The organism is Mesorhizobium sp. IMUNJ 23033, assembly GCF_044778005.1.
Classification (GTDB): Bacteria; Pseudomonadota; Alphaproteobacteria; order Rhizobiales; family Rhizobiaceae; genus Mesorhizobium; species Mesorhizobium amorphae_A.
On record NZ_JBJACT010000001.1, the window covers coordinates 446,206 to 674,147 of the forward strand.

Here is a 227,942-nt window from a genome sequence, read left to right on the forward strand (position 1 = left end):
TCGGCAACGATGGCCTGCAACCGCGGATCGCCCTCGACCTCCTTCGGCACGTCGAAGCTAGTCTTGCCGACCAGATCGGCATCGATGCGGGCGCGTTTGACCACCAGCCGAACCCGCTGGTCGTCGTAAATGTCAAAATTGCCCTTGGCTGTGACCAGGTCCTTGCCGAGCTGGGCACCGAGATCGGAAGTGCGCCTTATGCCGCCGGCAACGCTGATCGCCTTGAGCACCGTCAGTTCGGGCACGTAGGGAAACTGACCAGGCGACTGCACTTCGCCCGAAATGTAGAACGGCCGGAACTGCACCATTTCCACGGATGCTTCCGGCTTGTCCGCAAGCGCCAACTTACGCTGCAGGGCTTGGCTGATCGTCGCTGCGATCTCGGCGGTGGTCTTGCCGGCGGCGGGCAATTCGCCTGCGAAAGGCACAGAGAGCGTTCCGCCGGGGCCGACCGAATAGTCTCCGTTGACCGCCGACCAGTCACGGAACGTGCCTTCGACGGTCTGCCATTCCGCGATGCGGATGTTGAGCTTGTCCTGCGGTCCGAGCTGGTAGTCGCCGGCCATGGCCGGGACCGAAAGCGAGAGCGCCAGGCAGGCTGCGATGAGCCGTACCGGCGCCGTGGATATGGACAGATTGCTGCGAAGAAGGCCGACGATGTCTGTTTTCAACTGAACGTTTCCGATCCGCTTTGCCCCCACCGCCCGATGGGTTCGCTGCTGGCCGAAGGCGGCCGCCTCAATGCAAGACCGGCCGTGCGAGACTAGCTCTAGTAGGAGCCGCGCGACATCCACACCGCAGGCACGGTCTTGACGATGATACGAACGTCCTCGAACAACGACCAGTTCTCGACATAGTGGCGATCGAACGCCACGCGGGTGTCATAAGATACGTCGTTGCGGCCGCTGACCTGCCACAGCCCGGTCAGGCCTGGGCGCGACTTCAGATAGTAGACGGCGGCGCTGCCGTAGATCTCCAGTTCGTCGCGCACGACGGGCCGCGGTCCGACGAGGCTCATGTCACCCTGCAGGATGTTGATGATCTGCGGCAATTCATCGAGGCTGAGCTTCCTCAGCACTGCGCCGACGCGGGTGACGCGCGGGTCGTTCTTCAGCTTACGCGTCGCGATCCATTCGGCATTCGCCTCCGGATTGGCGGCAAGGTAAGCAGCCAGCACGCGCTCGCCGTCCGGAACCATGGTGCGGAACTTGAGGCAGGGGAACACCCGGCCGCCGCGACCGATGCGCTTGTGGCCATAGAAGATCGTGCCGCCGTCCGACAGCTTGACCAGAAGGGCCACCATCACGAACAGCGGGCTGAGAAGAACCAGGCCGACCAGTGAGCCGACAATATCGAAACTGCGTTTGAGCAGGCCGCCGATGGGTGGCGGAAAATCAATGCCGACCTGCGAAAACCCCGCATTGGCCGACTTGGCGACGTCCCTCATGCTTAAAGCTCCATACGTTGAACGAATGGTTTACGGCACGATATCAAAAAAATGCTGCAGCGCAACACACAATTTCCCATCACGGTGAAATAGTCACGTCATGAATTGACTAAATAATAAACGCGCTCTGCCCAAAAATTCGCCTTTGTGGCACGTTTGTGACAATTTGTGAGCAAGTGCTGAAAATGTAGTGCTTTTTTGGGGCCGATTTTGGGCGAATCGTTCTTCGTCGCAGAGCGTGGGGCGTTAAATTGCTTAAGATTCGCTGGATGACCTGAGTTGTTCGCATAAAATACTAATTAACATTGTAGCTTTTACTGAAGTAGAATTCACTTCCTCCTAATCGCTATGGTGCCTGCGTGTGCGTCGCAGCATGGCAGAGTCGATCCCGTCGACCCGCTCAAAATTATTTGCGGTTGGCCTTGCCGACAGTTTCCCACCTTAATAGAGTCGCAAATTGTTCCTGTTAGAGTTTGGATAGGTTGGAAAGGCTGGAAGCAACCGGTCGAAAGTGGGCATAAGAATAAGCTCGCGTGGCGCATGGGGAGATACTCGGGTGGGTAAGTCGTCGCTTTTGCATGCTCGCGTCGGTTGACGGGACGACGGGCATGTCACTACAAAAATTCATCATAGGAATGGTTTTCGCCATCGCGATCGTGGTCGCGTGGTCGTATTTCGATGGCGCTTCGCTGGGCATGACGCTGCTGCGTGCCATCGCTTGCGCCGTCATCATTCAGCTTGGCTACTTTCTGCTGGTCTTCGTCATGGTCGCCAGGAGCGCCCCGACGCCAGCCGAAAAGGCACGCGAAGCCGAAAGAAACCTGGGCCTGGACCAGACGGCCAAGAACGAGAAATTCAGCGCCAGGCGAAGCATTCACTGATTCTTGCTTCGCTGCGCCGTGGCCAAATAGTCCTCAGCGAACGTCGGCGGTCTGTCTCTCGGCCTGTTCGCCTGACAGCATCCGTGACAACCGGCTGCCGGATTTCTGCTTCAACCGCTGATATTGGCCGACCTCGACGATGCGGCCATTCTCGATTGCCACGACCCAGTCGGCGAAGGCGATCATCGACGGCCGGTGCGCAATGGTCAGGATGGTCATCCGGCCGCGCAGCCCATCGATCGACTTGGCGATCAGCGACTGGTTCTGCCAGTCGAGCGCGCTGGTCGCCTCATCGAGGATGAGAAGCGACGGCTTGCGCAACAGCGCGCGCGCCAGTGCAATGCGTTGGCGTTCGCCGCCCGAGAGCCGGACGCCGCGATCGCCGACCACCGTATCCAGCCGATGCTCGAGCCGTTCGACGAAGTCGGCGGCGTGCGCCGCCCGCAGCGCCGCCCACAGTTCGTCGTCGCCGGCCTGCGGCGCGGCAAGACGCAAATTCGCGGCGATCGTATCGTGCAGCAGGAACACGTCCTGCGGCACATAGGCCACCTGGTCGCGCCAGCGTCGGCGGTTTTGCGCTCCGATCTCGACGCCGTCGGCGAGGATCTTGCCTTGCGTCGGTTCGAGCAGGCCAAGCAGCATGTCGGCAATCGTGCTCTTGCCCGATCCCGAAGGACCGATGAGGGCGGTGACCTTGCCGGCGGGAAGGCCGAAGGTGATGCCGCTCACCACCGGTCTGCCGCCCCCTTCGCCATCCCTGAGTGCTGGGGAAACGTCACCATAGGCGAACGAAACATCACGTATGTTGAGCCCTGTATCGAGCGCCAGCCTGGCGCCTTCAACGGATTCACTGCTTGCCGGTTCGCGCTCCGCGTCGAATTCGCGCTCCGCGTCGAAGCGCGTCTGCAGGTCGCGCATCGAGGCATAGGCAGGCAGATTGATCAAAACCTGCTGCGCCTGGGTCTGCATGTCCATGAAGCGCGGCGCGATGCGCATGAAAACCAGCAACAGCACCACGATTTCGGCCAGCGACAGGTTGAAGCGAACTAGCGCGATATAGATGAACAGGCTGAGCCCGACGACGCTCGCCACCTGGAACAAGGCGGTGCCGATCGTTGAGTTGCGCACATAGCTGATGTTGTCGGCCTTCATCTTTTCGAGGGTCGTCTGCAGCTGCGCGAAATAGCTCGCCTCGACATTCAGGCTCTTGGCCACCTTGATGCCGCCCAGGAACTCCGAGACCGTGCGGTATTGATCCTGGCGATTGGTCGTCACCACCCGGCCGAACGCCGTGGCGCGGGTGCGAAAAGGCTGCAGCGCGACGAACATCAGCACGCCGATCACGATGGCGAGGCCTGTCATCACCGGCGAGATGAAAAGCGATATGACGAGATAGCCCGCCAGCAGCACACCGATCTGCGCCAGCATAAGTAGCGCGAAAGCCGCTGCCTGCACGCGGTCTATGTCGCCGGTCAGCGCGTGGTCGAGATCGGAACTGCGCATGCGTGAGAAAATGCCCCAGCGCGCCTTGCCGATGCTCTCGAACAGATTCATGCGCAGACGGTTGATGAAATCGAACAGAAGCCTGGCCATGTAGACGGACTTGAAGCGGTTGAAGGCCGCCTGCAGCGCGACAAGCCCGACCAGCGCGCAAAGCACCGTCGTCAGCTGCAGCGTCCCGTCAGGCACCAGCCAGCGCACGAGGTCGTTACCCGGCAGTCTGACCGCGAAATTCTGCTCGGAACGCCCCACCAGTTGCAGCAAGGGGATGAGAAGCAGGATCGAGATGCCTTCGGTCAGGCTTCCCAGGATCAGGAAGAGCAAGGCCGTCCAGGTCCGCCGCCCGCCGATCCTGGCGATGACGCCGGCAAATCCGGCGATTTCCCGAAACAGCGACAAGCGAAGGACGGATGATGCCGGCATGGATCTGCTCACCGCGCACGATCGTCGGACGCCAGGTCCTTCTCGATGAGGGCCACGGCCTCGCCGATCCGGCCAAGGCCTGTCGGCACTTCGAGGCGGCACACGCCGATACGGCCCGCCAACCCGGCGCAATGGCGAAGGTGCCGGATGGCGAAATCGCCGACCAGGGCCGGCCGGCCGAAGCGTGTCACGTAGGAGAATTTGATGACGGCCGACAGCGCCGCTATCTCGGGCAGCGGCGATATCGCCGCCTTTTCACCGCGCTCGAGAATGTAGAGCCTCGTCACCGGAACCTTGTCCGGCGAAAATCCGCCATGCAGGCGATGCTGTGCCTTGTCGATCGCCGGATGCACCTGTGGGCGCACCTTCGCTTGCCGGATCGGGATGGCGGCCGCGGCGTCGGCCGCCAGCTTCAGCTGCGGAAAGCCCGGAACGATCATTGGCTCGTCCGGGCTGGACAGGTCGAGCGCCACGACGTCGTCGGTCAGCAATCCGTGCCCGGCGCTGATCATCGCTCCGGCCGTCGTCGATTTGCCGGCGCCCTTGTCGCCCATGAAGATCGCGCTCCTGCCGCCGACCGCAATCGCGCTGGCATGCAGGATGAGCAGGCCGCGCTGGTGCAAAAGCAGCGCCATGACCGGCCCGAGCAGCGGAAAGGCGATCAGCTGGTCGTCTATCCCGGGCGCCGGATCGACAATGATCCGGCAGGCGTCGCTGATCAGGAAGGCGCCGACCGCCTGCCATGCCAGATATTGTTGCCTTGGCTTGAAACGGAAAGCGGTTCCGGCCTCGAGCGAGGGTTTTGGATAGTCGATCGGACCGACGGCGATCACGATGTCGGCCGCGGCGGGCGCCGTCGGCTCGAGCTCGGGCAAGGCCAGTTCCGAGCTGATCGTCAGGCCATAGGCCTTGTAGAAGCGGCGCTCTCTGGCAGGAGTGCCTTCGACACGCAACCGAGCATGCCCGGGGTCGGCCGCGAGCGACGTGTTCGATCTCGTCATGCTTGGCTCCCACGCAGTTGAACTTGCCGTAACCAGAGAGAAAGCGCGATCGAGCGCCAGACACATTGGACATCGGGCAGGGTCGCCTCATCCGGCTGCCGCAGGATCCGCGCATAGGCCGCGCTCACCTCGGGCAGGTTGACATAGGGCGCGATGCGGTCCGCATCCGATACCAGAACCTTGTCGACAAGATCGCGGTGGTTGCCGAGCATGCCGTGGACGAGGTTGGACTTGAAATCGATCTTGTCGCGCCGCCATTGGACTGACGGCGGCAGGATCCCTTCCATGGCCCGGCGCAGCACATGGCGGCCAAAGCCGTTGTGCAATTTCTCTTCGCCCGGCAGCGCCAGGCAGAACTGGACCAGCGGCTTGTCCCAAAACGGATAGCGCGGCTCCACGCCGAAATTGGCGGCGGCCTTGTCGAGGACCTCGAAGGCGTGCGGCACAATCCCGTTCGACAGGATCCAGCGATGGCTAAGCGCTTCACTGGCGCTCACCGTGGACGGCATGTGTCCGGCCCGGTGGAAGCGGTCGACGAGGTCGGTCCGCCTGGCAAGCTCCGGATTGACCAGATGGCGCCAGCTCGGGCCGCGCGGTGCGGCCGGCCTGCTGCGAACCCTGCCCAGGATGCGGCGTGCCGTGTGCCCGAGTTTTGCGATGCGCCATGCCGGCCCGTAGAGGGTCAGGAACTGGTAGTACAGGCCCAGCATGCTGTCGCCATAGGTGTTCGAGGCGCTGCGGATTTCCCGCCACAGCTCCATCCATTTGCCGGCATTGGCAAGCTCGTGCAGATGGCCATGGCCTTGCGAGACGACTTCGTCGCCGCCATGGCCGTCCAGCAGCACCTTCATGCCTTTCGCGCCAGCCTCCCTGTAGATACCGCGCGTCAGCGACAGGCCGGGCGCCAGGAACGTCCCCTCCTGTTCTTCGAGGATGCGTTCGAACTCGGCGAACGGCGCATAATTGCCGACGGCAATCAGCGTGCCGTCAACCTTCTGCTGGCCGATTACCGCGTCGATGAAAGGCCTCTCGTCCATCGAGGAACCCCGTTCGAAGATCAGCGAAAAGGTCGGTAATCTGGGCTTTCGCGCCATGGCGTTCTGCAGGCCCGCCACGCAGGTGATCGCGGAAGAATCGAGGCCTCCGCTGAGCATCGCGCCGACCGCCGGCGTCCCTCGCATGCGGTTGCGGACCGATTGCGAGAACAGGTGACGAAACTCCTCCGCCGCATCGGACCGCATCGGTCTCGGCGACGGCTCGATCTGCCAATAGCGGCGCAGCACCACTTGGCGGTCGCTCACCGTCAGGCTGTGGCGGGCCGGCAGGCGGAACATGTCGGTATAGGGCGTCGACTGCGGATCGTCGGGCAGCCCGGCTAGAAACCCTGAAATCTGATGCTCGCTGAGGCGCGCGCCGGCGCCGCTCACGCCGAGGATGGGACCGATCTCCGAGGCGAAGATAAAACGCTGGTCATCCGCATGATAGTAGAAGGGTTTCACCCCGAAATGGTCGCGCGCGCAAAACAGGACTTGGCGCTCGCTGTCCCAGATGGCGAAGGCGAAGTCGCCTTGCAGATGGGTCGGGCATGCCTCGCCCCAGCGCAGATAGGCGCGCATCAGCAGCGAGCCGTCGGCAAGCGAAGAGTCCCTGATGCCGAGCCTGGCCAGCAATTCCTCGCGATTGTCCAGCCGGCAGTCCGCGGTGACGGCAAGCTTGCCGCCGGCCATGGTCAGGGGGCCGGGGCCGGCTTCATCCGTTGTGTTCAGCCAAGCATGGCCAAGGGTTGCACCAAGGGTTGTGGTCGTGTCCATCCACCACGAACAGCCATCACGGGCGCGATGATGCATGCGCGCCAGCATTTGCTGGATGTCGGCTGCGGCGGACGGCCTGCCTTGCTGCCTGGGCAGAATTCCGGCGATGCCGCTCATTGGCTACTGGCCGTGATCGACAAGATGGGCGAATCCGTTGATGGAACCGCCAAGGACAATATGGTTGCCGCTAATCAGCCAGGCATGCGCCTTCAATTGCGTGCCCGTATCCCGCTCGATGCCAATGCGGATTTTCGAGGCGTTGCCCTGGCGGGCGAGAATATATTGGCCGGAGATCGCCTGGGTGAGGCAGCTTGCATAGGGAACGAGACGGGCCGCGGCGGCAACGCCCCAGGCGACGCGCCTCAGGTCGCCGATGCCGGCCTCGTGAGGCGCATCGAGCTGCGTCACCATGCGGCGAAGGCGGTTGTACGAAAACAGCGTCAATCCCAGCCGCACCGCCGCGACCACCAGCAGGCAGTGCGCCAGAAACAGCATCTCCGAGCCACTCAAGGAGAGAACCCTAGACAAGTTCCTCATGGTGGAGCCTCGCAAGCCCTGCCTCGGCCAGGCCTTTCAACAACCCGTCGACGTCGGCCTTGCAACGCTCGGGATCGACGTCGTAGCGCGTGAGCACCGCGCTGCGGATATCCGCGATCGGCCGCGGCTCCTGGATCAGATCCCAGATATAGGCGCCGACGCTGTTCAGGCTGTAATAGATGTTGGATTTCAAATTGAGCAGCGCCAGCCCGTTGCCGAATTCGCAGGCCACGGCATCATTGGTCGCACTCACGCAGTCGCGGTCCGATGGGTTCCAGTTCATCCTAAAACCTCTGTTTACAATACGCTACGCTTCGTCATGTTCGGGACCGGTTGGAAAGCCGGGAGACTAACGCCCCCCGGCCTCCCTTATCGTTTACGCCCGGAGCCCCAACGTCGCACTCCGGGACGAAATCAAGCTCAGGAGAACGTGAGTTCGCCGATCGGCGTATGCGCGGGGAACGACGCGTCGAGCGCCGTCGAGCCGCCGCCGCCTTGCGTGATGGTCTCGATCGAACCGTGGACCGTCAGGCTAGGCGTTTCGTACTCATGCTTTTCAACATTCTGTTCCATTTTACTCTCCAATATGGACTGGAAACGGCCTGTCGAGTGCCGTCAGCACTTACAATGCTGCAATGCAATAGCTGCATGGCGTCATATGTGAGTCAAGCCTGATTTACCAACTGTTAATCAATTGCCGGTTGCGCTTGGCTCTGCCTGTGATCAAACCTTCGGCAATCGCATCCTAGTCACGCCTGATAGCGGAATTCAACGACGCGCCAGTGACGCCGAATTAAGCATCTGATTTGATTAGGATAAATTTTTTGACTCAAATGCCCGCTTTATAAGCACGAAGAAATTTGTTCGCAAATCGCCCGATTTGGCGTTCATAGCGGCCTTGGTTCGGCTCTCGATCGGAGTTCCGCTCGACCATGCTCGCATGTCGCAGTTAAACGTTGCGGTTGCATCAAAACGGGACGCCTAAGGAAAAACTAGACGGCGGAAGCGATTTTGGCGATGCTTTGCTTCGCAGTTGCAATATAAGGCGCCGACCGGAATTTTTGCGGAGACATTGTCAGGAATGGCCGTGCAGGAAGGTTCTTACGAAAGGCTGCGCGCCGCGGACTGCGCCGATGAAGTTGCCTACGTGCAAGCCTGCCTGAGGCTGTTCTTCGCTTCCGGACCGGCTGCTGCCGCGGGCGAGGCGCCTGGGGCGGCCATCTCGCTCGCCAGCGTCGCCGACATCGTCAGGCTGAACAAGGTTGCGACCTTCGTGCTCAAGGCCTTGTCGCGCGCGCCGGCAACACAAGCGCCGCCCGAACTGCGTGCCTGGCTCGACACCTATCGCAGGCGGACGGTTTCGATGAACTCGTCCTGCATGATGGACTCGATGGCCATTCACCAGGTGCTGCGCGACAGGCAGATCGACTTCGTCTTCCTGAAGGGGCCGTTCCAGCAGCAGCTGCTCTATGGCGACCATTTCATGAAGCCTTCGGGAGATGTCGACCTGCTGGTCTCGCCGGGCGGCTTTTTCAAAGCACGCGAGGCGCTGCGCTCGATCGGCTATGAGGTCGCCGGCAAGTCCCGCTCGGTCTGGTGGCTGCGTTTCCTTGGGGAGCAGCACATGCTCCGCGGCGGCGGATTGAAACAGTCCACGGTCGATCTTCACTACCGCCTGCAGCAGCCGGGATCACCGAGCCCGCGCGATACGGACGGGTTCCTGCGCCGCAAACGCGAGGTCGAGATCGCCGGCGCCAGGGTGCCGTTCACCTCGGCCTCCGACACGCTGCTCTTGTCCTGCATCAGCGTCGCCAAGGCCTTCTTCAATCGCGAGCCCTGCGCCGGCTATGTCTGCGACATCAGAGCCAGCACCAGCCTGCTGAGCGAAGCGGAACAGCAGAGCGTGCTCGCCTATGCGGCCGGGCAGGGCCTGGCGGGCACGCTGCTGCTTGGCCTCAGGGCCGCCGACGTGCTTCTTGGCGGCTCGGACATGCTCCTGTCGGAGCGCGCCACCCGCATCCTGTCGCGCATAGAAAATGCCGACCTGTTCCACATGGTGATCGCGCCCTGGCTGTCGTCCTTGCGCTGGCCGCAGCGGCGCACCGTGTTATGGGAATTGTGCGGCCGCGAGCCGGTCCGCTATCTGGCCGAGGCCGGCTGGGCGGCATCCGCCGATCTCAGCCGGCGTATTTTCGAAAGGCCGACAGTTAGCGAGGCGGACGGCCGGTGAACATCGTTTCGGGCGTCAAGGGGGCAGAAAATTCGGAGTCACTCGTGCAGTGCAATCGAAAGGTGAATTGATGTCCAACACGGAATCCCGGGTCTGCGTGATCATCGCAGCCCGCAACGCAGCCCGCACCATTCCGGCCGCCATCGCCTCCGCGCTGCGCGAGCCCGAAGTGGCCGAAGTCGTCGTCGTCGACGATGCCTCCACCGATGACACTGCGCAAGTAGCGCGCGCCGCCGACGATGGCAGCGGCAGGCTCTCGGTCATGCGCCTCGACATCAACAAAGGGCCCTCCTTTGCCCGCAACGCCGCGATTGCTGGCTCCACTTCACCGTTCATCAGCATTCTCGACGCCGACGATTTCTTTCTCGAAGGCCGGTTTCGCAGGCTGTTCGCCAGCGCCGACTGGGACTTCGCCGCCGACAACATCATGCTGATCAGGGACGATGCGGCGACCGATGTCTCGAAGGTCGTCGCTCCGCCATTCTCGGCCGACCCTGAGTTCCTTGATCTCGAAAGGTTCGTCGAAGGCAACATTTCCAGGCGCCGCGTGCAGCGCGGCGAGCTTGGCTTCCTCAAGCCGGTCATCAGCCGGGCCTTTCTCGAGCGCCACGGCCTGCGCTACGACGAAAGCCTACGCCTTGGCGAAGATTACGAGCTCTATGCGCGCGCCGTCGCCCGTGGGGCGCGCTTCAAGGTCATACGCTCCTGCGGCTACGGCGCGATCGTTCGTGCCGATTCGCTGAGCGGCCGCCACCGGACGCTGGATCTGAAGCGTCTGGCCGACGCCGACCTGGCGCTGCTCAAGATCGACAGCCTGCCGGAAACCTCCAAAGCGGTGCTGCGCAAGCACGAACGCCATGTGCGCGACAAATACCGGCTGCGCAACTTCCTCGACGTAAAGGCCGAGCGCGGCCTGGCATCGGCCGCCGCCTACGCCCTGGCCAGCCAGTCGAACCTCATTCCCATCGTTCGCGGCGTCGCCGCCGACAAGCTGGAGGCGCTGTTTCGCCATGCCGGCCTTGCCTCGAAACGGCAGCAGGTGCCGCCGATGCGCTTCCTCATGGCGGCCAACGCCGCAACCGCCGAGAACTAGGTTTCGGCGCGCTGCGGCAGCGGCCGGAAATTCGAAAAACACGCCTTTGCCAAACTCCGAGGTTGCTTAGTCGCCCTGGGAATGGCAGTGTATGTTGCGGTGCAGCAATTGTGGAAGGCCAACCGGATGGCTTCGATATTCGGCTTCAGATCCAGGGATCCAGCCCGGGACCGGCAGTCCGATCTCCAGCGTTTCGATCGTCTCGCGAGGTTGCTGGATCAGATCGCGACGGAGATCGAGGCGGAGAAGACCGGGCTTGAGAATCGCTATCGGTCAAAGGCGACGAACGCTGCCTTCCTGGTCGAGGCGATGGAGAACGGCTCGGCATCGACGAGCAAGGTGTCCGAAGTCAGCGAACTGACGACATCGATCCTGAATTACGAGCGGCGCATCGCAGCGCTTGCCCGCCAGAACAGCCTGATGAAGGAACTGCGTCATTCACTCGACGCGATCGTCGAAGAGAATGGTGAGTCTCCTCAAGCCGCCGGTCTGGCGGCACGAGGCAGGTAACGAGGAAGATACAAGGGCGGAGGATCAGCAGCGGCTCGTCATGCGGCGGGCCAATTGGTGACTTTGGGTTGGGCGGACAGCACAAAGGTAAGTTAGTATGAACGCAGATCCCAAGACTATCTCCATCGTCGTGGCCGATGCCACGCCGTCGATGCGGTCGAATCGGCAAGGCAGCTTTTGGCACCTGTGCATGGCGGGAGCGCTTCTCCTGGCCGCTGCCGCAACGGTGCACCAGGCCCACGCGCAGGACCAGGCCCACGCGCAGGACTTGCCGAGCGCACCCTCATTCGTCGATGATTTCACCAAGTTCGATCATTCGCGCTGGTACGTATCCGACGGCTGGTCGAACGGCCCGCACCAGAACTGCACCTGGTCGAAGCGCCTGGTCAGCCTGTCCGACGGCGCACTGACGTTGGGCTTCGAGAAGCGCCAGACCAAGGATCGCGCTTTCGCCTGCGGCGAGATCCAGACCAAAAAGCGCTACGGCTACGGAATCTACGAGGCGCGCATGAAAACGGACACCGGGTCCGGTCTGAATGCCGCGTTCTTCTCCTACATCGGTCCCCAGGACAAGCAGCCATGGGACGAGATCGACTTCGAGGTTCTGACCAAGGACACCTCCAAGGTGCAGGTCAACACTTACATTTCCGGCAAGCCGAAGAACGAAAAGCTCACCGATGTCGAAGGCGGCACCGACAAGGGTTTCAACGACTACGGCTTCGTCTGGGAGAAGGAGCGGCTGCGCTTCTACGTCAACGGCAAGCTCGTCCAGGAAGTGACGAACCCGGCGGAGTTGCCGACCCACTCGCAAAAGATATTCTTCAGCCTCTGGGGCAGCGAGAAGCTGACCAGCTGGATGGGCCCCTTCTCGGATCCGGGCCGCAAGGTCACGATGCAGGTGGAGCGCGTCGCATTCACTGCGCTTGGCCAGCCCTGCCAGTTCCCGGAATCGCTGGCATGCAGCATAAGCAACAGCAACTAGGCATGATCCCGAACCGAATGCAGCAGAAAGTGGGAACCGGCTTCGGATCGTGCTCCAATAGGAAACAGGCCCTGGACGGCCTGCCATCTGAACCGGCCGCACCGAAGACGGCCCTGAACAGGAAGCACACCGAATGAACTTGACGGTCTTTGGAATAGGCTATGTTGGTCTCGTACAGGCCGCCGTGCTCGCGGAAGTCGGGCATCAGGTGGTGTGCGTCGACATCGACGAGAAGAAGGTCGAACGGCTCAACCAGGGCCTTATCCCAATCTTCGAACCTGGGCTCGAAAGCCTCGTCAAGGAGAACCACGCCGCCGGCCGCATCAAATTCACCACCGATGCCAAGGCCGCCGTCAAGCATGGCGAGATCCAGATGATCGCCGTCGGCACGCCGCCCGGCGAGGACGGTTCGGCCGACCTCAAATACGTGCTGGCCGTCGCCGAGGCGATCGGCCGCGAGATGGAGGCGCCCAAGATCGTCGTCGGCAAGTCGACGGTGCCGGTCGGCACCTGCGAAAAGATCAAGGCCAGAATCGCCGAGACGCTGAAGAAAAGGGGCCGCGAGGACCTGGCCTTCGACGTCGCCTCCAACCCGGAATTCCTCAAGGAGGGTTCCGCGGTGGCCGACTGCATGAAGCCGGACCGCATCATCGTCGGCACCTCGAGCGAGGGTACCGAGGCGGTGATGCGCGAGCTCTACGCTCCGTTCAACCGCAACCACGAGAAGATGATCGTGATGGACGTGCGCAGCGCCGAGTTCACCAAATACGCGGCCAATTGCATGCTGGCCACCAAGATCAGCTTCATGAACGAGATGGCCAATCTGGCCGAGCAGCTTGGCGCGGATATCGAGGAGGTGCGCAAGGGCATCGGCAGCGATCCGCGCATCGGCTACCACTTCATCTATCCGGGTCTCGGCTATGGCGGCTCGTGCTTCCCCAAGGATGTGCGCGCCCTGATCAAGACCGCCGAGGGCGTCAAGTTCGACGCCAAGCTGCTGCGTGCTGTCGAGGAGCGCAACAACGAGCAGAAGTCCGTCCTGTTCGACAAGGTGAACCGCTACTTCAAGGGCAACCTCAAGGGTAAGACCTTCGCCTTGTGGGGCCTGGCCTTCAAGCCGAATACCGACGACATGCGCGAGGCGCCGGCCCGCAACTTGATGGAAGCGCTGTGGAAGGCGGGCGCGAAGGTGCAGGCCTACGATCCCGAGGCGATGCAGGAATGCCAGGCCATCTATGGGCTGCGCGACGATCTGCTGCTCTGCGGCACCAAGGAAGCGGCTCTGCGCGGCGCCGAGGCGCTGATGATCGCCACCGAGTGGAAGAGCTTCCGCGCGCCGTCCTTCGACGCACTGAAGGATGCGCTGACCACGCCGGTCATCTTCGACGGCCGCAACCTCTATGACCCGAAGGTCATCGCCCGCCACGGCATCGAATATCACTCGATCGGCAGGGTGGCTGCGTGAAGGCCGGCTCAGAAGGCGGCCTCGACGAACGACAACGAGGCCGCCGGTGAACGCGCTGCTTTCGGGAAAGGATAGGATCTGATGGTGCTGGATATCAGGCCCGAGCAAATCGCCAACGAGCATTTCGATATCATCGCCATCGGCTCCGGTTTTGGTTCGGCCTTCTTCCTGCACGCATTCGCCAAGCGCCGCAAAGCGCGTGTCCTGGTTTTGGAATGGGGCCGGCACAACACGCATGAGTGGCAGCTCGGCCAGAATGCCAACACCGACATCGACGACGAATCGACCTACAAGACCAACTCCGAAAAGCCGTGGAACTACACCATCGGACTGGGCGGCGGCACGAACTGCTGGTTCGCGCAGACGCCGCGCTTCCATCCGAACGACTTCCGGCTGAAGAGCACCTATGGCGTCGGCAATGATTGGCCGATCAGCTATGACGAGCTCGAGCCGTTCTATTGCGACGCCGAGGAGGTCATGTCGATCTCGGGCGATCCCGACATGGCTCAGATGCTACCGCGCTCGAAACCGTTTCCGCAGCCGCCGCATCGCATGTCGACGCCGGACCGCATGATGAAGGCGGCGCAGCCCGACCAGCACTTCGTCATGCCGACCGCGCGTGCGCGTGTGGCGACCGCACAGCGAAGCTCGTGCTGTGCCAATTTGCGCTGCTGGCTGTGCCCGGCCGATGCCAAGTTCACCGTCAACAACGGCCTGATGCACGTCTTCGAGCATCCGGATGTTTCAGTCTGCCTCAGCTCGGAAGTGCGGCGGCTCGACCATGCCGGCGGCTCCGTCCGCTCGGTGGTGTTCACCCATGGCGGCGAGGAATATTCAGCCAGTGGCGACCTTTTCGTGCTCGGCGCCAATGCGATCCAGAGCCCGGCGATCATGCTACGGTCCGGGCTCGGCGGCGAATTCGTCGGCCTCGGCCTGCACGAATCCTATGGCTGGAACTTCGAGGTCTATCTAGACGGCGTCGACAATTTCGACGGCAGCACCATCACCACCGGTCTGAATTTCGGGCTCTATGACGGTCCCCACCGCGCCGAGCACGCGGCGGCGCTGCTCTATTTCGAGAACCGCTGGCAGCATGGCATGCGGGCCGAGAAGGGTCGGCTGCGGCAGACGCTGCCGCTGGTCATCGTCACCGAAAACCTGCTCGATCCGGAAAACCGCGTCATCCTCGACAAGGATGAGAACGCCTTCGTCAGTTTCAAGGGAGCGTCGGACTATGCCGTCAACGGCATGGCCAAGGCGCTGGAAAGGCTGCCGGCGCTGCTTAAGCCGCTGCCGGTCGAAAAGCTGTTCGATCGCGGCATCCGACCGACCGAATCGCATGTGCAAGGCACGTTGCGGATGGGCACTGGCCCTGCGGATTCAGTCGTCGACCGCGACATGATCCACCACCAGCTGAGGAACCTCGTCGTTGTCGGCACGAGCACCTATCCCAGTTGCTCCTGCGTCAATCCAAGCCTGACGGCGGCGGCTCTGTCGCTGAGGGCGGCGAGCCGGATCGCATGAAGGGAGCTCTGCAATGATGAAGATCACGCGACGCTCTGCTCTGGCCCTGGTCGCCGGCGGGCTCGCTTCCACCGGCATTGCTTACGCCGCCGTGTCCTCGTTCTCGGACGAGGACCTGGTGCGCGTCACGCTGGAACGGTATCTCGGTCCGCTGAACATGCGCATCGAGCACCTGCAGCAGTTCGTGCTGGAATTCCGCAACCGGAATCCCTGGATATTTCCGAACGAAAAGCTGAGCGATGCGGTCACTCTGGTCGAGGAGCTCAAACTGGGCGCCGTACGCCGGCTGCTGCCGCATGAAAAGCGGGAAGATTTGGTGCATTTCGACCGCTGGGTCATCGCCGAATTCCATGTGCTGACCGACTACGCATGGCGCAGCTCGCCGAACGACCCGATCCGGTTTACCGGCTGGCAGTCCTGTACCAATCCGTTCGCAAATCTGGAGCCGCCGAAAGTCGCTTGAGGCGAAGGCAAGACGCTGGTCCTGGCCAGCGTCCGAACGAAACACGAGAATGCGACAAGGAGCCCGATCCCATGAAAGTCCTTTTTGCAGGTGGCAACGGTTACACGCCGCAATTCAGTGGCGGCGTCCAGTCCAGCACCCATCATCTGGCCGAGCAATTGATCGAGCATGGCCATGAGGCGTCGGTGCTTGCCGCGCTCTTCGGCCAGGGCGTCTTCGGCTACAAGGCGCGCGCCAAGATGAAGCTTTTGCGGCAACGTGCCGTCATCGACTCCTATCCGGGCTATCCGGTGGTGCGGGCATGGTTTCCCTGGGAGGCTGCCGGCTTTGCCGTGAAGAAGCTGAGGCCGGACGTCGCCGTGGTCCAATGCCACAAGTCGGTTCCGATCGGCAAGGCGCTGGAGGCGGAAGGCGTTCCGCTGGTCGTCTATCTCAGGAATGTCGAATTCCATGAATTGGGTGGCGACCTGCGTGAATTGCGTTCGGCTCTCTACATCGCCAACTCCGAATTCACGGCGCGCACCTACAAGCAGAAATTCGACATCGATTCGACGGTCATTCCGCCGACCATCAATCCCGGCTTCTACAGCACGCCGACGACAGGCGAGTACGTCACGCTGATCAATCCTTACGAGGAAAAGGGCTTCGACCTGGCGGTGCGCATCGCCGCCGCCTGCCCCGAAATCCCGTTCCTGTTCGTCGAAAGCTGGAAGCTCGACGACGATCATCGGGCCCGCATCGAACAGACGATCGCGCCATACCCCAATGTCAAGCTGGAGAGCCGCACCAGCGACATGAAGACGGTGTATGGCCGCACCAAGATCCTGCTCGCTCCCAGCAAGTGGGAGGAGGCCTGGGGCCGGGTGGCGTCGGAAGCCCATTGCAGCGGCATTCCCGTCGTCGGCTCGCGGCGCGGCGGCCTGCCCGAAGCGATCGGCTCGGGCGGCGTGGTGCTGGACTATGACGGTCCGCTCGACGATTGGGTGGCGGCGATCAGGCTGCTGTGGAACGATGCCCAGGAGTATGCGCGGCTTTCCGCGGCGGCGCGTACATTCTCGGAGCGCCCGGCTTTGGACCCGCAGCGTCAGTTCGCCACGTTCTTCTCGTTGCTCGACAAGGCGGCGGCACAACGAACTACACGCCAGGCTGCGTGAGCTTCGCGAAGCAGCGCCCGTCGTGGCGCTGCATCCCTGTTCCCGGCGTTATTGGCGGGATCAGGCCGGTCGCTTGACCCGGCTCTTCAGCGTCTCGTAGCCGCGTTCGCCAAGCAGCGTGCGCGCCACTTTCTTGACCACAGTCTTGCGCCCTTCGGGCGAATTGACCTGACGCAGCCTGGCCGGCAGGTTGCGCGCCGCCTGGTTGAGCGCCGCCAGCGACAGCGCGTCGGGATAGGTCACCAAATGGGTTTCCACGCACAGCACCGGCTTGCCGGAAAGCTTGGCGATCTTGAGCGCCTGCTGGTGCTCGCTTTCGATGAACAGGATCGCATCGGTTTTGGCGTAGAAATCGGCCTTGAAACTGCCATGCACGCCAAGCCGCTGCCGTTCCGCCTTGCTCGGCAGGTCAAGCATGATCAGCTCATCGTATTTGATGTCGTGCTTGTCGAGCCAGGCCTCGGTGAGCTTGCGGTATTTCTCCAGCCGGCTGGTAACCAGCCAGCCGATCTTGCGGGTCGGGGCAAAGAGTGGCCGCGCTTCGGCGAGGAATTTCTCATAGGCCGGGCCGTCGTCATTTTCCGCCTCGGTCGGATCGAGGCAAAGCACGCCGTCGATGTCGACGCAGCATTGCGCGAGGAATTTGTGGTGCATGAAGTTCCACTGGAACATCCTGGGGTGCGGCACCACTTCGAAGACGACGTCGGTCTCCTGATGCTGTGACATCAGCCCGAACACCGCGGCAAAGGTGTAGTCCGCCTTGATGCCGGCGGCCTCGATCCGGTTGCGCGCGTCGCGCATGGCGTTGCCACCGCTGACGCTGTCGTCGATCACCAGGATCTTGCGCATGTCGGTGGCCTGCCGGTCGAGCGCGGCGCGCCGCTTGGTGATGCCCGAGGAATAGATTTTGCCGGCGATGAAGCTGTCGAGGTCGGTCATCGGGATGTTCGACGCAAGGCTGACCAGCGTGGCGGCGAGAATGCCGCTTCTCGGCACGCCGACCACCAGGTCGATGTCGCGCGGCAGCCGGTGAAGGTTGCTGACGATGGCGTCGTTCATGTCGGAAATCGATCGGTAGTGCATGGTCTGGGTCGGATCCTCGAGTGTGCGCATGTTATTTTGCTCCGCTGGGCACAGCCGCCGGCGCCCGCATCGGCACCAGCTTCAAGGCCTCGCGCAAGGCTTCGCGGCCGGCGGCGAAGCAAAGCGAGACCAGGACGGTGGTGACATAGGACAGCACCACCGCGCCGGCCATGGCGACGATATGCTGTTGTGGCAGGAACGGCTTGGCGAACCAGACGGCGGCCAGTGCCAGGTGCGCGCCAAGCACGAAGGGGGTTGCCGCGCGCAGCACATGGTGTGCCTTCAGCGGCCCGGTCTTGCCGATATAGAGCCACAGGAAAGGCGTTCTCATGTATTCGCTGACCGCATAGGCGATCGCTACGCCGAGCGCGCCATAGGGCAGTCCGATGAGGAAGGCCAGCACCGACGTCACCGCCGTCACGATGCCCCAGCGCATGAAATCGCCCGAGCGGCCCTGGCTGACGAACAGCCAGCCCGCGGGATTGTTGAGCGGCTGCAGCAGCCCGGCAAAGCCGAGCGCCAGGAAGATCGGCGCGCTCTGCCGCCACTGCTCGCCGAGCACGAAGGGGATCAGCACGTCGGACATGGCGGTGGCGAAGGCGACGCCCGGCAGCGCAACCAGCAGGATCAGCGGCATGACGCGCAGATAGGCGCTGCGGTAGCGGTCGGGCTCGTCCTTCAGCCTGGAAAGGGCCGGCACCATGACCTTGGAGAGCGGGTTGGTGATCTGGCTGAGCGGAAACAGCAGCAGCTTGTAGGCGCGGTCATAGAGGCCGAGCTGGGCTTCGCCCCAATATTTGCCGATCAGCACATTGTCGAGGTTGCGGGCAAAGAAGTTGGCGAAGTTGAAGCCGGTGATTCCGGCACCGAAATTGAGCAGTTGGCCAATGCCCTCGACCTTGCGCGGCATGCCCGGCCGCCATCTGGAGCTGACCCAATAGCAAAGCGTCGGCAGCACCGCTCCGGTCAGCGTGCCGGCAAACAGCGCCCAGTAGGAACGGTCGATGAAGGTCCAGGCGATCGAAACGGCAAGACCCGTGACGGCGCTGGCGACGTCGATGATCGCCAGGCGGGTGAACTGCATGCGGCGCGTCAAAAGCGCCAGGTGCTGGGCGCCGAGGCCATAGGCCATGATCTGCAGCCCCAGTGCCGCCACCAGGCCCGAAACGCGCGGTTCGCCGTAGAAGGCGGCGACCAAAGGTGCGGCGCCGGCCAGCACGCAGGCAAGGACGGCACTGACCGCGACATTGATCCAGAAGAGGGAATTGACCTCGTCGTGACGGATGCCGGTTTTCTGGATCGTCGCCTGGGTCAGGCCGAAATCCTGGAACAGCGCGATAAAGGCAAGTACCGGCGCACACATCGCCACGACGCCGAAATCCTGCGGCGACAAGAGCCGCGACAGCACGATGACGGAGATGATCTGCGTCGCGACGCGCACGGATTGCGCCATGGCCGTGACGATGGCACCGCGCCCGACCGATCTGCGGAGAGAGCCCTCTGGCGGATCGAATGCATTGGCTTCCAAATTCAGGATCCCTGATTTTCGCACCGGCCGTGACATCACGACCGGCAAACCGCCGCCTCGGACAAACTACGGCAATATTTTTGCAGTGCAACAAAAAACATGGATTCTTGCTACGCTGCACCAAAAATGTTGCGATGCAGCAAGAGCTGTACTAGCATCCCTGTGGGTGGGCCAACAGCGGTCGAGTTTCATGCTGCATGTCCTGTACTTGGTACATGACGTTTCCGATCCGGCGGTGCGACGACGGATCATAATGCTCAGAGCAGGCGGCGCCAGGGTTACACTGGCGGGCTTCCGCCGCACCACAGGCCCGGTCACGGAGATCGAGGGACTGCGTCCGATCGACCTCGGCGCGACGCGCGACGGCCGATTCGGCCAGCGCCTAGCGGCGGTCGCCAAGGCGGCGGTCTCTATCGGCTCGAAGCTCGCCACAATGCCGCGGCCCGACCTCATCATAGCGCGTAACCTTGAAATGCTGGCGCTTGCCCGGCGCGCCAAGGCCGTTTTTCAAGGGGCGGTACCGATCGTCTACGAATGCCTCGACATCCATCGCCTGGTGCTTCGCGACGATTTGCTGGGCAAGGCGCTGCGCGGCGCGGAACGCTATCTGGCGCGCGACGTGAAGCTTCTGGTGACCAGTTCGCCGGCCTTCATCGCCAATTATTTCAAGCCGTTTGGACAAATCGCCGCGCCGGTCGAGCTGGTCGAAAACAAGTATTTCGATACGGCACCGGTGGTGGCCGATGACCGGTTGAAAGTGGAAAATCCTGCCGCGCCGCCGTGGCGAATCGGTTGGTTCGGTGCGCTCAGATGCCGCCGCTCGCTGCAGCTGCTGGCAGAATTCACCCGCCGCCTCGACGGACGCTTCGAGGTCATCCTTCGAGGTCGCCCGGCGCTTTCCGAATTTCCCGATTTCCACGCCTTCGTCGAGGCCGAGCCCTTTCTCTCCTTCCGCGGCCCCTATCGCAACCCGGAGGATATGTCGGCGATCTACAGCGAGGTGCATTTCGCCTGGGCGATCGATTTCTTCGAGGAAGGCCAGAATTCCGAATGGCTGCTTCCCAACCGCCTCTACGAGGGATGCCGCTTCGGCGCAGTGCCGATCTCGATGGGCAACACCGAAACCGGGCGCTTCCTCAACCAGCAGGACATCGGCGTTCTGCTGCCTGAGGCCGCGCCCGAGGTGCTCGAAACGGCGCTGGGCAGGATGGAAGAGGATCGCTTCCGCAAGCTGAAGGCGCGGGTGCTTGCCCGCAACCCGAGGACCTGGAGCTACGATCGCAGCGATTGCCTGGCCTTTGTCGACAAGCTGCGTGGTCTGGCTGCCGCGCCTGGCCCCTTCGTCACCGAGGCGCTGGCATAGGATGACCGGGAATGGAAACTAAGGATGGACGAGGCCTGATGACGCAAACCGAAATGCCCGCATCGAGCCTGATCGCATCGAGCCTGCCCCCATCGAACTTGATCGTCATTCCGTGCCTCAACGAAGCAGCCCATATCGGGGCGCTGCTCGGGCAGCTCCGGCCGGCGGCCGAACGGCTCGGCGCCCGCATCGTCGTTGCCGATGGCGGCAGCACTGACGGTACGCTGGCGATCGTCCAGGCGGTCGCTGCAAAGGATCCGCGCGTCGTTCTGCTCCACAACCCGAAGCGCATCCAGAGCGCCGCGCTCAATCTTGCCGTGGCCAGTTTCGGCGATGGTGCTGAATATCTGATCCGGATCGATGCGCATGGCGGCTATTCCGATGACTATTGCGACCGGCTGGTCGAGGAGGCACTGGCCATGGGTGCGGATTCGGTCGTCGTCTCGATGTTGACCAGCGGCACCGGCGCCGTGCAGAAGGCGGTTGCCGCGGCGCAGAACTCGAAGCTCGGCACCGGCGGCTCCAAGCACCGGCATTTGTCGGCTGGAGAATGGGTCGACCACGGTCACCACGCATTGATGCGCATATCGGCCTTCAGGGCCGTGGGCGGCTATGACGAGACGTTCAGCCACAATGAGGATGCCGAGTTCGACCACCGGCTTCGCCAGGCCGGCTACCGGATCTGGATGAGCGGCAGGACGCAGATGGTCTACTATCCGCGCTCCTCGCTGAAGAGCCTGTATTTCCAGTATCTCGGCTATGGCCGCGGCCGCGCCAAGAACGTTCTCAAGCACCGCGTGATGCCGAAAGTCCGGCAGATGATACCGCTGCTGGTGTTTCCCGTGGTTCTGTTGGCGCCCTTTTCTCTCGTGTACGTGCTGGCGGCGTTGCCGTTCCTTGTATGGTCGATGGTTTGCATCTTCTACGGCCTCGTGACCGCCATCAGGCGGCGCGATATGGCGCTTGTGCTTGTCGGGGTGTCGGCGATGGTCATGCATCTGGGCTGGTCGATGGGCTTCTGGCTGCAGCTTCTCGAGCCGCGACCGCAGACGCAGCACGGGGTGGCGTAATGGGCGCGGCCGCAACAAAACGCAGCGTCGACATCTGCGTCTGCACGTTCCGGCGGCCTGAGCTTGCCGACACGCTTCGCTCTATCGCCGCCATGGACCGGCCGGAGGGATTCGAAATCGGCGTCGTTGTCGCCGACAATGACGATGCGCCGAGCGCTCAGCCGCTGGTCAAGGCGCTGGCGCAGGAATTGAAGCTGCCGGTCCGCTACCGCCATGCTCCCGCGCGCAACATCTCGGTGGCGCGCAACGCCTGTCTCGACGCCAGCGTATCGGACTTTGTCGCCTTCATCGATGACGATGAAACGGCCTCGCCGCAATGGCTCGCCGAGCTGGTCGCGACCGCCGAGGCGAGCGGTGCAGCCGCCGTGCTCGGCCCGGTAAAGGCGCGTTACGGCTCGGATGCGCCAGCCTGGATGCGCAAAGGTGATTTCCACTCGACCCTGCCGGTCTGGGTGCATGGCGAAATCCGCACCGGCTACACCTGCAACGTCCTGCTGAGGACACGCGACGCCAGCCTTCGCGACCGCCGCTTCAGCCTGGCGCGCGGCCAGACCGGCGGCGAGGACACCGAATTCTTCGATTACATGGTCAAGGCCGGCGGCCGCATCGCCTTTTCGCCGCGCGCCTTCGTCGACGAGGTGGTGCCGCGCGCCAGGGCCGCATTCGACTGGCTGCGCCGCCGCCGCTTCCGTTTCGGCCAGACCCATGGTCACCTGCTCGGCAGCAACGCAACCGGCGTCCGGCGCGCCAGGGAAATCGGCCTCGCCTCGGCAAAGGCGGCCTATTGCTTTGCCATGGCGATCGCGACGGCGGTCAGCCCGGTTCGCCGGAACCGCAGCGTGCTGCGCGGCATCATGCATGTCGGCGTCGTCAGCGGTCTCGTAGGTGTTCGCGAAATCCGCCAATACGGACTGCCCTCGCCGCAGGAAGGGGGCAAGCGTGCAGCCTGACGTCAGCTTCGTCATCGCCGCCTACAACGCCGAAGCGACCCTCGACCGGGCGATCGCCAGCGCGATTGCCCAGCGCGACGTCAGCGTCGAGGTCGTCGTCGTCGACGACACCTCGCGCGACAGGACGCTCGAGGTGGCGCGGTCCTACCCGCAGGACATCGTGCGCGTCGTCGCTTTGCCCGAAAACCGCGGCCCCGGCGGCGCCAGGAATGCCGGCCTCGAGCTTGCCCGCGGCCGCTGGGTCGCCGTCCTCGATTCCGACGATGCCGTCTATCCCGGCCGGCTCAGCACCATGATCGCGCGGGCGGAAAAGGCCGGCGCCGAGATCGCAATCGACAACCTCCAGGTCGTGCGCGAGGACGGCGTTGCCGAGGACACGATGTTCCCGGCCGCCTATCTGGAGAGCCTGGGCGAAATCTCGCTGGCCGATTACATAGCCGGCAACATAGTCTTCGAATCGCGGTTCAACCTCGGTTATCTCAAGCCGATCTTCCAGCGCCGTTTCCTGAACGAGAACGGCCTTCGCTACGATGAAGGTCTGATCATCGGCGAAGACTACATCCTGTTGGCCAGCGCTTTGGCCAAGGGCGGCAGATGCGTGGTCGAGCCGACGACTGGCTACGTCTACCATATTCGCAGCGGCTCCATTTCCCGCGTGCTCGAGCTTCATCACGTCGAAGCGATGCGCAAGGCCGATGCGATCTTTGCCGAGACGCATGCGATGGACCCGGAGGCCGCGGCCGCATTCGCCAGGCGCAGCCGCAGCCTGCGCCGGGCGGCTTCGTTCCTGTCTCTGGTTCAACACATCAAGGCGCGGTCCCCGCTCAAGGCGATATGGACGGCGCTCAGCGATCCGGCAGCGGTCAGGCATATGAGCATGCCGATCGCTGTCCGGCTGCGACGGGTTGCGGCACAGTTTGCCGTGGGGGCGGGGAGGTGAAGATGCGGGCACATGAAGGAACTTTCGTGGCCGGCAGGTATTGAAAGTCGATCTCCTCAGAAGGAATTTGCAATGAAGAAAGTCAGGAAGGCAGTCATACCGGTGGCGGGGTTGGGAACGCGGTTCCTGCCGGCGACCAAGTCGATGCCCAAGGAAATGCTGCCGGTGGTCGACAGGCCTGTCGTGCAATATGCGGTAGACGAGGCCTTCGAGGCCGGCATCGAGCACATCGTCTTCGTCACCGGCCGCAACAAGGCGGTCATCGAAGACTATTTCGACCTGCATCCTGAGCTTATCGGAACCTTGGAGCAGACCGGCAAGAAGGCGCAGCTCCAGTCGCTTGAAAGCCTGCTTCCGGTGGCCGGCGCCACCAGCTTCATCCGCCAGCAGTCGCCGCAGGGTCTCGGCCATGCCGTGTGGTGCGCGCGCGAAGTCATCGGCGACGAGCCCTTCGCCCTGCTGCTCCCCGACATGGTGTCCTTCGGTGGGCGCGGATGCCTTGCCGAAACCGTCGATCTCTATGAGCGCACCGGCGGAAACGTCATCGCCGTCGAGCGTTGCGAACCCAGCGAAACCAGCAAATACGGCATCGTCGGCCGCGGCGCCGAGGTCGGCAGCGGCTTCGAGGTGACAGCCATGGTCGAGAAGCCGGCGCCTGCCAATGCGCCGTCGAACTTCTACATCAACGGCCGCTATATTTTGCAGCCGGAGATTTTCGCGCTGCTCGGCAACCAGCAACGCGGCGCCGGCAATGAAATCCAGCTGACCGACGCCATGGTCCGCCTGGCGCAGTCACAGGCCTTCTTTGCCCAGCCTTTCAACGGCCGCATGTTCGACTGCGGTTCGAAGGAGGGTTTCATCCAGGCCAATGTCGCGTTCGCCCTGGCGCGCGACGACATGAAGGGACCGATCTTCGAAATGCTTCAGGAGTTCGTCCGGTCGCATGAGCGCCGGGAAGAAGCCGCATAATGCCCATTTTTTGGGAGTATGTGCGTATCGATGATGGCGCGACATACGCCGCCGCGCTTGGCCGATTCGGCCAAGCGCCTTCTGGCATGAATGTTGCGTGGTCTTTTCTGGTGACGACGCCAATCTTCGAAGGCCGATAGCGCCTGCAACCTGGAATTGGACCGACGATGAACTATGCCAACTTTCCTCTCGACAAGAGGGTGCCTTTGCCCGGTACAGACGCGGAAAAGGGCGAAGACTTCATCGACATCGAACGCCTGCTCGGCATGGCTGCCCGGCAGGCCAAGGTGGTGGCTGCGTGCGCGATCATCGGTCTGTTCATGGGCGTGCTCTATCTGCAGACCACGCCCAAGCAGTATATGTCGGTTGCCAGCGTGCTGATCGACGAAGGCCTGAACAAGGTCGTCGACGACATCTCGGCGGCGTCGGCCACCATGCAGACCGATGCCTCCCTTCTCAGCCAGATCGAGATACTCACCTCCGCGCGGCTGGCCGCGGTGGTGGTCGACAAGCTGAAGCTCGACCAGAACGAAGAGTTCATGAACCCTCCGACGTCTGCCCTGGCGAAGGGCATCGGCTTCGTGCGCGGACTGGTTGGCTATTTCCGTGGCAGTTCGGGCCCGGACATCCCCGGCCTCGAAAATGTCGACGCCGCGACGCGCGAGGCCATGATGGTCACCGCCCGCCGCGACTACGCGATCCTCAAGCTGCAGAGCGAGATACTGGCGCAGCGCAACGGCCGCAGCTATGTGATCGACCTTGGCTATCAGTCGACGGACCCGGCGCTCGCGACCGCTATCACCAAGGCCTATTCCGAGGCCTATCTCGCCGACCAGCTCAATGCGAGCTTCGACGCCACCGAACGCGCGGCGGTCTGGCTGCAGGGCCGGTTGACCGAGCTTCGCGAAAGCTCGCAGAAGGCCGCCCTGGCGGTCGAGATGTTCAGGGCCGAGCACGGGCTGTCCGCGGGCAGCGACGGCCAGCTGATCAGCGACAAGCAACTGTCCGACCTGAACAGCCAGCTCATCGTCGCGCAGGCCGACACGGCGCGCGCCAGCGCCCGCTACCAGCAGTACAAGACCATCGTGGACAGCGGCTCGGACAATGCGTTCCAGGACTCCGCCATATCGAGCGACCAGCCGGCCAGCTCGGTCATTGCAACGCTCAAAACCCGCTATCTGACCGTCTCCAAGCGGCTGCAGGATGTCGAGGCGAATTTCGGCAAGGATCACCCCCAGGCGGTAGCACTTGCCAAGGAAAAAGCCGATGTCTCGGCGCAGATCTTCGGACAGCTGAAGCAACTGACCGAAAGCTATCGCAACGATTATCAGGTAGCGCAGGCGCGCGAGACCGCGCTCAAGGAGAAGATCGCCACCGCCGCCGGCAAGAGCTCCATCGACAACCAGTCGCAGGTCAAGCTGCGCGATCTCGACCAGCAGGCGACGGCGCTCACCACGCTCTATCAGACATTCCTCAGCCGCTATGAGGAAGCCTCGCAGCAGCAATCCTTCCCGGTCGGCAAGGTCCGCATCATCTCCGATGCGACAATGCCGCTGTCGGCGGCGGGCCCGCGCACATCCAAGGTGCTGGCGCTTACGCTCGTGCTTGGCGTGCTGCTGGGGGCCGGATTTGGCGGCCTGAACGAGTTCAACGAACGGTTCTTCAGAACTGGCGAGGACATTCGCGATCGCGTCGGCCTCAAATTCCTCGGCTATCTACCGACGATCGGCGGCGGCAAGCCCGGCAAGGATGCCAAGCCGGACGATGCAGAGGCCGATGCCAAGATCGCCAGCCTGTCGGCCGCCGAGAGACGGGCGCGCATGCGGGTCAGCATCGACGCTCCCGCCTCGATGTTCGCCGAAACGCTGCGCAACGCCAAAATCGCCTTCGACGTCGTCATGGAAGGGCAAGGCAGCAAGGTCATCGGCGTGATCTCGCTGTTGCCCGGCGAGGGCAAGTCGACGGTCGCGGCCAATCTGGCGGGATTGCTTGCCGCCAATGGCGCCAAAACGCTGCTCATCGACGGCGATTTGCGCAACCCCGGCCTCAGCCGCAGCCTCGGCATGGAAACCGAGCAGGGGCTGATGGAAGCCGTCGTCAACGGCCAGACCTGGCAGTCGGTCGGCAAGGTCGACCGGCAGACGAAGCTTGCCATCATTCCCGCCGTCCTGCGCGGCCAGTTCTCGCACACCAGCGAACTTCTCTCCTCGGCCGGCATGCGGCGCTTCATCGAGAACGCCAAGGAGACGTTCGAATACGTCGTCGTCGATCTGCCGCCGCTCGGCCCCGTGGTCGACGCCAAGGCCTTTGCCCCGCTGGCCGACGGTTTCGTGCTGGTCACCGAATGGGGCCGCACGCCGCGCGCGGTGGTGCGGTCGCTGCTGGAATCCGAGCCATACGTCGCCAACAAGATCGTCGGCGCGGTGCTCAACAAGGTCGATCTGAAGAAGCTGGCCAAATACGGATCGCTCGGCGGTTCCGAGAAGTTCTTCGACAAATATTCGACTTACTATCTGGACAAGTCGGAAACACGCACCAGGGCAGCGGCCTAGGTCCGTCCGGAATTGCGTCAAAACAAAGAGATAGAGCGGGTCGGCGATCAATCGAAAGCCGAACCGCTCTAACAGGCGCCGCCGTTTCGTCGGTCAGGAAAATATCAGCTTGCCGTATTTGCCGGCTATCCTGAGGGCGGTCAGCCGTCCGCTCTGAAAGGCGCCGGTGTCGATGCCGAGCCGGTGCCCGTCGAGCGTGGGCACGTCGACGATCGTATGTCCGTGCACCACCCATCGGTCGAGCAGATGGACGTTGTCGAAGAAATCGGCGCGGATGCTGAGCAGGTCGTCTTCGTCCTGCTCGGCGAGATCGATGCCGGGCCTGATGCCGGCGTGGACGAAAACGAATTTCCTCGAGCAGACCATGACCGGTAGCGCGCGCATGAAGCTGACATGGCTGGCGGGAATGACCTCGCGGATACGCCGGTCGACGGCTTCGCTCGAACTGTAGAGATTGCCGAGATGCTGCGCATCGATCCCGTAGGAAAACAACGTCTCCAGGCCGCCCGTCGCCAGCCAGGGTTCTCGCGGAAGATAGCCGTCGAGATAGTTCAGCATCGCCACCTCGTGGTTTCCCGCCAGGCAGACGCGCAGGAAGCCCTTCGGCGGCGGCGCGGTGAGATGGTCGAGCACGCGTTTGGACTGCGGCCCGCGATCGACATAGTCGCCAAGCATGATGATGATCTTGCGCCCGCGGAAGGGCAGCGCATCGAGAACGATCTTCTGCTCCAGCGAACGAAGTTCGCTGTAACACCCATGCACGTCGCCGATCGCATAGACGACCGTATCCTGCATATCCATCTGCAGCCGTTCGCGCGGCGCGGCGCGCGGCTTTCTCGATCGCTGGAACAGGCTCACGGATTGAGGCTCGGTGCTCGCACGGGTCTTTTGGCGTTAGGGAGCATGTCACACGGGCACGCATGAAGCCTCGATACCATGCTTGGCGCCGGAAATTCCATACCGGTGAGGAACAGTCCCTGTCTTGGTAAACAAGTGCTGGGAGCGGCGTTTATGCCGCCTTGAGCCGGTAGCGGAACACGGTGTGGTCGAGCAGCAGCCGTATGCGTGGTTCGGCCTCTATCGCCACCAGCCAACTCGCGGCGATCATGGTTGCGCCGACAGTAGCGATCGAAAGCAGGTACGGCACGCCGGCGCGGACCAGGGCGCCGAGCATGGCGGCACCGACGACGTCATGGATGAGATAGAGCGGGTAGGTCATCAGCCCGATCCGGCGCCAGCCTCGCCAGGACAGGTTAAGCTGCAGCGACCATGCCATCAGTCCTGTGGCGACAAGGAATATGAGGATCGGCGGCGCATAAGGCATTGCGGCTTCGACCTTGATGCTGTGCACGTCGACCGAGCTTGCGATCTGCAGCACACCGCCGGCCAGGAACAGCGCTGAGAAGCCGCGGCGGGCCCTCGTCACCGCCTTGAACCGCATCAGCCACAACATCACGCCGACTGCGAAAAAGCAGCCATGATGCACCAGCGCAAGCTGGAGCCAGCGCGTCTCGGCGAGATCGGACAAATCGAGGGGATAATAGAGGCACCAGAAGAACGTGCTGATCAGCCCGATCGCGATGCCTACGGTTTCCATCAGGTCGAAGCGACCGAGCCGCAACAAGGTCCAGACCACGGCATAGAAAGCGATTTCGATGCCGAGCGTCCAGTAGACGCTGTCGACCCAGGGATCGAACGGAACGAACAGGCCGGTGCGAACGAGCCGGATCACCGCATCCGTCGGCCAGCTGAGGTCGACCAGAAGCAGCACCGCAGCGGTAATGGGGGCGCATGCCCACACCGCCGGCGCCAGGCGCTTCACCCTTGCCTCGAAGAACCGCAACGGCGTCGAATTCTCGGCGCTGAAGGCGATGACGAAGCCGCTGATGACGAAGAACACCTGCACGCCGACCCAGCCGGAGCCTAGAAAGTCCATTTCAGGGTGCGGCGGGATGCCGCCAGCGGCGCGTGCCGAAATACCGCCGGGGAACGCCCAAACCCAGTAGCCGTAGTGGTAGAACATCACCAGGACGGCGGCGAGGAACCGAAGGATGTCGACGCCGCCAAATGTAGTCTTTTGCTGAGCCATGCCGTGTCATCGGGTGGCCCCCCACAGCAACACTAGGGTGGATTGCTGCATTGCACAACAGAAGATTGGGCACTGCGGCAATCGCTACGGGTTGGCGCTGCATGAGGGGCAGCACCGACTTCGACAATGGCCAGCACAATTGGCGAGCCATCATCCATCTCAAGGGACTGTTCCAGGCGGTTGCTAAGCCCCTATGCCGCGTCCCTTCAGCGCCACCATGATCTCATCGAGGATAGCCGGGTCGTCGATGGTCGCCGGCATCGTCCATTCTTCCTTGTCGGCAATCTTCTGCATCGTGCCGCGCAGGATCTTGCCGGAACGCGTCTTGGGCAGGCGCTTGATCGTCACCACCGTCTTGAAGGCAGCGACCGGGCCGATCCGTTCGCGCACCAGGGAGACGACCTCGCTCTCGATGGCGCCGGTATCGCGCGAAACACCGGCGTTGAGCACGACGAAACCAAGCGGAACCTGGCCCTTCATCTGATCGGCGATGCCGATGACGGCGCATTCGGCAACGTCCGGATGCGCTGAAAGCACCTCTTCCATGGCGCCGGTCGACAGCCGGTGGCCGGCGACGTTGATGATGTCGTCGGTGCGGGCCATGACGAACAGATAGCCGTCCTCGTCCATCATGCCGGCGTCGGCCGTCTTGTAGAAGCCGGGGAATTCTTCGAGATAAGCCTGCCGGAACCGGGCGTCGGCATTCCATAGCGTCGGCAGGCAACCGGCCGGCAGCGGCAGCTTGACCACGACATTGCCCAGCGTGCCGCGTGACACCTCATGCCCGGCATCGTCGAGCACGCGGATGTCGTAGCCCGGCATCGGCACGCCGGGCGAGCCGTATTTCACCGGCAGCAGCCCGAGCCCGGCCGGGTTGATGGTCATCGGCGAGCCGGTCTCGGTCTGCCACCAATGGTCGATCACCGGTACGTTCAGTTTCTGCTCCGCCCATTTGATGGTTTCCGGGTCGGCGCGTTCGCCGGCGAGGAACAGCGTGCGGAATTTCGACAGATCGTACTTCGGCACGAATTCGCCCTTGGGGTCTTGCCCCTTGATGGCGCGGAAGGCGGTCGGCGCGGTGAACAGGGCGACCACGCCATGCTCGGCGATGACCCGCCAATAGGTGCCGGCATCCGGCGTGCCGATCGGTTTGCCCTCGAACAGGACGCTGGTCGAGCCATGCAGAAGCGGGCCGTAGACGATGTAGGAATGGCCGACCACCCAGCCGACATCGGATGCCGCCCAGAACACCTCGCCCGGCTTCACGCCGAACTCGTTTTCCATCGTCCATTTCAGCGCGACCATGTGGCCGCCATTGTCGCGCACGATGCCCTTCGGCTGGCCGGTCGTGCCTGACGTGTAGATGATGTAGAGCGGGTCGGTGGCAAGCACCGGGACGCAATCGACATTGGCGCCCGCCGCGCGCTCGCGGGCAACGGCGTCGGCATAGTCGATGTCGTAATGGTCCTTCAGTTCGCAGCGCAGCTGCTCGCGCTGCAGGATCAGGCAGGCGTCCGGCTTGTGCCGGGAGAGCTCGATCGCGGTGTCGAGCAGCGGCTTGTAGGCGACGGTGCGCCCCGGCTCCAGGCCGCAGGAGGCCGAAATAATCAGCTTCGGCCGGGCGTCGTCGATGCGGGTGGCAAGTTCGTGCGAGGCAAAGCCACCGAAGACCACCGAATGCACGGCGCCGATGCGCGCGCAGGCAAGCATGGCGAAGGCCGCTTCCGGCACCATCGGCATGTAGATGATGACGCGGTCGCCCTTACCGATGCCGCGGTTCTTGAGCACCGACGTCAGCGCGACCACTTCGCGCTTCAGTTCGGCATAGGTGAACTTTTTGACCGTGCCGGTGATGGCGCTGTCGTGGATCAGTGCGATCTGGTCGGCGCGGCCACCCCCGACGTGACGGTCGACGGCATTGAAGCAGGTGTTGCAGGTGGCGCCATTGAACCAGCGGCCATAGACGCCGGCTTTCGCATCGAAGACGCTGTCAGGGGGCGAATACCAGTCGATCGCCTTGGCCGCCTCGGCCCAGAATTGTTCCGGGTCGCGTTTCCAGCTTTCGTAGACTTCATGGTAGCGTGACGCCATCCAACTTCCTCCCAGGAAAATTTGCCGTCTTGCATTAGCCTATGCCGTTTTTCGAAACCATGTCTTCCCGGAATTTCGTCGATGCCTGCTCTCGCCTTGGGGTGGGATATCCGGCACCATGGCTTCGGGGATCGCGGTGCCGCGACCAAGGACGTCGGCACCGCCGCTGCTGCTCGGTGATAGCCCACGGCAAGCCGGCCGTGCTTGCCGTGCTCGTACAACGTTTCAGCCAGGGGTTTGAAGGACGCGACCGCCGCTTGATCGCCGACACCGGAGCCGGACCGGTCTTGCGTTAGGCTGCCCACAGCGCTCATGCACCCCGGAGGGGGCATCCGCGCCGGTCGATGGATATCTGTTATTTTAGAGCGGCAATGCCGCCAGCATCAGGCCGACGCCGCCGGCTATTAATATCGCCGCCGCCAGCGCCTTCCGATGACGTTCGAACGTTGTCGGAGCCCGTTCCCAATTGTAACGCATACTAACTCCCTAATCCCCGGCGGCTTTTTAGCTTACCTTGGGGAACAAAATCAACTCTCTGCCCGTATCGCTTCGCCGGCTTGACAAGGCCCGCCACTGATCGGCACTTAAGATCATCGATGAATTCGGGGGTTCCAATGAAGAAAACTTACGAAAAGCCTGTGTTGAGCAAGCGCGAGAAACTGTCGAACGTGGCGGCTACGGTTGTCAGCAGGTAGCCGACGCAAAAAGCCGCTTCAGCGATAGAAGCGGCCCGACGATAGACAGCACCGCGCTGCCGCGCTAATTGCTCTCCAGCTAACGTACATGGTCTGGGGAGGGCCCATGGTCGAAATCGCTTCTGAAATGGTTCTGCGGCTGGCGGACGACGCCTCGGTGCAGCATGTCGGCGACGGCGCCGTCGTACTTCTGGCGCGCAGCGGCCAACTCTATACCTGCAACGGCACCACCGAAGCCTTTCTGGACAAGGTCGACGGCGCGCGCAGCCTAGACCAGATCGTCGATCTGCTGTCTGACGAGTTCGAGGTCGACAGGGATATGCTCGATCAGGACATGGCGGCCCTGGCCGCCGAACTGGTGACGGAAGGTATCCTCGCCGATCCGGGGGCGTGATGGCTGACGGCCCGTTCTTGCGCGCGCTGTTTCGCGCCCATCTATGGGCCAGCGCGCGGTTGATGCCGATGCTGATCGGCCAGCGCGATTTCGAGACCGTGCTGAAATGGGCGCCGCTCAGCGCGCCGACCCCCTATCTCGGGCTGCCCTCCGCCTACATCGTCGCCAGCGTCAACCGGACGGTCAGGCATCCCTGGCTGATGCGCGACCGCAGGTGTCTGCGGGAAGGCCTGCTTGCCCATCGCTTCCTGCGCCTTGCCGGCTTCGACCCGGATCTGCGCTTCGGCGTCGACCCGAAGTCGATGCATGCGCCGCGCATGTCGGCGCATTGCTGGGTCTGCCTCGACGACCGTCCGGTAGTCAGCGACAGCCTGCCCGGCATGGTGGAGATCTATCGTCACCACGCCGAGGGCAAAACCGCTTGAGCGGCCCGACCGCAGATGCCTGCTATGCCCTTGACGGACAGGTCATCGGCGTCTCGGCCGAACGCGCCGAGCTGTGGCGGGAGTTGGACCGCATGCTCGGCACCTTGCGCGCCACCGGCCCGGTCGAGCCGGGTTTTCGCGTCAACGTCCTCGAGACACTTTCACTGCCCGAGACGCTGGCCGGGACACTCGCCTTCGACGGCGAGGTGCCCGAGGACGGCCACTGCCGCATGGTCGACGGCGGCGACATCGTCCATCTGATCTTCCCCGGCCGCCAGACTGTCTCGATCCATGCCGGCGAGCGTCGGGCCGAAATCCGCGTCCGCCCGGATGCCAAGATTGCCTGGACGCTGTGGATGCTGGTGCTCGATGCCGCGCTTGATGCCGGCGGCCAGCATATGCTGCACACGGCCGGCCTGACGCTGCCTGACAGCGATGCCCTGGTTCTCATCCATGCGCCCAGCGGCACAGGCAAGACGACCACGTCGCTCGCCCTGGCGTCGCAAGGCTTCGGCCTCTGCTCCGACGATGCCATGATCCTGAATGTGGCGTCGGACAAGGCCGTCGCCTGGGGCCTGCCGCGCCATGTGAAGATCCACCGCAAGACGGCCGAGCTGGTCCCGCTCGTCTCACCCTGCCTCGGTCTCTCCTGGGACCGCAATGGCGAACAGGCCGTTTCGCTGGAGCACCTCGGCAAGATCATCCGCGTCGAGGGCCCCGGTGCCCGGCCGGTCGCCGCACTCCTCCATCTCGCGCGCTCGGCCGATGGCCAGAGCCGGCTCGAGGCCATGGCCAGGACCGACGCCATGGTGGCGCTGGCCGCCGACAATGTCAGGACCGGCATGACCGGCCTGCTGCCGCTGCAGAAGCGCCGGCTGGCGACGATCGCCAGGCTGGTCTCGACAGTTCCGACCTTTGCCCTGGAGGTGGGCGCACAGCCAGCCGACGCGGCGTCCTTGATCCGCTCGGCGTTAGCCGGCTGACGGCCGGATCGGCCTGCTCGGGTCAGGTGCGATATGGCCTTGGCTTGGCCAATCTCTGGACCCAGCGGAAAGCATCGCGCCGCAGGCGCGAACGCATCCTGTCCCTGGAGTTGACGCCGAGCAGCGTATCCCGGGTGATCAGCCATCTGGCGAGCCGGATGCCGAGATCGGGCCTGATCCGGCTGGCGAGTTCGAGCGCGCGGGGCGCGTCGAACAGCCGGCCGGTCACATCGAGGACGGTCGCCAGTTCAAGCTCGATCCCGGTCATGCGCGCCGCCTCCAGCAGGCGCGCTTCCTCATCTGGCGTTTGCAGCGCCCGCACGCCTTGCAGGACATCCACGCAAAGCTGCAGCCGGTGGAATTTGTGCCCGCCCGAAGCGTGGACGATGGCGATTGTGAGCAGGGCGGCCGGCGTGTCGGCCTCGTCGCCGTCAATCGCGCGCAATTCCTTGAATCCCAGCGACAGCCGCCGCCGCATGCCGGAATCATGCACCAGATTGCCATGCAGCTCGATCAGCAGGCTCGAATTCTCCTTCTCCAGCCATTTGAACTCCTGCAGATCTTGCGACTGGACTTCGCCGCTGCAGAGCCGGAAACCAGACGCCGCGATCACCCCGTTGGCGTCGTTGAGACGGGCCGGCTCGACCAGGATGTCGATATCGGTAAAGGGGCGGTCGGCGACGTGCCGGTACAGCTTTCGCGCAAAGACCGGACCCTTGACGATCCGCGCCGGGATCTTGTCCGCGGCAAGCGCCTTCATGATGCGGTCGCCATGGTACTGCAGCAGCATCGACTGTCCCGTGACCAACGTCGACTTCTGGCGCAGATCGGATAGCGTCTCCTGCAAGCCGGCATCCCGAGGCAGATGTGCGTCGCCGCCTTCCCTCAGCTTGCGCAGCATGATCGGCAGCACGCCGTGGAATTCGGCATTGGCGAACAGGGCCAAAAGGGTAGTGGCCGCGACGCCTCGGTCCCAGGCCGCAGGTGCCTCGGGATCGGCGAAAGTCAGCAGCAGTTTTTCATCGGCGGGCGAAAGGGATGGGAGCATCAACCGGGCAGCTTGGCGAATTCGCAGTCAGTTCGGCGCAATGGTCGCAGAAAAGCCCTAGCGAAGCCAGCGCCGCTACATTCCCCAGCGCAGCGCAGCCGTATGCACGGGCGCGTCCCACAACGCGGTCATCTCGTCGTCGAGCATGGTCAGCGTGATCGAGCAGCCGGCCATGTCGAGCGACGTCACATAGGACCCGACCAGCGAGCGGGTCACAGTCACCCCGTGCTTCTCGAAAATCGCCCGGGCGCTGTTGTACATCAGATAGAGCTCCATCAGCGGCGTACCGCCGAAGCCGTTGACGAACAGCAGTGCCGGGCCTTTAGCCTGGTCGCCGAGATCGCCCAAAATCGCGGTACAAATCTCCTCGGCAATGGCATCGGCGCTCTTCAAGGCATCGCGCCGCCTGCCGGGCTCGCCATGAATGCCGACCCCGAATTCCATCTCGCCGTCGCCGATATCGAAAGTCGGCTTACCGGCCGCCGGCACCGTGCAACTGGTCAGGGCCACGCCCATCGAACGCGTCGCGCCATTGACGCGCTCGCCCAGCGCCTTCAGCGCTTCCAGCCCAATGCCTTGCTCTGCCGCCGCACCGACGATCTTCTCGACCACCAGCGTGCCGGCGACCCCGCGCCGGCCTGTTGTGTAGGACGAGTTCTCGACCGCGACATCGTCATTGGTCACCACCTGCATGACGCCATCAGACATTTCGGCCGCCATGTCGAAATTCATCATGTCGCCTTCGTAGTTCTTGACGATGAACAGGCAGCCGGCGCCGGTGTCGACGGCCTGCGCCGCCGCCAGCATCTGGTCCGGCGTCGGCGAGGTGAACACCTGGCCGGGGCAGGCGGCGTCCAGCATGCCGTGCCCGACCAGCCCGCCATGCAGCGGCTCGTGGCCCGAGCCGCCGCCAGAGATCAGCCCCACCTTGCCGGGCTTCAGCACCTTGCGGCGGACGAACTTGTGCTCCTCGCCCAGCACCAGGATGTCGGCATGGGCGGCGACGAAGCCATCGAGGCTTTCGGTCAGCATCGTGTCCACCGAATTCAGGAATTTCTTCATGGTGTCCTCCCGACACGCTTTTGCTTAAGACGATCAGCCGCTGCCCTTGCCGGCGATGCTGGTGATCTTCTGGATGAAATCGTTGATTGCCCTGTCGAGCGCGGCGTTCTGCTTGTCGTCGCCGAAATCGGGAACGATCAGCGAGACATGCCGCGTCTTGCGCAGACCGGACGCCACCGACATCTTGCCCGGATGCGCCTGGTGATAGGCGGTGAGAAACTGGTCACGCTCGGCCTGGCTGAAGTGGCAGACGGAAAAGATAGAAGGCAAATGTTTTGACGGGATTGGGATCGAATAGGCCGGGCTGGAGATCTGGGTGACGAAGCTGCGATGCTTGCCGAGCGCGTCGGCAAGGCGCTGGCGCATGCCGGACGGGCGCTGGTCGATGACATGCGACAGGATCGTCTTGTAGGCGCGGATCGAGTCTTCCGACCCTGGTTCAGGAATCTTGACGGTCGTGGCCATGTCGGCGCCTAAACCGGAACGTCCGCGATGGCCGCCTTGGCCATGGCGAGTTGGGCAGGCGCCACCGAGAGGTCGCGCAGGCCGGCTTCGAGCAGCGCCGGGATCGAAGCCGGATCGCCGCCGGCATCGCCGCACAGGCTGACCGGTATTTTTTGCTCTTCGCCGAAGGCGGTGACGGAGGCGATCAGCCGGAGAACGGCTGGATGTCGGACCGAGTTAAGATGAGCGACGGCAGTGTTGTCTCGCGCGGCCGCCATCACATATTGCGTCAGATCGTTGGAGCCGATCGAGAAGAAGGCGACATCGGCGAATGCCTCCGGCGCGATCGCCACCGACGGCACCTCGACCATGATGCCGAGCGGCGGCATTTTCTGCGCGAAGCCGCGCGCGGCAAGCCCGGCCTGCTCCTCGGTGAACAGGGCTGCGGCGCGTGCATATTCGTCAGCGACGGCAATCATCGGAAACATCACCTTCAGATTGCCGTGGACGGCGGCGCGCAGCAATGCCCGGATCTGCACGCGGAGGACTTCGGGCCGCGCCAGCGACAGCCTGATGCCGCGCAGGCCGAGGAACGGATTGGCTTCCGCGACCGTGAAGCCCGGCACCGGCTTGTCGCCGCCGGCATCGACGGTGCGGATGGTCACCGGCTTCTTGCCGGCCCATTCCAGCACCTTGCGATAGGCGCGATACTGTGTCTCCTCGTCCGGCAATGTCTTGCCGAACAGGAACTCGGTGCGCATCAACCCGATGCCGTCGCAGGTCGCGATATCGATGCCGTCGACATCGGACGGATCGGCGATGTTGACCTGCACCTGTACCCTTGTGCCGGCCTTCGTCACCGCCGGCTTCGCCAGATAGGTTTCCGCCTTGTCGCGGCGTGCCGCGAAGGACGATGACGAACGCCGGAACGTCTCGATCTCGGCCGGCGACGGCGAAAGCACGATGCCGCCATGCTCGGCATCGAGCAGGGCAACGCCAATGGGATTAGCCGGCGCAACGCCCAGCCCAACCACCATCGGCACGCCACGCGAGCGCGCCAGCATGGCGACATGGCTGGCGGCACTCCCGGCCTTCAGCGCGATGCCGCCTCCAGAACTCCAGTCGGTTTCGAGAAACCGCGTCGGCGCGAGGTCCTCGCCGTAGAAGATGGCGCCGGCCGGTGCCGTGCTCTCATCGTCCTCGCTCAAGGCGCGCAGCACCTGGTCCCTGATATCGCGCAGGTCGGCGGCGCGCGCCCGGAAATAGTCCTGATCCGATGTTTCGTAACCGGCGATTTCGGCATCGAGCGCTCGTAGCCATGCCGCATCGGCGGGTTGACCGGAGGCAATCGCCGCAAAAGCCGGGCTGCTCAGCGCGTCGTCCTCCAGCATGGCGATCTGGAATTCGAGGATGCCGGCGGCCTCGCTGTCGGCGGTCTCGATCAGACCGCCAAGCCGCCCCGTCGCGATGCCGATTGCGGTCTCCAGCGCGGCCTTTTCATCAGCGACGGTCGCCTTGACCGTGTAATGCGTGGCGGCGCGGTCGAGACTGAACAGCGGCCCCTCGGCGTAGCCGGCCGAGGCCGAAATGCCTTGCAGCCTAAGCGGTTCGGGCATGGTCCGCGCCCTCGTCGAAATCACGCCGCACCAGCTCGACCAGCGCCCCGACCGCTTCGCCGGCGCCGTCCCCTTTGGCGCGGATATGCAACAGCGTGCCTTTCGGCGCCTTGGCCGCCATGACCTTGACGATGCTCTTGGCGTCGAACCAGGGCCCGTTGGCGGCGAGCGCCACCTCGACCTCGGCCGCAAACGTCTTGGCGAGCTTGGTGAACTTCACCGAAGGGCGCGCGTGCAGACCGACCGCGTGGGTGATCAGGACGGTGGCTTCGGCGGATGCGGACATGCTGTCAAAATTCCCGTTCGTTCACGCCGGCGACAATTCATGCGCCGTCGCCACAACTTCCTTGAGCGAGGCGCCGCCGGACGCCTCGGTCGCCGCCATCACGGCGCCTTCGACGATCGGTGCGTTGCAGACGATGATCTTCTGCGCGCGTGGCTCGCCGATCATCTCCACCGCCATCTCCGAGTTGGTCTCGGCGCCGCCGAGATCGACGAGGATCGCCACACCCGCCTCCGACCAGGCCTTTTCGATGGCGCCCATGATCGCCTCGACGCTGGTTCCCAGCCCGCCATGGCCGTTTCCGCCGCACCATGCAAGCGGCACTTCGTCGCCGACCATCTGGCGCACCATGTCCGCAGTGCCTTCGGCGACCAGCGGCGAATGCGATACGATGACGATGCCGACATTGCTCATGCGTGCCTCTCGATTGTTTCGGCCACCGCCCGTACCAGCAGTGCTGTCGAGCGGGCGCCGGCGTCCATATGGCCGATCGAGCGTTCGCCGAGGAACGACGCGCGCCCGCGCAAGGCCTTCATCGGCACCGTGGCCTGCGCAGCCCTGTCGGCGACGGCGACGATCTCGGTTGCCGTCTTTCCCTCGGCCAGCGCCTCATGCACGGGCTGCAGTACGTCGAGCATGGTTTTTTGTCCGGTTTGCGACTTGCCGCGCGCGGCCACGGCTTCGATGGCCTTGCCGAAGGCGATTGTCAGTCCGGCACGGTCCGCTTCCGCGGAAATCTCCTTGCCCAGCGCCATGAAGAGCGTGCCGAACAGCGGGCCGGAAGCCCCGCCGACGGTCATCACCAGCTTGGTGCCGATCGCCTTCAGCGCCTCCGGCAGCGGCTTTGCCGCGAAAGTGTCAGCCTCGGCACGCACCGCCTCGAAGCCGCGCTTCATGTTCAGCCCATGATCGCCGTCGCCGATCGCCTGGTCGAGCGCGGTCAGTTCGTCGGCATGTGCCGCGATCGTATCCGCCACTGCCGCGATCAACCTTGAAAGATCCGACGCCGCCATTGCCACCATGCTCCCGGCTCCTGCTCTGTCGGCAGTGTGGAAACCCGTGCTCGACATGTGCAGCATCGCCTTCCTGTCAGGCCGCCGCAAGCAAGGTGGCCGCGGCCGCGAAGACTTCGGCCACGGCACAGGCGCCGGGGTCGACGACACCGTAGAGCTGGCTGCCGACATAGGCGGACCGCCCGGCCTTGGCCTTGCGCATGGCGGCAGTGGCCTCGGCACCCCGTTGCGCCGCCGCCGCCGCGTCCTCCAGGCCGCCGGTGTCGAGCGCTTTCAGGGCGGGCTCCAGGGCATCGATCATGGTGCGGTCGCCTGGCCTGGCGCCGCCGTAGAAGATCATCCGGTCAAGGCCGGCAAGCAGCGCCTTGCTCACGCTGGCGCCACCCTCCAGCGCCTGCGCCGCGGCGGTGAAGAAGATCGACAGCAGGACCCCGCTGGAGCCGCCCATAGACTTGCTCAGAATATCGCCGACCTCGCCAAGGGTTGCTGCAGGGTCGGCAAGCGGCAGGGTGCCAAGTCGGTCGAGCACGCTCCGCGCGCCGGTCGCCACCGTCGAGCCGGTGTCACCGTCGCCCGTCTTGGCGTCCAGCGCGTTCAACGTCGCTTCGAGCGAGATCAACCGTTCGCAGATGGCAACGACAAGGCGCTCGGTATGCGCGTCCTTGCTGGCTATTCTTGCCGCGTGCCGGCCAGATGCACTTGTCACCGGCACGATCGCCGGCGCACGGACGGCTCGTGCCGGCATCCAGGCGTGCGGCGCCACCGGCGCCCGCAGGCCCGCCTCGCGTTCCGCATCGAGCTGGATCAGCGACAGGGAAAAACCGTTCATGTTGAGCGCCGTCATCAGCGACCCCGGTCCGATGGTAAGCGTGACGCGCGCCGCCAACGGCGAGGCAAGCACGGCGTTGGCGACAAGCGCCATCTCGAGCGGCGGCACGGAACCGAGGTTGTTGATCAGCAACGCATAGTCGGCTGCCGGATCGAGCCGTGCGGCGATACGTTCCACCATGATCGCAACCAGTTTCTCGGCACTCTGGACGGCAATGCGTTCGAGGCCCGGCTCGCCATGAATGCCGAGGCCAAGCTCGCCATCGCCGGCCCCCAGCCTTTCCTCATGCGGCTGTCCGGGGATCGAGCAGGACGAGAGCGAGATGCCGAGTGAAACGATATCGGCGGCCGCCGCGCGCGCCGCAGCCGCGACCGCCGCCAGGTCATGGCCGGTCTCCGACAGATGCCCGGCGATCTTGTGCACGAACAGCGTGCCGGCAACACCGCGCGGCTGGGCGATGTCGGGCAGCGCGATGTCGTCGGCGACGATCACCATCTCGACGCGAAAGCCTTCGGCGCGCGCCTTTTCGGCGGCCAGGCCGAAATTGAGGCGATCGCCGGTATAGTTCTTGACGATGAGCAGGCAGCCGGCAGGGCCGGTAACGGCGCGAATGGCCGCCAGCACGGCTTCCACGCTCGGCGAGGCGAAGATCTCACCCGAAACCGCGGCCGTCAGCATGCCCTTGCCGACAAAGCCGGCATGCGAGGGTTCATGGCCGGCGCCGCCGCCTGAGACGACGCTCACCTTCGTCTTGTCCCAGTCGGCGCGCAGGATGACCTTGATCTCGGGATAGCCGTCGAGCCGTGCCAGGTCGCCGGCGCCGATTGTCCTCAGCAAACCGTCCAGCGCTTCGGTGACGATCGAGTCCCTGCGGTTGAAAAAGTGCTTCATCGAATTCGTCCCGTCCGTGCCGCGTCAGTCAATCAGAAATCCGGCGTTGCAAAGTTCCGGATGGAGAACACTTCGAATCGTTCACATCAGCCTCTGCCCGTCCGCGCCGAAATAAAGCGGCGCGCGGTAGCGGATCGTGACCTTGTCGCCTTTCGCCAGCGGCGTGTCGGGGTCGGTCAGCGTCACCAGTTTCTTGGCCCCGACCGTCACGTGCAGATGGTTCTGGTCGCCCAGATGCTCGACCCAGTCGACGATGCCGTCGGCATGGCCATTCGCCGCCTTGGCGATCGAAAGATGCTCGGTGCGGGCGCCGATGGTCTTGGTTCCGTCCGGGGCGCCGCCGTCGGGCAGCAACCCCGCCGGCAACAGATTGATCGCCGGCTGGCCAAGCCGTGCCGCGACATGGAGGTTTGCCGGCTCCGAATAGATCGTGCGCGGCGTACCGATCTGCACCAGCACCCCATCGGCGAGGATGCCGATGCGGTCGGCCATGGTCATCGCCTCGATCTGGTCGTGCGTGACGTAGAGCATGGTGGCGCCGAGCTCGGCCTGGATGCGCTTCAGCTCGAGCCGGAGATCGCCGCGTAGCTTGGCGTCGAGCGACGACAGTGGCTCGTCCATCAAATAGATCGCCGGCTTGCGCACCAGCGCCCGGCCGATCGCGACGCGCTGCATCTCGCCACCTGACAGTTTCGTCGAGCGGTTGGAGAGCTTGTGGTGGATGCGCACCATCTTCGCCACGTCTTCGACACGGCGGCGGATCTGGTCTTCCGGCATCTTTCGTGCCGGCGAACGCAGCGGGAAGGCCAGGTTGTCGTAGACCGACAGGTGCGGATAGAGCGAATATTGCTGGAAGACGAAGGCGGTGTCGCGCTCGGCCGGCGACAGCGCGGTGGCATCGTGGCCACCGATGTGGATCGTGCCGGCATCCGGCCGTTCCAGCCCGGCGATCAGGCGCAGCGTCGTCGTCTTACCGGCGCCGGTCGGCCCGAGCAGCACGACGAATTCACCGTCGGCGATATGCAGGTCGAGACCGCTGACAGCGACCTGCTCGCCGAAGTTCTTGCTCACATTTCTGATGTGCACGTCAGCCATGCTGCGCTCTCCCCTGGGAGGCTGAGTCATGGATCGCGGTTCTGACCGCGCGTCCTGACCCCTTGTCGAACAGCGACAGCCGTGCGCTGTTCAGCGAAAGGCCGACATGGTCGCCGGCGGCGAGCCGGATTTCTGCCGGTACCCGTGCCTTGATGATGCCGTCCGCCGTCTCCACCGCGACGATCTGCGTGGTGCCGAGATATTCGGTGCCGTAGATGGCGCCGCGCAGCTTTGAGGCATCGTCGAAGCGGATGTGTTCGGGACGAATGCCGAGCGCCATGTCGGCGGGGGCGATATCCTCGCGCACCTCCGGCACCGCCACCTTGGCGCCTTGCACGACGATCTCCTTCGCACCTTTTGCCAGTCCGCCGCCAAATCCCAAAAAATTCATTGGCGGCGAGCCAATGAAATCGGCAACGAACATAGTCGCGGGACGGTCGTAGATCTCGCGCGGCGTGCCGAACTGCTCGATGACGCCATGGTTCATCACCGCGATCTTGTCGGCCATCGACATGGCTTCCATCTGGTCGTGCGTGACATAGACCGTGGTGGCATGGATGCGGTTGTGCAACTCGCGCAATTCATGGACCATCAAATCGCGGAATTCGGTGTCCAAAGTGCCGAGCGGCTCGTCCATAAGGAAGCATTTTGGCCGCCGCACGATCGCGCGGCCGAGCGCGACCCGCTGGCGGTCGCCACCGGCCAGGCCGGACACCGACTTGTTGAGCAGATGGTCGATGCGCAGCAGCTTTGCCGTCTCTTCCACCCGCTGGCGGATTTCGGCCGACGGCATGCCTTGCGCGAGCAGCGGGAAGCCGATGTTCTTGCGCACGTTCATATGCGGATAGAGCGCGAACAGCTGGAACACGAAGGCGATGTCGCGCTCGCGGGCCCGGCGCATGGTAACGTCCTCGCCGCCGAGCAGGATGTTGCCGCCTGTCGGCAACTCCAGCCCGGCGATCATGCGCAATGTTGTCGTCTTGCCGCAGCCCGACGGTCCGAGCATGACGAAGAACTCGCCATCCTCGACGACGAAGCTGGAATCCTGCACGGCGACGAAATCGCCAAAGGCCTTTCTCAGGTTCTGGACGCGGATCTCGGCCATCGTCTACTCCGGGAACTTCGAGACGACGATGAACATCGCCGTGCCGAAAAGCATGGTGATGAAGGAATAGGTGTAGAGCGACAGCGCGAAGGGCTGGAACAGCATCAGGAAACCGATGGCAATGATCGCCGTGGCGATATTTTCCATCAGCCCGCGCCTGGCCCAGCGCGGCCAGCGCGATTTGCGTTTCGTCGGTTGGGTCATGCTCATTTGCGCACCGCGCCGAAGGTGATGCCGCGCAGCAATTGCTTGCGGAGCAGGATGGTGAAGACCAGGATCGGCACCAGGAAGATCGTCGTGCCGGCCGCCACCGCCGGCCAGTCCTGGCCGCCTTCGCCGATGATGGTCGGGATGAAGGGTGGTGCCGTCTGCGCCGTGCCCGAGGTCAACAGTGCTGCGAACGCATATTCGTTCCAGGCGAAGATCAGGCAGAAGATGGCGGTCGCCGCGATACCGGTCGTCGCCTGCGGCAAAACCGTGCGCCAGAAAGCCTGCAGCCGCGTATAGCCGTCGATCATCGCCGCTTCCTCATACTCACGCGGGATCTCGTCGATGAAGCCCTTCAGCAGCCACACCGCCAGCGACACGTTGACCGCCGTGTAGAGCAGGATCATGCCGAGCGCGGTGTCGGAGAGGCCAAGCTCGCGGTACATCAGGTAGATCGGGATGGCGACCGCGATCGGCGGCATCATGCGCGTCGACAGGATGAAGAACAGAAGGTCGTCGGCCAAAGGCACCTTGAAGCGCGAGAAGCCATAGGCCGACAGCGTGCCGAGGAACACCGCGCAGAAGGTCGAGCCGAAGGCGATGATCAGCGAATTGACGAAGCGCGGCAGGAAGTTCGACGGGCCGGCGATCACCATGTTGCGCTTGCGCACCGTCTCGTCGCAGAAGCCGGTCGCCGGCCCCAGCGAGTTGATGTATTCCGGCGTCTGCCTCGTGCGGGTCGTGAACAAATTGCAATAGCCCTCGATGCTAGGCTGGAACACGACCTTCGGCGGATAGGCGATCGAGTCCGGCGGCGTCTTGAAGCTGGTGGCGAATATCCACAGCAGCGGCACAATCGAGATCAGCGCATAGGCAACGATGATCGTGCCGGCGATGAGCTTCGCGTTTGCGGAAGGTGCGACGACGGAATGGGCGGTGGTCAGGCTCATCTCTGCTTCACCTTGTTCAGCGCCTTGACGTAGATGTTGGCCAGCCCGAACACCGCGACGAACAGGATGATGGCGAAGGCCGAGGAATAGCCGGTGCGCCAGCTTTCGAAGGCCTGCCGCTTCAGCGTGATAGAGGCGACTTCCGTGGTCGAGCCCGGCCCGCCGCCGGTCAAAAGATTGACCATGTCGAACATCTTGAAATTCTCGATGCCGCGAAACAGCACCGCCAGCATGATGAAGGGCAGCGCCATCGGCAGCGTGATCGACCAGAACTGCCGCCAGTTGGAGGCGCGGTCGACCTCGGCCGCCTCATAGATGTATTCGGGGATCGAGCGCAGCCCGGCGAGGCAGATCAGCATCACGTAGGGCGTCCACATCCAGGTGTCGACGATGATGATCGACCACGGCGCCAGCGAGACATTGGAGAGCATCTGGATATCCGTTGGCGAAATGCCCGACACGAACGAGATGGCATAGGCGAACAGGCCGATCTGCGGCTCGTAGAGGAAGCGCCAGAAATTGCCGACCACCGCCGGCGACAGCATCATCGGCACCAGGATGATGGTCGTCCAGAAGGCGTGGCCGCGGAATTTGCGGTCGATCAGCCAGGCCAGCGTGAAGCCGATCAGCGTCTGCAAAAGGATGGTCCAGAACACGAAATGCGCCGTGGTCTGCATGGCGATCCAGATGTCCTGGTCGCCGAGGATGCGCTTGTAATTGGAGAGACCCAGATTCTTCACCACCTCGTTCGGCCGGTTGGCCCGGTAGTTGGTGAAGGACAGATAGATCGCCCAGAACAACGGGAAGATGTTGATGGCGAGCAGCAGAAGGATCGTCGGCGAGATGAACAGCCAGGCGAGGCCTTTGTCGCTGATGCCCCGGACCCGGCGGGCCAACGGCTCAGGCGTGGCCCGGGCAACGCTGTCCGCAGTCCGATTGAGCATGGTGAGTCCTGCTTCGGTCACTTTACGTCTCGACAATGGAATTTATCTGAACTGCGTCCCGTGCCAAGGGCGGCACGGGACGCTCGGGTCGAGCTCGGGAGGAGCCGTTCACATTTTGCCGTCGTCCTGGAACACCTGCGTCCAGTCCTTGACCAGGCCGTCGAGCGCGTCCTTGGCCGAACCCTGACCGGCGACGACATAGTCGTGGAAGCGCTTCTGCGAGGCCTGCAGCAGCGGCGCGTAGCTCGGCTCGGCCCAGAAGTCCTTCACGATGGCCATCGAGTCGAGGAAGGTCTGCGCATAGGGCTGGCTGGCCGGGAAGTTCGGGTCTTTCACGACCGCGTTGAGGCAGGAAAAGCCGCCAAGCGACCACCATTTGGCCTGTACGTCCTTGTTGGCGAACCACTTGATGTATTTCAGCGCCGATTCCTGCTTGTCGGAATAGGAGACAACCGAGATGCCCTGGCCGCCGAGCTGGGCGAACTGGTCGCCGTCGGGGCCCTTGGGATTGGCGAAGTAGCCGATCTTGTCGCCACCGACATTCTCGTCCTTCTGCAGGCCCGGCCAGGTGAAGGCGAAGTTCATGTGCATCGCCACCTGGCCGGATTTGAAGGCATCGACGCCTTCGCCCATGTAGCTGTTGGAAGCGCCGGGCGGGGTGCAGCAATCATAGAGCGCCTTGTAGAACTCCAGGCCTTTCACCGATTTCTCGGAATTGACGAAGCCGTCCATTTCGTAGGGCTTGTCGGGGTTCTCGTATTTGAAGCCGAAGCTGTAGAGCACGTCCATGGCGCCCATGGTGATGCCTTCCGAGCCGCGCTCGGTATAGATCGAGGCGCCGTACACCGTCTTGCCGTCGATCTCGCGCTTCTGGAAGAACTCGGCGATCTGCTTCAGCTGGTCGAAGGTCGTCGGAGCGGCGAGATCCCAGCCATACTTCTCCTTGAATTCCTTCTGCAGTTCCGGCTTCGAGAACCAGTCCTTGCGGTAGGTCCAGCCGACGACGTCGCCCATGGCCGGCAGCGCCCAGTAGTTCGGCGAATTCTTCGGCCATTCCGAATAGCCGACCACGGTCGCCGGCACGAAGTCGTCCATGCTGATCTTCTCCTTGTCGAAGAAGTCGTTCAGCTTGACATAGTGGCCGTTCTCGGCCGCGCCGCCGATCCACTGGCTGTCGCCGATGATCAGGTCGCACAGCTTGCCCTTCGAATTGAGCTCGTTGAGGAAGCGGTCGGCGTAGTTGGTCCATGGCACGAATTCGAACTTCATGCCGATGCCGGTTTCCTTGGTAAAATCCTTGGACAGTTCCACAAGTGCGTTGGCCGGGTCCCAGGCTGCCCAGCAAAGCGTCAGGTCTTCCGCATGCGCGACGTTCGAGACGGCTGTCGACGCAAGCATCGCCGAGGCCAGACCCAACGTCAGTTTCAAGGTCGATTTCATGCCTTCCTCCCATTTGCGAAACACGTCCGGATGACGGTTTCAAGAGCCCGCTAACCCCTCCTCCGGGGCCTAAACATGGCGGCGCGGTGGCGCGGCGGATGTTTAGTAATTTGTTTAGTAATGCTGTTTTTACTAAACAAGGCAAGCGAATTCGTTGCTGCATCGCAGCATGGTTTGCGAGGGCTTTGAGCTGGCTAAGAAAATTCCGGGAGGATGGTGGCTGTCAGGGTGCCCGACGTGCCGGCAGCCGGCTTTACTTGACCGTTTTCGCGCTGACCGTCACCGGCCGGATCGCCGGCGCCGGCGGCAGCAAAGCGCGGATGTCGGCAAAGGGGAACACCGGTTCGAAGCGGAACGCTTCGGCGAGCGCGCCTGGCGCGCCGTTGCACTGGCCGGCACGAAATTCGTTCTGCACACGCGCCGCTCGACGAAGCGCTCGGGATCCTGCGAGCGATGCGCCCGGATCGCCCGCGCCTTGATGTCGGCGTGGGCTGTTATCTCAACGTAATGCGTCGGCGCAAAGCCGGTGCCGCCAAGCGTATCGGCATGCAGCACCGGCACGGTGAAGGACGCTGCGATGCGCACCCCGTCCGACAGCGCGCGGTGGTCGCCGTGATAGTCGTTCGGCGCATGGGTGATGACGAGATCCGGCTTCACCTCGCCGATCAGCGCCTTCAGCGCCGCGATCAGGGCGGCGTCGGCGACGAGCGCGCCGTCCGGAAAGTCGAGGAAGCGTGGGACAACACCGAGCAGCCCTGCCGCTTCCGTCGCCTCCTCGCGGCGCGCGCGGGCAAGCGTTGCCGGATCGCCTCGGCCACCTTTGGCGCCATCCGTGGCTATGGCAAAAGTCAGCTCTGCGCCTTGCGTGGCATAGGCGGCGATCGTACCGAACGTGAAGATCTCGATGTCGTCCGGATGCGCGCCGAGCGCCAGTACCCTCACTCTACTCTCCCCGGAAATGGAACAACGTGCCGAACGGAATCCTGCTCGCCCTGATCGCCTACGCAAGCTATTCGTGCAACGACGCCGTTGTCAAAAGCCTGGGCGGGCAGTTCAGCGTCTTCGAGATCGGCTTCTTCTCGACGCTGTTTTCCGGCTGTTTCCTGCTCTTCACCCGACCGAACGGCGAACGGTGGCGTGACTTCTGGCGCACCAAGCGGCCCTGGGCGGTGCAGGCGCGCGCCTGGGCCGGCATCGCATCGGGCGTGCTCAGCGTCTATGCCTTCACCACCATCCCGCTGGCCGAAGCCTACGCGCTGATCTTCCTGGCGCCGCTCTGCGTCACCATCCTTTCCACCGTCGTCCTCAAGGAGAAGGTCGGCCCCTGGCGCTGGCTGGTGGTGGTCGCCGGCTTTGCCGGCGTCATGCTGGTCGTGCGGCCGGGGTTTCGCGAACTGCATCTCGGCCACCTCGCGGCTTTCGGCGTTGCCTTCTTGGCCGCAGCCAGCGTCATCCTGATGCGCTCGCTGGCGCAGCAGGAGAAACGCACGACCATGCTCGGCGTGCTGATCGGCTACGGCCTGGTCTTCAACGGCATCGGCGCTGCCGCCACCTCGTTCACGCTGCCCGACGCCAGGCAGCTGGTATGGTTTGTCATATCGGGCGCCTTCACCTCCTGCGGACAGTTTCTGCAGCTGCTTGCGGTCAAATACGCTCCCGCCAACCGCATCGCGCCGACGCACTATTCGCAGATCGTCTGGGCGGTGATCCTCGGCGCGCTGTTCTTCCGGGAGTATCCCGATGCCTGTCGCTGGTCGGCCTCGCCGTCGTCGGCGGTTCCGGCCTGCTGACCATGGTGCGCGAGGAGGTGCGGCTGGGCACGGTGCGCTGGAACCCGTTTTCGCGGACCCGGCTTTGAGCCGGCCGGAAATGGTCCGGTTGCGCGGTGGTCGCTGTCGCTGATATGCGGGCGATGCGGACTGGCTGTACACCCCGAGGACAATGAGCAAAAACCCCCTGCCGGGGCTTCCGGTCTCCGCCGTGCTGCCGGCGCTCGGCGAAGCGCTGGCAAAGCAGAGCAGCGCCGTGCTGGTGGCGCCGCCCGGCGCCGGCAAGACGACGCTGGTGCCGCTGGCGCTGCTCGACGCGCCATGGCTGGGCACGGGCAAGATCGTCCTGCTCGAGCCGCGCCGGCTCGCCGCCCGCGCCGCGGCCCGCCGCATGGCCGAGCTGATCGGCGAGGAGCCGGGCGGCACGGTCGGCTATGCCATGCGCATGGAGAACCGCACCTCGGCCCGGACGAAAATCCTCGTCGTCACCGAAGGCGTGCTCGCGCGCATGATCCTCGACGATCCGGAACTGCCCGGTGTTTCGGCGGTGCTCTTCGACGAGTTCCACGAACGCTCGCTCGACGGCGATTTCGGCCTGGCGCTGGCGCTCGACGTGCAGGGGGCGCTCAGGCCGGACCTGCGCCTGCTGGTGATGTCGGCAACGCTCGACGGCGCGCGCGTCGCCCGGCTGCTGTCCGGCGCTCCGGTGATCGAAAGCCAGGGCCGCGCCTTTCCCGTCGATATCCGTTACGACGAGCGGCCGGCCGGTGTGCCGATCGAGGACGCGATGGCCAAGGCGATCCGCGCCGCACTCGCCGAGGAGGGCGGCAGCGTGCTCGCCTTCCTGCCGGGCCAGCGCGAGATCGAGCGCACCGCCGAGCGGCTGCACGACCGGATGGGCGCCGACACCGATATCGTGCCGCTCTACGGCATGCTCGACAACAGGGCGCAGGATGCCGCCATCAAGCCGGCGCCTCCAGGTCGTCGCAAGGTGGTGCTGGCGACTTCGATCGCCGAAACCTCGATAACCATCGACGGCGTGCGCGTCGTCATCGATTCCGGCCTGTCGCGGCTGCCGCGCTACGAGCCAGCCAGCGGCCTGACCCGGCTGGAGACAGTGCGGGTCAGCCGCGCCTCGGCCGACCAGCGCGCCGGCCGCGCCGGACGCACGCAAGCCGGCGTCGCCGTCAGGCTGTGGCGGGCCGAGCAGACGGCGGCACTCCCCGCCTTCACGCCGCCGGAGATCCTCGAGGCGGATCTGTCCGGCCTGTTGCTCGATTGCGCTGCCTTCGGAGTCGCCGATCCCGCGAGCCTTTCCTTCCTCGATCCGCCGCCGGCGCCAGCACTCAACGAGGCGAGGGCGCTGCTGCGCGCGCTGCACGCCATCGACGGAGAGGGGCGACTGACGGAGGCGGGCGCCGCGATGCGCAAGCTGGCACTGCCGGTGCGGCTCGCCCACATGGTCGCCGAAGCCGCCGGAACCGGTCACGCCCTTGAGGCCGCGACGCTCGCCGTGCTGCTCACCGAGCGCGGCCTTGGCGGCGACGGCGCCGACCTCGAGCGCCGGCTGATGCGGTTTCGCAGCGAAAAATCGCCGCGCGCCGTCGCAGCGCGCCAGCTTGCCGAGCGGCTGGCCAAACAGGCCGGCGGTGCGAAGAACAATGAGCCGGCATCTGCAGGCGCCCTGCTCATCCACGCCTGGCCGGACCGCGTCGCCAGGGCACGCGGCGAGCGCGGCCGTTTCGTGCTGGCCAACGGCTCGGGCGCCATGCTCGACGCCGCCGATGCGCTGGCGGGCGAGACCTGGCTGGTCGTCGCCGATCTGCAGGGCAAGGCCCAGAACGCCCGCATCAGCGCGGCGGCTCCGGTCGACGAGGCCGATATCCGTGCGGCACTCGCCGACAGGATCGAGACCCGCCGCGAGACGAGCTTCGACCGCGGCCGGCGCGCCGTGCGGGTGCGCGAAACCGCCAGGCTCGGCGCCATCACCCTTTCCGAACGCATGCTGCCGGCGCCATCGGGCGCCGACGCGGATCAGGCGATCCTCGAAGCCTTGCGCGAGCACGGCCTGTCGCTGCTCGACTGGGGCAAGGAGGCCGAGACCCTGCGCCAACGGCTCGGCTGGCTGCACCGTGGCCTCGGCGCGCCCTGGCCCGACGTTTCCGACGCAGCATTGATCGACCGGCTCGACAACTGGCTACTGCCGTTCCTCACCGGCGCGGCGTCTTTTGCCGCCATCAATTCCAGTGCGCTTTCGGCCGGCCTGATGGCGCTGGTGCCGCATGAATTGCAACGCCGGATCGATGCGCTGGCGCCGACGCATTTCGACGCGCCCTCAGGCAGCCACGTGCCGATCCGCTATGACGGCGAATGGCCGGTGCTGGCGATCCGCGTGCAGGAATTGTTCGGCCTCGACCGGCATCCGGCGATCGCGGGCGGCAGCGTGCCGCTGACGCTCGAATTGCTGTCGCCCGCGCACCGGCCGATCCAGACGACGCGCGACCTGCCCGGTTTCTGGCGTGGCTCCTGGGCCGATGTGCGCACCGACATGCGCGGCCGCTATCCCCGGCATGTCTGGCCCGAGAACCCGCTGCTCGCCGCCGCCACCAGCCGAGCAAAACCGCGCGGGACATGATGCATCCGGATAGAAACATCTACCGCTTGTCCTTTCCCGGCTATAATCCTTGGCCATGATCAAGATCCTCAACGCGCCCGACTTTCAACAAAGCCAGCGGCTGCGCCTCAACACGCTGATCAGGCTGCGCTGGCTGGCCATCGTCGGCCAGAGCCTGACGGTGCTTCTCGTCGCTTACGGGCTGAAATTCCCGCTGCCGGTCAGCATGTGCTTCGCGCTGATCGCCTGCTCGGCCTGGATGAATTTGTGGCTGACCTTTCGCTATCCGGCGGCGCATCGGCTGACCCCGCTGTCGGCCTTTGTCATCCTGACCTTCGACAGCCTGCAACTTGCCGGCCTGCTCTATATGACCGGCGGCCTCACCAACCCGTTCTCGGTGCTGATGACCGTGCCGGTCGTCATCTCGGCGGCGTCGTTGCCGCTGCGCCTCACCGCGGTGCTCGGCGCGCTGGTCATGACGGCGGCCACCTTGCTGGTCTTCTTCCATCAGCCGCTGCCCTGGCACGAAGGCGCGCCCCTGGAGATGCCGTTCGTCTATGTCGCCGGCATCTGGATGGCGGTGTTCTCGTCCATCGCCTTCACCGCTATCTACGCCTTCCGCGTCGCCGAGGAGGCGCGCCTGCTCGCCAACGCGCTCGCCGCTACAGAACTGGTGCTGCAGCGCGAGCAGCATCTTTCCGCCCTGGACGGCCTTGCCGCTGCCGCCGCGCATGAACTGGGCACGCCGCTCGCCACCATCGCGCTTGTCGCCAAGGAAATGGAGAAGGTGCTTGGCGACGACCCGAAATACCGCGAGGACGTGACGCTGCTGCGTTCGCAAAGCGAGCGCTGCCGCGAGATCCTGAAACGGCTGACCAGCCTGTCCTCCGAGGGCGAGGCGCATCTCTCCCGCCTGCCGCTGACCTCGCTGGTCGAGGAGGTGACGGCGCCGCACCGCGATTTCGGCATTTCGATCAAGCTCCGGCCGGGCGAGCGCATCGGTGCCGAACCGGTCGGGCGGCGCAACCCGGGCGTCATCTACGGTCTCGGCAATCTGGTCGAGAACGCCGTCGACTTCGCCCGCAAGACCGTCACCGTCCGCTGGAGTTGGGACGACGAACACGTCTCCTTCTCGATCATCGACGATGGGCCGGGCTTCCCGCCTGAGATCATCGACCGCATCGGCGAGCCCTATATGTCGACGCGCCAGGGCAACGAGGCCGGCGGCGGCCTGGGTCTTGGGCTGTTTATCGCCAAGACCTTGCTCGAGCGCTCCGGCGCCACGCTCGATTTCCGCAATTCGAGCGGGCTGGGCGAGGGCGCCGTGGTGCATATTTCGTGGCCGCGCAGCGTCTTCCTCAATCCCGAATCGTCTTCGAGCATGTTCGACACCGCCTGAAATCGGTGCCGCAACCTGCATATTGGCCCTATCCCCCCGGTTTCAGGCGCTAAAAATTGGACAATAGTGCTGCGGAACTGTATCTGCGTAAAATTAAGGCAGCAGGAATTCTGGAAGCGATGAGCGGAGACGAAACGACTGGCGCAATGGTTGAAGGCGAGGACACCTCGCTGCTGATCGTCGATGACGACAAGCCGTTCCTGACGCGGCTTGCCCGCGCCATGGAAACCAGGGGCTTCGTGGTCGAGACGGCCGACAGCGTCGAGGAGGCAGTGACGAAAGCACGCGCCCATCCGCCGGCCTACGCGGTGGTCGACATGCGGCTCGGCGACGGCAATGGCCTCGATGTCGTTGCTGCCATCCGCGAGAAGCGCGACGATGCCCGCGCCGTCATCCTCACCGGCTATGGCAACATCGCCACCGCGGTGACGGCGGTAAAACTCGGCGCCATCGACTATCTGTCGAAGCCGGCCGACGCCGACGACATCTTTGCCGCGCTGACCCGCACATCGGGCGAACGCGCCGCACCGCCGGAGAATCCGATGTCGGCCGACCGCGTCCGCTGGGAGCACATCCAGCGCGTCTACGAAATGTGCGACCGCAACGTTTCGGAGACCGCGCGCCGGCTCAACATGCATCGCCGCACGCTGCAGCGGATCCTGGCCAAACGCGCGCCACGCTAACCACGGGCTGACTTGCGGGCTGCTTGCCTCGCAACCAAGGCTTGCGCATCATCTGCCAAGGCGATTCCGAAGTGACGGAGGCGATATGCGGGACGACACAGCGCGGCCGGTTTCCATCTTTCGCGAATTCCTCGACGGCGAGGCGGCCGGCGGCATCATCCTGATGGGCGCCGCGGCACTGGCCCTGATCGTCGCCAATTCGCCGCTGTCCGAAACCTATTTTGCCGCCCTCCACGCCTATCTCGGGCCGCTCAGCGTCTCGCACTGGATCAATGACGGGCTGATGGCGGTGTTCTTCCTGCTCGTCGGGCTGGAGATCAAACGCGAGATGCTGGATGGCCAGCTCTCGACCTGGCCGCGGCGCGTGCTGCCGGGCATTGCGGCGGCAGGCGGCATGGTGGTTCCGGCGCTGGTCTATGTCGCTATTAACCGCGACAACACCGCTGCCCTGTCCGGGTGGGCGATCCCGACCGCCACCGACATCGCCTTTGCCCTTGGTGTCTTGTCGCTGCTCGGCAACCGCGTCCCGGCCTCGCTAAAAATCTTCCTCACCGCCTTGGCCATCATCGACGATCTCGGCGCCGTCATCATCATCGCGTTGTTCTATACAAGCGGCCTGTCGCTCGCCTATCTGGGCGCGGCCTTCGCGGTCATTGCGGTGCTCGTCGTGCTCAACCGCATGCGGGTGCTGACACTCGTGCCCTACCTCGTGCTGGGCATCGTCTTGTGGGTGCTGGTGCTGAAGTCGGGGGTGCACGCTACGCTCGCCGGCGTGGCGCTGGCGCTGACCATCCCGCTCGAACGCTCTCCCGGCATCAGCCACGACATAGAACATTCGCCGCTGCACCGGCTCGAACACGGCCTGCACAAAATCGTGCCCTTCATCGTCATCCCGATCTTCGGCTTCGCCAATGCCGGCGTCTCGCTCGCCGGCGTCAGCCTGGCCGCGCTGGTCGAGCCGCTGACGCTGGGGGTGGCCGCCGGTCTCGTCGCCGGCAAACTGGTCGGCGTCTTCGGCTCCTCGGCGCTGGCCATCCGGCTGGGCTTCGCCGACCTGCCGGCGAATGCCGGCTGGCTGCATCTGGTCGGCATCTCGCTTCTGTGCGGCATCGGCTTCACCATGAGCCTGTTCATCGGCCTGCTCGCCTTCGCCAGCGATGTAGCGCTGCAGGATGCGGTCAAGGTCGGCATCCTAGCCGGCTCCCTCATCGCCGCGCTGCTTGGCGCCGCCGTGCTGCTGGTGGCGCCGGCGGCTGGCGAAGCCGATGGGGCGGACGAAGGCTAGGCTGGCCGCAGACCGAAGGCAGCAAACAATGAGGGGCCGAGCGGCGGCACATAGATCGTTAACGAGGCGATCTTCCCGTCGGCGGGCTCGATGACATGCAGAGAATGGGGCAGCCACGCAAGGTTCTGATGGCTGCGCGCGTAGACCGCGACCGCGGGCTGGCCATTGGCCCCGGTGGCCACCGCGCGATAGCCGGCAAAATTGCCCCAGACGGTCCCGAAAAAAGCCCGGATCGCCTTTCGCCCTCGGTACCATTCCCGCCATGGCGGCATGTGGTAGGTGGCGTCTTCGTGCAGCAGGTCGACGAGGCCGTCGAGGTTGTCCGCTTGCCAGGCCTGCATGTAGCGCTCGAGCAGCAGCCCCTCTTGCGGGCTGGGTTGCGATCGCTGCAGGGGACGCCCCCGAGGATAGCTCTGGCCAAGCGTTGCGCGGGCCCGCTGCAGGGCGCTGTTGATAGAAGCGGTCGAACCGCCCAGCAAGTGCGCCGTCTCGACCGCTGACCAGCCAAGCACGTCGCAAAGCAAAAGGGCGGCCCGCTGCCTGGGCGGCAGAAGCTGGATCGCCGCGACGAAAGCGAGTTGCACCGCTTCACGGGCCTCGTAGCGCGCGTCCGGACCCGGTTTGTCGTCGACCAGATCCGGAAGCTCCGCGTCCGGATAAGGCTCCAGCCAGGTGAGCTCGGCGGCGGGCCCGCCGGTCGCCCTCGAGTCAGAGGGCGGCCGTTCGGGCTCAAGGAGAATGCGATGCACACTCGACCTCGCCTTGATCGCGTTGAGGCAGCTGTTGGTGGCGATCGCGTAGAGCCAGCCACGAAGCGAGCCCCGGCCTTCGAATTGCGACCTTGCGCGCCAGGCCTTGAGGAAGGTGTCCTGGACAAGGTCGTCCGCCTCGTGCAGTGAACCCATCATCCGATAGCAATGCAGCTTGAGTTCGCGGCGATGGACCACTGTCAGGCGCTCGAAGGCCAGCCGATCGAGGATCGGCTGGCCTGGCCGGCCCAAGGGCTCAACAGGGCCAGAAGCGTCTGTCATACGGAGCCTGCGGTGCTGAAGTCGGCTGACATCCTGCGCGCCTCATGCCGCCGCCGCAAGTCCGCTGCCGCTCACCGTGAAGGAGCTGCCTTGCGGTTTGCCGGTGGCGAGCGCGACCACCGCGCGAGCGACATCGGCCGGTGTCTGCATGTCGGTCATGCTCGCCAGGAAGTCCTTCGGTCGGATGCCCATATAGGCCGAAATGCCGTCGATACCGCGGTCACCAACGCCGGTGCCCGGCATGATGCGCGCCGGCGCAAGTGCCATGAAGCGCAGGCCGAGGCCGAGCCGGTCCGCTTCCTTCTGGCTGTGACCGGCCAGGAACATCTGCATGCGTTTTGCGCCGGAATAGCCGCCTGAATTCGGCGGCCCACCGCTAAAGGCAGCACCACTGGAGATCAGCACCACCCGGCTCCCCGGCTTGAGCCGGCCCTGGAGCGCTGCCTTGCAGAACAGGAACGACGCCTTGACGTCCATGTCCCAGTTGGCCGAGAAGACCTCCCAGCTCTGCTCCTGGATGGGGGCGGACGGCGCGAGAGCGCCGGCTGAGATCACCAGCACATCCGGCGCCAGCGCGTCGAAAACCGCGTCGGGCGCGGTCTCCTCCGTCGCGTCGACCGAAAGCGTCTTCACGCCTGATGCCTCCCAGGAGAGTTTGTTGAGGTCGGCCGCGCTGCGGGCAACGGCAAGTACGGTCGCCCCTTCGCCGAGTGCTGCTTCCACGATCGAGCGGCCGACACCTCGGCTGCCTCCGATGACGACGACATTCTGAGCTTCTAACGATCCCATGGATCACCTCTCTTTCCGGCCGCCGGACCATCCGAGCGTGCCTGTTGATCAGGACAGCGCAGGCAGGCGGAAATCATCGGTGCGAGGTCAAAAAACCTTCTCAGGCGATGGGGCGGGCCGGCGCAAAGCTCCGATCTGACTCCGTCGCCAGCCGGCGACGCGCCAGGCCTGTCGCCTGCGCGACGCACTGCTATTCGCTCTCGCCCTCGAGTGCTGGCACCGCCACGCCGGCGAGTTCCGCCGCCAGCAGCCGTGCCGCACCAGCCCGCGCAATCCTCAGCATCAGCGCCTTGCGCGTTGCCGCCACCATGCGGTGCTCGGGCGCATCGCGCAGGATCTCGGCGCCGTAGCCGTCGGAGAGGATGAAGCCGCATTCCTCGGGAAAGATCTCCCCGGGCACGCCGGGATGGGTGGCGAAGAAGAAGCGGTCGGAATGTAGCCGGTAGTCGGGCCATTTGCGGTCGACCCGGAAATCCTCGATCGAGGATTTGATCTCGATGATCCAGATGTCGCCCTGGCGGGTGAGCGCCACAAGGTCGGCGCGGCGGCCGGTGGCCAAGGACAGTTCAGGCAGCACATGCGCGCCCATGTCCATCAACAGCCGCTGCACCCCACGCCGCACCAGCATGGCCCGCTCCGACTGGCGGCCATCGATCAAAGGGTTGAGGGGAATCGGCGAAATGATGGGCATGATGGGCACCATGCCAGATTTTGTTCACGGTTTGAACCCATGAACAGCACGAGGCCGGTGAAACGCCTTTAGTGACCACTAACGTAGCTAGGAACGCGTGCCGGACTTTCCATGAACGAAAGGCCACCAGCCTAGCTCGAATGGCTTATGGCGTTGCGTCGCCGTTCATACGACGGAACGAGACAGGCTTTATCGCCGGGCAAGGCTTGCGGGCAGCGGCTGTACCCGGCCGTAGGGGAACAGGGGAACGCTGCATCTTGCCGGTGATGTCCTTCACCGTCTTCAACAGCGCCTCATGCAGTGCCTGGAGCGAGCAATGCTCGCCGTAGGCGGCGGGACCGGCTCCGTTCCCACGTTGAATGAGCCGCAGCCTATGCCTGTCACATCAGCTTAACAATTCTTGGGTACCTGATAGGGCCTAGCCAACTTTTCCTCCGCCCCGCCGGCTTCATCCAAAGCAGACGGGGCTTATTTTTGGTGAAGACGGTTGCTGCACCGGTCCCGTCCCGTGCCCATTGGATGGAAGTTGGATCCTTGCCGGCGATGTCCCTTCGCCGCCTTCAACAGCGCCTCATGCAAAACCTGGAGCGAGGCGGTAGTGATCGCAGCCAGGCGATATCGGCGGGCCGATGATGCTCTTGTGCAGGCCGCGATCGTAAATTGACGGACCCAGCCAGATTAGATGGCTGCTACGCAAAGGGGCAATTACACCCAAAAGAAGTCAGGCCAGGACTGTTTTCAGCCTTGAAGGCCCACGAGCGCGGATCATATAAGAATATATACTTTTCCCATTGCTTCAGGGGTAGGCATGGCGGTGAACAGGGCAGCATCAAAAAGCGAGAAGCTCTCGGCCTTCGACCTCGATGCTCTGCGCGAGGTGTTCAGGAAGTCGGTTCGTGAGCATGACGTCTCAGCAGCCGATTGGGCGGAACACGCCAAATTGTTCCTCAAGCGGACAACCAAGCGCGAAGCGGGCAAGGAAATTATCAACCGCGTCGTTTAGGCGGCCCGGTATCAGCCATTGATGCCGCACCATCGCTCTATGCCGTTGGCGCTCGACTACCTTCAGCCGCCCCAGCCATATCATCCAAAATCGGGCAGTCCGGCCGGTCGTCGCCGTGGCAGGCGTGGATCAGTTTTTGTAGTGTCGCCCGCATCGACTGCAACTCGCGCACCTTCTCCTCGATGGCGCTGACATGGGCAGCGGCGATCTCGCGCACATCGTGGCTGGCGCGGCTGCGGTCCTGGTAGAGCGCCATCAACTGGCGGCAGTCGTCGATGGAAAAGCCGAGGTTGCGCGCGCGGCGCAGGAAGGCCAGCCGATGGATATCGTCGCCCGAATAGTCGCGGTAGCCATTGCCGGCGCGCGCCGGCGCGATCAGGCCGATCTCCTCATAGTAGCGGATGGTCTTGGCCGGCAGGCCGGAACGCTCCGCGGCAGCTCCGACATTCATGGCGTCTTCCCTGGTTTCGGCAGCTCCCGGAACTGCCCCATTGAAATTGCTTCACAATCCTGTGACGGCTGTTGCCGAAATGCCGCAGTCGCGGGCTTACCGGCACGTAAGGTCCTGCATATAGGCATCGCGCGCTTGGCAAGCAACGCAAATGCCAGCATGAATGGTTTCAGGAAAAGCGGCCGACTCGTGCCGCGATCAACTGGGCAGGGCATCGGACCTATTCATGCGCATGAAGTCGTTTGCAATTGTCGCTGCCCTCGCGCTGTCGACCGCCATTAGCGGTTGCAGCACCATAGGTTCGAGGCTGTTTTCCAACGACTACGGCGCGGTCACCGATGCGGGCTATCAATTGCCGCGCATTCCGATCGAAAAGGTGCCGCGGAAGTATCACCGGCAAGAGGTGAATTACGACACCAGGGAACAGCCGGGCACCATCATCGTCGACACCCAGAACAAGTTCCTCTACTTCGTCGAGGGCGACGGCCGGGCGATACGCTACGGCATCGGCGTCGGCCGTGAAGGCTTCGAGTGGCACGGCACCGCCCGTATCGCGATCAAGCGCGAATGGCCGACCTGGACGCCGCCCTCGCAGATGATCAAGCGCCAGCCGGAGCTCGCCAAGTTTGCCGGCGGCATGGACCCCGGCCTGAAGAACCCGCTCGGTGCGCGCGCCATGTATCTGTTCAACAGGGGCGGCGACATGGGCTACCGCCTGCATGGCAGCCCGGAATGGAACTCAATTGGCAAGGCGATGTCGTCGGGCTGCATCCGGCTGATGAACCAGGACATTATCGACCTCTACGACCGCACGTCGGTCGGCGCCAAGGTCATCGTACTGTGACACCTTTTATGACGCGGACCGTCTAGGCAACAAATGGACGTCCAAAAACAGAAAACCGGGCAATTCGGCCCGGTTTTTTGTTGTCTGCATTCTGAGGTTGCGAAGCTCTTTTGAGAACTCGCCCTGCTGGTCAGCAGGGCAAGGCGGCCGATGGGGTCAAGAGACTTGTTCGACCTGCTGCACCTCGGGCACAAAATGCCGGAGCAGGTTCTGGATGCCGTGCTTCAGCGTCGCCGTCGACGACGGGCAGCCGGCGCAGGCGCCTTTCATGTGCAGGAACACGGTGCCGTTCTCGAAGCCGCGGAAGGTGATGTCGCCGCCATCCTGGGCAACCGCCGGGCGCACCCTGGTGTCGAGCAGTTCCTTGATGGTGATAACCAGCTCTTCGTCGGCCTTGTCGTAGAATTCGCCGGTCTGGCTGGTCTCGGCGGCGGGGCCGGCCCTGGCCATGACGGGCGCGCCCGACATGAAATGCTCCATGATAGCGCCGAGGATCGCCGGCTTCAGATGCTGCCAGTCGGGGCCGTCCTTGGTCACGGTGATGAAATCATAGCCGAAGAAGACGCCGGTCACGCCCGGGATCTCGAACAGCCGGCCGGCCAGCGGCGAAGCTCCTGCCGCACTGTCGGCGTCGCGGAAATCGGCGGTGCCTTCGCGCAGCACTTCCTTGCCGGGCAGGAACTTCAGCGTCGCAGGGTTCGGCGTCGATTCGGTCTGGATGAACATGGCTGTCTCCATGCCCGTGTCGGGCAATAGTTTGGAATAGTTCTAAATAGGCTCTATCGGCTGGACATTCAAGCGAAACGCGTCGCCCGAACGGCTGGCTGGCGGAATGTTTTTTCAGCGTCCCTGCGACGCGCTTTTGGGTGTGTTGAGCTTCAGGTCAGGCCGGCCTCACCTGAATATCGATACCTCAGGCCAGGCTGTCGATCTCCTCGTCCGAAAGATTCTGCGGCACCACGGTGACGGGAATAGGGAAGGCGGCGCCTTTGCCAGCCACCGCGCCGACCAGCGGCCCGGGGCCCTCCTTGCCGGCGCCTGCCGCGAGCACAAGGATGGCGATGTCCTGGTCTTCCTCGATCAGTCTGTGGATCTCTTCGGTCGGTTTGCCTTCGCGCACCACCAGCTCCGGCTCGATGCCGAGCTTCTGGCGCACCTTGTTGGCATAGCTGTCGAGCGCGGTGCGCGCCGTGGCGTTGGCCTCCTCGCGCATGATCTTCTCGACCCCCAGCCAGTGCTGGAAATCGTCCGGCTCGATTACATAGAGCAGCACCAGCACGCCACTGGTGCTCTGCGCCCGCTTCGAGGCGTAGGCGACGGCACGCTCGCATTCCGGCGTGTCGTCGATGATCGCCAGGAACTTGCGGCGATGTCCGGCTTCGCGACTGAGGCGCTTGGAGACCATGTCTATCTACTCGGTGGTTTCGGCCGCAATCTGCCACCCGCGCTGACCGGCCGCAAGCGGCCGGCAGTCGAGATGGTGACAGGACAGATCAGCCCTGCAAAAGGCCGATGATGTCGCGCACCGTCTTCATCGTGGATTCCGCCAGGGTGCCGGCACGTTCGCCACCGTCCCTCAGCACCGCGTCGACATAGGCGCGGTCGCCTTCGATGCGGCGCATCTCGCCGGCGATAGGCGCCAGCCTGTCGACGGCAAGATCGGCCAGCGCCGGCTTGAACACCGAAAACTGCTGGCCGCCGAATTCCTTCAGCACATCCGCCTTCGAGAGTTCGGCGAGGCCGGCATAGATGCCGACCAGGTTCTCCGCCTCGGGCCGGCCGGCAAGGCCGTCCAACTCGCTCGGCAAGGCTTCCGGGTCCGTCTTGGCCTTGCGGATCTTCTTCGAGATGGTATCGGCATCGTCGGTTAAATTGATGCGCGACAGGTCCGACGGGTCCGACTTCGACATCTTCTTGGAACCGTCACGCAGGCTCATGATGCGCGCCGCCGGCCCGCCGATGACCGGCTCGGTCAGCGGAAAATAGCCGTTCACCGTCTCCTCGCCGACCTGCATCTCGACGCCGACGCCAAGGGCCGCGATGCGGTCCGAAAAGTCGTTGTTGAATTTCTGCGCGATGTCGCGGGTCAGCTCAAGGTGCTGCTTCTGGTCCTCGCCCACCGGCACGTGCGTGGCGCGATAGAGCAGGATGTCGGCGGCCATCAGGCTCGGATAGGCGAGCAGGCCGAGCGAGGCGTTCTCGCGGTCCTTGCCGGCCTTGTCCTTGAACTGCGTCATGCGGTTCATCCAGCCGATGCGCGCCACGCAGTTGAAGATCCAGGCAAGCTCGGCGTGCTGCATGACCCGCGATTGGTTGAAGACGATGTGCTTCTTCGGGTCGATGCCGGAGGCGAGGAAGGCCGCGGTGATCGAGCGCGTCTGGTCGGCAAGGTCCTCATAGACCAGCTGCGCTGTCAGCGAATGCAGGTCGACGACGCAATAGATGCAGTCGGACTGTTCCTGCAGGGCGACGAATTTCTTGATGGCGCCGAGATAGTTGCCGAGATGCAGATTGCCGGTCGGCTGGACGCCCGAAAAGACGAGTGGTTTGAAGGCGGTCATGATGTCCTCATGGCTTGTGGAGGGCCGTATAAGCGTGATTCCAAAAAGTTGCAGACTTTTTGGAGCCAATCACGCGGCTGGAAACCGCGCGCGGCGAAAGTCTTGCGACGGCGCGCTTATGGACGAAGACCAAAAAAGCGGCAAGAGGGATCAGCGGGCCGGGCGGAACTTGGCGAGCAGGCGCTTGCCCCTTGCCAACTTGGCGAGCACCCGATTGCCCCTTGCCGACCTGGCGAGGAACCGCTTGCTCTGTGCAACAACGCTTCGCCACCCAAGCGGCGTGACCTCGATGTCGGCCACGCCGATGCCGGCGCGTTGTTCCGCGCGTCTCTGCAATCTGTTGAGATGAAGCTCCAGGATCGTATGATCGTCCTTTCGCAACGACGTTTCAAACGTCGCTTGCGCGTTCCAGAGATTGCCCTCCTGGCGCACTGCGGAAATGCTTGCCACGACCGGTTGGCCATTTACGGACAATTTGAGCCTGGTCAGCGCCTCGCGTTGAGGATGCTGGATTTCCAGGCGAATCCGCGCCTTGCCGGCATATTTGAACGGCACAAGCAGCTTTGGGCGCGGATTGCAGCCGACCCAGAGGATCCAGTCGCCACCTGCTTGGAGCGGAGACCAGTCGAGCGCCTTTGGCGAGTTGTCCTGCTTGATGACCTCGCGCTTCCTGAGGCTGCTCAGATTCGGGCGGACGATGCCCTTGTTCGTCGCAATCTGGGTCGCGAGCTGACCCTTCTCGAAGCGCTCGTAGTCCGGATGGACCATGACCATGTAAGTGTTGGCTGCCTTTGCCTTGGTCAGTTCAGAGGCCAGATAGCCCTCAAATCCCGGCCGGGCCATTCGCCGGGCCATTCGTTCCTGCTCGTCCGAGCCTTGGCTCATATAGCTTAGATAGCGGTGACCGGCAGCGAATTTCTGGACTGTGATCCGCTGCGTCGACACAAAATGCATGCCTGACTTTGCCGCTCGCAACATGAAATCCGCGTCGACGGGCGCAGTTATCTCTTTCGGACTGCGCCATTTGCCGATCCGATCGACAACGTCGCGTCGGTGGCCGAAACTCGAAGGCGGGAAGAAGTGCTTAAAAGCGGCGTCTGGTTCGCTGAAGATGCCGGTCACCCACCGAAAATTGCTTGCCCTGGGGCCATGAAAGATCGCGCCGCTTACGACAAAGTCCGGTCGCGGATCCCTTCCGAAAAGATCGGCGAGCGCCTGGAGATGGTCCGGAGCCCAGAGATCGTCATGACCGAGATAGGCAACGTATTGCCCGCGCGCCATTTCGATGCCCGCATTGTTGGGGAAGGCCTGGCTGCCGCCGCGCTCTGACAGGGTCGACCAGCGGATTTGACGGGACGCGAGCGCCTGTACCACATCCGCGGTATCGTCGGTGCAGCAATCGCCCACCACCAACAGCTCGAAGTCCTGGCGGGTTTGGCGCAGCACCGATTGTATCGACGGAAGGATATGCCTGCCGCGATTGTAGGTGGCCATGATGACGGAAAACGTCGTCATGCTATTCGAATTTGTACGGGATGCCCGGGTGATCGAAGCGGACCCGCGACTTGTCCGGATTTCTAGGGTCGTAGACGTTCGTCGGCATGTTGACGAATGTCGCGGTGCTCTTGCCACGGTTTTGAACCCCGTGAACGACATAGGGCGGGATTGTCAGCAGGATCTTGTTAGCCGCGCCGACGTCGAGAACGTCTATTTTTTGGTATGTCGGGCTATCCTTGCGTAGATCGTAGAGCACGACCCTGATGTCGCCATTTGTATAGGCGAGCCGGTCGAACTGTCGCTTGTGATAGACCCATGCCCTGATCGATCCCACCTCGGCTGATACCAGATAGACATGCGGCGGCGGGGTGATGGGCTCCAGCAGTGCCGACATGAGGACCGTAAGGTCGCCACGCTTGTCGCCTCTCGTCACCAACCGCTGAATCCGCACGCCCGCTACCAGATTTTCGCCCGGAATGTCCTCCAGAAGCGGAACGTCGTCTCCCCAAGGTTTGTCATCGATGAAATCTTCGAGCGACAGCGTTTCCATCGAACCCCCAACGTTAGCGCAAGTCTGAGCTTGCCTCTTCCGTTATGTCCGGTCGGCGCCAAAGACAATACCCCGAATGGGCGATGGCGGCTCAGCGCGGGGCAATTGCCTTGCGAGCTTCAGCCTCGGCCGAGGCAACCTCGCTTTCCATCGAGGCCACTCTCGGTTCCGCAACAACGCCATCCGCCTGAACACGGCGGACTGCTTTCACTACGCTAGCGCGCGCGTGTTACCAAGCCGTGCCGATGCTTGCACGGCCCGAAGAAATCAGGCTCACGGATCTGGAGACTGTTCCGTGACCGATGGCGCCGTCGCCTTTGCCGAACCGCGCTTGATGTTCCTTCGGACCATGCCGAAATCGGCGCCGCCGGTAGTGAAGGCGGTGACGAAGTAGAGCGCCGCCCCGCCGGCGACCAGTGCCAGAACCGTCGTTGCCTTGACGACCAGTGGCGAACCCGGGCCGAGCCTGACGGCCAACCAGTGCTCAGCGAAATAGAGCGCCGCTCCCATCACCGCCGCCGACAGCACCAGCCGGGGAATGCGTTTCAAGAGCGGCAGGTCGCGACCCCAATGGCCGCGCCGGATCAGCACGGCAAGCAACATCAGCGCGTTGACCCAGCCGGCGACGGCCGAGGCTACCGCAATGCCCGGCGCGCCCATCGACGGGAACAGCGTCAGCGCGGTCGCGACGTTCACCGCCACCGAGATGGCGGCAAACATCATTGGCGTACGCGTGTCCTCGCGGGCGAAATAGCCGGGGGTGAACGCCTTGATCAGCACGAAGGCCGGCAGGCCCAGGCCAAAGATCGCCAGGATCGCCGCCACGGTCGGCGTCGAATGGTTGGCGGCAAAGGCGCCGCGCTCATACACCAGCCGCACGATCGGCTCCGACATGACCCAGAGGGCGACGGCCGCCGGCAAGGTCATGAACAGCGTGAACTCGACCGAGCGGTTCTGCAGATTGGCCGCCTCGATCAGGTTTCCGGATTTCAGCGCCCGCGACAGTTCCGGCAACAGCACGATCGCCACCGCGACGCCGACGACGCCAAGCGGCAGCTGGTAGATGCGGTCGGCATAGGCGAGCGATGACACGGCGCTGTCCTGCGCCGAGGCGATCGCCGTGCCGATCAGCTGGTTGATCTGGGTGATGCCGCCGGTGATCGCCGCTGGCAGCGCCAGGATCAGCAACCGCTTGACGCTGGGCGTCATCTTCGGCCGGCGAAAGCCGATCGAGATGCCGGCATGGCGCACCGCCACCCAGACGATGGCGAGTTGCACCAGCCCCGCCGCGAGCACGCCCCAGGACAGGCCGAAGCCGACGGCGTGGGCGTCCAGTCCCTTGTACCAGGCATAGGCCAGCACACCGATCAGGATGATGTTGAGGAACACCGGCGCCACGGCGGCGGCGAAATAGCGGCGCAGCGAATTCAGCATGCCGGCCATCATGGCGCCGAGCGACATGCAGATCAGGTAGGGAAACATGATGGTCGCAAGCCGGACCGTCGTCTCGAACTTGCCCGGCGTGTCGGCAAAGCCCGGCGCCACCAGGTAGCGCACGATCAGCGGCATCGCCAGTTCCATGACGATGGTTAGCGCCAGCAGTGCCGTGAACAGCACGCCGAACACCTCTTCGGAAAAGCGCTTGGCGCCCTCGGTGCCGTGGGTCTCGATCTCCTTGGCGAACAGCGGCACGAAGGCGGCGTTGAAGGCGCCTTCGGCGAAGAGCCGGCGGAAGGTGTTGGGAAACTGGAAGGCGGCGTTGAAGGCGTCGGCGACCGGCCCGGTGCCGAGTGCGGCCGCCATAAGCATCTCGCGGCCGAAGCCGAGCGCGCGGCTCATCAGCGTGCCGGACGCGACAGTGGCGAATTTCTTGACAAGGCTCATGCGCGGGGAGACTGACCGTGGGAATGGGACAAAGTGATGGTGATCCTCACTCGGCGGCCGCCTTGGCCTTGCCGTTGCGCTCCGGCGCGGTGCCCTCGAGGGTCTCGATCAGCCTCTTGCGGATGGTGGCTATACGCGTCGGGCTGTCGATCTTCTGTCCCGTCAGGTCGGTGACATAGAAAGTGTCGATGACCTTCTCGCCAAAAGTCGTGATATGCGCCGAGGCGATGTCGAGCGAGAGATCCGACAGCGCGCCGGTGATCTCCGACAGCAGGCCAGGCCGGTCCAGCCCCTCGATCTCGATCACCGAGAAGCGGTTCGAAAGCGTGTTGCGGATTTCAGCCCGCGGCGGAATGCGGAAGACCTTGGCGCCGCGCCGGGGCTTGGTGCGCTTCTCGATCATTTCGGGCAGCCAGCTCTTGCCTGACAGCACGTCCTCGATCAATCGGCCGACGCGCTCGGCGCGGCGGCGCTCATCCTCGTCGAGGTCGAATTCCCGGCTGATCAGGATTGTGTCCAGCGCGCGGCCGTCGGAGGTGGTGAAGATCTGCGCGTCGACGATGTTGCCGCCGGCTCCGGCGCAGGCGCCGGCAATCACCGACAGCAGGCGCGGATGGTCCTGCGCCAGAACGGTGATCTCGGTCACGGCCTCGAACTGGTGGGTCTTGACCATGGTGGCGAGCTTCTTGCCCGCCGCATCCGCCTCGCGGACGAATTCGGCATGGCGCAGCTGGTCGGCGAGGTCCACGGTCAGCAGGTAGTTCTCGTAATGCTGAGCGACGTAGCGTTTGCGGTCCTTGGCCGGCCAATCGGCCAGCGCCTCGGCCAGCCGCCCGCGCGCGGCGGCGGTGCGCTCGGCGCGCGACACTTCCGAGAAGCCGCCGGTGAGAAGCAGCTCGGTCTCGTAATAGAGCGTGCGCAGCAACTGGCCCTTCCAGCCGTTCCACACGCCCGGCCCGACGCCTCTGATGTCGCAGACGGTCAGGATCAGCAGCAGCTTCAGCCGCTCGACCGACTGCACGATCGAGGCGAAATCCTCGATCGTCTTGCGGTCGTTGAGGTCGCGCGTCTGCGCCGTCATCGACATCACGAGGTGGTTCTCGACCAGCCAGGCGACGGTTTCGGTGTCAGCCGCCGAAAGCCCCATATGCGGGCAGATGCGCCGCGCGATGCGCGCGCCAGCCTCCGAATGGTCCTCCAGGCGTCCCTTGGCGATGTCGTGCAGCAGCACCGCCACATAGAGCGCCTCGCGGCTCTTCTTCAGTCCCGGCATCAGCGTGTGCGACAGCGGATGCACCTTCTCGCCGTCGCCGCGCTCGATCTCGGCCAGCACGCCGATGCAGCGGATCAGGTGCTCGTCCACCGTATAGTGGTGGTACATTGAGAACTGCATCATGGCGACGATCTTGCCGAAGTCGGGGATCAGCTTGGCGAGCAGCCCCGCCTCGTTCATGCGCCTGAGGTTGAGCTCGGCGTTGCGGTCCGAGGTCAAGATGTCGAGGAACAGCCGGTTGGCCTCCTCGTCGCGTCGCAGCGACTTGTTGACTAGGCCGAGCGAGCGGGTGAGCAGCTTCAGCGCATCGGGGTGGAACTCCAGCCCATGCTTGTCGGCGAACCAGAACAGCCGCAAGAGATTGACCGGATCGCGCTCGAACACCATGTCGTCGGCGACGTTGATCCGGTGGTTGTCGACGATGAAATCGGACGTGCCGGCGAGCTTGCGCTTGCGGCGCGAGAAGGTGAGGAAGATACGGTTGAAGCCAGGCACATGCTTGGCCTGTTCCTCCTCCAGTGCCGCGCAGAAGATGCGGGTCAGGTCGCCGACATCCTTGGCGACGAGGAAGTAGTGCTTCATGAAGCGCTCGACCGCCGACAGGCCGGGATGGGTGGTGTAGCCCAGCCGCTCGGCGATCTCGCGCTGGATGTCGAAATGCAGCCGCTCCTCGGGCTTGCCGGTGAGGAAATGCATGTGGCAGCGCACCGCCCACAGGAAATCCTCAGCCTTGAGGAATTCGCGGTATTCGGCTTCGGTGAAGACACCCTTGTCGACCAGTTCCTCGCCGGTGCGCACCCGGTAGAAATACTTGGCGATCCAGAACAGCGTCTGCAGGTCGCGCAGGCCGCCCTTGCCGTCCTTGACATTGGGTTCGACGAGATAGCGGCTTTCGCCGGCCTTGGCATGGCGCTCGTCGCGCTCGGCAAGCTTTGCCTGCACATATTCGGGGCCGGTCGTGCGCACCACCTCGTGGTCGAAACGCGTCAGAAGCTCGTCATAGAGTTTCAGGTCGCCCCACAGGAAGCGCGCTTCCAGGATCGAGGTGCGGATGGTGATGTCGGTGCGCGACAGCCTCAGGCACTCGTCGATGTTGCGGGTGGCGTGGCCGACCTTCAGGCCGAGATCCCACAGCATGTAGAGCATGTATTCGACGATCTGCTCGCCCCACGGCGTCTGCTTGTAGGGCAGCAGGAACAAAAGGTCGATGTCGGAGCCCGGGGCCAGCGTGCCGCGGCCATAGCCGCCGACCGCGACCACGGCCATGCGTTCGGCAGAAGACGGGTTCTTGACGCGGTAGACATGGGTAGCGGCGAAATCGTAAAGCGCGCGGATGAGTTCGTCCATGAGATGCGACAGCCGGGCGGCGCAGGCGGTGCCGCCGCCATCGTCCTTCAGCATGGTCTCGGCGACCTTGCGGCCGTCGGCGAGCCGGCCCTTGAGAAGCTGGAGGACGCGGCCTCGCGTGGCCTGGCCGGACCCGTCGCCGGCCGTTGCCGCGGTCAGCGCCGTCATCTCGCGGCGCAAAGCCTCGCCGTCGATCAGTTCGTCGAGTTTCAGTGATATTTTTGCCATATGCGGAGGTCGGCCTCGCCTTTTCGGCGGCGTCTATAGCGCGTTTTCGCGGTGCTGGGTATGGGGCGGTCGAACACGCTTGCCCTGGTGTTCGAACGGGATGGTCTTCCACTGTCGCAGCGGCAGAAATCGGCAAGCTGTCGTGCCAGGCGCTCGATCTCGAGCCTTACCCTTGCGACAGCGGACTTCTTGCGTTTTCTGTCCATGCCGCTCGTGGCGAGCTGATCGTCGCGATCCTGCCCGAGCAGGCTCGGCAGCCGGACAGCAGCGCCTGCCAGGAACTGGCCCTGCAGGCGCCGCGTCAATAGAGCGGGATGGATTCGAATCGAATGGCGGCCTGGCCGCGGCATGAAAAAAACGTGACTATCTACAGCGCCTTCAAACGATGCCCAGGACGGGGCGGACGGACACTTTTGCCATGATAGCGGAACGGAATGATCATTTCCCGCTCCAGCTGGAAAACTTTGCTGGCTTGGTGCCATATCCGTTTGACCTCGGTCAGGACTTTTTCGGGAGTAGACCTCTTTCGTTTTTCGCTCGCAGGCGTCGCCGGCGCCCTGGGTGTCGCATCAATAATCTGGCTCGGCAGCACGGCTTCGTCATCGCTCAGGAACTGGGTCTGCATGCACAGCGCCGGTATGAGCTGATATGTTGTCTTGCGCCACGATGTCTGGAAGCCGGGATCGAACATCACGCAATCGACCTGAGCGGCGAGCTCATATGTTGCCTCGATAAGATCGCGCGCGGCCCGTTTCGAAACGATATAGCCCGCAGTGCCGAGATGCGCCCCCAGGAGCCTGGACACGGAATGGCCGTAACCGACGGAAGTGTGGATTCTGGAGACAGAGGTCTTGCTGAAGACTGTCTCCAGCTTGACGATGTCGGCATCGGCCGGAATCCAGTCGCTGTCGGCAAACAATGGGCGGGCCACGGCTGAAATCAGCACGTCGTCTTCAAGGATTGCGGCGTAGGCATCATTGCTTTCAGCAACGATGCGCCAACATGCAATGTGGCTCAAAAAGCAGGCGATCTCGGCATCGGACAAGTTCGACGGAAAGGAATTCCTGTATGGCGCTGCCGCGGCCATCTCAGATGGATTGCATGCATCGATCGCCGCGACCCGTTCAAACGCTACACCGATGCGGGCCAGTTCCGCCGTCATGTGGGCAAGCCGGTCCCGGGACCGATCGAGGTTGATGACCAGACACTTCATTTGGAGCGGGGATCGATGCGATTGCGGGAAGTGGGCGTCCATAGCATATGGGCGCAATCGCGTGCGGTATTTTTTCGCCGACCGCGCCTCGACACGAAAAGTCGAAACGGCTCTTGACCTTCCAGTTACTGGAAGCCCTACCTCCGCACCAGATCGAGACATAAGAGGCATTTCGGATGGCCCATTCCGACCATACTCACCACGCGCACGCCGGCGGCTGCTGCTCCGCCAAAGGTGTTGCGCCTGGCGCCGAAGCCGTCATCCGCGATCCGGTCTGCGGCATGACCGTCGATCCGGCCGCCGGAAAGCCGATGGCCGAGCATGGCGGCCAGGTTCGCCATTTCTGCAGCGAGCGCTGCCGTGCGAAATTCGTCGCCGAGCTGGAAAAATACCTGACGGCCACCGATCCGGTGTGTGGCATGGGCGTCGACCGCGCCATCGCCAAGCACTTTTTGCGTCACGAGGGCCAGGGTTTCTATTTCTGCTCGGCCGGTTGCAAGGCGAAATTCGAGGCGGAGCCGGCGAAATATCTCGGCGATAGGCCTGAGCCGCAGGCGATGCCGAAAGGCACGCAATACACCTGCCCGATGCATCCCGAAATCGTCCGCGACAAGCCCGGCGCCTGCCCGATCTGCGGCATGGCGCTGGAGCCGATGGGCGTGCCGACCGGCGACGAGGGGCCGAACCCGGAACTGGTGGATTTCACCAGGCGCTTCTGGGTCAGCGCAGTGCTGTCCCTGCCCTTGCTGATCATCGCCATGGCGCCGATGCTCGGCCTGAGCTTCGAGAGCCTCGTCGACGATTGGACGAAGACCTGGCTGGAACTGGCGCTGGCGAGCCCGGTGGTGCTGTGGGCGGCATTCCCCTTCTTCCATCGCGGTTGGCAGTCGGTCTTGAACCGCAGCCCCAACATGTGGACGCTGATTTCTCTCGGCGTCGGCGCTGCCTACCTCTACAGCGCCGGCGCCACGCTGTTCCCGGATATCTTTCCGCATCAGTTCCGCGGCCATGGCGGTACTGTCCCGGTCTATTTCGAGGCCGCCGCCGTCATCGTCGCACTGGTGTTCCTCGGCCAGGTTCTCGAACTGCGCGCCCGTGAAAAGACCGGCTCAGCAATCCGCGCCTTGCTCGACCTTGCACCGAAGGCGGCCAGGCTGATTGGCGCGGACGGCTCCGAGACCGACGTGCCGCTCGACACGGTCAAGGCCGGCGACCGGCTGCGCATCCGCCCCGGTGATGCCGTGCCGGTCGATGGCACCGTGCTCGAAGGCCGCTCCTCGGTCGACGAATCGATGATATCTGGCGAGCCGCTGCCGGTCGAAAAGACCGAAGGCGATGCCTTGACCGGCGGCACGCTCAACAAGAACGGGGCGCTGATCATGCGTGCCGACAAGGTCGGCGCCGAGACGACGCTGGCGCGCATCGTCGAGCTCGTCGCCAAGGCACAGCGTTCACGCGCGCCGATCCAGGGGCTGGCCGATCGCGTCTCCTTCTATTTCGTGCCGGGCGTCGTGCTGGTCGCGATCATCGCCTTCGTCGCCTGGGCAATCATCGGTCCCGAGCCGAGCCTGATCTTCGCCATCGTCTCGGCGGTGTCGGTGCTGATCATCGCCTGTCCCTGCGCGCTCGGCCTGGCGACGCCGATGTCGATCATGACCGCGACCGGACGCGGCGCCCATGCCGGCGTGCTGATCAAGGAGGCGGCGGCGCTCGAACGCTTCGCCTCCGTCGACACGCTAATCGTCGACAAGACCGGCACCTTGACCGAGGGCCGGCCGCGATTGACCGATGTCGTCGCCGCCCAAGGCATGGCCGAGAATGAATTGCTGGCGCTCGCCGCCGCCCTCGAAAAGGGCTCGGAGCATCCGCTGGCCGAAGCCATCGTCGACGGTGCCGGCGAACGGGGCCTGAAGGTCGCTGACGCCAGCGATTTCGAGGCGGTCACCGGCAAGGGTGTTTTCGGCACGGTGTCAGGTAGCAAGGTTGCGCTCGGCAACGCGGCGATGATGGCCGATCTCGGCATCGACACCGCGCCGCTCGGTGAACAGGCAACGGCGCTGCAAACGGACGGCAAGACGGTGATGTTCGTTGCCGTGGGCAAAAGGCTGGCGGGCATCGTCGCCGTCGCCGATCCGGTCAAGGCGACGACAGCGGAGGCGATCAAGGCACTGCATGACAGGGGCTTGAGGATCATCATGGCGACCGGCGACAATGAGCGCACGGCCAAGGCCATCGCTGAAAAACTCGGCATCGACGAGGTTCGCGCTGGCCTGCTGCCGGAACATAAGGCGGCCCTTGTCGAGGATTTGCGCTCTAAAGGCGCCGGTGTCGCTATGGCCGGCGACGGCGTCAACGATGCGCCTGCACTCGCTGTCGCCGATGTCGGCATCGCCATGGGCACCGGCGCCGACGTCGCGGTCGAAAGCGCCGGGATCACGCTGGTCAAGGGCGACCTCAACGGCATCGTGCGCGCCCGCACGCTCGCCCAGGCGACGATCCGCAACATCCGCCAGAACCTGTTTTTCGCCTTCCTCTACAATGTGCTCGGCGTGCCGGTCGCGGCCGGCGTGCTCTATCCGCTCACCGGCGCGCTTTTGTCGCCGATGCTGGCGGCGGCGGCGATGAGCCTGTCCTCGGTCTCGGTCATCGGCAACGCGTTGCGGCTGAGAACGTTGAAACTCTGAGCAAAACTCCCAAATACGACGTTCCATTCAACAGGAGATCACGGATGAATTTGGCCAAGAAGATTGTGCTTTTGCTGATGGCGGCGGGAATGCTGCTCGCGGTGTTCCTTGAAAGCGTTCCTGCACAATCGGAGGAGATGAAGCACGACATGTCCGGCATGGCGATGGGCGCGGAAAACCCTTCGACCGCCGGCTACAAGGCGGCGATGGACAAGATGCACGCCGACATGATGGCGATCGAAAGTACCGGCAATGCCGATGTCGATTTCGTCCGCGGCATGATCCCGCATCATCAGGGCGCGATCGACATGGCCAAGGTCGAGCTTGCCAACGGCAAGGACCCTGAAATCCGCAAGCTGGCCGAGGGGGTTATCGCCGCGCAGGAAGCCGAGATCAAAGAGATGCAGGCCTGGCTCGCCGCCCATCCGGTGAAGTAGCGGCAGGCGTAACCGCGAACGTTCGGACAGGACTTTCGTCTGGATTTCCCGGCTCGCCTGTGCTGCGATCCGGCACCAAGTGGAGCACGCCATGCCGTCAACGATCAGAACCACCACGCTGCCCTCGGGCGAAGCCGTTGCCGTGCTCGGCCAGGGTACCTGGAAAATGGGCGAGGATGCACGTCGCCGTGCCGATGAGGTTGCCGCGCTCAAGCTAGGGCTGGATCTCGGCATTACCCTCATCGACACCGCCGAAATGTATGCCAGCGGCGGCGCCGAGGAGGTGGTGGCGGAGGCCATTGCCGGGCGCCGCGACAACACCTTCCTGGTCTCCAAGGTGCTGCCGTCCAACGCCTCTCGCGCCGGCGTGCAGCGGGCCTGCGAGAGCAGCCTGAAACGCCTCGCGACCGACCGCATCGATCTCTATCTCTTGCATTGGCCGGGCAGCGTGCCTTTGGCGGAGACGGTCGAGGCGTTTGAGGCGCTGAAAAAGGCCGGCAAGATCCGCCACTGGGGCGTCAGCAATTTCGACACCGACGAGATGGAGGAACTGGTCGGCCTGCCTGCCGGCGGCGATGTTCAGACCAACCAGGTGCTCTACAATCTGTCGCGGCGCGGCCTCGAATTCGACCTCGCGCCGTGGAGCCGGCAACGCGGCATTCCGCTGATGGCCATTCGCCGGTCGAGCAGGGCGCCTTGGCGCGCAACACCAGGCTCGAGGCCATCGCCGCCCGCCACAATGCCACCCCGGCGCAGATCGCGCTTGCCTGGGTGATGGCACAGCCAGGCGTCATCGCCATCCCGAAAGCAACGAGGCAGGAGCATGTGCGCCAGAACGCCGCCGCGCTCGACTTCAGGCTGAGTTCTGAAGATATCGCCGACCTCGACCGCGCCTTCCCGCCGCCGACGCGCAAGCGCGGGCTGGAGATGATCTGAGCGACGCGAGCGGTCGCGGGCTACTTCCCCGCCATCCCCTTCAGCCGGTACAGCGCCTCCAGCGCCTCGCGCGGCGTCATTTCATCGGGATTGATCGCACCGAGCGCCTCGCCCAGTGCATCGTTCTTCACCGGCTTCGGTGCTTCGCGCTTCACGGCCACCGAAAACAGCGGCAGGTCGTCGACCAGCCGGTTGGCCTTGCCCGAAACGTCGCCTTCCTCCAACTGGTGCAGCACTTCCTTCGCCCGCCCGACCACGGCTTCCGGCAGGCCGGCGAGCCGCGCCACCTGGACGCCGTAGGAGCGGTCGGCGGCACCTTTGCCGACTTCGTGCAGGAAGACCACGTCGCCTTCCCATTCCTTGACCCGCATGGTGACGTTGTGCAGTCGCGGCAGCTTGCCGGCCAGCGCCGTCATCTCGTGGAAATGGGTGGCGAAGATCGCCCGGCAGCGGTTCTTCTCGTGCAGATATTCGACCGCCGCCCAGGCGATCGACAGGCCGTCGAACGTGGCGGTGCCGCGGCCGATTTCATCGAGAATCACCAGCGCCCGTTCGCCCGCTTGGTTGAGGATCGCAGCCGTCTCGACCATCTCGACCATGAAAGTCGAACGCCCGCGCGCCAGGTCGTCCGAAGCGCCGACACGCGAGAACAGCCGGTCGACGACGCCGATATGGGCACTTTGCGCCGGCACGAAGGAGCCTGTCTGGGCCAGGATGGCGATCAGCGCGTTCTGCCGCAGGAAGGTCGATTTGCCGCCCATGTTGGGGCCGGTCAGCAGCCAGATCGCGCCGTTCTTCGCGCTGCCTTCCGGCGACAGGTCGCAATCATTGGCGACGAACGGGCCTTCGCCCGAGCGCCGCAACGCCTGTTCGACCACCGGATGCCGGCCGCCGGAGATATCGAAGGCGAGGCTGAAATCCACCACCGGACGGCACCAGGCCTCACTTTCCGAGAGGAGCGCCAGCGCCGCCGACACATCGATCACGGCAAGCGCCTCGGCGCCGGCGCGGATGCTGTCTGCTTCGCCGACCACCTCCGCCGTCAGCCTGTCGAAAGTGGCCAACTCGATGCTCAGTGCCCGGTCGGCGGCGTTGGCGATTTTTGTCTCGAGTTCGGCGAGCTCCGTTGTCGTAAACCGCATGGCGTTGGCCATGGTCTGGCGGTGGATGAAGCGCGCCTTGGCGCCGTCGCTGCCGGTCATGATCGAATGGTGATTGGCGGTCACCTCGATGTAGTAGCCGAGCACATTGTTGTGCCGGATCTTCAGCGAACGGATGCCGGTCTCATCGATCAGCGAGCGCTCCAGCCCGGCGATCACTTTGCGCGATTCGTCGCGCAGTGCCCGCATCTCGTCGAGCTCGGCATGATAGCCGCCGCGCACGAAGCCGCCGTCGCGCTTGAGCAGCGGCAGCTCCTCGCTGAGTGCCTGGCTGAGATGCTCTGAGAGCGTGCGCGGCAACGCCTTGATGGCGGTGAGCGATGCCGCCAATTCCTGGGGCAGGGCGGTCGCGGCAAAGATCTCGGCGATGGCGCCCGCCGCCTCGAAGCCGGCGCGCAGCGCGCCGAGGTCGCGCGGGCCGCCGCGGTTGAGCGCCAGCCGGGACAGCGCGCGCGGCATGTCGGCGACGCTCTTCAGGTTCGTCCGCACCGCCTGGCAGAGCCGCGTCTCCGCACGGAAGAACGACACCGAATCTAGCCTGGCGCCGATCGCCGCCGGGTCGGTCAGCGGCGCCATCAGCCGGTCGGCCAGAAGCCTTGCGCCGCCGCCGGTCACCGTGCGGTCGATCGCCTTGAACAGCGAGCCGTCGCGGCTACCCGACAAAGTGCGCAGCAGCTCCAGATTGCCGCGCGTCGCCGGGTCGATGAATAGCGTCGAGCCCTGCTCCTCGCGTTCGGGCCGCGACAGCGGCGGCCGCTCGGCCTTCTGCGTCTTCTCGACATAGGCAATAGTGCCGGAGATCGCCGACAGCTCGGCGCGGGAGAACGTGCCGAAACTGTCCGGCGTCGCCACCTCGAAGAAGCGGGCGATGCGCCCCGCCGCCGAGGCCGAATCGAACAGTGATGGCGGCTGCGGACTGGCGACGCGACCGATGACGTCGAACACCGGCTTCAGCTCAGGGTCGTAGAATACCGGTTCGGCGACGATCAACTCGCGCGGATCGACCCGGAACACGTCGGCCAGAAGCCGGTCGGCGGTGGTTTCGGCAACGCGGAAGACGCCGGTCGAGATCTCGATCCAGGCCAGCGCGAAGGAATGCTCCGCCCCGCCCTTCACGCGCCCCAGCGCCATCAGGAAACTCGATTCCGACGGCGCCAGCAATTTGTCCTCGGTGATGGTGCCGGGCGTCACCAGGCGCACCACGTCGCGTCGCACCACCGATTTGCCGCCGCGCTTCTTGGCTTCCGCCGGATCCTCGATCTGCTCGCAGACGGCGACGCGGAATCCCTGGCCGATCAGCTTCTGCAGATAGTCGTCGGCCGCATGCACAGGCACGCCGCACATAGGGATGTCATGGCCCTGATGCTTGCCGCGCTTGGTCAGCACGATGCCCAGCGCCCGGCTCGCCTTCTCGGCGTCGTCGAAGAACAGCTCGTAGAAATCGCCCATGCGGTAGAACAGCAGCGAATCCGGGTTCGCCGCCTTGATCTCGATATACTGCTCCATCATCGGCGTGGCGCCGGCTGGCGCGGTGGCGGGCGCAGGCGTCATCGCCTCTGGGGCGTCGGGCTCGGTTGGCGTGTGCATGTTCATGTCGGCACGCTAGCAGATGTGATGGCGCGGTTTAATGCCGGCGGCTCGAAAAGCAGGGGAAGAAGCGGCTGCATCCGCTGTTGCCGACGCCGGACCGCCAACAGCCCGTGAGGTGCCAGAAGCGCTTTTCCAGATCGCTTGGCGGTTTACAGCGTCCTCGTGTGGCCTTAATCCGGAAGCTCACAAAAACATGGCGTCCATCTCAAGGGTGCCGCACCGGCGAGGAAATCAAGAGCATCATGGCCAGGAAAACCGAAAACAGCGGTCCCTCCGTCAGCGCGCAGGAGGCGCTGGAATTCCACGCCATGGGCCGCCCGGGTAAGCTGGAGATCGTCGCCACCAAGCCGATGGCGACGCAGCGCGATCTCAGCCTCGCCTATTCGCCGGGCGTCGCCGTTCCGGTGCGCGCCATCGCCGAGGACCCGAGCCGCGCCTTCGACTACACGACGCGCGGCAACATGGTCGCCGTCATCTCCAACGGCACCGCCATCCTCGGCCTCGGCAATCTCGGCGCGCTCGCCTCCAAGCCGGTGATGGAAGGCAAGGCGGTGCTGTTCAAGCGCTTCGCCGATGTCGATTCCATCGACCTCGAAGTCGATACCGAGGATGCCGACGAGTTCATCAACTGCGTGCGCTTCCTCGGCCCGTCCTTCGGCGGCATCAACCTCGAGGACATCAAGGCGCCGGAATGCTTCATCATCGAGCAGCGCCTGCGCGAACTGATGGACATTCCGGTCTTTCATGACGACCAGCACGGCACCGCTATCATCTCGGCCGCCGGCCTGATCAACGCGCTGGAGATCACTGGCCGCGACATGAAGACCACGAAGATGGTCTGCAACGGCGCCGGTGCGGCCGGCATCGCCTGCATCGAGCTGATGAAGGCGATGGGTTTTGCGCCCGAAAACATCATCCTGTGCGACACCAAGGGCGTGGTCTTCCAGGGCCGCACCGAAGGCATGAACCAGTGGAAGTCGGCGCATGCCGTCAAGACCGAGGCGCGCAGCCTGGCCGAGGCACTGGACGGCGCCGACGTTTTCCTCGGCCTTTCCGCCAAGGGTGCGCTGACCACCAAGATGGTGCAGTCGATGGCCAAGAACCCGATCATCTTCGCCATGGCCAATCCTGATCCGGAGATCACGCCGGAAGAAGTGGCCGAGATCCGCACCGATGCCATCATGGCCACCGGGCGCTCGGACTATCCGAACCAGGTCAACAACGTGCTGGGCTTCCCCTACATCTTCCGCGGTGCGCTGGATGTCAGGGCCACCACCATCAATGACGAGATGAAGATCGCCGCGGCACGGGCGCTGGCCGAACTGGCGCGCAAGGACGTGCCGGACGACGTCGCCGCCGCCTATCAGGGCAACCGGCCGAAATTCGGCCCTAACTACATCATCCCGGTGCCGTTCGACCCGCGCCTGATTGCGGCCATCCCGCTTGCGGTGGCAAAGGCTGCGATGGAGTCGGGCGTCGCCCGCAAGCCGATCCTCGACCTCGACCGCTACGCGCAGGAACTGTCGGCCCGCCGCGACCCGATCGCCTCGACGCTGCAGCGCATCTACGACCGCGTGCGTCGCCAGCCCAAGCGCATCGTCTTCGCCGAGGGCGAGGAGGAGCAAGTCATGCGCGCCGCCGTCTCCTATGTGAACCAGAAGCTCGGCACCGCCATCCTGCTTGGCCGCGACGACGTCATCAAGGAGAACGCCAAGCACGCCGGCATCGAACTCAACAAGCAAGGCATTGAGATTATCAACGCCAGGCTGTCGCGCCGCAACGGCATCTACACCGACTATCTCTACGAACGCATGCAGCGCAAAGGCTTCCTGTTCCGCGACTGCCAGCGCCTGATCAACAACGACCGCAACCACTTCGCCGCCTGCATGGTGGCGCTGGGCGATGCTGACGGCATCGTCACCGGCGTCACCCGCAACTATTCCACGGCGCTCGACGACATCCGCCGCATCATCGACGCCAAGCCTGGGCACCGAGTCATCGGCGTGTCGATCGTGCTGGCGCGGGGCAGGACGGTGCTGGTCGCCGACACTGCCGTGCACGATATGCCCAATGCCGAGCAGATCGCCGACATCGCCGAGGAGGCAGCCGGCTTCGCCCGCCGCATGGGCTACGAGCCGAGGCTTGCCATGCTCGCCTACTCCACCTTCGGCCATCCGCAGGGCGAGCGCTCCGAGCGCGTCCAGGAAGCGGTGCGCATCCTCGACAAGCGCCGCGTCGATTTCGAATATGACGGCGAGATGGCCGCCGACGTGGCGCTCAATGCCCGCGCCATGGCGCAATATCCGTTCATCCGCCTGACTGGCCCGGCCAATGTGCTGATCATGCCCGCGTTCCACTCGGCCTCGATCTCGACCAAGATGCTGCAAGAGCTTGGCGGCTCGACCGTCATCGGCCCGCTACTGGTCGGCCTCAACAAGCCGGTCCAGATCGTTTCGCTGAATGCCAAGGACTCAGACATCGTCAACATGGCGGCGATCGCAGCGTATACGGCGGGGGCTTGACGAACGGTCCGCGCAGCGGACCAAAAGGCAACGATTTGGCTTTTCGAGTGAGGCAAGGCCCGAAGCCATAGCGGAGGGCAGCCTGACGAACGATCCGCACAACGAGGCGAAAAGGCAACGGTGAGCCCGCGAACGCTTTTCGCGTGAAGCAAAGCCCGAAATGCCATCGGACCCATAAGAGATTGATAATATCCAGCTGATATAGGGAACCTCTTTGCCGACTTGCCGTAACGGCATGTGCGGCGCGCTCAGACCGCCAAACGGGGGTGCGGCCATGAAGCATGACGGGGTTTCTGTATCAGCGGTCGGCCACGGGGCCTACCACGACGAGCGGCTCGACGCGCTGCTCAGCATCACCGGCCGCATGGACGGTTATCTCTACCGCTGCCGCAACGATCAATCCTACACCATGCTCTATATCAGCGACGGTATTTTCACCGTCAGCGGCTATCCGCCCACGGATTTCGTGCACAACGCCGTGCGCGACTATGTCTCGGCCATCCACCCGGACGATCTTGCCTCGGTCTATGCCGCCGTCGACGCCGCGCTTGAGGCGCGCCGCAACTGGAACGTCGACTATCGCATCGTGCCCAAGGTCGGCGAACCGCTCTGGGTCCGCGAGATCGGCGGCGGCGTCTGGGACGATGCCGGCGAACTCGAATTCCTGGAAGGGTTCGTCGTCGACATCAGCGACCGCAAGGTTGTCGAGGACCTCAACGCCCAGCTGCTGCAGGATCTGAAGGTCGCCAATGAGGAGCTCTCCGCGCAAAAGCGTGAGATCGAGCTGGCCAAGCAGCAGAGCGACCATTCGGCCAACCACGATCTGTTGACCGACCTGCCCAACCGGCGCGCCTTCCACAACGAGCTCAAATCGGTGGTCGCCCGCTGCGCCGGTAACGGCCAGACGGCCGGTCTCCTGTTCATCGATCTCGACCAGTTCAAGGAGGTCAACGACACGCTCGGCCACGAGGCCGGCGACGCGCTGCTGCAGCGCGTGTCGAACCACCTTCGATCCGTCCTGCGCAGCGATGATTTCGTGGCGCGGCTCGGTGGCGACGAGTTCGCCTTGCTGTTTTCGGGGCAAGCGGACCAGGCAAGGCAAAAGGCCGTGCGCGTCGCCGAACGCGTCCTGGAACGGCTTCGCATCAAGGTTCCGGCGCCGAACGGCGACATCCAGGTCAGCTGCACCATCGGCGTCGCCATCTATCCATCCGAAGCCGGCGACGGCGACGCTCTGGTCGCGCTTGCCGACCGGCTGATGTATGTCGGCAAGAAAAACGGCCGCGACCGGCTGGTCACCGCCGACCTGGAGCCTGCGGCCAGCAAGCATCGCCGGACCGCCTGAGCGGGGCGCCGACTGGCTGCGGGCGTCCCGAAATGTCAGTCGCGAAACGCCTCGGTTGCGTCTATGTGCGCTCCATGACAGGCACGCGACAGGCGGCGTCTTTTGGATGCCCGTCAAGGGTGACGCTGCGAGACTATAGCAGCCCCGCCTGCTCGGCTTCGCGGCGCAAATTCTGCCGCGGCCTCGGCCCGAGCTGCTGGATGACCAGCCCGGCCGCCAGCGAGCCGAGGTCCCCGCAGTCCTTCAGGCTGCGTCCCGTCGTGTAGCCGTAGAGGAAACCGGCGGCGTAGAGGTCGCCGGCGCCGGTGGTGTCGACCAGGTCCTTGATCGTCGTCGCCTCGATGATGACGGTCTCGTCGCCGCGCACGATGACCGAGCCCTTTTCCGAGCGGGTGACGGCGGCGATCTTGCAGTCCTTGCGGATCGCGGCCAGCGCCTCCTCAAAGGAAGCGGTCTGGTAGAGGGACTTGATCTCGTGGCTGTTGGCGAAGACGATGTCGACGGTGCCCGAGCGCATCAGGTCGAGGAACTCGTCACGGTAGCGGTCGACGCAAAAGGAATCCGACAGCGTCATCGACACTTCGCGCCCGGCAGCATGAGCCAGCCGCGCGGTCTGCCTGATCGCCTCCTTGGCGCGCGGCGGGTCCCACAGATAGCCCTCGAAATAGGTGACCGCAGCGCCCGAGGCCTTGTCGGCCTCGACGTCCTCCGGGCCGAGCTCGACGCAGGCGCCGAGATAGGTGTTCATCGAGCGCTCGCCGTCCGGCGTGACGAAGATCATCGAGCGTGCCGTCGGAGGTTCGCCTTCGAGGGGTTTGGTATCGAAGGCGACGCCCTGGGCCTGGATGTCATGGGTGTAGATTTCGCCGAGCGGGTCGTTGGACACCTTGCCGAAGAAGGCGGCGCGGCCGCCGAAGCTGGCAATGCCCGCCGCCGTGTTGCCGGCGCTGCCGCCGGACGCCTCGATCGCCGGGCCCATGCGGCTGTAGAGCAGCTCGGCGCGCCTGGTGTCGATCAGGTTCATCGCCCCCTTGATGATGCCGTTGGTCTCAAGGAACGCCTCGTCGCACTGGGCGATGATGTCGACAATGGCATTGCCGATGCAAAGCACGTCATAGTCCGGCATCAATATCTCCGCCAACAACCACCGGCTTTCTGCCATGCCGGCCGCGCGCGGGTCTAGACCATGATCCCGAAAAGTGGAACCCGGTTTTCGGACAAGATCATGGTCAAACAAAAAATAGAGACCCCAGCCCGATTCAATCGGGCTGGATCAGGCTCTGGAGTTGCCGCCGCTTTGCCTACCCCGAAAATCGGCATTGTCTTCCGCGACGCCGACCTGTGGCTGCCATTTGGCACTTCGCTGCGGTAGCCGTCGGATCGAACTGGACCATGGCAGCTGTGACCGTGGCAGCTATGGTTGCATCCAGATCGAAGCATTTTCGTTTCTTCTTGAGCTAGAAGCGGGACCGATCGAAGTTTCCGAGGCGCGACCCGGCAATGCCCGAAAAGACCAACATGACCACCGAACTGGCCCTGCTCGGTGTGCTGGCCGTGCTCTGGGGTGCGTCCTACTCCTTCATCAAGGTCGGCGTCGAGACGATCCCGCCGGTGACCTTCATCGCAGGGCGGACTTTGATCGCCGGCGGCATCCTGCTCGCGCTCATCCGCTGGCGCGGCCTCGCCATGCCGAGGGATGCGGTGACCTGGCGCCGGTTCATGTTCCAGGCCTGCCTGAACAGCGTTGTCCCATTCACGCTGATTGCCGCCGCCGAACGCTCCATCGATGCCGGCCTTGCCACCATCCTCAACGCGACCTCGCCGATCTTCACCTTCCTGCTGACGGCGCTGATCACCCGCCACGAACCGGTGACGCTGCGCAAGCTGGTCGGCGTCGGCGCGGGCATCGCCGGCATATGTCTCATCGTCGGCGCGCAAGCGCTGGGCGGCCTTGGCCATCAGCTCTGGGCGCAGCTTGCCGTCATCGCCGCCACCGTCAGCTACGCGGGTGCAGCTATTTTCGGGCGCAACTTCAGGGGACTCGACCCGATGCTGCCCGCCGCCGGCTCGATGATCTGCGGCACGGCAATCCTCATCCCTCTGAGTCTCATTTTCGACCGGCCCTGGACGCTTTCGCCCTCGACCGCGTCAGTCCTTGCGCTGCTTGGACTGTCGGTCTTTTCCACCGCACTCGCCTTCTCGATCTTTTTCCGCCTCATCCACACGCTGGGTTCGGTCGGCACGACGTCGCAGGCCTATCTGCGCGTGCCGATCGGCGTCGGCATCGGCGCGCTCTTCCTCGGCGAGAGCCTCGGCCCGACGGCCTGGCTCGGCATGGGTTTTGTCGTCGCCGGCGTGGCGGCCATGACCATCCCGGCCCGCAAGGCAGCACTTGCCGGGTAGGCAAGTCGCTCTTGTGGCCTGTCGGGTCTCCGCCTATCTCGGAGATGTCCGTTTTGTCCCAGGGGGTGGAAACGCCGTGATCCTTGACGCTGCCCGCGCCGCTGCCAGTCAGCTGTTCTCTCCCGAATTCCGAGCGGTTTTCCTGAAGACGCTCGGGCTGACCCTGCTGGCGCTGGTCGCGCTGTGGTTCGGTCTGACGGGTCTTGTCGATTGGCTGGCCCTGCCGTGGGTCGAGACGCTGTTGCCCGACCTGCCGTCCTGGGCCGGATGGCTGAGCGGCATCATCGCCGCCATCGCTCTTGCGTTCGGGATGGCGTTGCTCATTGCACCGGTGACGGCGATCATTGCCGGCCTGTTCCTCGATGATGTCGCCGAAGTGGTCGAGCGCACCGACTATCCCGGCGATCCGGCCGGACGCGCCGTGCCGGCGCTGCGCTCGCTGGTGCTGTCGATAAAATTCTTCGGCGTCGTCATCCTCGGCAACATCGTCGCCTTGCTGCTGCTTTTGGTGCCGGGCATCAACATAGCCGCCTTCTTCATCGTAAACGGCTACCTGCTCGGGCGCGAGTTCTTCGAATTCGCCGCCATGCGCTTTCGCCCGGAGGAGGAGGCCAAGGGACTGCGCAGAAAGTATGCCGGCACGGTGTTTCTCGCCGGGCTGGTCATCGCCGCCTTCCTCGCCGTGCCCTTGCTCAACCTTGTGACGCCGCTCTTCGCGGCCGCCATCATGGTGCATCTCCACAAGGCGGTCTCGGCACGCGAAAGCCGCCGGTGAAATATCCTCAGCGGCTCGCCGCCACGTCGACGACGGTAGGCGTCATTCGCCGGACTTGCCAAACAGCGCCTGCAGCTTGCCGAACGGCATGGCGGATCGGGTGAAGCCGAAAGTGCCTTCCTCCTGGATCTCGCGCGCCGCCGTCTCCAACATGCCGAAGGCGAAATTGGTCAGCCACGGCCCGAGCGAGATCCGCTTGACGCCTGCCTGGGCAAGGTCGGCGACGGTGAAGCCCGGCCGCGCCATGACATTGATCGGCTTGCTCACCGCCGAGCACACGGTGCGCACCGTCTCGATATCGCCGAGGCCGGGCGCGTAGAGCACGTCGGCGCCGGCTTTCTCGAAAGCCTGCAGCCGCTTGATCGTGTCGTCGATGTCGTTCCGGCCCCACAGGAAATTCTCGGCCCGCGCCGTGAAGACGAAATCGCGCTTCAGCGCCCGCGCCGCCTCGACCGCTGCAGCGACGCGCTCGACCGCGTGCGAAAAATCGTAGATCGGCTTGTCGGGATCGCCGGTGTGGTCCTCGATCGAGCAGCCGGCAAGGCCGGCGGCTTCGGCCGCGAAGATGGTTTCGGCCGCACGCTCGGCGCTGTCGCCCTTGCCGCGCTCGAGATCGGCCGAGACCGGCAGGCTGGTCGCCGCAGTCACCTCGCGGCAATGGTGGATCATGGTGTCGAACGTCACCGCGCCGTCAGGCAGGCCACGCGAGAAGGCAAAGCCGGCGCTGGTCGTCGCCAGCGCGTTGAAGCCGAACGAGGCGAGAAGCTTCGTCGTGCCGACATCCCAGGGGTTGGGCATGACGAAGGTCGAGGCATGCAGGTCGCGAAAGATCTTGCCCTTGTCCATGGAGACTTCCTTCAGATACGGAATTGTGAGGCGGAGTCTATCGTGCCGGTTTCCGCCGGGCAAACGAATGCGTTTGGCTCAGAAGCGTTTGGCGTTCTCTGCTGACAAACGCTCGAACGCGTCGGAGTCCTTCACGTAGCGCGACACCATCTTGTCCCAGTTATAGGTGACCGAGATATCGTGCGAGGAAGCCTCCGACCGAGCTTCCCCGCAATCCTCCTCGCCGGGCACGGTGGCGTCGGTGACCGTCACTTTGATCGCCGCATAGGGTTGATTGTCGCCACTTGTCTGAAAGGCCAGGTTTTGCGTGCGCCTGTAGGCGCAGACATTTTCATCGAACGTGTAGATCATGTCGATCAGCTGGAAGCGGCCGTCGCGGACCATGATCAGTGCTGTGCCGACATAGCCCTGGTTCGAGTTGAAATGCGTGCTCATGGTGATGACGGCATCGTCGCCGGCGCCGAGCGAAAGTCTGTTCGGTTCACGGAAATAGCTGCTCCTGTCGACGGCGACATTGACGGCGTCGAGCAGTTTCGGTTTGCCGCTGAGATCGTAGAGTGCCAGCACCGCAAAGCCTTCGGCGCTGTCGGGAGAGTCGCCGAGGTCCAACAGCATCGTCAGCCGGTCCTTGCCGCCGGTCTTGATGTCGAGCACGGCGGCGTTGGGGAAGCTCGATGTCGGCGGCGGCGAGCCACCGCTATTCGGTCCCTCGATGTGGCGCATCTCGATCGGCAAGGTGCCGTCATAAAAGCCGTCCGTACCTTTCTTCAGATCCGGAATGGCCATTCTGGCAAGGTCGAGATAGGTGACATCCTGCTGGCCGGGCAGGGCAGTACCCAGATCGGGAAAGCTGACGCCTTGCGCACCCGCCGTCGCCCCAAGGCAAGGCAGCAACAGGCAGAAAAGGACAAAGCGAAGCAAAAGGTTCATGTGTGGCCCCGGGCTGGCGGGCATCAAGCTAGCACGGACAAACGAGGCATACAGCAAGGTCCGCTGGCCGAAATCAGCTCAGTGGATCGGCACCAGGCCGGCTAGTTCGCGCATGTCGTCGAACAGGATGCCGCCGGCCTCGGCCAGGCCGTCTGGATCGGAGTACGGATCGGCGTGATAGGAAAAAACGCGCATGCCTGCGGCTATACCGGCCTCGGTCCCGGCGACGCTGTCCTCGATGACGATGCAGTCGGCGGGCGCGAAGCCCATCGTCTTCGCGGCATGGAGGAACAGGTCCGGAAACGGCTTGCCGCGCCCGACCATGGTCGAAGAGAACATGGCGTGCTCGAACAGCGGCAGCAGCCCGGTCTGGCCAAGTGTGATGTGCATCTTCGACACCCGCGCCGAAGAGGCGACGCAGTAGTCGATGCCGGCCGCCCGGACTTTCTCGATGAACTCGCGCACATAAGGGATAGCCTCGACACCATGCGCGAACAGGTCCGGCAAGCCTGCATTCCAGCGCTCGACGAAATCGGCGCCGAGGCTCACGCCGGTCGCCTCGACCTCCTGCTGCACCGAGACCATGCTGCGGCCGGAGAAATGCTTGCGGCAGTATTCGAGGGTGGTTGTGAAACCGGCGGCGCTCAGCCATTCGGCGAGGCGCTGATTGGCAAGGTTCTCGGTATCGACCAAGATCCCGTCGCAGTCGAAAATGACGAGTTTAGGTGTTCCCATTAAGCGGTGCCGGTCGATCCGAATCCGCCAGAGTCGCGCGCTGTACCGCCGGCGAGCGAGCGCTCCTCGATCGCCACCTGGGTCACCGCCGCAAAGACGATCTGGGCAATCCGCATGCCGCGCGTCACGGCAAAGTCCTCGGCGCCGAGGTTGATCAGCAGCACCTTCACCTCGCCGCGATAGTCGCTGTCGACCGTGCCCGGTGAATTGAGGACAGTAAGTCCATGCTTGAAGGCAAGGCCCGAACGTGGCCGAACCTGACCTTCCATGCCCTCCGGAATTTCCAGGATCAGCCCGGTCGGCACCAAAGCGCGTTTTCCGGGCAGGATCAGCAACGGACGGTCGTCCGGCACCGCAGCGCGCAGATCCATGCCGGCTGCGCCCGCGCTTTCATAGGCTGGAAGCGGCAGGCCTTCGCCATGGGGTAACCTGACGAAACCGACGGAGGGGCCGATGACGGAAGTGGGACAAAGGGCTGCGCGCATAAAGCCATTCCTATCGGCACGAATCCCGATTCGGTCAACTCGGCCGCAAGGCTATCAACGCCTTTCTTTTGCGACGGTTCCGTTTCAGCGCAGTTCCACAGGCACGACCGTCGTTTCCTTGATCTCTTCCATGACGAAAGAGGCCGAGACGTCGGACAGCGGCACCTTGGCGATCAGCCGCTGGTAGAGCCGATCATAGGCCTTCACGTCGGCGACTCGGGCGCGCAGCACGTAGTCGAGATCGCCGGACATGCGGTAGACGCCGGTGATCTCGGGAAAGCCGGTCACCGCGGCCCGGAATTTGTGCAGCCAGTCGGGATCGTGGTTGGAGGTGCGGATCAGGATGAACACCGATAGCCCCAGTCCAACCCTGTCGGCATCGACCAGCGCCACTCGCCCGGTGATGACGCCGTCCTCTTCCAGCCTTTTGACCCGTCGCCAGCAGGCATTGCGCGACAGTGACACTCTTTCCGAGAGCTGGTCGACCGACAGCGTGCCGTCACGTTGCAGCTCGGCCAGCAATCTTCGGTCTATTTCATCGATTTCCCGCGACATGTTGGGATGAATGTCCCAAATTGTACGCCATGACAAGGACAAATTGAGACCAATGAACCTTTGCCTCGTGGCAGGATACCCAGCATCGGGGCTTATCCCGGCAGGAAGGATCACCATGACGCAGCTTTCGAAGCTCTTTACATCGCACCCGGCCAAGGTGGGCGAGAGCTATTTCAGCCATATGGCCTTTGCCGCGTGGTTCTGCTCGCGCCTGTCGATGGCTGCGGGGGCCGCCCTCGTTCACGCTTTCTTGCCGTTTCTGTTCGAGACTACGGCAAGCCGAATCGTCCGCGAACTCTACGAACGGACGCACAACAGAGGCTCGCACGCGACCAAGGAGCCGGCGGCTCTGATGGACCGCGCATAACGGACGGTAGAAGCGATGTGCCGGTGGGCGGCCTATTTTGGTGAAGCGGTCTTCCTCGAAGACATCGTCACGGCGCCCTGCCACTCGCTGATCGCCCAGAGCCACTGCGCCCAGGAAGCCAAGTCGCCGACCAATGGCGACGGCTTTGGTCTCGCCTGGTATGGTGACCGGTCCGAGCCCGGCCTCTATCGCGACATCCTGCCGGCCTGGTCGGATCCCAACCTGAAGAGCCTGTGCCGGCAGATCAAATCCGGCCTGTTCCTCGCCCATGTGCGCGCCTCGACCGGCGGCGCCACCAGTCGCATGAATTGCCACCCGTTCATCTCCGGCCAGTGGTCGTTCATGCACAACGGCCAGATCGGCGGCTTCGAAAAGATCCGCCGCGCGCTGGAGAATTCGCTCTCCGACGCCGTTTTCGACCAGCGCGAGGGCACCACCGATTCCGAACTCTTTTTTCTCTTGATGATCGACGAGGGTCTTTCGGCGGATCCGCAAGGGGCAGTGTCGCGTGCCACCAGCCGCGTCATCGAAGCCTCTTACCGCGCCGGTCTTGAGCCGGCTTTGAGGCTCACCGCCGCCTTTTCGGATGGGCAGGCGCTCTACGCCGTGCGCTACGCGACCGACGCCCACGCGCCGACGCTCTACACGTCCGTCTTCCGCAAGGGTGGCGGCCGCTGCATCGTGTCGGAGCCCTTCGACCGCGACGGCGGCGACTGGCAGGCGATCCCGCCATCGAGCTTCGTCACCATCGGCAGCGATGGCATGGCCATTCGTGCCTTCGCGCCCGCGTCGGCCAAGCTGGCACTCGTCATCTAATTGCAAATTGTGGCCACGCCGGCGTAGCGCGTCCACCTCGACGGATCCAGCGCAATCCCAATCAAGCGCCGCAACGCCCTCCCATGCTGAACTTGGCTTGAAGCCGCGCCGCAGCCCGCCATTTGATGGGTCAGGCGTCGCCAGCAAGCCGGAGCATTCGTCATGGACCCCGCCTTTTCCTCGACTATCGACCTCGCCACCGCGATCGCCGCACGAAAGATCTCCGCCGTCGAAGCGCTGGAGGTGCATCTGGCGCAGATCGACCGGCACAACGGAGCGGTCAACGCGGTCGTCATTCTCGACCGGGAAGGGGCCAGCGAGCGTGCGAAAGAGGCCGACGCAGTATTGGCGCGCGGCGACGCCCTCGGCCCGCTGCATGGAGTGCCCTTCACGCTGAAGGACACGCACGAAACGGCAGGCATGAAGACCACGGTCGGCTTTCCGTCCTTTGCAGACTATGTCGCGAAACAGGACAGCCCGGTCGTCGCGCGGCTTAAGGCCGCCGGCGGCGTACTGACCGGCAAGACCAATGTCGCGACCATGCTGGGTGATTGGCAGTCGGACAATCCGCTGTTCGGCCGCACCGGCAACCCGTGGAACCTCGACCGTACCGCCGGCGGCTCCAGCGGCGGCGCGGCCGCGGCGGTCGCAACGGGCATGACGCCGTTCGAGGTCGGCACCGACATGCAGGATTCGATCCGCCTGCCTGCCAGCTTCTGCGGCGTCTACGGCCTGAAGCCGACCGAGCATCGAATCTCGCTGGCCGGCGCCTTTCCCGATCCCGGCGGCGCTGCGCGCAGCGTGCGGCTGATGTCTTGTCTCGGCCCGCTGGCGCGGACCGTCGAGGACCTGGCTTTGATCTACCAGATCATCGCCGGACCGGACGGAAGCGACACCGACCTTGCGCCGGTGCCGGTCGAGCCCATGGAGACGCTCAATCTCAAATCGCTGCGCATCGCCATCGCGCCGTCCTTTCACGGCTTTCCGGTGGCCGCCGATATCAGCGCCGCCATCGAAAGCTTTGCCCGCCAACTGCAGGGCGAGGGCGCTGCCGTGGAAGAAGCGAAACTGCCGAAGCTCGACCTGCATGAAGATCTGGAACAGGGCGGCGAACTGATCGGCATGATGCTGGAGGCAGCGCAGCCGGAACCGCCCGAGCAGCCTTCGACTGTCTCCCGCTGGTTCGAGTCGCTCGCCTGCCGCGACCGCTCGATCCGGGCCTGGGACCGGTTCTTCGAAACCTGCGACGCACTGCTCTGCCCGGTCGCCATGTGCACTGCCTTTCCGCATTGCGAACCGGGTACGTCGATCGAGGTCGATGGCAAGCAGCAGAGTTACTGGATGCTGCCCGCCTATGGCGCGGTCTTCAACTATTCCGGCCATCCGGCACTGTCGCTGCCGTGCGGACAGGACCGGGACGGCCTGCCCATCGGCCTGCAACTGGTCGGCAAGCGCTGGTCGGAATCGCGGCTGCTCGGAATCGCCAAGGCAATAGAACCGCTCACCGGCGGCTTTCGCCGCCCGCCCAATTATTGACCGAAGCGCTCCACTCCATAGGGGGCAAGCAGCGGATCGCGCTCGCCGTCGAGAATTTCGCGGGTGGCAAACAGACCGACAGCCGGCGCCAGCGTGATGCCGGAATGCATGACCGCGATATAGAGGCCGTCGACACCGTCGGCGCGGCCGATGATTGGAAAACCGTCGATAGGCGTTGGCCGGTAACCGATCGTGTGGAAATCCAGCTCCAGCCCGTCGGCGCCGCGCAGCATGCTCTTCGCCGTCGCGAACAGATCGCGTGCGGTGGCTTCGGGGTTCAGGCCCGGATCGCCGCCGCCGAAATCGGAACCGGCAATGATGCGGCCCTCCAGCGTCTGGCGAATATGCAGCGGCTCGCCCATCACCAGGCCGTTGAGCAGCTTTTTGTACGGGCGCGAGTGGACGATCAGGCCGGCCGGCGTTTCGATCGGCAGGTTGATCCCGGTCGTCGCGGCGATGGCCGGAGCACCGGCGCCGGCAGCGATCACCACCTCGTCCGCGGCAATCCGTTGCCCCGAAATCTCCACGCCGGTGACCTTGCCATTGCTACGCACCAGGGCGGTGACGGCTCCGACCATCATTCTCGCGCCGCATCGTTCGGCATCGGCCAGCAGCGCTTTCGCGGTGGCGACCGGTTCGGCCGCGCCTTCCTCGGCGACATGGAGGGCGAAGTCGGGAGGCTCTACGAGATTGGGTTCGATGCGCGCCGCTTGTTCGCGGCCGATACGCTCGACGCCATAGCCCCAGGACGAATGCTCGGCGGCATGGGCTTCCAGCCTGTCCACCGGCATGTCCCAGCACAGGCTGCCGCACCAGGCGAGCGGCAGGCCGGGCAGGTCCCTTGCCAGCCGCGTCCATTCGGCCATCGCGAAGGTGCGCAGCCGGAAATAGATCTCCGGATTGCCCCAGCTTGCATTGATCCAGGCAAAGGAATTCGGTGTAGCGACACCGCCGGCGCCGCTATCTGCGATCACCGTCACCCGCGCTCCGGCCTTGGCCAGATGCCAGGCAATGGAGGCGCCGATGATGCCGGCGCCGATGACGATGACTTCCTTCGCTTTGCTCATGCTGAACTCTCTCCGAATTGAGCTCCCTGATGCCATTGCGGCGGTCCAAGCTCAAGCGCGGTCGGGGCCCATCCGCCCAAAACCGTCGACAGGCCGGGAAAGCGCTGCTAGAAGCCCGCGCCACAGACAGGATTCCAAAAATTGGCTGAAGACATCGAACAGGCGGTATCGCGCCGCCGCACTTTCGCGATCATCGCGCACCCCGACGCCGGCAAGACCACGCTCACCGAAAAGCTGCTGCTGTTCGGCGGCGCCATTCAGCTTGCCGGCGAGGTCAAGGCCAAGAAGGACCGCATCCAGACCCGGTCCGACTGGATGAAGATCGAGCGCGAGCGCGGCATTTCGGTCGTCACCTCGGTGATGACCTTCGAATATGAGGACAATGTCTTCAACCTCTTGGATACGCCCGGCCACGAGGATTTCGCCGACGACACCTACCGCACGCTGTCGGCAGTCGACAGCGCCGTCATGGTCATCGATGCCGCCAAGGGCATCGAGCCGCGAACGCTGAAGCTGTTCGAGGTCTGCCGCCTGCGCGACATTCCGATCATCACCTTCGTCAACAAGATGGACCGCGAAAGCCGCGATCCGTTCGAGATCCTCGACGAGATCGAGCAAAAGCTGGCGCTGGACACCGCGCCGATCACCTGGCCGATCGGCCGCGGCAAGACCTTTGCCGGCACCTATCACCTGGCGCTGAACGCCGTACGCAAGGGCGACGCCGAAAAGGAGCGCACGCCGGTCAACGGTCCCGATTCCAACCGCGTCGCCGGATTGTTGCCGGACAATGAGCGCGAGGCCTTCATCGAGGAACTGGAGCTGGCGCGCGAAGCCTGCCGCCCGCTCGACATCGATGCTTTCCGCGAGGGCCATCTGACGCCGGTCTATTTCGGTTCGGCGCTGCGCAACTACGGCGTGCGCGACCTGATCGAGGCGCTCGGCGCCTTCGGGCCGCCGCCGCGCGCGCAGGAGGCCGACAGCCGCAAGGTCGAGGCGACCGAGGTCAAGATGACCTCCTTCGTCTTCAAGATCCAGGCCAACATGGACCCGAACCATCGCGACCGCATCGCTTTCGTGCGCGTCTGCTCGGGCAAGCTTGAGCGCGGCATGAAGGCCAGACTGGTGCGCACCGGCAAGCCGATGAGCCTGTCGGCGCCGCAATTCTTCTTCGCCCGCACGCGCGTCACCGCCGACGAGGCTTTTGCCGGCGACGTCGTCGGCATTCCCAACCATGGCACGCTGCGCATCGGCGACACGCTGACCGAGGGCGAAGAGATCCTGTTCCGCGGCGTGCCCAACTTCGCCCCGGAAATCCTGCGCCGCGTTCGCCTCGGCGATGCGATGAAGGCCAAGAAACTCAAGGAAGCGCTGCACCAGATGGCCGAAGAAGGCGTCGTGCAGCTGTTTTCGCCGGAGGACGGCTCACCGGCCATCGTCGGCGTCGTCGGCGCACTGCAGCTCGACGTGCTGAAGGAGCGGCTGAACTTCGAATACACGCTGCCCGTCGATTTCGAGATGTCGCGCTTTTCCGTCTGCCGCTGGATATCGGCCGACGACAAGGCCGAAGTCCAGCGGTTCATCGAGGCGCATCGCGGCGACATCGCCCGCGACCTCGACAACGACCCGGTGTTTTTGGCCCAGCACGCCTTCTCGCTCAACTACGAAGCCGAGCGCTGGAAGGCGATCCGGTTTGCCGCGGTGAAGGATTATCAGGTGCGCGACAAGGCGGCGTAAGCTGCGGCCCTTCCCTTCTCACCTTACAAGCGGAGAAGGGAAGGTGCTGCGACGGGCTCCCGGCCCTCCGCTATGGCTCCGGGCGTTCGTCGTTCGAAAAGCCAAATCGTTGGCTTTCGTCCGCTACGCGGACCACTCCTCACCCATGCGCAACCATCACATGCCGCACGGCGGTGTAGTCCTCAAGCGCGTAGAGCGACATGTCCTTGCCGTAGCCGGACTGCTTCACTCCGCCATGCGGCATCTCGTTGGTCAGCATGAAATGGGTGTTGATCCAGGTGCAGCCATACTGCAGACGGGCTGCCGTCGCCATGGCGCGCGAGACGTCCTTCGTCCACACCGACGACGCCAGCCCGTAGTCGCTGTCATTGGCCCAGTTCACGGCCTCGTCGACCTCGGAGAAGCGTGTGATCGAAACGACCGGACCGAATACTTCGCGGCGCACGATCTCGTCTTCCTGCAGCGCGCCGGCAACGACCGTCGGCTGGTAGAAGAAACCCGAGCCCTCGCCCGGCTTGCCGCCGGTGGTGATCTCGATGTGTTTCAGTTCCGAGGCGCGCTCGACGAAGCTGGAGACGCGGTCGCGCTGGCGGCGCGAGATCAGCGGCCCGATCTCGTTCTCGGTGTCGTCGGGGCGGTTGTATTTGATGGTCGAAACGGCCGAGGAGAGATCGGCGACGAGCTTGTCGTATATCTTCCTGCCGGCATAGATGCGGCAGGCAGCGGTGCAGTCCTGGCCGGCATTGTAGTAGCCGAAGGCGCGCAGGCCGTTGACCACGGCGCCGAGATCGGCGTCGTCGAAGACGATGACTGGCGCCTTGCCGCCGAGTTCGAGATGCGTGCGCTTGACCGACTTGGCGGCGGCCTGCAGCACCTTCTTGCCGGTGGCGACGTCACCGGTGATCGAGATCATATTGACCTTGGCATGGTTGATCAGCGTGTTGCCGACGCTATCGCCACGGCCGAGCACGACATTGACGACGCCTTCCGGCAGGACATCGGCGAGGATCTTGGCCAGCTTTAGCGCCGTCAGCGGCGTTTGTTCGGACGGCTTGAAGACGACGGTGTTGCCGCCGCCGATCGCTGGCGCCAGCTTCCAGGCCATCATCATCAGCGGATAGTTCCACGGTGCGATCGAGGCGACGATACCGATCGGGTCGCGGCGGACCATCGAGGTGTGGCCGGGCAGATATTCGCCGGCGACCACGCCTGGCATGGAGCGGACAGCGCCGGCAAAGAAGCGGTAGCAGTCGACGATCGCCGGGATCTCGTCATTGAGCACGGCATTGATCGGCTTGCCGCAATTCAACGCCTCGAGCGCGGCGAATTCTTGCGCTTCGGCCTCGATGCGATCGGCGATCTTCAGCAGATAGCCTGAGCGCTGCGCCGGCGTGGTGCGCGACCACAAGACGAACGCTTGTTCGGCGGCAGTGACGGCAGCCTCGATCTGCGCCGGGCTGGCTTCCGGCAGGTTGAGAATGGTCGCCCCGGTCTTTGGATTGAGGATCGGCTCCTCGGTCTCGGTGCCCTTGTCGAAGATCGAGCCGATCAGCATCTGGGTGTCCATGGAAGTCTCTCCCTTATTCTTTGGGTTATTTGCCCGAACCGGCGATCTGGTCGCCGTCGCGGGTCAGGTAATAGGCAAGAAGGATGGGCAGCAGCGTCACCAGCACCACGACCATGGCCACGACATTGGTGACGGGGCGCTGGCGCGGACGGATCAGTTCCTCCAGCATCCAGATCGGCACGGTCTGCTGCTGGCCGGCGGTGAAGGTGGTGACGATGACTTCGTCAAAAGAAAGGGCGAAGGCCAGCATGCCGCCGGCTAGCAGAGCCGTGGCGATGTTGGGCAACACGACATGCCGGAAGGTCTGGAAGCCATCGGCGCCGAGATCCATCGAGGCTTCGATCATCGAGCCTGAGGTGCGACGGAAACGGGCGACGGCATTGTTGTAGACGACGACCACGCAGAAGGTGGCGTGGCCGAGCACGATCGTCCAGAACGAGAACGGGATGTCGGCCAGCGAAAAAGCCGAACGCAGCGCGATGCCGGTGATGATGCCGGGTAGCGCGATCGGCAGGATGACCAGCAGCGAAATGGTTTCACGGCCGAAGAAGCGCGTCTGCGAGACGGCGGCGGCGCATAGCGTGCCCAGCACCAGCGCGATGGCCGTCGAGATGGCCGCGACGCGGACCGACAGCGAAAGCGCTTCCCACACATCCGGACGATTCCAGGTGACGGCGAACCATTGCGTGGTCAGCCCCGGTGGCGGCCAGACGAAGCTTTTCTCTTCGGTGGTGAACGCATAGACGAAGATCAGCAGGATCGGCAGATGCAGGAAGAGCAGGCCGCAGGCAGCGGCGATCTTCAGTCCGAGAGGGGCCGACGGGCCGCGGTCAGAGCGCATCGAAGGCTCCCATGCGCTTGGCGCCCCACAGATAGAAGCCCATGATGACGATCGGCACTACGGTGAAAGCGGCGGCGAGCGGGATGTTGCCGGCGGTGCCTTGCTGCGAATAGACGGCCTGGCCGATGAACAGCCGTGACGTGCCGATGATCTGCGGGATGATGTAGTCGCCCAATGTCAGCGAGAAGGTGAAGATCGAGCCGGCGACGATGCCGGGCAGCGCCAGCGGGAACAGCACGTTGCGGAAGGTCTGGCCGGGCGAGGCGCCGAGATCGGACGAGGCCTCGACCAGATTGCCGGGCACGCGTTCGAGTGCGGCCTGGACGGGGAGGATCATGAATGGCAGCCAGACATAGACGAAGACGATGAAGGTACCGGTGAAGGATACCGATAGCGAATTGCCGCCGACGACCGGCAGCGACAGCCAGCCATCGAGCAGCCACAAAAGATGCAGCTTGGCCAACAGCCAGGTGAGGATGCCTTCCTTGGCGAGGATCAACTTCCAGGCGTAGATCTTGACCAGATAGCTCGACCACAGCGGCAGCATGACGCCGAGATAGAACAGCGCCTTCCAGCGTCCGCGCGCATATCGAGCCGCATAATAGGCGATGGGGAAGGCGATGATCGCCGAGGCCAGCGTGACCAGCGCCGCCATCGTCACCGTGCGCAGGATGATGTCGAGATTGGCGGCCTGGAACAGGTCGCCATAGGTCTTCAGCGTGAACTCCCGGTTGATCAGGCCGGAGAACTCGTCGATCGAGAAGAAGCTCTGCAGCAAGAGCGCAAACAGCGAGCCGATATAGACGATGCCGAGCCACAGCACCGGCGGCAGCAGCATGAGCAAAAGCAGGAGTTGCGGCCGGCGCCAGAAAAGGTCGGACAGCGTGCCGCGCAGGCCGCCGCTTCCCGGCAGGATGGCGGGGGCGGTGGTGCGCGGCATGGCGGCGTCGAGGGTCATGCCGGCTCGTCCATCAGATGCAGATGTTCGCGATTGAAGGTGAGCACGACCGCTTCACCTGCCTCCGGCATCGCAGTGCCTGCCGGCACGATGGCGTGCAGCCTCAGTCCGTCGGCATCGAGCGCCAGCCTGGTGGTGGCGCCGAGATAATTGGTCGAGACGAGACGGGCGGCGACGCCGTCGCCCATGGCCCCGTGGCCGACGCGGATGGATTCGGGGCGCAGGCTGCCCCAGCGGTGCTGGCCGGAATAACGCTGGACGAAATCTGGCGGCAGCACGTTGGAAGAGCCGACGAAATCGGCGACGAAGCGCGTCCTCGGCCGCTGGTAGATATCCTCGGGCGTGCCGATCTGCATGATCTTGCCGTCGTTGAAGACGGCGACGCGATCGGCCATGGACAGCGCCTCGCCTTGGTCGTGGGTGACGAAGACGAAGGTGATGCCGAGCGCCTTCTGCAGCGACTTCAGCTCTTCCTGCATGTTCTCGCGCAGCTTGAGGTCGAGCGCGCCGAGCGGCTCGTCGAGCAGCAGCACCTTGGGCTGGTTGACCAGGGCACGCGCTAGCGCGACGCGCTGACGCTGGCCGCCGGAAAGCTGACCGGGGCGGCGCGCGCCATAGCCTGGCAGCCGCACCAGCGACAGCGCCTCTTCGGCCGCCTTCTGACGCGCCAGCTTGCCGACACCCTTGACCATCAGCCCGTAGGCGACATTGTCGAGCACGTTGAGGTGCGGGAACAGCGCATAGTCCTGGAAGACGGTGTTGACGTTGCGGCGATAGGGCGGGACGCCCTCTGCACGCTCGCCGAAAATCGAGATCGAGCCCGCGGTCGGCTGCTCGAAACCGGCAATCAGTCGCAGGCAGGTGGTCTTGCCGGACCCGGACGGACCGAGCATGGCAAAGAACTCGCCCGGCGCGATGTCGAGATCGACCGCATCGACGGCGCGCACACTGCCGAAATGGCGGGAGACCTTTTGGAAGGAAACGGCGGAGGTCATGGCTGTCAGTCTGTTGCCGGTTGATTTGTCGATATCGCCAGCGCCGCCACGGATTGCGGGCGGGGCCAGCGAACTGCGCGCCCCTTGTGGGGAGGTCGCGCGAAGTCGCGCGTGGGGGTGATCCGGCAAGACCTGCCGAGAATCCCCCCACCTCGCTGACCCCACCCCAACGTTACGCGTTGGCCCTCCCCACAAAGGGGAGGGCAATGGGCGAAATCACCGGCCGCCGATGACGCCGATATAGTCCGACACCCAGCGGTAATAAGGCACGCACTGGTTGTTTTCGCTGGCGCATTTCGACACCGGCGTCTTCCAGAACTTGATCTTGTCGAAATTGTCGTAGCCGTTGGTCTTGCAGCCCTCTTCGCCAAGCAGTTCATTGCCCTTGCAGGCGGCGGGCACCACGGGAAGCGAGCCGAACCAGGCCGAGACATCGCCCTGCACTTTCGGCGACAGCGAGTGCTCGAGCCACATATAGGCGCAGTTCGGATGGGCCGCGTCGGCCTCCATCATAGTGGTGTCGGCCCAGCCGGTGACGCCTTCCTCGGGGATGGTCGAAGAGACCGGCTTCTTGGCGGCGACCAGCGTGTTGACCTGGTAGGGCCACGAGCCCGAGGCCACGACGCCCTCGTTCTGGAAATCGTCGACCTGGATGGCAGCGTCGTGCCAGTAGCGACCGACCAGCGTGCGCTGGACGCGCAGCAGGTCGAGTGCTGCCTTGTACTGGTCCTCGGTCAGCTCGTAGGGATCCTTGATGCCGAGTTCCGGCTTGTGGAACATCAAATAGTTGGCGGCGTCGGCGATGTGGATCGGACCATCATAGGCCTGGACGCGGCCCTTGTTCGGCTTGCCGTCGGGCAGGTCCATCGCCTCGAAGACGACGTTCCAGCTCTTGGGCGCTTCCTTGAAGACTTCGGTATTGTACATCAGCACATTCGGACCCCACTGGTAGGGAACGCCGTAGTGCACCTTGTCGACCGTGAACCAGGGCGCATCCTTCAGGCGATCGTCGACCGTCTTCCAGCTCGGGACGAGATCGGTGTTGATCGGCTGCACGCGCTTGCCGGCGACGAGCCGCAGCGAGGCGTCGCCCGAGGCGGTGACGAGATCGAAACCGCCCTCATTCATCAGCGACACCATTTCGTCCGACGTGTTGGCTGTCTTGACGTTGACCTTGCAGCCGGTGTCCTTCTCGAAGGACGTCACCCAGTCATAGCCCTTGTCGGTTTCGCCGCGCTCGATGTAGCCCGGCCAGGCGACGATATTGACCTCGCCCTCGCCCTTGCCGAGTTCCTTGACCTGGGCGATGGCCTGGCCGGAGAAGGTCAGCGCAACCGTCAATGCAGTGCATGACTTCAGGAATGAATTCATCGTCGATCTCCCATTTTAGGGGCCGCACTCTCGCGGCGGCTTTGGTCCCTGAAATGAAAGGTGCGGCGAAATTTCCGGTTTCGCAAATTCATTTATCAGAAAGGCGATATCGGTTTTTCCGATAGATGGAGGACCAGGCCCTATCAAGGTCGCTGGCGGACCGTGCGCTGCGACTGGGCAAGGCCGATGAAGTCACGCGCCGCCTGCGGCAGGCTGGAACCGCGGCGCCAGACCATGCCGACCTGGACCACGGGCAGCGTGCCGGAAATGTCGCGCGATTCGATACGGTCGCCTTCCAGCGACCACGGCCGGTAGACGAGGTCGGGCAGCAGCGCCACGCCGGCACCTGTGGCAACCAGGCTGCGCACCGCTTCGACCGAGCGGGTGCGGAAGGCGACATGCGGCTTGGCGCCGATCGCCGCCAAAAGCTTGCCGGTGTTCTCCTCGATCTCGTCGACGGTGAGCATGATCAGCGGTTCGCCGGCGATGTCGCCGATGCCGATGATGTCGGCACTGGCCAGCTTGTGGCTGAGCGGCACCCACAAGCGGTAGGCCGAGACCTCGAGGATTTCCGACTGCAGTGCAGTGCGGTCGCGCAGGTTTGAGGTAACCATGACGGCGATGTCGAGCTTGCCGCCGATCAGCAGGTGTTCAAGGTAATCGCCATTGTCCTCGATGGCCGAGACCTCGACGCCCGGATAGGCGCGACGGTAGCGCGCGAGAAGGTCGGAGAGCACATAGCCGGCGACCAGCGAGGTGACGCCGAGCTGCAGGCGGCCGCCGGCCACCAGCTGGTCGCCGAAGAAGGCGCGGCGCGCATCGGACACATCGGCCAGGATCTTGGTCGCGTGGCGCAGGAACTGGTGGCCCTTGTGGGTGATGTTGAGGCCGCGCGGATGGCGCTCGAACAGCTCGACACCGAGATCGCTCTCAAGCTCCTTGATCGCCTCGGTGACCGAGGATTGCGAGATCGACAGGTTCTGGGCGGCGCCCGACACCGTGCCTTGCTCGGCGACGGCGACGAAGAACTGCAGTTGTCTGATGGTGAAGGCCATGGCCGGACTAAACACGGCGAAGGCCGCGCTGGGAAGTGGCAGGGGCACTGATCCTGCGGTGCGGATCAGAACCCGGCTTCGGCGCTCGCAATGCTCAGCCGCGCGCCGGACTCGGCAAGGGCGGCGGCTATATCGTGCGGCGGTGGGTGGTCGGTGGCGAGTTCGGAAAAGCCGTCGAAGCCGCAGACCTGGACCAGCCCCTGGCGGCCGAACTTAGAGTGGTCCGTGATGACGAGGGAACGCTGGCCGCGCGACAGCACCATGCGGGCGAACTCGGCTTCATCCAAGTCATAGTCCATGACGCCCGCCACGGCGTCGACGGCGCCGATGGATATCACCGCGTGGCTGACGGAGAAGCGGCTGACGAATTCGATGGCCGAGGCGCCGAAGGCCGCGCCGGAATCGCTGCGCAGTTCGCCGCCGGCCATATAGACCTTGTTGCCATTGACGGTGGCCAAAGTGCGGGCGATGTCGGACGAATTGGTGACGACCGTCAGCCGCCGGTGACCGAGCAGCTCGCGGGCGAGGAACGACGTCGTCGTGCCGGTGTCGAGCATGATCGATTCGCCGTCGCGGATGGTGGCGGCGACCATGCGGGCGATAAGGCGCTTGGCGTCGGCGTTGTCACGCATGCGCCGCTCGAACGGCGCCTCGCCGACCAGTGACGGCAGGCCGATGGCGCCATGCATCTTGAGGACGGAACCGTCGCCGGTGAGCGGCTTGACGTCGCGCCGCACGGTTTCCAGAGACACCCCCAAACGGTCGGCCAGGCTGGCGATGGTGACGGTGCCCTCCTCCTGCAGTAGGCGCAGGATCTCGCCATGCCGTTTCGAGTGGACCATGCGGCTTTCCCGGGGACTTGCGCTGTTGACCGATTCTAAGGCAATTCAAACGTTTTTAAAGGAATTGCTTATGTTTTCGGGCAAAACACCCAAAAAAAGTCACAGCTTTTTATTGACAGCCGGTCAGCACTGGCGTGAGATCAATCGCGTGACAGGCTCAGAACTGCCACTGGAGGTTGATGGCAGAGCCGCACGCAAACGCACCGGCCAGACCGTCTGGAACGTGCCTGCGCAAGGGAATTTTCAGATCCGCGGGGGCGGATGCCGGGGGCTCAAATACCTGGCCAAAAGGGGCTCGTCGGTGCGGTGCGGGATAATGACCCGGCGTCCCGCACCGACGAGGTTTTTGTGTTTCTCCCCGCCAGCGTTGCGCTATGTGCGGCGCTTTGTCGAAGTTCAGCCGAACCAGGGATGATCCCGTGATTGCCGAAGACCGCATCCGCGCCCTGCCTTGCTGGACCGGCAGCATCGAGATTGCGCCGCTGCCGGGCGGCCTCAGCAACGCCAACTATGTGGTCAAGGACGCGGCCGGGCGGCATGTCGTTCGCTTCGGCCAGGACTATCCTTTCCACCACGTCTTTCGCGAGCGCGAAGTGATGACATCGCGGGCGGCCCATGCCGCCGGCTTCGCACCTGCAGTCCGCTATGCAGAGCCGGGCATCATGGTGACGGAATATCTCGGCGCCAGGACCTATACGGCCGAAGACGTGCGCGCCAACATCGGCCGCGTCGCGGCCCTGATGCGCGGTTTCCATCGCGAGATGCCCAACCACATCTCCGGCGCCGGCTTCATGTTCTGGGTGTTCCACGTCATCCGCGACTATGCGCGCACGCTGGAGGAAGGCGGCAGCCGCAAGCGGGGCGACCTGCCCTATCTCCTGACGCTGGCGGACGAGCTCGAGCGGGCGCAGAAGCTGCTGCCGATCGTCTTCGGTCACAACGATCTTTTGCCGGCCAACATTCTCGACGACGGCAGCAGGCTGTGGCTGATCGACTTCGAATATGCCGGCTTCAACACCGCTATGTTCGACCTTGCCGGGGCTGCCTCGAATGCCGGCCTGAGCGACCAGGAATCCTTCGCCCTGCTCACGGCTTACTTCATGAAGGAACCGGACGAAGCGATCCGCCGCTCGCATGCGGCCATGCAATGCGCCTCGCTGCTGCGCGAGGCGATGTGGAGCATGGTCTCCGAACTCTACCTCGACGCGCCGGGCATCGACTACATCGCCTACACCGAGGAAAACTTGACGCGGCTGGAAGCGGCGCTGGAAAACTACCGGACAAAATACGGGATACTGACATGACCTTGCCCAGCCATGCCGGGATCGTCGTCATCGGCGGCGGCATCATCGGCTGTTCGACGGCCTATCATCTGGCGCGCGACCACAAGGCCGATGTCGTGCTGCTGGAACAGGGCAAGCTGACCTCGGGCTCGACCTGGCATGCGGCAGGCCTTGTAGGGCAGTTGCGCTCGTCGGCTTCGATCACCCGCGTGCTCAAATATTCGGTCGAACTCTACAAGGGCCTGGAGGCCGAAACCGGTCTCGCCACCGGCTGGAAGATGACCGGCTGCCTCAGGCTGGCCACCAATGCCGACCGCTGGACCGAATACAAGCGGCTGGCCACTACGGCCAAAAGCTTCGGCATGGACATGCAATTGCTGTCGCCGGCCGAGGTCAAGGCGATGTGGCCGCTGCTCGAAACCGGTGATCTCGTCGGCGCCTCCTGGCTGCCGACCGACGGGCAGGCAAGCCCGTCCGACATTACGCAGTCACTGGCCAAGGGCGCACGCATGCATGGCGCGAAACTGTTCGAGGATGTCCGCGTCACCAGCTTCGAGATGAAGGACGGCCGCATCACCGCGGTGAAGACCAGCAAGGGCGATATTGCCTGCGACAAGGTGGTGAACTGCGCCGGGCAATGGGCAAGGCAGGTGGGTGCCATGGCCGGCATCAACGTGCCGCTGCAGCCGGTGAAGCACCAGTACATCATCACCGAGAAGATCGAGGGCCTGGCGACCGACGCGCCGACCATCCGCGACCCCGACCGCCGTACCTACTTCAAGGAAGAGGTCGGCGGGCTGGTGATGGGCGGCTATGAGCCGAACCCGCAGGCCTGGATGACTGATCTCCCCGGGGGCGACGTTCCGAACGACTGGGAATTCCGTCTGTTCGACGACGACTACGATCATTTCGAGCAGCATATGAGCCAGGCAATTGCGCGCGTTCCGGCGCTGGAGACCGTCGGCGTCAAGCAGATGATCAACGGTCCGGAGAGCTTTACCCCGGACGGCAATTTCATCCTCGGCACGGCGCCTGAATGCGCCAACATGTTCGTCGGCGCCGGCTTCAACGCGTTCGGCATCGCCTCCGGCGGCGGCGCTGGCTGGGTGCTGGCGCAATGGGTGGTCGATGGCGAAGCGCCGCTCGATCTATGGGTGGTCGACATCAGGCGGTTTTCCGGCCTGCACCGCGACCGGCAATGGGTCTGCGACCGCACGCTGGAAGCCTATGGCAAGCACTACACGATTGGTTTCCCGCATGAGGAGTACTTGTCGGGACGGCCGCGCATTGTTTCGCCGCTCTATGAGCGGCTGAAGACGCATCGCGCTGTGTTCGGCTCGAAACTCGGCTGGGAACGGCCGAACTGGTTCGCGCCCGAGGGCAGCAAACCGGAAGACATCTATTCGATGGGCCGGCAGAACTGGTTCTCGGCGGTTGGCGAGGAGCACAGGCATGTGCGCGAGAAGGTCGGCATTTTCGACCAGTCGTCCTTCGCCAAATACGAGATGACCGGCGCGGATGCGCAGAAGGCGCTGGACTGGATCTGCGCCAACGACGTCGCCAAGCCGGTCGGCCGGCTGACCTACACGCAGCTTCTCAACACGCGCGGCGGCATCGAGGCCGACCTGACCGTGGCTCGGCTTGGCGAAGAAAAGTTCTACATCGTCACAGGCACAGGTTTCCGCACGCATGATTTCGCGTGGATCGACGACCATGTCGGCAAGGATCTCGACGTCACCTTCAGCGACGTCACCGAGGATTTCGGCACGCTGTCGCTGATGGGACCGCGTGCACGCGACGTGCTTTCAGCAGTGGCCGACGCGGATGTGTCGAACGCCGCCTTCCCATTCGGCCATGCGCGCGAGTTCGCCATTGCCGGCCATACAATTCGGGCGCTACGCGTCACCTATGTCGGCGAACTCGGCTGGGAACTGCATGTGCCGATCGCGGCAACCGGCGAGATCTTCGACGCGCTGATGGCGGCGGGCAAGACATACGACATCCGCCCAGTCGGCTACCGGGCGCTGGAATCGCTCAGGCTGGAAAAGGGTTATCGCGCCTGGGGCTCGGACATCACGCCCAACGACACGCCGCAGGAGGCCGGCCTTGGCTGGGCGGTGAAGCTGAGGAAGAACACCGATTTCGTCGGCCGGCGGGCACTTGAGAAGGTCAATGGCGACGCGCCGAAGAAACGCTTTGCCGGCTTCACGGTCGACGATCCGGAGATCGTGCTGGTCGGCCGCGAGACGATCCTGCGCAACGGCGAGCCGGTCGGTTATCTCACCAGCGGCGGCTATGGCTATACGGTGGCCAAGAATGTCGGCTTCGGCTATGTGCGCAATGCCGAGGGCATAAGCGACGACTTCCTCGCCTCCGGCGACTACGAGCTGGTGGTGGCGATGGAACGCACGCGGGCAAAGATCCATCTCGAGCCGCTGTATGATCCGGCGGGAGAAAGGATCAGGTCTTAGGCCTTCTCCAGTCTCGATCAGATGACGCGCAGGACAAGACCTCGGCTGGGCACGGTATCGGCCTCGCCCGGCATGGAGACATAGGGCGCCGTCTCCTCGTCGCGCGTGACGACACCTTGCGCCTCCAATTCGGCGATGCGCGCGGCAAAGCCCGCCTCCCACAGCGTGTTCTTGACCGTCAGCACGATCGCGCCGCCCGGCCGGCAGATGCGGATCAGCTCGTCCAGTCCTTCGGCGCCGACATGGCCCGAAGTGAAGACACCGGCCGAGACGATTCCGGCATAGGCATTGTCCGCGAAAGGCAGCGGCCCGCCGAGCGCCAGGCAGTGAAGCGCCGAATAGATACCCTTGGCCGCCGCCTTGGCCAGCATGCCCTCGGAAATGTCGAGCGCCTCGACTTGCGGGTAGCCGATGATGGCAAGCCATTCGCCGCTGAGCCCGGTGCCGGCGCCCGCATCGAGAAGCGGGGCTGCCCCGCGGGGCAGATGGCGGGCCAGCAGAGCGAGGCAGATCGTCGGATGGCGATAGCCGGCGGTCGACATGTCGGCATCGTAGGTGTCGGACCAGCTGTCGTAAAGCGCCGCCACCTCCTCGGGTCGCTTCGCCGCATAGGCCGCGCCGAGCGCAGTGTTCTGCTTGCTGTGTGCCATTGCCGCTCGCCCGACTCTTTGCCTGTCACGGGATGATAGCCAAATGGCGAAAACTGTGGAACCGTCGCCGCGATAATAAGCGCGTGAAGGGGGATCGAGGCGATGGCGGATGAGATAGCACGCGCGGCACTGGCCACCATTCCAGTGCTGGCCGGCTATGAGGGACCGCTGGAACGGCTCGGCGGCCTCACCAATCTTGTCTACAGGGCCGGTGATTTCTGCCTGCGCATCCCCGGCAAAGGCACCGAGGAGTATATCAACCGCGCCAATGAAGCCGTGGCGGCGCGCGAGGCGGCGAAAGCCGGCGTCAGTCCGCAGGTGCTGCATGTCGACGCCGGCACGGGCGTGATGGTGAGCCGGTTCATCGCCGGCACCGAGACGATGTCGCCGGAAAAGTTCAAACTGCGCCCGGGCAGCCAGGCGCGCGCGGGTGAGGTCTTCCGCAAGCTGCACACTTCCGGTGCGGTGTTTCCTTTCCGCTTCGAGCTGTTTGCGATGATCGACGATTATCTGAAGGTGCTGTCGACCAAGGACGTGGCGTTGCCGCATGGCTACCACGATGTCGTGCGCGAGGCCGAAACCGTGCGTGCAGCACTTGCAGCCCATCCGCTGCCGCTTGCCGCCTGCCACTGCGATCCGCTGTGCGAGAACTTTCTCGACACCGGCGAGCGGATGTGGATCGTCGACTGGGAATATTCGGGGATGAACGATCCGCTCTGGGATCTCGGCGACCTCTCGGTCGAAGGCAAGTTCGATACTGCGCAGGATGAAGAACTGATGCGCGCCTATTTCGGTCGCCAGCCGAAACCGGTCGAGCGCGGCCGCGTCGTCATCTACAAGGCGATGTGCGATCTGTTGTGGACACTGTGGGGACTGCTGCAGCTTGCCAACAACAATCCGGTCGACGATTTCCGCGCCTATGCCGACGGCCGCTTCGCCCGCTGCAAGGCGCTGATGGAGACGCCGGAATTTTCACGGCATCTGGCGGCCGTGCGCCAGGGTTAAGCCCGGCTCGGTTCAGTTCACGCCCTTCGGCACGTTCTCCGGCGGTACCACGGTGTCGACCACCTTCTGGCGGTGGAAGATGAACAGACCGGCGAGCACGACGATGGCCGAGCCGATCAGGATACGCGGACCGGGCACGTCGCCGAAGAAGACCAGGCCGAAGACAACCGCCCACAGGAGCAGCGTGTAGTGCAGCGGCGCCAGCGTCGAGGCCGGCGCCAGCTTCAGCGCCCTGGTGATCATCAGGTGAGCAGCGCAGGAGACGATGCCGAGCAGCAGCATGGCGCCGAAGTCGAGCGCCGACGGCGTCTGCCACGCGCCGATGCTCAGCACGCCGCCAACGACCAGCGTGCCGATGGTCTGCCAGGTTACCAGAGTGGTGTCGCTGGTGCCGCGCAGCCGCCGGTTGAGGATGATGGCGAAGGCGAAGGAGATGCTGCCAACGAGCGCGAATATCGAGGACAGCGAAAACGCCGCCGAAGACGGCTTCAGCATGATCAGGACGCCGCAGAAGCCGACCAGGATCGCCGCCCAACGGCGCCAACCGACCTTTTCGCCGAGCAGGAAGTGCGACAGCGCCGCGACATAGATCGGTCCTGCCATGTAGAAGCTCATCACGTCGGCGAGCGGCAGATAGACGACGGCGGCGTAAAACAGCGCAGTGTCGAGCGTCGTCATCACCACGCGCAGGACCTGCAGTTCCAGACGCTCCATCTTGAACAGCTTGCCGGCGCCCTGGTTGGCGATCATCGGGCCGAGCACGAAAAAGGCGCCGACCGAACGGATCAGCACGACCTGGCCGACGGAGAAGCTGGCGACCAGCCACTTGCCCATCGCGTCGTTGAGCGCAAACAGGAAATCGCCGGCCAGCATCAGCAAAATGCCGGCCAAAAGCACGTTCCTGATCGTAAAATTGCGGGCAAGGGAGGGAGCCATGCCGGCTCCGTAGACGCAAGCGGCCGATTTGACGAGCGGAATTCGAGGGAGTCGATAAGACCAGCGGCGGAAATCGGCTGGTTCTATGCCTTCCGTACGCTTTCGGCAGGCCGCGTCGGTACGATCCGCTATTTAGGCTGCGGCCGAATGATGATCGGGCGATAGAGGATCGGCCTGTCCCAGGGATCGAAAGCCGATGCGCTTCGGAGTTCCGCGCGCCGATCGAGGTCGATGCGCTGCAAGCATTCGGCGAAGGCATCGTTTTTCTTGGTGAAGCCGTAGGACCGGCATTTCGCCTCATCTCGGCGCGGCGGTCCTCCGCCGACATGCAGCCCGCACAAGCCGCCGCCAGCGCAACCGCCATCACAGTCTTTTGCCACATGGTGATCCTCCTCGAGCCAAAGTGGAGGCTTATTGTAGACTTAATTATGCCAGACGAAGCGGAGAGCCTTGATGCAGAGAGGCTGGCCTTTTGGGCCTGAAAGGCTCGGCTCGCCTATGACAGGGAGCCGGCTGCCTTGTGCCGACGGTTCACCTGTGTCGGTCGGCCGGCGATCGACAGGCGGGTTTCCTGCTTCGTCCGCTCGGCAACCACTTTGCCCCTGGCGATGACGCAGAGACGTTCAGGGCGCAAACGAATGGCCTCGACCGGATTGCCGGCGTCGAGGACGACGAGACTGGCGCGCTTGCCGACGGCAAGGCCGAGATGATCGAGCCCCATGATGGCCGCGTTGACGTTGGTGACCATGTCGAAGCAGCGCGCCATGTCGGCGGGGCTCGACATCTGGGCGACGTGCAGGCCCATGAAGGCGACGTCGAGCATGTCGGCCGTGCCCAGCGAATACCAGGGATCGAGCACGCAATCCTGGCCCCAGCCGACGCGGATGCCCATGGCGAGCATTTCCTTGACGCGCGTCAGGCCGCGGCGCTTGGGAAAAGTGTCGTGGCGGCCTTGCAGCATGATGTTGATCAGCGGATTGGGGATGGCCGATACGCCAGCCTCGGCGATCAGCGGCAACAGCTTGGAGACGTAATAATTGTCCATCGAGTGCATGGAGGTAAGGTGTGAACCGGCCACCCTGCCTTGCAGGCCGAGCCGTTGCGTCTCATAGGCAAGCTGCTCGATATGGCGCGACAGCGGATCGTCGGTCTCGTCGCAATGCAGGTCGACCATCAGCCCACGCCTGGCGGCGATTTCGCAGAGTTCCGTCACCGAACGCGTGCCGTCGGCCATGGTGCGTTCGAAATGCGGAATGCCGCCGACGATATCGACGCCCATGTCGAGCGCGCGGACGGTGTTCTCAAGCGCCGTCGGCGAACGATAGAGCCCGTCCTGCGGGAAGGCGACCAGCTGCAGGTCGATATAGGGCGCGACCGTCTTCTTGACGTCGAGCAAGGCCTCCACCGCCAAAAGGCGATCGTCGCAGACATCGACATGGGTGCGGATGGCGAGAAGGCCCATCGATACGGCCCAGTCGCAATAGGCGAGCGCGCGCTCGCGCACCGCCTCGTGCGTCAGAAGCGGCTTCAACTCGCCCCATAGCGATATGCCCTCCAGCAGGGTGCCCGACGCATTGATGCGCGGAATGCCGTAGGAGAGAGTGGCATCCATGTGGAAATGCGGATCGACGAAAGGCGGCGCGACCAGATCGCCATACGCATTGATCACCGTGCCCGCAGCGGCGGTCAGCTCGGGCTCAATCGCTGCGATCGTCTCGCCGGTGATGCCGATATCGGCAACCCTGCCGTCAGGCAGCGTGCCGCCGCGCACGATGAGGTCGAAATCCATCTTTTCGTCATCCTCTTTCCAGAATCATCGTGCCATCGTGGCGCAAAAGGCAGCTTGCCGCAGCCGTTTCTTTCAGTGGCCGCGAAAGGTTCCCTCCGACGGCAACTCGCTCTATAAGCCGCCTTTCGCCTCCGTGGCGAATCCGGAAATTCGTGTCAGCCAAGCATGGGATCAGTCGTTTGTTTCGCTTCTTCCGCTCGACGGAGAACCAGCGCCTCATCGCGAGACTGGTCAAGGAATCCTTCCGGGAACATAGGTTCGGATACGGCGCCGCCATACTGTCGATGCTGGTGGTGGCCGCCATGACAGGCGCCAGCGCCTGGATCCTGCGTGAGATCACGAACGAATTCGTCATCTACAAGCGACTGGACCGCGTCAACCTGATTGCGGCCGCGGTCGCCGCAATCTTCATCTTCAAGGGCGTCGCCAATTTCGTCCAGGCCTATTTCATGAGCCGCGTCGGCAACGCCATCATCGCCGACCGGCAGCGCAAGATCTATGACCGGATCCTCGCGCAAGGCATCGAATTCTACCATTCGACCTCGTCGTCCGACCTGATCACCCGCATGACCAACAATGCACAGGCCGCGCGCAGCGTCCTTGACCTCGTTGTCACGTCCTATGTGCGGGATCTGGTGACGCTGATCGTGCTGGTGGGGGTGATGGTCTGGCAGCAGCCGGCACTGTCTCTGATCTGCTTCATCATCGGGCCCGTAGCCATATACGGCGTCAATCACATCCTGAAGCGCGTCCGCAAGATTGCCGCGATGGAGTTCCGCTCGCTCGGCCAGATCGTGCATGTGATGCAGGAAACGGCAATCGGCGTGCGTGTCGTCAAATCCTTCAATCTCGAAGGCGCGATGCGCAACCGGATGTACAAGGCGGTATCGGACGTCGAGAACCGCGCCAACAACATCGCAACGCTGGAGGCTGCCACCAGCCCGGTGATGGAAACGCTTGCCGGGCTGGCAATCTCAGGCGCCGTGCTGGTCAGCGGCTTCCTGGTCCTGCAGGGCGGCCAGATGCCGGGCAACATCATGGCCTTCATCGCGGCGCTGCTGCTTGCCTATGAGCCGGCGAAACGGTTGGCGCGTGTGCGCATATCGCTGGAAACCGGTATCGTCGGCGTGCGCATGATGTTCCAGCTGGCCGACCGGCCGCTGACCTTGGCCGAAAAGCCGGACGCCAAGCCACTGCAGCCGGGGCCGGGCGAAATCCGCTTCGATGGTGCGAGCTTCGCCTATCCGGAAAGCCCGCCGGTATTCGAAGGATTCGACCTGACGCTTGAGGCCGGCAAGATGACGGCGCTGGTCGGGCCTTCGGGCAGCGGCAAGTCGACGATCCTCAACCTGATCATGCGCATGTACGACCCGCAAAGCGGCAAGGTGCTGTTCGACGGCCAAGACATCTCCTACGCAACGCTGGCTTCGGTCAGGGAAAAGATCGCTTATGTCAGCCAGGACACGTTCCTGTTTGCCGGCACCATCATGCACAACATCCGGCTTGGGCGTCAGGACGCCACCGACGAGGAGGTGATCGCCGCGGCCAAGGCGGCCAATGCCCACGACTTCATCAGCGCCATGCCGAAAGGCTACGAGACGGATGTGGGCGAGAACGGCGCCCTGCTTTCAGGCGGGCAGCGCCAGCGCATCTCGATCGCCCGCGCCATGTTGCGCAATGCCGAGATCCTGCTGCTCGACGAAGCGACCAGCGCGCTCGACGCCGAGTCCGAGGCCCTGTTCCGCGACGCGCTGCAGCAGCTGACGGTCGGGCGCACGACCATCGTCATCGCCCACCGCCTGTCGACCGTGCACCAGGCCGACACGATCGTGGTGTTGGAAAAAGGCAAGGTCGTGGAAAGCGGCCCGCACAAGATCTTGCTCAAGCAGGGCGGGCTCTATCAGAAGCTTTATGAGTATCAGCTGATGCCGTGAGGCGCCTACCTTCTCCCACAAGGGGAGAAGGTAAAGCGGTCCTTAGTCCGGCACGTGCCTGACCGCACCTTTGTCAGCGCTGGTGGCGAAGGCAGCATAGGCGCGCAGGGCCGTCGTAACCTTGCGCTTGCGCTTTTCCTCGGGCTTCCAGGCCGTCGCGCCCTTCGCCTCCATTGCAGCACGCCGAGCATCGAGTTCAGCGTCGCTGACCGCCAGGCGGATGGTGCGGTTGGGGATGTCGATCTCGATCGTATCGCCCTCCCGGACCAGGCCGATCAGCCCGCCTTCCGCCGCCTCCGGCGAGACGTGGCCGATCGACAGGCCCGACGTGCCGCCGGAGAAGCGGCCGTCGGTGATCAGCGCGCAGGCTTTGCCGAGGCCTTTCGACTTCAGATAGCTAGTCGGGTAGAGCATTTCCTGCATGCCGGGGCCGCCGCGCGGTCCTTCATAGCGGATGACGACGACATCGCCGGCCTTGATCTCGTTGGACAGGATCGCCTTGACCGAGGCGTCCTGACTTTCGAACACCCGCGCCGGACCGGTGAATTTCAGGATCGATTCGTCGACGCCCGCGGTCTTCACGATGCAGCCGTCGAGCGCCAGATTGCCCTTCAGCACGGCAAGGCCGCCATCCTTTGAGAAGGGCGTGTCCGCCGAGCGGATGACGCCCTTCTCTCGGTCGAGATCGAGCTCGTCCCAGCGGCGGTCCTGGCTGAAGGCGACCTGCGTCGGCACGCCGCCGGGTGCCGCCAGGAAGAAATCGCGCACGTTCTGGCTCGAAGTGCGGGAAATGTCCCAATGCTCGAGCGCCTCGCCGAGGCTCGCGGTGTGCACCGTCGGCAGGTCGCGGTTGATCAGCCCGGCCTGGTCGAGCTGGCCGAGGATGGCCATGATGCCGCCGGCACGGTGAACGTCTTCCATGTGCACGTCGGACTTCGCCGGCGCGACCTTGCACAGCACCGGAACACGCCGCGACAGCCGATCGATGTCCTCCATGGTGAAGTCGACTTCGCCCTCATGCGCGGCGGCGAGGACGTGCAGCACAGTGTTGGTCGAACCGCCCATGGCAATGTCGAGCGTCATGGCGTTCTCGAAGGCGCCCTTGGAGGCGATGCTGCGCGGCAGCGCCGTCTCGTCATCCTGCTCGTAATAGCGCTGCGCCAGGTCGACGACGAGATGCCCGGCCTCGACGAACAGGCGCTTGCGGTCGGCATGGGTGGCGAGCGTCGAGCCATTGCCGGGCAGCGACAGGCCAAGCGCCTCGGTCAGGCAGTTCATCGAATTGGCGGTAAACATGCCGGAGCAGGAGCCGCAGGTCGGGCAGGCCGAGCGCTCGATGATCTTGACGTCCTCGTCGGAGATCTTGTCGTCGGCAGCTGCGACCATGGCGTCAACCAGGTCGAGCGCCTGCGTCTTGCCGGCCAGCACCACCTTGCCGGCTTCCATCGGTCCGCCGGAAACGAAGACGGTGGGGATGTTGAGGCGCAGCGATGCCATCAGCATGCCGGGCGTGATCTTGTCGCAATTGGAGATGCAGACCATGGCGTCGGCGCAGTGCGCGTTGACCATGTATTCGACCGAGTCGGCGATCAGCTCGCGCGACGGCAGCGAGTAGAGCATGCCGTCATGGCCCATGGCGATGCCGTCGTCGACGGCGATGGTGTTGAACTCCTTGGCGACGCCGCCGGCCTTCTCGATCTCGCGCGCGACCAGCTGGCCGAGGTCCTTGAGATGGACATGGCCCGGCACGAACTGGGTGAAGGAATTGACCACGGCGATGATCGGCTTGCCGAAATCCGAATCCTTCATGCCGGTAGCGCGCCACAGGCCGCGGGCGCCGGCCATGTTGCGGCCATGGGTGGTGGTGCGGGAACGATAGGCAGGCATGAATTTTCCTTAGCTGGCTGGCTGCGCTCCATGCGGAGCGTGGCGGCGCTGAATTCGGATCGCAGGGGTTATAGACGCCATAGTCTGGTCTGGCCACAATTTTGCGCTGCGCCAGATTTTCCCGAAAAACCGGACTTTCCAAAAAAATTTCACGCCACTGTCGGATCGCGTTCGGCACGGCCGTCCTTGGGCAGACGGCAAGGAATGGCACCATTCTCGGAGTCAGCCGTTACCGCAATAGCAAACGAAGCAACCCGAGGAGCACGACATGCAAAAGATCACCACCTGCCTGTGGTTCGACGACCAGGCCGAAGAGGCGATGAATTTCTACGTCTCCATCTTCAAGAACTCGAAGGTGCTGAGCGTGATGCGCTGGCCAAAGGGTCATGCAGATGAAGGCAAGGTGCTGGTGACCTCGTTCGAGCTCGACGGCGTGCAGTTCCAGGCGCTCAACGGCGGACCGCAATTCAAGTTCAACGAGGCCATGTCGCAGTCGATCGACTGCAAGACGCAGGAAGAGGTCGATTATTTCTGGGACAGGCTCATCGAAGGCGGCGGCGAACCGTCGCAATGCAGCTGGCTGAAGGACAGGTTCGGCGTCTCCTGGCAAGTCGTGCCGGAGCAACTGCCGCGCCTGCTTCTGGATCCGGACCGGGCCAAGGCCGGCCGGGTGATGTCAGCGATGATGCAGATGAGCAAGATCGACATCGCCAAGATCGAAGAAGCGGCGAAGGGGTGAGTGGAGGCGCACTTGCCTTCCCCCTTGTAGGGGAAGGCGGATCGGCGCGCAGCGCCGAGACGGGATGAGGGGTGTTGGACGGAGTGAGGCGTTGGTGTTCCCTGGAACACCTCTCATCCGTCGCCTTCGGCGCCTACTCGACGATGCGGTAGATGTTCCACAGGCTGGTGCCCGACACGACATAGGGCTCAATCTCCTTGCCCCATTTGGCGTGCGCCTCGATCTTGCCGATCTTGGCGAAGAACTCTTCCAACTGGGCCAGGCTCTGGACCTCGTGATGGCTCTCGACCGTCGCTTCGCGCGCGCCGATCGATCCGGTCATGATCTGGAACTTGAGGTCCGCGATACCGACCTGCGAGCCGATCTCGCGTTCCCATTTTTTCAACAGTTCGAGCACGGTCGCTATTGTCAGGCTATTTCAGCGGGCTGCGTTCTCGGCCGGGGCAGGCCCGGTGTAGCCGATGTTCTTGTCGGCCTGTTCGGGTGCCTTGGGCCGCTTGATTCTGGCGGAGGCGGCCACCACCAGCTCGTTGAAATTCTCGGTGCCGCCGTCCAGCATCTCGAACAGCTGCCGCCGCATGCGCGGCTCCCAGAACTTGTTGATATGCTCGGCAACGCCGGCAATGCCTTCCTCGCGCGGCTTGGAATCGAAGAAGTCGGCGATCTGGTTGGCCATGCGCACCAGCTTTTCCTTGGTGCTCATAATGTGTTCTTCGTCATGCGACATGCTTGGCAACTCCGGAAGCCACCCGGTCCGGGTGGGTGAAAACATCGAAATCCTCGCCGCGAACCAACGCCACCAGCGTCATTCCGGCAGCCTCGGCCGTGCGGATGGCAAGCGCGGTCGGCGCCGAGACGGCAATGATGAAGGCCGAGCCGATCGCCGCCGTCTTCTGCACCATCTCGACCGACACGCGAGACGTCACGACCACGGCGCCCGACGCACCGTCGATGCCGGCCTTGGCCAGCGCGCCGGCCAGCTTGTCCAATGCATTGTGGCGGCCGACATCCTCACGCGCCATGACGATGCCCTTGCCGGGGATGTAGAAGCCGGCGGCGTGCACAGCGCCGGTCTCGGTGTGTAGCGGTTGCACCTTCGACAAAAGCTTGACCGAACGGACGATATCGTCGGCTTCAAGCGTAAGCTTTGACGCACCGACCGCGTCGACCGAGCGCATGGCCTCTTCGATAGACTCGATGCCGCACAGCCCGCAGCCGACCGGGCCGGCAAGCCGGCGCCGCCGCGCCTGGAAGCGTGTATTGGCCTTGTCCTTCAACCGGATCTGGATGTCGATGCCGGCGCCAAGATCTTCGACCTCGATCGCCTCGATCTCGTCAGGAGCGGCAACGATGCCCTCGGTCAGCGAGAAGCCGAGTGCGAAATCATCGAAATCGGCCGGGCTCGCCATCATCACCGCATGCGTCGTGCCGGCGAAGGAGAACGCCACCGGCGTCTCCTCCGGCACCATGCGGTTCGCGGCCGCCGTCCCGCTGGCGCGGTGCGCCAGCCGCGATATCTGCGTCGTTGCTTTGCGGCGCGCGGCCAAGGTTACTCCGCCGCTTCCAACGGTGCGATGCGGCGGCTCTGGCGCGCCTGCTCATTATAATCCCTCTGCCACTCGGTCGGGCCGTTGGACGGCGCCACCTGCACGGCGGTGACCTTGTATTCCGGACAGTTGGTCGCCCAGTCCGAGAAGTCGGTGGTGATCACGTTCGCCTGCGTGTCCGGATGGTGGAAGGTCGTATAGACCACACCTGGCGAGACGCGATCGGTGATCAGCGCGCGCAACGTCGTCTCGCCGGAGCGGCTCGCCAACCGCACCCAGTCGCCTTCGCGAATGCCGCGGTTCTCGGCATCGTGCGGATGGATCTCCAGCATGTCTTCGGCATGCCACATCACATTTTCGGTGCGCCTGGTCTGCGCGCCGACATTGTACTGTGACAGAATCCGCCCGGTGGTGAGCAGCAGCGGGAAGCGCGGCCCGGTCCTTTCGTCCGTCGCCACATATTCGGTGCGGATGAACTTGCCCTTGCCGCGCACGAAGCCATCGACATGCATGATCGGCGTGCCGAGCGGCGCCTTCTCGTTGCAGGGCCACTGCACGGATCCGACACGGTCGAGCAGTTCGAAGGAGACGTTGGCGAAGCTCGGCGTCGTCTTGGCGATCTCGTCCATGATCTCGGAAGGATGCCGGTAGTTCCAGTCCAGCCCGATCGCGCGGGCAAGCTCCTGCGTCGCCTCCCAATCGGCGTAGCGCGCTTTCGGCTCGATAACCTTGCGCACCATGTTGATGCGGCGCTCGGCATTGGTGAAGGTGCCGTCCTTCTCAAGAAAGGTCGAGCCCGGCAGGAAGACATGCGCGTAGTTCGCCGTCTCGTTGAGGAAGAGGTCGTGCACGACGACGCATTCCATCGCGGCGAGCCCTGCGGCGACGTGCTTGGTGTCGGGATCGGACTGCAAAATGTCCTCGCCCTGGATGTAGATGCCCTTGAAGGAGCCGTCGACGGCGGCATCGAGCATGTTGGGGATGCGCAGGCCCGGCTCGTCGTCGAGCTTCACGCCCCACAGGCTCTCATAGATGTCGCGCACGGCCTCGCCCGAGATATGGCGATAGCCGGGCAGTTCGTGCGGGAAGGAGCCCATGTCGCACGAGCCCTGCACATTGTTCTGGCCGCGCAGCGGGTTCACGCCGACGCCGGGACGGCCGATATTGCCGGTGGCCATGGCGAGGTTGGCGATCGCCATCACCGTGGTCGAGCCCTGGCTGTGTTCCGTCACGCCGAGGCCGTAATAGATCGCGCCGTTGCCGCCGGTGGCGTAAAGACGCGCCGCGCCGCGGATCAGTTCGGGATCGACGCCGGAGAGCTTGCCGACGGTTTCGGGGCTGTTTTCCGGCAGGGCGACGAAAGAAGCCCAGTCCTGGAATTCCGCCCAGTCGCAGCGCTCGCGGATGAAGGCTTCGTCGAAGAGACCTTCGGTGACGATGACATGCGCCAGCGCCGTCAGCACCGCGACATTGGTGCCGGGCTTCAGCGGCAGGTGATAGGCGGCTTCGACATGGGGCGACTTGACCATCTCGGTACGTCGCGGATCGAGCACGATCAGCTTGGCGCCCTGGCGCAGCCGCTTCTTCAGCCGCGAGGCGAACACCGGATGGGCGGAAGCCGGATTGGCGCCGATGACGACGGCGACGTCGGTGTAATCGACGGAGTCGAAATCCTGCGTACCGGCCGAGGTGCCGTAGGTCTGGCCGAGCCCGTAGCCGGTCGGCGAATGGCAGACGCGCGCGCAGGTATCGACATTGTTGTTGCGGAAGCCCTGCCGCACCAGCTTCTGGACGAGGTAGGTTTCCTCGTTCGTGCAGCGCGAGGAGGTGATGCCCCCAATCGCGGTGCGTCCATACTGATACTGGATGCGGCGGAATTCCTTGGCCGTATGGGCGATCGCCTCTTCCCAGCTAACCTCACGCCAGGGATCGGAGATCTTCTCGCGGATCATCGGCGACAGGATGCGGTCCTTGTGCGTGGCGTAGCCATAGGCGAAACGGCCCTTCACGCAGGAATGGCCGTGGTTCGCCTTGCCCTCCTTGTAGGGCATCATGCGGATGACCTCGTCGCCCTTCACTTCGGCCTTGAATGAGCAGCCGACGCCGCAATAGGCGCAGGTGGTGACGGCCGAGCGCTCCGGCAGGCCTTTCTCAAGCACCGTTTTTTCGCGCAGCGCATCGGTCGGGCAGGCCTGCACGCAGGCGCCGCAGGAAACGCATTCGGAGGCGATGAAATCCTCGTGCATGCCGGCGACCATGCGCGATTCGAAACCGCGGCCCTCGATGGTCAGTGCGAAGGTGCCCTGCACCTCTTCGCAGGCCCGCACGCAACGCGAGCAGACGATGCATTGCGCCGGATCATAGGTGAAATAGGGGTTGGATTCGTCGCGGGCGATGTAGTCGACCGCCAGCGAACCATGACCGGGCGCGACGCCGTCTTCCTTGACGTGGTTACGGCCTTCGATGCCGAAGCGGTTTTCGGTCAGGCCGACCGACTTCGCCACAACGTCGAACTCGCTGGCGCCGGTCCCGGCTTTCTCGTTCCAGCCGGTCGGATGGTCGGAGACATAGAGTTCCATGACGCCGCGGCGAATGGCGTCGAGCCGCTCGGACTGCGTGTTGACCACCATGCCTTCGCCAACCGGCGTCGTACAGGACGCCGGCGTGCCGCCGCGGCCCTCGATCTCGACGAGGCAGACGCGGCACGAACCGAACGAGTCCAGCATGTCGGTGGCGCAGAGCTTCGGGATTTCGACCCCGCCCTCCATCGCCGCGCGCATGATCGACGTGCCTTCCGGCACGGTGATGCTGCGGCCGTCGACGGTCAGCGTGACCTGCTTTTCCGCATTCGATTGCGGGGTTCCGAAATCGATCTCTTCGATGAGTATCGGGAAGTCGGCCTTGATGTTCATCTGCCAGCTCCTATTCAGCCGCCACGCGCGCCGGCGCCGGCTTGAAATCCTCGGGGAAATGGGTGATCGAGCTCATCACCGGGTAGGGCGTGAAGCCGCCCAGTGCGCACAGCGATCCGAACTTCATCGTGTTGCAGAGATCGGTGACCAGAGCGAGGTTCTTCTCCGGCTCGATGCCGGCCGCCAGCCTGTCGATGGTCTCGACGCCACGCGTCGAGCCGATGCGGCAGGGTGTGCACTTGCCGCAGCTTTCGATGGCGCAGAACTCCATGGCGAAACGTGCCTGCTTCAGCATGTCGGCGGTGTCGTCGAACACGGTGATGCCGGCATGGCCGATCAACCCGTCCTTGGCGGCGAAGGCTTCGTAGTCGAACGGCGTGTCGAACAAGGCGCGCGGGAAATAGGCGCCGAGCGGCCCGCCGACCTGCACCGCTTTCACCGGCCGGCCCGTCGCAGTGCCGCCGCCGATATCGTCGACGATCTCGCCCAGCGTCATGCCGAAAGCCGCCTCGAACAGGCCTCCATGCTTGACGTTGCCGGCGATCTGGATCGGGATCGTACCGCGCGAGCGGCCCATGCCGTAATCCTTGTAGAAGGCGGCACCCTTGTCCATGATGATCGGCACCGAGGCCAGCGAGATAACGTTGTTGATCACCGTCGGCTTGCCGAACAAGCCTTGGATCGCCGGCAGCGGCGGCTTGGCGCGAACCACGCCGCGCTTGCCTTCCAGGCTGTTCAGCAGCGAGGTTTCCTCGCCGCAGACATAGGCGCCGGCGCCGACGCGGATTTCCATGTCGAAGGCGTTGGGCGAACCCAGCACACTGACGCCGAGCACGCCGGCCTTGCGTGCGACCTCGACAGCCCGGTTCATCGTCGCCACCGCATGCGGATATTCCGAGCGGATATAGACAAAGCCCTTGGTCGCGCCGGTGGCGATGCCGGCGATCGTCATGCCTTCGATCAGCACGAAGGGGTCGCCCTCCATGATCATGCGGTCGGCGAAAGTGGCGCTGTCGCCTTCGTCGGCGTTGCAGACAATGTATTTGCGGTCGCCGGCGGTATCGAGCACCGTTTTCCACTTGATGCCGGTCGGGAAGCCGGCGCCGCCGCGGCCGCGCAGACCGGACTCCGTCACCTGCTTGACGATGTCGAGCGGCGCCATGGCCACCGCATTCTGCAGGCCCTTCAGCCCGCCCAGCGACTTGTAGGCGTCGAGCGACAGCGGGTCGTTGATGCCGCAGCGCGCGAAGGTCAGGCGCGTCTGCTTGGCCAGGAACGGAATCTTGTCCGGCGCGCCCAGCCAGCGCTTATGATGGCCACCCTTGAGGAAACCGCTGTCGAACAGGCTTTTGACGTCGGAAGGCTTCACCGGTCCGTAAGCGACGCGGCCATCGGCGGTAGCCACCTCGACCATCGGTTCGAGGAAATAGGCGCCGCGCGAACCATTGCGCACGATCTTGGCCTCGATGCCGCGTCCGGCCAATTCCTTGGCGATTGTCTTTGCGACCTTCTCGGCGCCGAGCGCCAGCGCGCCGGAGTCACCTGGAATGTAGATGCGCGGGATCATGAGCGTACCTCCGCGACGATCTCTTCGATCTTCTCGTCGTCGAGCCGCCCGATCACCTCGCCATCCAGCATCGCCGACGGCGAACAGGCGCAAAGCCCGAGGCAATAGACCGGCTCCAGCGTAACCGATCCGTCGCGGGTGGTCTCGTGGAAACCGATACCGAGCAATTGCTTGATCTTGGCGGCGACGGCATCCGACCCCATCGACTGGCAGGCTTCCGCCTGGCAAAGCTTGAGCACGTGCCGGCCGGCCGGCTTGGCGCGGAAATCATGATAGAAGGTGACGACGCCGTGCACTTCGGCCCGGGAGAGGTTCAGCCCATCAGCAATGACTGGCAGCGCGTCGTGCGGCACATGGCCGAACTCTTCCTGGATGCCGTGGAGGATCGGCAGCAGCGGACCTTCGAGGTCCTTCAATTCCTGGACGATCGCCGCCGTGCGCGATGCGATCTCGGTACTTGCAGGCTGCATCGTCATGCAGCGCCCTCCCTGGTCGATAGCTTTTATCGCTAAGTCTTTACAAAATCAGAGGAAACCTCTGGAATCAATAAGGCTTATCCGTTGCTTGATAGAAATTTTCTATCAAGTCTGTTCAGCCAGCACTGTCTAGCTCAGCGGCGGGCGTGGAAATCGTCCGCCAGCGCCATCGCCTCGTCCAGTAGCGCCTGGACCAGCGGCGTGTGCGGCTCGCGCGGCGTCGCCACCAGCCCGACAGTATGGCTGGCATCCGGTTCGACGATCGGAATGGCCCGGATCGGTTCGGAAAAGCCGAATGTTTCCGCAAGGTTGAGCGGCATGATCGAGGACCATTTGCCGGTGCGGATATGCGAAAACAAGACGATCATCGAGTTGGATTCGAGCGTCGGCCGCACCTGCACGCCGGCCTCCGCCAGATGCTGGTCGATGATGCGACGGTTCTGCATGTCCGGCGTCAAAAGGCAGAGCGGCAATTGGCTGATTTCCGCCCATGTCACTTTGTCGCGGTCGGAATAGGGGTTTCCCACCGCCGTGATCAGTTGGTAGCGCTCGTCATAGAGCGGCACGCTGGTCACCCGCCCCAGCGGCTCGTTGTCGAGATAGGTGATGCCGGCATCGATATCGAAATTGCCGAGCAGCGACAGCACCTCGATCGAGGTGCGCGACAGCACCGAGAAGGTGACGCCCGGATGCTTTTCGCGAAACGGTGTCGTCAGCCGCGCCACCATGGCCAAAGCCGTCGGGATGGCGGCGATGCGGATGCGGCCGGAAAGCCCGTGTCGCGCCGCGCGCATCTCCTCGCGCATGGTGCGGCTGTCGCCGACGATGCGTCGCGCCCACACCAGCACTTGCTTGCCTTCCGGCGTCAGCCCCTGAAAGCGTGAGCCGCGCAGCACCAGCATGACGCCAAGCTGGCCTTCCAGCTGCTTGATGCCGGCCGAGAGCGTCGGCTGGGTAACGCCGCATACTTCTGCGGCCCGGCCGAAATGCTCTTCCTTGGCCAGAGCGATGAAGAATTCCAGCTTGTCGATCATGCCATCTTTCCGGTCGTTCCGCGCAAGGTCGGGGAAATTGTCCTTCGCCGCAAGCGGTATGCGCAACTGCTGCGCATCCACATCTTTCAGCCGGCTTACTGTTTCCAGCGGCGATATGCGGCGCTATGTGGATGAAACTGGGAGATCAACCATGCTAGGCTGGTTCCGCAAGCTGCTGCCGCGCGAAGATCGTTTCTTCGACCTGTTCGAACGACATTCCCGCACCGTGGTTGGCGGCGCCGAGGCACTGGAGCAGCTTCTGCAGGGCAAGGACATCGATCGCTGGTGTCAGAAGATCATCGATCTTGAAGACGAGGCCGATCATATCACAGCGGAAGTCCTGCTGGCGGTGCGGCGCTCCTTCATCACGCCTTTCGATCGCGGCGACATCAAAGACCTGATCCAGTCGATGGATGATGCCATCGACATGATGCACAAGACCGTCAAGACGGTGAAGCTGTTCGAAAGGAAGGAATTCGACCCGCTGATGCAGGAGATGGGCGGCGTCATCGTCGATACGGCCAAGCTGGTCGCCGAGGCGATCCCGCTGCTCAGCAAGGTCGGAGCGCACACGGTGCGCCTCAACGCCATCGCCGAAGAGGTCATGCGTGCGGAAGGCCGGGCCGACGATCTGCACGAGCAGGGGCTGAAGGACCTGTTCAAGCGGCATGGCCGCAGCGATCCGATGGCTTACCTGATCGGCAGCGAGATCTACGGCCAGCTGGAAAAGGTTGTCGACCGTTTCGAGGACGTCGCCAACGAGATCAGCGGCATCGTCATCGAGAATGTATAGGCGATGGAAGTCACCATTGCCTTCCCCGTGCTGGTCGGCCTCGTCGCGGTCGCGCTGTTCTTCGACTTTCTCAACGGCCTGCACGATGCCGCCAACTCCATCGCCACCATCGTCTCGACCCGCGTGCTGAGGCCGCAATATGCGGTGCTGTGGGCGGCCTTCTTCAACTTCATCGCCTTCATGTTCTTCGGCCTTCATGTCGCCGAAACTGTGGGAAAGGGCATCGTCGACGTCGGCATCGTCACGCCGGCAGTGATCTTCGCAGCGCTCGTCGGCGCCATCGTCTGGAACATTGTCACCTGGATTGTCGGCATCCCTTCGAGCAGCTCGCATGCGCTGATCGGCGGGCTGGTCGGCGCCGGCGTTGCCAAGGCAGGCATCGGCGCCATCGTCTGGAGCGGGCTGGGCAAGACCACGGCCGCCATCGTCCTGTCGCCGGCGACCGGGTTTGTTCTGGCGCTTGTCCTGGTCCTTGTCGTTTCATGGCTGTTCGTGCGCCAGACGCCGTTCGCCGTGGACAGCACCTTCCGCGTCATGCAATTCGTTTCCGCCTCGCTTTATTCGCTCGGGCACGGCGGCAATGACGCCCAGAAAACCATGGGCATCATTGCCGTGCTGCTCTATTCGCAAGGCATGCTTGGCGCGAATTTCTACGTACCGCTGTGGGTCGTCCTCACCTGTCAGTCGGCTCTGGCGCTGGGCACATTGTTCGGCGGCTGGCGTATCGTCCACACCATGGGCTCGAAGATCACCCGGCTGAACCCGATGCAGGGCTTCTGCGCCGAGACCGGCGGCGCCATCACCCTGTTTGCCGCCACATGGCTCGGCATTCCCGTTTCGACCACGCATACCATTACCGGCGCAATCATCGGCGTCGGCGCCGCCCGTCGCGTCTCGGCGGTGCGCTGGGGCATTGCCGGCAACATCGTCATCGCCTGGATCGTCACTTTGCCGGCGACTGCGGCGATTTCGGCACTCACCTATTTTGTCACCGGCCTGGCGCGCTGACGCGCAGCGAACGCCGGAGTCTATTTGTCCACCAGATTCAGGATGTTGCCGTCCGGGTCCTTGAACCAGGCGACCTTCATGCCGTAGCCGACATGGATATCGCCTTCGAGCGAAAGGCCGGGCATCTCATAGTGCTCGAAGGCGACGCCTTTCGATTTCAGCGTTTTGACGACGGCGCCGATCTCGTCGCCGACCGTCCAGGTCACCGCCGTCGCCTTGTTGGTTCCGGCGAATTCGGAATGATAGACATTGATGACGGTGTCGCCGCTTTTGTACACGACCAGTTCGTCGCCCATGTCGTCCACCTGTTTGAGGCCCAGCGTCCCTTCGTAAAAGGCTTTTGCCTTCGCCAGGTCCTTCACCGCGAGATTGGCCGTTGCGTTGCTGTTTGCGAGCATGATCCGTCTCCTTCCCTTGATGTCGTGCTCATGCTGCTCCTTCAGATAGGTCGCGCCGGATGGTTGGCGACCGTCGATCAGGCAAATCCGACAGCTTCCGTCGTTTTCCGGGGCACACCAGGCCGGCCGTTGCTCCACGGCTTGGTTCTGTCCGGAAACTGCACTATCTCAGGCGCGAGCTTGCATAAGGAATATCTGATGTCCGTTACCAAGGAAATCGTCATCGAGCGCCTGAAGACGGTCAACGGGCCGGACTTCACCGGCAATATCGTCGACCTCGGCATGGTTTCCGAGATTTTCATCGCCGATGGCAAAGTGTTCTTCTCGATCACCGTTCCCGCTGCCCGCGCGCAGGAAATGGAGCCGCTGCGCGCCGCTGCCGAGCGGGTGGTCAAGGCGATCCCCGGCGTTGCCGGCGCCATCGTCGCGCTGACCGCCGAGAAAAAAGGCGGTGGCATGGAGGCTCCGGTTCCGCCGCGTCCCGCACCACGGCTGGCGCCGGCAGCACCCGCGCGGCCCGCGCCGCAGGCGCCGGCCTCGCACAGCCACGGCAAGCGTGGCGTGCCCGGCATCGAGGCGATCATCGCCGTTGCCTCCGGCAAGGGCGGCGTCGGCAAGTCGACCACCGCCGTCAACCTGGCGCTTGGGCTGGCGGCCAACGGCCTGAAGGTGGGCGTGCTCGACGCCGACATTTACGGCCCGTCCATGCCAAGGCTGCTCAACATCCATGGCCGGCCGCAGACTGTCGACGGCAAGATCCTGAAACCGATGGAGAATTATGGCCTCAAGGTGATGTCGATGGGCTTCCTGGTCGACGAAGAGACGCCGATGATCTGGCGCGGGCCGATGGTGATGTCGGCGCTGACGCAGATGCTGCGCGAGGTCGAGTGGGGTCCGCTCGACGTGCTGGTCGTCGACATGCCGCCTGGTACCGGCGACGCCCAGCTGACCATGGCGCAGCAGGTGCCGCTGGCCGGCGCCGTCATCGTCTCGACGCCGCAGGACCTCGCCCTGATCGACGCGCGAAAAGGCCTCAACATGTTCAAGAAGGTTGACGTGCCGCTGCTCGGCATCGTCGAGAACATGAGCTACTTCCTCGCCCCCGACACCGGCAAGCGCTACGACATTTTCGGCCATGGCGGCGCCCGCCGCGAAGCCGAGCGCCTCGGCGTCACCTTCCTCGGCGAGGTGCCGCTCGAAATGGGCATCCGCGAAAGCTCGGATGCCGGCACGCCGGTGGTGGTCTCGAAGCCGGAGAGCGCCGAAGCGAAGATCTATCGGGATATCGCAGCTAAGGTATGGGACCGGGTCAATGAGGAACGCGGCGCGGCGGAAGCCGCGGTGCCAAGCATCGTGTTCGAGTAAGTCGGCCGCGGCTCAGCCGCCCACTTTCTCGCCAAAGCTCGAGAAAAACTGTCCCGCAAGCTTCTTCGACGTCGATTCGATCAACCGGCTGCCGAGCTGGGCGATCTTGCCGCCGACATCGGCCTTGGCAGCGTATTTGAGCACCGTCGTTTCCGGCCCGTCTGATGTCAGCGTCACGTCGGCGCCGCCCTTGGCGAAGCCGGCGATGCCGCCCTTGCCCTCGCCCTGGATCGTGTAGGAATGCGGCGGCTTGAGGTTTTTCAGCGTCACTTCGCCGTTGAACGTCGCCTTGATCGGGCCGATCTTCAGCACCACTGTCGCCGCCATCTCGGTGGCCGACTTCATTTCCAGGCTCTGGCAGCCGGGGATGGTGTCCTTGAGGATATCGGGGTCGTTCAATGCTTCCCACACTTTTTGCAGGGGTGCGGCGATGCGTTCCTCGCCTTCGATCACCAAAGCCATCAAAAACCTCCCGGAAAGATTGGCCCGAAGCCCTAGCGCAGGGGCGCTGTTGTGTCTATCGCACCAAAGTGTTGGTCCGGATCGCGCATGCCTCTTGCCTGCTTCCGCGCGTTGCCATATCGATTTGTCCTACAAATATGGAGACCATGATGGCCGGCGCCCCCACCAGAAAAAAGAAATTTCGCTCGCAGGAGTGGTTCGACAACCCCGATAACCCCGGCATGACGGCGCTTTATCTCGAGCGCTACCTGAACTACGGCCTGACGCGGGCCGAGCTGATGTCGGGCAAGCCGCTGATCGGCATCGCCCAGACCGGCTCGGATCTGTCGCCCTGCAACCGCCACCACATCGAACTGGCCAAGCGCGTGCGCGAAGGCATCGTCTCGATGGGCGGCATCCCCTTCGAGTTCCCGTGCCATCCGATCCAGGAGACCGGCAAGCGCCCGACAGCAGCCCTCGACCGCAATCTTGCCTATCTCGGCCTGGTCGAGGTGCTGTACGGCTATCCGCTCGACGGCGTCGTGCTCACCATCGGTTGCGACAAGACAACGCCCGCCATGCTGATGGCGGCGGCCACGGTCAACATTCCAGCGATCGCGCTGTCGGTCGGCCCGATGCTCAATGGCTGGCACAAGGGCAAGCGCACCGGCTCCGGCACCATCGTCTGGGAATCGCGCCAGCGCCTGTCGGCCGGCGAGATCGACTATGACGAGTTCATGGACATCGTCGCCTCCTCGGCGCCGTCCACCGGCTATTGCAACACCATGGGCACCGCCACCACCATGAACTCGCTGGCCGAGGCGCTTGGCATGCAATTGCCGGGTTCGGCCGCCATTCCGGCGCCCTACCGCGAGCGCGGCCAGATTTCCTACGAGACCGGAAGACGCATCGTCGAGATGGTGCATGAGGATCTGAAGCCGTCCGACATCATGACGCGGCAGGCCTTCGAGAACGCCATCGTCGTCAATTCCGCCATCGGCGGCTCGACCAACGCGCCGATCCATCTCAATGCCATCGCCCGCCATCTTGGCGTCCCGCTCGACAATGACGACTGGCAGACGGTCGGTCTCAATGTGCCGCTGATCGTCAATCTGCAGCCGACGGGCGAATATCTCGGCGAGGATTATCACCATGCCGGCGGCGTGCCGGCCGTGGTCGCCGAATTGCTGAAGGCCGGGCTGTTGCCGCATCCCGATGCCGTGACCGCCAACGGCAAGTCGATCGGCGACAATTGCAAGGGCGTGGCCAACGAGAATGCCGACGTCATCCGCACCGTCGCCAAGCCGCTCAAGGCCAATGCCGGCTTCATCAACCTGAAGGGCAATCTGTTCGATTCGGCGATCATGAAGACCAGCGGCATCTCGCCGGAATTCCGCGAGCGCTATCTCTCCAACCCGAAGGACCCGGAGGCCTTCGAGGGCAACGCCATGGTCTTCGACGGGCCGGAGGACTACCACGCCCGCATCGACGATCCGGCGCAAGGCATCGACGAGCACACCATCCTGTTCATGCGCGGCGCCGGCCCAATCGGCTATCCGGGCGGTGCCGAGGTCGTCAACATGCAGCCGCCGGCCTATCTGATCAAGAAGGGCATCCACGCGCTGGCCTGCATCGGCGACGGCCGCCAGTCGGGCACATCGGGCTCGCCGTCGATCCTCAACGCCTCACCCGAAGCGGCAATAGGCGGCGGTCTGGCGCTGCTCAAGACCGGCGACCGTGTTCGCATCGACCTGAACAAGGGCACCGCCAACATCCTCGTCAGCGACGAAGAGATCGCCACGCGGCGCGCGGCGCTGCAGAACAATGGCGGCTATCACTATCCGCAGCACCAGACGCCGTGGCAAGAGATCCAGCGCGGCATGGTCGACCAGTTTTCGGCCGGCATGGTGCTGAAGCCGGCGGTGAAATACCAGGATGTGGCGCACACCAGGGGTGTGCCGCGCGACAACCACTGAGCGGCACATCGCGGCGCTCGTGCAAGCGACAAAGGGCGGCTTGATCTGATCTGATCAAGCCGCCCTTTTTACACCTGACCCACGCCTGACGACGGCCTTCCTGGTTTGGTCCGGGACCGCTCACAAATATCCGGTGATCTCGGGCGGTTGGTCCTGCCGGTCGCGTTTGCCGTCCTCGTAGATGATCGGTGCGGCGGCGAGTTCCTCCTCGGGGACGTCGTCGAGGCAAGCGACATTCACCGCCCAGAAATTGCCGCCCATGAAATCGAGGTAGCCGCGGGAGAAGAAATTCGCGCCGCAGTTCGGGCACATATAATGGTTGATGTCGCCTTCCGGCCAGTTGGATGGGCTCGCCTTGTATTCCCGCATCCGGTCGCGGCCATCCGTTACGCGCAGCGCCTCGAAGGCCGTGAAGGATTTCCTGTAGCCGAGCTTCCAGCAGAAGCTGCAGTTGCATTTGCGGATGCCCTCGGCGAGGTCGAGATCGGCCTCGAAATGCACCGCGCCGCAATGGCAGCTGCCGTGATAGGTCTTCTTCATGGGTTCTCCTCGCAGAATGCACTGTCCCGTCGATGGCCGGCGAAGCCAGACTCATGTTTGCAGCTACGCCAGATAGGCTCCCGATCGCTCCTGGCAATCCGCCGCCATGTGCAATAGCGGCGCGCGGTGCCCATATTGTTTGAAAGCGGAACAGGATCATCATGACGAAACGGCGCTCTTCCCTTGGTTTCCTTGGAATGTTCGGCCGTTCGGGGGACCTCAGGGAGCTCGACGCGGCGCTGCGCGGTGCAGACCTTCATCCAGCCCTTGTTCCGGAGGGCGTGAAGCTCACCATCGTCAATCTGATGAAAGACCACTGGCCCGACGAGCCGCCGTCAGACGCTTATCGATCCATGGCGCAGCTTTTCGCCTACTGCATCGCCGGGCCGCAGACATTCGAGCAGGCCAATGGCACCGAGCGGCGGCTGGATGCGGAACGCCGGATCGAGGCGGCCCTCGAAGCCGGCGACAGCTTCGATGCGCAGATCGTGCTGATGGCGCTGCATGCCAAGCTGATCAGCGCCGAAGTGGTCGAGCATTACGGGCTGAGCGCCGACTGACCGGTTTCCGAGACAGGCGCCTCAACCGCCCATGCCGCCGCGCGGCAGCTTGATCATCTCGCCGAAGCGGGCGCGCAGTTTGTCGTCGACCAGCTTCGGCACGTGGCGCGGGAAGCGCTCGGCAAGCACGCGTTTCTTCTCGATGATCGCCCGCTGCAATATGTCGGGTCGGCCCTTTTCGTTCCACTCCTTCGGCGAGAAGCGATCGCCGACGGCTGGATAGAAATACTCTGTCTGCATCAGCCTGAGTGTCTGCTCGTTGCCGAGATAATGGCCCGGCCCCTTCAGACAGACATCGGCGATGGTATCGATCGACAGCGCCTCATCGGTCACCTCGATACCGCGCACGCAGCGCAGGCAGTGGCCCAGCATGTCATTGTCGATGATCAGGCTTTCCAGGCAGAAGCCGAGCAACGAGGCATGCATGCCGGCCGATTCGTAGACGAGGTTGAGTCCGGCCAGACCGGCCATCACGTCGGTGATGCCTTTTTCGTACCCAGACTGGATGTCGGGCAGTTTCGAATCCGTCATGCCGGCGGCCGAGCCGCCCGGCAGGTCGTAGAATTGCGCCATCTGCGCGCAGGCCGCGGTCAGCACCGCCTGCTCGGCGGAGCCGCCCGACATGGCGCCGGTCCGGAGATCGGAGACGAACGGCCAGGTGCCGAAGATCGCCGGGTGGCCGGGCTTAATGGCGTTGACATAGACGAGGCCGGCAAGCACCTCGGCCACCGCTTGCACCACCGCACCTGCGATCGCCGCCGGCGCCGTGGCACCGGCCTGGCCGGCCGACAAAAGCAGGATCGGGATGCCGCCTTCGACGCAGGCTTCGAGCACGCCGCAGGCGTCCTCGGCGAACTTCATCGGCGGCACGACGAAACAGTTCGAGTTCGACACGAATGGCCGGGCGCGGAAATTCTCCTCGCCACCGGCGATCGCGTAGAGCATCTCGAGCGCCGGCTGCACGTTCTCGCGCACCGTGAATGAGGTGCCGACATGCTTGGACGTTCCCATCACGCAGGCGTAGAGCGTGTTGAAGTCCATATCGAGCGGATCGGGAATGTCGCGCGGCACCATCGGCCGCTGGAAGAAGTGGATGTTGTCGAGCCCTTCGACGATGCGGGCGGCGTCATAGATGTCCTGCAAAAGCGACTCGCGGTATTCGCGCTTCTCGACATCGACCAGGTGCACGGCAGCACCCGCCGTTCCGTAGTGCACGCGCTTGCCCTTGATCAGCATGTCGTGCTTCGGGTCCTGGCCGTGCAGCGTGAAATGCCGCGCCGCCTTCTTGATCGTGTCCAGTACCAGCGCGCGCGGGAAGCGGATGCGCCCATCATCGCCGTAAGTGGCGCCAGCCTTGGTCAGCGCTTCGATGCAGGAGGGAATGGCGTTGGCGAAGCCGACCGTCTCCAGCAGCGTCAGCACCGCCTCGTGGATGCGCTCGCGATCGTTCTCGCTGAGCGGTCCATAACTGCCGCCCTCGAGGCCGGCGCGCACCGGCCTGATGTCGTCGGCGAGCGGTGCCGCCCGCATGGCGCGACGCGCTTCGCGCCCGCCTGAGCGCCGCGAACGCTGGTCGCTCGACGCTTCCTGCTTCTCAAGAGCCACTGACATGGAGGCACTCCACCTTTAGCTGCAAAGCAGGAGGCGGTGGTTGGTCCACCATCGGCCTGCTTCGTCCCCTTTATAGCTCGACTATGCCGCCGGCATTGGCACAGCCTATGAGCCAGAGGGTTCCGTCGCATATGCCAGGGCGCTAAAAGAAAACGGGGCCGTTTCCGGCCCCGCTGTGAATTGGCTCCGAGCGGCCTGTCAGGCTGCCGCCGGCCTGCGGCCTGCCGCCGTCGCGAGTTCCCGAATGCCGGGCTCGATGTGCTGCAGCGCGATCGAGGAAATGCCCAAGCGCATGAAACGCGACGGCTTTTCGGTCCTGTCGAAGAAGCGGTCGCCGGGTTCGATGATGACGCTGCGCGAGGCGGCCGCCTCGGCCAGGCCGCGCGAATCGGTCCCGCGCGGCCCTTCGAGCCAGAGCGACGTGCCGCCGGCCGAGTCGGTCGAGCGCCATTCCGGCAGGAAGGCGGAAATCGCATGGACCAGACGCTTGCGCCGCTCGTCGAAGGCGGAGGATAGCCGCCGCACCAGCGCCTCGTGATGGCCGAGCGAGAGGAACAGCGCGACGGCGCGCTGGTTGTTCGCCGGCGGGTGCCGGAGCATGAAGCGGCGCAGCGCGCGAAGCTCGGCGATCAGCCCGGCCGACGCCACGATGTAGCCAAGCCGCAGACCAGGAGCCAGCGTCTTCGACATCGAGCCGACATAGACGACGCGGCCTGAGCGATCGAGGCTCTTCAGCGCCTGCTGCGGTGCTTCGTCGAGAAGCTGGCTGTCATAGCCGTCCTCGATGATGATCTGGTTGTGGCGGTTGGCGCGCGCCAGAAGGTCCTGCCGCCGCTCGGCCGACAGCGGCACCATGGTTGGGCAATGGTGGCTGGGCGTCACGAAGACAAAGCCGGAATCGTTGGGGATGGACGAGGTGACGATGCCGGACTGGTCGACCGGGACCGGCTGGATGTCGGCGCCCGCCAGCCGGAAGATCGAGCGGGCGTCCGGGTAGCCGGGATCTTCCATCGCCACCTTCGAGCCTTTGGTCATCAGCAGCGTAGCCAGCATGTAGAGCGCGTTCTGGGCGCCCAGCGTCACGATGATCTCGTCCGGATTGGCGAAGATGCCGCGCCGCGGCAACAGCCGGGCCTGGATCTGCTCGATCAGCAGCGGATCGTCGCGGTCGACCATGTCGGAGGCCCAGTTGCGGATCTCGAGTACGGCCAGCGCCATGCGGTTGCACTCGCGCCATTCGGCGGTCGGGAACAGTGCCGGGTCGAACTGGCCGTAGACGAAGGGGTAGGACGACTTGATCCAGTTGTCGTGCTTGGCCGGCGGCGGCATGTCGCTGGCGGCGATCTGCCGGCGCGCCTTCCAGTCGATCTCGTTGGCCTGGTCGGGCGCCTTCTGGTGCGGCTTGGCCGGCGTCGCCAGCACATCCGGGTTGACGAAATGGCCGCGCCGTTCGCGCGCCACCAGGAATCCCTGGTCGACCAGTTGCTGGAAAGCCAGCACCACCGTGCCGCGGGCGACGCCGAGTTTTTCGGCCAGGATGCGGCAGGACGGAAGCGGCATCGAAGCGGCAATCTGTCGGTCGAGGATGGCGGCGACGATCGCCTGACGGATCTGCGCCTGCAGGGTCTGCCCGGATTCCGCAGAAATCCGGAACAGGCCGGACCATATGGCCGTGTCGTTACGCTGTGGCATGGGAAATGTTCCTCGATGGCCAGCCTTTTTCGCTTGGCTGGACCAGCCGAACGTAACCGTGGCACAAGGGGTTGCGCCAATCAATTTTTCTGATCGCTGGGATTTATGCCAGTGATCCTTCACGTGATTTTGATGCTGCACTGCGTCACCGCCGCGCATTGAACCGGATGGAATTCGGCTCAATACATTGTCGCGACGACACGCGCCGGAAACATCCGGTCCTTAATGATGGCTCAGGTCTCGGAGTTTGCAGTGGATCAATCGTCCTTTCAAAAACAGTTCGCCGCGTTGCGCGATCATCGCACAGCCGCGTCCGCCAGCATGCGCGAAGCTTTCGCCGCCGATCCTAAGCGCTTCGAGACATTCTCCGCCACCGACGGCGACCTGTTGCTCGACTGGTCGAAATGCGCGGTCGACGCGAAGACGATGGACCTGCTGGAGAAATTGGCCGGGGCCGCCGATCTCGAGGGCCGCCGCGCTGCGATGTTCTCCGGCCAGAAGATCAACGTCACCGAGGGCCGCGCCGTGCTGCATACGGCGCTGCGCAACCTCAGCGGCAAGGGCGTGGTGCTCGACGGGCAAGATGTGAAGACGGAAGTCCTCGCCGTCCTCGACGCGATGGGCGCCTTTGCCGACGCCGTGCGCTCCGGCAAGGCGGCCGGCGCCACCGGCAAGAGGATCACCGACATCGTCAACATTGGCATTGGCGGTTCCGATCTCGGCCCGGCCATGGCGACCCTGGCGCTGGCGCCCTATCACGACGGGCCGCGCGCGCATTATGTCTCCAACATCGACGGCGCCCATATCCACGACACACTGAAGGGCTTGTCCGCCGAAACCACGCTGTTCATCATCGCCTCCAAGACCTTCACCACGGTCGAGACGATGACCAATGCCGAGACGGCCAGGAAGTGGGTGCAGAAGGCACTCGGCAAGGAAGCCGTCGGCAAGCATTTCGCCGCCGTCTCGACCGCACTCGACCTGGTGGCGAAGTTCGGCATCGAGGCCGACCGCGTCTTCGGCTTCTGGGATTGGGTCGGCGGCCGCTACTCGGTCTGGAGCGCCATCGGCCTACCGGTGATGATCGCCATCGGCCCGAAGAATTTCCGCGCCTTTCTCGACGGCGCACATGAGATGGACGAACACTTCCGCACCGCGCCGCTGCAAAAGAACCTGCCGGCGCTGATGGGGCTGATCGGCTGGTGGCACCGCGTCATCTGCAAATATCCGGCGCGCGCTGTCATCCCCTACGACCAGCGCCTGTCCAGGCTGCCGGCCTATCTGCAGCAACTCGACATGGAATCGAACGGCAAAGGCGTGACCCTTGATGGTAGCGCGGTCACCACGCCGACCGGCCCCCTGGTCTGGGGCGAGCCCGGCACCAATGGCCAGCACGCCTTCTTCCAGTTGCTGCATCAGGGCACCGACGTCATCCCGGTCGAATTCCTCGCCGCCGCCGTCGGCCACGAACCCGATCTCAAGCATCACCACGACCTGCTGCTCGCCAACTGCCTGGCGCAATCGGAAGCCCTCATGAAGGGCCGCACGCTGGAGGAAGCGCGCGCGCAGATGCTGGCCAAGGGCATGAAGCCGGCCGATGTCGACAAGATCGCGCCGCACCGTGTCTTCTCAGGCGATCGTCCCTCGGTGACCATCCTCTACAGGAAGCTCGACCCGCATACGTTCGGGCGGCTGATCGCGCTCTACGAGCATCGCGTCTTCGTCGAAGGCACGCTGTTCGACATCAATTCGTTCGACCAGTGGGGCGTCGAGCTCGGTAAGGAACTTGCGACCGGCCTGCTGCCTGTCGTGGAAGGCAAGGAGAATGCCGCAAAGCGGGACGCCTCGACTGCCGGACTGGTGGAACACATTCACCGCTTGCGCGGCCAGGAGTGAAAAGTTTGGCGGATATCAAGGGCATATTGTTCGACAAGGACGGCACGCTTGTCGACTTCAACGCGACATGGCTCGGCATTGCCGATTTCATGGCCATGGATGCCGCCGAAGGCGATCGCTGGAAGGCCGACAGGCTGCTGGCCGCTGCGGGCTTCGATTTCGTCAACAAGCGCTTCAAGCCGGATTCGATCTTCGCTTCCGGCTCGAACATGGATGTCGTCGAACTGTGGTTCCCGCGCCTGTCCGATGAGGACCAGATGCTTGCCGTCGCTCGCTTCAACGAGATCACCTCGGTCCAGGGCTCGGCCATGGCGGTGGAGCTGCCCGGAATCGTCGATTCGCTGAGGGCGCTTCACAAGAGATCCTACAGGCTCGGCGTCGCCACCAACGATTCGACCAGCGGCGCCGAAAAGACGCTGGTGACGCTCGGCGTCGCGCAGCTGTTCGACGCCGCCTATGGCTACGACTCTGTGGCAAGGCCGAAACCGGCGCCGGATACGATCCTCGCCTTTTGCGACCTGACGGGGCTCAGGCCGGCCGAGATCGCCATGGTCGGCGACAACCGCCACGACCTCGAAATGGCGCGGGCCGGCGGTTGCGGGCTGGCGGTCGGGGTGCTCTCCGGCACCGGCACGCGTGAATCGCTGTCGTCGATCGCCGACGTCGTCCTGGATTCGGTTGCCGACCTGCCCGGCTTTCTTTCGGCGCGGGTCAAGGAGACGGTCTGACCGGCAGGGCCTGGGGGTTACGGCTTCACAGGCACCTCAACGGACCCAAACCGAAGTGATGAAAACTCGCTGCCGCGCAACCGATCAAGAAAGGCTGCAACGGCAGAGGCGTCACTGCCGGGCGGAAATACGACAAAGAGTTCCCATCCTTCCGGCGAGTCCATTTGCTTGCTCGGAAAGCCGCTCTTCGTCGTGAGGGCCTGCAACCGGTCCAGGTCGGCTTGCGGCCCGGTGGCGGTAATGCCGATCATTTTGGGTGTTTGATGACGCTTGGACGGAAGGCGGGGCCATTCCCGCAATGGTAGGCATTGTACAAGCGCCCAGAACAGGTGCTGCGGCCAACAGGGGCACGAGGATGCGTCCCACAATATGCATCAGCCAAATGTGCACTGGCCCGCTAATGTCCGCAATGGGTCGAACCCGCTCATTCAGAGTGATTGGGTTTTGAACTCAGCGCTAGCGATCTTCCGCCTCGAAGGAAAACACGCCGCTCGACTTGGTCGCAGCTCCCTTCGCGTCGCCGAAATCCGGCACCTGGTATTCGGCGAGCAACCGCAGCCGCGACAGCGGCAGGTCGGCGCGACGGGGATCGCCGACCAGCACCTCGATGCCGGCTGCCAGGCAGTGGTCGAGAAACGGGGTAACCCGCAGCGCTACCTCACGGCCGTAAAACACGTCGCCGGCAAGAACGAGATCGACCGCCGGTGGCGGGCCGGTGGTGATGTCTTCACTGATTAAGGTAATAGCAACGCCGTTCGCCGCCGCGTTGAGGCCGATCGCGGCAACACCGTTGCGGTCGATCTCGGCCGCGATCACCGTGCTGGCGCCGGCCTTCGCCGCGGCGATGCCGACAAGGCCCGAACCGGCGCCGAGGTCGAGTACGCGCCGCCCCGCCACCGTCTGCGGCCGGTCGAGTATGTAGCGTGCAAGCACCGCGCCGCCGGCCCAGGCATAGGCCCAGTAGGGCGGCAGAGGCTCGGCCTGCTCGATATCGGCGGCTTCGTCCGCTTCGACATCGTTCCCGTCCGGGTCGAGCAGCCGTCTCAGGCCGCTGCCGGGATGGGCCGTATAGAGCCGGATTTCGGGAAGCGCCGGAACAGGCTCAAGGCGCATGTTCGCCTTGATGAACGTCGCCGGGTCGGGACGTCGACTATCCGCTATCCCGTCGGTGCCGGTGGCGTCGTTCAAGATCGCGCCTGGTCCCGCAATGCTCGCCGCAGGATCTTGCCCACGGGCGTCTTCGGCAGCTCGGTGCGGAACTCGATGTATTTCGGCCGCTTGTAGCCGGTCAGGTTCTCGCGGCAATAGGCAGTCAGGGTTTCGATGGTCAGTGCCGGGTCCTTCCTGACCACGAACAGTTTCGGCACTTCGCCCGAATGCTCGTCCGGCACGCCGATCGCCGCCACTTCGAGCACGCCCGGGTGCTGGGCCACGACCTCTTCCAGCTCGTTCGGATAGACGTTGAAGCCGGACACCAGGATCATGTCCTTCTTGCGGTCGACGATCTTGGTGTAGCCACGCTCGTCCATGAAGCCCATGTCGCCCGACTTGAAGAAACCGTCCTTGGTCATAACCTTGGCGGTCTCGTCCGGCCGGTTCCAGTAGCCGGCCATCACCTGCGGACCCTTGATGCAGATCTCGCCGACTTCGCCGAGCGGCACATTGTTGCCGTCGTCGTCGCGGATGGCGATCTCGGTCGAGGGCAGCGGCAGGCCGATCGTGCCGGTGAAGTCGCCTGCGCTGAACTTGTTGGCGGTCGCCACTGGCGAGGTTTCCGACAATCCGTAACCCTCGCTGACCGGACAGCCGGTCAGCGCCTTCCAGCGCTCGGCGACGCCCTTCTGCACCGCCATGCCGCCGCCTAGCGTCAGCACGAGCGGCTTGAAATCGAGCTTGCGGAAGTCCTCATTGTTGAGCAGCGCATTGAACAGCGTGTTGAGGCCCGGGAAAATGTGGATCGGGTATTTCTGCAGTTCCTTGACGAAGCCGGGGATGTCGCGCGGGTTGGGAATGAGCACGTTCTGGGCGCCTTGCTGCATGCCCATCAGCGCGTTCACCGTCAGCGCGAAGATATGGTAGAGCGGCAGCGCACAGACGAAGTTGGGATGCGCCGGTCGCGGCCTAACCGTATAGGCGTCCTCGAGCCAGAGCGCGTTCTGCGCGACATTGGCGAGCACGTTGGAGTGCAGCAGCGTCGCGCCCTTCGAGACGCCGGTGGTGCCGCCTGTATATTGCAGGAAGGCGATATCGTCGGCCGCCACCTTGGCCGGCTTGAAGGCGACGCCGGCGCCGGCCTTGAGCGCCGCGTTGAACTTGACATGGCCGGGCAGCGACCATGCCGGCACCATTTTCTTCACCCGGCGCACGACGAGGTTGACGATCGTCCCCTTGAGAGCGCCGAGCATGTCGCCCATTGCGGCGATAACGACATGCTTGACCGCCGTCCTGGCGATCACCGCCTGCAGCGTATTGGCGAAATTTTCGAGGATGACGATGGCCTGCGCCCCGGAGTCCTTGAGCTGATGCTCCAGCTCGCGCGGCGTGTAGAGCGGATTGATGTTCACCACCGTATAGCCGGCGCGTAAGATGGCCATCATCGCTACCGGATACTGCAGCACGTTCGGCATCATCAGCGCCACGCGTGCGCCTTTCTGCAGCCCTGTCGATTGCAGGTAGGCGCCGAAGGCGGTCGACTGCCGCTCGAGTTCGGCATAGGTGATAGACTTGCCCATGCATACGAATGCCGGCTGGCCGGCAAACTGCTTGCAGGCGCCGATCAGCAAGTCGCCGATGGAACTATAGGGTAGAGGCCCGATCTCGGCCGGAACGCCTTTCGGGTAGCTGGCGAGCCATGGCTTTTGCGGCAGGCCGGCGGCAAGTGCTGTCAACGCCTTCGGCAGTCGCTTGGCCGGGCTCGATGCCGGCTTCGACGCGGGATTTGCCGAAGCGGGCTTGGCCGCCGCCGCTGTCTTGGCGTTCGGCTTGGCTGTCTTTGCAGCCGCGGCTTTGGTCGCGGGCTTTGCGCCTGCCTTTGCCGGTGCAACTGCCGCCTTCGGCTTGGCCGGCGCGGCGGCCTTGGCGGCTGGCGCTTTCGCCTTGCCGGAGCCGGCGGCCGGCTTTGAAGCGGCCTTGGCTTTTGCCTTCTCCGGAGCCGTTGTCTTTGCTGCTTTTGCCACCTGTTGCCTCCCTCGATCTTTCCTTCGTGCCGCGTCGCCTCTGAATGACAGAAACGTCCTCCGCCGCAGCGTTGCGGATTCCCCAAGAAATCCAGCATGCCGCCTATGTATTGCGACTATCGGCGACCGTGCAAGTCTTGCCCTTGCGGCAGAACGGGAAAGATTTGCCGTCGAAATCTTTCCGGCGCTGGCCCTCTCGAGCCCTAGCCTCCTGTCACGCCGGTGGCGAAGCGAAGCCTGTGGTTCATTGTAATCGCCGCATCGGCAATCAATAAAAAAATGCAGTCGTTAACAATCCCGTGATTGGTAGGTTTTGCTATTTTTTTCTGAAATTGCGCAAAAACCGAGAAACACTTTCTGGTTACGGTGGGGTAGGCAAACGGGGAGTTCCAAAGCCGGGAAAACGGTGCTTATATGCGCGCTTCGCGAGCCTGATAGAGGGGCTTGGAAGAACATCAGGGAGTGCTCAATGAAAAAGAAACTGACTTTTGCAGCCGCGTTGCTGGCTGCAAGCGTCCTCGGCGGCGTGGCCAATGCCAAGACGCTGGTTTATTGCTCGGAGGCATCGCCGGCCAACTTCGACCCGGGTACCACAACGGGCGGCAACGATTTCGACGCCTCGTCGCGCACGGTCTATTCGCGTCTGGTCGAGTTCAAGCATGGCGGCACCGAGATCGAGCCCGGTCTCGCCGACAAGTGGGAAATCTCCGACGACGGCCTGGTCTATACCTTCCACCTGCATCCGGGCGTGAAGTTCCAGACCACCGACTATTTCAAGCCGACGCGTGACCTCAATGCCGACGACGTCGTCTTCTCCTTCGATCGCCAGTTCAACAAGGAAAACCCCTGGAACGGCGAGAAGTACCTGCCGAACCTGACCTGGGACTATTACACCGGCATGGACATGCCGAAATACGTCGCCAAGTGGGAAAAGGTCGATGACCTGACCGTCAAGCTGACGCTGACCGAGCCGAACGCGCCGATGCTTGCCAATCTCGGCATGGACTTCGCCTCGATCGCGTCGAAGGAGTATGCCGAGCAGCTGGAGAAATCCGGCAAGATGGCCGATTTCTCGACCAAGCCGATCGGCACCGGTCCGTTCCAGTTCGTCGACTACCAGCTGGATTCGGTCATCCGCTATGCGGCCCATCCGGACTACTTCAAGGGCAAGGAAAAGATCGACGATCTCGTCTTCGCCATCACGCCCGACGCGACCGCCCGCATCCAGAAGGTGCTTGCCGGCGAATGCGACATCGCACCCTATCCGAATCCTGCCGACATCGGCACGATCAAGGCCAACCAGGACGTGACCCTGATGGATCAGGCCGGCCTGAACATCGGCTACATGAGCTACAACACCACCGTCCCGCCACTCGACAAGCCTGAGGTTCGCCACGCGCTTAACCAGGCGATCGACCGGGAAGCTCTGATCAAGTCGCTGTTCCAGGACGCCGGCGCCACGCCGGCCGACAATTTGATCCCGCCGACCATGTGGTCGTGGGACAAGAGCGTGAAGTTCGATTCCTATGATCCGGAAGCGGCCAAGAAAGTGCTGGCCGATGCCGGGCTCAAGGAAATCCAGCTCTGGGCTTCCGATCGCGTTCGTCCTTATAACCCGAACTTCCAGCGTGCCGCCGAACTGATCCAGGCCGACTGGGCCAAGGTCGGCGTCAAGGCGGAGATCGTCAACTACGAGTGGACGAAATATCGTGAGGAAGGCAAGAAGAAGGACCGCCCCGGCGCGTTCCAGATCGGCTGGACCGGCGACAATGGCGATCCGGACAACTTCTTCGCCACGCTGTTCGCTTGCTCCGCCATCGGCGTGTCGAACTACTCGAGCTGGTGCGACAAGGACTTCGAGGACCTGATCCAGAAGGCCAAGAAGACCAGCGACCAGGGCGAGCGCACCAAGCTCTATGAGCAGGCGCAGGTCGTCTTCCAGAAGCAGGCTCCTGCCTTCCTTATGGCACACAGCCAAGTCTACGCAGTCGTGCGCAAGAACGTCAGCGGTTTCATGATGGACCCGCTCGGCATTCATCGCTTCGACGGCGTCGACAAGGCCGAATAGAACTGTTAGGCGGGCGGCGCGCGATCAAGCGCCGCCCCCTTTTCAAGATGCTCCGATATCTCCTCAACAAAATCGCATTGGTGATCCCGACACTCATCGGCATCACCATCTGTGCCTTCGCTTTCGTCAGGCTGCTGCCCGGCGATCCCATACTTGCCATGGCCGGCGAGCACGGCGTGGCGCCGGCGCGCTACGAACAGCTCAAGGAACAGTTCGGCTACAATCTGCCGATCTGGCAGCAATATGCGCGCTATGTCGGCGAGGTCGCGACCGGTGATTTCGGCGTCTCGATCTCGTCCAAGCGCCCGGTCATGGAAGAATTCAAGACCCTCTTTCCGGCGACGATGGAACTGTCGTTCTTCGCCATGATCTTCGCCATGGTGCTAGGCATTCCCGCCGGCATCGTCGCTGCGGTCAAGCGCGGCTCATGGTTCGATCAGTCATTGATGGGCACGGCGCTCGTCGGCTATTCCATGCCGATCTTCTGGTGGGGCCTGCTGCTGATCATCTTCTTCTCCGGCTACCTCGGCTGGACCCCGGTTTCGGGCCGCATCGGCCTGCAGTTCTTCTTCAAGCCGATCACCGGCTTCATGACCATCGACACCCTGATCTATGGCAAGTGGGACGCCTTCCGCTCGGCGTTGAGCCATCTGGTCCTGCCCGCCATCGTGCTCGGCACCATCCCGCTGGCAGTGATCGCCCGCCAGACGCGTTCGGCGATGCTCGAGGTGCTGGGTGAGGACTATGTGCGGACCGCGCGCGCCAAGGGCCTTTCGTCTGCCCGTGTCATCGGCGTGCATGCCTTGCGCAATGCGCTGATCCCGGTGGTCACCACCATCGGCCTGCAGGTCGGCACGCTGCTTGCCGGCGCCATCCTCACCGAAACCATTTTCGCCTGGCCGGGCATCGGCAAGTGGATGGTCGATTCGATCTTCAAGCGCGACTATGTCGTCGTGCAGTCAGGGCTGCTTTTGATCGCGCTCATCGTCATGGCCGTGAACCTGATCGTCGACGTGCTCTATGCCGTCATCAACCCGCGCATACGGGCGGCATGATGAGCCAGTCGACCGAAATCACGCCACTCGTCGCCAGCCCTGACCGCTTGTTGGGGTTCAGGACCTTCTGGCACTATTTCTCGGTGAACCGCGGCGCCGTCATCGGCCTGTTCGTCTTCATCCTATTGGTGTTGGCGGCAGTGCTTGCACCGGTGCTGGCGCCCTATGCGCCGGATGTTCAGGACAAGACCGCGTTCTTGAGACCTCCGGCATGGCAGGCCGGTGGCAGCGCCCAGTATCTGCTCGGCACCGACGCGGTCGGTCGCGACATGCTCTCGCGCCTGCTCTATGGCGCCCGCTTCTCGCTGCTCATCGGTGCGGTCGTGGTCACGCTGTCGCTGTTCGGCGGCATCACACTCGGCCTGCTTGCCGGCTACTTCCGCGGCTGGGTCGACGTCGCGATCATGCGCGTGATGGACCTGATCCTCGCCTTTCCGTCGCTGCTGCTCGCGCTTGTGCTGGTCACCATTCTCGGGCCTGGCCTGTTCAATGCGATGCTGGCGATCTCGCTCGTGCTGCAGCCGCATTTCGCCCGGCTGGTACGCGCCGCCGTCATGGCGGAGAAAAGCCGCGAATATGTCGTGGCCGCGAAGGTTGCGGGTGCTGGACATCTCAGGCTGATGCTTCGCACCATCCTGCCGAATTGCCTGGCGCCGCTGATCGTCCAGGGCACGCTGTCCTTCTCGAACGCCATTCTCGAGGCGGCAGCCCTCGGCTTCCTCGGGCTAGGTGCCCAGCCGCCGACTCCCGAATGGGGAACCATGCTCGCCTCGGCGCGTGAATTCATCCTGCGCGCCTGGTGGGTGGTGACCTTCCCGGGCCTCGCCATCCTCATCACCGTGCTCGCCATCAATCTGGTCGGTGACGGCCTGCGCGACGCGCTCGATCCGAAGCTCAGGAGGTCGTGATGGCATTGCTCGACATCCAGAATCTCGTTGTCGAGTTCCAGACCGCTTCCGGTTCTTTCCGCGCGGTCGACGGCGTTTCGCTTCACGTCGAAGAGCGCGAAGTGCTGGCCATCGTCGGCGAATCCGGCTCCGGCAAGTCGGTGTCGATGCTGGCGGTCATGGGCCTCTTGCCGTGGACGGCTACGGTTACGGCTGACAAGATGAGCTTTGCCGGACGCGATCTCCTGAAATTGAGCTCTGCCGAGCGGCGCAAGATCGTCGGCAAGGACATGTCGATGATCTTCCAGGAGCCGATGGCCAGCCTCAATCCCTGCTTCACCATCGGTTTCCAGATCGAGGAGGTGCTGCGCTTCCATATGGGCATGGACAAAGCCCAGCGTCGTGCCCGCGCCATCGAGTTGTTGAAGCAGGTTGGCATTGCCGACCCGGCGGAACGGCTGGACTCCTTTCCGCACCAGATGTCGGGCGGCCAGTGCCAGCGCGTCATGATCGCCATCGCCATTGCCTGCAATCCGAAGCTGCTGATCGCCGACGAGCCGACGACAGCCCTTGACGTCACCATCCAGAAGCAGATCCTTGACCTGCTTGTCTCGCTGCAGGCCAAATACGGCATGGGCCTGATCATGATTACCCACAATATGGGCGTCGTGGCCGAGACCGCCGACCGTGTCATCGTCCAGTACAAGGGCCGCAAGATGGAAGAGGCCGACGTGCTGTCGCTGTTTGAATCGCCGAAGAGCAATTACACCCGCGCGCTGCTGGCGGCGCTGCCGGAGAACGCCGTCGGCGATCGGCTGCCGACCGTATCCGACATGCTGTTCGAACCGGCACCCTCTGCAGCAGGAGCCGCCCAATGAGCGTCAGGGTCCTCGAGGGCAAGGACATCAGGCGCGACTACCATGTCGGCGGCGGGCTGTTCCGCGGTGCACGCACGGTACATGCGGTCAAGGGCGTTTCCTTCAGCGTCGACAAGGGCAAGACGCTCGCCATCGTCGGCGAGAGCGGCTGCGGCAAGTCCACACTCGCCCGCATCATCACGCTGATCGATCCAGCGACTTCCGGAGAGCTGTTCATCGACGGCAACAAGGTCGACATCGCCAGGGACGGGCTGACGAAGGAGATGCGCCGCAAGGTGCAGATCGTCTTCCAGAACCCCTACGGCTCCCTCAATCCGCGCCAGAAGATCGGCGACGTGCTGGGCGAGCCGCTGCTGATCAACACCGACAAGCCGCCCGAGGAACGCCGCGACCTTGCGATGAAGATGCTGAAGAAGGTCGGCCTCGGCACCGAGCACTACAACCGCTACCCGCACATGTTCTCGGGTGGCCAGCGCCAGCGCATCGCCATTGCCCGCGCGCTGATGCTGAACCCCAGCCTCTTGGTGCTGGACGAGCCGGTCTCGGCCCTCGACCTGTCGGTCCAGGCGCAGGTGCTCAATTTGCTCGCCGACCTGCAGGACGAGTTCCAGCTCACCTATGTCTTCATCAGCCACGACCTTTCGGTGGTGCGCTACATCGCCGACGATGTGATGGTGATGTATTTCGGCGAGGCGGTTGAATACGGCTCGCGCGACGAGGTCTTTGCCGACCCTAAGCACAGCTACACAAAGACGCTGTTCGCCGCGACGCCGCGCGCCGACGTCGCCTCGATCAAAGCCAGGCTGGCGAAGAAGAAGGCTGCCTGACGCGGCCAAGGCGCATCAGGGCAATTTTCAAAGAGATCACGACAGCTTGGCGATGATCGTGCGCAGCGCTTCGCCGAAGCGGCGCACTTCATCCACCGTATTGTAGTGCACCAGCGAGGCGCGGATGGCGCCGCTGTCCATCGAGAGGTTGAGGCGCTTCATCAGCCGCGGCGCATACATGTGGCCATCGCGGATGCCGATCTGCATCTCGGCCATCTCCTCGACGATCCGCTGCGGCGACAGCGTGCCGATGTTGAAGCAGAAGGTCGGCACGCGCTCATGGATGCGGGCCTCGTCGGCGACGCCGTAGATCGTGGCATTGCAGTTCTTGAGCACGGCGAACATCTCGCGCGCCAGCACCAGTTCGTAGTCGCGGATGGCGTTCATGCCGGCGACGATGTTGTCGCGCCGCGACCGGTTGTTCTCGGGCAACAGATTGCGGCCGATCGATTCCAGATAGCGCACGGCGGCGTCCATGCCGGAGACATTCTCGTAGATGAAAGTGCCGGCCTCGACCTTGTAGGGCGGCTCGTCGGGAATGAAATCCTCGCGGAATGTCGGCAGTCGCTTCAGCGTCTCGAAGCGGCCCCACAGGAAGCCCATATGCGGCGAGAAATTCTTGTAGCCAGAGCAGACCAGATAGTCGCAATCCCAGGCCTGTACGTCGATCAGCCCATGCGGTCCGTAATGCACGCAGTCGAGGAACACTTCGGCGCCGGCGGCGTGCGCGATCTTCGCCACGGAAGCGACGTCGACGATCGAGCCGATCGAATGCGCCGTCACCGTGCAGGCGACGAGGCGAGTGCGGTCCGACACCAGCGGCTTGAGGTCGTCGACATGCAGATTGCCATCCTCGCGCATGCGCCACCATTTGAACTTGGCGCCGGCGGATTCCAGCGCCAGCCATGTGGCGATGTTGGCGTCGTGGTCCATGTCGGTGATGACGATCTCGTCGCGCCCTCCATCTGTGTCTTTGGCGAGCATCTGGCCGATGCCGAGGCTGACCAGGCGGATGAACGATGTGGCGTTCATGCCGAAGCAGATTTCGGATGGGCTGTAGGCGTTGATCAGCAACGCCACGCTTTCGCGCGCATCGGCGACCGACTGGTCGACAGTGACGCTGCGGCCATAGCGGCCACCGCGCTGCACATTGTGCGCCACCAGATGGTTGGTCACCGCGTCGAGCACGCTCTGCGGAATCTGCGCGCCGGCGGCATTGTCCAGGAAGATGAAGTCGCCGGCCCGCTGCAAGGCGGGGAACATCGCGCGGATGGCCTCGACCGGAAACGCGCCGGCGGCGCTGTTCGCATTGGCGGTTTGATGCTTGTTCAAGGTCGTCTCCTGCGAAGTGCTTTGCGGATGGGGATCGATAGCCGAAATCAGCGCGTCTTCTCGGTCTTGAAGCGGCGTTCAAGCAGGCTGACGAGGCGCACCATCGGCCAAAGGAAGATGAGATAGACCAGTGCCGCGCCGATCAGCGGCGAGGGGTTGGCGTAGAGCGACTGCGCGTTGGTCGCTTCCTTTAGCAGCTCCGGCAGCGCCACGGTGGAAGCGAGCGACGTGTCCTTGAACATCGAAACGCAATTGCTGGTCATCGGCGGAATGACCACGCGGATCGCCTGCGGCAGCACGACCTTGCGCAAGGTCAGCAGGAACGGCAGGCCGAGCGCTTGCGCCGCCTCGAACTGGCCGCTCGGAATGCTTTCTATGCCGGAACGGAACACCTCGGCCGAATAGGCCGCCATGATGATGGCGAACGCCGTCACCGCGGATGTCCAGGACGACAGGCGGATGCCGAGGAACGGCAGCGCGTAGTAGATCAGGATGAGCACGACCAGCACCGGCATCGCGCGGAAGATGTCGATGTAGCCGACTGCCAAGAGCCGCAGCGGCTTCGGTGCGTAGAGCCGCACCAGGCTGATCGCCAGCCCGATCGGGATGCCGATGCCGATGCTGAGGATGCCGAGCAGCAGCGTATTCAGGAAGCCGCGCAGCAGCGCCGGCAGGCTCGACATCATGACGTCGGCGTTGAAGAAGGTGTCCAGCAGCGACATGGGAGCATTCCCGAAACGGTTGGCGTCCCGCGACGCTAGAGCAAAGGATGCTCAAGTTGAAACCAATACGTCCCGCTGAGGGCAAGACGGCGCAGCCGCTGGCGCTGGCGTGTGAAATAGAAGCGCTGTGCGCCCTCTGCGGATCGGCAGCAGGCGCGGCGCCACGATTGAAATCGTGCCGGCCTGGAGAGCCGGCACGATTGCAGCGAAACCTGCCGGTCAGGCCTTCGGCAGCGGCATTTCCTTGACGGTCGAGGAATCGGCCGGTGCGTCGCTGCCGAACCACTTCTTGTGGATCGCGGCGATCGTGCCGTCCTTCTTCATCGCGCTCAGCGCGTCGTTCAGCTTGCCGAGCAGCGGATGGTCCTTGGTCATCATAAGGCCGTACTGTTCGCCGGTCTTGATGCGCTCCTTGACGGTGAGGTCCTTCATCTTGGTGAAGGAGTATTCCATGCCGGGAATGTCGCTGACGGCGGCGTCGACGCGGCCGGCGCTGAGATCGAGCAGCAGGTTCTGCTGCGTGTCATAACCTTTCACATCGCTGAACCCGCCGGCCGCCTGGTGCTCCTTGACCCAGGTTTCGCCGGTCGAGCCGGACAGCACGCCGATGATCTTGCCCTTGAGGTCGGCCTCGGCCTTGATCGGGCTGTCGGTCTTGGTGGCGATGCCCATGTCGGAATCATAATAGGGCTGGGTGAAGGACTGCGACTTCAGGCGTTCCGGCGTGATGGTGATCGACGAAATCGCCACGTCGATGCGCTTCGAGGTGGTGGCGGCGAACAGTGCCTGGAAGCCGAGATCGGCGATTTCCGTCGTCATGCCGATGCGCTTTGCGGCTTCGTTGACGATATCGACTTCAAAGCCCTCGAAAGTGCCGCTCTCGTTCTTGTATTCGAACGGCGGGTTGGTCGGATAGGCGCCGACATTGAGCACATCCGCGGCATAGGCGGTGGCGGGGCCGGCGGCGATGCCGATGGCGGCTGCGAGAAGAAGCAGATTGCGACGCGTGAAGCTCATTGGTGTTCCCTCTGTTGTTGAACGGACGGGTTGGTCCCGCACGGTTTTTTGCCGCCCCGTTTCCGGCAGGGCGTCAATTCATGGCAGCGACCATGCGATCGAGCGCGGTCGCTATCTGGTCGCGGTCACGGCAGACGCACATGCGCAGGAAGGCCGTTGCCGAACTTCCGAACAGGTGGCCGGGTGCCAGCCCGACGCGCGCCGTCTCCAGGATTTTTGCGCAGGCGCGACGGGCGTCGCTTTCGCCTTCCATCGCGAAGAACGCATACATGCCGCCGCGCGGCTTTTTGGGCAGGACGATGCCGGGGATCTCAGCCAGCCTGTCATAGGCGAGGTCGAGGCCGGTCTTGATCCGCTGCCGGATCTCCTCGACCAGCGGCTCGCCTTGGCGGATCGCCGCCACGGCGCCGGCCTGGATCGGAGCTGCCGTGCCGCTGTTCACGTACTGGGTCATGGCGCCGAGCTGGTCGGCCACATCAGAGGGATGGGTCAGCCAGCCGACGCGCCAGCCGGTCATCGCCCAGGCTTTCGAGAAACTGTTGACCGACAGCACCCTGTCGCCGTCCTCGGCGACCTGCAGGATCGAAGGCGCCACGTCGCCGTCGAAATAGAGCCGGCTATAGACCTCGTCGGAGATGATCCAGATGCCGGTGCGCCTGCTGAAGTCGAGGAGGGCCTGCATCTCCTCGCGCGACGCGGTCCAGCCCGTCGGGTTTGACGGCGTCGAGAGGAAGATCGCGCGCGTGCGCGCATCGCAGGTCGCAAACAGACGGTCGAGATCGAGCTGCCAGTCGCCCTTCAAGTCGAGTGAAAATGGGCGCGGCTCGCCACCGATCAGGTGGATGGCGTTGTGGATGTTAGGCCATTGCGGCGCGACGTAGACGACGTTGGTGCCGGTATCGATGAGCAGATCCAGAGCCAGGAACAGGGCCTGCATACCGCCGGGCGTGACCGTGGTGCGTGCGATGGGGATCGGCCGGCCGTGGATGCGCGTCTGGTACTCAGACAGCGCTTCGTTCAACGGGCCGTGACCGCGCATGTTGGGCACGTAAAAGGTCAGGCCCTCATCGAACGCCGCCTTGGCTGCGTCGCGGATGAAGGCGGGCGTCACCATGTCGCCTTCGCCATACCAGAGCGCGATCACGTCGCCCAGTTCGCGGGCGCGCACGGCAAGGTTGGCAATGTTTTCGGTGTGCAGATCGCGGATTTGGGCGCGGACGCCATCGAAAGCGTAACGCGCGCTGGCCAGAGACGACGACTGGGGCAGCATGAACGACAAGGACTGAACCTCGCACCCTGAACGCATCGACAGGGCTGCCGGCAAGCCCGTCCGGCACGGCAGCCACGATCGATATTGAATGCTTATCCAAAGTGCCGGACTTTTCAAGGCAAAAGTTTTAAGCTTAAAAAGTTTTCCGCTGTACCACGGACGACGATGCACTTCAAGCCGAGCTACCGGCGTTCGTCTCGTTCCAGTTCGGCGCGGGCGGCAGCATGGTTGGCGGCAGCGCCGGCGCCGAGAAACATCGTGTCGCTGGCCAGGATGAAGAAGCTGGCGCCGATGGCGCTCCACTGGCCGACCGGCTGCGGGCTGGCGCAAAATATGCCTGCGGTCTTGTCGTGCGCGATCGCCGCGCCGATGATCGTCCGGATCGCTGCGTTGAGTTTGTCGGTGCCTTTCGCGCCAATAGCGTCGATCGACACAGAAAGATCTCCGGGGCCGACGAAGATCACATCGATGCCGTCTACGGCCGCGATCTCCTCGATGTTGGCGAGCCCTTCGGCGGTCTCGACCTGCACCGCGACGACGGTCCTGGCATTGGCCTCAGTGAGGTATTCCGGGATGCGGTAGCCATAACCTGCGGCTCGACCGGGCCCGACGCCGCGCTCGCCTTGCGGCGGATAGCGAGAGGCCGTCACCGCCGCCTGGGCCTGGGCGGCGGTCGAGATGCGCGGGATCAGAACGCCCTGCGCGCCGCTGTCGAGTGCGGCGGCGATCGCTTCCGGCTGATGGCCGGGCACGCGCACCATGGCCGGCACGCGATGGATGTCTGCCGCCCGCACCATGTTTTCGATCGTGTCCCGCGATATCTGGGCGTGCTCCCAGTCGATGCAGAGGAAATCGAGACCGGACTGCGCCATCACCTCCACCGCAACCGCATGCGGTATGGCGGCGAACGAGCCGATGAGGTTCTTCTTGCCGATGCATTTCTGGCGGAATTCGCTCATGCCCATCCCTTTCCTGGTCCTGCCCAAATCCATATCCGCAAACGACGGTCGAGCGAAGCTATTTCAGGCTTGAAATATTTTCCCGTAACCGTAGCCTGCCGTCTCCCGCCGAGAGTTTTCAGACATGATCAAAGCCCATCCCCTGCATGGCCCGAACAGGTTGAAGCTCGGCGTCTTTTCGACCAATGCCGATGGCGGGCTTGCCATCACCGATGTACCGGAACGCTGGACGGCGAGCTGGCCGGACAATCTGACGGCGGCCCGGATCGCCGACCGCGCCGGGCTCGAATTCATGCTGCCGATCGCGCGCTGGCGCGGTTTTGGCGGTCGCAACAAGGTGCGCGAATGGTCGTTCGAGACCTTCACCTGGGCGGCGGCACTCAGCATGGCCACCGAACAGATCGGCCTGTTCATGACCGTGCATGTGCCGCTCGTGCATCCGCTTTACGTCGCCAAGGCATTGGCCACGGTCGATCACATCAGCCAGGGCCGCGCCGGACTCAACATCGTCTGCGGCTGGAACCCTAAGGAATTCGGCATGTTCGGCACGCCTCTGGTCGACAAGGGCTACGACCAGGCAGCCGAATGGATCGAAATCCTGGAAAAACTTTACGCCTCGGACGAGCCTCTCGACCATGACGGCACCTACTACCATCTGAAGGAGGCCGTGAGCCGCCCGGCAAGCCTGCAAGTTCCGCGACCGGTGACCATGAACGCGGCCTTCGGCGGGCCGGGCCGGGATTTCGCCGCCGCCAAATGCGACTATCTGTTCACGACCTTTTCCGAAATGACTGACGCCGGCAAGCACGTCGCCGACATAAGTGAGCGCGCCGACAAGCAGGGCCGCGATGTCGGCGTCTACACGGTGGCCCATGTCGTCTGCCGCCCGACGATGGAAGAGGCGCAAGCCTATTACACGCGCTACGCCGTTGATATGGCCGACCACGACGCGGTCGACGCTCATATGGCCGGCAAGAAGGAATTCTCGCAGTCGCACGATACGCATGCCTATGACCGCTACCGGCAGCGCTTCGCCGGTGGCGCCGGCACCTACCCGCTGATCGGGACGCCTGAAACCATCGCCGCCGACATGATCGCTATCGCCGGGCACGGCTACCAGGGGATTGCGCTGTCCTTCGTCAACTACACGCAGGAACTGCCCTATTTCTGCGACCGCGTGCTGCCCCTGTTGAGGCAGGCGGGGCTTCGCGAATAAATCATTCTGCACGGACAGTTATTCCGGAGATTGGCTATTCCGGGATAACGGCGGTCGCCTGGATCTCCACCTTGGCGCGGTTCTCGACCAGCGCCATCACCTGCATGGCGGCCATGGCCGGAAAGTGTCGGCCGATCACCGCACGATAGGCTTCGCCGATCCCCTTGAGATTGGCCAGATACTCGGCCTTGTCGGTGAAATACCAGGTCATCGAGGTGATATGCTGCGGCTCACCGCCAGCCTCCGCCAGCACGGCGACGATGTTCTCAAGCGTCTGCCGCACCTGGCCGACGAAATCATCGGTCTCGAACCGGCATTGCCCGGTCCAGCCGACCTGGCCGCCGATAAACACGAGTTGCCCCCGCGCGGCGACGCCATTGGCATAGCCGACGGGTTTCGCCCAGCCTTCCGGCTGCAGGATGGTGTGCATGTCTGGCCTCCCGATACTTCGCAAAAATGTCCAGTTCGAAAATAATTAGCCGTATAATTTCCGGCCTCAGGCGGCGCCCATCACTTGCCTGGCGATCACCACTTTCTGCACGTCGGATGCACCCTCATAGATGCGCAGCGCCCGGATCTCGCGATAGAGGCTCTCGACGATATGGCCCTTGCGCACGCCGTCGCCGCCGTGAAGCTGCACGGCCCTGTCGATCACCTGTTGCGCCTTGTCGGTGGCGAACAGTTTTGCCATCGCCGCCTCCCGCGTCACCCGCGGGGCCCCCATGTCCTTGGTCCAGGCGGCGCGATAGATGAGCAAGGCGGCGGCATCGACATCGAGCGCCATGTCGGCGATATGGCCCTGCACCATCTGCAGCTCGGCCATCGGCGCGCCGAACAGTTTTCGGTCGGCCACCCTGCCGATGCTTTCGTCCAGCGCCCGGCGGGCAAAACCAAGCGATGCAGCGCCGACGGTCGAGCGGAAGACGTCGAGCACCGACATGGCGATGCGGAAGCCATCGCCCGGTTTGCCGATCAGCGCCGAGGTTGGAACACGGGCGTTTTCGAAGGAGAGCCGTGCCAGCGGATGCGGCGCGATCACCTCAAGCCGTTCGGCGATGCTCAGGCCTTTCGTTTCTGTCGGCACGATGAAGGCTGAAAGTCCCTTTGCGCCGGGCGCCTCGCCAGTGCGGGCAAAGACGATATAGAGGTCGGCGATGCCGCCATTGGAGATCCAGGTCTTTTCGCCCGACAGCAGATAGAAGTCGCCGTCGCGCGTGGCCGACATCTCCATGTTGGCGACATCCGATCCCGAGCGCGGCTCCGACAGCGCGAAGGCGGAAATCGCCTTGCCGGCGCGTGTCTTCGCCAGCCATTGCTGCTGCTCGGGCGTGCCGAACAGGCTGAGCGCGCCGGTGCCGAGCCCTTGCATGGCAAAGGCGAAGTCGGCCAGCCCGTCATGCCGGGCCAGCGTCTCGCGGGCGAGGCAAAGCGTGCGCACGTCGAGCGGTCCGGGATTTTCGGTATCGAGCGCAGTTGGTTTCAGCCAGCCGTCCCGCCCGAGCTTCGCCACCAGCTCACGGCAGGCGGCGTCGACATCGTGGTGTTCGACCGGCAGGTTTTTCGCGCACCAGGTGTCGAGCTGTTCGGCGAGCGCGCGGTGGCGATCCTCAAAGAACGGCCAGTTGAGGAAGGAACGGTCAGCCATCAATTCCCCTCGAACACCGGTTTCTCCTTAGCCACGAACGCCTCGTAAGCCCGCTCGAAATCGCCGGTCTGCATGCAGATCGCCTGCGCCTGTGCTTCGGCCTCGATCGCCTGGTCGAGCCCCATTGACCATTCCTGGTTGAGCTGCGTCTTGGTGATGCCATGCGCGAAGGTGGGGCCGGAGACGATGCGCGCTGCCATCTCCAGCGCGTCGGCCTCGAGTGTCGCTGCATCGACAAGCCGGTTGTAGAACCCCCAGCGCTCGCCTTCGGCAGCACTCATCGTCCGGCCGGTGTAGAGCAGTTCGGCGGCACGGCCCTGGCCGATGATGCGCGGCAGGATCGCGCAGGCGCCCATGTCGCAGCCGGCAAGGCCGACGCGCGTGAACAGGAAGGCTGTCTTCGCCTCCGGCGTGGCGATGCGAATGTCCGAGGCCATGGCGATGATGGCGCCGGCGCCAACCGCCGCGCCGTCGACCGCCGCGATGATCGGCTTGCCGCAATTCAGCATCGCCTTGACGAAATCGCCGGTCATGCGGGTGAAGGCGAGCAGTTCCTTCATGCCCATCTTGACCAGCGGGCCGATGATGTCGTGGACATCGCCGCCCGAGCAGAAATTGCCGCCATTGGGCAGGAACACCACCGCATCGACATCGTCGGCATAGACCAGGTCGCGGAACGTGTCGCGCAGTTCGGCATAGCTGTCGAAGGTCAGCGGGTTCTTGCGTTCTGGCCGGTCGAGCCGGATGTTTGCCACCCGGCCTTCGACCTGCCAGAGGAAGTGCTTGGGCTTGCGCCCTGCCATTTGGGTCATTCGCGTCCCTCCCAATTGCTGCGGAACGAGGTCAGCATGCCGGTCAGCCGGCGCGCTTCGTCCTCGCTGACATTGCCCAGCAGTTCACCGACCCAGCCTTCATGCGCGGCGGCGATCATGGCGAAGGACCTCACACCTTCCTCCGTCAGCCGCACCATCGAAGTGCGGCGGTCGCCGTTGCGGCGGGCCCGGGCGACAAGCCCTTCCGACACCAGCCGGTCGACGATGCCCGTTACATTGCCGTTGGACACCAGCAGGAAGCGCGACAAATCGCTCATCAGCATGCCTTCCGGCGCACGGTAGAGCGCCGCCATCACGTCGAAGCGCGGCAGCGTCGTGTTGAACTCCTTCTTCAGCCGCTCGCGCAGCTCCGCCTCTATGGTGCGCGAGGCGCGCAGCAGGCGTATCCAGAGGCGCAGCCGGTCCTTGCCGGGTCCTGAAGGGGTGGGCAGGGGACCGGCTACCATGTCTCGCCTCCTGAAATCGAAATCGTCTGCCCGGTGATCGATGCCGCCACATCGCCGCACAGCCACAGCACCGCGGCGGCGACTTCCTCCGGCTGGATGAAACGTCCCTGCGGATTTGTCGAGGACAGGCTTGTGCGTGCGTCCTCGACCGAGCGGCCGGTCTTTTCGACGATGCGCTGGATGGAGGTTTCCAGCATCTCTGTCTCGACGAAACCCGGGCAGACGGCATTGACGGTGACGCCGGATCTGGCGGTCTCGGCAGCGAGTGCCCGCATCAGCCCGACGACCCCATGCTTGGCCGCGACATAGGCCGAAACGTAAGCGTAGCCTTTCAGGCCGGCGGTCGAGGCAACAAAGACGATCCGGCCGACCTTCCGCGCCGCCATGCCGGCCAGCGCCGGCTTCACCGTCAGGAACGCGCCTGTCAGGTTGACGTCGAGCGTCCGCTGCCAGTCGCTGAGCGCGGTTCTGTGCGCCGGGGCGCTGCCCGACATGCCGGCATTGGCGACGACGATGTCGAACGGTCCGCGCTCTGCTTCCGCCTGGCTGTAGAGGGAGGTCATCGACGCCTCATCGGTAACGTCGGCGGCAATGCCGAAGATGCGGTCGCTTTGCCCCGCGACTTCGGCAAGTGCCGCCTCGCGCCGGCCGCAGATGGTGACGTTGATGCCGGCACCGGCCAATGCCAGCGCGATGGCCCGGCCGACGCCGGAGCCGCCGCCGGTGACCAGTGCATGCCTGCCTGCGATCGTTGACACGGCGCTCATACTTTCAGCCCCGCTGCCGCATCGCGCTCGGCCAGCCGATAGATCTGGTCACGGCCTGGCAGATAGGGATCCGGCCATTTGACGCCGCGGTCGCCAAGCGTGACGGCCGCATGCAGCGTCCAGTAGGGATCGGTGAGATGCGGCCTCGCCAGCGCCACAAGATCGGCGCGGCCGGCCATCAGGATCGAGTTGACATGGTCGGCCTCGTAGATGTTGCCGACCGCCATCGTCGCCATGCCGACCTCGTTGCGGATCCGGTCGGAAAACGGCGTCTGGAACATGCGGCCGTAGACAGGTTTTGCCGACGCCGAAGTCTGCCCGGCCGAAACGTCGCAAATATCGACGCCAGCCTCGTGCAACAGCTTGGCGATCTCGACCGCGTCGGCAGGCGTCACGCCTTCGATGCCGACCCAGTCATTGGCCGAGATACGCATCGAGATTGGTTTTTCGGCCGGCCAGACAGTGCGCACCGCGCGAAAGACCTCAAGCGGAAAGCGCATGCGGTTTTCGAGCGAGCCGCCATATTCATCCGTGCGCCGGTTGGTGATCGGCGTGATGAAAGAGGACAGCAAATAGCCATGCGCGGCATGGATCTCCAGCATGTCGAAGCCGCACCGGTCGGCCATCTCGGCGGAAGCGACGAACTGGTCGCGCACCAGGTCCATGTCGGCGCGGTCCATCGCCTTCGGCACTTGGTTCTGCGGCGACCAGGCCACAGCCGACGGCGCCATCACCGGCCAGTTGCCTGAGGGTAGTGGCACGTCCGTTCCCTGCCAGCCGACGCGGGTCGAGCCCTTGGCGCCGGAATGGCCGATCTGGGCGCAGATCCTGGCCTCTGTTTCGGCATGGACGAAATCGACCAGGCGCTTCCAGGCCACCTCGTGCGCCGGCGCGTAGAAGCCGGTGCAGCCTGGCGTGATGCGTCCCTCGGGGCTGACGCAGGTCATCTCGATGTAGAGCAGGCCGGCACCGCCCTTGGCCCGCTCGGCGTAATGAGCAAAATGCCAGTCGGTAGGGCAGCCGTCGATGGCCTTGTACTGCGCCATGGGTGAGACGACGATGCGGTTGGCGAGCACCATCTCGCGCAGCTTGAACGGCGCGAACATCGGCGCACGGCGCAGGCTGTTCCCGCCGGCGCCGGCCTGGCGCTGGAACCATTTCTCCGCGCCGGCCAGCCATTCGGCGTCGCGCAGCCTGAGATTCTCGTGGCTGATGCGTTGCGAGCGAGTCAGCAGCGAATAATTGAACTGCACCGGATCGAGGCCGAGATAGCGCTCGACCTCCTCGAACCATTCCAGCGAATTGCGCGCCGCCGACTGCAGCTTCAGCACTTCGGTGCGCCGTGCGTCCTCATATTTACGGAACGCCGCTTCGAGGTCCGGCTCGGACTCGACATAATCGGCAAGCGCCACAGCACTTTCCAGCGCCAGCTTGGTGCCGGAGCCGATCGAGAAATGCGCCGATGCCGCCGCGTCGCCCATCAGGGCAAGGTTCTTGTACGACCAGCGTTCGCACAGCACGCGCGGGAAATTGATCCAGGCCGAACCTCTTATGTGGTTGGCATTGGTCATCAGCGCATGGCCGCCGAGATGTTTTTCGAAGATACGCTCGCAGACTGCGATCGATTCCTGCTGCGTCATCGCGCCGAAGCCGAAGCGCTCCCAGGTCTGCTCGCTGCATTCGACGATGAAAGTCGCGGTTTCGCTGTCGAACTGGTAGGCATGCGCCCATACCCAGCCATGTTCCGTCTTCTCGAAGATGAAGGTGAAGGCGTCGTCGAACTTTTGCTGCGTGCCGAGCCAGACGAACTTGCACTTGCGGGTATCGATGTCCGGTTTGAACACGTCGACGAAAGTGCCGCGCGCTCTCGAGTTCAGACCGTCGGCGGCAACCACCAGATCGTGGCTCTCCATGTACGGGCGCGGATCGGCGATGTCGGTCTCGAATTCCAGTCTGATGCCGAGCTCGCGCGCCCGCCGCTGCAGCAGGATCAGCAGCCGCTTGCGGCCGATGCCGCAGAAACCGTGGCCGGTCGAGACCGTACGCACGCCATCGTGGATGACGGCGATGTCGTCCCAATAGGCGAAATGCTTCCTGATCCAGACGGCGCTGACCGGATCGTTTCTGGTCAGGTTCTCCAGCGTTTCGGCCGACAGCACGACGCCCCAGCCGAACGTGTCGTCGGCACGGTTGCGCTCGAACACCGTCACCTCGTGCGTGGCGTCTCGTAGCTTCATCGAGATGGCAAAGTAGAGGCCGGCTGGTCCACCGCCGAGAACCGCAACCTTCATGCCTGCGATCTCCTCTTCGCTTTCCGGGTCGCCGGCAAGGCCGGCGATCCCGACGCTCAGTATCGCGCCGCAGGTAATTTATTTCAAGCTTAAAGTTTTATATCGAAACGATTCCCGACGTCCGCGCGTGGCATGCGAATGCGTTCATGTGGGTGCCTTTGTCGTGGCAAGCGTACCCAGCCAGACCGAGTCGATTTGGGGCAGTGGGATGGCTGATATCAGGTCGCGTGTGTAGGCGTCCTTCGGACTGTCGAAAAGGACGTCGGTGGCGTTCGCTTCGACGATCCTGCCTTCACGCATGACGATCGCCTGCTGGCAGAGCCGCCGGATTACCGACAGATCGTGGCTGATGAAAGCGACCGTCAGGCCCATCTCAGCCGCGAGTTTCTCCAGCAAGGTCAGGATCTGCGCTTGCGTCGACACGTCGAGGCCGGAGACGATCTCGTCGGCGAGCACGAATTTCGGCGACAGCGCCAAGGCGCGGGCGATGCCGACGCGCTGGCGCTGGCCGCCCGACAATTGGTGGCGGTAGCGGCCGGCGAAATTTTGCGGCAGGCCGACGCGCTGCAACGCCTTGGCGACTCGGGTCTTGAGATTGTCGCCAAGGCCATTCTGTTTCAGCGGCGCGGCGATGATGCTGAAGATTGTCCGGCGCGGGTTGAGCGACGACATCGGATCCTGGAAGATCATCTGCAGGTCGCGGCGGAGCGGCCTGAGTTCGGCCTCCGAGAGATGGCTGATGTCGCGCCCTTCGAAGCTGATCGAGCCGGCGCTGGGCTCAAGCAGGCGCACCAGGGCGCGGCCCAGCGTCGATTTGCCGGAACCGGATTCGCCGACAATGCCGGTCACCGATCCCTTGGGCAGGTCGAAATCGAGCCCCTTCAGGATCTCGGCCAGCGGCGCCCGGCCGATCAGCGGCTTGCGGGTCATGTCGGGCAGCGCGACCTTCAGTCCGCGCACGGAAATCAGCGGCTCAGCCATGCGGTCGCCTCCAGGCCTGGTCGGCGGCGGCAATCTCGGCAGCCAGCCCGGCCAGCACGGCGTCATCCACCGGTCTCAGCGAGGCGAGCGGATCGGTGTAGCGCGGCGTGGCCGCCATCAGCGCCCGCGTATAAGGGTGCTGGGGTGCTGCGAACAGCGCCGCGGTCTCGGCCTCTTCCACCACCTTGCCGGCGTAGAGCACCGAGACCCTCTGGCTGATCTTGGCGACGACGCCAAGGTCGTGGGTGACGAACAGGATCGCCGTGCCGTGGTCGCGCTGCAATTGCGCGATCAGGCGCAGTATCTGCTTCTGCACCGTTACGTCGAGTGCCGTGGTCGGTTCGTCGGCGACGATCAGCCTTGGCTCGGCGGCGAAGGCCGCCGCGATCAGCACGCGTTGGCGCATGCCGCCGGAAAGCTCGTGCGGATAGGTTTTCAGCACGCGCTCCGGGTCGCGGATCTGCACCTCGTCCAGCAACTGGCGGATGCGCCTATCGGCCCTCTCGCCGCTCCAGCCGAGGATGCGCACCAGCCGGTCGGTCATTTGCGGGCCGATGCGGCGCGACGGGTTGAGCGCGGTCAACGGGTCCTGCGGGATCAGCGCCGTGCGGGCGCCGATCAGCGTGCGTCTTGCCTTCGGCTGAAGTTGGCCGAGGTCTTCGCCTTCGAGCAGCATGTCGCCTTCGACGATGCGCACGCTGGACGGCAGCACGCCGAGCACCGCCTTGCCGATCATCGTCTTGCCGGCACCGCTTTCGCCGACCAGCGCACGCACCTCGCCGGGCTGGACTGAGAGCGAGACCGAACGCAGCACGCGCTGGCCGTTCGGCAGCACGGCGCTCAACGAGCGGATATCGAGGCAAGCCGCGCTCATCGCAGCACCGGATCGAAACGCGCCTTCAGCGCCTCGCCGAACTGGCTGAACGACAGCACGGTCAGGATCAGCGTGATCAGCGGGAACACCAGCACCCACCAGGCCTGATGGATCGACAGCCGGCCCTCGGCGATGATGCCGCCCCAGGTCGGATCGTCGGTCGAGATCGACAGATTGACGAAGGACAGGATCGCCTCGACGATGACGGCGATGCCCATTTCCAGCGACAAAAGCGCGACGATCGACGGCACCACATTGGGCAGCACTTCGCGCAGCATGATGCCGATGCGGCCATAGCCGGCGATGCGGGCATTCTCGACATAGTCCATGCGCGACTGCCCCATCGCCTCGGCGCGGATCACCCTGCAGAAGCGTGTCCAGTCGATGACAGCAATCGCAATGATGACGGAGCTGAGGCCGGTGCCGAGCACGGCGACCAGCAGGATAGCGAACAGCACCGGCGGGAAGGCCATCCAGATGTCGACGATGCGCGAGATGATTCGGTCGGCCCAGCCGCCGAAATAGCCGGCAATCAGCCCGAGCGCCGAGCCGACCAGACAAGCGGCGATTGCCGCGGCGAAGGCGACGATGAAGGCGATGCGGCCGCCGAAGATCAATCGCGACAGCAGATCGCGACCGAGGCTGTCGGTGCCCAGCCAATAGCCGGGCTCGGTCCCGTCCAGCCAGAAAGGCGGCAGCCGCTCCAGCATCAGGTCCTGCGCCAGCGGGTCCTGCGGTGCGACCAGCGGCGCCAGGATCGCCGCCAGCAGCGCCAGCAGCAGCCAGCCGCCGGCAAGCCACAGCCTCGGCCCCACGCCACGCCTGGCGATGCGTGCCTCATCCATGGCGCAGCCTTGGATTGAGCAGTGCATACATCATGTCTACAGCAAGGTTGATCAGCACGAACAGCAGCGCGAAGACGAGCACGATGCCCTGGATCAGCGGCAGGTCGCGATTGATGACCGCATCGATCGCCATATTGCCGAGGCCTTCATAGGAAAACAGCCGCTCGACGATGACCGTGCCGCCGATGAGGAAGGTGAACTGCACGCCGACCAGCGTCAGGGTCGGCAAGGCGGCGTTCTTCAGCGCCTCGCGCAGGATGACCTGCGTTTCGGAAAAACCCTTCACCCGCGCCAGCACGACATAGTCGAGGTCGAGCACTTCCTTCAGCGACTGTTTCAGCAACTGCGCGATGATCGCAGCCAGCGGCAGCGCCAGCGCCACGGCCGGCATCAGCATATGTTTCAGCAGGTCCCAGGTGAGGTCGAAACGCAGCCGCAGCATGCTCTCGACGAGATAGAATTGGGTGACGAAGGGCAGGTCGAGCTGTGGCGACACCCGGCCGGAAATGTCGAACACGGGTATAAGCACGCCGAACAGCAGGATCAGCACCAGGCCCCACAGGAAGTCTGGGATGGAAAGTGCTGTCCCGCTGGCGATGTCGATGCCGGCCTCGACCGCCGTGCCGCGTTCGCGCGCGCCGAGGATCGCCGCCGTGCCGCCGATCGCCACCGCCATAACAAGTGCGACTGTTGCGAGCTCCAGCGTCGCCGGCAGCCGGTTGAACACCAGCCCCAGCACGTCTTGCCGCAGCGAGATCGAAGTGCCGAAATCGCCCCTGACGACGCCGGACAGCCAGATGAAGAATTGCTGCACGATGGTCTTGTCCAGACCGTACAGCGCGCGCAGCCGGGCAATGTCGGCATCGCTGGCACCGGGCGGCAGCATCATCGCGATCGGGTCGCCAGGCGCGACGCGGATGACGACAAAGACGACGATGGCGACGCCGAACAGCGTGATCGCCATCGTCAGCAGACGGATCAGAAATCTTTGCAGAAGCATGGTCGCCTGTACGTCTGGCGAAAAGGGGCGCGCCACCGGTTGCGGTGGCGCGCATGCAGTCTATGTCGCTATCAGGCCGGGGTCATCAGCGCCGGCAGCAGCGCACCGGACACATGCTGCACCACGTTGACGCCCTTGGCATGCACGATCGGCTGCGCATACTGGATCAGCGGCAGCACATAGGCCTGCTCGGCGATGTATTTGTCGACCGCCTTCCAGCCTGCAATGCGCTTGGCCTCGTCCTTCTCGCCCCATAGCGGGTTGATCATGTCGATCAGGTCCTGGCTGTCCCACACCGAATGCGGGCTGGGGCCGTACATGGCGAAGCCGGTCGACGTCGTCGGATCGCCGATGGCATTGCCCCAATTGTAGAAGGCCGCCGGCGCCAGCTTGTCGGCGGCGCGCAGCTCGTAGTGCTTGGCGATCTCGTAGACCTCGATCGTCGCCTCGATGCCGACCTTGCGCCACATGCCGACGATCGCCTGGATCATTTCGTAGTCCTTGGGCTTGAAGCCCTTGGTCGTCTGTATGGTGAACTTGACCGGCTTTTCAGGCGAATAGCCGGAAGCGGCCAGCAATTCCTTGGCCTTCTCCGGATTGTGTTCGACCTTGATCGAGCCATCGAAGGCCGTGTATTCCGGCGTCTCCAGCGTAGCGATCGACTGGCCGTAGCCGCGCAGAAGCCGCTTGACGAGAAGTTCCTTGTCCACCGCCATGACGGCGGCCTGGCGGACATTCTTGTCCAGCATCGCCTCGATGTCGTTGAAGAAGATCATGCCGATGTCGGAAACGTTCTTGCACGAGCCGGCAAGCCCGTCCTTGGCGATCAGCCGGTCATACTCCTCATAGGGGATTTCGAGCGTCACCTGCGAGGAACCGGACTCGATCTCGGCGACGCGGCTCGCCGCATCGGTGACGAACTTGATCGTCACATTCTCGAAGGCCGGCTTGCCGCCCCAGTAGTTCGGATTGGCCTTCAGCCGCAGGAAGGCGTTGCGCTCGAATTTGTCGACCATATAGGGGCCGGTGCCGATCGGCGCTTTTTCGAAACCTTCGGCGCCGACTTTCTCGTAATAGGCCTTCGGCATGATGTAGCCGGTCAGGAACGACATCCATTTGAAATACACCGGGTCGAACTGCACGACGTCGCCGGTGATCTTGTTGCCGTCGATCTTGAAGTTGTTGACGTTCTTCCAGACGAACTGGATCGGGTTGCCGGTCTTCTCGTCGCCCGCCCGCTGCAGCGACCAGACCACGTCCTCGGCGGTGAAAGGCGAACCGTCATGCCATTTCACGCCGTCGCGCACCGTCATCATGATCTTGGTGCGGTCGTCGTTCCAACCCCATTCGGTGAGCAGGCCGGGCGCGAAGGACAGATCCGGCTTCTGCGGGATGAACTGGTCGAACACCGACTGGTAGAGACCCTGAATGGTCGGATTGACCGCCGACGGCCCGGTCGTCGGATCCCACGACGGCAGGTTGACGTTGTAAGCGATGGTCAGTTCGCCCGCTGCCTTGGCAATTTTCGGCAGGCCGAGGGCGGTCGCACCGAGCGCTGCAGCACTGTATCCGAGCAAGTCTCGTCTGTTGATGGTCATGGTCGTTCCCCTGTTGGTGGTCTTTGTCCGCGCGGCATCATTGTTCGATTGTCAGGTTCAGGCTCTTGGGCAACCGCGCCTTGTCCATCCTGGAAGTCTTCGGCTCCTAATTCCCTCCGAGCTGTTGGGCGAGCATGTAGCCGGATGCCGCACCGGTGCCGGCGCCCGGCCACGTCGCAGCACCCGTCAGGTGCAGGTTGGCGACCGGCGTATTCCAACCGGCGTAACCGCGCGCCGGGCGGAACAAGAAATTCTGCGTCAGATGGTGGCTGCCGCAGACCTGGTCGCCGCCGACAAGGTTCGGGTTCTCGCGTTCGAGGTCGAGCGGCGAGAACACGGCGCGGCCGAGGATTTTTTGGCGCAGGCCGGGCGCGTAGCTGTCGATGATGTCGAGCACGCGCTCGGCATAAGCTTGCTTGACCTCGTCCCAGCGGTCCGGCGCGATCTTGCCTGCCGCATCACCGAGGATTTCGGCCGGCAGCATGCGCACCTGCACCCACAGAACATGCTTGCCTTCTGGCGCCCGCGACGGGTCGATGGCCGTCGGCTGACCGACGACCAACACCGGCTCGTCCGGCAACATGCCTGCCATCGCCTGCTGATAGGTGCGCGACATGGCGTCGAGCGACGGCGCAAGATGCACATAGGCGAATTGCCGAAGCTCGGCGCCGGCGCGCCAGTCGGGCAATTCATCCAATGCCAGATGGATCATCATCGTGCCCGGCGCATACCGGAATTTCTTCATCGCCGCGTCGAAGCCGGCATCGCCGGACCCATCGGGTAAAAGCTTGCCGGTAAGCGCTCTCGGCGCCACCCCGGCGATGACCGCCTTGCTGGCGATGTGGAAATCGCCGGAAGCGAGCCGCACGCCGGTAGCCCTACCTCCGGCAACAGTGATCTCCGCCACCTCGGCGCCGGTGGCGATCTTGCCGCCGGCCGCCGTGACCATGCCGGACAGCGCGCGGATCATGGTGTCGGCGCCACCCTTGCCGAGCACCATGCCGAAGCTCTGGTTGACCATCGATTCCAGATAGGGGAACACCGCACCGCCGGCGATGTCGGGGGCGAAGTCGAGATGCATGCCCCAGGCGGCAAGCGTCGCCCGGACGTGCGGGGATTCGAAAGTCTCCTCGAGCCACGCGCGGGTTGAGGACAGCAGGAGACGCCCTGTGTCGAGGGCACCGGAAAAACCCTTCTTGCGCCAGAGGTTCCAGGCGGTGCCGGCGAGCGCGCGTCCGCTCATCGGCGAGCCCAGCAGGCGGAACAGATGCTCGGCCTCGGGCATGAAACCGGCGACCAGCCGGCGCCATGTGGCGGCGTCGGCGGCGGAAAAACCTGCCAGCCTGGATGCCGTCTTTTCCAGGTCGTTGCTGACGCCGAACCAGCGTCCGTCCGGAAAGGCGCTGGCGAAACAGTCGCCGACCGGGGCGAATTCCAGCCCGTGAGTTTTCAATTCATTTGCATATTTCCGATGAAAGGCCGAGCCGGCAAACAGGCTCAGATTCATCGCGCCGAAATCGTGGCGGAAGCCGGGCAGGGTAAACTCGTGGGTCTGGACAGCGCCGCCGATTGTTGCACTGCGTTCAAAAATCGCGGCTTTCCAGCCCTTGAGCGCCAGATGCGCGGCGCATGCCAGGCTGTTGTGGCCGGCCCCGACAAAGATGGCGTCGAACTCGCTCACGCCCCAAACCCATTTCCTTTATGCTTAAAGATAATTGCAGATGCATATGTTTTCGTCTAGTAGGATATTAAGGGCCGAGACGAGCCTCGATCATCATCGACAAAGAGGGAACTGAGACCATGGACACGCAAAAACTCCTCGGCGAAGTCGCCGGCCAGCTGCTTTCAGGCGGCATCAAGGTGGTCGACCTGTCGGCGCCGCTCGGACCCGACACGCCGCTGATCAAGCTGCCGCCGGAGCTTGCCGTCGACACGCCGAAGGTCGAGATCCACTCGATCTCCCGTTATGACAAGAACGGCCCGTGGTGGGCCTGGAACTGGCTGAAGCTCGGCGAGCATTCGGGCACGCATTTCGACGCGCCGCAGCACTGGATCACCGGCAAGGACTATCCGGACGGCGCCACCGACACCATTCCGGCCCAAAATTTCGTCGGCCCGGTCAATGTCATCGACTGCTCGAAGGAAGCCGCCACCGACCACGATTTCCTGCTCACCGTCGACCACATCAAGGCATGGGAGGCCAAGCATGGCGCCATCAATCCCGGCGAGTGGGTGGTGATGCGCACCGACTGGTACAAGCGCAACGGCTCGGAAGCCGAATTCCTCAACGCCAACGAAACCGGCCCACACACGCCCGGCCCGACGGCAGAAGCCATCCAGTTCCTGATCAGCAAGGACATCAAGGGCTGGGGCAGCGAGACCATCGGCACCGATGCCGGCAAGGCCGGAGGCATGGAGCCGCCATTCCCGGCGCACACGCTGATGCACAAGGCCAACCGCTACGGCCTCGCCAGCCTCTGCAACCTCGACCAGCTGCCGCCGAAGGGCGCGATCCTGATCGCCGCCCCGCTCAAGATCGAGCACGGCACAGGCAGCCCGATCCGCGCGCTGGCGCTGGTGCCGGGCAAATAGGCGAGGCGGCGGTCTTCGGGAGAAGATCATGCTTGCGGGCGATGGAGTGATGATGGGTAAGGGGTGGCAGCCTTGCAGCGCTGGCGCTCACCCCCCTCTGTCCTGCCGGACATCTCCCCCTCAAGGGGGGAGATTGGCGGTTCCGGCGTCCCGTTCAATCCTGCAACGCGGACAATTGGCGAAAGCTGGCATGACATCCGATCTCCCCCCTAGAGGGGGAGATGTCCGGCAGGACAGAGGGGGGCGCGAAGGAACGCCGCCCTATCTGATTGAGCCACAATTCTCCAAGGCGGGGAGCCACCCCCAATGAACGCGCCCGATCACATCATCGTCGGCAGCGGCATCAATGCCCTGGTCTGCGCGGCGATGCTTGGCGGCAAGGGCGCGAAGGTGCTGGTGCTGGAGCGCAACGACCGCATCGGCGGCTGTATGCGCACCGAGGAGATCACGGCACCCGGCTTCGTCCATGACGTGATGGCGACGACTTTCGTCCTGTTCATCACCTCGCCGGCCTTTGCATCACTGGGCAAGGATCTGGCGCGGCATGGGCTGGAATTCTGCCACACCGCCACGCCCACCGGCGTGCTGCGGCCGGACGGTAGCCATGCCGTGCTCAGCACCAACCGCGCCGCCAACATCGCGGCGCTCAATGCTATCGCGTCCGGCGACGGCGACTGTCACGGCAGCGACGTCGGTAGCATCGAGCGCAATGCCGGCCTGTTGTTCGGCCTGCTCGGCGGTGCCCTGTGGTCCTATCCGACGGCCAAAATGCTGGCTGGCGACGCCTGGCGGCGCGGCCCGCGCGGTCTTGCCGCCTTTCTCGGCGAGGCGCTGGTGCCGGCGCGCGGATGGCTGGAGGGCACCTATAAATCCGAAACCCTCCGAGCGCTCTGGGCGCCCTGGGTGCTGCATGCCGGCCTTGGTCCGGAAGATGCATTTTCCGGCCAGATCGCCAAGGTCATTGCCTTTGCGCTGGAGGCCGCCGGCGCGCCGATCGTCAAGGGCGGCGCGAAAAACCTGCTTGCCGCCTTCGAAGCGCTGATCATCGAGCGCGGCGGCGTCATCTCCACCGAAGCCGACGTTGCTTCCATCATCCTGGATGGAGGCCGTGCCACCGGTGTACGGCTTGCTTCGGGCGAGACGGTCCACGCGAAGAAGGGCGTCATCTGCTCGGTCACGCCGACCCAGCTCTACGGCCGCTTGCTCGACGGCGTAGCTCCGAAGGACGACGTCGAGGCCGTTCAAAAGTACCGCTATGGCAAGGGCAACTTCCAGATCCACTATGCCCTAAGCAAGCCGCCGGCATGGCGCGGCGAAGGCCTCGACAAGGTCGCACTCCTGCATCTGACGCCGGGGCTCGATGGCGTCTCAAGAGCCTGCAACGAGGCGGTGCGCGGTCTGCTGCCGGAGGTGCCGACCATCTGCGTCGGCCAGCCGCATGCGCTCGACCCGTCGCGCTGTCCGGACGGCAAGGCGATCCTGTGGCTGCAACTGCCCGAGGCGCCGCGCCATATCAAGGGCGATGCCGCCGGCAAGCTGCAGGCGCCGGCCGACGGCCGCTGGACCGAAGCACTGCGCGAGGCCTATGCCGATCGCGTCGAAGCGATCCTTGCCAGCCATATCGACGGCTTCAAGAGCAGCGTAATCGCGCGCCGTGCCTATTCGCCGGCCGATCTCGAAGCGATGAACGTCAATCTGGTCGGCGGCGATCCCTATGGCGGCTCCTCGACCATCGACCAGTCGTTCCTGTGGCGGCCGTTCAAGGCAAGCCGCAATCACGACACCGGCATCAAAAACCTCTACCACATCGGCGCCTCGACCCATCCCGGCGCCGGCCTTGGCGGCGGCTCCGGCTTCCTGCTGGCGGGGAGGCTGTGATGGAACAGAAGGTTCCCGAAAAACGCCAGCGCATCTCGACCCTTGGCGAGATCGGCCTGCAGCAATTCGCGCCCTATCTGATGAACCGCATCATGGGCCGCTACAACGCCACCTTGCGCGAGGATTTCCGCAGGCAGGGCCTGACCATCCCGCAGGTGCGCACGCTGGCCGTGCTGTCGGTCGCCGACGGCATCACCGTCAATGACCTCTCGGTCTACACGGTGATCGAACAGTCGACCTTGAGCCGCACGCTCGACACGCTGGAGGGGCAGGGCCTTGTGCGGCGCGAGCAGGGCGTCACTGACAGCCGCTTCCGCCATGTATTCCTCACCGACGAAGGCCGTGCCGAATTCGCCCGCGCCTGGCCAGCCATGCATGACGCCTTCGAGGCCATGTTCGACGGCGTCGACGACGCCGAATATGCCGCGCTCATCGCCACGCTCTTGAAGATGCTGAAGAACATCCGCAAGCACGACATCTAGACCTACGCGCCGCCAGCGCCGGGCGGTAACGGAAGGAGTAGAAGAAATGGCCGAACGGTCTTTTGCCAAGGAAGTCGAAAAGCTGAGGCTCGGTGCCGGCGAGGAGTTTGCCGGCGAAGGCATCCTCGCCATCACCAAGGCGCTGCTGCAATGCGGCGTCGGCTATGTCGGCGGCTACCAGGGCGCGCCGATCAGCCATCTGATGGACGTTCTGGCCGACGCGCAGGACATTCTGGGCGAGCTTGGCGTGCATTTCGAGGCGAGCGCCTCGGAAGCCACCGCCACCGCCATGCTGGCGGCCTCGGTGCATTATCCGATCCGCGGCGCCGCCACCTTCAAGTCGACGGTCGGCACCAATGTCGCCTCAGACGCGCTTGCCAATCTCGCTTCCGGCGGCGTCACCGGCGGCGCGCTGATCATCGTCGGCGAGGATTACGGCGAGGGCTCCTCGATCATGCAGGAGCGCAGCCACGCTTTCGCCATGAAGAGCCAGGTCTGGCTGCTCGATCCGCGCCCCAATTTGCCGTCGATCGTCAAGGCGGTGGAGGACGGATTTGAGCTGTCGGAAGCGTCCAACACGCCGGTTATGCTGCAGGTCCGCATCCGCTGCTGCCACGTGCACGGCCATTTCATCGCCAAGGACAACAAGCGGCCGCCAATGTCGGTGGCCGATGCGCTCGACGCGCCGCGCCGCGACACCGGCCGCATCGTGCTGCCGCCTGCTTCCTTCCTGCACGAGAAGGAGAAGGTGCAAAAACGCTGGCCGGCGGCGGTGGATTTCATCCGCAAGAACAAGATCAACGAGATTTTTGGATCGGACCACGGCTCGGTCGGCATCGTCATGCAGGGTGGCATGTACAATGCGGTGATCCGCGCCCTGCAGCGCCTCGGCCTCGCCGACACCTATGGCGACACCGACGTGCCGCTCTATGTGCTCAATGCCGTCTATCCGCTGGTCGACGACGAGTTCCTGGCCTTCTGCGAGGGCAAGCAGGCGGTGCTGGTCGTCGAGGAGGGCCAGCCCAATTACATCGAGCAGGCTTTTGCGGCCATGCTGCACAAGGCCGGCCGCGGCACCAGGCTGGTCGGCAAGGAGCATCTGCCGATGGCCGGCGAATACACCGGCCAGGTCATGCTCGACGGCATCGGCTCCTTCCTGCGCGCCGAGGCGCCGCATCTTTTGCCCGGCGAGGTGCGCGCACCGAACAAATCAGGCGAGGGCGTCGACACCGCCGACCTCATCAATGTCGTTCCAGGACGACCGCCCGGTTTCTGCATCGGCTGCCCGGAGCGGCCGATTTTCGCCGCGACCAAGCTGGTCGAGCAGGAACTCGGTAAGCACCACATCGCCTCCGACATCGGCTGCCATCTGTTCTCGATCATGCCGCCCTTCGAGCTCGGCGCCACCACCATGGGCTATGGCCTCGGGCCGGCGTCGGCCTCGGCCTTCAATTCGCCTGACGCCAAGCGCCGCTCGATCTCCTTCGTCGGCGATGGCGGCTTCTGGCACAACGGCCTCACCTCCTCGATCGGCAATGCGGTCTTCAACAAGAACGACGGCGTCATCGTCATCGTCGACAATTTTTACTCGGCCGCGACTGGTGGGCAGGACATTCTGTCCTCGCGCGCCGGCAACCGGACGAAATCGACCAAGCATCCGATCACCGAGGCGGTGAAAGGCATCGGCGTCAAATGGCTGCGCCATATCGACCGCACCTACGATGTCGGCAAGATGCAGGAGACACTGCGCGAGGCGCTGACAACGGAGGAGAAGGGGCCGAAGGTCATCGTTGCTTCGTCGGAATGCATGCTGAACCGCCAGCGCCGCGAAAGACCGCTGGTCGACAAGGCGATCAAGGGCGGCGAGCGGGTGGTGAAGCCGAAATTCGGCGTCGACGAGGACATCTGCACCGGCGACCATGCCTGCATGCGGCTCTCCGGCTGCCCGTCGCTGTCGGTAAAGTCGCTCGACGATCCGCTGCGCGACGATCCGGTGGCACACATCGACCAGACTTGCGTCGGCTGCGGCAATTGCGGCGAGGTGGCCGATGCGGCCGTGCTCTGCCCGTCCTTCTACCGTGCCGATGTCGTGCACAATCCGAGCCGTTGGGATCGTTTCCTCGAAAGTTCGCGCCGCGCCGCGATCGGCCTCCTGCAGCGGCGCCGCGAAAGCCGTCGTTTGACGTTCGCCGATGCTTGACCGCAATGCCCCATTGCGCCCGAAGGCGGGTGCCGCCGAAGACCAGCGCGTCATCAAGCTCGCGGTGCTGGCCGTTGGCGGCCAGGGCGGTGGGGTGCTGGCCGACTGGATCACCGACGTCGCCGAGCGCAACGGCTACGTCGCCCAGTCGACCTCGGTCGCCGGCGTCGCCCAGCGCACCGGCGCCACCATCTACTATGTCGAGATGGCCCGCGACACCGGCCGCCTGCCGGTCTTCGCCCTTTCGCCGTCACAGGGCGACGTCGATATCCTGATCGCAGCCGAACTGATGGAAGCCGGCCGCGCCATCATCAGGGGTTTCGTCACGCCCGAGCGCACGACGCTGATCACCTCCTCGCACCGCATCGCCGCCGTTTCGGAAAAGATCGAGCCAGGCGACGGCCGCGCTTCGTCGGCGAAGGTGCACGCGACGGCGGAAGCGGCGGCAAAACGCTTCATCGCCTTCGACATGGAAAAGATCGCCGCTGACAACGGCACGATGATCTCGGCCAGCCTGCTCGGCGCGCTGGCCGGTTCCGACGTGCTGCCGTTCACCCGCGAGAGCTACGAACAGGCAATCGGCGCCGGCGGCCGTGGCGTCAAAGCCAGCCTTGCAGCCTTCGCCGCCGCCTATGACCGCGCGCGCGGTATTGCTGGCGCTGCCCCTGCAAGCGGAACGACCGAGACGCCGACGGCCTCGGAAACCGGTCCAGGCGCGGCGAAAGTGAGCGGGCCGGAAAGCCTGCTGCAGGGCTGGCAGCAGCTGGCAGCTCGCATCGATGCTTTGCCGACTCCTGTTCGTGACATGGCGCTGCGCGGCCTGAAAAAAGTCGTCGACTACCAAGACATCGCCTATGGCGGCGAATATCTCGACCGGCTTGGCCGCGCGCTCGCATTGGACGATGCCGGACATGCCTACGCGCTGTCGGTCGCCGCCGCCAAGCATCTCGCCAATGCCATGTGCTACGACGACATGATCCGCGTCGCCGACCTCAAGACCCGCTCGACCCGCGACAAGCGGGTGCGTCGCGAGGTCGGCGTCAAGGACGGAACGGTCCTGCAGGTGACAGAATATTTCCACCCGCGCATCGAGGAATTCTGCGGCACGCTGCCGGCGGGGCTGGGCAGCTATATCGATAGCCGGCCAAAACTCGCCGCCTTCCTCGACCGCCGCATCAATCGCGGCCGCCATATCCGCACCGACAGTTTCGCCGGCTTTGCCGCGCTCTGGTTCATCGGCGGCCTGCGCCGCTGGCGCCGCAGCCTGCTGCGCCACAAGGTAGAGGTCGCGCACCTCGAGCGCTGGTACGAATTGGCGCTTGGCCATGTCCGCGAAGACTATGCGCTGGCCGTCGAAATCCTCAACTGCCGCCGGTTGATCAAGGGCTACAGCGACACCCACGCCCGTGCCCAGTCTAAGTTCGACCGCGTGCTCTCGGCGCTCGATATGCTCAAGGGCCGCCCCGACGCCGCCGACTGGATCCGCCGCCTGCGCGAAGCGGCGCTGAAGGATGAGAAGGGCGACATGCTCGACGGAGCGCTGAAGACCGTGGCGTCCTTGTAGCAACGGATCCTGCTGCCTCAAGCCGATCGGTGAAATAGCGGCTGCCGCGGCCGCACCTTCCGTGCCGCTAGTGGTTCGCCCGCCCGGCTCGTGCTATCGTATTTCTGGGAGACGGCGGACGCGCCGTGAGCGCCCGTACGCTCCCCATTGTGGGAGGAACCAATGGCTTACTACGTATTGCTGTCGAATTTCACAGATCAAGGTATCAAGAGCATCAAGGACACGCAGAAGCGTGCCGAGGCTTTCAAGGCGATGGCCAGCAAGAGCGGCGTCAAGGTTCACACGCTGTTGTGGACGCTTGGTCAGTATGACGTCGTGGCGATTGCAGAAGCCGACGACGAGATTGCCGCGACCGCCCTTGCCTTATCGATCGCATCGATGGGTAACATCAGAACCCAGACATTGAGGGCTTTCGACACGGCAGATATGGCCAAGATCCTGGCAAAGATGGCCTGACCGCCACTGCTGCCCTGCGCAGACGATTGAAGCCGGCCGCTGAGCCGAACGGCGGCAGGCTTGTCTGTTTTCCCTGATGCGAGAACCCCGGCCTCGGGCCGGGGTTTTTGGTGACCTCGCAAGGCGCAGGCGTTGCTGGGACGGTAGCCAATCCTGTCTTCGCCTGCGAGAGCGACGGCCCAAATGACGAACATGTGATTGTCTCGTTCACCCGGCATTCAGCCCGTCCGATGGTATTTTCGTCGCGGGGGTGCCGCCGGCTCGCAGGCCATGCCGATGGCAAAGCCCACCGCCGCCCCGCTCCCCATAGAAACTGTCGGCTGGAGATGCGGTCCCCGCTGGCACATGAACCGCTGGGGCAATTGCGTGCCCAACCACCGCATGATGATCCGGCCCGTCCGCCACTGGCATCCCGGCTTCTGGTACCACCACCGCTGGCACGCCGGCTATTGGGCTTTTTGACGGCTGACTGATTGCAGCGCCCGCGTCGGAGATGGCGCGGGCGTTTTTGCCGTCAGGCAGACCGGGATTGCAGGCTGAAGCAAGTGGTGCCGCTTAGGTGACTCGAACACCTGACCCCATCATTACGAATGATGTGCTCTACCAACTGAGCTAAAGCGGCCCGGGAAGCCCGAGGCCTCCAAGATGGGCTGCGTGATAGACTCAACCAGGTGGGATTTCAAGATGGGCCGTCACGAATTCAAGATGGGCGGTCGCGAATTCAGGTCGGGACGCGGCAATTCGTGTTGGCGTTCCACGCAGAACCCGAACTCCCACCGCACGCATCCGCCACCTGCTCGGACGGCGGCGCGCGGGCAGGTTGCGCTCGAAGGCACCGGGTGATCAGGCGAAATCTGTTGATTCTCTTGCTGAAAACCGCCGAAATCGGCCCTGGATGCATGCCCGGGGCAGAATGCGGCCGCTCGCTTGTTGATTGATTGGTCGCCTGCGGCTAACGATCATGGCAATGTGAGCGAACGTGCAGAGGGAATTCGCTTGGACCCGATCGAAAAAGCGATCCGCAACGCCTTCGACAAGGGCAATGCCGAGGACCGTGCGTTTCGCGAGCGGGTCTACCGCTCGGCCTTTGCCGCGCTGGACCGCGTGCTCCAGGCCAATCCGAATGTGACGGTGGAAGTCGCCATCAAGCGCCGCAAGGCGGTGCAGGCCAAGATCACCGAGATCGAATCCGAATTCCTGCCGGCGGTTCCCGATATTGCCCTGCAGACGGAAACTGACGCGGCAGCGCCCGCCGTGGAGGCGCCGACGGCGGCTGCGGCGGAAGCCGCGCCGTCACCCGCTGTCGTCGTCGACGGGCCGGTCCAGCCGCCTGCATCCGACGCGCCAAGGTCGCGCGTCCTGCCTGTCGTTCCCGACATCATGCCGGATGCGGTTCTTCCCGGTGAGCCGGCGCTCGATTCCCCGGCCGCCGTCTCGACGGAGAGCGGCGAGGCCGAGGTGGCGCCGGACCGCGATGAGCGGCGCATAAGAGGGCGCCGCCTGCCGCTGACCGCGATCTTCTTTGGTGTAACGCTGCTCGCCGCGGCCGGCATCGGCCTCTATTTTGCCAAGCAGACCGGCGTGTTCAAGACCCCGGCCCAGCTCGATACGGCACCGCCCGAGGCGCCGCCGACGGTCGAGGACGACGACTTCACGCCGCCTGCCGGCTCGCCGGAAAAGGCCAGCGAGGCCGAACAGGCGCGTGACTGGATCAACGTGTTTTCGCCTGCCGACCCGACCCATGTCGCAGCACCCTCCGATGCCAAGGCCGAGGTGATGGAGGACGACACCGGCTCGTTCCTGCGCATCCGCTCCGGCACGTCCGGCTCGGCCATCGCCTTCGATGTCGGCCAGGGCGTGCTGGAAAAGCTCGCCGGCAAGCACGCCGTGTTCGACATCGTCGCCCGTTCCGAAGAGGGCAAGGAGACGCAGATTTCGGTTGACTGCAATTTCGGCGAGCTCGGCGATTGCGGCCGCAAGCGCTACGCCGTCGGCCACGAGCGCAATGAATATCTGTTCGACGTGCAGTTTCCGAACAAGGCCCCCGGTGCCGCCGGCACGATCGCCATCAATTCCGACTTCGACAAGCAGGGCAAGTCGGTCGACATCTACGAGATCCGCGTCTCGATCGCGCAGTAAATCTTGTTGTCTCAGCGCGTGTCGCTATCCCAAAACCGCTGCACACTTTTCGGCACGCGCTCACGCATCAAGCAGCGCCTGTAGCGTCTCGATGCGGTCGGCTTCGGCCGCGGGCTTGTCCCAGCGCAGCCGCGAAATGCGCGGAAAGCGCATGGCGACGCCGGATTTGTGCCGGGTCGAGCGGTTGAGCCCTTCGAAGGCCACTTCCAGCACCAGCCCGTTCGTGCGGTCGGCGCGCACCGAGCGCACCGGACCAAAACGCTCGACCGTGTTGTCGCGGACATATTTGTCAATCTGCTTCAGCTCCTCGTCGGTGAAGCCGAAATAGGCCTTGCCGACCGGCACTAGCTCTTCAGCGCCTTCCGGGCCCGACCAGACGCCGAACGTATAGTCCGAGTAGAAGCTGGAGCGCTTGCCGTGGCCACGCTGGGCATACATCAGCACCGCGTCGACCGTGTGCGGGTCGCGCTTCCATTTGAACCAAGGGCCTTTCGGACGCCCAGCGAGATAGGGCGAATCCCAGCGCTTGAGCATCACCCCTTCGATGATCGGATGCGGCGGCGCCTGGCGCATCTGTTCCAGCGCCTGCCAGTCCGCGAATGCGACCAGCGGGGAAAGATCGAAGCGGCTGGGGTCGAGCGTGCCGACGAAGGCCTCGAGGCGGAGGCGGCGCTCGCGGAAGGGCAGCGCACGCAAATCCTCGCCGCCGATTTGCAGCGCGTCGTAGCAGCGCATGAAGGCCGGATATAGCTGCTGCATTTTCGGCGTCACGGTCTTGCGGTTCAGCCGCTGCTGCAGGTCGGAGAACGTGCCGGTCGCCGAGGGCTCGCCGACCAGCAGCTCGCCGTCGAGGGCGGCGGAAAAATGCATGGCGTCGGCGAGGTCGGGAAAGGCGCCGGAGACGTCGTCGCCGGTGCGCGAATAGAGCCGGCGCACGCCGTCTTCGCAGACCGCTTGGACGCGGATGCCGTCCCATTTCCACTCCGCGGCATAGTCGGCCGGGTCGAGCTTTTCGAGATCGCCGTCACCGATCGGGTTGGACAGCATTACCGGCCGGAACAGAGCCGCCGCCGTCCTTTGCGGTTTTTCCGCCTTGCCCTCCAGCCAGGCGAACAGGCCGGCATAGGGCGGCGTCAGCCCGTGCCACAATTCCTCGATCTCGGCGACGTCGACCTTGCCGAATTCCGCCAGCGCCTGCTTGGCCAGTCGCGCCGAGACGCCGATCCGCAGCCCGCCGGTGACCAGCTTGATGATGGCGAAGCGGGCCGAGATGCCGGCGCAGTCGAGCAATCTCGCCAGAACCTTCGGCCCGTCGGAGCGGCTCGCCGCCTGCAGTTTCGCCACCACCTCACCAAGCGTCGGTTCGCGGTTCGGGATATGGTCCGGCGATTGCGGCCAGACCAGGGACACGGTCTCGGCGAGGTCGCCGACATAGTCGTAGGAATAGCCGAACAGTACCGGGTCCATGCGCTCGACGACCAGCGCGCGCAGCATCGCCGGCTTGACCGCCGCGATCGACAGATCGCCGGTGATCGCCGCCAGCGCCAGGCCGCGATCGGGGTCCTCGACGCTGCGGAAATAGTCGATGAGCAGCGTCAGCTTGCCGTTGCGCGACGGCGTCAGCACGAGACGGTCGAGGAGTTCGGCGAAGCGATTCATGAGGGGGTGAGCCCGGCCGATGGGGGAAGCTTGCGTTCTGTCGCACCCCCCTCTGTCCTGCCGGACATCTCCCCCACGAGGGGGGAGATTGGCAGTTTCGTTCTTGTCGCACATCTCGCAACGTCAGCGATTGGCGAAAGCCGCGACGATAGCCGATCTGCCCCCAAGTGGGGGAGATGGCCGGCAGGCCAGAAGGGGGTGCCGTAGTGCGCGACTCTCGCGATTGACAAACCCTTCGCCATCATCAATCGCCCTCGTCCTCATAACCAACGAGATGCAGCGGCCGTGCCGCAATGCCCTCCAGCTCGCACCAGCGCACCAGCGCCTCCTCGCGGCCATGCGTCACCCAGATCTCCTCAGCCCCCGTCTCCTTGATCGTGGCGGTCAGTTCGTCCCAGTCGGCATGGTCGGAAATGATCAGCGGCAGCTCGACACCGCCTTGCTTGGCGCGCTGGCGGATGCGCATCCAGCCGGACGCAAAGCAGGAGATGGGATCGGGAAAGCGCCGTGCCCAGCGGTCGGCGAAGGCCGAGGGCGGGCCGATGACGATGGCGCCGGCGAAATCGTCCTTGCCGCCGCTGTCGACCGTTGCCGGATCGAGCTGCCCGAGGTCGATGCCCTGGCTCTGGTAGTATTCGCTGAGTTTGGCCAGCGCGCCGTGGATGTAGATCGGCCTGTCGTAGCCGGCGTCGCGCAGCAGCCGCATGACGCGCTGCGCCTTGCCGAGCGCATAGGCGCCGACCAGATGCGAGCGTTCGGGAAACTGTGCCGCCGATTTCAGCAATCGCGCGATCTCCTCCCTATCCGGCGGATGCCGAAACACCGGCAGGCCGAATGTCGCCTCGGTGATGAACACGTCGCAGCGGACCGGTTGGAACGGCTCGCAGGTGGCGTCCTTCTGGCGTTTGTAGTCGCCGGAGGCGACGATGCGCAGCCCCTGATGCTCAACCGCGATCTGCGCCGAACCGAGCACATGGCCAGCCGGATGGAAGGTGACCGAGACGCCGTTGAGCGCCATCGTTTCGCCAAGCGCAGCCGCCTGCACAGTTTCGGCAAAACCCTCGCCGCAGCGCAGCTCCATGATGTCGAGCGTCTGCTGTGTCGCCAGCACCGAGCGATGGCCGGAGCGGGCATGGTCGGAATGGCCATGCGTGATCAGCGCCCGGTTGACCGGCCGCACCGGGTCGATGAAGAAATCGCCGGGCGGGCAGTAGAGGCCTTCCGGCCGGGGATGGAGCAGGTCGCTGGCGCGCATCCCGCCAAGATAGTTGCTAATTCAGCCGCGGGAAGCCTGTTGCAAGAGACTGCTGACTCATCCTACAGCCAGCGGCCGATTATATCCTGCCGGCAGGATCCTTTCGCCATGAAACCGTTCCAGGCCACGTCCGGCGACTTGACCGCAGACCGTCGCGCCGACTTCGCCGAGATGCTTTACGCCTCCGGCGAGCCGGCAGCGGCGGCCGAACTGCTGCTTGGCGCGCTGGAACTGGCGCCGCAATGGGCGGCCGGCTGGTTCCGTCTCGGTGAGATGCACGAGGCGGCCGCACCCGACAAGGCCGCGCAAGCCTGGACCATGGCGCTGACGCTGGAGCCGACGGACCGGCTGGGTGCCGCGCTGAAGTTGCAACTGATCGGCAAGGCGCCCTCCGCCAGGGCACCGCCCAGCGCCTTCGTCGAAATGCTGTTCGACCACTATGCCGAAAGCTTCGAGGAGTCGCTGGTCGACAAGCTCGGCTACCGGCTGCCCGACTTTCTCGACCAGGCCGTCCGGAGAGCGAGGCCGGGACGTTTCCGGCTGGTACTCGATCTCGGCTGCGGCACCGGCCTGATGGGGCAGAGGCTGCGGCCGGTGGCCGACCGGCTGGAGGGCTACGACATCTCCGCCGCCATGCTCAAGAAGGCACGCGCAAAGGGCGTCTATGATCTGCTCGCCAAGGCGGATTTGCAGGACTTTTCCTATGCCGGGCGGAAAGCCGACCTGGTGGTGGCGGCCGATGTGTTCATCTATGTCGGCGCGCTCGAGCGCGTGATCGGCAGGATCGCCGGCCTGCTTGCCGGCGACGGCCTGTTTGCCTTCTCCGTCGAGACATTGGTGGGCGAAGGCGGGTTCGCGCTGCAGCCGTCACGCCGCTACGCGCATTCGCACGCCTATGTCGGGCAGGTTCTGGCAGCCAACGGCTTTTCGGTCCTGTCGATGGACCCTACCGTGATCCGGCTGGATCGCAGCCAGCCGGTCGAAGGGCTCGCCGTCGTGGCGGCGCTGCCGGCCAACACCTGACGTCTTTTCCTGTTTGAAAATGTGATTATGTTTTTTCGGTCCGCGCCTGCATCACTCGTGCCGGCTCGCGAAACGGGCTGATTTGTGGGCGAAGGCCATACTCGATACGGAGCAGATCCCATGCGCTGGAACTTGGTGGTTTTGGCATCTTGCCTGGCAATGGCCGGTTGCGTTGGTGGCACTTCGATGGCGGAACGCCAGGACGAAAATGTCCAGTCCTCGCTGCAATATGACAACGTGCCTTGCGACCAGTTGCTGGCGCAGCGCAATGGGTTGGCGCAGCAATACAAGCTTCCGACGACCGCGAAGCCGACCTTCTCCAATCCCGCGATGGGCTTCGGCCCGTTCACGCCCGACATGCGCTCCAAGGCCAAGCGCGATAGCGACAAGGCCAGCGGCGAGATCGACGCCATGAGCCGGTCGATCGAGCGCCGCGACTGCGGCAAGCCGAAGAAGAAAGAAACCTTCGCCCTGCCGGGCGCTAAAACTGGTTGAAGGCGAAGCCTCAGTAACCCGCCTTGCGATCCACCAGATTCTCTAGTTTTTCGCCGCGCTCGTAAGCCGCCATCTGCCGCAGCATGATCGGCACCAGATGGACAGGGTCGGACGTCGCCGCCGCATGCGGCGTGACGAACACTTTTGGATGCGCCCAAAGCGGGCTGGTCTTGGGCAGCGGCTCGACCTCGAACACGTCGAGGCTGGCTTCCTTCAGCGTCCCATCCTCCAGCGCGCGCAAGATGTCTGCGTCCTTCTGCAGCCGTCCGCGCCCGGCATTGACCAGCACCGAGCCGCCGAGGCCGTTGCGCTTCCTGAGCTCCTTCAGGAGATTGTAGTTGACGATGCCTTGCGTCTGGGCGGTTAGCGGCAAGAGCACCACCAACATGTCCGTGGCGTTGAGGAACGGGATCAGCCCGGCATCGCCCGCATAGGTGGACACGCCCTTCATCGGGTGCTCGCTGCGCGACCAGCCATTGACGGCAAAGCCGAGCGACAAAAGCACCGAGGCCGCCGCGCGGCCGAGATTGCCGAGCCCCATGATGCCGACGGAGATGTCGCCGGCCGGCCGCTGCGGCGGCTCATGCCAGGTTTTCTTCCGCTGCTGCGCGCGGTAGAGCGCGCCCTGACGGTGATGGTCGAGCACGCGCCAGACGACATACTCGGTCATGTATTGGGTGAGGTTGTCGGCGACGACCTTGACGATCGGCACGTCCGGCAGGCCTGGGTCGGCGAAGATATGGTCGACGCCGGCGCCGATCGAGAAGATGGCGCGCAGATTGGGCAGTTTCGACAAGAGGTTCGGCTTCTGCTTCCACACCACCGCGTAGCTGATCGAGGGATCGCTGGCCCCGTCCGGCTCGAGCACGACCTCGCGCTCGGCCGACAGCAGCTCGCGCCAGCGCTGCGGATGAAAGCCGGTGACGGCAAGCAGGATACGGCCTTTTTCCATCTGCGGATGTTTTCCCTGTTGCTTCAGCCTACTCGCTGACGATGCCGGCCGGCGCGGTCTCTATTCTGAACGCGGCCGATATCAGCGCCCGAGTATAGTCGGTTTGCGGGTTTCCAAAAATCTGTTCGGAAGGCCCGGCTTCGACAATTTGGCCATTGCGCATGACGATGACGTCGTTGGCAAGCGCGCGGATGACTTTCAGATCGTGGCTGATGAACAGATAGGCCAGATCATGCTTGGCCTGCAGGCTGCGCAGCAGGTCGACGACCTGCGCCTGAACGCTCATGTCGAGCGCCGAGGTCGGCTCGTCCAGCATGACGAAGCGAGGGTTGAGCACCATGGCGCGCGCGATGGCGACGCGCTGACGCTGGCCGCCGGAGAATTCGTGCGGATAGCGGTTGCGGGTGGCCGGATCGAGCCCAACCTCCTTCAATACGTCGACGACGCGCTCGTCACGCTGGTCCGGCGACAGTTTCGGCTCGTGAATCTTCAGCCCTTCCTCGATGATCTCGGACACCGACATGCGCGGGCTGAGCGAGCCGAACGGATCCTGGAAGACGATCTGCAACTCGCGCCGGAGCGGCCGCATGGCGTTGAAGGACAGCTGGTTGATGTCGCGACCGTTGAACTGGATGGTTCCGGTCGACGAGATCATCCTGGCCAGCGCCAGGCCGAGTGTCGTCTTGCCCGAGCCGGATTCGCCGACGACGCCGAGCGTCTGACCGGCGCGCACGGTGACGTCGATGCCGTCGACCGCCTTCACATTGTCGACGGTGCGGCGGAAGAAGCCCTTCTTGATCGGAAACCAGACCTTTATGTCGCTGCCCGTCATCACCGGCTTGGCGGTCGCGTTGGCGGCCGGCGGCTTGCCCTTCGGCTCGGCGGCCAGCAAATGCTTGGTATAGGCGTGCTGCGGGTTCGCAAAGATATCCTTGGTCGGTCCGGTCTCGACGATCTTGCCCTTGGTCATCACGCAGACCCGGTCGGCGATCTTCCTGACGATGCCGAGATCGTGAGTGATGAACAGCATCGACATGCCCTTGCGGCTCTTCAGCCCCGCCAGCAGTTCGAGGATCTGCGCCTGCACGGTGACGTCGAGCGCCGTCGTTGGCTCGTCGGCGATCAAAAGCTCCGGCTCGTTGGCCAAAGCCATGGCGATCATGACGCGCTGGCGCTGGCCGCCAGACAGCTGGTGCGGATAGGCGTCGAGCCGCTTCTGCGGCTCGCGGATGCCGACCTCGTTGAGCAGTTCCAGGGTGCGTGCCCTGGCCTGGCGGTCGCCGAGGCCCTGGTGCAGCTTCAGCACTTCGACGATCTGCTGCTCGATCGTGTGCAGCGGATTGAGCGAGGTCATCGGCTCCTGGAAGATCATGGTGATCTTGTTGCCGCGCACCTGGCGAAGCTGCTTCTCGCCCATGGCAAGCAGGTCGGCACCATGGAACAGGATCTTTCCCGACGGGTGGCTGGCGCTCGGATAGGGCAGCAGCTTCAGAACCGACAGCGCCGAGACCGACTTGCCGGAGCCGGACTCGCCGACCAGCGCCACCGTCTCGCCCTTGGCGATGTCGAAGGAGATGTGGTCGACGGCCATCGACTGGCTGCCACCTTGCGCGAAGGCGACGCTGAGGCCGCGGACGGAGAGCAGGGCGTCGCTCATTTGAACGTCTTGCGCGGGTCGAAGGCGTCGCGCGTCGCCTCACCGACGAAGACCAGCAGCGACAGCATCAGCGAGATGACGACGAAGCCGGAAATGCCGAGCCATGGCGCGTTGAGGTTGCGCTGCGCCTGCTTTAGCAATTCGCCGAGCGAGGCGGAGCCGGGCGGCAGGCCGAAGCCGAGATAATCGAGCGAGGTCAGCGTCGAGATAGATCCGCTGAGCAGGAACGGCAGGAAGGTCAGCGTCGCCACCATGGCGTTGGGCAAAAGATGGCGGAACATTATGGTGAGGTTGCGCACGCCGAGCGCGCGCGCCGCGTTGACATATTCGAAGTTGCGAGCGCGCAGGAACTCGGCCCTGACCACGCCGACCAGCGCCACCCAGGAGAACAACAGCATCAGCCCAAGCAGGATGAAGAAGCCGGGCGGCAGGATGGCGGCGACGATGAGCAGCAGATAGAGCACCGGGATCGCCGACCAGATTTCGATGAAGCGCTGGAACAGAAGGTCGGTCCAGCCGCCGAAATAGCCTTGCACGGCGCCGGCCGCGACGCCGATCAGCGCCGAACCGAAGGTCAGGATCAGGCCGAACAGCACCGAGATCCTGAACCCGTAGATCACGCGCGCCAGCACGTCGCGCGCCTGGTCGTCAGTGCCCAGCCAGTTCCAGTTGCCGACGATGCAATTGGGGTCGGCAGCACCTTGTGGATACTGGCTGCAGCGCTTCGTGGCGTCATATTGCCAGGAAGGCTTGGCGGGTGCTGCCTCCGGGATGGCGTTGTTGACGGTCTGGTAGGAGTAGCGCACCGGCGGCCAGATCATCCAGCCATTGGCGTTGATCTCGTCCTGGATGACCGGATCGCGATAATCGGTGACCGCGTAGAATCCGCCGAACTTCTCTTCCGGATAGGCGACCAGAACCGGAAACAGGATCTCGCCCTTGTAGGAAGCGATGATCGGCTTGTCGTTGGCGATCAATTCGGAAAACAGCGACAGCACGAACAGGAACAGGAAGATCCACAGCGACCAGTAGCCGCGCCGGTTGGCCCTGAAGTTCTGCAGGCGCCGCTTGTTGAGCGGCGACAGCCAGGGCCGGGCGATCCGTTCCGGCGCCGTGCCGGCAGCGGCCTCTGCCATCAGACGTCTCTCCGCTCGAAATCGATGCGCGGATCGACCCAGGTGTAGATCAGGTCCGACAACAGGCCGACGAACAGGCCAAGCAGCGAGAAGATATAGAGATTGGCGAACACCACCGGATAGTCGCGCTCGACCACCGACCTGAAGCCGAGCAGGCCGAGGCCGTCGAGCGAGAAGATGTTCTCGATCAGCAGAGAGCCGGTGAAAAAGGCCGAGATAAAGGCGCCGGGGAAGCCGGCGATGACGATCAGCATGGCGTTGCGGAAGACATGGCCGTAGAGCACCTTCCGCTCCGACAGGCCCTTGGCGCGCGCGGTCACCACATACTGCTTGCGGATCTCCTCGAGGAACGAGTTCTTGGTCAAAAGTGTCGTCGTCGCGAAGGCCGACAGCACCAGCGCCGTCAGCGGCAAGGTCATGTGCCAGAAATAGTCGACGATCTTGCCTGACCAGGACAGCTGATCCCAATTGTCGGAGGTGAGGCCGCGCAACGGAAACCAGTCCCAGAAGGATCCGCCGGCAAACAGCACCATCAGCATGATGCCAAACAGGAAGCCGGGAATGGCATAGCCGACGATCACCACCCCGCTGGTCCAGACGTCGAAGGTCGAGCCGTCCTTGACCGCCTTGCGGATGCCGAGCGGGATCGAGATCAGGTAGGACAGAAGCGTGATCCACAATCCGATCGAAATCGACACCGGCATCTTTTCCAGGATCAGGTCGAGCACCGAAATGTCTCGGAAATAGCTGTCGCCGAAATCGAAGCGCGCATAGTTCCACAGCATCATGCCGAAGCGCTCGAGCGGCGGCTTGTCGAAGCCGAACTGCTTTTCCAGCTTCTTGATGAATTCGGGGTCGAGCCCCTGCGCGCCGCGATATTTCGAGCTGACGTCTCCGGCCACATCGACATTGCTGCCGCTGGCATCGCCACCGCCACCACCGAGCCGGTCGCTGCCACCCTGGTTGGTCAGCCTGGCGATGACCTGTTCGACCGGCCCGCCGGGCGCGAACTGGATGACGGCGAACGATATCGCCATGATGCCGAACAGTGTCGGGATCATCAGAAGGATGCGGCGGAGTATATAGGCGCCCATCAGGCTGCCGGCCCTGCGCGAACTGGAATGTCAGGCTTTGCCAATTTTTGCCGCCTTGCCCTTGTCGAACCACCACAGCGCTTCGACCGGAAAGCCGAAATCGGGTTTTTGCTCGGGAAAGCCGAACATGTCCCAATAGGCGCTTCGGTGATTCGCCAGGAACCAACTTGGAATCCAATCGCGCCGCGCACGCAAGGCCCGATCGAGTGCCCGCATTGCAACGGTCAGGCTTTCGCGGTCCTTGGCGGCGCCAACCGCGTCGATCAGTACGTCGATGGCGGGGCTCGATATGCCGGGAAGATTGCGCGACCCGGACACTGTCGCCGTGCTCGAATGGAAGAAGATTTCGAGATCATCTCGAGTCGGTGTCGCCGAAAACGAGAAGGCGACCGAGATCAGGTCGAAATCGAAGGTCGACTGCCTGAGCTGATATTGCGCTGGATCGACCAGTCTTATCGTGGCGTCGATGCCGACCGCCCTCATGTTGGCGATCCAGGGCGAATAGACCTTCACGAAGGTGTCGTCGTCGACGAGGAATTCGGCTGACAGCCGCCCGCCCTTTTCGTTGACAGCGAAATCGCCGGAACGTTTCCAGCCTGCCTCGGCGAGAAGTTTCGCGGCCTTCCCCAGCATCTTGCGATCCCGCCCTGAGCCGTCCGAGGCAGGCTGCGTCACCGCCTCGCCGAAGGTCTTCGGCGGCAGCTTGTCACGCAGCGGCTCCAGCAGAGCGAGTTCTTCAGGCGAAGGCATGCCTTCGGCGCGATAGTCCGACTTCTCGAAGCAGGATTGCGAGCGCTCGTAGGAACCGTAGAAGAAGTTGCGCCGTGTCCATTCGAAGTCGAAGCAGAGCGCAATCGCCTGCCTCACACGCGCGTCGCGAAACTGCTCGCGCCGCTGGTTGACGGCGGTGGCCTGCATGGAAGGGACTGTTTCAGCGGGAAATTCGTGCTTGACCACCTTGCCGGCAGTGAAGGCCGGAAAGTCATAGGCCGTCGCCCAGACCCGCGAGGTGAACTCCTCCCGGTAGAGGATCTCGCCCTTCTTGAAAGCCTCGAAACCGGCGGTGCGGTCCTGGTAGAACTCGATGCGGATGCGATCGAAATTGTTCTGGCCGCGATTGACCGGGAGATCCTTGCCCCAATAGTCGGCGACACGTTCATATTCGATCCACGACCCCGCCGACCACCGCCCGACCTTGTAGGCGCCGCAGCCGAGCGGAGGGTTCAGTTGCGAGGAATCGAAGGGATTAGCGCTGTAGAAGGCCTTCGACAGGATCGGGAATTCGGCGACGTTGAGGATGGTGCGAACGGAGTGCTTGCCGGAAAAGCTAAGCCTGAGCGTGCGCGGATCGACAGCGACCGCATCCTCCAGATGCGTCAGCGACAATGACAGGTCGGGATGACCCTTTTCCTTGAACAGCTTGAAGGTAAAGGCCGCGTCCTCGGCGGTCAGCGACGTGCCGTCGTGGAAGCGCGCCTCGGACCGGAGCGAGAATTCGAAGTTCTTGCGGTCGTCCGAAATGGTCACGCCGTCGGCAATCAGGCCGTAGATGGCGTCCGGCTCGTCCAGCGCCCTGGCCATCAGCGAATCGAAGCACATCCCCATGCGTGGCGGCGCGTCGCCCTTCGGTGTGAAGGAATTCAGCGTGTTGAAGGTCTCTGTGTTCTGATTATAGCCCCAGTTGGGCGGCGAGAAGTTGAAGGTGCCGCCTTGCGGCGCATCGACATTGACATAGTCGAAATGGGCAAAATCAGGCTTGTATTTGAGGTCACCGAAAGCCGACAGGCCGTGCATCTTGACGCCGGTCGGAATGGCGGCGAAGGCGCGGCCGGGCAGCAGCGCCGCCGCGCTGGCCGCGGCGCTAAGCGCCAGGACGTCGCGGCGGGTCGCCATAAATTGCCGCCCCATCAATTGCTGCCCTTGTATTTCGCGGCCAGCGCCTTTTCCTTCTCGGGATCGATCCACCAGGAATCGGTGTCGGCACCCCTGTAACCCGGCTGCTTTTCCGGAATGCCGAACTTGTTCCAATAGGCGAGCCACACAACGGCCCGATAGTATTGCGGCACGACATAGTAGTTCCACAAAAGCACCCGATCGAGCGCATGGGTGGCCGCGACCAAATCGTCCCGGTCGGTGGCGAAGATGATGCGGTCGACAAGGGCGTCGACGACCGGGTTCTTGATGCCGGAGTAATTGCGCGATCCCGGCGTATCGGCGGCCTTCGAGCTCCAGAAGTCGCGCTGTTCATTCCCAGGTGATTCCGACTGCCCAAGCTGCCCGATGACGACGTCGTAATCGAAATGGTTGACGCGGTTGATGTACTGGGTCTGGTCGATCATTCGTAGCGTAGCGTCGACGCCGATCTTGCGCAGATTGGCGATGTACGGGCTGGAGATGACCTGGTCCGTGTCGTTCGTGCCGAGGATCTCGAACTTGAACGGCTCACCGGTCTTGGCGTTGACCATCTTGCCGCCCTTGATCACCCAACCGGCCTTGGCGAACAGGTCGACGGCCTGCTTCAGATACTTCCGTTCTGCTTGCGGTGAATCGTAGACCGGCAGCTTGAATTCCTGCGTGAACAGTTCCGGCGGCAGCTTGTCGCGGTACTTTTCCAGGATTTCCAGTTCCTTGCCTTGCGGCAGGCCGCTTGAGGCCAGCTCCGTGCCCTGGAAATAGCTTTGGGTACGGGTGTTGAAACCGTAGAACAGCGTGCGGTTCATCGTCTCGAAGTCGAAGGGATAGGTCAGCGCGGCGCGCACCAGACGATCTTGAAAGAGCGGACGCCTCTGGTTGAGCATGAAAGCCTGCATCGGCTCGGGCGATGTGGTCTTGAATTCCTGCTTGATGACATCGCCGGCCTTGACCGCCGGAAAATCATAGAATGTCTTCCAGCGCTTCGAACTGTTTTCCGGCTTGATGTCGTCAAATCCGCCCTTGGTGAAAGCCTGCCAGGCGGCGTTGTCGTCGAGGATGTAGGTGAAGCGCTGGGTGTCGAAATTCTCGCGGCCGATCTTCACCGGCAGCTTGACGCCCCAATAGTCGGGCACGCGCTGCCAGACGATTTCCGAACCCGGCTTGAAGCTGGCGATCTTGTAGGCGGCGGAGCCGATTGGCACTTCCAGCGTCGGTTTGGTGACGTCGCGCTTCTTGCCGTTGGCGTCGGTGCCTTCCCACCAGTGTTTGGGCAGCACGGCGAGGTCGCCGAGGATTTTCGGCAGCTCGCGGTTGCCTTTCTGGTTGAAATGGAATTCGACCTCGCGGTCCGAGACAGCGACCGCATCGGTGACGTTCTCGAAATAGCGGCTGTATTGCGGGCTGTTGGCCTTCAGCACCTGGAACGACCAGATCACGTCGTCGACGGTGATCGGCTGGCCGTCATGCCATTTTGCCCGCGGATCCAGCCGATAGGTCGCCGAAGAATAATCGGCCGGGTATTTGTAGGCGTCGGCAATCAGCGGGTGGCTGACGCTGCCTTCGTCGGTCGCCTGATCCATCAGCGTGTCGTAGAGCAGGCCGCCACCGAAGGGTACGAGGCCGGCCGCCGGCGACCCCTGCACGATGTAGGGGTTGAAGCTGTCGAACGTGCCAAGCTGGACCGAGTTGTAGGTGCCGCCCTTGGGCGCGTCGGGATTGACGTAGTCGTAGTGCTGGAAATTGTCGCCGTATTTGGACGGGCCGATCAGCGAAGAGGTGGTGCGCCATTCATCCGAGAAGGCCGCCTGCAGGCCGCCGGCAAGGGCGGTCGCGACCAGCATGGATTTGAGAAGCGTTCGGCCAACCGTCATGCGTTCTCCTCTTTGCGATGCACGTCCACAGGCAATCTAGATCATTTGACGCCCATGAAAACCGCAATGGTCGGGCTTTGTCGCCGCATATGCGGTTTTCCTAACAGAAAAGCCGGGCTGAACCCGGCTTTTCTGTGAATGTCCGCATGACAAATTCGTTATTATTTGGCGGGTGCTGCACCTTCGGCCGGCTTTGCCGGAGCGGCTGGCGCCGGTGCTGCCGGTGCCGCACCTTCGGCGGGCTTGGCCGGCGCGGTTGCGTCGGCGGCGGCACCTGGCGCCGGCAGCGGCTTTGGATTGTCGGACAGCGTACGCAGATAGGCGATGACGTTGGCGCGGTCCTCATCCTTCGCCAGGCCGGCGAAACCCATTGCCGTGCCCTTCACGAACTTCTTCGGCGAAAGGAGGAAGTGGTTGAGGTTGTCGTAGGTCCACTTCTCGGCGCCGCCCTTGGAGAAATCCTTCATGCCGGCCGAATAGGCAAAGCCCTCATGCTCGGCCACCGGGCGGTCGACAAGATCCCAAAGGTCGGGGCCAACCTTGTTCGGGCCGCCCTTTTCGCCGGTATGGCAAGCCTGGCATTTCTTGAACACGGCAGCGCCCGCCTCGGCATTGGCGGTGGCTAAAAGATCGGCGATCGGCTTGGCTTCCGCCGCCGGGCCAGCCGCGCCGCCTTCGGCGGGCTCGGTCGCCTCGATGGCGAAGCCGGGCTTTTCGGGCGCGGGCGAAGCAAACAGCGCGTCGGAGACGATGCCGACGGAAAAGACGATGAAACAGGTGCCAAGGAATCCGGCGAGCAGCTTGTTGACTTCGTTGGAATCCATGCGCCCCTTGCTCCCTTTTCCGGCGGACCGACCGTCCACTCCGTCCGTCGGTATCGTGGCCCGCCCAGCTGGGGCGGTCAAATCGGGCGGAAACTAGGTCTTTTGCTCTGGCGTTGCAACACCTATAAGGGCGCTTCCAGTGAGACCTTTTGCCACTTTCCCATCCGCTTTTCCAACGCCCCACAACCTCGATGTCCACGCTCATCCTCATCCCGGCCCGCATGGCCTCGACCCGCCTGCCGGGCAAGCCGCTGGCCGACATTGCCGGCGCGCCGATGATCGTGCAGGTCGCCCGCCGCGGCGCCGAGGCCGGGCTTGGGCGGGTTGTGGTGGCGACGGATAGCGAAGCCGTGGCGGAAGCGGTGCGTTCGCACGGTTTCGAGGCGGTCATGACCCGAGACGATCACCAATCCGGCTCCGACCGCATCTTCGAGGCGCTGACCGTCATCGACCCCGACCGCAAGGTCGAAACCATCGTCAATGTCCAGGGCGATCTGCCGACGATCGAGCCTGAGATCATCGGCGCGGCGCTAAAGCCTTTCGAGAACGCATCGGTCGACATCGCCACGCTCGGTGTAGAGATCGTCCGCGACGAGGAAAAGACCAATCCGAACGTCGTCAAGATCGTCGGGTCGCCGCTGTCGGCGACGCGGCTCAGGGCGCTCTATTTCACCCGCGCCACAGCGCCCTGGGGCGAGGGGCCGCTGTATCATCACATCGGCCTTTACGCCTATCGGCGCTCGGCGCTCGAGCGCTTCGTCGCCCTGAAGCCGTCGCCGCTGGAGCGGCGCGAGCGGCTGGAGCAATTGCGGGCGCTGGAAGCCGGCATGCGCATCGACGCCGAGATCGTCCAGTCGCTGCCGCTCGGCGTCGACACGCCGGAAGATCTCGAACGCGCCAGAGAAATCCTTTCAAACTGAGATTTGGGCATGCCTGAAAAGACCAACAGAATATCCTTCCAGGGCGAGCCGGGCGCCAATTCCGACACCGCCTCCCGCAACATGTTCCCGGCGATGGAACCGTTGCCGTGCCCGACCTTCGAGGATGCCTTCAACGCGGTCGAGACCGGCAAGGCCGAGCTCGCCATGATCCCGATCGAGAACACCATCGCCGGGCGCGTCGCCGACATCCATCATCTGCTGCCGGAATCGAAGCTGCACATCGTCGGCGAATATTTCCTGCCGATCCACTTCCAGCTGATGGTGCTGCCGGGTGTGAAGCGCGAAGAGATCAAGACCGTGCACAGCCACATCCATGCGCTCGGTCAGTGCCGCAAATACATCCGCAAGAATGGCTGGAAGCCGGTGGTCGCCGGCGACACGGCGGGTTCGGCGAAGCTGGTTTCCGAGGTCAAGGACCGCACCATGGCGTCGCTCGCCCCGGCGCTGGCCGCAGAGCTCTACGGGCTCGATATCATCGAGAAAAATGTCGAGGACACCGACTCGAACGTCACCCGCTTCGTCGTGCTGACCAAGAACAAGCACTGGGCTGAGCGCCCGGCGCCGGACGTCAAGATGATGACAACCTTCATCTTCCGCGTCCGCAACGTGCCGGCCGCGCTCTACAAGGCCATGGGCGGTTTCGCCACCAACGGCATCAACATGACCAAGCTCGAGAGCTATCAGCTCGGCGCCTTCACCGCGACGCTGTTCTACGCCGATATCGAGGGCCATCCCGACGATCCGCTGGTCAAGCTGGCGCTCGACGAGCTGCGCTTCTTCTCGCGCGAAATGCGCATCCTCGGCGTCTATCCTGCCAGCCAGTCACGCGAGCAGTGGAAGGTGGCCGACTAGCTCCCTCGTTTGAACGGGATCGTCCGCGGTCGGTGGACTGCGCACGCTCAGCTCTTGCCGTCGAAGGATCGATCCGAACCAATGAGCCGTGCGATCCTGTCGATCGTCGCGCGTACCTCCGGCAATTTGCGATCATCGCCATGCACCACCAGCCACTGTTCATGTGACAGATCCTCGATCACATCATCGGTGCGAACCAGATCGTTGTGGGCGTCGCCAACGAAGCAGGGCAATACCACATGGCCGGCGCCGGCAAGCGCGAGGTCGAGGAGCGAGCGCGGCTGAGTGACTTCAAAGCGTATTTGATCTCGTCTGTTGGCGCGCACCCAGATTGCCGATGGCGTGTTCACCGTAGCCGCGATCCAATCAGCCTTTCGAACCGCATTCGGATGCGCGTAGGGAGCAAATGCGACGGTCTTTGTCCTGCGAGCCGCAACTCCCGGCTCGGACGGCCTCCGGTTCCGAATCCCGATCAATGCCTCGCGCCTGCCTATGCTCTGCACCTCTTCAACGGCGCTGAAGACAATATTCCGGTCGCTCAGCCCCAGTTTTTCGATGTTGCGTGCCAGGTACCAGGTCATCCAGGTGCCGGCGGACACACGGATGGGCGCCGACACGTTTCGTCGCGAGAACTCCCTGGCGATATCCAGGAACCGTTGCTCGATGGTCTCTGCCTGCGATGTCAGCGCTCGACCTGCCGCCGTCAACTCATAGCCGGATGGCAGCCGAGAGAACAACTCGGCGCCCAATGCCCGCTCAAGATCGACGACATGCCGGCTCAGCGTCGCCGCACTCTGACCTACAGCCTTGGCTGCGGACGAAAGGCTCCCATCGCGCGCAACCGCCAGAAAGATCCTCAGATCAGACCAGTCGATATCTGTTTCATTCATGCACTGCCCTCTCCATTTTTGCCGACTCCCATCTGAGGTCGGTCTGGCGCCATATCAAGACCGGGTGGCCTGCGGAGAACATGATATGGCAATGAGAATTCACCTGGGATCGCGGATCGGCATGGGCTGCTGGGCAATCGGCGGTCACTTCTGGTCAGGAGAGACACCGGTCGGATATTCCGGCGCTGACGACAGCCAATCCGTGGAAACCATTCATGCGGCATGGGATGGTGGAATTCGGCTCTTCGATACGTCGGCGGTGTATGGAGCCGGCCACTCGGAGGAGCTTTTGGGCGAGGCGCTCGCCGGCCGTTCGGAAGCAATTATCGTGTCGAAATTCGGCCATTCCTTCGATCGGGTTTCCCGCCAGATGACCGGCCCGAGGTTCGACCCCGACTATGTGCGCTGGTCGGTTGCTGAGAGCCTCCGCCGACTGGGCCGCGATTGCATCGACGTGATGTTGCTTCACCTCAATGATCTTGCGATCGAAGATGCGGCACCAGCGTTCGAGGTCCTGGAGCAACTTGTCCAGGCTGGCGATATTCGAAGCTATGGCTGGAGCACGGACTTTCCGCCAAGCGTCGAAGCCTTCGCTGACCGGAGCGGCTTTTCAACGGTCCAGCATGCGATGAACGTCTTCTTCGATGCGCCGTCCATTTGCAAAACCGCATGTGACAACGGCTTGGCGCAGCTGATCCGGTCGCCGCTCGCCATGGGCGTGTTGACGGGGAAATTCTCGGATGGACGGTCGGTTCCATCGGACGATGTCAGGTCGGTTCCTGCCGATTGGCAGCTATACTTTGAAGCTTCGCGCGCCCGTTACGACTTGACCAGGCAGATCGATGCAATCCGCGATCTGCTCACCACTGGTGGGCGGACGCTCGGTCAGGGGGCCTTGTGCTGGCTGCTGTCGAAAGGTGGCGACATTCACCCCATCCCTGGCGCAAAAACGCCCAGGCAGGCTGTCGAGAACGCCGCGGCGATGGAATTTGGGCCGCTGTCAGAGACCGTGATGGCTGAGATCGAAACCATTCTCCAAAGACCGCCAGAAGGTGAGTTTCGCGCTCGATAGCTGCCGCTTCGTTGTGGCTTCGCGTGGCCACTTTGGGCGGGATCCTAGCTCCAGCCGAGCGGCACGTAGTCGATCTCCATGAACGCCTCGACCTCCGGCAGCCAACGGTCGCGGACGAAGGCGACGTGATCGGGGTGGTCGTTGTACCGCGTATAGGCGGCCTGGTCGGCGAACTCCATCGAGAAGCCGAAGCGATAGTCGTTCTTCGGGCTGACCTGCCGCAACTGCTCGAAATGGGTGACGCCCTTGATCGCGGTGAGGATCCTCTTGGCGTCGGCGAGGAACCTCTTTTCCTCCAGCGAATGCGGCGCATGCTTCAGCGTGAACACGACGGTATGACGGATCATTTTTCTGCTCCTACTCGCTATCGACCCATGCACGGATGAGGTGGTGGGCGATCGCCCCTTTCGGCGGTGTGATCAGGCCGCCCTCATGCTCGCGGGTTAGCATTAGCCGCACCTCGTCGCGGTAGAACCAGCGGCAGTCTTCGAGCTCATTGAGGTCGGCCTGAATGTCGTCGTTGAGCGGTTCGCCGAAGCAGCCGATCATCAGCGAATAGGGGAACGGCCAGGGCTGGCTGGCGTGGTAGACGACGCGGCCCAGCCGGATGCCGGCCTCTTCCAGCGTTTCGCGGCGCACCGCCGCCTCGATCGTTTCACCCGGCTCGATGAAGCCGGCGAGCGCCGAATACATGCCCGGCCCGAAATGCCGGCCGCGACCGAGCAGGCATTTTTCCGGCGTCACCGTCAGCATGATCGCCACCGGGTCGGTGCGCGGGAAATGCTCGGTGCCGCAGGCCGGGCAGTGCCGCTTGTAGCCGCCCGCCCGCATTTCGGATTCATTGCCGCATTTGCTGCAGAAGCGATGGCTGGCATGCCAGGCCAGCAAGGCCGCGCCTTGCGCTAGCGCGCCGGCCGCCGCCTCGTCGATCAGACCTTGCATATAGACCGAGCGGTAGTCGATGGCCTTGATCGTTTCGGGAAGCTGCTCGGGTTCTATCCCGACCGGCACGGCAAGCACCGGGCCGCTCTCGGAAAAGCCGAGCAGGACACCTTGTGCAAAGGAAGGCTGCAGCAGCCCGCTTTCGGCTACATGGAACCATGGGTCGAACGCACCGTCGCTCAGCTTCAGGTAAAGCCGGCCGCCATGCATCAGCAAAAGCCTTGCCGAAGGGTCGGCCAGCGACTTTTCGACGGAATCGTCGGCGCGGTTCTCGGACTGCCGGTCGATCGTGTTGCCGGCAAAGCCGACGAACTGGCTCGGCTCGCGCAAGGGCGCGTCAAACAGGCGGAAGCTCATGGAGACTCAGAATTGCTCAGGATGGACTCAGGGGTCAGCTTATAACGCCGCCTTGATCGTTTGGGCAAACCGGCGGATGTCGGAGCGTTGGTAGGGCTCGCGCATGCCGTGCCCCCAGACCGGCCCCGGCCAGCCGGGATCGCCCTCCGAGCGCGCGATGACATGGACGTGCAGCTGGCGCACGATATTGCCGAGCGCGCCGGTGTTGATCTTTGTGCAGCCGGTGGTCCTTTTCAGCGCCTGCGCCACCATGTTGGTCTCGAAGGTCAGCATGGCTTGGTCGAGCGGCGTCATGTCGTGGATTTCTTCCACGCCCGGCCGCTGCGGCACCAGGATCAGCCATGGCCAGCGGCGGTCGTTCATGACCCTGAGTTCGCACAGGCCGAGCCACATCAGCTGCTCGCTGTCCGCCTCCAGCCTGGCGTCGAGCGTGAATCCGGCCTTGAGGCCCGGCAGCATCGGCGTTTTCCTCATTTTTATGGGCTTTGCAGCGCTTTTTTGACTCATGAACGCTAGAGCGGCTGCAAGGGGGCTGCAAGCGATTCATTGGCCGGTATTGCGGATTTGAAGGCCTGTCGGGCGAAGAACCTTCCGGCTTCGTGGCGCCGATTCTCGTGCGCCCTTGCATTTCATCGCCGAATTGCCGATATGGAGCCTGGGAGGTTGGTGGTGGACGATCCACTCGCCAACCGGGTCAGGTCCGGAAGGAAGCAGCCCTAACGAGCCCGGAACGGGTCATTGTTCCAGCCTCCCGCCTCTTCGCCTTTCTGTCGCGACATTGACGGCGCCAAGCCGTGCGGGCGAAACTATGCGCAGGAATCGGCCGCCTTCCGTCGCGGTCCTGGGAGCTTTGACGGCGAATGAGCGAAGCCGGAAATTTGGGGCCTGAAAGTCCGCAGACAGGCAAGGCCGGCGCCTATCGCGTCCTGGCGCGCAAATACCGGCCTTCGAATTTCTCCGAGCTGATCGGCCAGGAGCCGATGGTCCGCACGCTGACCAATGCCTTCGCCTCCGGCCGCATCGCCCAGGCCTGGATGCTGACCGGCGTGCGCGGTGTCGGCAAGACGACGACGGCACGCATCCTGGCACGCGCCCTCAACTACAAGACCGCCACCGTCGACCAGCCGTCTGTCGACCTTGCCGTTCTGGGCGAGCATTGCCAGGCGATCATGGAAGGCCGCCATGTCGACGTCATCGAGATGGACGCCGCCTCGCACACCGGCATCGACGACATCAGGGACATCATCGAGCGCGTCCGCTACGCGCCGGTGTCGGCTCGCTACAAGGTCTACATCATCGACGAAGTGCACATGCTCTCCACCCAGGCCTTCAACGGCCTCTTGAAGACGCTGGAAGAGCCGCCGCCGCATGTCAAATTCATCTTCGCCACCACCGAAATCCGCAAGGTGCCGATCACGGTTCTGTCGCGCTGCCAGCGTTTCGATCTCAGGCGCATCGACGCCAGCGCACTGGTCGCGCATCTGACGTCCATTGCCGGCAAGGAAGGCATTGCGGTTGACGACGACGCGCTGGCGATGATCGCTCGCGCCGCCGAAGGCTCGGCCCGCGATTCGCTTTCCATCCTCGACCAGGCGATCGCCCATGGCAGCGGCGCGGTCAGCGCCGAAGCCGTGCGCGCCATGCTTGGCCTGGCCGACCGCGCCCGCATCGTCGACCTGTTCGAGCATGTCATGAAGGGCGACGTCGCGGCGGCACTGGCCGAATTCCGCAACCAATACGACACTGGCGCCGATCCGGCCGCGGTGCTCACCGACCTCGCCGAGTTCAATCATCTGGTTACCCGGCTGCGCTTCGTGCCGACGGCGCTGGATGACGCCTCGCTGTCCGAGGATGAGCGCCGGCGCGGCACCGACTTCGCCGGGACGCTGTCGGTCAGGGTGCTGTCTAGGACATGGCAGATGCTTCTGAAAGGCATCCCCGAGGTGCAGTCGTCCAACCGGCCGGTCAGCGCTGCCGAAATGGTGCTGATCCGTCTCGCGCACGCCGCCGACCTGCCGACGCTGGACGAGGCGCTGAAGTCGCTGGAAGGCGCCGCAGCGGTCCCCAATAGCGCGCCGCGCTCGAATGGAGCCCCCGCAAATCCCGGCAATGGTGGCGGCGCCAGCGCGGTTGCGCAGACGCGCATGCCGACGACCGGCGGTGGCGCACAGACCATGCGGCTGGTCGAGACCGAGCCAATGCCCGCGGCTTTCGTGCCGGCGCCGGAACCCGTCGCGGAGGCGCCGGCTGTTCCGGTGAAATCGCTCGCCGATATCGCCGCCTTGGCCGACACGCATCGCGACATCGCCTTCAAGGTGCTGATCAAGCGCTGCGTGCGCCTGGTGCGCATCGAGCCCGGCCGCATCGACGTCAGCCTGACCGACGACGCGCCGAAGATGCTGCTCAACGAGCTGACGACCAAGCTGCGCGCCTGGACCGGCCGCAACTGGCTGGTGTCGCTGTCGAAGGAAACCGGCGGCCAGACAATGGCCGAGATGGAATCGACGAAACGCGAAAACGCCTTCCTCGATGCCAAGAGCGATCCGACCGTCGCCGCCATCCTGGCGCGCTTTCCCGGCGCTAAGATCATCGACGTACGCATTCCCGACGTGCCGGAAGTCGACGATGCCGATGCCGACCTGCCGGTCGAGCCAGCGGCGGACGACGAAGAAAACTGAAACTGAGGACCTAACGATGAAAGATCTTCTCGGCCTGATGGGCAAGGCGAAGGAAATGCAGGCCAAGTTCCAGGCCATGCAGGACGAGATCGCCACGCTGGAAGCCACCGGCCAGGCCGGCGGCGGCCTGGTCAGTGTTACGCTGACCGGCAAGTTCGAGATGAAGTCGCTGAAGATCGATCCGTCGCTGTTCAAGGAAGACGAGGTCGAGATTCTCGAGGACCTGCTTCTCGCCGCCCACAATGACGCCAAAAATAAGGTTGAGCAGGTCATGCAGGAGAAGACCAAGGCGCTGACGGCAGGCTTGCCGATACCGCCGGGAATGAAATTGCCGTTCTGAGCCGGCTCCGACCAGTTAATTGATTATGAACGAAAATTGGACGCAGAGGCTGTTGTTAAGGCTTTCCCCGGCTTTGTTCACGCTGGCATTTCCGGGCATTTATAAAGTTTTACCTATGCTGCACGAATGCTAATCCTTTAGCCATCTTTTTGCCGTTAAGAGTCTCATTCTTGCCACATCTCGGGGCGGGCTGGCAGCTGAAAATGAGGCATTTTTGTTGATCGCGACGCGATGGAAGACGCCGCTGCTGCTTAGCATCGTCACTTCTCCCCTGTTCCTGGCCGGTTGCAGCCAGACCACCACGCACGGCATGTCGGTCGCCAGCCTGACCAATGCCATCACGCCAAGCTTCCTCAGCACACGCGCCTACGGCCACACGCCGAAGGAAAAGGAGTGCCTGGAGCGGGCGATGTTCTTCGAGTCCAACCGGTCGAGCCGCGACGGCATGATCGCCGTCGGCACGGTGGTGATGAACCGGCTGCGCTCGGGCCAGCATGGCAACACCATCTGCGAAGTCGTTGGCGAGAAGGGCCAGTTCGCCCCCGGCGTGATGACGCGGCCGATGAACTCCAAGGCGATGCCCGATGTCGAGGAAGCCGCCGAGGCGGTGCTCAAGGGCGAGCGCAAGACCAAGCTCAGGAACACGATGTTCTTCCACACCGCCGGCCTGCGCTTCCCCTACAAGAACATGCACTACACGATGGTTGCGGGCGGCAACGCCTTCTATGAGAAGCGCGGCCGCAACTGGAAGCCGCTGCCGGACGAGCCCACGACGATGGTTGCCTCGGTGACGCCTCGGCAGTCAGAGCCCACTGCGCCGGTGACGCTCGTTGCTTCCGCGGAGCCGTTGCCCGGCGTCAAAGCGACCACCGTCAAGGCAACGACTGCCAGGGCGACGGCCGACAAGACAGTTCCCGTCCAGGCAACTTATGTCACTGCAGCAGCGGTGGCGCAGCCGGCGAAATCCTCGCGCGTCGCTGCGGCGGTGAAATCCGCGCCGCCCAAGCAGACCGTTGTGGCGATGCAGGAGCCCATGCAGGAACCGGACGCTTCCCGTTTCGGCGGACCCGCACCCCAGCAGGTCATCACCTCGTTCCCGGCGCCGCAAGAGGCGGCGATGGGGTTCCAGTCGACGCCTGAGAACACCGATGCCATCGGCGCGATGATCGTCAGCCAGAGCCGCCCGCTCGAAGCTTACTAAGGAATGGTCGGCGCCCAGCGTCCTGGCTGGGCGTTTTGGGCGGGCTGACTCTAATGGCAGTATGGCGTGGGGACGCATGGGCGTTGCGCTGTTTCAAAGCGCGCGGAAAAATCCTAGATCAGTGCGATGTCCAAGCGAATCGCCGGTCCCGAGATCGAACGCCTGATCCAGCTCCTGGCCAAGGTGCCGGGGCTCGGTCCCCGTTCGGCCAGGCGTGCCGCCCTTCATCTCATCAAGAAGAAGGAGCAGCTTTTGTCGCCGCTCGCCGCCGCCATGGGCGAGGCGGCCGACAAGGTGCGCATCTGCACCACATGCGGCAATGTCGACACCTCGGATCCCTGCATGATCTGCACCGATCCGCGCCGCGACGCCGCCACGCTGATCGTCGTCGAGGATGTCTCCGACCTGTGGGCGCTGGAGCGGGCAGCCGCCATGAACGTGCGCTACCACGTGCTCGGCGGCACGCTGTCGCCGCTCGACGGCATCGGCCCCGAACAGCTCAACATCCGCTCCCTGGTAGACCGTGTGGCGGGTGGCGAGGTAAAGGAGGTGATCCTCGCCGTCAACGCCACCGTGGAGGGCCAGACCACGGCTCACTATTTGACCGATCAGCTTTCCGGCTTTGAAATTAAAGTCACTCGTTTGGCGCATGGCGTGCCGGTCGGCGGCGAGCTTGATTATCTCGATGAAGGCACGCTTGCTGCTGCGCTACGCTCGCGGACGGCGTTTTGACGCAACTGGCGGGGAGGATCTGTGATGGATGATTTTCCTGAAACGATTGCACTCCAATCTCTGAGGCTGGCTCTGCTTTCGTTGTTTGCAGCGCTTGTTGCCCTCATCCTCGTCACCCCCGCCTCCGCGGCAAAGATCGACGACCAGTTCTACGCCTGGCTGCAGAACGACCTCTGGCCCGAGGCCAGGGCCAAGGGCATCTCCAAGAAAACCTTCGACGAGGCCTTCATCGGCGTGAAGCCGAACCTCAAGCTGCCCGACCTTGTGATGCCCGGCGAGAAGCCGAAGACGCCGCAGAAACAACATCAGTCCGAGTTCGGGTCGCCCGGCGCCTATTTCGCCGAAAAGACCGTTCGCGCCGTCACGGCTGGCGGACGGACGCGCGAGGGCGCCAATGCGCGGGTGCTCGGATTGCTCGAGAAACGCTATGGCGTGCCGGGCGAGGTGCTGCTGGCGATCTGGGGTCGCGAAAGCGGCTTCGGCGCGGCCAAGATGCCTTACGACGCCTTCGAGGTGCTGGGCACCAAGGCCTTCATGTCGACGAAGAAGGATTTTTTCCGCACCGAGGTGCTGGCAGCACTTGAGATCGTCGAGCGCGGACTGGCTCCGGTCGCAGCGATGAAATCGTCCTGGGCCGGCGCGCTCGGCCAGCCGCAATTCATGCCAACTTCGTTCCTGAAGCACGCCGTCGACTTCGATGGCGACGGCCGGCCCGACATCTGGAACTCGGCGCCTGACGTGCTGGCCTCGATCGCCAACTATCTCGTCCATTATGGCTGGGTGAGGAACCGCGGCTGGGGGTTCGAGGTGACGGTGCCGCAAAAAGTCTCCTGCTCGCTCGAAGGACCCGACCAAGGCAAGAAGATCGCCGAATGGGTGGCGATGGGCATCAGGCGCGTCGGCACGAAAGCCTTCCCGGCAAGCGAATTGAAGGCCGAGGGCTTTCTCCTGATGCCGGCCGGGCGCAGCGGCCCGGCCTTCATCGTCACGCCCAATTTCTACGTGCTGAAGGAATACAACACCAGCGACCTCTACGCCCTGTTCATCGGCCATGGCGCCGACCGCATCGCCCATGGCGACTCGAATTTTGCCGGCAGTTGGGGGCCGGTCGGCGGCCTGCACCGCTCCGACATCGCCGCCCTGCAGCGGGCACTTGAGGCCGAGGGCTACGATGTCGGCAGCGCCGACGGCCTGCCCGGCTTCAAGACGCGCCGCTCAATCGGCAGCTGGCAGGCGAAAAACGGTCAGGCCGCAACTTGCTTCCCGGATGCCGGCTTGGTCGCGGCACTGAAGTAGCAGATTTTTCCCGATTGGCGGCATTGATTAGCCGGCATATGCGTCGACCCTTGCGGCCCATTCTGGTCCAATAAGCTGTCTTTCAAATCCTCGTTGCCGGCTCGGAAACCGCCGGGTATGGTGTTGACCAATTGGACAAAAACCACGACGCTAAAGGGTCATGGGGCCGTCGTTCGGCCCCGAAAGAATTCTGCAATCCTGAGCCGGGAACTCAGGTCAACAAACCAACAAAACAGGGAACGATCACCATGATGCTGGAAAAGTTTGCTCTCCGCTCACGCGCCCTGCTTGCAGGTGCGGCACTGTCCGCGCTGCTCGTAGCACCCGCGTTTGCCGTCACGCCCGCCGACACGCTGGTCGAAGGTCTTGCGATCGACGACATCATCTCCATGGATCCAGGCGAGGCGTTCGAACTGTCGACCGCGGAGGTCACCGGCAACACCTACGATCTCCTGGTCCGCCTCGACCTCAGCGACACCTCCAAGGTCAAGGGCGATCTTGCCGAAAGCTGGACCGTTTCCGACGACGGCCTGACCTACACCTTCAAGCTCAAGCCCGGCCTGAAATTCGCTTCCGGCACCCCGATCACGGCGGCCGACGTCGCCTATTCCTTCGAGCGCGCCGTCAAGCTGGACAAGAGCCCGGCCTTCATCATCAGCCAGTTCGGCATCAGCGGCGACAATGTCGGCGAGAAGGCCAAGGCCGTCGACGACACCACCTTCCAGTTCACCGTCGACAAGGCCTACGCGCCGAGCTTCGTGCTGAACTGCCTGTCGGCCACCGTCGCCTCGGTGGTCGACGCCAAGCTGGTCAAGGAACATGTCGCCGCGGTGACGCCGAGCGCCGACTACAAATGGGACAATGACTTCGGCAATGCCTGGCTGAAGACAGGGTATGCCGGTTCCGGCCAGTTCAAGCTGCGCGAATGGCGCGCCAACGAGGCCGTCGTCCTTGAACGCAACGACAATTACAATGGCGACAAGGCCAAGCTCGCCCGTGTCATCTACCGCAACATGAAGGAAAGCTCGGCGCAGCGCCTGGCGCTCGAGGCCGGCGACATCGACGTTGCCCGCAACCTCGAGCCAAACGATCTCGACGCCATCGCCAAGAACGCCGACCTCACCACCACCAGCGCGCCGAAGGGCACGGTCTACTACATCAGCCTCAACCAGAAGAACCCGAACCTCGCCAAGCCCGAGGTCCGCCAGGCCTTCAAATATCTGGTCGACTATGACGCGCTGAGCTCGACCATCCTCAAGGGCATTGGCGAAATCCACCAGACCTTCCTGCCGAAGGGCGTGCTCGGTGAATTGGACGAAAATCCGTTCAAGCTCGACGTCGCCAAGGCCAAGGAATTGCTGGCCAAGGCCGGCCTGCCCGATGGCTTCAGCGTGACCATGGACGTGCGCAGCAAGCAGCCGGAGACAGGCATGGCGGAATCGATCCAGCAGACGCTGGGCCAGGCCGGCATCAAGCTCGAGATCATCCCCGGTGACGGCAAGCAGACGCTGACCAAATACCGCGCCCGCAACCACGACATTTATATCGGCCAGTGGGGCCAGGACTATTTCGATCCGAATTCCAACGCCCAGACTTTCGCCTCGAACCCGGACAATTCCGACTCCGCCAAGATCAAGACGCTCGCCTGGCGCAATGCCTGGGACATCCCGGACCTGACCAAGCAAACCGAGGCAGCGCTGCTGGAGAAGGATTCGGCCAAGCGCGCCGACATGTACAAGGATCTGCAGAAGAAGATCCTCGACACCAGCCCCTTCGTCGTTATCCACCAGCAGCTGGAAGTGGCCGGCCTGCGCAAGAACCTCAAGGGATTTGCGCTCGGCCCGAGCTTCGACGCCAACTTCGTCGGCCCGGTCTCCAAGGAGTAACGCTGGCGGACGCGCCGCATGAGTGCGGTTGAAAACGAAGTGGCGGCGGGGCGCGGCAGCGCCCGTGCCGTCGCTATCGCATCATCGATCGGCCGCTTCCTGGTCATTGCGATAACGACCTATCTCGGTCTTCTCGCAGTGACCTTCTTCATCGGCCGTGTCATTCCGATCGATCCGGTGCTGGCGGTGCTCGGCGACCGGGCGCCGGCCAATGTCGTCGAGCGGACGCGCCGCGAGATGGGGCTCGACCTGCCGCTGATCGAGCAGTTCTACATCTACGTGAAAGGCGCGCTGAACGGCAATTTCGGCACCTCGGTGCTGACCACCAACCCGGTGATGACCGACATCCGCCGCGCCTTTCCGGCGACCATCGAACTGGCGACGCTCGGCACGCTGATCGGTTCCGTCATCGGCGTGCCATTAGGCGTGCTGGCGGCAGTCCGGCGCGGCAGCCTTATAGACCAGATCGTGCGCATCATCGGCCTGATCGGCTATTCCGTGCCGATCTTCTGGCTGGGCCTGCTCGGGCTTGTCCTGTTTTACGCCAAGCTGCAGTGGGTGGCTTTCCCGGCGCGGCTCGACGTCGTCTACGAATACACCTTCACGCCGATCACCGGCTTCTATCTCCTCGACGCGGCGATGCAGGGGCAGTGGGATGTCTTCTACGACGCCTTTCGCCACATCATCCTGCCGGCCTCGCTGCTCGGTTACTTCTCCCTCGCCTATATCAGCCGCATGACGCGCTCCTTCATGCTGAACGAGCTTTCGCAGGAATACATCGTCGCCGCGCGCGCCAAGGGCCTGTCGGAACGGCGCATCATCTGGGCCCATGCACTGCGCAACGCTGCGGTGCCGATGGTCACGGTGATCGCGCTCTCTTATGCCGGGTTGCTCGAAGGCTCGGTGCTGACCGAGACGGTGTTCTCGTGGCCGGGCATCGGCCTCTACATCACCAATTCGCTGCAGAACGCCGACATGAATGCCGTGCTCGGCGGCACCATCGTCATCGGCTCGGTCTTCATCGCCATCAATCTTTTCTCCGACCTGCTCTACCGGGTGCTCGATCCAAGGACCAAGGCAGGATGAGCGCGGAAGCAATCCAGAGCCGGCGCGACTGGCTGCTCAGCGATCGGCCGGCCTCGCGCATGCAGGCAAGGCTAGGCCGTGCCTATGTGGCCTGGCGGCGCTTTTCCGCCAACCGGCTGGCATTTGTCGGGCTGCTCATCATCATCGGGCTGCTGGTGGTCGCGGCCTTCGCCGACGTGCTGGCGCCCTATTCGCCGACCATTGGCGACCTCAAGGGCTCTCGCCTGCTGGCGCCAAGTGCCGCGCACTGGTTCGGCACCGACGATCTCGGCCGCGACATCTATTCGCGCATCATCTACGGCTCGCGCTGGACGCTCTACGTCGTCGTTCTCGTCGCCATCATCGCGGCACCCATCGGCCTGCTGGTCGGCACCGTCGCCGGCTATGCCGGCGGCTGGACCGATGCGATCCTAATGCGCATCACCGACATCTTCCTCGCATTCCCCAAGCTGATCCTGGCGCTGGCATTCGTCGCCGCCCTTGGCCCCGGCATCGAGAACGCGGTGCTGGCCATCGCCATCACCTCATGGCCGCCTTACGCCCGCATCGCGCGCGCCGAAACGCTGACGGTGCGCAATTCGGACTACATCAAGGCGGTGCAATTGATGGGGGCCTCGCCGTTCCGCATTGTACTCCGCCACATCATGCCGCTCTGCATCTCCTCGCTGATCATTAGGGTGACGCTCGACATGGCCGGCATCATCCTGACAGCCGCCGGTCTCGGCTTCCTCGGCCTCGGCGCGCAGCCGCCGCTGCCGGAATGGGGCGCCATGATCGCATCCGGCCGCCGCTTCGTGCTCGACCAATGGTGGGTGGCGGGCGCGCCGGGCTTCGCCATCCTCATCGTCAGCCTCGGCTTCAACCTGCTCGGCGACGGCCTGCGCGACGCGCTCGATCCTCGGAGTGGCGACCAATGAGCACGCTTCTCGAGGTCGACGACCTGCGCGTCAACTTCCCGACCCGGACCGGCCTGGTCCAGGCGGTGCGCGGCATTTCCTTCTCGCTCGGCCGCGAGCGGCTCGGCATCGTCGGCGAGAGCGGCTCCGGCAAGTCGCAGACCGGCCGCGCTATCATGGGCTTGACGCCGCCGCAGGCTGAGGTGACAGCGAAAAAACTAACCTTCGACGGCATCGATCTGCTGGCGGCGCCGGCCCGCCAACGCCGCGCGCTGCGCGGCAAACGCATCGCCATGATCCTGCAGGATCCGAAATATTCGCTCGACCCGGTGATGAGCATCGGCCGCCAGATCGTCGAGACGCTGCGCACGCATGAGAAGGTCGGAAAGGCCGAAGCGCGCGACCGCGCGCTCGCCATGCTGGAGGCGGTGCAGATCCGCGATCCCGCCCGCGTCTTCGACCTGCATCCGCACGAGGTCTCGGGCGGCATGGGCCAGCGCGCTATGATCGCCATGATGCTGATCGCCGGCCCCGAGATGATGATCGCCGACGAGCCGACCTCGGCGCTCGACGTCACCGTGCAGCTCGACGTGCTCGGCATCCTAGACAAGCTGGTCAGCGAACGCGGCATGGGGCTGATCTTCATTTCGCACGATCTGCGCCTGGTCTCCTCCTTCTGCGACCGGGTCATCGTCATGTATGCCGGCAAGGTGGTCGAGCAGCTGAAGGCGTCGGAATTGCGCGACGCGCAGCATCCCTACACGCGCGGCCTGCTCAACTGCATGCCGAGGATCGGCTTCGAACGACACCCGCTGCCGGTGCTCGACCGCAAGCCGGAGTGGGCGGCATGAATGCGGCTCTTTCCATCGACGGACTGGAAGTGGTCTTCGACCGCTTTCGCGCGCTGAAGGGCGTCAGCCTCGAAGTCAAATCAGGCGACTCCTACGGGCTGGTCGGCGAGAGCGGTTCCGGCAAGTCGACGCTGCTGAAAGCCATCGCCGGGCTGGTACCAGCCGCATCCGGAACCATCGCCGTCAACGGCAAGACGCTTGGGGCGCACCGCGACAAGGCCTTCTACCGCGAGGTGCAGATGGTCTTCCAGGACCCCTATGGCTCGCTGCACCCACGCCAGACGGTCGACCGCCTGCTGCAGGAGCCGCTCGCCATCCACGGCTTTGCTGATGGCGAGAAGCGCATTCAGCGCGCGCTGGACGAGGTGGGCCTCGGAACCGGTTTCCGCTTCCGCTACGCGCACCAGCTTTCCGGCGGCCAGCGCCAGCGCGTGGCGATCGCGCGCGCGCTCATTCTCGAACCTTCGATCCTGCTGCTCGACGAGCCGACCTCGGCGCTCGACGCCTCGGTGCAGGCCGAAGTGCTCAACCTGCTGGAAGAGATCCGGCGGCGGCGCAAGCTCACCTTCCTGATGGTCAGCCACGACCTCGCCATCGTCACCCATATGTGCGAGCGGCTGATGGTGATGCAGAATGGCGAGGCGGTGGAGAACCTTACAGCGAGCCAGCTTATCGGCCACAGGGTGACCAAGGATTACACACGCAATCTGCTCAGGGCGAGCGAAGGGTTTGTGAGAACTGCTTGAGTTCGTCTTCCTGCGCATGACCAACGGTATTCGGGGGAAAAGGGAACCTTTTCGTACGCGTATCGGCCGGTTGGCTAAGCGCAGGCCGGCACAGCCTCCGGCGCGCGGCAGCAGGCCCAATCGCCCGGCAATGCTGCCGACTTGAGGAAAACGTGAAATAAGGTCAGAAGAGGTCTGTAACAGCCAGCAACGAGAACGGGCGCCGACCCGATGAGGGATGAAATGAAGAATTCAGCCATTTCCGAGCGCAAGAACCAGTCGATTTCACGCGGCGTCGGCATGACGACGCAGATCTATGCCGACCGCGCCGAGAATTCGGAGATCTGGGATGTCGAGGGTCGCCGCTACATCGACTTTTCGTCGGGCATCGCCGTCGTCAACACGGGCCACCGCCACCCCAAGGTGATCGAGGCCGTCAAGGCGCAGCTCGACCGCTTCACCCACACCTGCCACCAGGTGGTGCCGTATGAGAGCTATGTGCGGCTGGCCGAGCGGCTGAACGGGCTGCTGCCCGGCAAGTTCGACAAGAAGACGATTTTCGTCACCACCGGCGCCGAGGCGGTGGAGAACGCCATCAAGATCGCCCGCAACGCCACCGGCCGTCCGGCGGTCATCGCCTTTTCCGGCGGCTTCCACGGCCGCACCTTCATGGGCATGGCGCTGACCGGCAAGGTCGTGCCCTACAAGGTCGGCTTCGGCGCCATGCCGGCTGACGTCTTCCACGCGCCGTTCCCGGTGCCGCTGCATGGCGTTTCCGTCGCCGATTCGCTGGCAGCGCTCGACCGCCTGTTCAAGGCCGATGTCGACCCGGCCCGCGTGGCCGCCATCATCCTCGAGCCCGTGCAGGGCGAGGGCGGTTTCTACGAAGCGCCACGCGATTTCATGGCGGCGCTGCGCAAGATCTGCGACCAGCACGGCATGCTCTTGATCGCCGACGAGGTGCAGACCGGCTTTGCCCGCACCGGCAAGATGTTCGCCATGGATCATCACGAGGTCGCCGCCGACATCACCACCATGGCCAAGAGCCTGGCCGGCGGCTTCCCGCTGGCGGCGGTCACCGGCCGCGCCGAACTCATGGATGCGCCGGGCCCCGGCGGCCTCGGCGGCACCTATGGCGGCAGCCCGATCGGCGTCGCCGCCGCGCATGCTGTGCTTGACGTGATCGAGGAGGAAAAGCTCTGCGACCGCGCCAATGCGCTCGGCGCCCGGCTGAAGCAGCGGCTGCAGTCGTTCCGTGACGATGTGCCGGAGATCGTCGATATCAGAGGCCCGGGCTTCATGAACGCGGTCGAGTTCAATGATGTGAAGAAGGGCCTGCCGTCGGCCGAGATCGCCAATGCCGTCAGGCTGAAGGCGCTGGACAAGGGCCTGATCCTGCTCACCTGCGGCGTCTACGGCAATGTCATCCGCTTCCTGTCGCCGATCACCATCCAGGACGGCGTCATGAACGAAGCGCTCGATATTCTGGAAAGCTCGATCCGCGAAGCGCGCGCCGCTTAACCAGCCGCTCGGGCAGGTTCGGCCTGGAAGGCGGCGAGCGCCGCCTTCAATCCATCGGGACCTGCCGCGACAGTCTGCGGCGTCGGCGAGAAGCCGGCGCCGAGCATCTTGCGGCCGAGCATATGGTCGCCCGGCCGGTTGACCGATTCGATGCCGAGCAGCCGGTTGGCCGCATAATGGTAGATCGAAAACTTGTCGTTGATGTCACCCAGCACGACATGGCTGTCGCCGCCCGACGTCAGGCCGACCATCTGCAGCTTCATGTCGCCAATGTCGGACCAGAACCACGGCACCGCCGAATAGGCGTCCGCATGGCCGAGCACGGTGCGCGCGGCGAGCCGCGCCTGGTCGGTGGCGTTCTGCACCGATTCCAGGCGCACGTCGGCGCCGGTGAACCAGTGCCGGTAGGACGCAGCGTCGCCGATCGCGAGAATCTCGGGCATCGAGCTGCGCATCTGTTGGTCGACGCGGATGCCGTTGGCGGTCGCGATGCCGGCCGCCTCGGCCAGTTCGACATTCGGCACCACGCCGATGCCGATGATGACCATCTGCGCCGGCAGTCGTTCGCCGTCGGAGGTCACGGCGCCCGACACATGGCCGTCTTCACCTTCGAGCCGATCTATGGTGGTTCCGGTGAGGATGCGCACGCCGGTCGCTTCCAGCCGCTGCCGGACATGGCTGGCGATGACCGGCGCCACCGCCCGGCCAAGCAGCCGATCGACGGCTTCGACCACGGTTATTTTGCGGCCGGCCGCTCTCAGCGTCGCCGCGATCTCCAGGCCGATGAAGCCGCCGCCGAGGATGACGACATCCTCGCTTTGCGAACTCAACTCGCGGATCAGGCGGGCATCGGCGATCGAACGCAGCGACAACACGCCGGCAAGTTCCGAACCCGGCAACTTAAGAATGCGCGGCCGCGAGCCGGTCGCCAGGATCAGCCGGTCGAAGCCGAGCGCGCCTCCGCCTGATATCTCCAGCCTGCGGGCGTCGGCATCGATAGCGTCGATCCGGACGCCCGGCCTGTAATCGACGGCGCTGCCGGTGTAAAAAGCCTCGCCACGCAAAGGCTGCGGCTTTGCATCCTGGTCCTTGATGAAGGTCTTCGACAGCGGCGGCTTGTGGTAGGGCAGCTCGTTTTCGTCGCCGATCAGGATAACCGGTCCGTCATAGCCCTCTTCGCGCAAGCTTGCGGCCGCTTGCACGCCCGCATGCCCCGCACCGACAATGACCACACCGTTCTTCATAGCAATCCTGCTTTTCCCATCAAATCTAGGCTGTTGCGCCAAGTGGCGATTGTCCGCCGCCGCCGCAAGACCCCCGATCCGGGTCGCACCGGGAATGGTCGCCTGTCAATCGCCGTGTTTCTAGCGGCATAAGAGCTTAAAGTTGACAGTCGTAGTTTAGAATAATTCTAAACTGTTGTTTCAATTGAATTTTCTGATGCGTGCCAGTTGACTTCCGCCCCCTTCGCCGCTTTATGGAGGCTCGCGCGTCAGCGCATCCCTTTGATGTCTGGGCCTTGAACCCTTTCGATTGGAGGCATTTAGGTGTCTTTCTTCCGCGAACCGCGCAATGGCGCGGCGTTACTTGTGTCCTGCGGCATGCCTGTGCCCTGGCACCGGTCGGCACGCACGCCTTTTCCCGAATTCCCAATGAACTGGAGAACAATGATGACAGCACGATATGGCGGCAGGCTGGCTGCGATCGGCGCAACGGCTCTGTTGACGGCGGCGGTGTTTGTGCTGCCGGCCAAGGCGGAAACCGACGCCAAGGCGGTCATCAAGACCTATGCCGACATCGCGCTCGCCAAATACGAGGATTCGCTGACCACCGCGCAGGCGCTCGACAAGGCTGTCGACGCGCTGCTCGCCAAGCCCTCGGTGGACACGCTGAACGCCGCCCGCGAGGCCTGGAAGGCATCGCGCGTTCCCTACCAGCAGACCGAGGTCTACCGCTTCGGCAACAAGATCGTCGACGACTGGGAGGGCAAGGTGAATTCCTGGCCGCTGGACGAAGGCCTGATCGACTATGTCGCCAAGAGCTACGGCACCGAGTCCGACACCAATTCGCTCTACACAGCCAATGTGATCGCCAACAAGGAGATCGAGATCAACGGCAAGAAGGTCGACGCCTCCAAGCTGTCGCCGGAATTCCTCTCCGGCACGCTGCAGGAGGCAGGCGGGGTCGAGGCCAATGTCGCGACCGGCTACCACGCCATCGAATTCCTGCTCTGGGGCCAGGACCTGCACGGCACCGGTCCCGGCGCTGGTGAGCGGCCCTACACCGACTATGACCTCGCCAACTGCACCGGCGGCAATTGCGACCGCCGCGCCGAATACCTGAAGTCGGCGAGCGACCTTCTGGTTTCCGACCTGCAGGACATGGTCAACGACTGGAAGGAAGACGGCGCCGCCCGCAAGAACCTCGTTGACGGCGAGCCGAACACAGCCATCACCGCGATCTTCACCGGCATGGGCTCGCTGTCCTATGGCGAGCTGGCCGGCGAGCGCATGAAGCTCGGCCTGCTGCTGCACGATCCCGAAGAGGAGCACGACTGCTTCTCCGACAACACCTACAACTCCCATCACTACGACGCCATCGGCATCCGCGCCGCCTATCTCGCCAGCTACACGCGCCTCGACGGCACCGTCGTTCAGGGGCCTTCGGTGCACGACATGGTCAAGGCGGCCGATCCGGCGATCGACAAGGAGCTGTCGGACAAGCTGGATGTCTCCATTGCCAAGATGGAGGCCATCAAGGCGCGCGCGCTGGCCGGCGAGGCCTATGACCAGCAGATCGCTGAAGGCAACACCGAGGGCAACGCCACGGTGCAGGCGGCGATCGACGCGCTGATCGACCAGACCAAGTCGATCGAACGCGCCGTCGGCTCGCTGAAGCTCAACACCATCGCCTTCGAGGGTTCCGACAGCCTCGAGGCGCCGGACAAGGTGTTCAAGTAGGATCAAAAAAGTACCAGCCAAACGGCGCGGAAGCGCCGTCAGCCAGAGCAAACTATGCTGATCTGCCATTGCAACATTATCACCGAGAGGGAGATCGAGCAGTCGATCGTCGAGCTGCTGGACCAGGATCCCTGGCAGCTTATCGTGCCGGCAAAGGTCTATCATGCCATGCACAAGCGCGGTCGCTGTTGCGGCTGCTTCCCAAATGTGGTGGAAACGATCATTCGGGTAACCGAGAACTACCACGCCCGCTCGGAGGCGAGCGGCGTGGATATCGTTTCACACCTGGATCGCGTCAGAGGCCTGCGCATCCAATACGGGAGCAGAACCCATGAAAGGCGAAAAGCAGATCATCGAGCGGCTTAACGAGGCTCTTTTTCTGGAGCTTGGCGCCGTCAATCAATATTGGGTCCATTTCCGGCTGCTCGAAGATTGGGGATACGCCAAGCTGGCAAAGAAGGAACGCGCCGAATCGATCGAGGAGATGCACCATGCCGACAAGCTCGTGGCCCGCATCATCTTCCTCGAAGGGCATCCGAACCTGCAGTCCGTGGCGCCGCTGCGCATCGGGCAGAACGTCAAGGAAGTGCTCGAATCCGATCTGGCCGGCGAGTATGACGCGCGCACCGCCTACAAGCGCTCGCGCGAGATTTGCGAAGAAGCAGGTGACTACGTGTCGATGAAACTGTTCGAGGAATTGCTGTCCGACGAGGAAGGTCACATCGACTTCCTCGAGACGCAGCTCGACCTGCTTGCCTCGATCGGCGAGGAAAAATACGGCCAGCTCAACGCCGCATCGGCCGACGAGGCGGACTAAGGACATGCGGGAATGCGGCGCCCCGTAGAAGTCTTGCGCCGCTTGCGGCGGGCCGGAGATCATGGCCCGTCGCTCCAGAAGACCCCGCGATATCAGCTGTTTCGCGGGGCTTCGTTTGCACTCGTGGTCACGCTTTCGGCGTCGGCCCTGGCCGGCGCACCGGAACCGGTGGGCCTGGCGACGAGCCGCACTGATCTGACGCCGAAGGATCAGGCGCGCGTCCTTGCCGTCACACGGCCGACCTCGGATTTCTCCAAGCCCGAGCAATTCGAGCTGATGCAGGGCGGCGCCGGAACGTCGCGCAAGGACGCCAATCGCGACGCCTTCTCGCAATCCTCCGCCAACATCACCTTCGAGGAAGAAGGCACGTTCAAGCTCGGCAATGCCCTCTTCCGCAAGAACTGGGTCTCGGCGCCGTCCTCGACCCAGGCTTCGGACGGGCTTGGCCCGCTGTTCAATGAGCGCGCCTGCCAGAATTGCCATCTGAAGGACGGTCGCGGCCGTCCGCCGGAAGGAGACGTCGGCTCCACCTCGATGTTCCTGCGGCTGGCGCGCGATGCCAGCACCTCGGAAGAAAGGGCTGAGATCGCCGACCACAAGGTGCTCAATTTTCCCGACCCGGTCTACGGTTCGCAACTGCAGGACCTCGCCGTTCCCGGTCTGCGCGGCGAAGGCAGGATGCATGTCGCCTATCAGGAACAAAAGGTGACGCTCGGCGACGGCAGCGTCGTTTCGCTGCGCAAGCCCAGCTATTCGGTCGATGGCCTGGCCTACGGGCCGCTCGATCCGCACACCACGCTGTCGCCGCGCATCACGCCGCCGATGATCGGCCTTGGCCTGATCGAGCAGATCGCGCCGACAGATATCCTCGCCCATGCCGATCCGGAGGACCGCGATGGCGACGGCATTTCCGGCAAGCCCAACATCGTGCGTGACGGCCGAAGCGGCCAACTGACGCTCGGCCGCTTCGGCTGGAAGGCGCAGTCGCCATCGATCCGCGAGCAGGCCGCCGACGCTTTCTCCGGCGACATCGGCATCTCGACGCCCGAGATGCCAAAAAGCGAGGGCGATTGCACCACGGCCGAGAAGGCATGCCTTGCCATGCCGAATGGCGTGCAGAAGCGCCTCGGCCCGGTCGAGGCGCCGCCACCGGTCATGGACCTGGTCACCTTCTATTCGCAAAACCTTGCCGTCCCGGCGCGGCGCGACCTCGACACGCCGCAAGTGCTTGCCGGCAAGAAGCAGTTTTACGAAATGGGCTGCATTTCCTGTCACACGCCAAAATTCGTCACCCTTCGCGGCACGCCGAACAAGGCGCAAGCCTTCCAGTTGATCTGGCCCTATTCCGACTTTCTGCTGCACGACATAGGCCCTGATCTGGCCGACGGGCAGGCAGTCGGCGAGGCGATGGGCAGCGAATGGCGCACGCCGCCGCTGTGGGGCATCGGCCTCACCCGGACGGTCAACGGCAACTCTTTTTTCCTGCATGACGGGCGCGCGCGCACGCTCCCCGAGGCGATCCTCTGGCATGGTGGCGAGGGCCGGAAGGCGCGCGACCGCTTCGCCGCCGCCGATGCGGCCGATCGCGATGCGCTGGTCAAATTCCTGGAGTCACTCTGATGCCGAAGCGTTTTTTGCTTGCTCTCGTTCTTCCGCTGGCGATGTCCGGAGTTACCCCGGCATCGGCTGAGGTGAAGGCTACCGACGTAATAGAGCGCGCGATCGACGGATTTGTCCGCCCGGCCTATGCCAGTCTGCATCGGCACGCTGAGACCTTGACCAAATCGATGCGCAATCTGTGCGATGCGCCGTCGCAAAGCGCCCTCGATGCGGCGCGTGCCGAATATTCGGCCACGGTCGAGGCCTGGTCGGTGGCCGAGATCATCGGCTTCGGGCCGATCAAGGAGAGCAACCGGCTGGAACGCATGCTCTATTGGCCGGACCGCAAGAGCATCGGCCTGAAGCAGGTGCAGGCGGCACTCGCCGGCAAGGACCCGACCGCCACCGATCGGGTACAACTGGCCGGCAAGAGCGTCGCCATGCAGGGGCTCGGGGCGCTTGAGTTCGTGCTCTATGGCGACGGCGCCGAAGCCCTCGCCGACAAGGACGACCCCTACCGCTGTGCCTACGGCGCGGCGGTCGCCAGCAACATCGAAACGATGGCCGCCGACGTCGACGAGGCCTGGAAAAAGCCCGATGGGTTTGCCTCACTCTGGGCCAATCCGGGACCGCAAAACCCGCTCTACCGCGACGGGACCGAAGCGGTGACCGAACTGGTGGGCGTGTTCATCAACGAACTCGAAATGGTCCGAGACGTGCGTCTCAAAGGCTTCCTTGGCGGCAAGCCGGATGCGGACAAGCCCAAGCTGGCCATCTTTTGGCGCTCGCAAAGCACCGCCACGTCACTCGCCGGAAATCTCTCGGGCATGGATACGCTGTTCCAGGCTTCGCAACTTGGCGATGCACTGCCGGAAGACGCACGTTGGATGGCCGATTCGATCCATATCCAGCTGGTCAACGGCGTCGCGACAGCGAAATCTATCCAGGGTCCGATCGACAAAGCGCTCGCCGATCCGGCGCTGCGCGAAAAACTCGACCATTTCGCGCTGATCACCTCCAGCCTGACGACCTTGATCGGCACCAGGCTGACCGCCGAATTCGGCCTGACCGCCGGCTTTTCCTCGCTGGATGGAGACTAATCATGAAGACGCCGCTGATCGACCGCCGGGATTTCCTCAAAGCCGCAGGCGCGGGCTTCATCGCTGCAATGGCACCTCAGGCCTGGGCTAACACGCTTGGCACGGATGCTGTCTTTGCCACCGCCTTCGTCAAACGCGACGGCAGCTATGGCGCTGCGGTGCTGTCCGAGGCCGGCAAGCTGCTGCACGCCATCGACCTGCCCGATCGAGGCCACGACGTCACCTTCGATCCGGTGTCGAAGCGCTCGATGGTTTTTGCCCGGCAGCCCGGCACCTTCGCCGTGGTCTTCGACCACACAGGCCGCGACAAGCCGCTGACCATCGCCAGCATCACCGGCCGCCACTTCTTCGGCCATGGCGTGTTCTCGACCGACGGGGCGCTGCTTTACGCCACCGAAAATGATTTCGACAACGCCGCTGGCGTCGTCGGCGTCTATGACGCGCGCGCGAAATTCAGCCGCATAGGCGAGTTTCCGACCTATGGCATGGGGCCGCACGAGCTCTTGCTGCTGGGCGACGGCAGGACGATCGCCGTCGCCAATGGCGGCATCGAGACGCATCCGGACTACGGCCGCGCCGAGCTCAACATCGCGACGATGAAGCCGTCCTATGTGCTGGTCGACCGCATCACCGGCGATCTCATCGAAAAGCACGAATTGCCGGCAGCACTGCACCAGCTGTCGATCCGCCACATGGATGCAGATCCGTCCGGCACGGTCTGGTTCGGCTGCCAGTATCGGGGGCCGGGCACCGATCGTCCGCTGCTGGTCGGGCGGGCCGCGCGCGGCAAGGAATTGCAACTGCTCGACATGCCGCAGGATGTGCTCTCCGGTTTCCGCAACTATATAGGTTCGGTCGCCGCCAATCCTGCTGCGGGCACGGTCGCCGTCTCCTCGCCGGAAGGCAATTCGCTTGCCGTCATCGACGCTGGGAATGGCCGTATCGTCGCCACCAGGGCGCTGGTCGAGGTCTGCGGCCTGGCGCCGGATGGTTCGGGCTTCATGGCGACGACGGGTGCCGGCGAGATCGTCGAGGGCAATGGCACGAAGCGCTCCGAGCCTGATTATGTCTGGGACAATCACATGCTGCGCATCGAGCAGGCTGCATAGGCAGCGGCCCGGAGGCCGACGGATCTGGACCCTGGCCGAAGCGAAGCCGCTTAACAATTGTGCACCATCCCCCTTGCGGCGGCGGGCCATGGCGGGCACAGGGAATTGTTTTTCAACCCTGGGCGTTAACCAGACACCATGAAGTTGCTTGCCATCGACTGTGCCGCCAGTCTCTGCGCCGCCTGCGTCTATGACGCGGCGGTCGGTAGCGAGCTTGGCCGCCAGGTGCTCGATCTCGGCAAGGGCCATGCCGAGCACCTGATGTCGGTTATCGATGCGGCGCTGAAGGCCACCGGGACCGGATATCCCGGCCTTGGCGCCATTGCCGTCTCCATCGGCCCGGGATCCTTCACCGGCCTGCGCGTCGGCGTGTCGGCCGCGCGAGGCCTGGCGCTGGCGCTGAAAATCCCGGCAATCGGCGTAACGACGCTGGAAGCACTGGCGGCGGAGGCGGCGACGATGTTTCCGGGCCGGCCGGTGCTGGCCGCGCTCGATGCCGGACGCGACGAGATCCATGCTGCTCTGTATGATAAAGCGTCAGTTTTGACTTACGGTCCGGCAGCGACGACACTTTCTCAGGCCGCCACCATGGCGGTGGACATGTCTGCGGTGCTCGCCGGTACGGCTGCCCGGCAAATTGCGGCATCGGCCGGCCCCGCCTTCGACATCGGCTCGACCGCGGCCACTGCCGACATCGCCGTCTATGCGAGGCTGGCCGCAATCAAGGGGCCAGGTGAGAAGCCAAAACCGCTCTACCTTCGTGGTGCCGACGCCAAGCCGCAGGCTGGCTTTATTTTACCGAGGCAGCAACCCTGATGCGCATTCCTTTCTTTCACCCGCGCCGCAGGGACTATGCGCTCGAACCGCTGACGGTTGCCGATAGCCCCGCTGCCTCGGCGCTGCACCAGGAGGATTTTGTCCGACCCTGGACCGACGGCGAGTTTGCCTCGCTGCTCGAGCAGGACACGGTGTTCGGCTATGCTGCGCGCGAGACCGGACAGGGCTCCAAGCCGCCGGTAGGCTTCGTGCTGGCGCGGCTGGCCGCCGGCGAAGGCGAGATCCTGACCGTCGCCGTCGCCCGCTCGCATCGCCGTCAGGGCCTTGGCTGGCAGTTGATGGATGCGGTCCTGCGCGAATTGCACGCGCAGCGCGCCGAGGCGCTTTTCCTCGAGGTCGACGAGACCAACGTGGCGGCCATCGCGCTTTACCGGCGGCTCGGCTTTCGCGAAGTCGGCAAGCGCGCCAACTATTACAGATCGGCGGAGCACGGCCCGACCGGCGCGCTTGTCATGCGCCGCGATCTTCGCTAGCCAGACGCCGCATGACCCCGAAAATCGGATCCGATTTTCGGAAAGGATCATGCGGCAAATTCAAATTAGAGTGTTACAGCGTCCTTTGCGCGTCCAAAAAGGACGCGCGGCGCTGTAACGGCAGGGCCGGCGAATGATCAAGAAATTTAGGATTTTCGCGGCGCTGGCCCTCGTCGCCACCGGTACGCTGATCTTCGCGCCTCTGCAGATACTGTCGATGAAGACCGGGCTCTGGCCGGAGACGTTCATCCTGAAGATCTGGCACAGGATGATCGCGAGGGCGCTGGGATTGCGTATCCATGTCAAGGGAGAGCTGTCGACCAAGCGCCCCCTGCTGGTTGCGTCCAACCACATCTCCTGGACCGACATCATGGTGCTGGGGTCCATGGTCGATGTGAAATTCATCGCCCGCGCCGATATGGAAGGCTGGCCACTGATCGGCATGCTGTCCAAACTGCAGCGCACCGTCTTCATCGAGCGCGAGCGCAAGCGCACGTCGGGCGAACAGGCGAGCGAGATCGCCGGTCGCATGGCCAAGGGCGATGCCATGGTGCTGTTTGCCGAAGGCTCGACAGGTGACGGCAACCTGGTGTTGCCGTTCAAGAGCACGCTGTTCGGCGCCGCCTCGATGGCGATCGCGGAAGGCGCGACGGAACAGGTTTTCATTCAGCCGGTGGCAATCGTCTACACGCGGTTGCACGGCGTGCCGCTCGGCCGCCGCCACCGGCCGATCGCCGCCTGGATCGGCGACGAGGATTTGATGCCGCATCTCAAGGTGCTGCTGGCCGAAGGTGCTCTAGACGTCGAGGTCCATTTCGGTGAACCGATCGCCTTTGCCAAGCGCTCGAACCGCAAGGAGACGGCAAGGCTGATGGAAGCCAGGGTGCGCGAGATGGTGCAGGCGGCCCTCGCCGATCCGCGCCCGAGTCGGTAGGCTGAAAGCGCTAGGCCAGAATCGTCTGTTTTTTGTCACGGAAAGGCGTTAGAAGCCGCCCAATGGACTTGAACACGATAGAGCGCGACGACATCGGCCCTGCGGCTGACAGCGCACCTGCACCCGCTGGCACGGCGAAAAAAGTCTTCGTCAAGACCTATGGCTGCCAGATGAACGTCTACGATTCGCAGCGCATGACCGATGCGCTGGCCGCCGACGGCTATGTCGCGACCGATGCCATCACCGAGGCCGATCTGGTCCTGCTCAACACCTGCCATATCAGGGAGAAGGCGGCGGAAAAGGTCTATTCCGAGCTTGGCCGCATCCGCGACATGAAGGCCGAGCGCGCCGCGGCCGGGCGCGAACTGCTGATCGGCGTCGCCGGCTGCGTGGCCCAGGCCGAAGGTGCCGAGATCATCCGTCGCTCGCCCGCCGTCGATCTGGTCATCGGCCCGCAAACCTACCACCGGCTGCCCGACGTGCTGGCAAGGGTGCGCGGCGGCGAAAAGATCGTCGAGACCGAATACGCCGTCGAGGACAAGTTCGAGCATCTGCCGCAGCCGAAGCGCGCCGAAGTGATCAAGCGCGGCGTCACCGCCTTCCTCACCGTGCAGGAGGGCTGCGACAAGTTCTGCACCTTCTGCGTCGTACCCTATACGCGCGGCTCCGAAGTCTCGCGGCCGGTGGTGCAGATCGTCGCCGAGGCCGAGCGCCTGGCCGAGGCCGGGGTGCGCGAGGTGACGCTGCTCGGCCAGAACGTCAATGCCTGGCACGGCCTGGGCGAGGACGGCAGCGAATGGGGCCTTGGCCGCCTGCTTTTCCGGCTGGCCGAAATCCCCGGGCTGGCGCGGCTGCGCTACACCACCAGCCATCCGCGCGATATGGACAACGAGCTGATATCGGCCCATCGCGACCTGCGGGCGCTGATGCCTTATCTGCACCTGCCGGTACAGTCGGGCTCCGACCGTATCCTCAAGACGATGAACCGCAGGCATACCGCAAGCGACTATCTGGCGCTGATCGAGCGTATCCGCGCTGCGCGCAACGACATTGCGCTGTCCGGCGACTTCATCGTCGGCTTCCCAGGCGAGACGGAGGCGGATTTCGAGGCGACGATGGAACTCGTGCGCCAGGTCAACTATGCCTCGGCCTTTTCGTTCAAATATTCGCCGCGTCCCGGCACGCCGGGCGCCGAAATGGCCGATCACGTGCCAGAAGCCGTCAAGGACGAACGCCTGCAGCGCCTGCAGGCCCTGCTCCTGAAGCAGCAGCAGGATTTCGGCATGAGCCTGGTCGGCAGGACCATCGACACGCTGATCGAGAAGCCCGGCCGTCAGGCCGGCCAGAAGGTCGGCCGATCGCCATGGCTGCAGCCGGTTATTGTTGATGAAAAGGCCGGCGAAATCGGTGACATTATCCAGGTGCGAATCACAAGGACGGGCTACAATAGCCTGTTCGCCGAATTGGCCTGACGGCCTCGGCAGATGAGGAGAGACGGTTGAGCGCTGCTGAACTGAAGAATCTGCCCCCGAGCCAGGCATCCGGGGCCTCTGACATGGCGCACATCGTTCTGGCCTTCGACAACAACAAGCTTGCCAGCGCCCTATATGGCCAGTTCGACGAGAACCTGGCCAGACTCGAGCAGAAGCTCGGCGTCGATATCCGCTCGCGCGGCAACCAGCTGACCATAAAAGGCTCGGCCTCCGCCGCCGAGCAGGCGCGCCGCGCCTTGGACAATCTCTACGGCATTCTCCAGAAAGGCGTCGACATCGGCCAGTCCGATGTCGATGGCGCCGTGCGCATGGCGATCGCCGCCGACGACCAGCTGACGCTGCCGACGCTGGAGCGCAAGGGCAAGATGTCTGCCGCCCAGATATCGACGCGCAAGAAGACCATCTATGCCCGCTCGCTCAACCAGGACGCCTATATGCGGGCGCTGGAGCGGTCCGAGCTCGTCTTCGGCATCGGCCCGGCCGGCACCGGCAAGACCTATCTGGCGGTGGCGCATGCGGCGATGCTGCTCGAACGCGGCATGGTCGAACGCATCATCCTGTCGCGGCCCGCCGTCGAGGCCGGAGAGCGGCTGGGTTTCCTGCCCGGCGACATGAAGGAAAAGGTCGATCCGTATCTGCGGCCGCTCTATGACGCTCTCTACGACATGATGCCGGCCGACAAGGTCGAGCGCGCGATTGCCGCCGAAGTGATCGAGATCGCGCCACTGGCCTTCATGCGCGGCCGCACGCTGGCACATGCCGCCGTCATCCTCGACGAGGCGCAGAACACCACGCCGATGCAGATGAAGATGTTCCTCACCCGTCTCGGTGAGAACTCGCGCATGATCGTCACCGGTGATCCGACGCAGATCGACCTTCCCTCGAACACCAAATCGGGCCTGGTCGAAGCACTGCGCATCCTCGATGGCGTCGCGGGCGCGGTGACCGTTCGCTTCGGCGACGGCGACGTGGTTCGCCATCCGCTGGTGGCGGAAATCGTCAGGGCCTATGACCGCGACGCCAAGCTGGCGCGCGGCCTGGGCACCGAGAGCTGATGTGACGATGCGGGCTCATGCCTGAAGACATAAAACCTGGCGGCGGGGATCTTTCGGTTTCCATCGACATCGATATTTCAATCGAGTCGGGCGACTGGCCTGATGAGGCGGCGCTGACGCGTCTGGTCGATCGCGCCGTGTCGGCCGCCTTTGCCGAAACCGGCGCCGCCGGCCGTTCCGAGCTCAGCATCGTCTTTTCCGACGACGCCCATATGCGCACCCTCAACGCCGGCTGGCGCGGCAAGGACAAGCCGACCAACGTCTTGTCTTTCCCGGCTTTTCCGTTTCCGAAAGGCGGTCCGCTGCCGCCGATGCTGGGCGACATCGTGCTGGCCGCCAAGACGGTCGCCAAGGAAGCGGGCCTGGAAGACAAGCCGCTGGAGAACCATATCACCCATCTCGTCATCCACGGCCTGCTGCACCTTCTGGGCTACGATCACGAGACCGACGCCGAGGCCGAGGAGATGGAAGCGATCGAGCGCTCAGCGCTTGCGAGGCTTGCCATTCCCGATCCCTACGCGTAACTAAAAAGATCAATTGACCGGACGACGATGAACGACAAACCAGAGACTGCCGCCCGCCCCGACGCCGGCAGTGCGACCAAGCCTTCCGAAACGACGGAAGAGGGCTCGAGTCCGAGTACAACGACCGGCAGCATCGCCAGCGAGCCATCGCCTGCCGGTCCTTCCCTGTTCGATCGCGTGCTTGGCCTGTTCAGGCAGCGCAACGGCACCAGCCTGCGTGAGGAAATTGCCGGCGCGCTTGCCGAAACGACCAGCGATGCCGGCGCCTTTTCGCCCGGCGAACGGGCAATGCTCAACAACATCCTGCGCCTGCGCGAGGTGCGCGTCGAGGACGTCATGGTGCCGCGCGCCGACATCGAGGCTGTCGAGATCACGACGACGCTGGGCGATCTTCTCGGCCTGTTCGAACAGTCCGGACATTCGCGCATGCCTGTCTATTCCGAGACGCTCGACGATCCGCGCGGCATGGTCCATATCCGCGACGTGCTTGCCCACATCACCAAGGTCGCCCGCGTAAAGAAGGGCCGAACCAGCCGGAAGGCGCCGGCCACGACGCTGCTTGATCTCGCCCAGGTCGATCTCGCGCGCACCATCGGTGATCTCAACCTGATCCGACCGGTGCTGTTCGTGCCGCCGTCAATGCTTGCCTCCGATCTGATGGGTCGGATGCAGACGACGCGCACCCAGATGGCGCTGGTCATCGACGAATATGGCGGCACCGACGGCCTCGCCTCGCTGGAAGACATCGTCGAGATGGTGGTCGGCGACATCGAGGACGAACACGACGACGACGAGCCGATGATCACCCAGACCGGCGAAGGCGTCTTCATCGTCGACGGCAAGGCCGAGATCGACGAGGTCGCCAAGATGATCGGCGAGGATTTCGCCGCCGGCGAGCATGGCGAATATGTCGACACCATAGGCGGTATGATCTTCAACACCCTTGGCCGCGTGCCGGCCCGTGGCGAAGTTGTGCAGGCCATACCTGGCTTCGAGTTCCACGTGCTCGACGCCGATCCGCGCCGGGTCAAGCGCGTGCGCATCGTGCAGAGCCAGAAGGGCGAGCGTCGCCGCCGCGCCGCCCGCGCCGAACAGGCCTAAGCGCTGATCGATGTCGGTCGGCGACCCGTTTAAGCACTCGACCATAGGTTCCGGCGTATTCTACAAGGACGCGCGGGCCGCGTTGAAATGGCTCGAAAAGGCCTTCGGATTCGAGCCGAGCATGGTCGTCAGCGACACCGACGGCAGGCTGGTCCATTCCGAGATGCGCTTCGGCGACGGCTACATAATTGTCGATTCCGAATGGGCCGATCATGTCGCCAGCCCGGCTTCTGTCGGCGGCTGGAACACGCAATCAATCTATATCCGCCTCGATGCCGGCCTGGACGTGCATTGCGAGCAGGCGAGGGCAGCAGGCGCCGACATCACCCAGGAGCCTGCCGACCAGTTCTATGGCGAACGGCTTTGCCGGGCGCGCGATCCGAAGGCCATGTCTGGACATTCACCCAGACCATACGCGCCGTGCCACGCGAAGAGGCTGAGCGGCTCGGCGATCTGAAGATCGAGGGCTGGCACCGATAGCGCGGTGATTGGCCGGTCGGGGTTTCTCGGCGCAAGCCCCGTTCCGATAAATCTGATAAATCTGCGGTCGTGATTCGCGCGACTGGAAGTGTGTATGCAGCGCCTGGCCGGCCGGATAATACTGCTTTGGGGTTGGCGCCGCGCGCTGGTGGCGTTTCTCGCTGGAGCGTTGGCGGTTCTCGCCCAAGCGCCCTATGATTTCTTCGCCGTCTGCTTCGTCTCCTTCCCGCTCCTGGTCTGGCTGCTCGACGGCGCGACCGGCGAGGCCTCCGACGGGTGGCTGAGGCGGCTCAGGCCCGCCTTCGCCATCGGCTGGTGGTTCGGCTTCGGCTATTTTCTTGCCGGCCTGTGGTGGATCGGCGAGGCGCTTCTGATCGAGGCCGACAGTTTCGCCTGGGCTCTGCCCTTCGCGGTGGTCGGAATCCCCTTTGCAATGGCCTTCTTCTACGGCTTCGCCACGGTCGTCGCGCGACTCCTGTGGAGCAACGATATCGGCCGCATTGCGGCACTCGCCTTCGGTTTCGGCCTGGCGGAATGGCTGCGCGATTTCCTGTTCACCGGCTTTCCCTGGAATGCCGTCGGCTACGCGGCAATGCCAGTGCCGCTCTTGATGCAGAGCGTGTCGGTGACCGGCATGATCGGCATGAACGCGCTGGCGGTCTTCGTCTTTTCGCTGCCCGCGCTCGTTGCGGGGCGCCGGCACCTTCGCCTGGGCTTTGGGTTGCTTATCCTGCTTATCGCCGCCCATGTCGGCTTCGGCTATGTCAGGCTTGCCATGCCGGTCGAACCGGCAACCCGCTCGATCGATGTCCGCATCGTTCAGCCGGACGTCGATCTCAGCGAAAAGTGGGACGCTTCGGTGCGCGACCGCATCTTCGCCACACTGCTCGGCCTGTCGGCGAAGGAACCGGAATCCGGCCATGCCAAGCCGCAACTGATTCTGTGGCCGGAGACATCGGTGCCTTTCCTGTTCACCGAACGCCCGGACGCGCTGACCGCGCTTGGCGATATGCTGGGCGAAGGCCAGATGCTGGTCGCCGGCGTCGTTCGCGAGGAGGGCGGCTCGGCGGCCGGCGCCGACAGCCGCTATTACAATTCCGTGGTGGCGATCAACGACAAGGGCGAAATCACGGACGCCGTCGATAAGGTCCACCTGGTGCCGTTCGGCGAGTATCTGCCTTTCGCCGGCCTGCTCGGCCGCTTCGGCATCGAACAGCTCGTCGCCGGGCCGATGAATTTCGCGGCCGGCAACGAACGGCATCCGATCACGCTGCCGGACGGTGTGCGGGCGCTCCCGTTCATTTGCTACGAAGTTATCTTTCCCGATCTGGTTGCAGTTGACGCTACGTCATCCGAGCTTATTGTGAATGTCACGAACGACGCTTGGTTCGGGGATACACCGGGTCCGTACCAGCACTTCAGGCAGGCTCAGATCCGGGCCGTGGAGAATGGTTTGCCTTTGTTGCGCGCGGCTAACAATGGCATTTCCGCCGTTGTCGACCCGCGCGGACGCATCGTCGACGCGCTCGCCGTCGACGCGCGTGGAGCCATTGATGTGCGGGTGCCGATATCTGGGCGCGCTCTCATTTCCGCCGCCCAGCGGCGAATTAACGGATTGCTGATCATATTCCTGTTCGCCCTGGGAGGGTTCACATCGAATGTAAGGCAACGGCTACGGGTGAATTGACAGCCGACACATTAGAAACTCATACTGTAAGTGCCTAAAATTTTCTCGAAGTCGGTTGGTGGTTCTGTTGGGGCAGTTGGCTCCGGCTTCGTTTGGGCAGGAAAAAATAGAAAAAGCCGGAAAAATTCGGCGAGGAGAAAATGACAGAAGAAAACAAGAAAAAGCCGAACCCGATCGACATCCATGTCGGAAGTCGCATCAGGCTCCGGCGCAATATGCTTGGAATGAGCCAGGAGAAGCTGGGTGAGAATCTCGGCATCACGTTTCAACAGATCCAAAAGTATGAAAAGGGCACGAACAGAGTGGGCGCCAGCCGTTTGCAGGCGATAGCCTCCATCCTTAGCGTGCCCGTTGCCTTCTTTTTCGAGGATGCCCCGGGTCAGGAGGCCGTGGGCAATCGTGGATTTGCCGAAGATGCGTCGATGGCTTTCGCCGTCGAGTTCTGCGGCAGTCCGGAGGGGCTTCAACTCAACCGCGCCTTCGTCAAGATTGGCGACGTGAAGGTGCGCCGCAGGATCATAGATCTGGTGAAATCCCTTTCCACCGATGACGCCGACTGATCCAGGGGCTTGTGCCACCGGCGGCGCCCTGCCGTCGCTGGCACAAGCCAACTGTGCTGACATTTCATGCCAGAACTGCGGCAGCGCTTGACGAGCGGCGCCCGGCACCGCTAACACGTGGCGCGCCAAAATCGGCAGCCTGCCGATTTTTTTCAAGAGGGGACACCCGTGACGCGGCAGAATTACTTCTTCACCTCGGAATCCGTTGCCGAGGGCCATCCCGACAAAGTTTGCGACCGTATCTCCGACGAAATCGTCGATCTGGTCTATCGCGAGGCCAAGAAGACCGGCATGGACCCCTGGAAGGTCCGTGTCGCATGCGAGACTCTGGCTACAACGAATCGCGTCATCATCGCCGGTGAGGTCAGGGTTCCCGAGACGCTGCTGAAAAAGGACAAGGCCGGCAACATCCTGATGGATGCCGCCGGTCATCCGGTCGTCAATCCGGCCAAGTTCAAATCGGTAGCCCGCAAGGCAATCCGCGAGATCGGCTACGAGCAGGCCGGCTTCCACTGGAAGACGGCGAAGATCGAGGTCCTGCTGCACGGCCAGTCGCCCGACATCGGCCAGGGCGTCGACAACGCCGCCGACCGGCAGGGTGAGGAAGGTGCCGGCGACCAGGGCATCATGTTCGGCTATGCTTGCCGCGAGACGCCGGACCTGATGCCGGCGCCGATCTACTACAGCCACAAGATTCTCGAACTGCTGGCCGCCGCGCGCCATGAAGGCAGCGGCGATGCGGGCAAGCTCGGGCCGGACGCCAAGAGCCAGGTCACCGTCCGCTATGTCGACGGCAAGGCCGCCGAGGCGACGCAGATCGTGCTGTCGACCCAGCACCTCGATTCGAGCTGGGATTCGAAGAAGGTCCGCAAAGTTGTCGAACCCTATATCCGCGAGGCGCTGGGCGATCTAAGGATCGCCGACGACTGCAACTGGTACATCAATCCGACCGGCAAGTTCGTCATCGGCGGGCCGGACGGCGACGCCGGACTGACCGGCCGCAAGATCATCGTCGACACCTATGGCGGTGCCGCACCGCATGGCGGCGGCGCCTTCTCCGGCAAGGACACGACCAAGGTCGACCGCTCCGCCGCCTATGCGGCGCGCTACCTTGCCAAGAACGTTGTGGCGGCCAAGCTTGCCGACCGTTGCACCATCCAGCTGTCCTACGCCATCGGCGTCGCCCAGCCGCTGTCGGTCTATGTCGACCTGCATGGCACCGGCAAGGTCGAAGAGGCCAGGCTCGAAGACGCACTGCGCACCGTGATGGACCTGTCGCCGTCCGGCATCCGCCGTCACCTCGACCTCAACAAGCCGATCTATGCCAAGACCTCGTCCTATGGCCATTTCGGCCGTAAGGCAGGCCGCGACGGTTCCTTCTCCTGGGAGAAGACCGATCTCGCCAAGGCGCTCAAGGACGCGGTCGCCGCCTGACGGCGGCGCGGAACCCGTCCATGGATCCGAAAGGCAGGCCGAGCCGCGCGACCGAAGGGTTCTTCGGCCGCCGGCGTGGCAAGACCATTCGCCCGCAGCAGGCGGCGGCGCTGGAAAGCGGTCTCGGGACCTACGGTCTCGACCTGTCCGCCGAATCGCCTGACGAATTGCGCAAGCTGTTCAAGGCGGATGTCTCGGCGGTGCGGCTGGAAATCGGCTTCGGCGGCGGAGAGCATTTGCTGCATCGCGCCACGGAGGCCCCGGGGACCGGCTTCATTGGCGTCGAGCCGTTCGTCAACGGCATGGCCAAGCTGATGAAGGCGGTGAATGAAAAGCCGCTCGCCAATCTGCGCGTCCATGACGATGACGCCACGCGCCTGCTCGATTGGCTGCCGCAAGCCTCGCTCGACGGCATCGATCTTCTCTATCCCGACCCCTGGCCGAAGAAGAAGCACTGGAAGCGACGTTTCGTCGGTCCGTCCAATCTCGACCGTTTTGCCAAGGTACTGAAATCAGGCGGAAAATTCCGCTTTGCTTCCGACATCGACAGCTATGTGAACTGGACGCTGCTCAATTGCCGGGCGCATGGTGCGTTCGCCTGGCAGGCGCAGGACGCGGCCGACTGGCATCGGCCCTATGAGGGCTGGCCCGGAACGCGCTACGAAGCAAAGGCCATCCGCGAGGGCCGGCGGCCGGCCTATCTTACCTTTATCAGGAAATAGCTGCGCAAACGCGCGTTTGCGTCGAGGTTCAACGCCTCCCGCGCCAGACGCCAGTGTTATTTTAGAAGCGGCCGATCCTGTCGAAGGCGGCCGGATCGATACCCAGATTGCGCAAATCCCGGTCACGGGGCTTGCGGCCCGCCTGCACAGCATACGAGGCCGCAGCCGCGCTGCCGAATGCGGTAAAGAAGCCGCCTATGGCGGAAAACATCGGGCGATTGCTCATAGTCATATCCTTTCGCGCGCCACCGCGCGCCGGTCATATTTGTGCAATGCAACATAGATAGGCACGCGATGCCGGCAAACACAGGTGGATTACCGCATAGGCACCATGCGCCAGGTGCAACGCTGGCGCCGTTGCCGCAGCTTTGGCGCCCCCAGTATGGCGGACTTGAAACGCCGGCCGGGATCGTCTATATCAGCCTCAAATTCTTGGTCGGTATGACGAAGAGTGGGTCCACCCGGTCCCGCTCTTTTTTATTACCTGCCGGTCAGCCACCAATCGAACGACAGGGACCGAATGACTGCAACGGCAAGCGAAGGCGACGACCGCATCATCCGCGAAAGCGGTATCGATGCGCGCATCGCGCTGATCGTGCAGCCGGTGCTGCGCGGGATCGGCTTTCGCCTGGTGCGGGTGCATCTGTCGGGCCAGAACGGTCTTACGCTGCAGATCATGGCCGAGCGCGAGGACGGCACCATGACCGTCGAGGATTGCGAAGAGGTCAGCCGGGCCGTATCGCCGGCGCTCGATGTCGATGATCCGATCGAAAAGGCGTATCATCTGGAAGTGTCGTCGCCGGGCATCGACCGGCCGCTGGTGCGCAAATCGGATTTCGCGACATGGACCGGCCATCTGATCAAGATGGAGACCTCGGTCCTCGTCGCCGAACGCAAGCGCTTCAAGGGCAAGATCGCCGAAAGCGACGCCGATGGCGTGCTGATCGCGCGCGACAAGGCGGCCTATGGCGAGGAGCCGACGGTGCGCGTGCCCTACGATGCGATCGCCGATGCCCGGCTGGTGCTGACCGACGATCTCATCCGCGATGCCCTGTCGAAGGACAACAGGGCGCGTAAGGAAGCAAAAAAGCGCCGTGGCGAACCGGAAGACGCACCCGAGGGTGCGGACGCCGAAGACGGAACCGAACAGGACAATTGATTGAGCTGCCGGGCGAGAGGTCCGGCAACAAGCTCGGGAGAAAGACAATGGTTGTAAGCGCCAACAGACTTGAACTGCTGCAGATCGCCGACGCGGTCGCGCGTGAAAAGTCGATCGACAAGTCGATCGTCATCGCCGCCATGGCCGACGCCATCCAGAAGGCGGCGCGCTCGCGTTATGGCCAGGAGACAAACATCCGCGCCGACATCAACGCCAACACCGGCGAGATGAAGCTGCAGCGGCTGATGGAAGTGGTCGAGAAGGTCGACGATTACGCCACGCAGATCGCCATCTCCTCGGCGCGCGAGCGCAATCCCGACGCCCAGCTCGGCGATTTCATCGCCGAACAGCTGCCGCCGATGGATTTCGGCCGCATCGCCGCCCAGTCGGCCAAGCAGGTCATCGTCCAGAAGGTGCGCGAAGCCGAGCGCGACCGCCAGTATGACGAATACAAGGACCGCATCGGTGAGATCGTCAACGGCACCGTCAAGCGCGTCGAATACGGCAACGTCATCGTCGATCTCGGCCGTGGCGAGGCGATCATCCGCCGCGACGAGCTGATCCCGCGCGAGAACTACAAATATGGCGACCGCGTTCGCGCCTATGTCTACGACGTGCGCCGCGAGCAGCGCGGCCCGCAGATCTTCCTGTCGCGCACCCATCCGCAGTTCATGGCCAAGCTCTTCACCATGGAAGTGCCGGAAATCTACGACGGCATCATCGAGATCAAGTCGGTCGCCCGCGATCCGGGCTCGCGCGCCAAGATCGCCGTCATCTCGCGCGACTCGTCCATCGATCCGGTCGGCGCCTGCGTCGGCATGCGCGGCAGCCGCGTCCAGGCGGTGGTCGGCGAGTTGCAGGGCGAGAAGATCGACATCATTCCGTGGTCGCCCTCGGCCGCTTCCTTCATCGTCAACGCACTGCAGCCGGCCGAAGTCGCCAAGGTGGTGCTCGACGAGGATGCCGAGCGCATCGAGGTCGTGGTTCCGGACGACCAGCTGTCGCTGGCCATCGGCCGCCGCGGCCAGAACGTCCGTCTCGCTTCGCAGCTCACCGGCTGGGACATCGACATCCTGACCGAGCAGGAAGAGAGCGAGCGCCGCCAGAAGGAATTCGTCGAGCGTTCGGCGCTGTTCATGGAAGCCCTCGACGTCGACGAGATGGTCGGCCAGGTGCTTGCTTCCGAAGGTTTTACCAGCGTCGAGGAAGTGGCTTACGTCGATTCCGGCGAGATCGCCTCCATCGACGGCTTCGACGAGGACACCGCCTCGGAAATCCAGACCCGCGCCCGCGAGTATTTGGAGAAGATCGAGGCCGAGCACGACGACAAGCGCAAGGCGCTCGGCGTTGCCGACGAACTGCGCGAAATCCCGGGCATCACCACCGCCATGATGGTGACGCTCGGCGAGGACGGCGTGAAGACGATCGAGGATTTCGCCGGCTATGCCGCCGACGACCTGACCGGCTGGAAGGAACGCAAGGACGGCGAGACCAAGGTCTATCCAGGCGTGCTCGCCAATCACGGCGTTTCGCGCGCCGATGCCGAGCAGATGGTTCTGGCTGCCCGCCTCAAGGCCGGCTGGATCACCGAGGACAAGCTTGCCGCGCAGGAAGCGCCGGCTGACGAAACCGTCGGTGCGTGAGGTGAAACCGCATCGCACAGAACCCGCCCTTGGACGAGATGAACGATCGCACCTGCATCGTCACCCGCAGGCAGGCCGAACCGGATGAGCTGATCCGGTTCGTCGTCGGCCCGGATTCGGCCGTCGTTCCGGACATCAAGAGAAATCTACCCGGCCGCGGTTGCTGGGTCAGCGCCGAGCGCCTACATGTCGACAAGGCAGCGGCGAAGAACCTGTTTGCCCGCGCCTTCAAGGCGCAGGTGACCGTTCCCGCCGATCTCGGCGGCATGGTCGACGGGCTGCTTTCCAGATCCGCTCTGGGAATGCTCGGCCTTGCCCGCAAGGCAGGCGCAATCGCGCTCGGAGCCACCAAGGTGGAGAGCGCCGTGCGCTCAGGGCTGGCGCTTTTCGTGCTCCACGCGACTGAAGCGTCCGACGATGGCGTGCGCAAGATCAGCCAGGCGCGGCGGGCAACCGTACATCTCGGCGGCCCCGCCATCCTTGCCTACAAACTTTTCCCCGAGGCCGAGTTGAGCTTGGCATTGGGGGGTACAAATGTGATACATGCTGCCGTTCTCGCGCAAGACGCGGGCAGGGCGGTCCAGAGGCGCATGGTTGCGCTCGACCGGTATCGGGGCGGTTCCCCGGACGATCTGGCAATGCTTGCGGCCGTTGCTGACGAAGATGATGCCGCAGAGGATATGGAATGAGCGATACGAAATCGGGCGACGACAAGACGTTGAGCGTTACGCCGAAGAAGACCTTGACGCTGAAGCGGCCCGGCATGGAGCAGAGCACCGTGCGCCAGAACTTCTCGCACGGCCGCACCAAGGCGGTCGTCGTCGAGACCAAGAAGCGCAAGTTCTCGCTGCCCGGCGACAAGCCGGAGCCGGCCGCCGCTCCCGTGTCCGTCTTCACGCCGAAGCCCACTGTTGCGGCCGCGCCCGTCGTGCAGGAAGCGCCCAAGGCGCCGCCGCCTCCGCCGCCGGTCGAGCGCAGCGGCATGGTGCTGAACGAATTGTCGCGTGGCGAGATGGAAGCCCGCCGCAGGGCTCTCGAAGGCTCCAAGGTCCGTGAGGTCGAAGACCGCCAGCGTGCCCAGGAAGAGGCCAAGCGCCGCGCCGAGGATGAAGAGCGCCGCAAGCGCGAGCGCGAGGAATCAGCGCGCCGCCAGGCCGAGGAAGAAGCGCGGCTGCAGACGGAGGCCGAATCCCGGCGCCGCGCCGAAGAAGAGGCACGCCGTCGCGCCCCGCTAGCCGCCGAACTGGCGACAGTCGACGACGATGAGGACGTCAAGCCGAAGCGCACTGGCGCCGGCGCCCCCGTGCGCCGTCCGGTCACGCCCGAAGTGGCGCGTCCGGCCAAGCCCACCAAGGGCGAGGAAGACCGCCGCCGCGGCAAGCTGACCCTCAACACGGCGCTTTCCGACGAGGATGCGCGCGCCCGCTCGCTGTCGTCGATGCGTCGCCGCCAGGAAAAATTCAAGCGCGCGATGCACAATGAGCCGCGCGAGAAGGTTATGCGCGAAGTGATCTTGCCCGAAACCATCACCATCCAGGAACTGGCGCAGCGCATGTCCGAGCGCGCGGTCGATGTGGTCAAGTTCTTCATGAAGCAGGGCCAGATCATGAAGCCGGGCGACGTCATCGACGCCGACACGGCCGAACTGGTCGCCACCGAATTCGGCCATACGGTTCGCCGCGTCGCCGAGTCCGACATCGAGGAAGGCCTGTTCAACATCGCCGACAATGCCGAGGACCTGGTGTCGCGTCCGCCGGTGGTGACGATCATGGGCCATGTCGACCACGGCAAGACCTCGCTGCTCGATGCCATCCGCAACGCCAACGTCGTCTCCGGCGAGGCCGGCGGCATCACTCAGCATATCGGCGCCTACCAGGTCGAGAAGAACGGTCAGAAGATCACCTTCATCGACACGCCCGGCCACGCCGCCTTCACGGCGATGCGCGCCCGTGGCGCCCAGGCGACCGACATCGCCGTGCTGGTGGTGGCGGCCGACGACAGTGTCATGCCGCAGACGATCGAATCGATCAGCCATGCCAAGGCGGCCGGTGTCCCGATCATCGTGGCGATCAACAAGATCGACAAGCATGATGCCGACCCGCAAAAGGTGCGTTCGGAACTGCTGCGCC

Annotated in this window: 204 protein-coding genes, 1 tRNA gene, 1 other RNA gene and 3 pseudogenes (2 of these 209 only partly in view); 102 read left to right on the plus strand and 107 right to left on the minus strand. The window is 63.9% G+C overall.

All coding sequences use genetic code 11. The annotated features are described in order from the left end of the window. Together ACFX5Q_RS02135 and ACFX5Q_RS02140 are read right to left on the minus strand one after the other, a co-directional pair. A protein-coding gene (locus ACFX5Q_RS02135) for a polysaccharide biosynthesis/export family protein (protein WP_404275358.1) crosses the window boundary here: on the minus strand, positions 1-566 show its 5' portion. Its footprint begins 598 nt before the window's first position; the window shows 566 of its 1,164 coding nt (coding positions 1-566); it begins with the start codon at positions 564-566; its stop codon lies off the left edge, out of view. 203 nt (positions 567-769) lie between these two features. Further along, on the minus strand, positions 770-1,447 hold the full coding sequence (locus tag ACFX5Q_RS02140; RefSeq protein WP_404275008.1) for a sugar transferase: 678 nt from the start codon (positions 1,445-1,447) through the stop codon (positions 770-772). Between the two features lie 608 nt (positions 1,448-2,055). Here ACFX5Q_RS02140 and ACFX5Q_RS02145 point away from each other — a divergent pair. Next, positions 2,056-2,328: an exopolysaccharide production repressor exox gene (locus tag ACFX5Q_RS02145; protein ID WP_404275010.1), complete on the plus strand. Its 273-nt coding sequence runs from the start codon at positions 2,056-2,058 to the stop codon at positions 2,326-2,328. A gap of 33 nt (positions 2,329-2,361) precedes the next feature. On the opposite strand, the gene ACFX5Q_RS02150 is transcribed toward ACFX5Q_RS02145, so the two are convergent. The 6 genes from ACFX5Q_RS02150 to ACFX5Q_RS02175 all read right to left on the minus strand — a co-directional run bounded on the left by ACFX5Q_RS02150 (position 2,362) and on the right by ACFX5Q_RS02175 (position 8,173). Continuing rightward, the gene (locus tag ACFX5Q_RS02150; RefSeq protein WP_404275012.1) at positions 2,362-4,251 is read right to left on the minus strand and encodes an ABC transporter ATP-binding protein; all 1,890 of its coding nucleotides are present in this window, start codon (positions 4,249-4,251) and stop codon (positions 2,362-2,364) included. An 8-nt stretch (positions 4,252-4,259) separates the two neighbouring features. Continuing rightward, positions 4,260-5,252 carry a serine kinase gene (locus ACFX5Q_RS02155; RefSeq protein ID WP_404275014.1) on the minus strand — a complete coding sequence of 331 codons (993 nt, stop codon included), beginning with the start codon at positions 5,250-5,252 and terminating at the stop codon, positions 4,260-4,262. Further along, entirely contained in the window at positions 5,249-7,180 is a 1,932-nt protein-coding gene (locus tag ACFX5Q_RS02160) for a lasso peptide isopeptide bond-forming cyclase (protein WP_404275015.1), read from the minus strand. The genes ACFX5Q_RS02155 and ACFX5Q_RS02160 overlap by 4 nt, the downstream gene beginning before the upstream one ends. A 3-nt stretch (positions 7,181-7,183) precedes the next feature. Beyond that, on the minus strand, positions 7,184-7,600 hold the full coding sequence (locus tag ACFX5Q_RS02165; protein ID WP_404275017.1) for a lasso peptide biosynthesis B2 protein: 417 nt from the start codon (positions 7,598-7,600) through the stop codon (positions 7,184-7,186). Beyond that, positions 7,584-7,853 (minus strand): PqqD family protein, encoded by a 270-nt coding sequence (locus ACFX5Q_RS02170; protein ID WP_404275019.1) that lies wholly within the window; start codon positions 7,851-7,853, stop codon positions 7,584-7,586. Before ACFX5Q_RS02170 ends, ACFX5Q_RS02165 begins: the two co-directional genes overlap by 17 nt. Positions 7,854-8,020: 167 nt before the next feature. Beyond that, entirely contained in the window at positions 8,021-8,173 is a 153-nt protein-coding gene (locus ACFX5Q_RS02175; RefSeq protein WP_006205257.1) for a lasso peptide, read from the minus strand. Between the two features lie 508 nt (positions 8,174-8,681). On the opposite strand from ACFX5Q_RS02175, the gene ACFX5Q_RS02180 reads away from it, so the two are divergent. The 8 genes from ACFX5Q_RS02180 (at position 8,682) to ACFX5Q_RS02215 (ending at position 17,021) form a co-directional block, all read left to right on the plus strand. Beyond that, positions 8,682-9,830: a nucleotidyltransferase family protein gene (locus ACFX5Q_RS02180; protein ID WP_404275021.1), complete on the plus strand. Its 1,149-nt coding sequence runs from the start codon at positions 8,682-8,684 to the stop codon at positions 9,828-9,830. A gap of 70 nt (positions 9,831-9,900) precedes the next feature. Continuing rightward, the gene (locus tag ACFX5Q_RS02185) at positions 9,901-10,923 is read left to right on the plus strand and encodes a glycosyltransferase family 2 protein (RefSeq protein WP_404275023.1); all 1,023 of its coding nucleotides are present in this window, start codon (positions 9,901-9,903) and stop codon (positions 10,921-10,923) included. A 126-nt stretch (positions 10,924-11,049) separates the two neighbouring features. After that, entirely contained in the window at positions 11,050-11,433 is a 384-nt protein-coding gene (locus tag ACFX5Q_RS02190) for a hypothetical protein (RefSeq protein ID WP_404275360.1), read from the plus strand. Positions 11,434-11,530: 97 nt separating this feature from the next. Next, positions 11,531-12,415 carry a family 16 glycosylhydrolase gene (locus tag ACFX5Q_RS02195; RefSeq protein WP_404275024.1) on the plus strand — a complete coding sequence of 295 codons (885 nt, stop codon included), beginning with the start codon at positions 11,531-11,533 and terminating at the stop codon, positions 12,413-12,415. A 133-nt stretch (positions 12,416-12,548) separates the two neighbouring features. Next, positions 12,549-13,880: a UDP-glucose dehydrogenase family protein gene (locus tag ACFX5Q_RS02200; protein WP_404275025.1), complete on the plus strand. Its 1,332-nt coding sequence runs from the start codon at positions 12,549-12,551 to the stop codon at positions 13,878-13,880. Between the two features lie 81 nt (positions 13,881-13,961). Then, positions 13,962-15,404: a GMC oxidoreductase gene (locus ACFX5Q_RS02205; RefSeq protein ID WP_404275026.1), complete on the plus strand. Its 1,443-nt coding sequence runs from the start codon at positions 13,962-13,964 to the stop codon at positions 15,402-15,404. A 13-nt stretch (positions 15,405-15,417) separates the two neighbouring features. Then, the gene (locus tag ACFX5Q_RS02210; protein WP_404275027.1) at positions 15,418-15,867 is read left to right on the plus strand and encodes a hypothetical protein; all 450 of its coding nucleotides are present in this window, start codon (positions 15,418-15,420) and stop codon (positions 15,865-15,867) included. A gap of 71 nt (positions 15,868-15,938) precedes the next feature. Then, on the plus strand, positions 15,939-17,021 hold the full coding sequence (locus ACFX5Q_RS02215; RefSeq protein ID WP_192179379.1) for a glycosyltransferase: 1,083 nt from the start codon (positions 15,939-15,941) through the stop codon (positions 17,019-17,021). Positions 17,022-17,081: 60 nt separating this feature from the next. On the opposite strand, the gene ACFX5Q_RS02220 is transcribed toward ACFX5Q_RS02215, so the two are convergent. Together ACFX5Q_RS02220 and ACFX5Q_RS02225 are read right to left on the minus strand one after the other, a co-directional pair. Next, positions 17,082-18,104, minus strand: coding sequence for a phosphoribosyltransferase (locus ACFX5Q_RS02220; RefSeq protein ID WP_404275362.1), 1,023 nt, complete (start codon positions 18,102-18,104; stop codon positions 17,082-17,084). 31 nt (positions 18,105-18,135) lie between these two features. Next, positions 18,136-19,632 (minus strand): lipopolysaccharide biosynthesis protein, encoded by a 1,497-nt coding sequence (locus ACFX5Q_RS02225; protein ID WP_192179380.1) that lies wholly within the window; start codon positions 19,630-19,632, stop codon positions 18,136-18,138. 190 nt (positions 19,633-19,822) lie between these two features. Between ACFX5Q_RS02225 and ACFX5Q_RS02230 the strand changes: the two genes are divergently transcribed. The 6 genes from ACFX5Q_RS02230 (at position 19,823) to ACFX5Q_RS02255 (ending at position 27,476) form a co-directional block, all read left to right on the plus strand. Further along, a complete protein-coding gene (locus tag ACFX5Q_RS02230; RefSeq protein ID WP_404275029.1) occupies positions 19,823-20,995 on the plus strand; it encodes a glycosyl transferase family 1 in 1,173 nt (390 codons plus the stop codon). A gap of 38 nt (positions 20,996-21,033) precedes the next feature. After that, positions 21,034-22,065 carry a glycosyltransferase family 2 protein gene (locus ACFX5Q_RS02235; protein ID WP_404275031.1) on the plus strand — a complete coding sequence of 344 codons (1,032 nt, stop codon included), beginning with the start codon at positions 21,034-21,036 and terminating at the stop codon, positions 22,063-22,065. Beyond that, positions 22,065-23,015: a glycosyltransferase gene (locus ACFX5Q_RS02240; RefSeq protein ID WP_404275033.1), complete on the plus strand. Its 951-nt coding sequence runs from the start codon at positions 22,065-22,067 to the stop codon at positions 23,013-23,015. The genes ACFX5Q_RS02235 and ACFX5Q_RS02240 overlap by 1 nt, the downstream gene beginning before the upstream one ends. Beyond that, positions 23,005-23,955, plus strand: a complete 951-nt coding sequence (locus ACFX5Q_RS02245; protein WP_404275035.1) for a glycosyltransferase family 2 protein — start codon at positions 23,005-23,007, stop codon at positions 23,953-23,955. Before ACFX5Q_RS02240 ends, ACFX5Q_RS02245 begins: the two co-directional genes overlap by 11 nt. A 72-nt stretch (positions 23,956-24,027) precedes the next feature. Continuing rightward, positions 24,028-24,924 (plus strand): UTP--glucose-1-phosphate uridylyltransferase GalU, encoded by an 897-nt coding sequence (galU, locus tag ACFX5Q_RS02250; RefSeq protein ID WP_120011984.1) that lies wholly within the window; start codon positions 24,028-24,030, stop codon positions 24,922-24,924. A gap of 167 nt (positions 24,925-25,091) precedes the next feature. Beyond that, the gene (locus tag ACFX5Q_RS02255; RefSeq protein WP_404275037.1) at positions 25,092-27,476 is read left to right on the plus strand and encodes a polysaccharide biosynthesis tyrosine autokinase; all 2,385 of its coding nucleotides are present in this window, start codon (positions 25,092-25,094) and stop codon (positions 27,474-27,476) included. 93 nt (positions 27,477-27,569) lie between these two features. On the opposite strand, the gene ACFX5Q_RS02260 is transcribed toward ACFX5Q_RS02255, so the two are convergent. From ACFX5Q_RS02260 to ACFX5Q_RS02270, 3 genes are all read right to left on the minus strand, one after another. Next, a complete protein-coding gene (locus tag ACFX5Q_RS02260; RefSeq protein ID WP_404275039.1) occupies positions 27,570-28,334 on the minus strand; it encodes a metallophosphoesterase family protein in 765 nt (254 codons plus the stop codon). A 151-nt stretch (positions 28,335-28,485) separates the two neighbouring features. After that, positions 28,486-29,565 carry an acyltransferase family protein gene (locus ACFX5Q_RS02265; RefSeq protein WP_404275041.1) on the minus strand — a complete coding sequence of 360 codons (1,080 nt, stop codon included), beginning with the start codon at positions 29,563-29,565 and terminating at the stop codon, positions 28,486-28,488. A gap of 183 nt (positions 29,566-29,748) precedes the next feature. Further along, positions 29,749-31,656 (minus strand): propionyl-CoA synthetase, encoded by a 1,908-nt coding sequence (locus tag ACFX5Q_RS02270; protein WP_404275043.1) that lies wholly within the window; start codon positions 31,654-31,656, stop codon positions 29,749-29,751. An 801-nt stretch (positions 31,657-32,457) separates the two neighbouring features. Here ACFX5Q_RS02270 and ACFX5Q_RS02275 point away from each other — a divergent pair. The 3 genes from ACFX5Q_RS02275 to ACFX5Q_RS02285 are packed head-to-tail and all read left to right on the plus strand — an operon-like array spanning position 32,458 to position 34,153. Beyond that, positions 32,458-32,745, plus strand: coding sequence for a PqqD family protein (locus tag ACFX5Q_RS02275; protein WP_404275045.1), 288 nt, complete (start codon positions 32,458-32,460; stop codon positions 32,743-32,745). Next, entirely contained in the window at positions 32,745-33,170 is a 426-nt protein-coding gene (locus ACFX5Q_RS02280) for a lasso peptide biosynthesis B2 protein (protein ID WP_404275046.1), read from the plus strand. Before ACFX5Q_RS02275 ends, ACFX5Q_RS02280 begins: the two co-directional genes overlap by 1 nt. Beyond that, complete coding sequence (locus tag ACFX5Q_RS02285; protein WP_404275048.1) at positions 33,167-34,153, plus strand: serine kinase; 987 nt, start codon at positions 33,167-33,169, stop codon at positions 34,151-34,153. Before ACFX5Q_RS02280 ends, ACFX5Q_RS02285 begins: the two co-directional genes overlap by 4 nt. 22 nt (positions 34,154-34,175) lie before the next feature. Here the strand turns inward: ACFX5Q_RS02285 and ACFX5Q_RS02290 are convergent, their stop codons facing one another. The 15 genes and pseudogenes from ACFX5Q_RS02290 to ACFX5Q_RS02360 form a co-directional block, all read right to left on the minus strand. Next, positions 34,176-35,201, minus strand: coding sequence for a nucleotidyltransferase family protein (locus ACFX5Q_RS02290; RefSeq protein WP_404275049.1), 1,026 nt, complete (start codon positions 35,199-35,201; stop codon positions 34,176-34,178). 75 nt (positions 35,202-35,276) lie between these two features. Next, positions 35,277-36,263 carry a dihydroxyacetone kinase subunit DhaK gene (gene dhaK, locus ACFX5Q_RS02295; protein WP_404275051.1) on the minus strand — a complete coding sequence of 329 codons (987 nt, stop codon included), beginning with the start codon at positions 36,261-36,263 and terminating at the stop codon, positions 35,277-35,279. Positions 36,264-36,296: 33 nt separating this feature from the next. After that, the gene (locus ACFX5Q_RS02300; protein WP_404275053.1) at positions 36,297-36,728 is read right to left on the minus strand and encodes a hypothetical protein; all 432 of its coding nucleotides are present in this window, start codon (positions 36,726-36,728) and stop codon (positions 36,297-36,299) included. Positions 36,729-36,736: 8 nt separating this feature from the next. After that, entirely contained in the window at positions 36,737-38,323 is a 1,587-nt protein-coding gene (ptsP, locus tag ACFX5Q_RS02305; protein ID WP_404275055.1) for a phosphoenolpyruvate--protein phosphotransferase, read from the minus strand. Next, complete coding sequence (locus ACFX5Q_RS02310) at positions 38,307-38,609, minus strand: HPr family phosphocarrier protein (RefSeq protein WP_006206913.1); 303 nt, start codon at positions 38,607-38,609, stop codon at positions 38,307-38,309. The genes ptsP and ACFX5Q_RS02310 overlap by 17 nt, the downstream gene beginning before the upstream one ends. Before the next feature lie 21 nt (positions 38,610-38,630). Next, complete coding sequence (gene dhaM, locus ACFX5Q_RS02315) at positions 38,631-39,020, minus strand: dihydroxyacetone kinase phosphoryl donor subunit DhaM (RefSeq protein WP_404275057.1); 390 nt, start codon at positions 39,018-39,020, stop codon at positions 38,631-38,633. Beyond that, positions 39,017-39,619 (minus strand): dihydroxyacetone kinase subunit DhaL, encoded by a 603-nt coding sequence (gene dhaL, locus ACFX5Q_RS02320; RefSeq protein ID WP_404275363.1) that lies wholly within the window; start codon positions 39,617-39,619, stop codon positions 39,017-39,019. The genes dhaM and dhaL overlap by 4 nt, the downstream gene beginning before the upstream one ends. A gap of 76 nt (positions 39,620-39,695) precedes the next feature. Further along, on the minus strand, positions 39,696-41,339 hold the full coding sequence (locus tag ACFX5Q_RS02325; protein WP_404275059.1) for a dihydroxyacetone kinase subunit DhaK: 1,644 nt from the start codon (positions 41,337-41,339) through the stop codon (positions 39,696-39,698). A gap of 81 nt (positions 41,340-41,420) precedes the next feature. Continuing rightward, positions 41,421-42,434: an ABC transporter ATP-binding protein gene (locus ACFX5Q_RS02330; protein WP_404275061.1), complete on the minus strand. Its 1,014-nt coding sequence runs from the start codon at positions 42,432-42,434 to the stop codon at positions 41,421-41,423. Further along, positions 42,427-43,539, minus strand: coding sequence for an ABC transporter ATP-binding protein (locus ACFX5Q_RS02335; RefSeq protein WP_404275062.1), 1,113 nt, complete (start codon positions 43,537-43,539; stop codon positions 42,427-42,429). Before ACFX5Q_RS02335 ends, ACFX5Q_RS02330 begins: the two co-directional genes overlap by 8 nt. Before the next feature lie 3 nt (positions 43,540-43,542). Continuing rightward, positions 43,543-43,749 carry a hypothetical protein gene (locus ACFX5Q_RS02340; RefSeq protein WP_404275064.1) on the minus strand — a complete coding sequence of 69 codons (207 nt, stop codon included), beginning with the start codon at positions 43,747-43,749 and terminating at the stop codon, positions 43,543-43,545. Beyond that, positions 43,746-44,696, minus strand: a complete 951-nt coding sequence (locus tag ACFX5Q_RS02345) for a carbohydrate ABC transporter permease (protein ID WP_120012003.1) — start codon at positions 44,694-44,696, stop codon at positions 43,746-43,748. Before ACFX5Q_RS02345 ends, ACFX5Q_RS02340 begins: the two co-directional genes overlap by 4 nt. Further along, complete coding sequence (locus ACFX5Q_RS02350) at positions 44,693-45,640, minus strand: carbohydrate ABC transporter permease (RefSeq protein ID WP_404275365.1); 948 nt, start codon at positions 45,638-45,640, stop codon at positions 44,693-44,695. The genes ACFX5Q_RS02345 and ACFX5Q_RS02350 overlap by 4 nt, the downstream gene beginning before the upstream one ends. Positions 45,641-45,748: 108 nt before the next feature. Beyond that, entirely contained in the window at positions 45,749-47,080 is a 1,332-nt protein-coding gene (locus ACFX5Q_RS02355) for an ABC transporter substrate-binding protein (RefSeq protein ID WP_404275066.1), read from the minus strand. A 253-nt stretch (positions 47,081-47,333) separates the two neighbouring features. Next, positions 47,334-48,022, minus strand: a pseudogene (locus ACFX5Q_RS02360) (PIG-L deacetylase family protein). A 26-nt stretch (positions 48,023-48,048) separates the two neighbouring features. Here ACFX5Q_RS02360 and ACFX5Q_RS02365 point away from each other — a divergent pair. From ACFX5Q_RS02365 to nhaA, 5 genes and pseudogenes are all read left to right on the plus strand, one after another. After that, positions 48,049-48,938: pseudogene (locus ACFX5Q_RS02365) on the plus strand (DMT family transporter). Positions 48,939-49,021: 83 nt separating this feature from the next. After that, entirely contained in the window at positions 49,022-51,484 is a 2,463-nt protein-coding gene (gene hrpB, locus ACFX5Q_RS02370) for an ATP-dependent helicase HrpB (RefSeq protein ID WP_404275068.1), read from the plus strand. A gap of 55 nt (positions 51,485-51,539) precedes the next feature. Next, positions 51,540-52,862, plus strand: a complete 1,323-nt coding sequence (locus ACFX5Q_RS02375) for an ActS/PrrB/RegB family redox-sensitive histidine kinase (RefSeq protein ID WP_404275366.1) — start codon at positions 51,540-51,542, stop codon at positions 52,860-52,862. A 119-nt stretch (positions 52,863-52,981) separates the two neighbouring features. After that, on the plus strand, positions 52,982-53,545 hold the full coding sequence (locus tag ACFX5Q_RS02380) for an ActR/PrrA/RegA family redox response regulator transcription factor (protein WP_040584356.1): 564 nt from the start codon (positions 52,982-52,984) through the stop codon (positions 53,543-53,545). Between the two features lie 85 nt (positions 53,546-53,630). Further along, positions 53,631-54,830 (plus strand): Na+/H+ antiporter NhaA, encoded by a 1,200-nt coding sequence (gene nhaA, locus ACFX5Q_RS02385; RefSeq protein ID WP_404275071.1) that lies wholly within the window; start codon positions 53,631-53,633, stop codon positions 54,828-54,830. On the opposite strand, the gene ACFX5Q_RS02390 is transcribed toward nhaA, so the two are convergent. The 3 genes from ACFX5Q_RS02390 to ACFX5Q_RS02400 all read right to left on the minus strand — a co-directional run bounded on the left by ACFX5Q_RS02390 (position 54,827) and on the right by ACFX5Q_RS02400 (position 57,341). Beyond that, positions 54,827-55,861: an RNA polymerase subunit sigma-70 gene (locus ACFX5Q_RS02390; protein WP_404275073.1), complete on the minus strand. Its 1,035-nt coding sequence runs from the start codon at positions 55,859-55,861 to the stop codon at positions 54,827-54,829. The genes nhaA and ACFX5Q_RS02390 overlap by 4 nt on opposite strands. Before the next feature lie 42 nt (positions 55,862-55,903). Continuing rightward, positions 55,904-56,650 (minus strand): SDR family NAD(P)-dependent oxidoreductase, encoded by a 747-nt coding sequence (locus tag ACFX5Q_RS02395; protein WP_404275074.1) that lies wholly within the window; start codon positions 56,648-56,650, stop codon positions 55,904-55,906. Between the two features lie 190 nt (positions 56,651-56,840). Then, on the minus strand, positions 56,841-57,341 hold the full coding sequence (locus tag ACFX5Q_RS02400; RefSeq protein WP_404275076.1) for an MmcB family DNA repair protein: 501 nt from the start codon (positions 57,339-57,341) through the stop codon (positions 56,841-56,843). 808 nt (positions 57,342-58,149) lie between these two features. On the opposite strand from ACFX5Q_RS02400, the gene ACFX5Q_RS02405 reads away from it, so the two are divergent. Further along, positions 58,150-58,344 (plus strand): hypothetical protein, encoded by a 195-nt coding sequence (locus tag ACFX5Q_RS02405; protein ID WP_404275078.1) that lies wholly within the window; start codon positions 58,150-58,152, stop codon positions 58,342-58,344. Between the two features lie 37 nt (positions 58,345-58,381). Here the strand turns inward: ACFX5Q_RS02405 and cueR are convergent, their stop codons facing one another. Continuing rightward, a complete protein-coding gene (cueR, locus tag ACFX5Q_RS02410; RefSeq protein WP_006206892.1) occupies positions 58,382-58,795 on the minus strand; it encodes a Cu(I)-responsive transcriptional regulator in 414 nt (137 codons plus the stop codon). 226 nt (positions 58,796-59,021) lie between these two features. Here cueR and ACFX5Q_RS02415 point away from each other — a divergent pair, with 226 nt between their 5' ends. Further along, the gene (locus ACFX5Q_RS02415; protein ID WP_404275079.1) at positions 59,022-59,639 is read left to right on the plus strand and encodes a L,D-transpeptidase; all 618 of its coding nucleotides are present in this window, start codon (positions 59,022-59,024) and stop codon (positions 59,637-59,639) included. Between the two features lie 156 nt (positions 59,640-59,795). Here ACFX5Q_RS02415 and ACFX5Q_RS02420 read toward each other — a convergent pair whose 3' ends face one another. The 8 genes from ACFX5Q_RS02420 to ACFX5Q_RS02455 all read right to left on the minus strand — a co-directional run bounded on the left by ACFX5Q_RS02420 (position 59,796) and on the right by ACFX5Q_RS02455 (position 70,141). Then, positions 59,796-60,365 (minus strand): NifU family protein, encoded by a 570-nt coding sequence (locus tag ACFX5Q_RS02420; RefSeq protein ID WP_006206890.1) that lies wholly within the window; start codon positions 60,363-60,365, stop codon positions 59,796-59,798. Between the two features lie 187 nt (positions 60,366-60,552). After that, positions 60,553-61,044 carry a universal stress protein gene (locus tag ACFX5Q_RS02425; RefSeq protein ID WP_006206889.1) on the minus strand — a complete coding sequence of 164 codons (492 nt, stop codon included), beginning with the start codon at positions 61,042-61,044 and terminating at the stop codon, positions 60,553-60,555. A gap of 88 nt (positions 61,045-61,132) precedes the next feature. Continuing rightward, positions 61,133-62,200 (minus strand): tryptophan--tRNA ligase, encoded by a 1,068-nt coding sequence (trpS, locus tag ACFX5Q_RS02430; protein ID WP_006206888.1) that lies wholly within the window; start codon positions 62,198-62,200, stop codon positions 61,133-61,135. Between the two features lie 150 nt (positions 62,201-62,350). Next, positions 62,351-63,715 carry a glycosyltransferase family 2 protein gene (locus ACFX5Q_RS02435; protein WP_404275081.1) on the minus strand — a complete coding sequence of 455 codons (1,365 nt, stop codon included), beginning with the start codon at positions 63,713-63,715 and terminating at the stop codon, positions 62,351-62,353. Position 63,716: 1 nt separating this feature from the next. Continuing rightward, the gene (locus ACFX5Q_RS02440) at positions 63,717-64,247 is read right to left on the minus strand and encodes a dTDP-4-dehydrorhamnose 3,5-epimerase family protein (RefSeq protein ID WP_404275082.1); all 531 of its coding nucleotides are present in this window, start codon (positions 64,245-64,247) and stop codon (positions 63,717-63,719) included. Positions 64,248-64,520: 273 nt separating this feature from the next. Then, positions 64,521-66,131 (minus strand): murein biosynthesis integral membrane protein MurJ, encoded by a 1,611-nt coding sequence (gene murJ, locus ACFX5Q_RS02445; protein ID WP_404275083.1) that lies wholly within the window; start codon positions 66,129-66,131, stop codon positions 64,521-64,523. A gap of 46 nt (positions 66,132-66,177) precedes the next feature. Then, positions 66,178-68,979 carry a [protein-PII] uridylyltransferase gene (locus tag ACFX5Q_RS02450; protein WP_404275084.1) on the minus strand — a complete coding sequence of 934 codons (2,802 nt, stop codon included), beginning with the start codon at positions 68,977-68,979 and terminating at the stop codon, positions 66,178-66,180. Between the two features lie 367 nt (positions 68,980-69,346). Then, positions 69,347-70,141 (minus strand): glycosyltransferase family 25 protein, encoded by a 795-nt coding sequence (locus tag ACFX5Q_RS02455; RefSeq protein ID WP_404275086.1) that lies wholly within the window; start codon positions 70,139-70,141, stop codon positions 69,347-69,349. 227 nt (positions 70,142-70,368) lie between these two features. On the opposite strand from ACFX5Q_RS02455, the gene ACFX5Q_RS02460 reads away from it, so the two are divergent. The 3 genes and pseudogenes from ACFX5Q_RS02460 to ACFX5Q_RS02470 all read left to right on the plus strand — a co-directional run bounded on the left by ACFX5Q_RS02460 (position 70,369) and on the right by ACFX5Q_RS02470 (position 74,249). Then, entirely contained in the window at positions 70,369-72,876 is a 2,508-nt protein-coding gene (locus ACFX5Q_RS02460) for a heavy metal translocating P-type ATPase (protein ID WP_404275087.1), read from the plus strand. 44 nt (positions 72,877-72,920) lie between these two features. After that, positions 72,921-73,313: a DUF305 domain-containing protein gene (locus ACFX5Q_RS02465; protein WP_006206881.1), complete on the plus strand. Its 393-nt coding sequence runs from the start codon at positions 72,921-72,923 to the stop codon at positions 73,311-73,313. A 91-nt stretch (positions 73,314-73,404) separates the two neighbouring features. After that, a pseudogene (locus ACFX5Q_RS02470) lies at positions 73,405-74,249 on the plus strand (aldo/keto reductase). Positions 74,250-74,269: 20 nt separating this feature from the next. Here ACFX5Q_RS02470 and mutS read toward each other — a convergent pair. After that, complete coding sequence (mutS, locus tag ACFX5Q_RS02475) at positions 74,270-77,002, minus strand: DNA mismatch repair protein MutS (RefSeq protein ID WP_404275088.1); 2,733 nt, start codon at positions 77,000-77,002, stop codon at positions 74,270-74,272. A 239-nt stretch (positions 77,003-77,241) separates the two neighbouring features. Between mutS and ACFX5Q_RS02480 the strand changes: the two genes are divergently transcribed. After that, the gene (locus ACFX5Q_RS02480; protein WP_404275090.1) at positions 77,242-79,521 is read left to right on the plus strand and encodes an NADP-dependent malic enzyme; all 2,280 of its coding nucleotides are present in this window, start codon (positions 77,242-77,244) and stop codon (positions 79,519-79,521) included. 274 nt (positions 79,522-79,795) lie between these two features. After that, positions 79,796-80,866 carry a sensor domain-containing diguanylate cyclase gene (locus ACFX5Q_RS02485; RefSeq protein WP_404275092.1) on the plus strand — a complete coding sequence of 357 codons (1,071 nt, stop codon included), beginning with the start codon at positions 79,796-79,798 and terminating at the stop codon, positions 80,864-80,866. A 133-nt stretch (positions 80,867-80,999) separates the two neighbouring features. Here the strand turns inward: ACFX5Q_RS02485 and ACFX5Q_RS02490 are convergent, their stop codons facing one another. Then, the gene (locus tag ACFX5Q_RS02490) at positions 81,000-81,992 is read right to left on the minus strand and encodes an adenosine kinase (RefSeq protein ID WP_404275094.1); all 993 of its coding nucleotides are present in this window, start codon (positions 81,990-81,992) and stop codon (positions 81,000-81,002) included. Between the two features lie 374 nt (positions 81,993-82,366). On the opposite strand from ACFX5Q_RS02490, the gene ACFX5Q_RS02495 reads away from it, so the two are divergent. Both ACFX5Q_RS02495 and ACFX5Q_RS02500 read left to right on the plus strand, forming a co-directional pair. Next, positions 82,367-83,269: a DMT family transporter gene (locus ACFX5Q_RS02495; protein WP_404275096.1), complete on the plus strand. Its 903-nt coding sequence runs from the start codon at positions 82,367-82,369 to the stop codon at positions 83,267-83,269. A 76-nt stretch (positions 83,270-83,345) separates the two neighbouring features. Next, positions 83,346-84,044, plus strand: a complete 699-nt coding sequence (locus ACFX5Q_RS02500; protein WP_404275098.1) for a sulfate transporter family protein — start codon at positions 83,346-83,348, stop codon at positions 84,042-84,044. Between the two features lie 42 nt (positions 84,045-84,086). On the opposite strand, the gene ACFX5Q_RS02505 is transcribed toward ACFX5Q_RS02500, so the two are convergent. The 5 genes from ACFX5Q_RS02505 to ACFX5Q_RS02525 all read right to left on the minus strand — a co-directional run bounded on the left by ACFX5Q_RS02505 (position 84,087) and on the right by ACFX5Q_RS02525 (position 87,595). Then, the gene (locus tag ACFX5Q_RS02505; protein ID WP_404275100.1) at positions 84,087-84,890 is read right to left on the minus strand and encodes an isocitrate lyase/phosphoenolpyruvate mutase family protein; all 804 of its coding nucleotides are present in this window, start codon (positions 84,888-84,890) and stop codon (positions 84,087-84,089) included. 78 nt (positions 84,891-84,968) lie between these two features. Further along, positions 84,969-85,820, minus strand: coding sequence for a hypothetical protein (locus ACFX5Q_RS02510; RefSeq protein ID WP_404275102.1), 852 nt, complete (start codon positions 85,818-85,820; stop codon positions 84,969-84,971). Positions 85,821-85,898: 78 nt separating this feature from the next. Then, the gene (locus ACFX5Q_RS02515) at positions 85,899-86,555 is read right to left on the minus strand and encodes an HAD family phosphatase (RefSeq protein ID WP_192178110.1); all 657 of its coding nucleotides are present in this window, start codon (positions 86,553-86,555) and stop codon (positions 85,899-85,901) included. After that, on the minus strand, positions 86,555-87,040 hold the full coding sequence (gene dut, locus ACFX5Q_RS02520) for a dUTP diphosphatase (RefSeq protein ID WP_404275103.1): 486 nt from the start codon (positions 87,038-87,040) through the stop codon (positions 86,555-86,557). Before dut ends, ACFX5Q_RS02515 begins: the two co-directional genes overlap by 1 nt. 84 nt (positions 87,041-87,124) lie before the next feature. After that, positions 87,125-87,595, minus strand: coding sequence for an Lrp/AsnC family transcriptional regulator (locus tag ACFX5Q_RS02525; RefSeq protein WP_404275105.1), 471 nt, complete (start codon positions 87,593-87,595; stop codon positions 87,125-87,127). A 115-nt stretch (positions 87,596-87,710) separates the two neighbouring features. On the opposite strand from ACFX5Q_RS02525, the gene ACFX5Q_RS02530 reads away from it, so the two are divergent. The 3 genes from ACFX5Q_RS02530 (at position 87,711) to ACFX5Q_RS02540 (ending at position 90,314) form a co-directional block, all read left to right on the plus strand. Next, complete coding sequence (locus ACFX5Q_RS02530) at positions 87,711-87,962, plus strand: DUF6356 family protein (protein WP_006206866.1); 252 nt, start codon at positions 87,711-87,713, stop codon at positions 87,960-87,962. Positions 87,963-87,977: 15 nt separating this feature from the next. Beyond that, positions 87,978-88,778 (plus strand): class II glutamine amidotransferase, encoded by an 801-nt coding sequence (locus ACFX5Q_RS02535; protein WP_404275107.1) that lies wholly within the window; start codon positions 87,978-87,980, stop codon positions 88,776-88,778. A 162-nt stretch (positions 88,779-88,940) separates the two neighbouring features. After that, positions 88,941-90,314 carry an amidase gene (locus ACFX5Q_RS02540; RefSeq protein WP_404275109.1) on the plus strand — a complete coding sequence of 458 codons (1,374 nt, stop codon included), beginning with the start codon at positions 88,941-88,943 and terminating at the stop codon, positions 90,312-90,314. On the opposite strand, the gene ACFX5Q_RS02545 is transcribed toward ACFX5Q_RS02540, so the two are convergent. Next, positions 90,308-91,381, minus strand: a complete 1,074-nt coding sequence (locus ACFX5Q_RS02545; RefSeq protein WP_404275111.1) for an NAD(P)/FAD-dependent oxidoreductase — start codon at positions 91,379-91,381, stop codon at positions 90,308-90,310. The two genes, ACFX5Q_RS02540 and ACFX5Q_RS02545, sit on opposite strands and share 7 nt — an antisense overlap. A gap of 141 nt (positions 91,382-91,522) precedes the next feature. Here ACFX5Q_RS02545 and ACFX5Q_RS02550 point away from each other — a divergent pair, with 141 nt between their 5' ends. Further along, positions 91,523-93,115: a peptide chain release factor 3 gene (locus ACFX5Q_RS02550; protein WP_404275113.1), complete on the plus strand. Its 1,593-nt coding sequence runs from the start codon at positions 91,523-91,525 to the stop codon at positions 93,113-93,115. Between the two features lie 139 nt (positions 93,116-93,254). Here the strand turns inward: ACFX5Q_RS02550 and ACFX5Q_RS02555 are convergent, their stop codons facing one another. The 7 genes from ACFX5Q_RS02555 to ACFX5Q_RS02585 all read right to left on the minus strand — a co-directional run bounded on the left by ACFX5Q_RS02555 (position 93,255) and on the right by ACFX5Q_RS02585 (position 100,744). After that, a complete protein-coding gene (locus tag ACFX5Q_RS02555; protein ID WP_404275115.1) occupies positions 93,255-94,682 on the minus strand; it encodes a gamma-aminobutyraldehyde dehydrogenase in 1,428 nt (475 codons plus the stop codon). A gap of 25 nt (positions 94,683-94,707) precedes the next feature. Beyond that, complete coding sequence (locus ACFX5Q_RS02560) at positions 94,708-95,523, minus strand: ABC transporter permease (protein ID WP_192178102.1); 816 nt, start codon at positions 95,521-95,523, stop codon at positions 94,708-94,710. Next, on the minus strand, positions 95,513-96,481 hold the full coding sequence (locus ACFX5Q_RS02565; protein WP_404275117.1) for an ABC transporter permease: 969 nt from the start codon (positions 96,479-96,481) through the stop codon (positions 95,513-95,515). Before ACFX5Q_RS02565 ends, ACFX5Q_RS02560 begins: the two co-directional genes overlap by 11 nt. Continuing rightward, positions 96,478-97,476 carry an ABC transporter ATP-binding protein gene (locus ACFX5Q_RS02570; RefSeq protein WP_404275119.1) on the minus strand — a complete coding sequence of 333 codons (999 nt, stop codon included), beginning with the start codon at positions 97,474-97,476 and terminating at the stop codon, positions 96,478-96,480. Before ACFX5Q_RS02570 ends, ACFX5Q_RS02565 begins: the two co-directional genes overlap by 4 nt. Before the next feature lie 216 nt (positions 97,477-97,692). Then, complete coding sequence (locus tag ACFX5Q_RS02575; RefSeq protein WP_192178099.1) at positions 97,693-98,847, minus strand: ABC transporter substrate-binding protein; 1,155 nt, start codon at positions 98,845-98,847, stop codon at positions 97,693-97,695. A gap of 143 nt (positions 98,848-98,990) precedes the next feature. After that, on the minus strand, positions 98,991-99,902 hold the full coding sequence (locus ACFX5Q_RS02580) for a LysR substrate-binding domain-containing protein (protein WP_006204420.1): 912 nt from the start codon (positions 99,900-99,902) through the stop codon (positions 98,991-98,993). Between the two features lie 65 nt (positions 99,903-99,967). Then, positions 99,968-100,744 (minus strand): DeoR/GlpR family DNA-binding transcription regulator, encoded by a 777-nt coding sequence (locus tag ACFX5Q_RS02585; RefSeq protein ID WP_404275121.1) that lies wholly within the window; start codon positions 100,742-100,744, stop codon positions 99,968-99,970. Positions 100,745-100,769: 25 nt separating this feature from the next. Here ACFX5Q_RS02585 and ACFX5Q_RS02590 point away from each other — a divergent pair, with 25 nt between their 5' ends. Genes ACFX5Q_RS02590 through ACFX5Q_RS02600 form a run of 3 tightly spaced genes read left to right on the plus strand, consistent with a single transcriptional unit; the run spans position 100,770 to position 104,498 of the window. Then, positions 100,770-101,159: a hypothetical protein gene (locus tag ACFX5Q_RS02590; protein WP_404275123.1), complete on the plus strand. Its 390-nt coding sequence runs from the start codon at positions 100,770-100,772 to the stop codon at positions 101,157-101,159. A 4-nt stretch (positions 101,160-101,163) separates the two neighbouring features. Beyond that, the gene (locus ACFX5Q_RS02595; RefSeq protein WP_192178096.1) at positions 101,164-102,048 is read left to right on the plus strand and encodes a phosphotransferase family protein; all 885 of its coding nucleotides are present in this window, start codon (positions 101,164-101,166) and stop codon (positions 102,046-102,048) included. After that, positions 102,045-104,498 carry an FAD-dependent oxidoreductase gene (locus ACFX5Q_RS02600; RefSeq protein WP_404275125.1) on the plus strand — a complete coding sequence of 818 codons (2,454 nt, stop codon included), beginning with the start codon at positions 102,045-102,047 and terminating at the stop codon, positions 104,496-104,498. The genes ACFX5Q_RS02595 and ACFX5Q_RS02600 overlap by 4 nt, the downstream gene beginning before the upstream one ends. 17 nt (positions 104,499-104,515) lie before the next feature. Here ACFX5Q_RS02600 and ACFX5Q_RS02605 read toward each other — a convergent pair whose 3' ends face one another. Beyond that, positions 104,516-105,148 carry a class I SAM-dependent DNA methyltransferase gene (locus tag ACFX5Q_RS02605; RefSeq protein ID WP_404275127.1) on the minus strand — a complete coding sequence of 211 codons (633 nt, stop codon included), beginning with the start codon at positions 105,146-105,148 and terminating at the stop codon, positions 104,516-104,518. A 102-nt stretch (positions 105,149-105,250) separates the two neighbouring features. Here ACFX5Q_RS02605 and ACFX5Q_RS02610 point away from each other — a divergent pair, with 102 nt between their 5' ends. Beyond that, complete coding sequence (locus ACFX5Q_RS02610) at positions 105,251-106,153, plus strand: phosphotransferase (RefSeq protein WP_404275128.1); 903 nt, start codon at positions 105,251-105,253, stop codon at positions 106,151-106,153. Between the two features lie 12 nt (positions 106,154-106,165). On the opposite strand, the gene ACFX5Q_RS02615 is transcribed toward ACFX5Q_RS02610, so the two are convergent. Both ACFX5Q_RS02615 and ACFX5Q_RS02620 read right to left on the minus strand, forming a co-directional pair. Further along, complete coding sequence (locus ACFX5Q_RS02615; RefSeq protein ID WP_404275130.1) at positions 106,166-107,089, minus strand: DMT family transporter; 924 nt, start codon at positions 107,087-107,089, stop codon at positions 106,166-106,168. A 496-nt stretch (positions 107,090-107,585) separates the two neighbouring features. Next, positions 107,586-108,878 (minus strand): amidohydrolase family protein, encoded by a 1,293-nt coding sequence (locus ACFX5Q_RS02620; RefSeq protein ID WP_404275132.1) that lies wholly within the window; start codon positions 108,876-108,878, stop codon positions 107,586-107,588. Positions 108,879-109,057: 179 nt separating this feature from the next. Here ACFX5Q_RS02620 and ACFX5Q_RS02625 point away from each other — a divergent pair, with 179 nt between their 5' ends. Continuing rightward, a complete protein-coding gene (locus ACFX5Q_RS02625) occupies positions 109,058-110,812 on the plus strand; it encodes an ABC transporter ATP-binding protein (protein WP_404275134.1) in 1,755 nt (584 codons plus the stop codon). A gap of 42 nt (positions 110,813-110,854) precedes the next feature. Here ACFX5Q_RS02625 and ilvD read toward each other — a convergent pair whose 3' ends face one another. After that, positions 110,855-112,699 (minus strand): dihydroxy-acid dehydratase, encoded by a 1,845-nt coding sequence (gene ilvD, locus ACFX5Q_RS02630; RefSeq protein WP_404275136.1) that lies wholly within the window; start codon positions 112,697-112,699, stop codon positions 110,855-110,857. 268 nt (positions 112,700-112,967) lie between these two features. Here ilvD and ACFX5Q_RS02635 point away from each other — a divergent pair, with 268 nt between their 5' ends. Continuing rightward, entirely contained in the window at positions 112,968-113,438 is a 471-nt protein-coding gene (locus ACFX5Q_RS02635) for a VOC family protein (protein WP_404275138.1), read from the plus strand. Positions 113,439-113,571: 133 nt separating this feature from the next. On the opposite strand, the gene ACFX5Q_RS02640 is transcribed toward ACFX5Q_RS02635, so the two are convergent. The 7 genes from ACFX5Q_RS02640 to ACFX5Q_RS02670 all read right to left on the minus strand — a co-directional run bounded on the left by ACFX5Q_RS02640 (position 113,572) and on the right by ACFX5Q_RS02670 (position 120,974). Next, positions 113,572-113,844 (minus strand): hypothetical protein, encoded by a 273-nt coding sequence (locus ACFX5Q_RS02640; protein WP_404275367.1) that lies wholly within the window; start codon positions 113,842-113,844, stop codon positions 113,572-113,574. 12 nt (positions 113,845-113,856) lie between these two features. Beyond that, positions 113,857-114,165 carry a formate dehydrogenase subunit delta gene (locus ACFX5Q_RS02645; RefSeq protein WP_404275140.1) on the minus strand — a complete coding sequence of 103 codons (309 nt, stop codon included), beginning with the start codon at positions 114,163-114,165 and terminating at the stop codon, positions 113,857-113,859. Continuing rightward, the gene (gene fdhD / locus ACFX5Q_RS02650) at positions 114,155-114,985 is read right to left on the minus strand and encodes a formate dehydrogenase accessory sulfurtransferase FdhD (protein ID WP_404275142.1); all 831 of its coding nucleotides are present in this window, start codon (positions 114,983-114,985) and stop codon (positions 114,155-114,157) included. The genes ACFX5Q_RS02645 and fdhD overlap by 11 nt, the downstream gene beginning before the upstream one ends. A gap of 2 nt (positions 114,986-114,987) precedes the next feature. After that, positions 114,988-117,897 carry a formate dehydrogenase subunit alpha gene (fdhF, locus tag ACFX5Q_RS02655; protein ID WP_404275143.1) on the minus strand — a complete coding sequence of 970 codons (2,910 nt, stop codon included), beginning with the start codon at positions 117,895-117,897 and terminating at the stop codon, positions 114,988-114,990. 10 nt (positions 117,898-117,907) lie between these two features. After that, positions 117,908-119,464 (minus strand): formate dehydrogenase beta subunit, encoded by a 1,557-nt coding sequence (locus tag ACFX5Q_RS02660; RefSeq protein ID WP_404275145.1) that lies wholly within the window; start codon positions 119,462-119,464, stop codon positions 117,908-117,910. Further along, a complete protein-coding gene (locus ACFX5Q_RS02665; RefSeq protein WP_006202845.1) occupies positions 119,461-119,940 on the minus strand; it encodes a formate dehydrogenase subunit gamma in 480 nt (159 codons plus the stop codon). Before ACFX5Q_RS02665 ends, ACFX5Q_RS02660 begins: the two co-directional genes overlap by 4 nt. Before the next feature lie 134 nt (positions 119,941-120,074). Further along, entirely contained in the window at positions 120,075-120,974 is a 900-nt protein-coding gene (locus ACFX5Q_RS02670; RefSeq protein ID WP_006202846.1) for a LysR family transcriptional regulator, read from the minus strand. Positions 120,975-121,125: 151 nt separating this feature from the next. Between ACFX5Q_RS02670 and ACFX5Q_RS02675 the strand changes: the two genes are divergently transcribed. Beyond that, on the plus strand, positions 121,126-121,767 hold the full coding sequence (locus tag ACFX5Q_RS02675) for a DUF47 domain-containing protein (protein ID WP_258605024.1): 642 nt from the start codon (positions 121,126-121,128) through the stop codon (positions 121,765-121,767). Positions 121,768-121,770: 3 nt separating this feature from the next. Next, positions 121,771-122,775, plus strand: a complete 1,005-nt coding sequence (locus ACFX5Q_RS02680; RefSeq protein ID WP_404275147.1) for an anion permease — start codon at positions 121,771-121,773, stop codon at positions 122,773-122,775. A gap of 20 nt (positions 122,776-122,795) precedes the next feature. Here ACFX5Q_RS02680 and ACFX5Q_RS02685 read toward each other — a convergent pair whose 3' ends face one another. Beyond that, positions 122,796-123,173: a VOC family protein gene (locus ACFX5Q_RS02685; protein ID WP_404275149.1), complete on the minus strand. Its 378-nt coding sequence runs from the start codon at positions 123,171-123,173 to the stop codon at positions 122,796-122,798. A 198-nt stretch (positions 123,174-123,371) separates the two neighbouring features. Between ACFX5Q_RS02685 and ACFX5Q_RS02690 the strand changes: the two genes are divergently transcribed. Next, the gene (locus ACFX5Q_RS02690) at positions 123,372-124,538 is read left to right on the plus strand and encodes an Mrp/NBP35 family ATP-binding protein (RefSeq protein WP_404275151.1); all 1,167 of its coding nucleotides are present in this window, start codon (positions 123,372-123,374) and stop codon (positions 124,536-124,538) included. Between the two features lie 12 nt (positions 124,539-124,550). Here the strand turns inward: ACFX5Q_RS02690 and ACFX5Q_RS02695 are convergent, their stop codons facing one another. Next, the gene (locus ACFX5Q_RS02695; protein WP_404275152.1) at positions 124,551-125,000 is read right to left on the minus strand and encodes a carbon monoxide dehydrogenase subunit G; all 450 of its coding nucleotides are present in this window, start codon (positions 124,998-125,000) and stop codon (positions 124,551-124,553) included. A gap of 149 nt (positions 125,001-125,149) precedes the next feature. On the opposite strand from ACFX5Q_RS02695, the gene ACFX5Q_RS02700 reads away from it, so the two are divergent. Further along, entirely contained in the window at positions 125,150-126,955 is a 1,806-nt protein-coding gene (locus ACFX5Q_RS02700; protein WP_404275154.1) for an IlvD/Edd family dehydratase, read from the plus strand. A 120-nt stretch (positions 126,956-127,075) separates the two neighbouring features. On the opposite strand, the gene ACFX5Q_RS02705 is transcribed toward ACFX5Q_RS02700, so the two are convergent. Further along, a complete protein-coding gene (locus ACFX5Q_RS02705) occupies positions 127,076-127,495 on the minus strand; it encodes a GFA family protein (RefSeq protein ID WP_404275156.1) in 420 nt (139 codons plus the stop codon). A gap of 161 nt (positions 127,496-127,656) precedes the next feature. Here ACFX5Q_RS02705 and ACFX5Q_RS02710 point away from each other — a divergent pair, with 161 nt between their 5' ends. Beyond that, on the plus strand, positions 127,657-128,055 hold the full coding sequence (locus ACFX5Q_RS02710) for a hypothetical protein (RefSeq protein WP_404275158.1): 399 nt from the start codon (positions 127,657-127,659) through the stop codon (positions 128,053-128,055). Positions 128,056-128,076: 21 nt separating this feature from the next. Here ACFX5Q_RS02710 and ACFX5Q_RS02715 read toward each other — a convergent pair whose 3' ends face one another. Both ACFX5Q_RS02715 and ACFX5Q_RS02720 read right to left on the minus strand, forming a co-directional pair. Next, the gene (locus ACFX5Q_RS02715) at positions 128,077-129,666 is read right to left on the minus strand and encodes a trimethylamine methyltransferase family protein (RefSeq protein WP_404275160.1); all 1,590 of its coding nucleotides are present in this window, start codon (positions 129,664-129,666) and stop codon (positions 128,077-128,079) included. A 198-nt stretch (positions 129,667-129,864) separates the two neighbouring features. Then, positions 129,865-131,358 (minus strand): PLP-dependent aminotransferase family protein, encoded by a 1,494-nt coding sequence (locus ACFX5Q_RS02720; RefSeq protein ID WP_404275162.1) that lies wholly within the window; start codon positions 131,356-131,358, stop codon positions 129,865-129,867. 252 nt (positions 131,359-131,610) lie between these two features. Here ACFX5Q_RS02720 and pgi point away from each other — a divergent pair, with 252 nt between their 5' ends. Next, positions 131,611-133,254, plus strand: coding sequence for a glucose-6-phosphate isomerase (gene pgi / locus ACFX5Q_RS02725; RefSeq protein WP_404275164.1), 1,644 nt, complete (start codon positions 131,611-131,613; stop codon positions 133,252-133,254). A 5-nt stretch (positions 133,255-133,259) separates the two neighbouring features. Further along, positions 133,260-133,982, plus strand: a complete 723-nt coding sequence (locus ACFX5Q_RS02730; protein WP_120012245.1) for an HAD family hydrolase — start codon at positions 133,260-133,262, stop codon at positions 133,980-133,982. Between the two features lie 17 nt (positions 133,983-133,999). On the opposite strand, the gene ACFX5Q_RS02735 is transcribed toward ACFX5Q_RS02730, so the two are convergent. From ACFX5Q_RS02735 to ACFX5Q_RS02745, 3 genes are all read right to left on the minus strand, one after another. Continuing rightward, a complete protein-coding gene (locus ACFX5Q_RS02735) occupies positions 134,000-134,233 on the minus strand; it encodes a hypothetical protein (RefSeq protein ID WP_404275165.1) in 234 nt (77 codons plus the stop codon). A 205-nt stretch (positions 134,234-134,438) separates the two neighbouring features. Then, positions 134,439-135,170, minus strand: a complete 732-nt coding sequence (locus tag ACFX5Q_RS02740) for a class I SAM-dependent methyltransferase (RefSeq protein ID WP_404275167.1) — start codon at positions 135,168-135,170, stop codon at positions 134,439-134,441. After that, positions 135,167-137,158, minus strand: a complete 1,992-nt coding sequence (locus tag ACFX5Q_RS02745) for a long-chain fatty acid--CoA ligase (protein WP_404275168.1) — start codon at positions 137,156-137,158, stop codon at positions 135,167-135,169. Before ACFX5Q_RS02745 ends, ACFX5Q_RS02740 begins: the two co-directional genes overlap by 4 nt. 469 nt (positions 137,159-137,627) lie before the next feature. On the opposite strand from ACFX5Q_RS02745, the gene ACFX5Q_RS02750 reads away from it, so the two are divergent. Genes ACFX5Q_RS02750 through ACFX5Q_RS02770 form a run of 5 tightly spaced genes read left to right on the plus strand, consistent with a single transcriptional unit; the run spans position 137,628 to position 142,873 of the window. Continuing rightward, positions 137,628-139,226, plus strand: coding sequence for an ABC transporter substrate-binding protein (locus tag ACFX5Q_RS02750; protein ID WP_404275169.1), 1,599 nt, complete (start codon positions 137,628-137,630; stop codon positions 139,224-139,226). A gap of 47 nt (positions 139,227-139,273) precedes the next feature. Further along, positions 139,274-140,281: an ABC transporter permease subunit gene (locus tag ACFX5Q_RS02755; RefSeq protein WP_192178072.1), complete on the plus strand. Its 1,008-nt coding sequence runs from the start codon at positions 139,274-139,276 to the stop codon at positions 140,279-140,281. Continuing rightward, a complete protein-coding gene (locus ACFX5Q_RS02760; RefSeq protein ID WP_404275171.1) occupies positions 140,281-141,189 on the plus strand; it encodes an ABC transporter permease subunit in 909 nt (302 codons plus the stop codon). Before ACFX5Q_RS02755 ends, ACFX5Q_RS02760 begins: the two co-directional genes overlap by 1 nt. Then, positions 141,189-142,046, plus strand: a complete 858-nt coding sequence (locus ACFX5Q_RS02765) for an ABC transporter ATP-binding protein (RefSeq protein WP_404275172.1) — start codon at positions 141,189-141,191, stop codon at positions 142,044-142,046. The genes ACFX5Q_RS02760 and ACFX5Q_RS02765 overlap by 1 nt, the downstream gene beginning before the upstream one ends. Then, positions 142,043-142,873, plus strand: a complete 831-nt coding sequence (locus ACFX5Q_RS02770) for a dipeptide ABC transporter ATP-binding protein (RefSeq protein WP_404275173.1) — start codon at positions 142,043-142,045, stop codon at positions 142,871-142,873. Before ACFX5Q_RS02765 ends, ACFX5Q_RS02770 begins: the two co-directional genes overlap by 4 nt. A 36-nt stretch (positions 142,874-142,909) precedes the next feature. On the opposite strand, the gene ACFX5Q_RS02775 is transcribed toward ACFX5Q_RS02770, so the two are convergent. The 5 genes from ACFX5Q_RS02775 to ACFX5Q_RS02795 form a co-directional block, all read right to left on the minus strand. Beyond that, a complete protein-coding gene (locus ACFX5Q_RS02775) occupies positions 142,910-144,205 on the minus strand; it encodes a cysteine desulfurase-like protein (protein ID WP_404275174.1) in 1,296 nt (431 codons plus the stop codon). A 47-nt stretch (positions 144,206-144,252) separates the two neighbouring features. After that, positions 144,253-144,927: an amino acid ABC transporter permease gene (locus tag ACFX5Q_RS02780; protein ID WP_006202866.1), complete on the minus strand. Its 675-nt coding sequence runs from the start codon at positions 144,925-144,927 to the stop codon at positions 144,253-144,255. Between the two features lie 219 nt (positions 144,928-145,146). Continuing rightward, positions 145,147-145,944, minus strand: coding sequence for an ABC transporter substrate-binding protein (locus tag ACFX5Q_RS02785; RefSeq protein ID WP_006202867.1), 798 nt, complete (start codon positions 145,942-145,944; stop codon positions 145,147-145,149). 73 nt (positions 145,945-146,017) lie between these two features. Next, entirely contained in the window at positions 146,018-147,214 is a 1,197-nt protein-coding gene (locus ACFX5Q_RS02790) for a pyridoxal phosphate-dependent aminotransferase (RefSeq protein WP_404275368.1), read from the minus strand. A 182-nt stretch (positions 147,215-147,396) separates the two neighbouring features. Continuing rightward, a complete protein-coding gene (locus ACFX5Q_RS02795) occupies positions 147,397-148,173 on the minus strand; it encodes an HpcH/HpaI aldolase/citrate lyase family protein (protein ID WP_404275176.1) in 777 nt (258 codons plus the stop codon). 124 nt (positions 148,174-148,297) lie between these two features. Between ACFX5Q_RS02795 and ACFX5Q_RS02800 the strand changes: the two genes are divergently transcribed. Further along, complete coding sequence (locus tag ACFX5Q_RS02800; RefSeq protein WP_404275177.1) at positions 148,298-149,389, plus strand: LLM class flavin-dependent oxidoreductase; 1,092 nt, start codon at positions 148,298-148,300, stop codon at positions 149,387-149,389. Between the two features lie 34 nt (positions 149,390-149,423). Here ACFX5Q_RS02800 and ACFX5Q_RS02805 read toward each other — a convergent pair whose 3' ends face one another. The 12 genes from ACFX5Q_RS02805 to ACFX5Q_RS02860 form a co-directional block, all read right to left on the minus strand. Then, on the minus strand, positions 149,424-149,819 hold the full coding sequence (locus tag ACFX5Q_RS02805) for a RidA family protein (protein ID WP_404275179.1): 396 nt from the start codon (positions 149,817-149,819) through the stop codon (positions 149,424-149,426). A gap of 66 nt (positions 149,820-149,885) precedes the next feature. Then, complete coding sequence (locus ACFX5Q_RS02810; RefSeq protein WP_404275181.1) at positions 149,886-151,034, minus strand: acyl-CoA dehydrogenase family protein; 1,149 nt, start codon at positions 151,032-151,034, stop codon at positions 149,886-149,888. Beyond that, complete coding sequence (locus ACFX5Q_RS02815) at positions 151,034-151,846, minus strand: enoyl-CoA hydratase family protein (RefSeq protein WP_404275182.1); 813 nt, start codon at positions 151,844-151,846, stop codon at positions 151,034-151,036. The genes ACFX5Q_RS02810 and ACFX5Q_RS02815 overlap by 1 nt, the downstream gene beginning before the upstream one ends. Next, positions 151,843-152,313: a MarR family winged helix-turn-helix transcriptional regulator gene (locus ACFX5Q_RS02820; protein ID WP_192178062.1), complete on the minus strand. Its 471-nt coding sequence runs from the start codon at positions 152,311-152,313 to the stop codon at positions 151,843-151,845. Before ACFX5Q_RS02820 ends, ACFX5Q_RS02815 begins: the two co-directional genes overlap by 4 nt. Then, on the minus strand, positions 152,307-153,080 hold the full coding sequence (locus ACFX5Q_RS02825) for an SDR family NAD(P)-dependent oxidoreductase (RefSeq protein WP_404275184.1): 774 nt from the start codon (positions 153,078-153,080) through the stop codon (positions 152,307-152,309). Before ACFX5Q_RS02825 ends, ACFX5Q_RS02820 begins: the two co-directional genes overlap by 7 nt. After that, the gene (locus ACFX5Q_RS02830; RefSeq protein ID WP_404275186.1) at positions 153,077-155,371 is read right to left on the minus strand and encodes a bifunctional salicylyl-CoA 5-hydroxylase/oxidoreductase; all 2,295 of its coding nucleotides are present in this window, start codon (positions 155,369-155,371) and stop codon (positions 153,077-153,079) included. Before ACFX5Q_RS02830 ends, ACFX5Q_RS02825 begins: the two co-directional genes overlap by 4 nt. 144 nt (positions 155,372-155,515) lie before the next feature. Further along, complete coding sequence (locus ACFX5Q_RS02835) at positions 155,516-156,352, minus strand: ATP-binding cassette domain-containing protein (protein ID WP_404275188.1); 837 nt, start codon at positions 156,350-156,352, stop codon at positions 155,516-155,518. Further along, entirely contained in the window at positions 156,345-157,226 is an 882-nt protein-coding gene (locus ACFX5Q_RS02840; RefSeq protein ID WP_404275190.1) for an ABC transporter ATP-binding protein, read from the minus strand. The genes ACFX5Q_RS02835 and ACFX5Q_RS02840 overlap by 8 nt, the downstream gene beginning before the upstream one ends. Beyond that, on the minus strand, positions 157,223-158,071 hold the full coding sequence (locus ACFX5Q_RS02845) for an ABC transporter permease (protein ID WP_404275191.1): 849 nt from the start codon (positions 158,069-158,071) through the stop codon (positions 157,223-157,225). The genes ACFX5Q_RS02840 and ACFX5Q_RS02845 overlap by 4 nt, the downstream gene beginning before the upstream one ends. Next, positions 158,064-159,071, minus strand: a complete 1,008-nt coding sequence (locus tag ACFX5Q_RS02850) for an ABC transporter permease (RefSeq protein ID WP_404275193.1) — start codon at positions 159,069-159,071, stop codon at positions 158,064-158,066. Before ACFX5Q_RS02850 ends, ACFX5Q_RS02845 begins: the two co-directional genes overlap by 8 nt. Positions 159,072-159,142: 71 nt before the next feature. Then, entirely contained in the window at positions 159,143-160,669 is a 1,527-nt protein-coding gene (locus ACFX5Q_RS02855) for an ABC transporter substrate-binding protein (RefSeq protein WP_404275195.1), read from the minus strand. A 106-nt stretch (positions 160,670-160,775) separates the two neighbouring features. Further along, positions 160,776-162,350, minus strand: a complete 1,575-nt coding sequence (locus ACFX5Q_RS02860; RefSeq protein ID WP_404275197.1) for a phytoene desaturase family protein — start codon at positions 162,348-162,350, stop codon at positions 160,776-160,778. A gap of 119 nt (positions 162,351-162,469) precedes the next feature. Between ACFX5Q_RS02860 and ACFX5Q_RS02865 the strand changes: the two genes are divergently transcribed. The 7 genes from ACFX5Q_RS02865 to ACFX5Q_RS02895 all read left to right on the plus strand — a co-directional run bounded on the left by ACFX5Q_RS02865 (position 162,470) and on the right by ACFX5Q_RS02895 (position 170,303). Then, on the plus strand, positions 162,470-163,261 hold the full coding sequence (locus tag ACFX5Q_RS02865) for a cyclase family protein (RefSeq protein WP_404275198.1): 792 nt from the start codon (positions 162,470-162,472) through the stop codon (positions 163,259-163,261). Positions 163,262-163,567: 306 nt separating this feature from the next. Beyond that, the gene (locus tag ACFX5Q_RS02870; protein WP_404275200.1) at positions 163,568-165,139 is read left to right on the plus strand and encodes a phytoene desaturase family protein; all 1,572 of its coding nucleotides are present in this window, start codon (positions 163,568-163,570) and stop codon (positions 165,137-165,139) included. Next, positions 165,139-165,621 carry a MarR family winged helix-turn-helix transcriptional regulator gene (locus ACFX5Q_RS02875; protein WP_404275202.1) on the plus strand — a complete coding sequence of 161 codons (483 nt, stop codon included), beginning with the start codon at positions 165,139-165,141 and terminating at the stop codon, positions 165,619-165,621. The genes ACFX5Q_RS02870 and ACFX5Q_RS02875 overlap by 1 nt, the downstream gene beginning before the upstream one ends. 46 nt (positions 165,622-165,667) lie before the next feature. Continuing rightward, a complete protein-coding gene (locus ACFX5Q_RS02880) occupies positions 165,668-167,821 on the plus strand; it encodes a thiamine pyrophosphate-dependent enzyme (protein ID WP_404275204.1) in 2,154 nt (717 codons plus the stop codon). Beyond that, positions 167,814-169,385, plus strand: coding sequence for an indolepyruvate oxidoreductase subunit beta family protein (locus tag ACFX5Q_RS02885; RefSeq protein WP_404275206.1), 1,572 nt, complete (start codon positions 167,814-167,816; stop codon positions 169,383-169,385). Before ACFX5Q_RS02880 ends, ACFX5Q_RS02885 begins: the two co-directional genes overlap by 8 nt. Before the next feature lie 162 nt (positions 169,386-169,547). Further along, positions 169,548-169,841, plus strand: coding sequence for a GYD domain-containing protein (locus tag ACFX5Q_RS02890; protein WP_192178049.1), 294 nt, complete (start codon positions 169,548-169,550; stop codon positions 169,839-169,841). 198 nt (positions 169,842-170,039) lie between these two features. Next, complete coding sequence (locus tag ACFX5Q_RS02895) at positions 170,040-170,303, plus strand: GCG_CRPN prefix-to-repeats domain-containing protein (protein WP_404275208.1); 264 nt, start codon at positions 170,040-170,042, stop codon at positions 170,301-170,303. An 84-nt stretch (positions 170,304-170,387) separates the two neighbouring features. Here ACFX5Q_RS02895 and ACFX5Q_RS02900 read toward each other — a convergent pair. Continuing rightward, positions 170,388-170,463 (minus strand) — tRNA-Thr (locus ACFX5Q_RS02900). 374 nt (positions 170,464-170,837) lie between these two features. On the opposite strand from ACFX5Q_RS02900, the gene ACFX5Q_RS02905 reads away from it, so the two are divergent. Then, positions 170,838-171,980, plus strand: coding sequence for a hypothetical protein (locus ACFX5Q_RS02905; RefSeq protein ID WP_404275209.1), 1,143 nt, complete (start codon positions 170,838-170,840; stop codon positions 171,978-171,980). A gap of 60 nt (positions 171,981-172,040) precedes the next feature. Here the strand turns inward: ACFX5Q_RS02905 and ACFX5Q_RS02910 are convergent, their stop codons facing one another. After that, positions 172,041-173,639 carry a cisplatin damage response ATP-dependent DNA ligase gene (locus ACFX5Q_RS02910; protein ID WP_404275210.1) on the minus strand — a complete coding sequence of 533 codons (1,599 nt, stop codon included), beginning with the start codon at positions 173,637-173,639 and terminating at the stop codon, positions 172,041-172,043. 244 nt (positions 173,640-173,883) lie between these two features. Continuing rightward, the gene (locus tag ACFX5Q_RS02915) at positions 173,884-174,894 is read right to left on the minus strand and encodes a ligase-associated DNA damage response exonuclease (RefSeq protein WP_404275212.1); all 1,011 of its coding nucleotides are present in this window, start codon (positions 174,892-174,894) and stop codon (positions 173,884-173,886) included. A gap of 108 nt (positions 174,895-175,002) precedes the next feature. Here ACFX5Q_RS02915 and ACFX5Q_RS02920 point away from each other — a divergent pair, with 108 nt between their 5' ends. Next, a complete protein-coding gene (locus ACFX5Q_RS02920) occupies positions 175,003-175,917 on the plus strand; it encodes a class I SAM-dependent DNA methyltransferase (protein ID WP_404275213.1) in 915 nt (304 codons plus the stop codon). Positions 175,918-176,103: 186 nt separating this feature from the next. Continuing rightward, on the plus strand, positions 176,104-176,412 hold the full coding sequence (locus ACFX5Q_RS02925; protein ID WP_404275215.1) for a hypothetical protein: 309 nt from the start codon (positions 176,104-176,106) through the stop codon (positions 176,410-176,412). 10 nt (positions 176,413-176,422) lie between these two features. Here ACFX5Q_RS02925 and ACFX5Q_RS02930 read toward each other — a convergent pair whose 3' ends face one another. The 7 genes from ACFX5Q_RS02930 to ACFX5Q_RS02960 all read right to left on the minus strand — a co-directional run bounded on the left by ACFX5Q_RS02930 (position 176,423) and on the right by ACFX5Q_RS02960 (position 185,860). Further along, a complete protein-coding gene (locus ACFX5Q_RS02930; protein ID WP_404275216.1) occupies positions 176,423-177,364 on the minus strand; it encodes a 2-hydroxyacid dehydrogenase in 942 nt (313 codons plus the stop codon). 28 nt (positions 177,365-177,392) lie between these two features. Further along, positions 177,393-179,021 carry an ABC transporter ATP-binding protein gene (locus ACFX5Q_RS02935; RefSeq protein ID WP_404275218.1) on the minus strand — a complete coding sequence of 543 codons (1,629 nt, stop codon included), beginning with the start codon at positions 179,019-179,021 and terminating at the stop codon, positions 177,393-177,395. Further along, complete coding sequence (locus ACFX5Q_RS02940; RefSeq protein WP_192179110.1) at positions 179,018-180,157, minus strand: ABC transporter permease; 1,140 nt, start codon at positions 180,155-180,157, stop codon at positions 179,018-179,020. The genes ACFX5Q_RS02935 and ACFX5Q_RS02940 overlap by 4 nt, the downstream gene beginning before the upstream one ends. After that, positions 180,157-181,251, minus strand: coding sequence for a microcin C ABC transporter permease YejB (locus ACFX5Q_RS02945; RefSeq protein ID WP_192179111.1), 1,095 nt, complete (start codon positions 181,249-181,251; stop codon positions 180,157-180,159). Before ACFX5Q_RS02945 ends, ACFX5Q_RS02940 begins: the two co-directional genes overlap by 1 nt. Before the next feature lie 30 nt (positions 181,252-181,281). Then, positions 181,282-183,144, minus strand: coding sequence for an extracellular solute-binding protein (locus tag ACFX5Q_RS02950; RefSeq protein WP_404275219.1), 1,863 nt, complete (start codon positions 183,142-183,144; stop codon positions 181,282-181,284). A gap of 14 nt (positions 183,145-183,158) precedes the next feature. Further along, positions 183,159-185,036, minus strand: a complete 1,878-nt coding sequence (locus ACFX5Q_RS02955; RefSeq protein WP_404275221.1) for an extracellular solute-binding protein — start codon at positions 185,034-185,036, stop codon at positions 183,159-183,161. Positions 185,037-185,197: 161 nt separating this feature from the next. Then, positions 185,198-185,860 carry a c-type cytochrome gene (locus ACFX5Q_RS02960; protein WP_404275223.1) on the minus strand — a complete coding sequence of 221 codons (663 nt, stop codon included), beginning with the start codon at positions 185,858-185,860 and terminating at the stop codon, positions 185,198-185,200. Between the two features lie 191 nt (positions 185,861-186,051). Here ACFX5Q_RS02960 and ACFX5Q_RS02965 point away from each other — a divergent pair, with 191 nt between their 5' ends. Together ACFX5Q_RS02965 and ACFX5Q_RS02970 are read left to right on the plus strand one after the other, a co-directional pair. Next, positions 186,052-186,780, plus strand: a complete 729-nt coding sequence (locus tag ACFX5Q_RS02965; protein WP_404275225.1) for a 3-deoxy-manno-octulosonate cytidylyltransferase — start codon at positions 186,052-186,054, stop codon at positions 186,778-186,780. Positions 186,781-186,789: 9 nt separating this feature from the next. Next, on the plus strand, positions 186,790-187,653 hold the full coding sequence (locus ACFX5Q_RS02970) for a prephenate dehydratase (RefSeq protein ID WP_404275227.1): 864 nt from the start codon (positions 186,790-186,792) through the stop codon (positions 187,651-187,653). A 47-nt stretch (positions 187,654-187,700) separates the two neighbouring features. Here ACFX5Q_RS02970 and ACFX5Q_RS02975 read toward each other — a convergent pair whose 3' ends face one another. Further along, positions 187,701-188,543 carry a LysR family transcriptional regulator gene (locus ACFX5Q_RS02975; RefSeq protein WP_404275228.1) on the minus strand — a complete coding sequence of 281 codons (843 nt, stop codon included), beginning with the start codon at positions 188,541-188,543 and terminating at the stop codon, positions 187,701-187,703. 85 nt (positions 188,544-188,628) lie between these two features. Here ACFX5Q_RS02975 and ACFX5Q_RS02980 point away from each other — a divergent pair, with 85 nt between their 5' ends. Then, on the plus strand, positions 188,629-189,615 hold the full coding sequence (locus tag ACFX5Q_RS02980; protein WP_404275229.1) for an aldo/keto reductase: 987 nt from the start codon (positions 188,629-188,631) through the stop codon (positions 189,613-189,615). Positions 189,616-189,659: 44 nt separating this feature from the next. On the opposite strand, the gene ACFX5Q_RS02985 is transcribed toward ACFX5Q_RS02980, so the two are convergent. Genes ACFX5Q_RS02985 through ACFX5Q_RS02995 form a run of 3 tightly spaced genes read right to left on the minus strand, consistent with a single transcriptional unit; the run spans position 189,660 to position 191,373 of the window. Further along, positions 189,660-189,962, minus strand: coding sequence for a Dabb family protein (locus ACFX5Q_RS02985; protein ID WP_404275230.1), 303 nt, complete (start codon positions 189,960-189,962; stop codon positions 189,660-189,662). Positions 189,963-189,972: 10 nt separating this feature from the next. Further along, the gene (nudC, locus tag ACFX5Q_RS02990; RefSeq protein WP_404275232.1) at positions 189,973-190,914 is read right to left on the minus strand and encodes an NAD(+) diphosphatase; all 942 of its coding nucleotides are present in this window, start codon (positions 190,912-190,914) and stop codon (positions 189,973-189,975) included. Between the two features lie 39 nt (positions 190,915-190,953). Then, positions 190,954-191,373, minus strand: coding sequence for an HIT domain-containing protein (locus tag ACFX5Q_RS02995; protein ID WP_404275234.1), 420 nt, complete (start codon positions 191,371-191,373; stop codon positions 190,954-190,956). 199 nt (positions 191,374-191,572) lie between these two features. Between ACFX5Q_RS02995 and ffs the strand changes: the two genes are divergently transcribed. The 12 genes from ffs to ACFX5Q_RS03055 all read left to right on the plus strand — a co-directional run bounded on the left by ffs (position 191,573) and on the right by ACFX5Q_RS03055 (position 204,126). Next, positions 191,573-191,669, plus strand: an RNA gene (gene ffs, locus ACFX5Q_RS03000) — signal recognition particle sRNA small type. Between the two features lie 105 nt (positions 191,670-191,774). Further along, the gene (locus tag ACFX5Q_RS03005; protein WP_404275235.1) at positions 191,775-193,592 is read left to right on the plus strand and encodes a DNA polymerase III subunit gamma/tau; all 1,818 of its coding nucleotides are present in this window, start codon (positions 191,775-191,777) and stop codon (positions 193,590-193,592) included. Positions 193,593-193,608: 16 nt separating this feature from the next. Then, positions 193,609-193,932: a YbaB/EbfC family nucleoid-associated protein gene (locus ACFX5Q_RS03010; protein WP_006199387.1), complete on the plus strand. Its 324-nt coding sequence runs from the start codon at positions 193,609-193,611 to the stop codon at positions 193,930-193,932. Between the two features lie 217 nt (positions 193,933-194,149). Then, the gene (locus ACFX5Q_RS03015; RefSeq protein WP_404275237.1) at positions 194,150-195,133 is read left to right on the plus strand and encodes a cell wall hydrolase; all 984 of its coding nucleotides are present in this window, start codon (positions 194,150-194,152) and stop codon (positions 195,131-195,133) included. 126 nt (positions 195,134-195,259) lie between these two features. Continuing rightward, complete coding sequence (recR, locus tag ACFX5Q_RS03020) at positions 195,260-195,865, plus strand: recombination mediator RecR (RefSeq protein WP_006199390.1); 606 nt, start codon at positions 195,260-195,262, stop codon at positions 195,863-195,865. Between the two features lie 24 nt (positions 195,866-195,889). Beyond that, the gene (locus tag ACFX5Q_RS03025; protein ID WP_404275239.1) at positions 195,890-197,161 is read left to right on the plus strand and encodes a lytic murein transglycosylase; all 1,272 of its coding nucleotides are present in this window, start codon (positions 195,890-195,892) and stop codon (positions 197,159-197,161) included. A 248-nt stretch (positions 197,162-197,409) separates the two neighbouring features. Continuing rightward, positions 197,410-199,047 carry an ABC transporter substrate-binding protein gene (locus tag ACFX5Q_RS03030; RefSeq protein WP_404275241.1) on the plus strand — a complete coding sequence of 546 codons (1,638 nt, stop codon included), beginning with the start codon at positions 197,410-197,412 and terminating at the stop codon, positions 199,045-199,047. A gap of 18 nt (positions 199,048-199,065) precedes the next feature. Beyond that, positions 199,066-200,133, plus strand: a complete 1,068-nt coding sequence (locus ACFX5Q_RS03035) for an ABC transporter permease (protein ID WP_404275243.1) — start codon at positions 199,066-199,068, stop codon at positions 200,131-200,133. Next, positions 200,130-201,050, plus strand: a complete 921-nt coding sequence (gene nikC / locus ACFX5Q_RS03040) for a nickel transporter permease (protein ID WP_404275244.1) — start codon at positions 200,130-200,132, stop codon at positions 201,048-201,050. Before ACFX5Q_RS03035 ends, nikC begins: the two co-directional genes overlap by 4 nt. Further along, positions 201,047-201,880: an ABC transporter ATP-binding protein gene (locus ACFX5Q_RS03045; RefSeq protein WP_404275245.1), complete on the plus strand. Its 834-nt coding sequence runs from the start codon at positions 201,047-201,049 to the stop codon at positions 201,878-201,880. Before nikC ends, ACFX5Q_RS03045 begins: the two co-directional genes overlap by 4 nt. Continuing rightward, positions 201,877-202,626 carry an ABC transporter ATP-binding protein gene (locus ACFX5Q_RS03050; protein WP_404275246.1) on the plus strand — a complete coding sequence of 250 codons (750 nt, stop codon included), beginning with the start codon at positions 201,877-201,879 and terminating at the stop codon, positions 202,624-202,626. The genes ACFX5Q_RS03045 and ACFX5Q_RS03050 overlap by 4 nt, the downstream gene beginning before the upstream one ends. Positions 202,627-202,848: 222 nt before the next feature. After that, the gene (locus tag ACFX5Q_RS03055) at positions 202,849-204,126 is read left to right on the plus strand and encodes a 4-aminobutyrate--2-oxoglutarate transaminase (RefSeq protein WP_404275249.1); all 1,278 of its coding nucleotides are present in this window, start codon (positions 202,849-202,851) and stop codon (positions 204,124-204,126) included. Here the strand turns inward: ACFX5Q_RS03055 and ACFX5Q_RS03060 are convergent. Beyond that, a complete protein-coding gene (locus ACFX5Q_RS03060) occupies positions 204,123-205,370 on the minus strand; it encodes an NAD(P)/FAD-dependent oxidoreductase (RefSeq protein WP_404275250.1) in 1,248 nt (415 codons plus the stop codon). The two genes, ACFX5Q_RS03055 and ACFX5Q_RS03060, sit on opposite strands and share 4 nt — an antisense overlap. 426 nt (positions 205,371-205,796) lie before the next feature. On the opposite strand from ACFX5Q_RS03060, the gene ACFX5Q_RS03065 reads away from it, so the two are divergent. The 18 genes from ACFX5Q_RS03065 to ACFX5Q_RS03150 all read left to right on the plus strand — a co-directional run bounded on the left by ACFX5Q_RS03065 (position 205,797) and on the right by ACFX5Q_RS03150 (position 223,011). Continuing rightward, complete coding sequence (locus tag ACFX5Q_RS03065) at positions 205,797-207,086, plus strand: imelysin family protein (protein WP_404275251.1); 1,290 nt, start codon at positions 205,797-205,799, stop codon at positions 207,084-207,086. Positions 207,087-207,140: 54 nt separating this feature from the next. Then, positions 207,141-207,452 carry a (2Fe-2S)-binding protein gene (locus tag ACFX5Q_RS03070; protein WP_404275253.1) on the plus strand — a complete coding sequence of 104 codons (312 nt, stop codon included), beginning with the start codon at positions 207,141-207,143 and terminating at the stop codon, positions 207,450-207,452. Further along, on the plus strand, positions 207,418-207,903 hold the full coding sequence (bfr, locus tag ACFX5Q_RS03075; protein WP_065518165.1) for a bacterioferritin: 486 nt from the start codon (positions 207,418-207,420) through the stop codon (positions 207,901-207,903). The genes ACFX5Q_RS03070 and bfr overlap by 35 nt, the downstream gene beginning before the upstream one ends. A gap of 12 nt (positions 207,904-207,915) precedes the next feature. Then, positions 207,916-209,523, plus strand: a complete 1,608-nt coding sequence (locus ACFX5Q_RS03080; protein WP_404275255.1) for a di-heme oxidoredictase family protein — start codon at positions 207,916-207,918, stop codon at positions 209,521-209,523. After that, positions 209,523-210,602: an imelysin family protein gene (locus ACFX5Q_RS03085; protein WP_404275256.1), complete on the plus strand. Its 1,080-nt coding sequence runs from the start codon at positions 209,523-209,525 to the stop codon at positions 210,600-210,602. Before ACFX5Q_RS03080 ends, ACFX5Q_RS03085 begins: the two co-directional genes overlap by 1 nt. A 2-nt stretch (positions 210,603-210,604) precedes the next feature. Beyond that, positions 210,605-211,711 (plus strand): DUF1513 domain-containing protein, encoded by a 1,107-nt coding sequence (locus tag ACFX5Q_RS03090; RefSeq protein ID WP_404275258.1) that lies wholly within the window; start codon positions 210,605-210,607, stop codon positions 211,709-211,711. A 138-nt stretch (positions 211,712-211,849) separates the two neighbouring features. Then, a complete protein-coding gene (gene tsaB, locus ACFX5Q_RS03095; RefSeq protein ID WP_404275260.1) occupies positions 211,850-212,527 on the plus strand; it encodes a tRNA (adenosine(37)-N6)-threonylcarbamoyltransferase complex dimerization subunit type 1 TsaB in 678 nt (225 codons plus the stop codon). Beyond that, positions 212,527-213,021, plus strand: coding sequence for a ribosomal protein S18-alanine N-acetyltransferase (rimI, locus tag ACFX5Q_RS03100; RefSeq protein ID WP_404275261.1), 495 nt, complete (start codon positions 212,527-212,529; stop codon positions 213,019-213,021). Before tsaB ends, rimI begins: the two co-directional genes overlap by 1 nt. 133 nt (positions 213,022-213,154) lie before the next feature. Continuing rightward, on the plus strand, positions 213,155-213,955 hold the full coding sequence (locus tag ACFX5Q_RS03105; protein WP_404275262.1) for a lysophospholipid acyltransferase family protein: 801 nt from the start codon (positions 213,155-213,157) through the stop codon (positions 213,953-213,955). Between the two features lie 62 nt (positions 213,956-214,017). Further along, positions 214,018-215,427 carry a tRNA (N6-isopentenyl adenosine(37)-C2)-methylthiotransferase MiaB gene (gene miaB / locus ACFX5Q_RS03110; protein WP_404275263.1) on the plus strand — a complete coding sequence of 470 codons (1,410 nt, stop codon included), beginning with the start codon at positions 214,018-214,020 and terminating at the stop codon, positions 215,425-215,427. An 83-nt stretch (positions 215,428-215,510) separates the two neighbouring features. Continuing rightward, positions 215,511-216,503, plus strand: a complete 993-nt coding sequence (locus ACFX5Q_RS03115) for a PhoH family protein (protein ID WP_404275265.1) — start codon at positions 215,511-215,513, stop codon at positions 216,501-216,503. 17 nt (positions 216,504-216,520) lie between these two features. Beyond that, positions 216,521-217,027 (plus strand): rRNA maturation RNase YbeY, encoded by a 507-nt coding sequence (gene ybeY / locus ACFX5Q_RS03120; protein WP_404275267.1) that lies wholly within the window; start codon positions 216,521-216,523, stop codon positions 217,025-217,027. 27 nt (positions 217,028-217,054) lie between these two features. Beyond that, positions 217,055-218,128, plus strand: a complete 1,074-nt coding sequence (locus ACFX5Q_RS03125; RefSeq protein WP_120015045.1) for a hemolysin family protein — start codon at positions 217,055-217,057, stop codon at positions 218,126-218,128. Between the two features lie 10 nt (positions 218,129-218,138). Beyond that, positions 218,139-218,585 (plus strand): VOC family protein, encoded by a 447-nt coding sequence (locus tag ACFX5Q_RS03130; protein WP_404275269.1) that lies wholly within the window; start codon positions 218,139-218,141, stop codon positions 218,583-218,585. A 117-nt stretch (positions 218,586-218,702) separates the two neighbouring features. Continuing rightward, on the plus strand, positions 218,703-220,295 hold the full coding sequence (gene lnt / locus ACFX5Q_RS03135) for an apolipoprotein N-acyltransferase (RefSeq protein ID WP_404275271.1): 1,593 nt from the start codon (positions 218,703-218,705) through the stop codon (positions 220,293-220,295). Between the two features lie 140 nt (positions 220,296-220,435). Next, entirely contained in the window at positions 220,436-220,855 is a 420-nt protein-coding gene (locus ACFX5Q_RS03140; protein WP_006202918.1) for a helix-turn-helix domain-containing protein, read from the plus strand. Positions 220,856-221,023: 168 nt separating this feature from the next. Then, the gene (metK, locus tag ACFX5Q_RS03145; protein ID WP_006202919.1) at positions 221,024-222,289 is read left to right on the plus strand and encodes a methionine adenosyltransferase; all 1,266 of its coding nucleotides are present in this window, start codon (positions 221,024-221,026) and stop codon (positions 222,287-222,289) included. A gap of 20 nt (positions 222,290-222,309) precedes the next feature. After that, entirely contained in the window at positions 222,310-223,011 is a 702-nt protein-coding gene (locus ACFX5Q_RS03150) for a tRNA (guanine(46)-N(7))-methyltransferase TrmB (protein ID WP_404275273.1), read from the plus strand. Between the two features lie 61 nt (positions 223,012-223,072). Here ACFX5Q_RS03150 and ACFX5Q_RS03155 read toward each other — a convergent pair whose 3' ends face one another. Further along, a complete protein-coding gene (locus ACFX5Q_RS03155) occupies positions 223,073-223,237 on the minus strand; it encodes a hypothetical protein (protein WP_404275274.1) in 165 nt (54 codons plus the stop codon). Positions 223,238-223,531: 294 nt separating this feature from the next. Between ACFX5Q_RS03155 and rimP the strand changes: the two genes are divergently transcribed. The 4 genes in view from rimP to infB are tightly spaced (at most 47 nt apart) and all read left to right on the plus strand, a layout consistent with a single transcriptional unit that may run on beyond the window. Further along, a complete protein-coding gene (gene rimP, locus ACFX5Q_RS03160) occupies positions 223,532-224,170 on the plus strand; it encodes a ribosome maturation factor RimP (protein WP_404275276.1) in 639 nt (212 codons plus the stop codon). 47 nt (positions 224,171-224,217) lie between these two features. Beyond that, positions 224,218-225,813, plus strand: a complete 1,596-nt coding sequence (gene nusA, locus ACFX5Q_RS03165) for a transcription termination factor NusA (protein ID WP_404275278.1) — start codon at positions 224,218-224,220, stop codon at positions 225,811-225,813. A gap of 38 nt (positions 225,814-225,851) precedes the next feature. Beyond that, positions 225,852-226,502: an RNA-binding protein gene (locus ACFX5Q_RS03170; protein ID WP_192179214.1), complete on the plus strand. Its 651-nt coding sequence runs from the start codon at positions 225,852-225,854 to the stop codon at positions 226,500-226,502. Next, on the plus strand, positions 226,499-227,942 hold the 5' portion of the coding sequence (gene infB, locus ACFX5Q_RS03175) for a translation initiation factor IF-2 (RefSeq protein WP_006202925.1). The gene runs 1,127 nt beyond the window's last position; only the first 1,444 of its 2,571 coding nucleotides appear in the window; it begins with the start codon at positions 226,499-226,501; its stop codon lies beyond the right edge, outside the window. The genes ACFX5Q_RS03170 and infB overlap by 4 nt, the downstream gene beginning before the upstream one ends.

Coding starts and splice junctions, on each gene's coding strand:
- recR (WP_006199390.1), top strand. CDS start 195,260: ATGTCCAAGCGAATCGCCGGTCCCGAGATCGAACGCCTGATCCAGCTC.
- ACFX5Q_RS02195 (WP_404275024.1), top strand. CDS start 11,531: ATGAACGCAGATCCCAAGACTATCTCCATCGTCGTGGCCGATGCCACG.
- ACFX5Q_RS03060 (WP_404275250.1), bottom strand. CDS start 205,370: ATGAAGAACGGTGTGGTCATTGTCGGTGCGGGGCATGCGGGCGTGCAA.
- ACFX5Q_RS02535 (WP_404275107.1), top strand. CDS start 87,978: ATGTGCCGGTGGGCGGCCTATTTTGGTGAAGCGGTCTTCCTCGAAGAC.
- ACFX5Q_RS02985 (WP_404275230.1), bottom strand. CDS start 189,962: ATGATCCGTCATACCGTCGTGTTCACGCTGAAGCATGCGCCGCATTCG.
- ACFX5Q_RS03025 (WP_404275239.1), top strand. CDS start 195,890: ATGGATGATTTTCCTGAAACGATTGCACTCCAATCTCTGAGGCTGGCT.
- ACFX5Q_RS02620 (WP_404275132.1), bottom strand. CDS start 108,878: ATGGATTTCGACCTCATCGTGCGCGGCGGCACGCTGCCTGACGGCAGG.
- ACFX5Q_RS02185 (WP_404275023.1), top strand. CDS start 9,901: ATGTCCAACACGGAATCCCGGGTCTGCGTGATCATCGCAGCCCGCAAC.
- ACFX5Q_RS02300 (WP_404275053.1), bottom strand. CDS start 36,728: ATGGCCACGACCGTCAAGATTCCTGAACCAGGGTCGGAAGACTCGATC.
- ACFX5Q_RS02945 (WP_192179111.1), bottom strand. CDS start 181,251: ATGGGCGCCTATATACTCCGCCGCATCCTTCTGATGATCCCGACACTG.
- ACFX5Q_RS02845 (WP_404275191.1), bottom strand. CDS start 158,071: ATGGATGAGGCACGCATCGCCAGGCGTGGCGTGGGGCCGAGGCTGTGG.
- fdhF (WP_404275143.1), bottom strand. CDS start 117,897: ATGAACATCAAGGCCGACTTCCCGATACTCATCGAAGAGATCGATTTC.
- ACFX5Q_RS02375 (WP_404275366.1), top strand. CDS start 51,540: ATGATCAAGATCCTCAACGCGCCCGACTTTCAACAAAGCCAGCGGCTG.
- ACFX5Q_RS03130 (WP_404275269.1), top strand. CDS start 218,139: ATGTCGGTCGGCGACCCGTTTAAGCACTCGACCATAGGTTCCGGCGTA.
- ACFX5Q_RS02190 (WP_404275360.1), top strand. CDS start 11,050: ATGGCTTCGATATTCGGCTTCAGATCCAGGGATCCAGCCCGGGACCGG.
- ACFX5Q_RS02805 (WP_404275179.1), bottom strand. CDS start 149,819: ATGCACACCATCCTGCAGCCGGAAGGCTGGGCGAAACCCGTCGGCTAT.
- ACFX5Q_RS02825 (WP_404275184.1), bottom strand. CDS start 153,080: ATGAGCGCCGTGTCAACGATCGCAGGCAGGCATGCACTGGTCACCGGC.
- ACFX5Q_RS02865 (WP_404275198.1), top strand. CDS start 162,470: ATGGACACGCAAAAACTCCTCGGCGAAGTCGCCGGCCAGCTGCTTTCA.
- nhaA (WP_404275071.1), top strand. CDS start 53,631: ATGCGGGACGACACAGCGCGGCCGGTTTCCATCTTTCGCGAATTCCTC.
- ACFX5Q_RS02560 (WP_192178102.1), bottom strand. CDS start 95,523: ATGCGCTCTGACCGCGGCCCGTCGGCCCCTCTCGGACTGAAGATCGCC.
- ACFX5Q_RS02870 (WP_404275200.1), top strand. CDS start 163,568: ATGAACGCGCCCGATCACATCATCGTCGGCAGCGGCATCAATGCCCTG.
- ACFX5Q_RS03115 (WP_404275265.1), top strand. CDS start 215,511: ATGGCGCACATCGTTCTGGCCTTCGACAACAACAAGCTTGCCAGCGCC.
- ACFX5Q_RS02460 (WP_404275087.1), top strand. CDS start 70,369: ATGGCCCATTCCGACCATACTCACCACGCGCACGCCGGCGGCTGCTGC.
- mutS (WP_404275088.1), bottom strand. CDS start 77,002: ATGAACATGCACACGCCAACCGAGCCCGACGCCCCAGAGGCGATGACG.
- ACFX5Q_RS02555 (WP_404275115.1), bottom strand. CDS start 94,682: ATGGACACCCAGATGCTGATCGGCTCGATCTTCGACAAGGGCACCGAG.
- ACFX5Q_RS03050 (WP_404275246.1), top strand. CDS start 201,877: ATGAATGCGGCTCTTTCCATCGACGGACTGGAAGTGGTCTTCGACCGC.
- ACFX5Q_RS02275 (WP_404275045.1), top strand. CDS start 32,458: ATGGTCGAAATCGCTTCTGAAATGGTTCTGCGGCTGGCGGACGACGCC.
- ACFX5Q_RS02975 (WP_404275228.1), bottom strand. CDS start 188,543: ATGAATGAAACAGATATCGACTGGTCTGATCTGAGGATCTTTCTGGCG.
- dhaL (WP_404275363.1), bottom strand. CDS start 39,619: ATGGCGGCGTCGGATCTTTCAAGGTTGATCGCGGCAGTGGCGGATACG.
- ACFX5Q_RS02310 (WP_006206913.1), bottom strand. CDS start 38,609: ATGTCCGCATCCGCCGAAGCCACCGTCCTGATCACCCACGCGGTCGGT.
- ACFX5Q_RS02700 (WP_404275154.1), top strand. CDS start 125,150: ATGGCCGGCGCCCCCACCAGAAAAAAGAAATTTCGCTCGCAGGAGTGG.
- ACFX5Q_RS02265 (WP_404275041.1), bottom strand. CDS start 29,565: ATGGCTCAGCAAAAGACTACATTTGGCGGCGTCGACATCCTTCGGTTC.
- ACFX5Q_RS02200 (WP_404275025.1), top strand. CDS start 12,549: ATGAACTTGACGGTCTTTGGAATAGGCTATGTTGGTCTCGTACAGGCC.
- ACFX5Q_RS02720 (WP_404275162.1), bottom strand. CDS start 131,358: ATGCCACAGCGTAACGACACGGCCATATGGTCCGGCCTGTTCCGGATT.
- ACFX5Q_RS02810 (WP_404275181.1), bottom strand. CDS start 151,034: ATGGCTGACCGTTCCTTCCTCAACTGGCCGTTCTTTGAGGATCGCCAC.
- ACFX5Q_RS02855 (WP_404275195.1), bottom strand. CDS start 160,669: ATGACCATCAACAGACGAGACTTGCTCGGATACAGTGCTGCAGCGCTC.
- ACFX5Q_RS02335 (WP_404275062.1), bottom strand. CDS start 43,539: ATGGCCGAGATCCGCGTCCAGAACCTGAGAAAGGCCTTTGGCGATTTC.
- rimI (WP_404275261.1), top strand. CDS start 212,527: ATGCGCATTCCTTTCTTTCACCCGCGCCGCAGGGACTATGCGCTCGAA.
- ACFX5Q_RS02950 (WP_404275219.1), bottom strand. CDS start 183,144: ATGGCGACCCGCCGCGACGTCCTGGCGCTTAGCGCCGCGGCCAGCGCG.
- ACFX5Q_RS02480 (WP_404275090.1), top strand. CDS start 77,242: ATGGCCAGGAAAACCGAAAACAGCGGTCCCTCCGTCAGCGCGCAGGAG.
- ACFX5Q_RS02680 (WP_404275147.1), top strand. CDS start 121,771: ATGGAAGTCACCATTGCCTTCCCCGTGCTGGTCGGCCTCGTCGCGGTC.
- ACFX5Q_RS02420 (WP_006206890.1), bottom strand. CDS start 60,365: ATGTTCATCCAGACCGAATCGACGCCGAACCCTGCGACGCTGAAGTTC.
- ACFX5Q_RS02750 (WP_404275169.1), top strand. CDS start 137,628: ATGAAAAAGAAACTGACTTTTGCAGCCGCGTTGCTGGCTGCAAGCGTC.
- ACFX5Q_RS03080 (WP_404275255.1), top strand. CDS start 207,916: ATGCGGCGCCCCGTAGAAGTCTTGCGCCGCTTGCGGCGGGCCGGAGAT.
- ACFX5Q_RS02970 (WP_404275227.1), top strand. CDS start 186,790: ATGCCTGAAAAGACCAACAGAATATCCTTCCAGGGCGAGCCGGGCGCC.
- ACFX5Q_RS02705 (WP_404275156.1), bottom strand. CDS start 127,495: ATGAAGAAGACCTATCACGGCAGCTGCCATTGCGGCGCGGTGCATTTC.
- ACFX5Q_RS02850 (WP_404275193.1), bottom strand. CDS start 159,071: ATGCTTCTGCAAAGATTTCTGATCCGTCTGCTGACGATGGCGATCACG.
- ACFX5Q_RS02545 (WP_404275111.1), bottom strand. CDS start 91,381: ATGAGCAAAGCGAAGGAAGTCATCGTCATCGGCGCCGGCATCATCGGC.
- ACFX5Q_RS02395 (WP_404275074.1), bottom strand. CDS start 56,650: ATGGGATCGTTAGAAGCTCAGAATGTCGTCGTCATCGGAGGCAGCCGA.
- ACFX5Q_RS02230 (WP_404275029.1), top strand. CDS start 19,823: ATGCTGCATGTCCTGTACTTGGTACATGACGTTTCCGATCCGGCGGTG.
- ACFX5Q_RS02670 (WP_006202846.1), bottom strand. CDS start 120,974: ATGATCGACAAGCTGGAATTCTTCATCGCTCTGGCCAAGGAAGAGCAT.
- nikC (WP_404275244.1), top strand. CDS start 200,130: ATGAGCGCGGAAGCAATCCAGAGCCGGCGCGACTGGCTGCTCAGCGAT.
- galU (WP_120011984.1), top strand. CDS start 24,028: ATGAAGAAAGTCAGGAAGGCAGTCATACCGGTGGCGGGGTTGGGAACG.
- ACFX5Q_RS02400 (WP_404275076.1), bottom strand. CDS start 57,341: ATGCCCATCATTTCGCCGATTCCCCTCAACCCTTTGATCGATGGCCGC.
- ACFX5Q_RS02240 (WP_404275033.1), top strand. CDS start 22,065: ATGGGCGCGGCCGCAACAAAACGCAGCGTCGACATCTGCGTCTGCACG.
- ACFX5Q_RS02450 (WP_404275084.1), bottom strand. CDS start 68,979: ATGGCAAAAATATCACTGAAACTCGACGAACTGATCGACGGCGAGGCT.
- ACFX5Q_RS03105 (WP_404275262.1), top strand. CDS start 213,155: ATGATCAAGAAATTTAGGATTTTCGCGGCGCTGGCCCTCGTCGCCACC.
- ACFX5Q_RS02610 (WP_404275128.1), top strand. CDS start 105,251: ATGGCGGATGAGATAGCACGCGCGGCACTGGCCACCATTCCAGTGCTG.
- dut (WP_404275103.1), bottom strand. CDS start 87,040: ATGCGCGCAGCCCTTTGTCCCACTTCCGTCATCGGCCCCTCCGTCGGT.
- ACFX5Q_RS02515 (WP_192178110.1), bottom strand. CDS start 86,555: ATGGGAACACCTAAACTCGTCATTTTCGACTGCGACGGGATCTTGGTC.
- ACFX5Q_RS02790 (WP_404275368.1), bottom strand. CDS start 147,214: ATGCTGCCCCAGTCGTCGTCTCTGGCCAGCGCGCGTTACGCTTTCGAT.
- ACFX5Q_RS02885 (WP_404275206.1), top strand. CDS start 167,814: ATGCTTGACCGCAATGCCCCATTGCGCCCGAAGGCGGGTGCCGCCGAA.
- ACFX5Q_RS02455 (WP_404275086.1), bottom strand. CDS start 70,141: ATGACGGCGGAACTGGCCCGCATCGGTGTAGCGTTTGAACGGGTCGCG.
- ACFX5Q_RS02540 (WP_404275109.1), top strand. CDS start 88,941: ATGGACCCCGCCTTTTCCTCGACTATCGACCTCGCCACCGCGATCGCC.
- ACFX5Q_RS02530 (WP_006206866.1), top strand. CDS start 87,711: ATGACGCAGCTTTCGAAGCTCTTTACATCGCACCCGGCCAAGGTGGGC.
- ACFX5Q_RS02270 (WP_404275043.1), bottom strand. CDS start 31,656: ATGGCGTCACGCTACCATGAAGTCTACGAAAGCTGGAAACGCGACCCG.
- ACFX5Q_RS02820 (WP_192178062.1), bottom strand. CDS start 152,313: ATGGTAGCCGGTCCCCTGCCCACCCCTTCAGGACCCGGCAAGGACCGG.
- ACFX5Q_RS02635 (WP_404275138.1), top strand. CDS start 112,968: ATGCAAAAGATCACCACCTGCCTGTGGTTCGACGACCAGGCCGAAGAG.
- ACFX5Q_RS02890 (WP_192178049.1), top strand. CDS start 169,548: ATGGCTTACTACGTATTGCTGTCGAATTTCACAGATCAAGGTATCAAG.
- ACFX5Q_RS02665 (WP_006202845.1), bottom strand. CDS start 119,940: ATGACGATGCAGCCTGCAAGTACCGAGATCGCATCGCGCACGGCGGCG.
- trpS (WP_006206888.1), bottom strand. CDS start 62,200: ATGACCGCCTTCAAACCACTCGTCTTTTCGGGCGTCCAGCCGACCGGC.
- ACFX5Q_RS02165 (WP_404275017.1), bottom strand. CDS start 7,600: ATGAGGAACTTGTCTAGGGTTCTCTCCTTGAGTGGCTCGGAGATGCTG.
- ACFX5Q_RS02840 (WP_404275190.1), bottom strand. CDS start 157,226: ATGAGCGCGGCTTGCCTCGATATCCGCTCGTTGAGCGCCGTGCTGCCG.
- ACFX5Q_RS03155 (WP_404275274.1), bottom strand. CDS start 223,237: ATGAGCAATCGCCCGATGTTTTCCGCCATAGGCGGCTTCTTTACCGCA.
- ACFX5Q_RS02495 (WP_404275096.1), top strand. CDS start 82,367: ATGCCCGAAAAGACCAACATGACCACCGAACTGGCCCTGCTCGGTGTG.
- ACFX5Q_RS02800 (WP_404275177.1), top strand. CDS start 148,298: ATGATCAAAGCCCATCCCCTGCATGGCCCGAACAGGTTGAAGCTCGGC.
- ACFX5Q_RS02160 (WP_404275015.1), bottom strand. CDS start 7,180: ATGAGCGGCATCGCCGGAATTCTGCCCAGGCAGCAAGGCAGGCCGTCC.
- ACFX5Q_RS02765 (WP_404275172.1), top strand. CDS start 141,189: ATGGCATTGCTCGACATCCAGAATCTCGTTGTCGAGTTCCAGACCGCT.
- ACFX5Q_RS02795 (WP_404275176.1), bottom strand. CDS start 148,173: ATGAGCGAATTCCGCCAGAAATGCATCGGCAAGAAGAACCTCATCGGC.
- ACFX5Q_RS02995 (WP_404275234.1), bottom strand. CDS start 191,373: ATGCTGCCGGGCCTCAAGGCCGGATTCACGCTCGACGCCAGGCTGGAG.
- ACFX5Q_RS02760 (WP_404275171.1), top strand. CDS start 140,281: ATGAGCCAGTCGACCGAAATCACGCCACTCGTCGCCAGCCCTGACCGC.
- ilvD (WP_404275136.1), bottom strand. CDS start 112,699: ATGCCTGCCTATCGTTCCCGCACCACCACCCATGGCCGCAACATGGCC.
- ACFX5Q_RS02930 (WP_404275216.1), bottom strand. CDS start 177,364: ATGGAAAAAGGCCGTATCCTGCTTGCCGTCACCGGCTTTCATCCGCAG.
- ACFX5Q_RS02695 (WP_404275152.1), bottom strand. CDS start 125,000: ATGGCTTTGGTGATCGAAGGCGAGGAACGCATCGCCGCACCCCTGCAA.
- ACFX5Q_RS02380 (WP_040584356.1), top strand. CDS start 52,982: ATGAGCGGAGACGAAACGACTGGCGCAATGGTTGAAGGCGAGGACACC.
- hrpB (WP_404275068.1), top strand. CDS start 49,022: ATGAGCAAAAACCCCCTGCCGGGGCTTCCGGTCTCCGCCGTGCTGCCG.
- ACFX5Q_RS03045 (WP_404275245.1), top strand. CDS start 201,047: ATGAGCACGCTTCTCGAGGTCGACGACCTGCGCGTCAACTTCCCGACC.
- ACFX5Q_RS03030 (WP_404275241.1), top strand. CDS start 197,410: ATGATGCTGGAAAAGTTTGCTCTCCGCTCACGCGCCCTGCTTGCAGGT.
- ACFX5Q_RS02155 (WP_404275014.1), bottom strand. CDS start 5,252: ATGACGAGATCGAACACGTCGCTCGCGGCCGACCCCGGGCATGCTCGG.
- ACFX5Q_RS02965 (WP_404275225.1), top strand. CDS start 186,052: ATGTCCACGCTCATCCTCATCCCGGCCCGCATGGCCTCGACCCGCCTG.
- ACFX5Q_RS02415 (WP_404275079.1), top strand. CDS start 59,022: ATGCGCATGAAGTCGTTTGCAATTGTCGCTGCCCTCGCGCTGTCGACC.
- ACFX5Q_RS02580 (WP_006204420.1), bottom strand. CDS start 99,902: ATGGCCTTCACCATCAGACAACTGCAGTTCTTCGTCGCCGTCGCCGAG.
- ACFX5Q_RS02210 (WP_404275027.1), top strand. CDS start 15,418: ATGATGAAGATCACGCGACGCTCTGCTCTGGCCCTGGTCGCCGGCGGG.
- ACFX5Q_RS02150 (WP_404275012.1), bottom strand. CDS start 4,251: ATGCCGGCATCATCCGTCCTTCGCTTGTCGCTGTTTCGGGAAATCGCC.
- ACFX5Q_RS02925 (WP_404275215.1), top strand. CDS start 176,104: ATGGCGGAACGCCAGGACGAAAATGTCCAGTCCTCGCTGCAATATGAC.
- ACFX5Q_RS02510 (WP_404275102.1), bottom strand. CDS start 85,820: ATGAACCTTTTGCTTCGCTTTGTCCTTTTCTGCCTGTTGCTGCCTTGC.
- nudC (WP_404275232.1), bottom strand. CDS start 190,914: ATGAGCTTCCGCCTGTTTGACGCGCCCTTGCGCGAGCCGAGCCAGTTC.
- ACFX5Q_RS02180 (WP_404275021.1), top strand. CDS start 8,682: ATGGCCGTGCAGGAAGGTTCTTACGAAAGGCTGCGCGCCGCGGACTGC.
- ACFX5Q_RS02220 (WP_404275362.1), bottom strand. CDS start 18,104: ATGCACTACCGATCGATTTCCGACATGAACGACGCCATCGTCAGCAAC.
- ACFX5Q_RS03065 (WP_404275251.1), top strand. CDS start 205,797: ATGACAGCACGATATGGCGGCAGGCTGGCTGCGATCGGCGCAACGGCT.
- ACFX5Q_RS02980 (WP_404275229.1), top strand. CDS start 188,629: ATGGCAATGAGAATTCACCTGGGATCGCGGATCGGCATGGGCTGCTGG.
- ACFX5Q_RS03005 (WP_404275235.1), top strand. CDS start 191,775: ATGAGCGAAGCCGGAAATTTGGGGCCTGAAAGTCCGCAGACAGGCAAG.
- ybeY (WP_404275267.1), top strand. CDS start 216,521: ATGCCTGAAGACATAAAACCTGGCGGCGGGGATCTTTCGGTTTCCATC.
- ACFX5Q_RS02600 (WP_404275125.1), top strand. CDS start 102,045: ATGACCTTGCCCAGCCATGCCGGGATCGTCGTCATCGGCGGCGGCATC.
- ACFX5Q_RS02325 (WP_404275059.1), bottom strand. CDS start 41,339: ATGAAGCACTTTTTCAACCGCAGGGACTCGATCGTCACCGAAGCGCTG.
- dhaK (WP_404275051.1), bottom strand. CDS start 36,263: ATGAAGAAATTCCTGAATTCGGTGGACACGATGCTGACCGAAAGCCTC.
- ACFX5Q_RS02490 (WP_404275094.1), bottom strand. CDS start 81,992: ATGCCGGACTATGACGTGCTTTGCATCGGCAATGCCATTGTCGACATC.
- ACFX5Q_RS02755 (WP_192178072.1), top strand. CDS start 139,274: ATGCTCCGATATCTCCTCAACAAAATCGCATTGGTGATCCCGACACTC.
- ACFX5Q_RS02435 (WP_404275081.1), bottom strand. CDS start 63,715: ATGACGACGTTTTCCGTCATCATGGCCACCTACAATCGCGGCAGGCAT.
- ACFX5Q_RS02940 (WP_192179110.1), bottom strand. CDS start 180,157: ATGGCAGAGGCCGCTGCCGGCACGGCGCCGGAACGGATCGCCCGGCCC.
- ACFX5Q_RS02355 (WP_404275066.1), bottom strand. CDS start 47,080: ATGAAATCGACCTTGAAACTGACGTTGGGTCTGGCCTCGGCGATGCTT.
- ACFX5Q_RS03035 (WP_404275243.1), top strand. CDS start 199,066: ATGAGTGCGGTTGAAAACGAAGTGGCGGCGGGGCGCGGCAGCGCCCGT.
- ACFX5Q_RS02675 (WP_258605024.1), top strand. CDS start 121,126: ATGCTAGGCTGGTTCCGCAAGCTGCTGCCGCGCGAAGATCGTTTCTTC.
- ACFX5Q_RS02955 (WP_404275221.1), bottom strand. CDS start 185,036: ATGACGGTTGGCCGAACGCTTCTCAAATCCATGCTGGTCGCGACCGCC.
- ACFX5Q_RS02390 (WP_404275073.1), bottom strand. CDS start 55,861: ATGACAGACGCTTCTGGCCCTGTTGAGCCCTTGGGCCGGCCAGGCCAG.
- ACFX5Q_RS02205 (WP_404275026.1), top strand. CDS start 13,962: ATGGTGCTGGATATCAGGCCCGAGCAAATCGCCAACGAGCATTTCGAT.
- ACFX5Q_RS02715 (WP_404275160.1), bottom strand. CDS start 129,666: ATGTCAGTGGCTCTTGAGAAGCAGGAAGCGTCGAGCGACCAGCGTTCG.
- ACFX5Q_RS02215 (WP_192179379.1), top strand. CDS start 15,939: ATGAAAGTCCTTTTTGCAGGTGGCAACGGTTACACGCCGCAATTCAGT.
- ACFX5Q_RS02350 (WP_404275365.1), bottom strand. CDS start 45,640: ATGCTCAATCGGACTGCGGACAGCGTTGCCCGGGCCACGCCTGAGCCG.
- ACFX5Q_RS02330 (WP_404275061.1), bottom strand. CDS start 42,434: ATGGCTGACGTGCACATCAGAAATGTGAGCAAGAACTTCGGCGAGCAG.
- ACFX5Q_RS03170 (WP_192179214.1), top strand. CDS start 225,852: ATGAACGATCGCACCTGCATCGTCACCCGCAGGCAGGCCGAACCGGAT.
- ACFX5Q_RS03090 (WP_404275258.1), top strand. CDS start 210,605: ATGAAGACGCCGCTGATCGACCGCCGGGATTTCCTCAAAGCCGCAGGC.
- ACFX5Q_RS02140 (WP_404275008.1), bottom strand. CDS start 1,447: ATGAGGGACGTCGCCAAGTCGGCCAATGCGGGGTTTTCGCAGGTCGGC.
- ACFX5Q_RS02570 (WP_404275119.1), bottom strand. CDS start 97,476: ATGACCTCCGCCGTTTCCTTCCAAAAGGTCTCCCGCCATTTCGGCAGT.
- ACFX5Q_RS02575 (WP_192178099.1), bottom strand. CDS start 98,847: ATGAATTCATTCCTGAAGTCATGCACTGCATTGACGGTTGCGCTGACC.
- ACFX5Q_RS02830 (WP_404275186.1), bottom strand. CDS start 155,371: ATGAAGGTTGCGGTTCTCGGCGGTGGACCAGCCGGCCTCTACTTTGCC.
- ACFX5Q_RS02880 (WP_404275204.1), top strand. CDS start 165,668: ATGGCCGAACGGTCTTTTGCCAAGGAAGTCGAAAAGCTGAGGCTCGGT.
- ACFX5Q_RS02685 (WP_404275149.1), bottom strand. CDS start 123,173: ATGCTCGCAAACAGCAACGCAACGGCCAATCTCGCGGTGAAGGACCTG.
- dhaM (WP_404275057.1), bottom strand. CDS start 39,020: ATGAGCAATGTCGGCATCGTCATCGTATCGCATTCGCCGCTGGTCGCC.
- cueR (WP_006206892.1), bottom strand. CDS start 58,795: ATGAATGTCGGAGCTGCCGCGGAGCGTTCCGGCCTGCCGGCCAAGACC.
- ACFX5Q_RS02340 (WP_404275064.1), bottom strand. CDS start 43,749: ATGAGCATGACCCAACCGACGAAACGCAAATCGCGCTGGCCGCGCTGG.
- ACFX5Q_RS02910 (WP_404275210.1), bottom strand. CDS start 173,639: ATGAATCGCTTCGCCGAACTCCTCGACCGTCTCGTGCTGACGCCGTCG.
- ACFX5Q_RS02615 (WP_404275130.1), bottom strand. CDS start 107,089: ATGGCTCCCTCCCTTGCCCGCAATTTTACGATCAGGAACGTGCTTTTG.
- ACFX5Q_RS02280 (WP_404275046.1), top strand. CDS start 32,745: ATGGCTGACGGCCCGTTCTTGCGCGCGCTGTTTCGCGCCCATCTATGG.
- ACFX5Q_RS02960 (WP_404275223.1), bottom strand. CDS start 185,860: ATGGATTCCAACGAAGTCAACAAGCTGCTCGCCGGATTCCTTGGCACC.
- miaB (WP_404275263.1), top strand. CDS start 214,018: ATGGACTTGAACACGATAGAGCGCGACGACATCGGCCCTGCGGCTGAC.
- ACFX5Q_RS02710 (WP_404275158.1), top strand. CDS start 127,657: ATGACGAAACGGCGCTCTTCCCTTGGTTTCCTTGGAATGTTCGGCCGT.
- ACFX5Q_RS02585 (WP_404275121.1), bottom strand. CDS start 100,744: ATGGTCCACTCGAAACGGCATGGCGAGATCCTGCGCCTACTGCAGGAG.
- ACFX5Q_RS03070 (WP_404275253.1), top strand. CDS start 207,141: ATGCTGATCTGCCATTGCAACATTATCACCGAGAGGGAGATCGAGCAG.
- ACFX5Q_RS02175 (WP_006205257.1), bottom strand. CDS start 8,173: ATGGAACAGAATGTTGAAAAGCATGAGTACGAAACGCCTAGCCTGACG.
- ACFX5Q_RS02485 (WP_404275092.1), top strand. CDS start 79,796: ATGAAGCATGACGGGGTTTCTGTATCAGCGGTCGGCCACGGGGCCTAC.
- tsaB (WP_404275260.1), top strand. CDS start 211,850: ATGAAGTTGCTTGCCATCGACTGTGCCGCCAGTCTCTGCGCCGCCTGC.
- ACFX5Q_RS02440 (WP_404275082.1), bottom strand. CDS start 64,247: ATGGAAACGCTGTCGCTCGAAGATTTCATCGATGACAAACCTTGGGGA.
- ACFX5Q_RS02505 (WP_404275100.1), bottom strand. CDS start 84,890: ATGGACAAGGGCAAGATCTTTCGCGACCTGCATGCCTCGACCTTCGTC.
- ACFX5Q_RS02145 (WP_404275010.1), top strand. CDS start 2,056: ATGTCACTACAAAAATTCATCATAGGAATGGTTTTCGCCATCGCGATC.
- ACFX5Q_RS03125 (WP_120015045.1), top strand. CDS start 217,055: ATGAACGACAAACCAGAGACTGCCGCCCGCCCCGACGCCGGCAGTGCG.
- ACFX5Q_RS02735 (WP_404275165.1), bottom strand. CDS start 134,233: ATGATCGGCATTACCGCCACCGGGCCGCAAGCCGACCTGGACCGGTTG.
- ACFX5Q_RS02425 (WP_006206889.1), bottom strand. CDS start 61,044: ATGGTCTCCAAGCGCCTCAGTCGCGAAGCCGGACATCGCCGCAAGTTC.
- ACFX5Q_RS02935 (WP_404275218.1), bottom strand. CDS start 179,021: ATGAGCGACGCCCTGCTCTCCGTCCGCGGCCTCAGCGTCGCCTTCGCG.
- ACFX5Q_RS02920 (WP_404275213.1), top strand. CDS start 175,003: ATGAAACCGTTCCAGGCCACGTCCGGCGACTTGACCGCAGACCGTCGC.
- ACFX5Q_RS02875 (WP_404275202.1), top strand. CDS start 165,139: ATGGAACAGAAGGTTCCCGAAAAACGCCAGCGCATCTCGACCCTTGGC.
- rimP (WP_404275276.1), top strand. CDS start 223,532: ATGACTGCAACGGCAAGCGAAGGCGACGACCGCATCATCCGCGAAAGC.
- ACFX5Q_RS02235 (WP_404275031.1), top strand. CDS start 21,034: ATGACGCAAACCGAAATGCCCGCATCGAGCCTGATCGCATCGAGCCTG.
- ACFX5Q_RS03055 (WP_404275249.1), top strand. CDS start 202,849: ATGAAGAATTCAGCCATTTCCGAGCGCAAGAACCAGTCGATTTCACGC.
- ACFX5Q_RS02405 (WP_404275078.1), top strand. CDS start 58,150: ATGGCGGTGAACAGGGCAGCATCAAAAAGCGAGAAGCTCTCGGCCTTC.
- ACFX5Q_RS03085 (WP_404275256.1), top strand. CDS start 209,523: ATGCCGAAGCGTTTTTTGCTTGCTCTCGTTCTTCCGCTGGCGATGTCC.
- ACFX5Q_RS02565 (WP_404275117.1), bottom strand. CDS start 96,481: ATGACCCTCGACGCCGCCATGCCGCGCACCACCGCCCCCGCCATCCTG.
- ACFX5Q_RS02345 (WP_120012003.1), bottom strand. CDS start 44,696: ATGAGCCTGACCACCGCCCATTCCGTCGTCGCACCTTCCGCAAACGCG.
- ACFX5Q_RS02255 (WP_404275037.1), top strand. CDS start 25,092: ATGAACTATGCCAACTTTCCTCTCGACAAGAGGGTGCCTTTGCCCGGT.
- ACFX5Q_RS02785 (WP_006202867.1), bottom strand. CDS start 145,944: ATGAGCTTCACGCGTCGCAATCTGCTTCTTCTCGCAGCCGCCATCGGC.
- ACFX5Q_RS02690 (WP_404275151.1), top strand. CDS start 123,372: ATGTCCGTTACCAAGGAAATCGTCATCGAGCGCCTGAAGACGGTCAAC.
- ACFX5Q_RS03150 (WP_404275273.1), top strand. CDS start 222,310: ATGGATCCGAAAGGCAGGCCGAGCCGCGCGACCGAAGGGTTCTTCGGC.
- nusA (WP_404275278.1), top strand. CDS start 224,218: ATGGTTGTAAGCGCCAACAGACTTGAACTGCTGCAGATCGCCGACGCG.
- ACFX5Q_RS02780 (WP_006202866.1), bottom strand. CDS start 144,927: ATGTCGCTGCTGGACACCTTCTTCAACGCCGACGTCATGATGTCGAGC.
- ptsP (WP_404275055.1), bottom strand. CDS start 38,323: ATGCCCGAACCGCTTAGGCTGCAAGGCATTTCGGCCTCGGCCGGCTAC.
- ACFX5Q_RS02465 (WP_006206881.1), top strand. CDS start 72,921: ATGAATTTGGCCAAGAAGATTGTGCTTTTGCTGATGGCGGCGGGAATG.
- ACFX5Q_RS02915 (WP_404275212.1), bottom strand. CDS start 174,894: ATGCGCGCCAGCGACCTGCTCCATCCCCGGCCGGAAGGCCTCTACTGC.
- ACFX5Q_RS03140 (WP_006202918.1), top strand. CDS start 220,436: ATGACAGAAGAAAACAAGAAAAAGCCGAACCCGATCGACATCCATGTC.
- ACFX5Q_RS02605 (WP_404275127.1), bottom strand. CDS start 105,148: ATGGCACACAGCAAGCAGAACACTGCGCTCGGCGCGGCCTATGCGGCG.
- bfr (WP_065518165.1), top strand. CDS start 207,418: ATGAAAGGCGAAAAGCAGATCATCGAGCGGCTTAACGAGGCTCTTTTT.
- lnt (WP_404275271.1), top strand. CDS start 218,703: ATGCAGCGCCTGGCCGGCCGGATAATACTGCTTTGGGGTTGGCGCCGC.
- ACFX5Q_RS02815 (WP_404275182.1), bottom strand. CDS start 151,846: ATGACCCAAATGGCAGGGCGCAAGCCCAAGCACTTCCTCTGGCAGGTC.
- ACFX5Q_RS02525 (WP_404275105.1), bottom strand. CDS start 87,595: ATGTCGCGGGAAATCGATGAAATAGACCGAAGATTGCTGGCCGAGCTG.
- ACFX5Q_RS02770 (WP_404275173.1), top strand. CDS start 142,043: ATGAGCGTCAGGGTCCTCGAGGGCAAGGACATCAGGCGCGACTACCAT.
- ACFX5Q_RS03010 (WP_006199387.1), top strand. CDS start 193,609: ATGAAAGATCTTCTCGGCCTGATGGGCAAGGCGAAGGAAATGCAGGCC.
- murJ (WP_404275083.1), bottom strand. CDS start 66,131: ATGAGCCTTGTCAAGAAATTCGCCACTGTCGCGTCCGGCACGCTGATG.
- ACFX5Q_RS02835 (WP_404275188.1), bottom strand. CDS start 156,352: ATGGCTGAGCCGCTGATTTCCGTGCGCGGACTGAAGGTCGCGCTGCCC.
- ACFX5Q_RS02645 (WP_404275140.1), bottom strand. CDS start 114,165: ATGTCGCATGACGAAGAACACATTATGAGCACCAAGGAAAAGCTGGTG.
- ACFX5Q_RS02290 (WP_404275049.1), bottom strand. CDS start 35,201: ATGCTCCCATCCCTTTCGCCCGCCGATGAAAAACTGCTGCTGACTTTC.
- ACFX5Q_RS02660 (WP_404275145.1), bottom strand. CDS start 119,464: ATGATCCCGCGCATCTACATTCCAGGTGACTCCGGCGCGCTGGCGCTC.